This is a genomic window from Martinezella sp. CNPSo 3957 (assembly GCF_057784395.1).
Map to the genome: position 1 here is coordinate 111,793 of NZ_JBXSOU010000002.1, position 225,686 is coordinate 337,478.

Genomic DNA, 225,686 nt, shown 5'->3' on the forward strand with positions numbered 1-225,686 from the left:
CAGCAGGGCGATAAGTTCCGGTTTTTTGCCAAATGAGGCGTTACGCTTGCCGCCATCCAATCGATCCAGCACGGAAAGATGGATGCTCAGCCATAGGGCAAGCTGCTTTGCGGCCTCTTCCGTCGGCTGCATCGGCCGAGCGCGCCGATCATTGGCTATGGGCAGGTAGCGCAGAAAATCGAGAGCAAGCATCTCCTGAATAAAGCTAAGCGCAGTGTTGTGGCTGGCGATTTCATGCTCGACAATATAGTTGGCGAAACGATTGGCATGGATACCGGGCGGTTCCCCGTCAATGCCGCCACAATAGAGGGCGAAGCCCGCAAGTGCCATCAGCCAGCGCTGCTGTGAAGCAAAGACTGAGCATACGCGCTGATTCCGATCATAAGTTGATAAAATCTCTCGTGTATAATCGAGGATTTCTGGGAAAAAATTCGGGTTTTGTGTAAGTTCCTTTGTAGAGAAAGACATGCAATCGTCTCCGATCAACTGAACTAAGTTTCAAATTGTCTGACGAGATAATTAATAAGATCGCATATACGTAGATAATAAAGGATATCGATCGATATCGTTGCGTCAAGATACTCGCGGCGAGGAACCAAAGATGTTCCGCAGCATGTGCGGGATGCTCGCGCCGTCGTGAATTGGGGATGGCCCAAAATTAGAGAAGGCAGGAGCTGGGGGAGCTCCTGCCTTCTTGCGCTTTGCTGACATTTGATGACGCAGGGTGGGGCCCAAAAATCAAACGTCTTTTGCAAAGGCACTCAGGTGGGGCGGCGCCGGGGGTAGGGATGGTGCCCCACCTGAGTATCTGCTGAACTTATCGGAGAATCCTGATCTGCTGGGGCAAAGCCAATGCCTGCGGCGGCAGTTCGGACATTTGAATCTTTACGCCTGCTGAAAGGGCAGGGACCTTCATATCCGCCGGCAGCTGATATCCTGCACCGGCATAGAGCACGTTCTCGTCGCTGGCGCTGCCGGTCATTGTAGCCGAGCTATAAGTAGCTGTGGCAAAGATGGCTGCTGCTGCCAAGGGTACGATAAGAACGCGCATTTTTCTCTCCTAAACTGAAAGCCCGTACCTGGTGGCCTTCGGTTCGTCAGGGCGTCTCGGCATGTCGCGTCGCGAAGAAGTCCTTCGCCGGCTTGTCTCGCCCTGTGAGAAGGACGCTATTGCGACGCACACCAACAATCAAATTACAAAAAAATAATGTTTGGCTTACGAACCATGCCGCAAATGTGCCTTCAAAGAGTGTCGCCCGGGCGCGATTGCTTTGCAGCCATTGATTGTTCACGGCGTCGCCCTTGTTCGCATTTGTCGACCATAGGCTGTGCAAGCCTTTGCTTTTTCGCAGATTTTTGCGGACGAAATAGTTACTCCCATGGACATAATCCTACCAGTTCCGGTCACGGTGAAGCGATTTTTGGGCGTTTCGGGCCTGTCAAACGCGGCCGTGGATTTCGAGGCGAATGCGAATAAATGTGCCGCCATGTTCACGGAGTTGTGATCGAGGGGCGAAAATGCAATCGCCGGCAAAGGGCTGTGAATAGCGTGGGAGGCGGCCGGGTGGTCGTGGCAATGCCCCGTATTCCTGTTTATATGGAGCGAGCCAGAGGTAGCCATGCGATTTTCCAATACGTTTCTCGATGAGATTCGCGACCGCGTCTTGATTTCAGACGTGATCGGTCGTCGCGTGACGTGGGATCGGCGCAAGACCAATGTGCCGCGCGGCGATTACTGGGCCTGCTGCCCCTTTCATGGCGAGAAATCGCCGAGCTTCCACTGTGAGGATCGCAAAGGGCGCTATCACTGCTTCGGCTGTGGCGTCACAGGCGACCATTTCCGCTTTCTGACTGAATTGGAGGGCTTGAGCTTTCCGGAGGCCGTGCAGCAGATCGCCGACATGGCAGGCGTTCCGATGCCCGTTGCCGATCCGATGGAGGCGAAGCGCGAGAAGGAACGCACGTCGCTGCTCGACGTCATGGAAATGGCGACCCAGTTTTTCCAAGACCAGTTGCAGACAGCCAATGGAGCGCGGGCAAGGGCCTATCTGAGAGACCGCGGCCTCAGCGGCCGCACGATCGAGACCTTCCGTTTGGGATATTCGCCCGATAGCCGCAACGCCCTGAAAGAGCATCTTGCCAGCAAGGGTGTGCTGAAGGAGCAGATGGAGGCCTGTGGCCTCGTCGTGCATGAGAACGTGCCGGTCTCCTATGACCGCTTCCGCGACCGCATCATGTTTCCGATCCTGTCCTCGCGCGAGAAGGTGATTGCCTTTGGTGGCCGCGCCATGTCGCCGGATGCGCCGGCGAAATACCTGAATTCCAACGAGACCGAGCTCTTCCACAAGGGCAATGTGCTCTACAATTTCACCCGCGCCCGCCGCGCTTCGCAGGGCGCCGATGGCGCCGGGACCATTATCGCGGTCGAAGGTTATATGGATGTCATCGCGCTGTATCAGGCCGGCGTCGAGAATGCCGTTGCGCCGCTCGGCACGGCTCTGACGGAGAGCCAGCTCGATCTCCTCTGGAAGATGACGCCGGAGCCGGTGCTCTGCTTCGATGGCGATGGCGCCGGCATCCGCGCCGCCAATCGTGCCGCCGATCTGGCGCTGCCTCATATCAAACCGAACCGCACCGTACGCTTTGCCTTGCTGCCCGATGGCAAGGACCCCGACGACCTCGTTCGGCAGGATGGGCGCGCGCCGTTCGACAAGGTGCTGGCGCAGGCAAAACCTCTCGCCGACCTCATCTGGACGAGGGAGGCCGGCAGCGGCACCTTCGAGACGCCGGAGGCGCGGGCGGAGCTGGAAGCGCGGTTGCGGCGCATCGTGTCTGTTATCGGCGACGAAGATGTGCGCCGCCATTATCAGCAAAATATGCGCGAGCGGTTGAACGGGCTGTTCCAGCCGCAGTTCCAGCGGGGCGGCCAGCAGGGGCGTAATTTTTCCCGCGACGGTAATAGCCGCAACTTTGCAGGTCGTGGCGGACAGGCACGTACCGGGGCTGCGGTGGCGACGACCGCATCCGATCGCTTGCAGCGTTCGGCCATGATCAAGGGACATCAGGATGTTCCGAGCCTTCGCGAAAGCGTGCTCGCTTTGACCATCGTCAACCATCCGGCACTGCTACAGGACGAATATGACGAGATCGCCGCGATCGATTATGACAGCCGTGAACTACAGCGGCTCTGGTCTGCGGTCCTCGGGGCGGCTGCAACCTTGGTCGGGCCTCAGCTCGTCCGCGAGCGACTGCTCGAGCAATTGGAGGAACAGGATTTCGGCGCCCTGCTGAAAAGCTTGGAACAGCAGATTCGCAATGCTCGCCTGTGGACTGCCACCGAGGCCGCCGCCATGGAGGATGCGCGCGAGGGCTATCGCCAAGCACTTGCGCTCCACAAGCGCTCGAAAGCATTGCGCTGGCACAAGATCGAGCTGGAAGGCGCTATTGCCGAGGCGACGGAAGAAGGCGACGGTGAAGCGATCGAGCCGTTGATTCGCGCCTTGCAGGAAGTACAGCTCGAGGCGCTGCGTCTGGAAAATCAGGAAGCGATCATCGATGGCTTCGGCGTGCTCTCCGGTCGCGTCAAAGGTGCCGCTGGAAAATAGGGAATAGATGCCTCAGCCTGTACGACAAGAGCCGCGATTTTCCGTAGACGACGCATTGTTTGGTGAGGGCACACGTGCGCCGGCGCCGCTCGATGTGCTGAAACGTATCTATGGCTATTCCGCCTTTCGCGGCAAGCAGCAGCAGGTGATCGAGCATGTCGTCTCCGGCGGCGACGCGGTCGTGCTGTTTCCGACCGGTGCCGGCAAGTCGCTGTGTTTCCAGATTCCCGCGCTTTGCCGCGATGGAATCGGCATCGTCGTTTCGCCGCTGATCGCGCTGATGCGGGATCAGGTAGAGGCGATGAAACAGCTCGGCATCCGGGCTGCCGCCCTGAATTCGTCCCTGTCGCGCGAGGAGGCGAGCGATGTCTATCGCGCCATTTCCGCAGGCAAGCTCGATTTGCTCTATGTAACGCCGGAACGTATCGCGACAGAAGGCTTCTGCCAGATGCTCGGGCGGGCGAAGATCGCGCTTTTCGCGATCGACGAGGCGCATTGCGTTTCTCAATGGGGCCATGACTTCCGACCGGAATATCGCGATCTCGGCAGGCTTGCGGAGCTTTTTCCCGGCGTGCCGCGGATCGCGCTAACGGCAACGGCCGATCCGCACACGCGGGACGACATCATCGAGCGGCTGGCCCTTGACGATGCCAAGGTCTTCACCACGAGCTTCGACCGACCGAACATCACCTATGAGATTGTCGAGCGCGATCAGCCGCGCCAGCAATTGCTCCGTTTTCTCGACGGGCATCGTGGCGATAGCGGCATCGTCTATTGCCTCTCTCGTGCCAAAGTCGAGGACACGGCGGAGTGGCTGAACGGGCAGGGCATCCGCGCGCTTCCCTATCATGCCGGCATGGATCGAGCGCTTCGCGATGCCAATCAGGATGCCTTCTTGAAAGAGGAAGACCTGTGCCTCGTGGCGACGGTTGCCTTCGGTATGGGCATCGATAAACCGAATGTACGCTATGTCGCCCATCTCGATCTGCCGGGATCGGTGGAGGCTTATTACCAGGAGACGGGCCGCGCCGGGCGCGATGGGCTGCCCTCCAATGTCTGGATGGCCTATGGCATGGCCGATGTCATCCAGCGCGGGCGGATGATCGACGAAGGCGGCGCGTCCGAGGAAATCAAGCGCGTCGAGCGGGCAAAGCTCAATGCGCTGCTCGCGATCTGCGAGACGGCCGGCTGTCGGCGGCAGTCGATCCTTTCGCATTTCGGCGAGGCACATGGCGGCGGTTGCGGCAATTGCGATACCTGCCTGAAGCCTGTGGAGACCTGGGACGGAACGGAAGCGGCCATCAAGGCGCTTGCCGCCGTCTATCGGACCGGCGAGCGTTTCGGCACCGGCCATGTCATCGATGTGCTGATGGGAACGGTCAATGAGAAGACCGAGCGTTTCGGCCACATCGATATGCCGGTCTTCGGCGCAGGCAAGGATATTCCCTCTCGCACCTGGCAATCGATCTTCCGGCAATTATTGGCGAACGGCTTTATCAGCATCGACCACACGGCCTTCGGCGCGATGAAGCTCCAGGAACAGGCGAGGGCCGTCTTCAAGCGCGAGCGGCAGGTGTTTTTCCGCAAGGATCGGCCCGAAACGGGCCGTCGCGGCAAGAAGGCGGGACGACCGGACAGGCAAGCACATGGGCTTTCCGGCGAGGCACAGGCACTGTTCGACGCGCTGCGGGCCGAGCGCACCCGGATCGCCAAGGAATTGGGCGTGCCGCCTTATGTCGTCTTTCCGGATACGACGCTGATCGCCTTTGCGACAGAGCGGCCCAGGAATCACCGAGATCTTCTGGGGATATCGGGGGTCGGGCAATCGAAGCTGGACCGCTATGGAGACGCGTTCCTTGCCGTGATTTCGGAGTTCGCCAATCGGTGACGTGTTGATGCCATTATCGAAGCCCGGCCGCCGACACGCTACATGCGCACCGTCATTCCGCCATCGACGGTCAGGACGTGGCCGTTAACGAAAGAAGCGGCATCGCTGGCGAGGAAAAGTGCTGCGCCCGCAATCTCGTCGGGACGTCCCCAGCGCTGAACGGGGATGCGCTGACGCACGATGGGGATCAGGTCTTCGTTCGCGACCATCGCCGCATTGGTTTCCGTTGCGAACCAGCCCGGCGCGATGGCGTTGCTGGTGATGCCGTGAGGGCCAAATTCTACAGCCATGCTGCGCATTAGACCTGTCAGACCCTGCTTGGCGGCGGGATAGACGCAGTCACCCGGCATGACGACCTGTCCGCTGATCGAAGTGACCGAGATCAGCCGCCCGTGATTATGTCGTTTCATCAGGCGCGCGGCATCGCGGGAGAGCATGATCGAGGCGGCGAGATCCGTGTTGAGCAGGGCGAGGATCGCCTCGTCGTCGAAGTCGGCCAGTGGGCGCCTGTCGCGGGCACCGACGTTGTTGATCAGTATGTCGAGCCGGCCGTGATTTTTCTCGATGTTGTTTATTGCTGCATGCTGAGCGTCGCGATCGGAAATGTCGAAGGCGGCGGCTTCCGCCGAGCCGCCTCTTGCTCGGATCGCTTCCACGGCTGCATTGAGTGTGGCTGCAGTTCGTCCGTTGAGGATGACGTGGGCGCCGGCATCGGCGAGCGCCTGGGCCATCTCAGATCCCAGGCCACGTCCGCCGCCGGTAATGAGAGCAACCTGTCCTGCGAGGGAGAATCTATGGAATATGCTCATGGTTCTCCCTTATTGTCAGATCGACGCCAATCTGCTGCAAAATATTGGACTGAGTCAAGTAATTTTTGGAACAGAGCTCCCTCAGACTTGACCAGGAAGTTGCGTCAACCCGCCCTGCTTTGACAGATGCTATCGAAACTGCGCTCTGTCGCGCTGACGTCACCGGGTTGCGCATTTTTGCCGTTGCTGGATGCAGTAAGTGGCCGGATCCTATGTTATTCCTTGATTAATTAGGCCCTTTGACCAGCATCGGAATGCGACCATGACTTCTGCGTTCATCTCCCACCTGCGCAACGAACTTCTCGGCCTGAAAGAAGCCGGCCTCTATAAGGCCGAGCGCGTCATCACCTCCAAGCAGGCTGGCGAAATCGCCGTGCTCGGCGGCGCGCGCGTCCTCAATTTCTGCGCCAACAACTATCTCGGTCTCGCCGATAACGAGGAGCTTGCCGAGGCCGCAAAGAAAGCGCTCGATCGCTATGGCTACGGCATGGCCTCGGTGCGCTTTATCTGCGGCACGCAGGAAGAGCACAAGCAGCTCGAGGCGCGGATTTCGGCTTTCCTCGGCATGGAGGCGACGATCCTCTATTCGTCCTGCTTCGATGCCAATGGCGGGTTGTTCGAGACGCTGCTGTCGGAAGAGGATGCCATTATCTCGGATGCCCTTAATCATGCCTCCATCATCGATGGCGTGCGGCTCTCCAAGGCAAAGCGCTTCCGCTATGCCAACAATGATATGGCGGCTTTGGAAGAAGAGCTGAAGAAGGCCGAAGGCAGCCGCTTCAAGCTGATCGCGACGGACGGCGTCTTCTCGATGGACGGCATCATCGCCAACCTCGGCGGTGTCTGCGATCTGGCGGAGAAATACGGTGCGATGGTCATGGTCGATGACAGCCATGCGGTCGGCTTCGTCGGCGAGCATGGTCGGGGATCGGCAGAATATTGCGGGGTAGAAGGCCGGGTGGATATCATCACCGGCACACTCGGCAAGGCGCTTGGCGGCGCTTCCGGCGGTTATACTTCTGCCAGGGGTGAGATCGTCGAGTGGTTGCGGCAGCGTTCGCGCCCCTATCTGTTCTCCAACACCTTGGCACCCGTCATCGCCGCAGCCTCGCTGAAGGTCTTCGATCTGATCGAGAACGGCGCCGACCTGCGTGCACGCCTTCAAGGCAATGCCGAACTCTTCCGCCGTGAGATGACCAAGCTCGGCTTCACGCTTGCCGGCGCCGATCACCCCATCATTCCCGTCATGCTCGGAGATGCAAAACTCGCGCAGGACATGGCGGCGCTCATGCTGCAGAAAGGCGTCTACGTCATCGGCTTTTCCTTCCCCGTGGTGCCGAAGGGGCAGGCGCGCATCCGCACGCAGATGTCGGCTGCGCACTCAAAGGCCGATGTCGAAAAAGCGATTGCAGCCTTTGCCGAAGCCGGAAAAGAACTCGGAATCATTTGAATTGGTTGGAGAGAGCCGATCATGTCGAACATGATGAAAGCGTTGGTCAAATCCAGGCCGGAAGTCGGGCTGTGGATGGAACATGTGCCGGTTCCGGACGTCGGGCCAAACGATGTCCTGATCCGGGTCAGGAAGTCGGCGATCTGCGGTACGGATGTCCATATTTGGAACTGGGATCAATGGGCGCAAAAAACCATTCCCGTACCGATGGTCGTCGGCCATGAATTCTGCGGTGAGATCGCCGAGATTGGTTCGGCGGTGACGAAATATCATGTCGGCGAGCGCGTCTCGGGCGAAGGTCATATCGTTTGCGGCAAGTGTCGCAACTGCCGGGCGGGCAGGGGCCATCTCTGCCGCAACACGCTCGGTGTCGGCGTCAACCGCCCCGGCTCCTTCGGCGAGTTCGTCTGCATTCCCGAATCCAATGTCGTGCCGATCCCCGACGATATCCCGGATGAGATTGCCGCAATCTTCGATCCATTCGGCAATGCGGTCCACACCGCGCTTTCCTTCGATCTAGTCGGCGAAGATGTGCTGGTGACCGGCGCGGGGCCGATCGGCATCATGGGGGCGATGGTCGCCAAGCGCTCGGGCGCCCGCAAGGTCGTCATCACCGATATCAATCCGACCCGGTTGGCGCTTGCCCGCAAGGTCGGCATCGATCATGTCGTCGATGCTTCCAAGGAGAACCTTGCCGATGTGATGAAATCCATCGGCATGACCGAGGGTTTCGATGTCGGGCTGGAAATGTCGGGTGCGGCTCCTGCCTTTCGCGACATGATCGACAAGATGAACAATGGCGGCAAGATCGCCATTCTCGGCATCGCGCCGGCCGGCTTCGAGATCGACTGGAACAAGGTCATCTTCAAGATGCTGAACCTGAAGGGTATCTATGGCCGTGAGATGTTCGAGACTTGGTACAAGATGATTGCCTTCGTGCAAGGCGGTCTCGATGTATCGCCCCTCATCACGCATCGTATCGGCATCGATGATTTCCGCGATGGCTTCGAAGCAATGCGTTCAGGCAATTCCGGGAAGGTCGTAATGGACTGGAATTGATGCCATTCGGCCACACTCTCAGCCTCGGTAATACCTGCCGATGCTGGAAATGTGAGGCTTTGCTCAGGATGCTCTTGTCATCGCGCGGGGACTTCCTAAATACGGGAAACAATAAATTGCTGCGTGCGAAGCCTGTGGATAAGGCTTTTTCGCGCATTTAACGGGCTTTTTTGCTGGAAAAGCTTGACGAGAACTAAAATTCTGGGAATCACCGTTTAACTTCGGAAAGAACGGTAAACTGGATCAAGCGGATCACCTAATACCATGGCCGGAAATCCAAACGCAATCCAGCTTTGCAATCCGGTGGCGGTGATCGTGGTTAATCGGGCATTAAAGGTCATTCCGTTAGGTGTTCGTCGGTGAGTCGCAGCTGGTGCAGGGCGCGCCAGCCAGTGTGATTGTTTCACCGCGTGAAAGTTTGCAGCGTCAGGGAAAGCGACGATATAAAAATGGCAACAAAGGTCAAAGAGAACGAAGAAGCTGAAGTCGAGCGCGACGGCACCTCCGACGGCCCCCTTCTCGATCTTTCCGACGACGCGGTCAAGAAGATGATCAAGGCCGCGAAGAAGCGCGGCTACGTGACGATGGACGAGCTCAATGCCGTTCTGCCGTCCGAGGAAGTGACGTCCGAACAGATCGAAGACACGATGGCCATGCTTTCGGACATGGGCATCAACGTCATTGAAGACGAAGATGTCGAAGAGGCTGGCGCTGCGGCCAGTGACGACGACGACGCCGGCGGCGACGATGAAAGTGAAGGCGGCGAACTGGCCCCCTCCACCGGTTCCGCGCTTGCGACCGCGAAGAAGAAAGAGCCGACCGACCGTACGGACGACCCGGTGCGCATGTATCTGCGCGAGATGGGTTCCGTCGAGCTTCTGTCGCGCGAAGGCGAAATCGCGATTGCCAAGCGCATCGAGGCCGGCCGCGAAACCATGATCGGCGGCCTTTGTGAGAGCCCGTTGACGTTCCAGGCGCTGATTATCTGGCGCGACGAACTCAACGAAGGCACGACGCTGCTGCGCGAAATCATCGATCTTGAAACCACCTATTCCGGTCCCGAGGCCAAGGCTGCACCACAGTTCCAGAGCCCTGAGAAGATCGAGGCTGACCGCAAGGCAGCCGAAGAGAAGGAAAAGGCACGCCGCGGCCGCTCTCCTTCCGGTGACGACGACATCACCAATGTCGGCGGCGAAGGCCTGCCCATCGAGGAAGAGGAAGAGGACGAGGACGAATCCAACCTCTCTCTCGCCGCGATGGAAGCCGAGCTTCGCCCGCAGGTGATGACGACGCTCGACATTATCGCCGAAACCTACAAGAAGCTGCGCAAGCTGCAGGACCAGCAGGTCGAGCAACGCCTATCGGCTTCCGGCACGCTGTCTTCGGCGCAGGAGCGCCGCTATAAGGAGCTCAAGGATGAGCTGGTCAAGTCGGTCAAGTCTCTGTCGCTGAACCAGAACCGCATCGACGCTCTCGTCGAGCAGCTCTACGACATCAACAAGCGCCTTGTTCAGAACGAAGGCCGCCTGCTGCGCCTTGCCGAATCCTACGGCGTCAAGCGTGACAGCTTCCTGGAGCAGTATCAGGGCGCCGAGCTCGATCCGAACTGGATGAAGTCGATCGGCAATCTGGCTGCCCGCGGCTGGAAGGAATTCGCCAAGAGCGAAAACACGACCATCCGCGACATTCGCCAGGAAATTCAGAACCTTGCGACCGAAACCGGTATTTCGATCTCGGAATTCCGCCGTATCGTTCACATGGTTCAGAAGGGTGAGCGCGAAGCGCGCATCGCCAAGAAGGAAATGGTCGAAGCCAACCTGCGCCTCGTCATTTCCATTGCCAAGAAGTACACCAACCGCGGCCTGCAGTTCCTCGACCTCATTCAGGAAGGCAATATCGGCCTGATGAAGGCGGTTGATAAATTCGAATATCGCCGCGGCTACAAGTTCTCGACCTACGCCACCTGGTGGATTCGTCAGGCGATCACCCGTTCGATCGCCGACCAGGCACGCACCATTCGTATTCCGGTGCACATGATCGAAACGATCAACAAGATCGTTCGCACGTCGCGCCAGATGCTGCACGAAATCGGCCGCGAGCCGACGCCGGAAGAACTGGCCGAAAAGCTCGCCATGCCGCTTGAGAAGGTGCGCAAGGTGCTGAAGATCGCGAAGGAGCCGATCTCGCTCGAAACGCCTGTAGGTGACGAAGAAGATTCGCATCTCGGCGATTTCATCGAGGACAAGAATGCGCTTCTGCCGATCGACGCCGCCATCCAGGCGAACCTGCGCGAAACGACGACCCGCGTTCTGGCATCGCTGACGCCGCGCGAAGAGCGTGTGCTGCGCATGCGCTTCGGCATCGGCATGAACACCGACCACACGCTCGAAGAAGTCGGCCAGCAGTTCTCGGTGACGCGCGAACGTATCCGTCAGATCGAAGCCAAGGCTCTGCGTAAGCTCAAGCATCCGAGCCGCAGCCGCAAGCTCAGAAGCTTCCTCGACAGCTGAGGTCTGGCGCAAGCCGACATCGGCAGTTTACAGGACAAGGCCCGGTTCGCGAAAGCGAGCCGGGCTTTTTATTGGCACTATCAAATTTGAGGAGCCGTTTATGGCAAGCAAGCCGCAATTCATGGAGACATCCCTTCCTGTCCGACTGCGCGATCTGCTGGCTGGGTACGAATGGCGACAGGATGGGCTGGGGCGTTCCTCGGCCCATGTTTTCCGGCTCGAGGCCGATGGGCGTGCGCCCGTTTATCTCAAGACCGAGCTGGCCGATCCCTTGGGTGAGCTGGCCGGCGAGGTTGCGAGGCTGCGATGGCTCGCCTCACAGGGTTTTGCCTGCCCGGAAACCATTGCCCACGAGACGGACGGCGAACGCGAATGGCTTTTGATGGGTGCTCTTCCCGGCAGCGATCTCGTCAGCGCCGAGTGGTTACAGCCGCTCGCGGCTTTTGGCGGATGCGTTGCGGCAATTGCATGCCATCGATATCGCCGCTTGTCCCTTCGATCATCGGCTGGAGAACAGAATCGGCACGGTAAAGGCGCACTTGCTTGCCGGTCGCGTTGATGAGGATGATTTCGATGAGGCCCGGCTTGGAAGATCAGCAGAAGATCTTTTCCGCGAACTTCAGGCCAAGAGACCGTCAATGGAGGATCTAGTCGTCACCCATGGAGATGCCTGCCTTCCGAATTTCATGGCCGACGGCCCGAAGTTCAGCGGCTATATCGATTGCGGTCGTCTCGGCGTGGCTGATCGCCATCAGGATATTGCACTTGCCTGTGGCAGCATCGTGCACAATTTCGGGGAAGAATTGGTTGCGGAGTTTTTGAAAGCCTATGGCGATTTTCAGCCGCAAGAAGAAAAGATGGCATATTATCGGCTACTGGATGAGTTCTTCTGACGAGGGATGCTACCGTCTAGGCGATGCGCGATCACGCAGGTTTGTTTTTGCGCCATTGCGGATCGTGCGGATGCCTGACAAGTTCGATTTCGGCCGATACCTCTTTCGCGGTGCGTGGTCGCGTACCATATGTCAGCGACCGGAAAATCTTCTGATCTGTTTGCCGATAAGGATCGAATGAATCGATGCATTGTTTTCGCCTGATTGCTTTCTCGTCGCGAGCCATCCGCTGAACGATGGAAAAGGTCGCGGAAAAACGGGATAGGGAAATAAGGCCGGGCTTTGTCCTGTCGATCCTTCTGCACGTCCTGTTTGTCGCGATTTTTTTGCTGCCGCTATTTCCCGCGCCACCCGAGGCGAAGCCCGAGCAGAGCGTCAATGTCGAGCTGGTGCCGCAGCAGGAGGAAAAGCAGGAGCTTGCGACGAAGGCGAACGAGAAGCCCGATCAGCCTCCGAAGCCGACGCCGAAACCTGATGAGAAGCCGGCGGAGCAGGCGGCCGAAACCCAACAGGAACCACAGCAGCCTGAGGGAAAGAAGGCGGACGAACAGCCGCCAAAGCAATCCGATCCCAACGGCAAGAAGCAGGCAGAGAAGCCGCCGGCCAAGCCGGATGAGGCCAAGGCCGATAAGCCGGTAGAGCAGGCGAAGTCGGAACCCAAACCTGATGATCCCGGCGCTGACAAGCCTGTCGAGAAGGCGGAACAGCAGCCCTCTGCGACCGAGACTCCGCTTCCGGACATGAAGGGCGATCAGAAGGACGCAAACACCACGCAGCAGGCGGACGCTTCGGAACAGTCGAAAGACGATATCCCTCCAACGCCTCCGAACGACGCTGCGGCTGAACAACAGGCGGCTGCGCAGGCCGAGGCCCAAGCACGGGCGGCACAACAGGCGCAGGAAGCGCAGCAACAAGCTGACGCCAAGGATCAGCAAGCAAATGCGGCCCAACCGCCGGCAAGCGACTCGACTGCTCAAGCCTCTTCCACCGCACCCGATGTCCTGGCGACCAACCAGCCTTCGGATTCGCAGGTGCAACAACCGGAGGCGCCATCGACCGATCCCAACAATCCGCAGGCACAAGCGGCCGCCCAAGCGCCGTCATCCGATCCGCAGCCGCAGTCTCCGGTCGAGCAGGCCAAGGATGAGGCAAAAGATCCGCCTCAGATTGTCGTTCCGACGGTGAAGCCATCTCCTTCACAGCAGAGCGCTGATAGTCAACCCGCTTCGAGCAGCCAGGGTAATTCAACCGGAGGCACTTCGCTGGTTGCCGAACCGCAAGCACCTAAATCCATTGCGCCGAAGCGAGCTATCCAGGCCAAGAAGCTCTATTCGAGCGCCGAGATGGCCCGCCTGTCCAAAAGCGAATACGACGCTTGGAAGAAGCTGCCGCGGCGTCAACGTGTGGCCTATCTCTGCAATTCGGAGGAAAAGCTTCAATATCGCCACGATCTGCAGGCTGTCGGCTATGTGAACTCCGCACTATCGCAAGCATTGGTTTCCGACGCGACGTTGTTTGGGGACGGCGTTGCTGTGCAGACACCTAGTGGCTGGCAAAGAGTTGCGTTCACTTGCGAAGTGGATAGCGATGCACTGAAGGTTACGGCCTTTTCCTATACGGTCAGGGGGCGTGTTCCTCCGAGCCAGATGGATAAGCTGGGCTTTCTCGGAAACTGACTTTCGCGTCCTCGCCTCCCGCGTTCGGTTGAAACAATAGTTTATCCTCAACCCAATCGAAATTCGGGTCATTTCATCATACAATTGCGTGTATCTCCCTGATTCAGTGTCCTCCCATCGCACTTTTTTAAGATTCCGATGTCCTCGATTACAGCCGATCCCAGCTCTGCGGCTGCAAGCCGCTCCGCCCTGCGTGGTGTCTTTGTGGCATTCGCGTCCTATGCCGTCTTCGCCTTCAGCGATGCGTCGATCAAGATCCTGCATGGGGTGATTCCCTCCTATCAGGTCGCCTTCATCGGCGCGCTGTTCGGCTTTGCCGCTGTGCCTTTCCTGAAGAAGCGGGAGGACGGGTGGCTCGATATGGTGAGGACGTCGAACCGTCCCTTGTGGCTGTTGCGTTTCGTCTGCGGCGCGACCGGTGCCATCTGCTCCGTCGTTGCCTTCACCAAGCTGCCGATGGCGGAAGCCTTTGCGCTGCTGTTTCTGCTGCCGTCCTTTGTCACCATTCTCTCGGTGATCTTTCTCAAGGAGGATGTGCGCTGGCAGCGCTGGACCGCCGTCATTCTCGGTTTCGTCGGTGTGCTGATCGTCCTGCGGCCGGGTTTTCGCGAGCTTTCCGTCGGTCATCTCTGCGCGGCGATCGGCGGTCTTGCGGCGGCGATCTCCATCGTCGTCAACCGTGCGCTCGGCTCGAAGGAAAAGCGCATCTCGCTTTATGGCGCTGGTCTTTTTGGAACGCTTATCGTCAGCGGCCTTCTCATGCTGTCCGAAGTCACCATACCGACGCCGACGCAGTGGATATTCCTCGCGAGCTACGGCCTGCTTGGCGCGTGCGGCAGCGTCTTGCTCTTGACGGCCGCGCAGATGGCGCCTGCCAATCTGGTTGCGCCGCCGCAATATAGTCAGATGCTCTGGGCGATCGCCTTCGGCTACCTGCTGTTCAACGACAGCATCGATATGCCGATGGCAGTCGGCATTGTGCTCATCATCTTTTCCGGCCTGCTGACATTGGCGCGAGAGCGCAAGCGCGGCACACCGCTGCCGGCCGCCGTTGCCGGCGATACGCAGGCGGCATTGGCGACGGCGGAGGATCACAAGGCCGCAGGAGGCGCTTAAGCCTTGTGTCCCGATTGCTGGTGCGCAACATTGTCGCCCGTGTGGGACGCCACAGCTGATATAGCGAATGGGCGGGATGAAAGGCACCAGGATGAAGTCCGGTCAATTCAGGATATACCGCTCTCGCCTTGCCGGCATCGAGGCAGTTCGGGCCGAAACCGGCCATAGCTTCCCCAAGCATACACATGACCAGTTCGGCATCGGTGTCATCGAGGCCGGCGCGCAGAGGTCGCTGAGCGGGCGAGGGATGGTACAGGCAGAGGCCGGCGACGTCATCAGCGTCAACCCGAACGAGGTGCACGACGGCATGCCCATCGGCGAAAGCCGCGCATGGTCCATGCTCTATTTCGATCCGCGGCTGATCGGCGATCTGTCGCGCGATGTCGGCGAGGGCAGGTTCGGTGCGAGGGAATTTCCATCGCCTGTCATCCGCGGCGGGGAGATGGCCGAGCATTTCAAAACGCTGTTTTCGCTTCTGATCGAGGATGCGGCTGAGAATGCCCTCCTGCGGGATGAACTGCTTCTGTCGCTGATTGCCGATGTGATGCGCGAGGGATCGGGCGCCTTGCGTGAAGATGCCATTCCCTCTGACATCAAAAGGGCACGGGAATTGATCGATGACGATCCCGCCGCTCCATTGACCCTCGCCGAACTGGCAGAACTATGCGGGCTGAGCCACTTCCGTTTTCTGCGTGCCTTCGCCAAGACGACGGGACTGACACCGCATGCCTACCTCATGCAGTGTCGCATTCACGAAGCGCGACGGCTGATTGCGGCGGGCACGTCCCTCGCGGAAGCAGCTTTTGCCAGCGGCTTTTCCGATCAGAGCCACATGACGCGCCTCTTCGTCCGCAATTTCGGTGTCTCGCCGGGCGCCTATGCTGCGGCCATCGGCTGAAGCTTCTGCAATTTTATTCAAGACCGGAGGATAATGACGGGGTTTTCTGCGGCGACAAGCAGATGCCTATCAGGAGGTGCGATGTTTTTCCGCCATTCGAACGAAATGTGGAGCGAGTTTCCCGAGCTGGTTCCCGGCGCGCTGTTCGCCGAAGGGATAACCTCGACCGTCGATGTCGGCGATCGGATCGCCGGATATCATGCGACCGCCGCAGACCGGCTGATGCAGCATCCTGAAAGCGAGATGGCTGAAATACAGGCGTGGCGGCGGGCTTTCTCCAAAATGGGATTGAAGCCGACGCAATATCGCTGCGCCTCCGAAGCGCTGCTGCGCCGATTTCGCCAGGAGAGGTCGCTGCCGCGGCTGCATCCGCTCGTCGATCTCTGCAATGCTATCTCGATCGCTTTCGCGATTCCCGTCGCCGTTTTCGATCTTTCGAAAATCTCCGGCAATCTCGAAGTGGGGCATGCAAGCGGCAGCGAATCCTATTTGAGCTTTTCCGGTGAGGTGGAGCATCCGGAGGCGAGGGAGGTGATCTTTGCCGATGCGGCTGGGCAGGCACATGCCCGCCGCTGGACCAATCGGCAGAGCGGCTTGTCCGCAGTGCGTGACGACACACACTCGGTGCTTATCGTCGCGGAAGCGCTGCACGGTTCTGCGGCCAGCGATGTTCCAAGCTTATCGATGCGATCGCAGCGGAGCTGGCGGCGATATGGTCGATCGAGGTTAGGCAGAGTGTTCTCAGCTCGTCTTCACCGCGATTTGATCTATCGTCCGCGATGAATTTGCAGCTGCAGCAAAAACAAGATTGACAGGGAGCGCACCGAGGCAGAGCAGGGAGGTGTAGAAAATTCGATTGTTGAGAAGCAAGTCTGCGAGCGCCCCTGCCGGCAGACGAAAAGGCCCATGGATACATTGCAGACTCTAGACCGGCCAAGCGTGCTCGGTCACCCCGGCTATCGTTCATTCGCTGCGTCACGCGTCTTTTCTTCGATAGGCTTTCAGTCTGTCACGGTTGCCATGGGCTGGATGATCTACGATCAGACCCATAGCGCCTTTTTCCTCGGCCTTGTCGGCTTCTGCCAGTTTCTGCCCATGGTCATTCTGACCTTTGTCGTCGGGCATGTCGCCGATCGGTTCGACCGCCGCCGCATCGGCCTTGTCTGCCAGCTGATCGAGGCGTTGACAGCGCTGGTTCTCGCGGTGGCCGTCTGGCAGCACTGGATAGGTCCCGCCGGCATTCTGGCTGCTGTTGCCGTCATGGGCGCAGCAACCGCCTTTGAACGTCCCACGATGGCAGCACTTTTACCGAATATCGTGCCGTCTTCGTTGCTGCAGGTTGCCATTGCCACCTCCACCTCGATGATGCAGACGGCCTTCATCATCGGGCCTTCGCTGGGCGGTCTACTTTATGGCGTCAGCCCCGTTGCTCCGTTTGCCATGTCGGCCGTGCTTTATATCATCGCGAGCGTCAACGTCATTTCGATCCGGGTCGAGCGGGAGCAACCGGCATCGCGCGAGCCGGTGACGCTGAACTCCGTTTTTGCCGGCGTTTCCTTTATCGCGAGCCGCCCCGTTATGCTGGGAACGATATCGCTCGATCTCTTCGCCGTGCTGCTTGGCGGAGCGACGGCGCTGCTGCCGATGTTTGCGCGCGATATTCTGCATGCCGGACCCTGGGGGCTCGGCCTCTTGCGTGCCGCGCCGGCAATCGGCGCGCTCGCCATGTCCATCTGGCTGGCACGCCGGCCGCTGCAGAGCGATGTCGGCAAGAAGATGCTGTTTGCCGTGCTCATCTTTGGGGTCGCCACCATCGTCTTTTCGCTCTCAAGCAACATCATCCTTTCGGTCGCGGCGCTCTTCGTCGTCGGTGCCTCGGATACCGTCAGCGTCGTCGTGCGCAGCTCGCTCGTGCAGCTCCTGACGCCGGATGCCATGCGCGGCCGCGTCAATGCCGTGAATTCGCTGTTCATCGGCACCTCCAATCAGCTCGGTGAATTCGAGTCCGGCATGCTTGCCACTGCACTTGGACCTGTCCTGACCGGCATCGTCGGCGGCGTCGGAACCATCGTCGTGGTGCTTCTCTGGATGCGCCTCTTTCCGGATCTGACCAGGGTGAAGACGCTCAGAGGTTAGCGGCGTCCATCCTTGGATTGCTTTTCCGCGAGATTGATTAACCCGACATCCCGCAGCAAATGTTGGTTTTCCTCCGGCAGCATATTTCGCTTTCGGCCACCTGCATTATGCGAGCTTCGTTCCGAGGCGCCTTGCCAGATCAGGAGTCGGACAGCCCATGCTCTCCAGCTGTTGATATGAAGAATGTTCATCTATCTGTGACCTCGAAGTGTTTGGTCAGTAGATAGATGCGCTTGGAAGAGAGCGATGTATAATGAATCCCCGGGCTACAAAGCATGAGGGATTTTCATGGGAAAGAGGCCGTTGCCACCATTCTCGGTGCTTCAGACATTCTGCGCCATTGCCGAGACCGGCGGTTTCGGCCGTGCTGCCGAGCGGATCGGGCAGACACAGACGGCGGTCAGCCACCAGCTTGCGCAGTTGGAAGGATGGATCGGCGGCCGCCTGTTCGATCGGGGCCGAAATGGGGCGCGGCTGACACCATTGGGCGCCCGCCTGCATCCGGCAATATCAGGCACGATCACCGAACTGGAAACGGCGCTGTATCAGGCGCGCGCGAGTATTTCGGTTCGCAGCGTCGCGGTGTCCGTCTCGCCGGAGTTTTCCAGCCAGTGGCTGGCGGCGCGGCTGCCGGAATTTTGCCAGCGCTATCCGGACATCGAGGTGAAGCTGGCTGTCGGCTATCAGCGCCCGGATTTTCAGCCTGGAGGTACCGATCTCGCCATCTGGCTCGGCCGTGCCGACGCGGCTTTCACCCATGAAGAACTGCTGACGGACGAAGAGTTCGTCGTCAGTTCGCCGGAACTGTCCAAACGACTGCCGCCGCGCTGGGCCATTAGGGCCGCTCCGCTTCTGCGCTATTCCGGCATGCGGCATACGATTCTCGATTGGCAGCGCTGGCACGAGCAGGTGATTGGCGAGAGTGGCGGCGAGGACGGCGTGCGTTTCGATATCGCACGGGCTGTGGAGCAGGCGCCTCTCTTCGATTCCTTTGCCGAGATGCTGGAGGCTTGCCGACAGGGCCGCGGCTTTGCTCTCGTGCGAAGCTCGCTGGTGGCACGCGATCTGGCCGAGAAAAAGCTGGTCAGATGCTTTGTCGAGGTGCAGCCGGCTGCCGTCAGCTATAGCCTGGTCTATCCGCCGGCCGCCTTGCTGAATCCGGCTGCGGCCCTGTTTCGCAACTGGCTGCTCGAGCAAGTTCGTTCGCCGGACTAGTGGGAGACGATCTTTTAATCGCGCAGCCGAATGAGGCCAGCCTCAGTGGGAGCAAAACCGAGCCCTCGATAAAAGCCGGTGAGATGCGGCTCGAAATCGACATGCAGCCATTCCGCGCCACGTTCGCTGGCCAGGGTTTTCGCCCGCTCGACGAGAGCGCTTGCGATGCCTCTGCGCCGAAATTCCGGATCGACGCAGGTATCGAGAATAAAGGCATGAATGCCGCCGTCCCAGGCGACATTGACGAAGCCGACCAGTCTCATGCCAGCGAATGCGCCGACATGGGCGAGATTTCGGGAAAGGATGGGTTGGAAGTCCCGCGGGTGGGGAGTGTTCCAGGCGACCGCCCACAGGGCATTGAGCGCCTCGTTTCCCAGATCCGGATTATCCCTGTATTCTATAACCATTGACATTTCCCCCGCGTGTTACTTCGGCGCATTCATTCCGACCGCTCGGAAGCGTGCGGAATATATCTGCTGCCGATGTCGGATCCGGTTGTGGTCGATCGTCCTTTGAAGGCGAACATAGAACAGAGGAGGCTGAAATGTCCTATGTCGATGGTTTCATCGTCGCTGTGCCGAAAGACAAGATCGAGGCTTATAAGGTGCTGGCGCAAAGAGCCGGGGCGGTTTGGCGTGAATATGGCGCACTCAGCTACGTCGAGGCCATAGGCGACGATGTTCCCTATGGCGAACTCACCTCCTTTCCGCGTGCGGTGCAGGCGACGGAAGACGAGGTCGTGGTGTTTTCGTGGATCACCTATGAATCACGGGAGAGCCGCGACGCGATCCTGGCCAAGGTCATGGCCGATCCGCGTTTGAAGGATGAAATGGAAAACATGCCCTTCGATGGCAAACGCCTGATCTATGGCGGCTTCAAGGTCGCCATCGAGCTTTAGTCCGAGCAGTGGCCGGACTTGACATCCGGCTACTGCGCTCGACCTGATGCGCATCGCTATCGTCATGTTCGGGGATGCCATGCCACAAACCGTTGTTACACTCTCGACCCATGGTCAGGGGCTCTATGAATTTACCGATCAAGTGGCGAGATTCGTCCGCGCGGTAGCGGCAGGCGGTGAGGGGCTTCTGACCGTCTTCGTACGCCACACTTCCTGTTCCCTTCTGATTCAGGAAAATGCCGATCCTGATGTGAAGACCGATCTCACGGCCTTCTTCAGCCGGCTCGTGCCGCCATCCTCAGATCCGTCGATGCGCTGGATCGTGCACACGATGGAGGGGCCGGACGATATGCCGGCGGATATCAAGGCTGCGCTGATGCAGGTCTCCATCGGCATTCCGGTGATGAACGGTCGGCTGGCGCTCGGCACCTGGCAGGGGATCTATCTTTTCGAGCATCGCGACCGGCCACATCGCCGCGAGATCGTGCTGCATTTTTCCGCCTGAGCTTCACCCGCCGCTGCGTCAATCAGTTGTTAACCGCCGTGAATACAATCTGAACGGCCAATTCGTGTTCGGTTCAGCTTGGCTGACCTAACGTGGCCCCAATCCCAAGGGCGTTCACCAATGAGCGACCAATAAGGGGATTGCAACGATCCGCAGCAAGGATTTGAAGGAGAAACACCATGACCAATCTTTTCGCCAAGGCAGGTATTGCAGCTCTCATGGCAGTCGGCGCCATGTCCGCCACCACCATGACGGCATCGGCCAACGACTTCCATCCTGGCATCCAGCAGGCTCGCTATGATCACCCGCGCGGCCGCATGTGCTCGCCCCGTCTCGCCGTCGAGAAAGCACGCGACATGGGCCTGCGCCGCGCCCGCATCGACAATATCACGCCGCGTCGCGTCGTCGTCGAAGGCTTCGGCCGCCGTGGCCCGGATCGAGTGGTGTTCGCTAATGCGCCGGGTTGCCCGTTGATCCGCCGCTGATTGCTGCGTACCGAGGTTTTCCACATCTATGTGATGAATTTGAAGCCGTCTCCAAAAGAGAGGCGGCTTTATTTTAGCTCTATGCTACTATCGGGCCTCTGGTTTCCCCTTAGCGTTCATTGTAGCTGAGTAATGGATGAATGGCTGATTCCGAGCTCATTCAGCATCTAGCCTTTACCTTTCGGGCGCTCGTTCAGCACTTATCGCTGGCATGAGAGGGCTTTCTGCTTCACGGAGAACACAATGAGAGAAATGCTGGCAAAGTTGGGGGTCGCTGTCTGTGTCGCGGTGACTGCATTGTCGGGCACTGCGGATTTTGCCTCTGCACAAGGGGTTGATATTTATGTGAACCCGGGCCGCCATCGCCCGCCACCGCCGGATTATGATCGTCCGCCGCCGCGTTTTGACCGCCGTGGCTGCGATCCCCGTCAGGCCGTGGATGTTGCACGCAGCTACGGTTTGCGTCGCGCCCGCGTCGTGGATGTAACGCCGCGCCGTGTCATCGTCGACGGCTTCGGCCGCCGCGGTCCCGATACGATGATGTTTGCCAATGTTCGCGGCTGCCCGCTTCTGGGCCGCTGACAATCAAAACGGGCGCATAGAGCGCCCGTTTTTCGTTCTCTGACCTTTTCGCCTTTGGCGGGGGCCGCGGAACCGCCCTTTGCGCGATCCGGTGGGATATGAGCGAAGGGCGGTTTTGTTTTGTCTACTGCTGGATCGCGTAGGTGATGCTCACCGATGCGTTGTATTCGTTCTCGCCGGTTGCGACAGGGACGGCCTTGTCCATCGGTGCGGATGCAGCCATGGCGCGCATATAGGGCTGAGGCGGTGCAGCAACGACGCCGTCATGAATGGCGATGATACGGCCAAGTTTGACACCGGCGGCATCCGTCAGGGTCTTTGCCTTGGCGGCGGCATCGGCGACGGCCTTCTTTCGTGCTTCTTCGAGTACGGTATCCGGCTTGTCGTTGGTGAACTGGATATCGCCGCCCTGGTTGATGCCGAGCTTAACCGCCTGGTCAAGCAATCCGCCCAGCTTGGAGAGATCGCGCACGCGAACGGTTAGGCCGTTCGTTACCTGATAGCCGTTCAGAACCGGCGGCTGGTTGTGGCCGTCCTTGTCGTTCGGGTAGGTATATTGCGGCTGAATCGAAAAGCCGGAGGTCTGCAGGTCGCGTTCGGCAATGCCGCTTTCCTTCAGCGTTGCCAGTACGGCACCCATAGCCTTGTTGTTCTGATCGAGAGCGTCCTGCGCAGCCTTGGCCTGTTGAACGACCGACAGCGTCACCACAGCCATATCCGGCGCGATCGCCGCATGTCCCTCACCGGTGACAGTGATGACGGCCTCGCGTGACTTGCCATCTTCGGCAAAGGCCGCCGCCGGCACGAAAAAAGTGGCGCTGACAAGAGCGGCAAGAGCAAAATCTCTGGTTTTCGTCAGAAGCATGGTTCGTTCCTTGGTTGATAATCCCTCAAGATGAGCTTTTGCGGATTCATTGTGAAGGTATTACGGCAGTCCCTTGTCGGAAAAGAGAAATTGGGTTAGAGCCAAGTCGGCTTCGGAGAACCATTGCTCCGGAACCGCAAGCGCATCGTCCCTCGCTGCGCCGGGCCTGTAGCTCAATGGTTAGAGCCGGCGGCTCATAACCGCTTGGTTGGGGGTTCGAGTCCCTCCGGGCCCACCATTTTTTCGACATATCAACAGCTAGCGAGCAGGTTAGCCAACGGGTTAGCCAAGAGTTAGCCTTAGTGATTGTAGCCAAGTCGCGGAAGTGCGTCAGGTGGTTCCGAATCTTTGATTTCGAACAACCTTGTGTAGTGCGTAGATAGTTGCTTAACGGAGCAACGGCTTGTGACCCATGGATTCGCGCGTTAAATATTACGCTTTCGGATAAAGCGAGAAGCAATGCAGAAGAAGATTTTGACCGTTGGCTTTTCTCTCGGCACGGACGATGCCGAATATGCGGCTTTTGATGAAAAGACCTCACTCCTAGACTGGGATGTAATCCTCTTCCGGCCTGATATCAGCAGTTTCCTGACCTATGCATCTGATAATTCCGAGTTCCAAGGGAAGTTATGGCTTAATAACACCAAATCATTCCAACTCCGGGAAGCATGCGCTCATTGGCGAAGAGAAATCATTCAGGCGGTCGAAGCCGGAAAAATTGTGGTGGTTTTTCTAAGTAAACCGGAACAGCTGTTTGTTGCCACCGGTCAGACAACTACCACGGGCACGGGTCGCAACGAAAAGGTAAGGCCACACGTAGAGCTTATCAGTAATTATGCAGCTATCCCGATCAGCACGGGGTGGACGGCAACCCAAGGATCGGCGATCATCTTAAATTCAAGTGCAGGCAGTCAATTTCTTGCTCCCTATTGGAAGAAGTTTGGGCCGCAATCGCGATATAATGTCGTGTGGAACGATGATGCCCAAGGCGTTTGCCTAACCACGCAACACGGACAGAAGCCCGTTGGGATATTGAAAAGTGTTAGATCCTCCGCCGGGGCTCTTTTTCTGCTGCCAGAACTCGATTTTAATCAAGAGGAGTTTTTTTCGGAGGATGAGGACGGTGACGAAATCTTGTCCGCAGCGGGCAAGCAATTCGCGTCCTCATTAGTCGGCGAAATTGTAGCGATATCCAAAGCGGTGGCTAGTGGGTCGGAACGGACGACTGAACCAGTCTGGGCAACATCAGAGATGTTCGCCCTGCCGGCCGAAATAAGTCTTCGAAAGAAATTGCTGATTGCGGAAGCTGAAGTGGAAAGAGCACAGGCAGCCAAAGACGAAATTGTGGGGCAGTTAAATGAAGCCGGACAGCTTCGCGGCTTGCTGTTCGAAAATGGCAAAGCTTTGGAAGCCTCGATCATCAGCGCGCTTCACATTCTCGGCTTCAGTGCGGCGCAATATCAAGATGACAAATCCGAGTTCGATGCAGTGTTCGAGTGTCAAGAAGGTCGCTTGCTTGGCGAAGCGGAAGGCAAAGATAACAAGGCGGTGAACATTGAAAAGCTCCGCCAGCTGTCAATGAATATCCACGAGGATCTCCAGCGGGAAGAGGTGCAGACGGCCGCTAAAGGAATTCTTTTCGGAAACGGCTATCGGCTGACTGAACCCAACGATCGTCCTCAACAGTTCACGGACAAATGCATTAACTCGGCTGCTACAATGTCGATCGGACTTGTCCGCACTGATCAGCTGTACAATGCAGCACGGTATCTCTCTGCCGGCTATGATGAAGATTACGCTCACGCGTGCCGCAGGGCGATGATAGACGGCGTCGGATTGATTGACCTTCCGGTGGGCGCTGACGGCAACAATCGACAAGCGCTCGCCGATATAGTTTCGACGAACGCGGTGCCGAAGCTTGCTTCCAGCTAGAGTGAATTTACTTGCGAAGAAGCAAAAGATGCAGAGCTCACGGCGATAGAGAGCCACAGGCTAAGACAAGAAGCCAGCGGCCGGCAATAAGGGCCTAATGCCGGCCAATTATCGCAGGTATCCCCAAGGCTACACCTTCCTAACATTGAGCTTCCGAGACAGGCGCGTCATGGCGTCCTTTGCTAGGCGCTGTTGTTCGGCTTCCCGGCTGTAAAGTTCGGCATGCTGGATATCATCGTGGCCCAAAGTCTCCATCAGTTGACGCGTGGTTGAGCCGGACTCGGCCAACAATTTGCCGAGCGTTTTGCGCAAGCCGTGAAGGGTGCAGCCGGATGGCATCTCTGCCAGTTTGGTCCAATGAGCCATCATGCCTGTTAGGGATTTCTCGGAGAAAGGATTTCCATAAGCGTTGATCAGGACAAATTCCTTGCTTTTGTCGAGCGGTTCAAGAATCTCCAACATCATCGGAGTGAGCGGCAGGACAAGGGTTTTGTCGCCCTTCTTGGTGGTGATGGTTGCCGTGCGGGTCTGGAAATCAATGTTGCTCCATTTGATCTTAGCGAGATCGGAGCGGCGATTGCCTAGCCACAGGGCAAGGCCATATGCGGTTCTAGCTGCTGACCCGAGCGACCATCTCGCTTCAAAGGCAGCGCGCTCCTGCTCCGTCCAGGCGCGCCACCCCTTGTATTCCGGGCGGTACGAGAGTTTGTAGGTTGGATCGCTGTCTATCCATTCTTCATCGAGCGCCACGCAAATCATCTTGCGAACGGCGACCAGCAAATGCTTGGCCTTGTGAGGCGTTTCGTGAAATCTTGCGAGCAACTCTTTGACGTGCCGGCGTTTCAGGTCCCGCACCATCATGTTACCCCACTTGGCGGTTCCGTTTTCTACAAGCAGCAGCTCAAGAAATTCCTCAGCTAACCGTGTATTCTTGTCTTTCGTGGCCTGATCGTGTTTCAGCCATTCGGGTGTGCGTTGCACCTTCCGCCATGCATCTCGAAATGAACCCTGCGCCACCGCGCCCGGCATGCCGACAACCTTAGCTGTCGCTGGTTTTCGGCCCTCGACTGCGGCCTTATAGTGTTGCTCAAACTGCGGATCGCCGGGTGTTCCCGGCAGAGAAATCGTCTTGCCAGAACGGCGAAACCGCCAGCGGGTGGTTCCGTGGCGGTCTTCGAAGGATGATGCAAAAGGATAGTCGGGATGCGTAGCCATGCCGCATTCTACTTCTGGGAGTGCCGGCCTGACAATATCTCGTCAATCATGTTGACGCCTTCGTCTGGTAATTCGGTGAACGCGGCGTCCAGGGCGATACGATCCCAAATTACGCGACCATCAACCTTCTTCGCCTTTGGCATACGGCGGTCGGCAACGAGCTGATCAAATTTTGTGGTGCTAACGCCGATATATCTGGCTGACGCCTCGCGGCTCAAGCCACGGGGAGGGTACGCTATTCCGTCAGTTCGCTCGATCTTCATCAAACGTCCTCGCAGTTTATCCAAATGTGAGCGCCAGCACTGCGAGGGTAGTGGTGACGGTGATAAGACCGATTGCAGCGCAGAGCGCGCGCAGTTCCGGAACGAGCCGGGGTAGGCTCGTGGGCGTCTTTGTCATCGGGGAAATGCGAAACATGGGGTGATCTCCGTTCATCCGTTCGGGAAACCGCCTCACGTGAGGCGGAAACCGGAGCGGATCGAGATCAGAAGGTGCGGGCGTCCTCGGCTGAGCGCATCAGTTTCGCCGCCCGTGACGCGTTCTCTTCAATCTCTTCCTTGGTGAATCCCTCGGCTTTTAGTTCGGCTTCGGTGATGCCGGGCCGCTCGCGGCTAAGCTCCGCGATCTCTTGTGCGATGTTTCGTCTTTTGGGAAAGTCGTTTGCTGACGATGCCTGCATGTTGGGTATCCTTTCGCGATTTTGAGCCGGTCGGGCCGTCGGATGTCGCGGATATATACACGCTATTACGTGCGTGTAAATATCATGCACGCGAAAGCGTGCATTATTACTTGCAGAAGGCTGCGTTTGCGGGTAGTGCGACAGCCGCCACAGTTCAAGAGCGCGATTGAGGGTCAGCAAAAATATGCGCGAGAACGGTACGGAATGTGTGAATAGAATCCTAAATATTCTTGTTTTGTTCTCAATCCAAAATAAACGTGTTGCACGTATGAAGCGCGGGTGGACTGAGGCAAGCGCCATGATGGTGATTGCGGTAAGCCGGCGTGGAAGCCCCCACTATTGCCGGCCGACGAGGGCAATATCAATTATTGCAGGCGATCCTTGTCAGCAGAATGCAATTCAAAATAAGTATTAGGTAAGTAGGGTGGTCAGACTTGGGGATTGATGATGAAATATTATTGGCATGGGTAACGTTGGACCCCGAGGCTCGAGGTAGAATACTTCGAGAATTTATTGCTTGTTTGCCCGAAGAGCAGCAAGTAATCCTGCCTTTGCATCTTCGGGAAGTGATTGAAGAGCCGACAAAAGGTCTTCGTCATCCTTTGAAAGATCACGGCCTAGAAAAAGGTACGTCATGCTAAGATGAAGCTCGACGGCGAGCTTTAGAACCTTCTCAATGCTGGGGTCTTTCGGCGTATTACGAAGTTCGTTGACGAAATTGACGCCGAGACCAGCGGCTAAGCTAATCGCGCGGTCCGACCGTCCATCATTGTTAACTGCCCGCAATAGGCGTGTCTTCCAGTTCTCTTGCATGGTTCTCTCATAGCATTGTGCACGAAAAAACGTGCGAACGTTATTGCGTGTATTGAATATGCACGCAATTGCGTGTACGCGTGCCGATATGTGCACGCCCATTCTTGAAGAAATTGATGCTTTCATGGCGGAGACCGGCATAGGCGGTTTCCGCTTTGGCATGCTCGCAATTAGAAACGGTCGGCTTGTCGAGCGCCTGCGTTCCGGGCGGCGAATTTGGCCCGAGACCGAGGAACGCATTCGCAAGTTCATGGTCTCGGAAAAAGAGCGGCGGGCGCTGCGCGCTAGCGCGCGTGCTCGGCAATCTCATAGCAAGATCAATGGCGCGGTGCCTTTGGAGACCGCGAGATGAGCGGTCAAATTTTCCTTTCGCGCGGCCAATCCTCCCGGCCTGCTGCACCCCGCGCCGTGGCGCTTTCTCAGTTGCCGCCCGGCGCGGGGAAATCTCGTTTTGCATGCGGGCCTCCGTAGCTTGGTAACGCCCTGAATTTCTCACCTTCGATCAATTCCCACCACGGGAAAAACGCTGGGATTTTCCCGGCGCGGGAAAGGCTTTGTCTCATGATTTCCACTGCATGGTTTCATCGCATAAAGGCGGCACAACGCGATCTTATACGGCTTGTCGGCGGTATCGAGCGTTCTGCGGAAATATCCTCGATCTCGAAAAGTCACATCGGTCGCATGAACAATGCGACCGACCCGGAATTGATGCCGCTGCATGCTGTCTACGCCCTGGAATCCGAATGCGGCGTGCCCGTGGTTACGTCGGCGATGGCCGAACTGAGCGGAAAGCGCCTCGTGGACCCCGAAAGCGAGCGCGGTGCCGATCACTGCCTTATCGCGGCCTACTCCGAGACCGTGCGTAAGGCGGGCGATCTCATTTCCGGCGGTGCGGTTGCAATTGCCGATTTGGTTGTGACGCCTGCGGAGGCGGCGAAGATGGACCGCGATGCTGCGGAACTGGAGCAGGGGATTGCCGTTCTTCGGCAAGCTCTTGCGGCTATTAAGGCACGCGGCGGGCAAAAAGTCGGCTTGCAGGTGGTCGGGGGTGGACAATGAAGCCTCAAACCGATCCCGCCATTGATGAATTGATGTCCCGCCCCTTGTCCGAACGCGCAAGGGGTTTTCTGCGTGAGGTGCAGCATTCCGGCGGTCGTGCTGATGTTGCGTGTGACGCTATTCGCGAGCGCCTCGCGCAGGAATGCCGCCGCTGCGGTTATCTCCATATCTGCGCAGACGAGCGAACCGTAAAGCTGACTGGTCTCGGCCAAGCCTATCTCGACCGATTGATGAGGGCGAACTGATGGCCGGATACAATTCCGTGAAGCTCCCTAAGCCCGGCCCGAATGCGCTCGCCCTTATCACGACAGCGGTTCGCGATGGCATCGTAAAGGCGGCAGAGCCGAGGCATGTAACTGCCGCAAACAATGCCGTTGGCAACCGTTACCTGACCCGCGACAAGAAAGACTCGAAAACCTACTATACGACCGACCGCGCTCGGGAGCTGCTGGCGACCTTGCGGGGTATTGCGGAGCCGGGTGACTTGCCGGATGCGGGGGATATACCTTCACATCTACCGGATATCCCGCAGCCGGCCGACGCGTCCGGTTTGGTGGAGACGGTGGAGCGGGCGCGGGCATTGCTGGACGAGGGAGATATCGTCAATGCTCGCATTGTCGCGTCTGTTGCCTATGCCACGGCCAAGACGGCGGCACAATTTGCCGAGCAGATCGGCGCGACGGAAAAGCTGATTGCCAAGGCACGGCGGATGCAGGCCGACGCCTTGCTGATCGAGGCCCGAGCCAAAATCTTGATCGCCGACAAATGGGATGAAGCACAGAAGTCGGGGCAAGCTTCCAAAGGTGGCCGGCCGAAAACCGTTTCCGATGGAAACGGTTTTACATCTGAAGAGACCGGCCTTTCGCGTAAGGAAATCCACGAAGCCCGCAAATTGGCGGCTGCGGAACATCGCGAGCCGGGCATAGTCGAGCGCGCAATTCAGGCGCGGCTGTCCGCCGGACTTGGACCGACGCGCGCCAATCTTCGCGCCGCTGTCGGAACGGCAAGCGCCACGAAAGCGGAGCGCGGCCAAAACCTTTATGAAACGCCGCCGGAAGCGATGCATACGCTACTGGAACTGGAAGAATTTTCCGCGACCGTTTTCGAGCCGGCATGCGGGCGCGGCGCGATCTCTCGCACGCTGGAGGAGGCTGGTTACGGTGTCATCCTCGCCGATCTGCTCGATTACGGCACGGCGGACCAACACGGCGAATTGCAGGCGGTTCAAGACTTCCTGACGTCGCAGCCGGGGGACGGCGGCACTTACGACATCGTGACGAACCCGCCCTACGGCGACGTTCTCAACGCCTTCGTCGCCCATGCGCTGCGGGTCTTCCGGCCGCGCAAGATGGCGCTCCTTCTCAACCTGAATTTCCTTTGCGGCTTTGCGGACGATGACCGCAATTTCGTCATGGATGATTGCCCGCCGGCTCGCGTCTACGTCTTCAAGCGCCGGTTGCCGATGATGCATCGCGACGGATGGAACGGTGAAAAGGCAAGCAGCCGTATGAATACCGCGTGGTTTGTTTGGGAACTGCGCGAAGACGGCACATATGGCGATTGTACGGTTGCGAGGCGCGTTGACTGGAAAGATTTCCTGCCGGCCGGAACCGCCACCACGGCGGAAAGCGAGGCGGAATGATGACGCCTGCGCAAACTGCTCGCGAGCGTGAGAAAGCGCGGGTTTCTCGATTGACCGGCATCGCCGAGCTTTGCCGGGGCGACCGTTGGTCTATCGATGCCGATGGCGCGGACACCCGTATCGTTGTGCGGCGCGCGACGGGTGAACATGCCGTGCTTTGCACCATGCACGCCGATGCTCTTCCGGAAGATATCGAGCTGATCAGCGGCGCGCTAGAGAATGTGGTGCTGTTCCTTGAGCTGCGCCGTCGTGCCGTCATTGCATTGCGGCAAGGTCGGACCCACGAGCCTCTGCCGAGCCGGCTGCGTGCCGGCGACTTCGCTGCAAACGCGGCCATGCTTTGCGCGGAGCCGCTTTTTCATCGCTTCCTAGAACGTCGGGATAGCAGCCGCGCCATCCACAACAAGGACCATGCCGATACCGTGCTGAAAAAGCTGCTCGGCATTTCCAGCAAAACGCAACTGAACAACGAAGAGCGCGCACAGGTCGCCTTTCTCGACCTGCGCGCCGACTTCGACGTGTGGAAACAGGGGAGGGGTCGTTGAGCCACGTACTGCCCATTATCGAAGAGCTTTGCGACTGCGAGACCGATGCGCAGCGCGCCGACTGGCTTTTGCGGGTGCCGGCGGGTGTCATTTATCGCGATTGCGCAACAATCCGCCGCGTCCTGATGGAAGCGCAATTCCGCTGCGGGCTTGACGCACTGGACGTGGAGTTTGCGGCTATCAATGCGACACGCCTGCCGGACGGTGGATTGCCGCAAACGGTCGTGCTTGCCGTCCAGGCGGCGCGCTCGTTCCTTCGTGAGATCGTGCGGAAAGGGGGCGCCACGTGAGCGGCGAGGCAACCATTCGGCGCGGCGCGCGCAATGCCCGCTATGCCGCCATTCCCAACCATGTTTTCGAGGACGACCGGCTTTCAATGGAGGCGCGTTGGCTGCTCGGCTATCTCTTGTCCAAGCCGGACAACTGGACCGTCGTCGTTGGCGATATCGTCAAGAAAGGCGGCTGTGGCCGCGACAAGGCCCGCAAGATGATCGCCGAGCTTGTCGAGCATGGCTATGCTGAGCGCGAGCAGTCCCGCGCGGACGGCAAATTCAGTGCGTCCAATCTGGTCATTTTTGATGAGCCGCGTTCTCCGGACGACGCTCAACCAGAGCCATCCGATAGTGTGGCATTTTTACCGCAGACTGAAATGCCGGCGCCGGCAAAACCGTCGCCGGTAAAACCGGCGCCGGCAAAATCGGCACTTAGTAATAACTTAGAATCTAGCAATACTGATTATCAGCAAGAGAGAGATGCGCGCGACGAAGGTTCGGAGGAAAAGCCGGAAGCCGTCGAGCGTGCCTTTCGTCGCTGGTACGCCAAATGGCCGACGCGGGACAAGGATAGCGAATATGCTGCCCGGAAGGCCTGGCAGAAGCTCTCGCCAGAGCAGCGTGCCGACTGCATCGCCAAATCTCCAACCTACATCGAACGCGCCGAGAAGGCGAAAATCTCGGTCCCGTGGGCCGGAGCTTTTCTCACCGGCCACGATTGGGAGAAGCTTGAAGACCCGAAGTCCGACGTTGCGCTGCCTATCGTCCACGGCGCTTACACGAGGGCGTGGCATGCCGGGCGTTGTGCCGAACTGCTGAAACCTGCTTCCGCCACTATGCCGGCATTGCCGCCGCTGCTGCGAGCGCTCGTGGCCGAAGGCGGCGAAAAGGCCGAAGCGATCTTGCGGGAGCGCCGAGTCAAGCATGGTTGGCCGAAGGTCAACACCATGGATGAGCGTGCACAGGATCATAAGGGCATGACCGTCCTGCCGAACGTGTTCCGCATCTCGGAGGGCTTCACCAACACCCGCAGGAACGGCGAGCTTTGTGCGGCTTGGGAGCGATATTTCGCGCGTACTGGTTTGCCATGGGTGCCGGCTCCGGCCGGCGTCGAGTGGTTCTTTTTCCCACCTATCGCCGCCGATGCCACCGATTTGGACGTGGCTGTCAGCGAGGCGTGGGCAGCATTTGAACAGCAGGTTAACGAGGGACATTCTTATGATGCATAACGTGAAAATATATGCTGCCAGCAAACCGGTCAGTCCGGAGGCTTACGACCTAACGCGCTTTGCATCGCTGTTCGATCAGGTGCGCGACCGCAAGCGAATCAAGGCCACCATGCTCTCCATGGCGGCGGGCGATCAGCCGGGAAAGCGGGAATGGTTCGTGGTCGAGACGAAGCACAAGCAGGAAATTTCTGTTGAACACGGCCTAAGCAATGCTGGCGTGAAAACTTTTTTGCCGCTCGAAAATGTCGGCCAACAAGTCGTTCGCGGCAAGCTGATGCAAGATGTGATGCGCCCGCTGATGCCGGGCTATGTGCTCGTCAACATGGTGTATTCGGCCGCTGCGGTATGCGGCATTAGCCGCGTCGAAGGCGTTGCTGGCTTCGTCGGTGGCATGGTGTCGCCACATCGTGTATCCGATCAGGAAGTGCAAAGATTCAAAGCGTTCGATGAAGCGCCCGACGCGGCACACTGCATGGCGTTTAAGCGCGGCATGACCGTTCGGTTTGCCTTCGGACCCTTCGCAAAGTTCAACGGCGTCATCTGCAAGATGCGCAAGGATCGCACCATTGAGGGCCAACGAGTGGCGACCGGGGCAGTGATCAAGGTGGAACTTTTCGGCAAGGAACATCTCATAGAGGCCCCTCTTGCGTTCTTGGAAAAGTTGTGAGAGTCAGAGGGCAGGATGATCTACCGTCCATGTGCAAGCGCGCCACCTTCGGGGCAGGCGAGCGGAGCGAAAAGCTTCCACGCTGTTTAGCCGGGTAGACCCTGCCTTGTCCCTCTCGATTGAGAGCAGCGACTCAAGGCGGGTGCTACTGCATTGCCAAAATCATCATCGTATCGAAGGCGGTCCAGCGGATCGCCTTTTCTGCATTCCATAGGTAGGGCTTGCTGATGACCGCGATATCCATGCAATGGGTTGACCGCAACCTTTCGGAATACGGCAAGCGCATTGGGGGGCTGAAAGACCGCTTCCCGAAGGTTTTGCCGCGCATCGTCAATCAGGTCGGCAATCGCGCCAAGACGGTTGTCATTCGTGAGCTGACGAAACAGACAGGCTTGCCGCGCGCGACCATTGTTCGCGCGATTGGCAACCCATCGACGGCTCAGCCCGGCAAACTCTACTATGACATGACCACTCACGGCGGGAACATTCGGTTAAAGTTTCTTCGCCCGAAAGAGACGCCGGCTGGCGTTATAGCAAGACCATTCGGCAAGCCGACGCTCTATCCGGGTGCGTTCATGCGCGGTGGTTTGTTCCCAGATCGCAAGGACGTACCTGACTTCCACGGTCATGCCTTCTATCGATTGAACCCATCTGGCACGCGGATCACTTTTGCCCGCTCGGGCGTGTTCATCCCGAACGAAATGACGGCGGGCGCAACCTCTGCCGCCTTCCATCGTATCGCAGCTCCGCTCCTCAAGGTGCGGGTCGAAACTGCCTTGAACAAGCTGGTCCCCTGACCAGCGGTAGCCAGACAATCTCTAGGGATGTTGTTCAAGGATTCTGTCGATCATCGGAATCGTATAGTCTTGATCTGGCATATCGCTGCAATCTGCCGTTCGGTAATATTCACCCGCATCGAACGCGAGATAGATTTCAAAGAACGGGGAGGGGAGCGCGCGATCCTCTAGATGGTCGGATAGAACAGACCAGAGGTCATTCATTATCGCGTCGCACACGGAGTAGCTGAGAGCTCCCGCACGGTATTTTCGAGCGATGTTTAAGGCGGCCAAGCTATAGAAGTCATGTGGCGACACACTGCCCGACCACCGCTGAATGTCATTTGGCGAAATTCGCACCTCCCGAGAGCCGCCGGCTATGGCAACCATTTCGGCTATGTGCTGCTCAAGCGCCTGAGAATCCATGTTTGCTCCGCCAAGATAACTTATGAGCCCCGAACTTTAGCCGATAGTATAGCCTCAATGCGATATGAGCTATCGTTTACAATCCCGATTGAGGCAGCGAAGCGAAGGCGCTGCGGCATCGGCCTGAAAGATATCACAGCTCCGACGCTCCATCGTCAAATCCCGCTCGGGCGGCACATCACCCCCCATTCAGGGACCGGTTTGCAGGCGTTCGCCCCGGACGGGCCTGGGGGACTGCGCGATTTCGCCAGTAGCACTTTCAAAAAGCGGTACACGGATACACGTGCAATACACGTGTGGATGCACGGGTGGCACACATGAACGAGGAATGGATATCGATCACGGAAGCCGCCGCACGACTTACACAGTCCGGCGACAAGATCGACCGATCGTCACTCTCACGATATCTCAAGCAGCATTCCGAAGCTCTGCCGCTCAAGGCGGACGGCAAATCGAACCTTGTCGATTTCGTCGCGCTCATTGCGCATCGTAGTGAGAATGTCCGCCTCAAGACGCCAGTTGCTTCGTTGCCCGGCATGGGAGCCACGCCGGTATCAGCTCCGCACGTGATGCCGTCTCGCTTCAAGGGCACACAGTCCGATGGTGCCGCGCGTAAGGCGCAGGCGGAAGCGGAACTGAAGGAAATGGACCTTGCCGAGCGGCGTGGCGAATTGACCATCGTCGCCGAGGTAGATCAAGGCGGACGCGATGCAATCGCCCTCATGCAGAGCGCTTTCGAGCGTGCAATTGAAACGGAAGCTGCTGCCCTGTCCCTGAAATACGGATGGGATGAGCGCATGGCCCGCCTCGCGCTCAAGGGTTTTGCGAGGGAGGGCCTGAGCGTCTTCAACCGCGAAATTCTGAAAAGGCTGGACGGCATGCGGCGTCAGTCGGAGGCGGGCGGCGATAACCAGTATCACGAGACAGGGCAGGCTTTGCAGTGAGCTTTCATGATGTTCGTGTCCGATTTCCGGAGCTGGCAAACGGCGCGGCTGTCCTCTTCGGAGGCTTGGCCGCTGCAAGCCGTCCAGCGGAAGACCTGACGATAAGCGAATTTTCGGATCGTCATCGCAAGGTGTCGCCGGAATCGGGTTCGCCTTGGCCCGGCGATTTTCGAACCGACCGCGTGCCGTACTTGCGCGAGCCGCAAGATTGCCTGCATCCCGATCATCCGGCCCGGCGCGTGACCTGTCGATGGGCGGCGCAGCTCGGTAAATCGACTGCAATCGAAAACTGGTTTTGCTTCATTGTAGACCAAGCGCCGGGGTCGATGATGATCGTACTGCCGACGCTCGAAGAGGCGACAAAGTTCAACCGCATCAAACTGCAGCCGACCATCGAAGCCTCAAAGCGCATTGCGCATAAGGTTTTGCCGGTCAACAGCCGTGACGAACAGGGTAGCACCACATCCTTCAAGCGCTATGCCGGCGGCTTTTGCCAGATCGTCAATGCAGGCTCTTCGAAGGGCTTGCAGATGGTGTCTATCAAATACCTCGCCATGGACGAAGTGACGGGCTACCCGAAAGACGTTGACGGTCGCGGCAGTCCTCGCGATCAGGCACGCGCCCGTCAGAAGATGTACGGCGATCTTGCGAAGGAATGGCAGGGCTCCACGCCGGGCATAGCGGGCGAATGCTCGATTTCGGAGGACTTCGAAAGCGGCGACCAGCGTTTCCGCTACATGCCTTGCCCGCATTGCGACACCTATCAACCGATCATCTTCGACATGATGCGCGGGCCTGACAAGGACCATGGACTACCGGTTCACGTTCGGTGCATGCGTTGTGATGGTGTGATCCTCGACGGTCACAAGCGGGAGATGGAAGAGCGCGCACACTGGATTGCCCGGCGCGTCCAAGATGGTGAAGAGCCGGTTCCGCTTGAGATTTCGGCCGATGAAATAGCCAATTGGATTTGTCCACCTTGCGAGGGACGTTGCCGCGACTGGCAACCGAGCTATCATTTGTGGGCCGCATACGCGATCCGGGAAAAATGGGCTGACATCTGGCAGCGCTGGATTGACGCGCAGGGCGATACGACGAAGCTCAAAGCCTTCTATCAGCAGGACTTGGCCGAGCCTTACGATCCCGGTAGCACAACAGTCGAATGGGAAAAGATCGTCAAGGCCGCAAGAGACGAGATGGTGCCGACCGGCATCGTACCGGAATGGGCCGCGCTGCTTGTCTCTGCTGCCGACGTTCAGGGATACGGCATCAAGTGGGTTGTCTATGCCATTGGTCCACGCGAGCAATATTGCCTGATCGACCGTGAGATTTTCGAAGGCTCGCCGGACCAGAGCGATGAGCCATGGATACAGTTATCCGACGCCTTGAACCGAACCTATCTCACATCAGGCGGACGTGAAAAGGCAATAGACCTTTCAGGCATCGACTCCGGGTGGTCCACAGACAGAGTCTATCGCTTCTGCGTTGGCCGTCCGAACGTCATTCCGTTGGACGGACGCGAGCCCGTCGGCTTGCCTTGGCTCGGGACGCCCGTAAAGAAGGATGTCAAGGACCATCGGAAAAAGGTCATTGCCAAGGTCTTGCTCTATCCTGTCGGTCTCTACGATGTGAAGACCGCCGTCACTGCTGCGCTTGCCAATCTCGTCCAAGGTGCCAGCGAGACCGGGCAGTGGCCGCGCGGTACGATCCACTTCGCGGGCGATCTCTGCGACGAGGACTTTGCCAAGGAGCTAACCGCCGAATGCTTGGTGGACGAGGAAGAGGAAGCCCGTACCAGCCTCAAGCGAAAATCGAAGCGGCTCGTAAACCCGAAAGCCGGACGGAAATGGAAGAAGATCAACGGTCGCATGAACGACTGGTTTGACGCGACCGTCTATTCCTATGCCCTCGGCTGGTACCTTCAGAACAAGCGCAAGCTTACACTCGACCGGTGGGCCGACCTGATACGCGAACTGCATGGCGAACCGGAGCAGGCAAACGACCTGTTTGACCTGGCTGACCTAAGCCCGTTCAGCAAGCAAGAGCAGAAGCCAGCGCAACCATCCGGAAAATCACGTCAGCGAAAGCGTTGGGGGTCATACTCATGATTGAAAGCAAACCTCGCATGCGCGTGAAGGCGAATTCGGTTCGGGTCGAGATGCCCGTGCAGCAGCCAGCGCCGTCCCGCAAAATGACGGCGCGATATCTTCGCGGTGATCGGGCCGGCACACTTAGTATGCGTCGGGCAATAACGCGCGATGCACGGATAGATGTGCGTGAAGCAGCGGAACGGGCTTCTGCTCTGGCCTTCGATTTTATGCAGAACAGCGGCTGGATATCGGGCGCTATTCAGCAGATCGTCACCGATACCATCGGTGAAGAGTTAAAACTTGCCTGTCTCGCGCAGCTCGAATCCTTCGGTTACACAAAGAAGCAGGCGACGGCATGGTGCCGCCGGGTCGAACGGGCTTGGCGGCGCTGGGCATGGAACCCGAGGGAATGCGACCTTGCCGGCAAGGCGACCATCGCCGATATGGCGGAAGCGGCCTTGCTCAGCTTTCTTGCGACGGGCGAGGCTTTCGGCCTGCTCGATAATTTGTCGCTCGAAAAGCAACGTCGCCTCGGCATAAAATCGGGTACGAAAGTATCCTTGATCGCCTCGCATCGTTGCCCTCGCAGGACAGAGGAAAGCGTCGGTCTCGATCAGGGTATCTACCACGATGAGGATAACAGGGCGGTTGCCTATCGCTTCCGTGTTCGGGTGGGTGGCGTTGAGCAAGATCGGACCGTTGACGCTTCCGATGTTATCCATGTCATGGATCGCGCCGCAAACCTCAACAGTCCGCGCGGTATTTCAGTCATCGCAGCCGCGTTGAAGGTTATTGCACAGTCGGACCAGTTGGCGGATGCGACCTTGGCGACGGCATTGATGCAGACCATCTTTGCAGCGACCATCAGAAGCCCGGAACCGAGCGAAACAGCGTTTCAGGCCATACAGACATTGAACGATATAGACGCTCCCGCCAGCTTTGACGGGGATTGGTCGGAGTTCATCGGTGGGCTGCAGCAAGATTTGCTCGACGTTTGGGACCATCGCATTGGCGCGTTGAAGGAAAAGGGCATCTCCATGTCCGATTCCGCACGCATCAATCATCTCGGTCCCGGCGAAGAATTCCAGATGCACACTGCGGCAACGCCGGGTTCTCAATATCTGCCTTTCTTCCAAAATCTCTTGAAGGAAGTCGCCCGTTGCCTCGGCATCACCTACGAAGCATTGGCGATGGATCATTCCAACGCTTCTTATTCCTCGGTCCGAATGGCCGTTGCCAGCATCTGGCCGATTGTTCTGCGTCGGCGCACTCGTATCGTCGCTCCGTTCTTGCAGGGCATCTTTGAGCGTTGGTTGGATGAAATGATCTTTCGGAAGATCATCCCTTTCAAGGGCGGATATGAGGCTTTCAGTCGGGACAGAGAGAGCGTCTTTCAGACGGAATGGAGCGGTCCGGCCGCACCGTCTGCCGACGATTACAAAGCCGCCCTGGCCGCCAAGATCAGGCTCGAAACCGGTCTATCCACCTACCACGATGAATGCGCGCTCGCCGGCAAGAATGGCGAGGAGCAAATCGTGCAGCTTGGGCGCGAAAAGAAGATGTTCGAGGATGAGGGTGTTCCTCATCCCTTTGGCCGGTCGCAGGGTGGCGGCGGTCCCCTCGGGGCCGCAGCCGTTGGCAACAGAGACCCCGCGAAGGAGGCTGCTTGATGGTGGACGGTTCCGACCCGCTGAAAATCGATTGGTGTGCGCGCGCGGTCAAGCTCCGTCGCGTGGAAGAGGCGTTGCTTTCTGGCGAGATGGTCACGGAAGCGCGCTTCGGTGAAGACATGACGCGCTATGCCAATGCCTCATTGGCAGAGGTGCAGCGGGCTTTGAATGAAGCCATCCGCAATTGCCAGATTGCGCGAGGCGAGAAACCAGCGCGAACCCGATACGCGATCAGCGGTCGCATGCGCTCTTACTGAGGTCACGGAAATGGCTGCAATTCTTGAAGACGGGAAGCTTCGGCTTTCCGGCTATGTCGGCGACTATTACTTTGAAGACGGCTTTACATCGGCCGATGTCGTCTTTGCCTTGTCGCAAATCGAGGCCGATGCGGAGCTTGCCGTCCATATCAACTCGGGCGGCGGCATTGCTACGGAAGGTGCGGCAATCCACGCTCTGCTCACGGCGCGTCCCGGCGTGACGAATGTCGTGGTTGAAGGGATTGCGGCATCTGCCGCTTCCCTCATTGCCATGGCAGGCAATACCGTCACCATGTCGGCGGGTGCGGTGATGATGATCCATGATCCGAGCGGTTACACGTTCGGCAATTCCGACGATCACAACAAAACCATCGAAGCGCTCGAAGCCTTGGCAACCTCATATGCCCGCGTCTATGCGGCCAAGTCTGGCAAGACTGCAGACGAATGTCGGGACATGATGAGGGCCGAACGGTGGCTAACACCTGACGAGGCGGTCGCCGAAGGCTTCGCCGATGAAACGACTGAGAATAAGGCCAAGGCGGTTGCCGCCTTCGATTACCGGCTTTTCGCCCACGCTCCGAAAAACCTCGTTGCGCTGTCGAAGGCCAAGAATTGGTCAATGACGACCACTCCCCCTCCCAAAAGTCAAAACCCCACGTCCACCAAGGAGAAGACCATGAACGACAAAGAGCGCGCGGATAACCTTGCGACTGAAAATGCCGGCCTGAAAGCGCAGATCGAAAAGCTCACGGCCTCGGCAGAAACCGCCGTGAAAGAAGACCGCGAACGCCGTGCCGCGATCATGGCGCTTGACGAGGCCAAAGGACGCGAAGCGCTGGCGGAGCATCTTTTTGCAACCGGTGTTTCCGTCGATGCCGCCAAGGCAACGTTGTCGTTTGCGCCAAAGTCCGCCGATCCGGGCGAACAGGAATATCAGCCGCCGCGCACCATGAATGCGCAGGGCCTCAATCGCGAGCCGACTAACGGCAAGGCGCAAGCGAAATCGGGACTTTCCGCCCGGATCGATGCCCGCGTGCAGCGCGGTAAGGCATAGCCGGCTCGGCTGGCACTACCCGCCGGACTGCTTGGAGTGTGTAGTATCCCTAGCTCAATCTCGCATATTCGGCATTCTTTGCGAACAGATCCTTGCGCATCCTCACACATGCCATTGGCAATTCGCCACCTAGTAAGTGCTGCTCACGCCGAAGAGCTGTATACCCACAGGACCGATAGAAGCTCTCGGCCGTCAAGGACGAGCTCAAGCTGAGGGACTCCAAGCCAAGTTCAATCGCGATGCGCTCTAGTTCCAGGATTATGGCTGAACCTACTCCTTTGCGTCCCGCAACTGGATGGACATAGCAGGCACGCAACTCGGAGTCCGTGGGCGTGAGGGCACCGATGCCAATTGCCGATCCGTCGATTTCGGCAATTAAACGGTGTTCGCCACCTGGATTCAAAGCGACGCGTTGCACGTTCTTATCGGTAATGGGGAGGGGCGCCCACGCCTCAATCACTGTTGCAGGATAATCATGGACGGCGATTCCACGGACGGCGGCGTGGTGAATTTCGAGAAATGTTCGCGCATCCGTCTCTCGTGCTTCTCGAATGGTTAAATGCATTCGGCAACCTCGTTTGGATGACGTCGAAATATTCAAATTTTGACGCGCTCTATAGCCAACCCGACAAACAGAATGCTTCACGGAGATATTCTCCGCAAGGCAACTAACCCGCAGCTTTTACGTCAAAAGCGTACTTCCCGCTGGTCTTCACTTTGGACCGTGCATTTCGGTCGTACCGGGCTGGCAATCACTTCAACCGCAACACACTCTTTTAAAAGGACACCAATATGGGCACTCTGCCTGTTCTGAAATTCCAGCAGTCGCCGGGCATGTCCAAGCTGCTGAAAAATGAAGTCGATCCCGAAATTTGCCGTGGCGTCGGCACCTTGCTTGCAGGGGAGGCTGCAGCCCGCTCCGTAAAGATGGGTCAGCTTCTCGGCAAAATCGTTGGAGCCGATCAGGCTCCGGCCGGTGCGAAGGCTGGAAAACTTGTTGCTTGGGACCCGGATGCAACGGACGGCAGTCAGCTCGTCTACGGTGTTTGCCTCAAGGATTGCGAGGCGGCGGCCGGGGCCGATCTGGTTGGCGGCGTTCTCTACTCGCGCCGTCTCTCGGTCCTCAATCGAGCCGCTATCGTGTGGCCCGCTGACGCTACCGACGCGCAAAAAGCTGCGGCGCTCGACGACATCGAAGAGCGCTTGGGCCTGATCGCGCGCGCCTAACCCCCTTCATCATTCGCTGGAATTTCCGCCTCGCGGTCGCGGGTAGGGGTTCCTATGCCTATCAGGATACAAGGATCAATCCGCTATGCCGGAAATCGTTTTGCCTTACTCTAACGTTGATCTCACGACGGAGGTCAACAAACTTCCGAATACCTTCGGTCTACTCAATGCGCTTGGTATCGCGCCGGGCGAGCCGAAGCGTTCGCGCCTCGTTCGCATCGATTATAGGGAAGGGCAGATTGTTGTCCTGTCCCATCAGGAGCCGGGCGGACCCGGCGAGATTTCGGACGATGGCGTGCAGTCCGGCATTATCCTGTCCATCCCTCATTTCACCCACTTCGAAAACATCCTTGTCGGTGACATTGATGGTCTCTTGGAAGTCGTGAACGGGCAGATCACCGAAGCATCGCTCGACGCCGAGCTTGAGCGCAAGCTCATCACCATCCGCAAAAACCATTCGATCACGCGCGAATTTCTGCGGCTCGGCATGCTGCGTGGCGAGATCAAGGACGGCAAGCTGCGGACGCTCTACAATCTCTATGATCTCTTTGACGTCGAGCGGAAGGAAGTCGATTTCGCCCTGGGCACAGCCGGCACCGATGTTCGCCAGAAGTGTGAGGAAATCAGCGACCATATCCTGACGAACGCCAAAGGCGAGACGGTAGGCGGCGTTGAAGCGGTCGTTGACAGCAAGTTTTTCGCTAAGCTGATTTCGCATTCCAAGGTCGAAAAGTTCTGGGTACAGGCGCAAAACTCTTCACTGCATACCCAGTTGGAGCGCCAACGTCTCGGCGGCAACTGGGGCCGAGTGTTCGAGTTCGGCGATATCGTCTGGCGAGAATACAAGGGCGGCTTGCCGGTCAAGGACAATGACGGTCGCATCGTAACGGCCAAGAACGTCGAGGACAATTCCGGTTCGGTCTATCCGTCCGGAACACAATCCATGTTCCGTACCTTCGATGGTCCGGTCTATCACATCGACCGTGTCAATCAGGCTCCGAGCGCGGACGAGGAAGGCTCTATCTTCATCTCCACGAAGGAACTCGACCACGGTGTTGGCCTCGAGCTGAAATCGCAGTCGAACATGCTCGCCATCTGCAAGCAGCCCGATTGCTTGGTGCAGGTCAAAACCTCGAACTAAAAGCAAACGTCATCCGGTCGCTACCATGGCGACCGGATGCAGCCTTTGGAGAATGAGCATGCCTGTCGGGGCTACCTTTCACAGCGTCCGCGATTCCGTGGTGTCGGCTGTAGACGCCAAGTTTGCCGAAACAGTCCGCTTGTCTCCTATGAGCGGTGGAGCGAAGGATCAACAGAGGCCGCAGCGGGAAATCGAGGCGGTCTTGCGTACAGGCGCCGAGAAATCGAACGCCGTTGACACGGCGAACCCCGCCGCATGGCAAGTCAAGATCGCGGCGGGCAAGGCCATGCTCTATATCGACCGCACGCGGTATCCCGATATCGTTTTGAAGAAACAGGACGCGGTGCGTGCGTTGGCCCGCCCCGGGCAGCCCGTTTTCGAGGTCTCGCTTGTCGATGACCGCAATCATACTCGGCTGATTGTCGAGCTAGTCCACAAATAACAGAATTGGTGAGTTCCCATGTCCCTCGTACGTGTCGCATTGCGCATTGCTGCCGTCGAAGCCCTGAAAGGGCGGACGCTGGTGGATGGCAATGTTCTCGATAGCCAGATTGGCGCGCTCGACATTGCCGCCAACGGATCGCTGCACACGCCGCAGGAGAAGCCGTTTATCTCTGTCTATACCGACGACGCCAAGGTGACGGACGGGCTAGAACTTCGCTCACTCACAAAGAGCGGCAAGGTGGACATCTTTTTCGAGGCCGGAATAGCGACGTCGCACGTTGTGACGGATGCCGCGACCGATGAGTCCGTCATATATGAGGGCGTGCCGGCGACAGACGCGAATTTCGAATTCCATCTGGATTTAACGATGCGGCAAATCGCCGATACGTTGGCCGACCCGGACAACGAATGGTCGGCAATCTTCAATAGCCTGGTGCTCGGCTTCGGGCAGTCGCAACGCTCAAGGGCAAGCGGCGATACCAATGGTGTGCGGCTAGCGGCACACCAATTGAAATTGACCGTGGATGCTATCGCCGACCCGGTGCGCGGCATTCCCCTTAAAGCCAACTCGCCATTGGCGCGGTTTTTCACGAAGTGTGAAACGGAGCTTGTTTCGCGCTCGCCGGATATGGGCCGAAAGATCGCGCTTATGCGCGCGCAGATTTCAGGCGATGCCGACGAACTGCAAGCCGCGATGCGCCGTTACGGCATGATCTACAGCGAGGCCGACGCCATGTTGATGACGCCGGCCTTTGAGGTGACGCGATGACGAGCTTGGTTGAACAGCTTTCGGACATGATGCACCGAATTGCCGAGCTTGAGCGCCGCAACCGGAACCGCCGTAGAAAGGGGACCATTGCGGAAGTCAGCGACGACAAGAGCAAGTATCGGGTCAAGCTGTCCGATCAGAACGGCAAACCCTACCTCTCGCCATGGATCAAGGCGCGGACGCTCGCGGCCGGTGGCGTCAAGGTGGACGTTCTTTATCAGAAGGGCGAGCAAGTCGATGTCGTATCCGAAACCGGCGACATGGCGGACGCGCAGATAGATTTCTCCACGTACAGCGATGCGAACGCTCGCGAGAACAAGGATATGCCGCTGCATATCAAAATCGGCGATACCGTCGTGGAAGCCTCGGCCGATCTGGTCAAGGTAACGGGTGCAAACGTGATTGTGCATTCGCCGAACGTTCAGCTTGGTGGTGAGGGCGGCAAGAAAGTCGCCCGCATTGGTGACAAGGTCGACGTAGGGGCCGGCTCGTCAATGGGCCTCTGGCCTATTGTCGAAGGCTCGTCCAGCGTCTTCGCCACAGACTGAGATGGCGGCGTTGAGATTTGGCTGGCAAGCTATCTCTTGTGGAGAGTTTGCCAGCCATTTAGCGTTGTCGTGTCATTTATGGACGTTGGCGAGTCAGCGTGTGGTTAGAACGGTTGGCTGCCTTAGATCGTTTTTCTTGTGCGGAACCATCGCTCGAGATTGGTCATCAGCTCGGTTGGCCCAAATGTAAACGCTGCCGTCATGGAGCAGTTGGCTAACAACTTTAAAGCCAGCCTGTTCGATCATCTCAGCAAGCGCTTTTGGGGAGATCAATGCATAAAAGGAGTACCCACGCAACGATTTCAGGAGGAAGCCATCGTGCCAAGGCTCTGCGATCGGGAGACTTGCCATGCGCGTAAAATCGGAATTTCTATATTGCACCACGAACAGGCAACCAGCGTTTGGTTCCAGCTTGTCCAGTATCTGAGCAAGAAGCTTCTGTCGCTCATTAGGTACCGGGATGGCGGATAGGACGTTGATGCAGAATGCCCTCTCATAAAGGCCTGGGCTGCGAGCAAATTCACTCGTACTAAAAACGGAAATACGATTTGAGCCACGGAAAATGTCTCGTATGGAAGTGCGGTATCCCTGCAAGGTCTGTTGCCGGGAAATTTGTACTTCCGAATCAACTAGTGATAGATGCTCCGTAGTCTGCAATATTGAATTGCAATACCTCAGCTTTCCACACCCGTAGTCGAGGGTACGGTTCACGGGTGACAGATTGGTCACCAGGGCAGTGAGAAATTTCGAGGTTTGTGACGCTGGCTTGGCTGCGTTTTCGGATTTTACAACCTTGCCGCCGGGTAGGCTATAGTGCATTGAATTCTGCTGCCACAGCAGCGCGCCGTGTGCCGTCTCGAACGACCTGCTCGACTTGGCTCTCGGCATAGGTCGCGCTCTGCAATCGAAAAAACCGCATAAAAAGCAGCAACACGATGCATGCAATTAGAAGCGATGCAGCTGGTGTCCACGCCCCGTAGACCGCTAATATAATAGCTGTGACGGTGAGAAGCGCTATCGCTTCTAGGCAAGCCCAAAACCAAGACCAGTTAGTTAGGGCTTGAATTATTGTGTGGTTATCGATGGCCGGGTTAGTGCTTGAAGCATATGCATAAAAGGTCGTTCCCATAAGGCTTTTCCGCTGTTGTCTCACTTTGTTGAACTGCGCAACGGAAAGACTAGCTCCAGACGCAATCGCGAGTGGATACAGGACATAGTTCACATCGAACTCATTGCGGATGCGGAGGAGGTCGGCAAGCCTATCATGCAGCTTGATCGCATGAGCAATGAGCGCAATGCCAATCGCTAAAATGAGCACGCCGACGAGCGAAATAGGGAAATGCAGAACAGTTGCCGCATCTCTGGGAAAGACGCTGTCGATATAAGCGCTTAGCTGTGTCACTGGCGGTGCGAATTGCCGTAGCATGAGGATGCAAAAAACAGCGACGCCCCCAGTGTACCAGCCGAGCTTGGTAAGCATCTCGTTATAATTGTTTACGCTTAAAATTGGAAAGAAAGACATTTGTGCCTCCCAATATGTCTCGTCGCCAAATAACGCCATCTATGGGCGTCTAACTCTAAGAACGCAATCAACTTTTGGTGGAGTTCGACAAATCGCCGCGGCTTATGATCTGCTGGCGTCTGCCACGTAATTCCAAAAAAACTATTGAGTTCGCACCGGCTGCGAGATCGCCGGGCAATGGCGCGAACCATATCGCTGACTGCGGAGCAGGCGAGGGAGCTTGCTCCGCAGCCGCTTGCCGATGTCGTTTCACCTATCGAGCAAGAAAGAGGTGCGGACAATGCCGGATTCGGCGGGACTAAGCGTGGCAAGCGGCAAGTCGCTTAGCAATTGGGGCCATGTCGAGCAGTCGGTGCGCAAGATATTGACCACCCCGAAACGTTCGCGGGTCATGCGTCGAAACTTCGGCAGTGACTTGCCGGACCTGATCGACGCGAAGATGACCCGGCGCAACGTTCTGGCCGTCTACTCCGCAGCTGCACGCGCAATTCTCGAATGGGAGCCTCGCTATCGCATGTCGGCGGGCAGGGTCACACGGGCGGAAGCGGACGGCTCGATCACTCTCGAAATCTTCGGAACCTATTACCCACGCGGCCATCGCGGCGACTACTCCATTTCGGAGAGCGCAAGCATCCGCGTCATCTATAGCGGGGCCTGATCATGGCAATTCATACGCCAAACATCATCGACGTTTCGCGCCTGCCGGAACCCGATGCAATCGAAAAGCTCGATTTTGAAACGATCCTTGCGAGCCGCATGGCAGACTTCGGCAAGCGGGCGCAGCAAGCCGGCTTCGATTACGACGTTGGCGAGCTTGAGACCGATCCTATTAAGATCGATCAGGAGGCGCATGCCTTCCGTGAAGTGCTGATGCGCTCTCGCGTGAATGACGGTATCCGTTCGGTCTTGCCGGCCTTTGCCAAAGGTGGCGATCTGGAAAACGCGGTTTCGCGTGCGAACGTTGTGCGCATCGTCACCCTGGACGAGCGCGGCAACGTCATCTTTCGGGAAGACGACGATGCATTGTTGCGCCGCTTTCTGGCGAGTTTCGACGCTCCTGCGGCCGGTTCGGAGGATGGCTATCTTGCCGCCTCCCTGAAAGCTTGGCCGCAGGCGCATGATATACGTGTCGTCAATGGCGGCGCTGGCAAAGTTCTCGTCTATCTACTCGGTGCTGCCGGGTCGCCGGCTCCCATTGATGCTGTGTTTTCGGTCGCCAAGGCGCTCGATGCAAAGCACGTTCGGCCGCTTACCGACGATGTGACCGTCTCGGCCGCGCAGATCGATCGCTACGCCCTCTCGGCAACGCTGGTCGTGCCGCGTGGCCCGGACCCTGCGCAAGTCGTAGAGGCAGCGGTTAAGAGCGTCCAAGCCTTCGGCGCGACCCGATATCATATCGGGGCCGAAGTCCCGGCTTCGGCCCTTCTGGCTGCGGCTTACGTGCCGAACGTGATGCGCATTGAGCCTGTCACGGTTGCCGACCTGCCGGCGCGTGCGAACGTCGCACCATACCTGACGGATATCAACCTGACGTATCGGGTGCTGATGTGATCCCGGCGGAAACGCATCTGCTGCCGCAAAGTTCGGAGCCAATGGAAAAGGCGCTTGCGGCGGTCGGCGAGCGCACGGAAGCGATAGGGATTGACTGGCAAGCCTATCTCGACCCGATGCGCGCGCCGGTCCACTTCCTGCCTGTCCTCGCTCATGCGCACTCGGTCGATATCTGGAATCCGAAGTGGCCGGTTCATTATCAGCGCCGGGTGATCGCGGATGCCATCTGTCATCATCGGATCAAGGGGACGCTCGCCGGCCTTGAAGCCTATGCGGGGATAGTCGGGAGCGAAATCATTCGCGCGATCCGGCCACCCGGTACGTTCTTCCTGTCGGGCGGCATGTCGGAAGAGCAGCGCGCGGCGCTTGCCGACCGCATGCCGCAAATCCGCATCTACAGCCGCGCTCTGCGGTCGAGCGCCGGCAAGCGGCTTTTCCTGTCGGCGCGGTCCTATTCCGCCTTGGGTGCATCCTTCGTCGCCGACAGCAAGGCGGCGGAGCGAATGCGTCCGCGCATCACGTTCTTCGAGGCCGGGTTAGAACAGCCGATCAACGTCGAAGAGGTGACGGACATCATTCCCGGCCTCGGCTACGCGATGTACGAGCGAGCCTTGCTGCGGCGAAAGCGTCGGCGGTCCGTTACCTATCTCGGCGGAACCCTGCGCTTTTGGGTGTCACTGGATCACAACCGTTCTGTCGCCGCCTATCGGCGTGCGGACGGCTCGCCCTCGGTCATTCGTTATGGGATGCGCCCGGCAACGGTCCAGCCTGAGGCGCAATACGGGCGGGCGGAAGCGGGCAGGGCGGCATTCTTCGGTCGGCCGCTGCACCGTCGCTACTGGTCAAACATGCGATCCGAAACGCGCGTGTTCGAGCGCATTGTGATTTGGGACCCGGAAATGGTGCCGCGCCGAAGGGGAGCTTCCTATTTGGGGGTGAGCCGTTTCGGGGTTGCTCCGTTCACGGCCGAACTCGTTGTGCACGCGCCTTCGATCCGACCGCGACGGGCGTTCGCCATTGGCGGCTATTTCGGCAAATTCTTCGCCGCCTCAGATGGCGAGAAATATCGTGAAACCCTGCGCGCCCTTCGCGCCGCGAAATCGGCGCGAGATACCATCCTCATCAACACCAAAACATTCCGCAGCCCGCAGGCGGGTCAGCTCATTGTGGCTGGCACGCCGTTTGTTGCCGGCCGTCTACTCAGGAGCTGACTATGCTTAAAACAGTACCGTTTCAGGACCGCATGGAAGCGCGTCACAGCGACCTCAACAATATCCAAGCATCCACGCGGGCGACCTTCGACACGCTGGTCAAGGATTTCGTGACGGCGGACGCGCCGGGTTACGCCGGTTTCGTGGTGACGAAGAATAGCGCCACGGAATTGCAGATCGCGGCCGGTCGCATCTATCGGCCGGATGGCGCGGTCTTTGAAATGGAACAGGCGTCTACCCGCAACATCGTCTCAATCCTGCCGTCCGCCACAAAGCGGCTCGTTGCGGTTATCGCCTACGGACAAGAGGAAGACAGCCGAACCGAGACGCGCGACTTCCTCGTTGATCTGGAAAGCGACACGACGGAACCCCGCATGCTCGTGGTCGAACGCCGTCGTGCGGCAAAGCTCGACCTCGTTCCGGGGCAGGAAAGCGCCACGCTGCCGCGCCCGGTGGTCGATCAATCGCTAATCGTCATTGCCTGGGTCACGCTGAACACGACCGGTATCGAGGCGATTGCGATGGAAGGTGCCAACGCTCTGCCATCCGTCACCCGCAACGACAAGCGCATCCGCTCGCTGGAAGTCTGGCGCGATCAGATCGAACCGCGCATCAACACGATTGCCAGCGATATCACCGCGCTCAAAAAGGGCATGGCCGGCATGGCCGGCTCGGGCGAGCTGATCAACGTCATGCGAGACATTGCGCGCCTGAAAGAGAAGCTGGAAATACCGGACGATGCGTCGGATTGGGCTTCGGACCGCTATTTGACCAGCAACGAGACCGACAACGAAAACCTCGACCTGCTTTGCCTTGTCGAAGAGGGCGTGCGCTTTGCTCACGAGGCACGGAACGAAACACAGATTTCGCTCTATAACCCTCTCGATCTGAGCGCCTATCTGCCGGGCAACGGTCTGCTGCTGCCGGCAATCTCCGGCCGGGAAATCCGGTTGGCGTCGTCGGCGGGTGCGGTCGATGGTTCTGTTGCCATTGCGCAATATGGTTTTCAGACCCACGAGATGAAACAGTTGTCGGTGGCCCGTTCGCGCATGCGCTACGGCCCGGCCTATAACGTCTGCAACAATTCGCAGTGGTGGGCCGATGGCGTCTATGACAGCGCCACCAACACATTCAGGAAGAACGGCGAAACCTTCCTCGTTACCGGAACGCAGATCCTCGATAACGTCTACGGGCAATCGTGGTGGGACCCACTCAATGCGCATACCCTCCTTCGCGTTCAGCAGTTTTGGGAGGATACTTGGGAGGATAACTATTGGGTTGCGCAGACGACGGACAGAACGGTGTCCGGCGCGCAGATCGCACAAACTATCCTCAATTCGCAGGACGGTTGGCTTTCCGGCCTCAAGCTTCGGTTTACGGAAAAGGGCGCGGATGGCGATGTGCATATCTCCATCGGCTATACGACGGCCAGCGGCTCGCCCGACCCGGCGCACCTTGTGACCCATGTCACCATTCCCTTTGCCAGCATCAAGGTTGCGCCGAACGATACCTACGTCGCCATTCCGCCCGTATTCCTTGAAGCCGGGCAGCGCTATTCGCTCATCATCACCACGCTTGGCAACCACAAGGTCGCGGTGGTCGATAGCAACAAGTACGCGCAAGGCACGCTGTTCTACTCCACGGACGGCGCATACTATCAGGGCGACCTCACGCGCGACCTTTATTTCCAGATGGAATATCTGGTCTTCAAGGCGTCTCGCGTCGAAATCGAATTGGCGGCACTGACGCTTTCGGGCGGCATTGCTTCCATCGATATCCTTGCCGGAACGATCAGGCCGAAATCATGCGCCATTGAACATCAAGTGATGATCAACGGCGCGTGGAAGCCATTGAACGTGCTGACTCCCAATCTGCTGGTCGGCTTGCCGCCGCTGTTGCGTCACCGTGTCGTCATGACCGGCACCAATGCCGTTGCGCCTGCCTTGGAGATACCGAGCAGCCGCATTCGCATCTGGCGTCAGCGGACCACGTTCAAGCACATTTCGACGCGCCGGACGCTAGCGACATCGGCAACCACGATCACGGTTCAGCTTATCGTCGCCAAGTTCGAGGCCGAACGGCACACGATGAAAGTCAGCCTTCGCAAGGATGACAATACGCTGATTGCGAGCAGCGGCTTTGTTGACGAGCCAATCGAACCCGGCCGCTTCCGACGCACCTACAGCTTCGCAGCAACACCGGAAATCACCGCCTACAAAATCCAGATCGAGGGCACGACCAACAATGCCCTTGTGCCTTTCCACGTCGAAGAACGCGTTGACGTGGCACTCTAATTTCCCGGAGACGAAACATGCCTGTCAAATCTACGCCGGCCTTTAAGCCGGACGCGGACTATCGCGTCCAAGTCGCAACCGTCGTCAAGGTCGTGGGGCTGACCATTCGGCCTAGCCAAGGCGGCACCGTCAAGGGTGCGGTCGCCGAACAGATCAAGGCCAATATCCTCTCTTTCGAGGAAGTCACTGAAACGCAGGAGTGACCGGTTATGCGCCGACTGGATCAATACCAAATCAAGGTCGGCGATGATCTCGGCGACCCGGATTACTGGAATCGCCGTTACGAAGACCTCGATTTACGTCTGCACGGGCAGGAGGAAATCGAAAAGGACTGGAGAGCAGCCGTCCGCGAATTGCAGGAAAACGGATTGAAGCGGATCGATGAAGCCGTTTCGCCGCTTATTGTGCAGTTGCAGGAAGACTTGCAGCTCGGCGCGGTGTTTATCGCGGAAAGCAAGTCGGCCGTGGAAGTGAAGACCGGTCCTATGACGATCGGTGTCAGTTCCGCAAACAAGCGTCGTTATTCGCCTGCGGCATATTTGGCGTTGGTGACGCGCGACGCGCCTTACGGCGTCATGCTCGGCCGGCTGATTTCCTACAACCGTGACACCGGCACGCTTGCGGTCGATATTGAGCGGACCTTTGGCGCGGGTGATCCCATCCGCACCAATTGGATTATTTCCGCGACCTCGCATATCGACTATCAGGCAGACCGCGTTTTCCGTGAGGCCGGCGGCGGTCTCACCTCCACAACCGTTGAAGCCGCCTTGCGGGAGCTTCTGTCGTTGACGGTGCCCAAAACCCGCTCTGTCACCGCCGGCACGGGATTGAAGGGCGGCGGCGAAATGAGCGGCGACCTGTCGGTCTCGCTCGACCTTGCTTACACCGATGTCCGCTATGTGCGTTCGCAGGAATACGATGCGCATCGGCATCCGTGGTCGGAAATTGACGAGAAGCCGACGACGCTCGGCGGCTATGGCATCGGTGATGCCCATACGAAAGCCGAAGTCTTCAGTCTCCTAACGGGTAAGCAGGACAAGCTTTCATATGTTGCGGAAGATAAGGCAAGCAAGGGGAAGCCGGACGGTTATGCGCCGCTCGGTCCCGATGGCAAGATTTCCGGCGCATATCTTCCGGTCGATGGCAGCTTTCTTGGCGTCTACAATGCCGCAACGAATACGCCTGCCATTTCTTCAGGATCCGGAAACCGGGGCGATTTTTGGGTTGTCTCGGTGCCCGGCAAGGTCACTGCCGATGATGTCGGCGATGTTGCGGCCGGCGATCAGTTGCGCCGTGGTCCAGATCGTTGGGAACGCGTTCCGACCTTCGCTGCTGTTTCGTCAGTGGCTGGAAAGACAGGGGTCATCACCCTCAATGCCAGTGACGTTTCCGATAGCGGAGCGACGGGGCAAGCAATCCTAAAGGCTGCTGACGCGTCGGCGGCTAAATCGGCATTGCAGCTTGTCGCTGCCGATCTGTCGGACTTCTCGACCGCCTGGACTGCTGCTTATCAGGGCGCGACTTCGGCATATGGCCGCTCTTTCGTCGCCGCCGTTGACGCCAGCGCTGCCCGCACTTTGCTGCAGCTCGGCTCTGCGGCCCTGCAGCCATCGACGGCGTTTGCCGCCTCTGCCCATGTCGGCGCGGGCGGTGCTGTCGCGCACCCTGACGCGACGGCCGCGACCAGCGGATTTATGTCCGCCGCCGACAAGACCAAATTGAACGGTGTTGCGGCCGGGGCCAACAACTACGTCCACCCGACTGGCGATGGCAACTTGCATGTGCCGTCAACCGGTATCGGCAGTTCGAAAAAGGTGCTGACTGCCGGCGGAGCGGCCGGCTCAATGACATGGAGCTTTGTGGATTTTGCCGATGTCGCAGGTAAGCCGACGACGCTTGCCGGCTATGGCATCGGGGACGCTTATTCATCCTCCACCATGGATGCCCTTTTGGCAGGAAAGCAGGCGAGCCTTGGCTTCGTGCCGGAGAACATCGCCAACAAGGGAGCGGCTAACGGTTATGCCTCGCTCGACGGGGCCGGCAAAATTCCGACCTCGCAATTGCCTGCCTCGGCAATCACCGACACGTTTGTTGTCGCCTCGCAAGCGGCGATGCTCGCTCTTGCGGTGCAGAAGGGCGATGTTGCCATTCGAACCGATGTCAACAAGAGCTTTATTCTGCAAAGCGAACCGGCTTCCACGCTGGCGAACTGGCAGGAGCTGCGTACGCCGACCGACGTTGTGCAGTCCGTGGCCGGACGGCAGGGTGCGGTAACGTTGACCTCGGCCGACTTGACGGATGCCAGCACCGCCGGCCGTGCATTGTTGACCGCTGCGAACGCAGCCGCGCAGGTTAGTGCTCTCGGTCTCGGGAACGTCAACAATACCTCCGATGCTGCAAAGCCGATCTCGAACGCCACGCAGGCAGCGCTCAATCAAAAATCGGATACCGGCCACAAGCATGTGATTGCCGATATCGCGAATCTGCAAACGACATTGGACACAAAGCAGGCCGCTTTAGGCTATGCGCCGGTCAATCGCGCTGGCGATCAGATGAGCGGTCCACTCGAAATCAGGATGGGTGATGCGTGTGTCTGGTTTCACCATCCGAACGTGAAACGCGCACGTTGGGTACTCGATAGCTACGGCACTCTCGTTTGGCAGGATCAAGGAGGCCAGAATCACTTCTGGATCGGCAACACCGGGCAGGTTTGGACGCAACAGCTGGGCGACCTCAATACGCGGATTGAGGATCGCGCCTATTATTGGGGCCAAGCTCACGTTAACAACGCCGTCACCAACTCTCAAATGGCGGGCTACGTCGAAGTGCTGATGGCCAATGGCTCGGTCATTAACAACGGCGGTTACGTGCTGACGATGGCGCAGCGCGTGGACCGTGACCAGTACAGGTTCGGCTCTCGCCAGCCGCAGCTCTACGTTCAAAATCGCGGTTGGTTTGCCGCCTTCCCATTCTGAGGAATCCTATGCACGATTTCGGAAAACTCACTCCACGGGTCGAAACCGTGGAGCTTCCCGGCGGTCGGGAAACGCAAATCTATGTCTTCTACGATGCCGGCAGCACCGAGTGGCACGATCTCTATAAATCGCTGCCACCGTTTGATTTCTACGTGGCGCTCGATGACGGCGACCGCGTGGTTTCGATGGAACCCAATCCGGAACACTCGCAGATCGCGGGCCATCGGATTATCGGTATCAGCCGTGAGGAAGCCGGCGATTTCACGCGCGGTCCCGGCGGGAGCGTCTACGGCATGAAATGGAACGGCAGTCGGATTGTGGACCCGGCCGACCACATGACCATTGAAGAAAAGCGTGCGGCAATGCCGGACCTGACGCCTCGCGAGTTCCGAGACGCGCTTATCGATAACGATATCATGCCGGACCAAGTGACGGCGGCAATCAACGGCATTGCCGACGCAAAGGCACGGGCTAAGGCGCTCAATGCCTGGGAATATCCGACCATGTTCTCGCGCACCGATCAGTTGCTTGAGCAGATCGGATCATCCTTCGATCTCTCGCCGGAGGCGATTGATGCCATGTGGACGGCAGCCGCGCAGCAATAGGCGCGGCTCCCGAAGCATCCCGTTTCACACTCTCGACATTCGTTAATTCAGCCCGCCGCACTCCGGCGGGCCGCTTGCTGCTTGCCGACCTGAAAACTTGAGGCGGCGCAATCTCACCCGATCCTCTGTCATTTCCAATGGAGACCTTTATGGCCGACCTGTCCTATGCGCATGGCGTGACGCTTGCCGAAAGCGCGGAAACCCCGTCGCTTCTGCGCGTCCAGCGCAATGGCATTACCTTCGTCAACGGCACGGCACCCGATGCCGATCCTGCCGCCTTCCCCTTGAACTATCCCACTCTGATCACCTCGGAACGGGCGGCAGCGGCGCTCGGCGCGGCGGGCACGCTGTTGGAAGACGTAGCCTCCGTTTTTGGTGAGGGCGGTTCTTGGTGCATCATCAACCGTGTGCCCGATAGTGCGGACCCGGCGATACAGCAAGCTAATCTCCTTGGCGACCCTGTTGCTCGTACCGGCCTATATGCGGCGCTGCGTGCCAAGGCGATTACCGGCTATCAGCCGCGCGTCGTCATCACTGCCGGCGATACTGGCGCGTGGATCGAGGCGGGCGTTGTTTCCGTTTCGATGTCGGAGCAAGGGGCCAAGCTGACGGAAGCGCCCATTGTCGAGGCGTCCGGCGGCGGCAATGATCCCGGCAAGGTTCTGCCCAAGCTTGAGGCAATCATGGGCACCGGCATTGTCGATGCGGGAAAGGTGGTCGCGGTGCGAGTGGTCGAGCCGGGCAAGGCGCTTTCGCAGCCGCCGACGATTACCTTTACCGGCGGTGGCAAAGAGGCGGATAAGATATTGCCGAAGGCGACGGCCAACGTTGGCGACGTTGCCAATCCGTTTATCTCCGCCCTAAACGTGATAACTCCGAAAATCCGGGCGAGGGCTTATATCTCCGGGCCGAACACCACCAATGCGGAAGCCGTTCGCTTCCGTCGCACGGTCAACGGGGGTCGCATTCTCATCATCGACCCGAAGACTATCAAGAACGTCAACGGCGTGCCGGTGACAAAGCCTGTCGCCGCCGTGTTCGCCGGCATTCGCGCTCGCGTCGTCGCATCCGCCGAAGGCGTATCCGGTTCGGTATCGAACAAGATCATCCGCACGATCGATGGCGTTGCCCGCACGATCGCTTATCCCGAAGACAGCAACTATCTGAACGAAAAGCAGGTCGCCACCATCATCAACGAGCGCGGCGGCTTCCGTACGTGGGGTAGCCGTCTGGCGACGGATGATCCGCTTTGGCAGTTCGATAGCGTGCGCGCGACGGCCGACATGGTGAACGAGGCGCTTGAAGACCTCTATTTCCTCTATGTGGACCGCAAGTTCACAAAGGCCAATCTCAAGATGATGATTGAGGACGGCAACGCCGCCCTTCGCGTCTTCAAGAACAATGAGGATATCCTCGGCGGTCGCGTCTGGCTGTCCGATATCAACGAGCCGACCACGCTCGCCGATGGCAAGCTTTTCCTTGACGTGGAATTCGAGCCGGTCGGCCTCATGGAACAAATCCACCTCACCACCCATCGCAACATTCTCTACTACCGGCTTCTGCTGGACGAGGTGAATGGCGCAATCGAAACCGGCCCGCTCTCGCTCGCCGCCTGATAAGGAAAGCCCGACATGGCAGAAAAGACCCTACCTAGCCGCATCCTGCGCGACTGCATGATGTGGGCCGACCGTACGAGCAAGCTCGGGCAGATCGGCGATATCACCGTGCCCGTGCCGGAAGCCAAGCGCGAAGACGTGCGCAATGCCGGTATGATCAAGGCCCGCAAGGTCCATCTCGGCTACGAGGCTCCGGAATTCAAGTTCAAGATGCCGGGCCTCGACCCGCAGATTTTGAAGCTCTTCGGCCTAAAGCCGGGCGTCGATACGCCGTTCATGATTACCGGGGCGCATGTCGATGAAGACGGCACCACGCATAGCGCTGTGCTGACCATTCGCGGCAAGATGTATAAGCCTGATCACGGCACATGGAAGACTGGCGACCTTGCCGAGAACGACTATGCCGTTGACGTGAACTACTACAAGCTCGAAATCGACGGCGAGGAAATCTACGAGATGGACGACTTTGATTTCAAGGTTGGCGGCGTCTCGCAATATGGCGATATTCGCAACGCGCTGCTGCTCTAGCAGCTAGCGACTTCTCCCCTTCAAATCATTCCATCCAATACAGCCCGCTTCGCGCGGGCCATTTTTATCGAGGCTATCATGACCGAAGTTGTCACCCATACCCTTCTTTCGCCGGTAAAGCATGGCGAGCTGACGATTACCAAGCTGACGTTCCGTGAGGCCGAAGTTGGTGACTTTATGGCGGCGGATCACGTCAAAGGCGAGTTTTCCGGCAATGTCGCCGTTCTGGCGTCGATTTCGGATACTCCGCTGCCCGCCTTCAAAAAGATCAAAGCTAAGGATTTCAGCATCATCCTTGCAAAAACCAAGGACCTCTTGGGAAACGAAGGCAAGAACACGACTGGCGAATAGTCGCCGTCTTCGTTGCTCGCTACACCCATACATCGCTCGACGTCATCGAGCGGTGGTCCCCTGAAAAGCTACTGGCCTACTTTGAGACAGCGCGAAGCCTGCGGGACGCGCTGAAGGAACCGCTATGACCACACAGCAAAGCACCCTGCGCGTTTCATTGCTTGACGATGTTACTGCTCGCGCCAAGCACATCACGCGGGCGCTGGACGGATTGCGTTCCCAACGGATGACGGCATTCGCTCCTATGCGTGGGATGATCGGGCAGGCTATCGCCTTGGGAGCCGGCTATCTTGGAGTGAGGGAGGGCTTGAGCGCCACGGCAGGGAGCGCCATCAAATTCGAGTCTGCTTTTGCCGATGTGAAAAAGGTTGTCGAAGCGACGGACGAGCAGTTCGAGAACATGCGCCGCAATATTAGGCGCATGTCGGGCGAAATCCCGATGTCAGCCAATAATATTGCAGCGCTCTTTGCTGCGGCCGGTGAATCCGGCATCGCGACAGAAGAGTTGCAGGGTTTTGCCGAAATGGCCTCCCGTGTCGGTATCGCCTTCGACATAACGGCGGAGAAGGCAGGCTCCAGCCTGGCTAAACTGAAAACGCAGTTCGGCTTGACGGTTGCCGAGACTGGCGACCTTGCCGATGTCATGAACCACCTTTCCAACAACATGGCGAGCAAGGCGTCCGAAATTACGGACTTTATGCTGCGCGTCGGTGCCCTCGGTAAGATCGCCGGTTTCACCAAAGAGCAGGTTGCCGGCATCGGCAGCGCTATGATTGCAGCCGGCGCGGAGCCGGAAGTCGCCGCGACCGCCATGCAGAACGTCACGAAGGCTTTGACGCGCGGCGCTTCCGCGAAAAAGAGTCAGCGTGAAGTGGCGGCAAGGCTCGGTCTCGACTTGCCAAAGATCGCCAAGGAAATGCAGAAGGATGCGCCGGCAGCGCTGAAAAAGGTTCTTGCCGCTATCGCCAAGGCTCCGAAGGATCAACAAATATCCATCGTCTCCGATTTCTTCGGTGACGAGGCCAAGGCATTCATTCCGCTGCTCGGCAATGTGAAGCTGCTAGACGATGCGCTCGCCAGTGTTAGCGACAGAACCAAGTATGCCGGCTCTGCCATGAATGAGTACAAGCAGCGTGCCAGCACCACGGGGAATGCGCTCGAGCTTTTGGGCAACAAGGTATCCAACATCTTTTGGGAAGTTGGCGACAGCATGTTGCCTTCGATCCGTGAAGGCGCGCAGGCGATCAGCGATGTTTTGGATACGCTTGGTAGCCGGGCCACAATCTTCGACCAGATCAAGGCCGGCGCGAAGGGGTTTGCGCAGGGCTTCGGCTACGATGGCGGCATCCGCGAGATGGTCAACGACATTAGCGACCTGATGCTTGGCAAGGTTGATCCGAACGCTGGCGAAAACCTCGGCCGGTTCTTCATGAAGGCAAAGGAATGGGGCGCATCCGTTCGCGAGTTGACGAACGCAATTCGTGAAAATCCTATCGCGCAGTTCCTCGGGCAGATGTCGGGCTATGGTCTAAAGCTGGTCATGTGGGGCGCTGGCATCGCCTTCCTCGCCGGTACGGTTCGTAAACTCGCGAGCGCGATGTTTCTGTTATCCGGGGCGAGCACTCTCGTCGGTGCCCTCAAAACCATCGGCGCTATTGCCGCGCTTGTCGGTGGTGGAACCGCAACAGCCGGAGGCGTTGCCGCGACAGCAGCAACCGGGGCGGCGGCGGGCGGCGCTGCTACGGGCCTGTTTGCGGGTTGGTCGGCCATGCTCAAGGGATTTGCGCGCCTTGGCATTTATGGGATGGCGGGAGCGGGTGCTTGGGAATTTGGGAAGCAAAGCTATACCGGCGATACGCTTTACAAGCAGGGAAAAGCTTGGTTGCCAGGTCCGGAAGACGCGGTGCATGCCATCGGGTCATATTTGAAGTCCTTCGTCACCTCTGAGAATGGCCCGGCTCCAACCGGTGTCTATAGGCAATCTGCGATGGATAGTGCCCATGCAGCTCGCGCCGCCGGCTTGGGCGGATCGACCACGGAAACCTTGCCCGGAAAGACGGCGGATGATCTTGGTTTGATCACCGCTCGTATCGACGCTTCATCTATAGCTGAGATGACGCGGCCAAGCGGGACGCAAGATGTTCGCGTGGTAAATCAGCCGCCGCCCAATGTAACGGTTCATGCCCCCATTTCGATCACTGGTGTTGCCGACCCGCAGGCTGCGGCAAATGCCGTGATTGGTCAGCTTGGTGCAGCAATCAAGAATGCGGCGGATGCGCAATTCAGCGACTAGGTTTCACACTTCTAAGTCGCGAAATCTTAACCACGGTTCGAGGTGCTGCCGTCAGTTATCCATCTCTCGGCCCAACTGGTCATTGGTCATCGCAAAAATCCGCCCCCGTGTTCCGACTTTTTGCGACAGAGTTTCCGGGCGACAATCCTCGAACGCTTTCAGGAAAAACTGGAGTGTGGCAAAGTCAGGACTTTCGCAACGCGGCGACAATCGCATACAGCAACTTTGCATAGCTGTAACCGATATCTTCGCGCGTTAATCCCATGCGCAGGATCACAATTTTAAGCGAAGGGATGATCGCAATCACCTGACGCAGGTGACCTTGCATCAGGAATGTGTCGGCCGGCAAGGTAAATCCCTGGCCCGGGCCTAACCAAAGTTGTCCGCGACCGTAAGCGGGACCATGTCCCTCGTCGGAGGCGGGCACAGGCGAGCGCATGTAGTCGACAAAGCCACTCGGCAAAAGCTCTTCACCGTTCCACTCGCCGTTCAGGCGCAGGAGTTCGCCGAAACGCGCCCAATCACGCGCACTAGCGTAGAGATAGGCTTCGCCAAGGAATGTGCCTGAAGGATCAGATTCAAGGACGGCACTGGTCATGCCTAGAGGTTTGAACAATCGTTCCTGCGGAAAAGCTTGTGAGTCTGCCCCAACAGCATTTTGCCAAAGCCGCGCCAACAGGACCGAAGAGCCACCGGAATAATTGAATTTCGCTCCAGGTGGAGCAACAAGAGGCTGGTCTCTCGCGAAAGCCGCCGCATCTTTAGCGAGGTACTCTAATATATATGTATCGGGGAAATTGCCTTCTTCACTCCATTTCAAACCGCTTGTCATCGCCATCAAATCGGCTACGGATATGTCATTGCGTGTGTCGCTGATCCATTGCGGGAATAGATTTTTTTGATTGAGCGAGAGCTTTCCGTCTTTGATGACCATGCCGACCAGCGCAGCGTTCACGGTCTTCGTCATGGACCAACCTAGCAATGGCGTTGAAGGCCCGAAGCCTGCGCCATAGGTTTCACCGACAATATGTCCGTCACGAACAACGATGATTGCGCGCATCCCCGGCCCCTGAAGAGCCGGATTGCTCAACACAGCCAGCAAATGCTTGTTGTCCGACAATTGCACCCTGTTGCCAGCCGGCCAGAGCGCATCGGATGTCTTTGGCGGCGAAGAAGTTGCGGCTGCGCGAGAACGGACCCCCTCAGTTGAATCCAGAGTGCAACCTCGTCCCTCCTCGTATTGGGCGTGACGTCTGGCGAACAGGCCCAGATATGCCGCGTCAACACGTTGTTTGCCGGTATCGACGTTAATGCTCATTCGTTTGACGGCGTGCGAAAGCGCAAACTGCACGTCGGTTGCGATGACAGCATCCGCCTCGCGTTTAGCAATGAACACGTTCGAACAAACCACTTTGGCTGCATAGCCTGTGGCGACTACCAGCAAATCGGGTGGGCTGAAAGTCAGCCATCCGCTTATTCCGGAAACCCCAAGAATTACAATCGAAACAACCACAATGGAGAGTTTTCGGATTCGGCTCATATTTGCGACCTGCTGAGGAGACGATGCAAACTCACGAAATAAGTCCCAAAAATCCCGCTTAAAGCAACGGTTGTTTCCTCACTTTTGCTCCGTCGGAAGAGAGACGGTTCTGCGATGCCAGCTATCACTGCCGTTGGCGTACAGTTGCCGCACTTTTTGGCTCGAGGTCTTGCTGAGACTTCTACTTCTTTCAATTCTCGCACTGATAGGTAGATCATGACGGGTGTAACATCGATGATGCTCGGGGGCTACGCCTTCGAGGCGTTGGGCTTCGGCTATCAGAATATCAAGCGCAAGGTGAATACGCCTTGGGTAGAGATATCCGTAGGGCAGGACCTCAACCCACAGCAATGGACGGGGCCAACGTCGGATGAGGTGACGATTCAAGGCGTCTTGTTCCCGGAGGAATTTGGCGGGCAATCGCAGCTCGACGGCATCATATCGGCGCAATTGGCCGGAACGGAAATGATGCTTGTCAGTGGTGACGCCATGGAAGGCGTCATTCGGGGTATGTTTACCGTCCAATCCGTCGAGGAAGATCAGACCTACCACGATGCCAAAGGGATGCCGCGACGGAATGCCTATGTCATTTCGCTCAAGCGTATCGGGTCGGACGCTGCAGCAAGTGCCGGCGGCATCGTGGACCGCGCAAGCTCCTTACTTTCTGAGCTGTTCAGGTGATCGCATGGCAAGGATTTACACGACGCGGCAAGGCGAGACGGTCGATCTCGCTTGCCTCTCTCATTATGGGCGGACGGCGGCGGTTGTCGAGGCGGTACTTTCCGCCAATCCGGGCCTTTCCCGTCTTGGCCCGATCCTCCCCCTCGGTACTCAAATCATTATGCCGGACATGCCAAGCGTTAGCGTAGAGCGGCGGCTGATTAGCTTATGGGATTGAATATGAAGCCTCGCGTTGAAATTACGGTCGATGGCGTACCGGTTGCCGGCGCATTCTATGAACGGCTCATATCCGTCACCGTGACGGATGAAGAGGGCTTGAAGTCCGATACGGTCGATATCGAGCTAAACGACGGCCCTCCGAACTATCTCGCGCTGCCGCGCAAGGGCGCGCTCATCTCGGTCAAGATGGGATACGGCAGCAATCTCGTTCCCAAGGGGCAATTCACGGCCGACAAGATCAGTCTCGATTGCCTACCGTACAAGATGTCGATTTCCGGCAAGGCGGCGGACTTGCGCAGTGGCAAGCTGAAAGAGCGGCAGGAACGGGCATGGGATAAGGCGACCCTTGGCGACCTGATAGAGCAGATTGCCAGCGAGAGCGGTTTAACGCCCGCCGTTGATCCCGACCTTGCAGGGCACCGCTACGAGTGGATAGGCCAGCAGGACGAGACGAACATTCATTTCCTGCGGCGGCTGGCGGATCGGCATAACGCTCTGTTTGCCATCAAGCAGCGGCGGCTATTGTTTGCCCGTCGCGGCTCCGGTCTCTCGGTTTCCGGCGCTTCCCTCGGCTCTGTCTTCATTACGCCGGCCGTCATCAAAACCGGCACGTTGAAAGTCGATATCAACGACCGCACGAAATACAGCAAGGTCGTGTCTTACTATCAGGATGCCGACAAGGCCCAGCGGGTGGAAATAGAGGCGGACGCGGATGCGGATGGCGACAGCGTGTACCGCATTCCCGATGCCTTTTCCTCGCCGGCAGAAGCGGACAAGGCGGCGCGTGCTAAGGCGAAGGAGCTTGCGCGCGGGGAGGGCAGTGTTTCGGTGACGGTACTCGGCGATGCGGCGATAGAGGCGGGCTTGCCGCTGCTCTTTGCAGACGTTCGCCCTGGGCTTGATGGCGTGCCGTATATCATCAAGACGGCGCGCTCCAAGTACACGAAGACAACGGGCTTTGAGGTTGAGGTTTCTGGCCGCCTTTACGACGGGAAGTCGGCGACTGAAGACGAGGAAGCCGGCAGGCGCGCAGGTGCCGAACCGCAGAATGCCACTGATGCGGCCGGGAAGGTTGCGCCGAGTAGTGTGCCGGGTACGCCCGCCACGCCGACGGCCTTCCTCACGCCTCGCTTTGGTCGGATTGACGAGAACTAGGCGCTAGCTCGCTACAAAGTTAGCTCATTTGTTCTTTCGGCTCATTGCGGCCAGGAGGGCGCGCAGGGCGATCCCAATTGCTATTTCCGGGGCTATGCATTTGCTAGTTAGTAAATGGTTTGAAAGTTGGATGGGCCAAGGCGTCAGTTGCATCTGAAGTTAGCTGTCCGCTGAGCCTAAGTTTCTCGATTTCGCGCGCTGCAGTCGCAACATCAGCAATACCGACGAAAGCCAACTTGATAGTGGCATCTCCTTCAGCGTCTTTAGATATTTCACGCCGAAACACTACCGTTCCTGAACCGTCGAAATTCTCACTCGTCTCGACAGCGTTGATTCCGTTCGGTCCAAACGCCAGCACGCGCCTACGAAATAGGTGAGAAACAATAAGAACCCTTCTGTTTGTAATTGCATAAGCCGTCCGCGAGGTTGCGATCGCATCTAAGAAAGCCTTCACTATAGACGCGAACCCTAAGATGACGAAAAGACAAGACACCAGAGCGGGCCAAATATCCTTCACACTCTCTCCAATCCATAAGGACTGAGCTACCGGGATAACAGGCTGAATGCCGATCCCAACGAATGCAAAGCCAATCGTGAGCGGGATGAATTGGCGTGCAAGCATCGGAATAAAGGTTGGTTTACCAGTCCATCGCACCATTTCGCCGGATTGCAGCTCCGCCTCGATTGCATCCGCGATATTCCAACGCGATGTCGCCATATTGCTTCCCGGAGACGTTTCTCATGGTCTTTTACAGAAATACAACATCCTAATTCAAATAGACACGAAAATTACGAGACACCAACCCAGGGTTCATCGCAAAAAAACGTGCTCTCGCGGCCTGGAGCGGAGTGATGAGAACTAAGTATGCGAGCTTTACAGATCAGCGTTTTGAAGGACGGGATTGATGACGCTCAGCACTTCGGCCACGCCAACGATCCGTGAACCTTCCGCTACCTGCAATCTTCTTCCTGTCCAAAGTGAGTGGGGATATGCCGCGGGCGACAAAAGCCACACTTTAGCCAACGCCCGTTGTCCTGTGAGAACCCGCTCCACTCCGACAAATTCGTGATGTGCCGAGGTCCAATAGTCGTCATGAATCTCATATGTCGGCCGATAACCGGACAGGACAATTTTTGTGCTGCCGTCGAAACGAAGCGATGTCAGTTCGAACATCACTTCGATATCGGGCTGAGTTGACGGGTGGCTCATATTGAAATTCCTACGCCCAAGCTGAACAAGCAGGCATCGCCATCCTGTCAATATGCGACGCCATATCGGCGTGAAAAAGCTGCTCGTGCTTCAATTTCGGCTATTTGGGAAGTTGGATACATGCCGTCACTGGGAAGCGTAGCCCAGCCTTCGGCTATGATCTTGCCGTCATACTGCGACACATAATGATACTGCTCTGCATAGGCATAGAGGCCATCTTCCCTCTGAAGGATAACCATTCGGCGCTTGGGATGGAGGGCAGTACTTATTTCCGCGATGTCCAATTCTTTCGCAATCTGCATCAAGCTCCCCAATGGGCATTGGATTTAATCATTTGAGGGGTCGGCTACGCGGCCTTCGGTCTGCCGTTCTGACGTGGCCGGTAATGCGCATGCATCAAGAGCGGGTCGCGCTGGCTTGCCCGAAGCAGCATCTTGACGGCATGGCTAACCGGCGCGCCGGCACGATAGTTCTTCCATGTCCGGAGCGTGACCCCAAGGAAGTCCGCCGCCTCATTATTGGAGAGCCCAATTTCTTCCTGCCATTTCCGCAAATCCTCAGCATTAAAATCGCGCTGGTCTTCGGCGATCTGGAAAAGGTGATAGGCATCGATCGCCAAGTCTTCGCCGCTCCATTCCACCGTTGCGCCATAGTCCGTGACTTCGGCGGTTTTCCAGACATCGGGAGACTTGAGGGGGGCGAGCAATTCGCCGCTGGTCGCAATCCAGCCGACTAGGTTTGCGGAAACCTCAGCGCCACCCTTCCACTTGATTGCCAGCGTCATGTTTGACGTCGGCGTTACGCTTTCAATTCGCGGCATGTCCATTTCTGTTTCCCTTCTTTAAGCGATCGGAAAGCGGGGATTGGTCCGGTTCCACTCGGCGGCAATAGCTGCCTTGTTCTTCGCTGCCCATTCGAGGGCGGTGTCTTGCGCCTTGCGTGCGAGCTTACCACGCAGGATTTCCAGTGTCGCGATGTCCACAAGAGCATCCCCATCCGGGGTGAGAATGTGGAAGTGCGGAGGCAGATGATCGTTCGCGTAAACACGAATGATGATGTTTCCGATTTGAACCAGCTTGCCCATGTGCCCCTCACTTCGATGAGGTACAACATAGGGCATATTATGCACCATGTAAAGTTACATGGTGCAATTTTTACCCCAAAATATGGAGAGAATTTATGGATCACGCGAAGTTCTTCGCGGCGGTGCGGTCGTCGTTGTTCGGTGGACGGCTTTCGGCAAATCAGGTGGACGGCATGAAGGCAATTCTTGCCGCATGGTGTGCCGCGCCGTTCGATATGCGCTGGCTCGCCTACATGCTGGCGACGGCCTATCACGAAACCGATAGGACCATGTGCGCCGTCTCTGAAAACTTGAACTATTCCGCTTCGGGCTTGCTTGCGACCTTCCCGAAATACTTCACGATTTCTCAAGCCGCCGCCTATGCGCGACAGCCGCAGCGCATCGCCAATCGCGCCTATGCGAACCGCATGGGCAACCGCAACGAGGCCAGCGGCGACGGGTGGCGCTATCGCGGTCGCGGGTTGGTGCAGATCACCGGCCGCGACAATTACGCGAAATACGGCATCGCCGAAGACCCGGACAAGGCACTCGATCCTATAAAGACCGTCGAAATTCTGTGCGATGGCATGATCATCGGGCGGTTCACCGGCAAACGGCTTGCCGACTACTTCAGCGCCACCGTCAGCGATTGGGCCGGGGCGCGCAAGATCATCAACGGCACTGATCGCGCCGCCGACATTGCCGGTTACGCCAAGAAATTCGCGGCAGCACTTGAAGCCTCGCGCTAAGCCCGCGCTGCACGCTGACCCTCGTCCGACACCCGCTCATGCGACTTCAAAAGGATCAAGCATGCTGAATTCCAATGCCCTGCATAATCTGCTGAACATCGCCATCAGTCTTTCGGGACTACTCGTTGCCATCCTGCTTGCCAGCGGCTGCACGCAGCTCCCAACCGGTACGCTGGAATGCTCACAGTCTTTCATTAGCCCGAAGATCACCGCCTATGCGATTGCTGGGCTCGCTGCATTGAAAGTCTTCGTCAACATCGGTCGCGATGGTCTGTCTGGCCTTATCAAACCGCAACCTCCTGTCCAAAAATAGAAAGGCGGGCTGATGTCCGATAAATACAACTCGCTTTATGAGCTGCTGAATGCCTGGGGTGGCGGCGCGCTTTCGACCATCGTCGGTGCAATGGTCGGCCGGGCCATGTGGCACACCAACGAGGCGCGCAAGGGTCGACGAAAATTCCTCGGCATCGAACTGCTTTGGGAGGTCCCGGTTGCTCTTGGCATGGCTTTCATCGGGGAGGGCATAGCCTCCTATTTGAATGTAGGGCAACCGGCTACCACGGGCCTGATAGCTGGGCTCGCCTATCTAGGGCCGCGCGGGACTGAAGTGCTGTTTCAGAAATGGTTTTCGAGGCGCATAGCCGGGCAATAGATCGCAAATTGAAAGCCGCCGCTGCATGCAGGGCGGCTTTTGCTGCGCTCAATATTTAATATCAATCTTCGGGCGGCGCACCATCGATTTTGTTTCTTAACCGGAAATGCGGCTTAACCTTTACGGTGCCAGCGGGATCTCCGCGATGCGCTTTGATTTCCAATTCGTAGCGCCCGTACCCAGTATCAATCATGAGGTCCGGTTCGCCGTGATCCCTTCTATTTGGCGCAACTACAGTGTAGTCCTCACCGATCCTGTGCTTGACTTCGTCGAGCAATAGTCGCTCACTTGCGCTTTCCTTGCCAGCTACAGCCTGGCTGAGCAGTTCTTGAAGCTCCTCTAAAGTCAGCCTATTCCAAATGCGTTGCTGTTCTTTCGACTTCAACCTAATCCATCGATTGCGAATAGCATTACGAACGGCCGGGTGCGCCAGCGCCTTTCTGATGACAGCTTCGTCTTGACTGTGGCGTGCAATGCTGAAGTATATAAATGGATAATCGCCAAATTCATCGATATTATCTAACGCTATTTCGAGTGTCTTTTCTCTTGATTCGCAAACAATCTTATTGTTTGGAAAGCGAAGACAGAGGATAGAGTTAGATTTTGCTTTAAATTGATAATTCGATCTATGTGAGATAATTGCCCTATCCGGAATGGATTTGCCCACATAGACAAATTCTTTGATCTGCTTATATCTATTCAAGCTTTGCAAAAAATACTGCTCGCCCAATTCGCTCCGGAACAATGGTGTGCAAAACCCCGGACCATCCGGGTTAGCTGGCATAATTGCCACGATGCTAAACGCCCGGCTATCTTCCATGGGCGATTTTCCTTAGCCTCTCAGAGATGTACTTCTTTGCTTCCGCTGCGATCAATGGGAAGCCGGCTTTGGGGTCCCAAGTCTCGACGTCATAGGCACGGACATCAATGTCCGTATCCTTGATGAAGGCTTGAAAGAGTTCTGATTCGAGCAACTCTGTTGGTAGTATAACGCATTGAAGCGCTCCCGGATTTAATTCGATGCTTTGGGGCGCGTGAACTTCAATGGTGATGCGCCTCTCATCGGCCTTAGAGAGCGCATATTTATTGTGCATCTCTCTATAGGCTGTTTGTTCGAAATCAAATGGATCTACTTTGCTCTCCTTGAGTTTTCCCTTTAGATAATTTTCATTCGTATTGTAAAAATGTAAAACTATGTCGGCAATTCTATTTCGTTCGGGCTCGACGGAAAAATCAGCAACTGCAGTTCTGTTATGGATAAATTGATCCAATATTTTATTGTGCAATGCTCCCGTATCGAACGGGTATATTCTTTTTATCTCAGATATTAAGTCTATATCAAAAACGAAACATATTGGATAGTTTGCAAGCATCACTTGCGAGCCGTCCTTTGTTCTGTATTTGTATGCTGGCCTTCCGTAGAAAAGATAGGTTATTTTCTCTCCAAAAACTTCGCATTCATCGGAAGTATTTAGCAGTTTATTTTCGATGTACACGCGAGCGTCGAAAGCTTCACATGTATGGAACAACGGCAGAAATTGATAGGTTTGATTGCTTCTCGGAATCTTCTCGGAAAATCTACTCACGGTCGGCTCAGCCCCATTTCTATAAATGCGAGAATCGCGCTTCCGTCATAAAAGCAGAGATGCAAAAATTCGACGAGTAGACACATAGCAAATTGTATTGTTTCCACCGTCGATAGGTGAAAGGGATTCCGCAGTGCCGCGAGCCTCGACGTTCACAACAATGGCGGCTCCGGGTCGTCGGGAAGGGGGGCGATGATATCGGGCCGGTTGTTCCTGACATTCCCAACGTCCTTTCCGATTTTCCACATGGTCATCAGCTCGGAGGGGAAGGGCGTCATAAGATCGGCGGGGTCCGGCTCGGGCGATAGCCAGCGCTCATAGTCTTCCGGGCGAAGGATGACGGGCATACGGTCGTGTATCGTCGCCATCAGCTCGTTGGGGCGACAGGTCACAACGGCAAATGTCCGCTTGTCCAAGCCCGTATCGCGATCCCTGTGAAGCGACCAGATGCCGGCAAGCACGAAAGGACTGCCGTCCTTCATGGCAATGGCGTAGGGTTGCTTGTTCTTGCCGGTGCCGTAGATGTCCTTCCACTCGAAAAAGCCATTGATCGGGACCAGACAGCGCTTGGACTTATAAGCTTGCCGGAACATGCCGTTCGTTTGAATGCCTTCTGCCTTGGCATTGATCGGCGCGGGCCTGCCGGATTGCTCGTCTTTCGCCCATTCGGGCACAAATCCCCATTTGGCCGATGCAAAGATGGGGCCGGTAATATCCGGTTCGCGGACGATATCCCTGATTATGATGGGATAGGATTGCGTCGGTGCGCCGTTATAGTTCGGAAAGCTATTTGAAAGTGGTTCGGTGTCGCCGGGGCCGGCGAACGAAAAGTTCAACAGCAGCTCGCGCAGCGATGCCTTGATATAGATGCGACCGCACATGCTTTCTCTCCCTAAGCCTGCTTGCCGTTCAAACGCATGATAGCGTCATAGCATTTTTCAGCACGGCACGCCGCTTCACGGGCCGTCCATTCCCAACCTGCCGACCGGTTTTCCCGCGCGGGACGCTCAACAGGTACGTGTTCAATCAGCCAAAACCATCTATCTCGTTGCGCCGTGTAATCGATTTGGAAAACCCGGCCGATGCATCTGCCATCCTTGTAGCCAACGAAGTCATTTCCGCTTCGGTCGGCCCATGTATGCCGCCATTTGTACTGAGGCTTTTCGCTGGATTTGATGGATTCAAAGCTCTGCCATCCGTTCCACTCGACTGGCTTTGGCGATTCAGGCTTTTTCTCGATCTCTGCTATCGTATAATCCTTAAGCATCATCGCCCGAACGTGATCGGCAATCAGGTCAACGACCTCTTCCCTTTCTTCCGTCGAAATGCTCGCCAGATTGAAGGCAGTTTTTTCATCCAGGCCGAGCAAGATTGTCTCGATTCTTCCGGCAATCTCTTCCGCCGTCACAGGCTGATCGCCGTTTGTGACTTGCACGGAGCGCACAAGCTCCTTCGCCATATCGCTCGCGATGTACGGCACCACCGAAAGCTTGCGACGCTTTCCAACGGCATATCCTGCAAAGTCTCGCTTCGTCTGCTTGCTGGTTCTTCCTATGCAGATGGAAGCGACAAAGCGTAGAGTTTCAAAAGCGGGCGTGGTGGAGCGGATATCGCGCGGCATGGATTTCCTCGTTTGTTGTTACTGCCGCCTGAATGTTCTTATTATGTTCTAAGGCGAATACGAGTCAAGCCTGATCGTGTGGAGGAGAATGCGCGAAAAATAGACTGGCATTTGCGACCCAATCTCGCGTAAAACTTTCAATCTCAAAAGCGGGAGCAATCTTCGGTGCGCAGCAGATTCCCAGACTATTACAGAGTAACTGATTTTGCCTCGCTGTGGTCAGAGGCAACGTTTGTCTTGGATACCAGTGTACTTTTGAGCCTCTATCGATACCCCCAGCAAGCTAAAGCTGACATGCTTGCAACACTAGAAAAAATTAAAGATCGCCTTTGGGTGCCACATCATGTGGCCCTTGAGTACCAACGAAATCGCCTCAGTGTGATTCATAAGCAAAACTCCGATTTTGACGAAACGCTTGCAAAGCTTAGGAAGCTTGAACCGCAAATAGCGGCTTTCGATGAGTTGAAGCAGCGACATTCTCTAATCGATCCAACTTCATTCTTAGACGCAATGAACGAGGCCATATCAAAGTTTCGAGCTGACCTAGAATCCCTAAAGGGAAGCCAAGCGCAAGTTCACGAAAATGACGCCATACGCGACGATATTGACGCGCTGCTATCCGGAAACGTGGGCGAAGAACCGAAGCCCGAAAACGTTGCGTCATGGCAGGAGGGTGGAAAAAAGCGATATGCCTCTAATATTCCGCCCGGATATAAAGATGCCGATAAAGGAAAGGATCAGCCAAATACCTTTGCATACGGCGGGATAGAATACCATAATATATATGGCGATTTAATTGTCTGGAAACAAATAATAGAGCATTGCGACGGTAGTAATATAAAGAAGATAATATTTGTCACGGATGATAACAAGGAAGACTGGTGGCAGATTGTGGGCGGAAAGACCATCGGTCCCCGACCAGAGCTTGTTGAAGAGATTAGGCGTCTTGCGAGAGTTACACATTTTCACATGTATAAGCCGGTCTCATTTTTGGAAAATGCAAAGCAATATCTCGATGCTCAAATCCCCAATGAGTCGATTGATCAGGTCCGCGATGTATCCAGTGCGGCGCGCCATCGCGAACTACGAATGCATGCAATCGCGGACGAAAACATGCTCTTGGACGCAGTGACCGCATGGGCGGGCGAAAGATTTGGGCCTCATGGTCTCATAAGGTTCGGTGATAGCGATAAATATATGGTTGAGCAGGACGGAAAGTATTCAAGTTTCGAGATTTGTGATGTCAGGTACATGAATCCTGCTCTCGCCAGATCAGAGGTTTTTGACAAGCTGAGCCGTGCGATAAGCATGGGTGTGACTGAGGTTTGGCAAGGGGCATACGTATTTATTGTTTCGGATGCGGAGGTTTCACTTAGGCAAGTTAAAGATCAGGCGCGACAGCTTTTGAACAAAGCTATTCGCCCTACCACAATATATTTTTCGATCGTCAATACTCTGGGTGTCATGGCTGTCACGGACGAGATCTCGAACGAGCCTGGCATTTTTGGCTAAGATAGGTGGCTGGAATGAACTGTCTGGTCGAATTCTCTGCTTCCTATGTGCTTCCTGCGTTCGGGAGAGCGGACTGAACGGTTGGCTTAACCAATTGAAATCGTTGGCGCGCCCGACAGGATTCGAACCTTTGACCTTTGGAATCGGAATGCGGAGTACGACAATAGGGTGAAGCATTCCCCATCCCACCTGCAATAATGGATCTGACTGTGACTATCCAAGGTTGCGCCGAGGGCAAGGCTGAAAATACAGGTCACCCAATGGAGTGCAAGAAAATGAGCCCAGCGGCTCACAAAAGCCGCATGCTCTTTGAAAGATTTGCCGTCCTTTGCTAAAATAGAGAAAGAATGTAATCAAAGAGCTTTCTCAGGTTGCCGACAAATGTTTTGGCTGCATCGGGCGAAGCGATCAGGCTTCCACTTAGGCCAAAACTTATTTGTGCGATTGCAGTTCCCACAAATCCTCCGAGTACTTTGATAGCATGCCTTATCTTTGCAAAACGACGGCTTGCCCCTTCCTCGCTATAGACACTGCTCGCACCCGCATCGCTAACGGCACCGGCTAAATACCCCGCGGCCCTAGCGGCTGGTTCGGTAAACACTGACGCTGCATCTGCACCGCTAAAAACACTTGCAGCCCTGTGGCTGAGTTCGCTAATGGCCTTGTCACTGAGCTTAAGAGAACTAATCTCGGGAGGGACCGCAGGGGCTTCCGGTGAGTTAGGCAGCGGTTGCACCGGCTCTAGCAGGGGCCGTAGTGCTTCATGATTTTTACACAGGCGCTCAATAGTATTCCTTGTGCTCCCCGGCCACGGTATATCCTCGTTTTCAAGGTGAACGTGAATATCTGCTATACTGTCTGTCAATATATACCAGCTCGCTGGCCGTGATTTAACCTCTTTCACAAAATGTCTTAGATCGAATTTGATCGCTTCGCCGAGATTATTGTCGAGTTCCTCCAGCGCATTCAAAGCTTTGCTTGCAAGAATTTCCTGTGCTTGCAATCTTTCTTCCAGATTGCGGGCATCTTCAACTGGAGGCTTCGATGTGGCTGGACTATCTCTTGCGGTGATAAGACCGTCCACTAACAATGCTTCCATCGGAGCAAACGATGTCAGGCGATTTTCAATCTCTTCTCGGGTAGGTGGGCGGAGCTTGTCCCTAAGCGATTGTATGAGGCGACGGAATTCTGGCGATTCTGGCGACCCATCCCACTTTTGTAAATTCAAATATTGCGTTTCCGAAAATCCATACGGAAGTGCCGCGTCATCAATGCGGACGTGTACCAGCTTGTCGTCTTTTTGCGCGCGAGACGCTTCTTCGGTTACAGCCTTCGAAGAAGTGCTATTCGCACTCCACACGGTGAGTACTGCGGCGGCGGAATCGAGCTTCGACTGAATGGAAGAGCGCCAACCATCGCCGGCTGATATGTTTTGATCCCACCATAATGGAATGCCGCCATTAGTAAGGGCCAGCCGAAGCCGATTTACTGCATCACGATCTTTGGTCGAATAAGATAGAAACACAAACTGGCCTGGCGGTGGTGAGGCTTGCTCACCCTCGACGTCGGGCTTTTCAACTTTGACCCAAACGGGCCAACTACTTGGATATGTCATCCCGGTAGGCAACTCGACGCCGGTATCGCCAAGCATGTGCATCACTTGCTGCTGTGTAAGGCCAACAGTTCCACCTAAATCCACAGTTCGGGGGTAACCGTCATAGGAAGATCGCACTACCGTGCCGCGAGTTATTGCGCCGGTTACGTCGGTTGCATAAACTAGACAATTGGTCAGAACAGTTTCAGACAGGTCGGCATTTGTCAAAATGACCTGCGTGACGTAGGAGTTCGACATATTTGCCTTAGCTAATATTGCTTTACTGAAAGTCGCGGCTTCGGCTCTTATTCCAATTAGCGAGGCTCCTGTGAGGTCAGCCTCCGTCAGGTCTGCGCCCATCAGATTGGCTCTATCAAGAACGGCACCTCTCAGAGAAGCCCCTGACAGCAATGCTCCCCGCAAATTAAAGCGGGAAAGATCGGCGCCATCGAGATCGGCATTTCGGAGGCTGGGAATAAAATGTCTATTCTCGCGCCTTTGATTCCATTCCTTTGCGCCCCCCTTAAGCCACTTCAAATGACTGGCATGCGCCATTCTAAACCTCCGGAAGAAGTCTTCCTATAGCGTATCTTTTCAATTGCATGGTTCAGTCGCTGGCAATTGTTTTTGCGACCGCTTGTCATCAAGCCAAGGGACATCCTTAAAACTTCAAATTGCAATAGTCGAGACATGTAGATCGAATTTTGACGCTTGCGGCGTCTGCCGACTAACTGTGTATTTCAAATGCCTCTCGCATCAGTTTTTGCGAGTCGGCTTGTATTAAAGCGCCAAATTGAATTCGCTTAAATCTCCAAGACCTTCAGCGCTATTTTCTGACTGTTTGGAAAGAACGAGGAGCAAAGGCAACCTTTAGAACAATGGGAAAACTCATATGGCTAACCGGGTCGTTAGCCTATTGTTCTTGTTTCATTTTGTTCGGCCCTCCGGGCCCACCAAATCCTATAATCTCGCTCGGTTTAGCTGCTCATGCAGATTGAGGGGCCGGTTAGTCGCAAGGTTCTCTATTCTCCTAATTTCCGCTCCCGTCGCGAAAATCATGGTGCGACTTCGCATCAATCGCAATTCCATGAAGCAGTGTCGATCCGGCGCAGCTTGAATGCGTTTGGCTTGGCGTTCTTTTGCCATGTCCGCGGGGGCGATCAGCATGGCTGAAATCACTTTTTTAGCGACCATGCAGGAACCAAACTCGCGATCGCCTGTTCGAAGGCGGAGGTCCGTATGGCCTCGCAATCAAACGAGAGGAGAAAGCATCATGGCTTCCCAAGGTGGATCTCATGAACAGCATGTCAAAGCCGGCCAGCAGAGTCACAAGAATACCGACACGAAGCAGGCTTCATCGAACAAAGAACAACGATCAGGCGGCGAGCGTGGCGGTTCTCACGAGCAGCATGTGAAAGCCGGTCAGCAAAGCCACAAGAAATCCTGATCTAATCCGCCGGAAACCTGCGCTCTGCGGACTTCTCGTTCTGCAGGCTATCGAGCGGACAGACCGTCCGCCGGCTTGATGGGAGGCAGAGCGCTTCTGCTTCCGTACAAAGATGACGTTGAACAATGTTGGAGGACCCCAAATGGCATCCGAGAAGACTTTGAACGATCTCTTTCTGGAAACGCTGAAAGACATCTATTACGCCGAAAAGCAAATCCTGAAGGCATTGCCCAAGATGGCGCGCGCGGCACAGGCGGAAGAAGGCAAGCAAGGCTTTCTTCATCACCGGGACGAAACCCAGGGCCATGTCGAACGTCTGGAGCAGGTGTTCGAACTCCTCGGAAAATCGGCGCGCGGCAAGACCTGCGAAGCAATTCTCGGCATCGTCGCCGAAGCCGACGAGATCATCGAGGAATTCAAAGGCACGCCGGCACTCGACGCAGGCCTGATTTCCTCGGCCCAGGCCGTCGAGCATTACGAAATCGCGCGCTATGGAACGCTCATCGAATGGGCCAAGCAGCTTGGGCTCAAGGAGGCCGTGCCGCTTCTTCAGCAGACGCTGGAGGAGGAGAAGGCTACGGACCAGAAGCTAACGAAGCTGGCGGAAACCGCCGCCAACGCGAAGGCCAAAAAGGCAGCTTAAAGCGCCGATTGCGTCCGGTTCAGTGGTGCGCTGCAGGAGCAGCGCACCGTTTGAGCACGAGGACGGCACCGAATTAAAGAGAAGGATCCGGTACCGTTCTATTATTCCGACAGCCTCGAGGAGCTATGTCAAAACACCGGCCGCATCTTGCGAGACTTGCTCCGCATATCGAAACCATCGCGGCTGGAGATATGGCAAAACAGTACGGGGCGCTTTGCTTTCGATATGGAGAGGGAAGCGTTCTCGAGGTTCTGCTCATCACGACGCGCGAGACCAAGTGGTGGATGATCCCGAAAGGATGGCCGATCATCGAGGCGCCTCATTCCAATCTAATGAGATCGCGAAAGCGAATGTTTGCGAGGACTTCGCCGCTCTCATCTACGATCTCGAATGTCATGCCATCGATCGGCTTGTTCTGGAGGATCAGCTCGGCGATCATTTCCCTGGCGGAATGGCAGGCTTCTTCCTTGGCGGCTTGCAGCGACGGCAGCTCCACTCCATCCCCGTCAATATCGACCGCATCCTCTGAACGGAGATTGAAGAAGAATTTCATAGGATTTCTCCCGCAATGCTTGCATCCTCCAATAGCAAACGCCGGGTTAGCCGTCCGGTTCCCCATGGAGCCCTTGCCGGTCGGCCTTGAAGATCGGACCGGCGGTTTTAATTGTCAGAGCCTGGATGCTGAGCATCAGCTGGAGTTGCAAGGAGGGCCGCTTGAGCACGATCGACCGCAATCTTCGCTATCCGTCATGGCATAAGGATGCGGTGATCTATCAACTGCATGTGAAATCGTTCTTCGATGCGGATGGCGATGGGTTCGGCGACTTTGCCGGGCTTACCCAAAAGCTGGATTATCTGGCCTCGCTCGGCGTCAATACGATCTGGCTGCTGCCCTTTTATCCGTCGCCGCGGCGCGACGACGGTTACGATGTTCTAGACTACAAAGGAATTAACCCGCAATTCGGCACTATCGAGGACTTCACGTCCTTGGTGGATGCGGCGCACGCGCGCGGCATGCGCGTGATCACGGAGTTGGTCATCAATCACACATCGGACCAGCATCCCTGGTTTCAGCGCGCCAGATACGCGCCGTCCGGATCTCCCGAGCGCGATTTCTATGTCTGGTCCGAGACGGATGACAAGTTCGCGGAGACACGCATCATTTTTGTCGACAGTGAAAGATCCAACTGGACCTGGGACCCTGTCGCGCGAGCCTATTTCTGGCACCGTTTCTATTCGCATCAGCCCGATCTGAATTATCGCAATCCCGAGGTCGTCGAAGCTTTGCTTGATATCATGCGCTTCTGGCTCAAGGCCGGCGTCGATGGCTTCCGGCTGGATGCCGTGCCCTATCTGGTGGAGCGGGAGAATACCAACAACGAAAATCTCCCCGAAACCCATGCACTGCTCAAGCTCATCCGAAACATGCTTGATACGGAGCACCCGGGCGTCATTCTTCTAGCTGAGGCCAATCAGTGGCCCGACGAGGCGAGGGAGTATTTCGGTGCGGGCGATGAATGCCACATGGCTTTTCATTTTCCGCTAATGCCGCGGATTTTCACGGCAATTGCCATGGGGAACGCCCAGCCGATTATCACAATGATAAACCAGACTCAGGATATTCCGAGCGATTGCCAATGGGCCATTTTCCTTAGAAATCATGACGAGCTGACTTTGGAAATGGTCAGCGAAGCCGAGCGTAATTTCCTCTGGAATACCTACGCTTCCGATGAGCGTGCGCGCCTCAATTTGGGGATCAGGCGCCGTCTTTCGCCTTTGATGGACCAGGATAGACGGCGGGTTGAGCTTCTCCACATGCTGTTGCTGTCGCTGCCGGGCAGCCCGGTGCTTTATTATGGTGACGAGATCGGAATGGGCGACAATCTCGACCTGGGCGACAGGGACGGGGTGCGCACACCGATGCAATGGTCGAATGGCCGGAATGGAGGTTTTTCCGATGCCACTTCCGACAAGCTCGCACTTCCCGTCATCGACGATGCGCAATTCGGGTATCGTGCCATCAATGTCGCGGCGCAGGAAAACGATCCGCACTCGCTTTTGAACTGGATTCGCCGCGTCCTGGCGATCCGCGCTCAGCATCCTGCATTCGCGCGAGGCTCCATACGCTTTCTCAGCACCGACAATACGGCGGTCATTGCCTATGCCAGAGAGTATCGCAATGACTGCGTGCTTTTTGCAGCCAACCTATCGAACAACGGACAGGCCGTGCGGCTGGATCTCGGCCCGTTTCTGGGTAAAACCCCTGTCGAATTGTTTGGTGAAACAAAATTCCCGATCGTCGAGCAGGCTTCCTATTCACTGACATTCCAGGCCTATGGATATTTTCTCTTGTCCTTTGAGAGCGAAGCCGAGTGCTCCGACGACTGAGCCGACTTGCGGCGCGTCGCGGGAAGACCGTCGATTTGCGTCATTCATCGCAACCTTGAAAATCGGATACTTTCACAGCGTCCAACACCGTCAAAAAGGAAAGAGAAAGATAGCGAAATGGCGGAAGAAGCGACCGCTATGATCATCGAGTTATACCAGCAAGGTATTCACGATGAGCAACAGCTTGTGCTTCTGGCGAAGGCTGCTTCTGTTGCATCGATCGCTGAAGGTGCGCTCGTCTGACAGTGCCTGCCCGGATCGGGAACATAAGCACATCTTACTTGTTGGGCCGGGAGATTTCTCAGCACTACCGATACGCAGCAAGCGGAGATGGATCATGGCAAAGACGGTTGGCGATTTTATTGTCGAGCGGCTGTACGATTGGGGCGTGCGGCGGATGTTCGGCTATCCTGGCGATGGCATCAACGGCCTTTTCGGGGCCTTGAACCGGGCCGGTGGAAAAATAGAATTCATCCAGGCTCGTCACGAGGAAATGGCTGCATTCATGGCCTCTGCCTATGCCAAATTCTCGGGCGAGCTTGGCGTGTGCATTGCGACATCGGGGCCGGGTGCCACGCATTTGGTGACCGGGCTCTATGATGCGCGGCTGGACCACCAACCGGTGCTGGCGCTTGTCGGCCAGCAGGCGCGTCGGGCGCTCGGCGGTCATTATCAGCAGGAAGTCGATCTGCCGTCGCTTTTCAAGGATGTCGCAGGCGATTTCGTCCATCAGGCATCGGCGCCCTCGCAGGTGCGTCATCTGGTCGATCGGGCGGCGCGCATCGCGCTGGCGAACAAGACGGTGACTGCGGTCATCCTGCCGAACGACTTGCAGGAGATGCCCTATGAGACCCCGCCACGTAAGCATGGCTCCGTCATGTCGGGTGTGGGGTATGCGGCTCCGAGGACCGTGCCGCACGAGATCGATCTGAAGCGCGCCGCCTCGGTTCTGAATGCGGGCAAGAAGGTTGCGATTCTGGTCGGTGCCGGCGCGCTGGGCGCAACCGACGAAGTGATCGCGGTCGCCGACCGACTGGGGGCAGGGGCAGCAAAGGCCCTGCTCGGCAAGGCCGCTTTACCGGACGATTTGACCTGGGTAACCGGCTCCATCGGCCTTCTGGGTACCGAACCGTCCTGGGACCTGATGCGGGATTGCGATACGCTGCTGGTTGTCGGATCCGGTTTTCCCTATTCGGAGTTCTTGCCCGAAGAGGGCGATGCGAAAGGGGTCCAGATCGATATCCGGCCTGACATGCTCTCTCTGCGTTATCCCATGGAGGTCAATCTTGTCGGCGATGCCCGGGAGACTTTGCAGGCACTCCTGCCGCTTCTCAAGCAAAAGCAGGACCTTGCCTGGCGCAAGCAGATCGAGACGAGCGTCGGCGAATGGTGGCGAACGCTGGAAACGCGGGCGCATGTCGAAGCCAATCCCGTCAACCCACAACGTGTCACTTGGGAGCTTTCGCCGCGTCTGCCTGACGGCGTCATCGTGACAAGCGATTCCGGCTCCTGCGCCAACTGGTATGCGCGCGATCTGCGCATGCGGCGCGGTATGATGGCGTCCCCATCGGGTGGTCTCGCATCCATGGGAGCGGCGGTGCCTTACGCGATCGCCGCGAAAGTCGCGCATCCCGATCGGCCGGTCGTTGCACTGGTTGGTGACGGCGCCATGCAGATGAACAACATGGCCGAACTAATTACCGTCGCCAAGTATTGGCGCAATTGGTCAGATCCCCGCATGGTCGTCTGCGTTTTCAACAATGAGGACCTCAACCAGGTGACCTGGGAGCAGCGCGTCATGGAAGGCGATCCTAAATTCGATGCGTCGCAACGCATTCCCGATGTTCCCTATCATCGCTTTGCCGAAATGATCGGCCTGCGTGGCATCTTCGTCGATCGGCCGGAAATGCTTGGTGCTGCCTGGGACGAGGCACTTGCCGCCCAGCAACCCGTGGTGCTCGAGGTCAAGACCGATCCGGAAGTGCCGCCGATACCGCCGCACATCACCTTCGAGCAGATGCGCAACTTAAGCGCCGCCTTACTGAAAGGAGATCCCGAGGAAAGCGGCGTGGTCAAGGGTACCTTGAAACAGGCGCTGAGTGCCGTCTTTGGTCGTCGCTAGAACACTGGGATAACTTCGGATCAGAAGTCGGCATACTCGTTTCCAGTCAAAGGAGTGGCTGCCGCGGCGCAACGATCCGCGGCGGGCAAGCGTCTTGAACAAAAGCTCCAGCCGCGCCGAGCGGGCTCCGTTGCTGCAAAAAGATTAACTGCGTCAATGCGATGGAACCGGCAGGCTAAAACCGAGTTATGCGGACATGAACCAGATGCTCCCCAAAGTCGGCGTTGCCGCGGCTGCCGCAGAGGCCAAGCTTACTTCCGGATTGATCTACATTCCCAGCCTCACTGTTGGAATTACCCGAAAGCAGGGAAAGAACGGTTTCCTCTACTACTCGCCCACCGGAAAGCGGATCACGGAACCTTCGGAGATCAATCGCCTGAATTCATTGGCAATTCCTCCAGCCTATACGAACGTGGTGATCTCTACCAATCCACTTTCACACCTTCAGGCCATTGGAACCGACGCGCGCGGCCGCAAACAATACCGCTATCACCCCGATTGGCAGTCAGAACGGGAGCGCGCGAAGTTCGATCGCCTCGTCGATTTCGCGGCCCGCCTGCCGGACATTCGCCAACGGGTAGATCGGGATCTGCGCTCGCGAGGTCTGACCATGGAAAAGGCATTGGCGACAGTCGTCTGGATGCTGGACAATCTCTATATTCGCGTGGGCAACGCAGCCTATGCGGAAATGAACCGATCCTACGGCTTGACCACGCTCAGGAACCGGCACGTGCAGGTCGAGGGTGGAAGCGTCAAGTTTCGTTTCACTGGCAAATCCGGCAAGGAATGGAACCTCGTTCACTATGACCGCCGCATCGCCAACATCGTGCGCCGCCTGCAGGAACTGCCGGGACAGCAACTGTTCAAATATGTCTGCGATGATAGCGGATGCCGTCAGATCTCATCGGAGGATGTAAATGCTTACATCCAGGAAACGGCCGGAGGCGATTTCAGCTCGCGTCAGTTCAGGACCTGGGGCGCGACCTGCATGGCGGTGTCTGCGCTGGCTCCGCTTAAGGTCGAGAAAACCGAGCGGGCTATCGCCCGCCAAATCAACAGCGTGATCGACCCAATAGCATCACGGCTCGTGAACACCCGCTCGGTTTGCAAGTCTTCTTACATCCACCCGGCGGTTTTCGAGGACTTCCGGGCAGGAGTGCTTGCCGATGTCCTCAAGATCCGAACGAGCAGCAACCGGCTTCTGGAATGGCTGGAATTGGAGGAAATCCGCGTTCAGCACTGGCTCAAGAGGCGTGCTCAGAAACAGTAATCTTCTGAGTGAATTCAGGGAACCATAGTCTCCAAAGATGGTTCGAGGTGAAGATTTCCTCAGGATAGGAGAACGTCATGGTTATGCATCCGAAGCCTCCATTTCCAGCGCAGCAACAGGCGATGCCGGGCTATACAGCCGCCATGCGGCCGGTGCCGGATCATGGCGAGGAGAGCTATCGCGGATCCGGCAAGCTTGCGGGCAAAAAGGCGATCATCACGGGCGGTGACAGCGGTATCGGCCGCGCCGTCGCCATTGCCTTTGCGCGAGAGGGCGCCGACGTCCTGATTTCCTTTTTGAAGGAAGAAGTGGATGCCCAGGAAACCAAACGCTGGATAGAAGAAGCAGGGCGAAAGGCGGTCCTCGTCGCAGGCGATATTCAGGATTCGCAGCATTGCCGGATGATCATCGAAAAAGCGGTGGCGGAGCTTGGCGGGATCGACATCCTCGTCAACAACGCTGCGCACCAGGCGAGTTTTCATGAGATTGGCGATATCACCGATCAGGAATGGGAGACGACATTCAAGGTCAACATCCATGCCATGTTCTATCTGACCAAGGCGGCGGTCCCTCACATGAAGCCGGGGAGTGCCATCATCAATACGGCTTCGATCAATTCCGATACTCCCAACCCGACCCTTCTTGCCTATGCAACGACGAAAGGCGCTATTCAGAACTTCACGGCCGGCCTGGCGCAGCTGCTCGCCGACAAGGGCATCCGTGCCAACGCCGTTGCTCCCGGACCGATCTGGACGCCGTTGATCCCATCCACGATGCCGGCGGAGGCAGTCGAGAATTTCGGCAGGCAAGTGCCCATGAAGCGTCCCGGTCAGCCGGTCGAGCTTGCAACCACCTATGTCATGCTCGCCGATCCGCTCTCCAGCTATGTTTCCGGCGCCACCATCGCGGTCACGGGCGGCAAGCCGATCCTATAGCGGCTGACCGAATATAGACGGCGGTCGCCCTCGTTTCGGAACATTCGGAATGGCAAACGGTTTGAATATTTATCCGGCATTTCAGTCCGGGACGTCGTGCCATTTGGCGTGATCGGAACGCTCGCAAGAAGGCAAAATGGAACGCAACCCGCAAGCACGTCACCGCATGATGGTTTTCGTAGCGGCGATTTTCATTATTGCTTGCTGCGTCGCAGTCTATTTTGCGTTCGAGTTTCATCCAGGCGAACCCGCTTTGCCGGCTACGGGCGTTGTGTCGACTAGCGGCCAATGACAGGAGCAAGCCATGAACAGCAAGTTGCCACCAGTTCCCGCAGACAATCGAAGCGATAAGGGTGTTGGAGACCATTCCAAGCCCGCCGTTGCCGATCCGCACAAACCTGATGTTGCACGCGATCCCGATAAAATGGGCCAGCAAGGCAACAGCAGGATCAACACCAGCCATCAAGGTCATCAACAAGATCGATAAGGAGGAGCCAATGTCCACGTCGACCAAGACTCCGGCCAGCATTCGCCAAGGCGGCCCGGGCGCGTCCCATGAAAATGCCAAGGCGCCTCTGAACATTCCTAAGCCAGCCGCCGACCCCGAGCGGCGCGACCGCAGCAAGGTTTCCGGCGGTGGCGGCGAACCCGATCGCCATCACAGCCACGACCCTAAGCGAAAAGGCGGGCATTAGGGGGAAGGTGCTGTGCATTGACGGCCAAAATGAAAGCGATCCTGGCATTATCGGCGCGTGTTCAACGCGATGGGAGAAATCATGAAACCGCTTGATAGGGCCATACGCATTGCGGTTGCCGCACATGAAGGCCAGACCGACAAAACGGGCAGGCCTTATTTCGAGCACTGCGAACGGGTGGCGAGGCTCATTTCAGATGAAGACGGCAAGGTCGTCGCTTATCTCCATGACGTCGTCGAGAAAGGTGCCGGCTGGAGCATCGAGAGGTTGAGAAAGGAAGGTTTTTCATCCTCGGTGCTGTCGGCCGTCGACGCATTGACGATGCGGCGGGACGAGCCGGAGACCGCCTTTATAGACCGGCTGGCCATCAATCCCTTGGCTGTTTCAATCAAGCAGATCGATCTTGCGGACAATATCTGGCAGGCCGGACGGAAAAATGTGGATCCCGAAAAATACTGCCATGCCCTTCAAATGCTCTTTAGGGCAACGGGCCGACCGCGATAGGGCAGCCATTAATCTCCCACTCTTAGGACAATCCTTGCCGCGAATGCGATCTTTCTTAAGGGCTGTCTGGGCTGCTGCCCGTTGCTTCCAGATTTCGCCAATGAAAAATGAAAGCGTCGCCACCGTTTGAAACTTTCACCCAGGTGAGGTGTTCGGGACCTGAAGCAGAGAGCGCGATGGAAACGACGATCGATATTCTAACCCACAATCTGCTCCTCTCGAGAATGGATACGGTAAGCCGATCCATGATCGTCTCGGCGCTAGAGCCGGTGGAGTTACCTGCGAAATACATGCTTTCGTCGTTCGAGAGAAAGACGGAGTTCTGCTATTTTTTGCGTTCCGGTATCGCCTCGGTCGTGGCCCGGTCGCCTCGAAATAAAACCAGCGAGGTGGGCATTATCGGCCGGGAAGGAATGGTTCCCGCTTCGCTGATCCTTCATAGCGGGCCGGCCGCTTTTGATATCGTCATGCAGGTGAGCGGCGATGGGCAAAGGATAAGGGTCGAACGTTTGGAGGAAGTGCTCCGGACCACTCCAACGCTCCGGGAACTGATTGGCAAATATGTTCACACCTTTCTCATTCAATCCGCATATACGTCGCTTGCGAACGCCAATCATAGCGCTCAGGAGCGTCTGGCACGCTGGATATTGATGTGCCACGACCGTATGGATGGCGATCGCATCCCGCTGACTCATGAATTTCTTTCAACGATGCTCGCGGTAAGACGCCCGACCATTACCGATGCCTTTCACGTGCTGGAAGGCCGGCGCCTGATCCGGTCCGAGCGTGGTCTGATAACTGTGCGCGATCGTCCCGGTTTGGAGGCTTTCGCCTGTGATTGTTACGGGCGGGCCGAAAACGAGTACCGAAACCTGATTGGAGAGTTTCGCTAAGGACCATTCTGACACCCGTCAACGCTGGTCCAGATGCCGCCATATCGGACACCGATCTTCGCGAGGCGATAGTATTTCCTGAGGCAGATTTCTTGAGGAAAAGATCGGCTTCGCTCACTTTCGTAACTCGATGTCAGGGCGACTTGATACCGGAGTGCTTTGGACGCATAGGTATCTCAGCGAGCCGTCCAGCGAAAGGAACCAATCGCTACGCTGAGGGCTATGTTGTCGGAGCATCTGCCCGACTTGTTGACGGTAGAATATTGGCGAGGCATTTTGGCTTGCGATCAGGGATATCTGGAGTATTACGCGGGTAAGCGCATCCTCGTCGTCGAGGACGAGTATTTCCTTGCCGACGAAGCTCGCCGCCAGCTCGTCTCACTCGGCGCCACTGTTGTAGGGCCGGTTGCAAACGTTGACGACGCGCTGGATCTGATTGATACCGTCGAGATCGATGCCGCTATTCTTGATATTCATCTGGGAGGCGAGTTCGTTTTTCCTGTCGCGGAGCGTCTCGACAAACTTGGCGTCGCATTTGTCTTCGCGACCGGCTATGATCCTTCCTTCATCCCCGACGAATTCCGAGGATTTTCGCTTTGCGAGAAACCGGCAGAGTTGGAAAAAATCGCGCAGGCCCTTTGGGGAAACGGAAGCAAGGGGCTGCAATAATTGACGTTCATCAGTCGCCGAGCTGATTGACGATCTTTTCTCGCGCCCGATTGACCCGGCTTTTGATCGTGCCTATCGGGCAGCCGAACTGCTTGGCTGCCTCTTCATAGCTCACACCCTGAATAAACACCACTTCGATTGCCGCGCGGTACCGTTCGGGAAGCTTTGCTATTGCGGTCTCAAGCTCATGTCCGCGTATCGACCATTCCTGATGGGGTGGGACAGACGTTCCGTATTCAGAAGCTTCACCCAAACCAACGTGCTCTCGTTTAGCAAGCCCAAATCGCGTGCAAAAGGCATTGCGCATGATCGTGAACAACCACGATTTCAGGCGCGTTCCTTCTTCGAATTTATCAAGATTAGCCAGCGCCTTGACGATTGTTTCCTGGACGAGGTCGTCTATGTCGTTTGGAGAAGCGTAGAAACGTCGCGCGAAATTGCGCAGTGCGGGAACGAGTTCGATCAGTTCAGCGTCAAGTTTCGTATTCCGATTTTCACGGTTCATTCCAGCCTCCCAGGTTTTAGGGACAATTCCTCAAAACCCAGGTCGTTCCGCTGAAAAAGTGTGCTCTTGCCCCTTCGTACGCTACCGTACGGAGGTACATTCGATTTACCTCAGGGAGGGGGTGCCAAGACCCAGCTGGAAGGCTTCAGCGTTCAAAATCCTGCCTTTTTGAGACCTTCTCGATACAGGTCCTTGTGCCATCGCTCCTTCACGGGGACCAGCGACAGCCATTCATCAACGTCGAAAGCAGGATTGTTCTCGCGGACGCGACGAACGAGTGCGCGGGCTTCATCCTGATTGCCGAGCATTGCCCAGCTCGCTGCGGCAAGCCCGTCCGCTTGCCCTGGATCGATCATTCGGCTGATATAATCGAGTACGGTCTGGAACTGGTTCAGGGCATAATTCGCTCGGGCGGCGATCCAAAGGTAGACATCCGGATTGATGGGATTGAGATCCATGGCCCGCTGGATTTTTTCCAGAGCCAGGCCGGGCCGGGAAAAGTGGACCAGCGTGTCAGCATGGTCGGCAATAATATCGGCGTGATGCGGACTGAGGGTCTCCGCTATTTCCAACGCTTCTACGCTGCTGTCGATAGAACCCAGAAGAAGCTTGGCGACGCCCAGCTCGCGAAAGCCGTCCGACAAATCGTTGCGAACCGAGATGGCGCGTTGGGCAAAATCCTCGGCCGATTTCAGTAGTTGCGGATCACCGCGCGGGGTTAAGCGCCATTCCTTAGAATAGCTGCGGGCAAGGGAGCCAAGGGCCGGTACAAAATCGGCGCTATGGCCCAGCGCGGCTTTCAGCTCCTTGCGGGCGTGCGTCAGGTTGGGCAGTGTAGGGCGATCGAGATATTGCAGCCCGACAAGGTATCGGTGATACGCGACAGGGTTTGGCTCAAAATATAGGCGCGCCAATTCATGATGCTCGACCTCTGCGACGGAGATGCGCACGACCTCCTGCGAGATTTCGCGCTTGTAGCGCGCAAGATCCGGTTTAGCGAAGGAGAAGTGCTCCGCCCACAGAATCTCGTTGCCTGGCAATGAGATGAGCTGCGTAAAGAGAGTGGGATCCTCCCTCGGCCCGCTTAGTCGGGTCTCCAAGACGTAATTGATGTCGTATCGCTCGAAAAGCGTGGTTTGATCGCCGCTTTGGCGTCCGATCTGAGCAGCGGAGTAGGGGGCGATTACTCGCAGACCATGCAGTGCGCTGAAGCCGAGGGTGATATCTTCGATCAGGGAGGATGCGAGCTTGGTTGCCATGTCATCGGGATCGCCGTCGGCGGGCGGCGGCAATGCGAGACGTGGAATGCGCGAGATCGTCCGCAAAGGGATATCCTGTTCGGATATGGCGGTCGAATGCGGCGCAGCGGCCGATATTGATGAGCGAGAGGATGCCCGAAGGAGCGCCGGCCATGATGAGGCGAGATCCGTACGTTGCGTAAATATGCGTTTGAGTTGTTCGAGGCCGCCCTCGGCATCGAAAGCCTTCAATAATATGCGATGCGTTGCAATGTCCTGCGGCTCGGCTTCGAAAAGAAAGAGAGCTGCCTCCTTGATGAGCGCGACATCGCCGGTCGCTATCGGAAGCTTCACCGCCGCATCCAGTACTTCCTTCAGGATCGCAAAGTGGCGCTTTCTTTCTCCCTCTCGCCAGTCGAGGAAGGCTCTGGTCTGACAGTTGGCCCGCTCCATGAACTTTGATTGCAAGGCCTCGATCAAGCGAGCAAGGCTCTCTATGGGATCCTTGGACGTCTCTGCATGGGCCGGGAAGATGTCGCTGCTGAACGAGCCGCTCGCCAAGTGAATATCTGTATCGTCGAAGGTCAGAAATTCGGTGTTCAATTCCGACTGTCGGCTCTTGATACGAGAGACCAGCTTGCGAAGATTTGTCAGCGAATTCGCCAAGTCGCCATCGCCCCAGAGAAATCTCGCCATATTTGTTCTGCTGACGGATTTTCTATCGCTCGTGAGCAGATAGGCAATAATCAGAAGCGCTTTCTTCGGGAACGTTATTTGGTATTCGTCGCCATCCAGAAGAGCGATTTCACCAAAGGTTCTGAGTAAAAATTTCATCGCGCCTTCTATATTGCTTCAGATATATAACCGCGGCCGTCTTTCGCGCTCTGTCTGGATAAACGGCGAAATGCAGTGGAATCGATTATATATTCCTGATGCAATGCACAAATATTTGCAAATGAACTATTCTCGAGCTTTGATTTCGAAAGTTATTGTTGCACAAAAGCTCAGTTTCGCGACATTCATTCGACGTCTGGCAAGTTCGTTTCCGATGCGGGTCCGTTAAGAAAACAGTCCTGATCGGCTAAATTCCGTCTTCCCGGCAACTATTGGCGGTCGGAAAATTCATGACCAACGCAGTGTTAGGGAAGCTCCTGGCCTCCAGATACTTCCTCGCCACAGAAGTGGTAACTTCAATTAGGGTGAGGATTTTATTGCCCCTATCGGCCCATTCGCCAACAGAGCCTACGGCTTATACTTTGGTATAATGGCGGTGCACCATCGCCTGATTGACCGCTCTTTGCGGCTGTGACACTACGGCCATGTCTTCGCAACGTCAGGCGAAGGCTTACGAAACCAACAGATCAAGAAACCAATGGACAGCTACCCTAGTCGCTGTCCGGTTGTGGCGTCATGCTGCATCCGGACGGTCATCGCAACAACCTGGACCGCTGCCGGCATTCGCCGGGTGAGCGCCGGTCGGGCCTAGCCTGTCCGGCTCGCCCTTCGGATCTGCCGTCAGGCGGGCCGATGAGGTGAGCCATGAACAACATCGTTCTTTTCCGCGGACGCAGGTTCGCAACCAAGTTTTCCGCCCCGAACGCTTTTGCCGTTTCGACCGGCAGCCGTCCGGCCGAACGTTCCGTATCGCCGCAGCGTCCGCGGCTGATCGCCATTTGGCACATCAATTTCCATACCGGGAAGCTTGAGTGCTTTTGGACGACGGAACGCGGGCCTTCCCTTGATGAGGATGGCAGCCGTTGCGCGGCCTAAACCCTTCCTTCTGAAAGAAGTGCCTGTGGTGTCGCTATGCGGCGCCTACGTCGCGCCCTGGCCAAAAATTCCTGTTTTCAAAGGATTATTACATGGTTTTCCTTGCTAACGATCGACGCGGGCGTAGCGCCGTTGCTGCGTTGGCCGGTTCGCGTATTCTGCCGAATGGCTATGATCTCGCCGTATTCGCCTTCATTGCCGCTGCCGCCTATCTCACACTTCACGGCGTAGCTGAGATGCGTGCGCCGCTGGCCGGCTTGTCAACGGCACCGCTGTCACTCGACCCGGCCTATCTGCCCGAATATGCCCTGCGGACGACGCTGCGGATGATGGCGGCCATCATCGCCTCCCTCATATTCACCTTCGTCGTCGCGACGCTTGCCGCAAAGAACCGCCGCGCCGAGAAGATCATCATTCCGGCCCTCGACATTCTGCAATCGGTGCCGGTGCTCGGCTTTCTGACCTTCACGGTGACCTTCTTCATGGGACTTTTCCCCGGAAGTCAGCTCGGCGCGGAATGTGCGTCGATCTTCGCGATCTTCACCAGCCAGGCATGGAATATGGCTTTCTCCTTCTATCAGTCGCTGCGGACGGTTCCGCGCGATCTCGATGAGGTCAGCCGTGGATTTCGCCTGTCGAGCTGGCAGCGTTTCTGGCGGCTGGAAGCTCCCTTTGCGGCGCCCGGTCTCGTCTGGAACACGATGATGTCGATGTCCGGCGGCTGGTTCTTCGTAGTTGCATCCGAAGCAATCACGGTGGGTAATACCACCGTGCAGCTTCCCGGTCTCGGCTCATGGCTGGCGGTTGCCATCGACAAGCAGGATTTCGCTGCCGTCAGCTGGGCCGTACTTGCCATGGCGGTCGTCATCCTTCTTTACGACCAGTTGCTTTTCCGCCCGATCGTCGCCTGGGCAGATAAGTTCCGCTTCGAGCAGACGGCCGGGCAGCAGAAGCCGCGCTCCTGGGTCTATTCGCTGATCCGTCGCACGCGCCTCCTGAAATACGGGACCACACCTTTGGCCGCTGCATGGGGTCGGCTGATGCTCCTGCGGCTTTTGCCCACCTCGCGTGCCGTCGCAAGAGAGCGAGGCGGGCAGCGAGCCGTCAGCTGGGCTATCGATCTTGCTTGGTATGCGCTGATCGCCGCCGTCGGTGCCTGGAGTGTGTGGGATGCGGTTTCCTATCTCAGCCAGACGCTCTCCTTGGCCGATGTCTGGATCGCTTTCGCCGGCGGGTTCGTGACGCTCATTCGCGTTGTCGTCCTTATTGCTGTCGCCAGCGTCATCTGGGTTCCGATCGGCGTCTGGATCGGCCTGCGTCCAGCTGTTGCCGAGCGCGTCCAACCTCTGGCGCAGTTCCTGGCGGCGTTTCCGGCAAATGTGCTCTTCCCCGTTGCGGTGGTTGCAATCGTTGCGACGGGCGCCAACCCGAACATCTGGCTGTCGCCGCTGATGGTCCTCGGCACGCAGTGGTACATCCTGTTCAATGTAATTGCCGGGGCGAGTGCATTCCCTACCGATCTGCGGGAGGCATCCTCGGTTTACCGGCTGCGCTCTTGGACTTGGTGGCGGCGAGTGATGTTGCCGGGGATATTCCCTTACTACGTCACGGGAGCGCTGACCGCTTCCGGCGGCTCCTGGAACGCCAGCATCGTCGCTGAACTGGCGAGCTGGGGCAACACGAAACTCGAAGCCTTCGGACTGGGATCATACATCGCGAAAGCGACGGAGGCGGGCGATTTTCCGCGTGTCATCCTTGGTATCGTCGTCATGTCGATCTTCGTGACGCTCTTCAACAGAACGCTCTGGCGGCCGCTCTACGTCTTCGCCGAACGACGCATGCGCCTCGATTAATTCAAGATCGGAGAACCGAATATGGAAAACGCTGTCATCTCCAGGAAGCTCGATATTGTAAAAAATGCACCGCTGGTTCTCGCCAAGCAGGTATGCCAGGCCTACGACAAGGGGGCATCCGGCTCGCTCGTCGTGCTCGAGAATGTCGATCTTCAGCTCTATCCCAATGAAATCGTTGGGCTGCTCGGCCGTTCCGGTTCCGGCAAATCAACGCTGCTGCGTGCAATCGCCGGTCTGATCCGCCCGAGCAAAGGGGACATCACCTTCCAGGGCAGGCAGGTCGTCGGCCCCAACTCCGATGTTGCCGTGGTCTTCCAGAGCTTTGCGCTCTTTCCCTGGCTGACTGTCCTGCAAAACGTCGAGCTTGGCTTGGAGGCGCAAGGTGTTGCCTCTTCTGAGAGGCGCAAGCGTGCGCTTGCTGCAATCGATCTCATCGGTCTAGACGGTTTCGAAAGCGCCTATCCGAAGGAGCTGTCGGGCGGCATGCGCCAGCGCGTCGGCCTTGCGCGTGCGCTCGTCGTCCGGCCGAAGGTTCTGCTGATGGATGAACCCTTTTCTGCGCTCGACGTGCTGACGGCAGAAACGCTTCGCACGGATCTGCTTGATCTGTGGTGCGAGGGCCGGATGCCGATCGAGTCGGTTCTCATGGTGACACACAATATCGAAGAAGCGGTGCTGATGTGCGACCGTATCCTGATCTTCGGGTCGAATCCCGGTCGCGTGATTGCGGAGATCCATGTCGATCTGCCGCACCCGCGCAACCGTCTCGATCCGGCCTTCCGCATGCTCGTCGAAGACATCTACGCGCGGATGACGGTAAAGACCGGTGCACCGACGCGCGAAGGCCTTTTCCCCGGCACCGGCATTGCGATGACGCTGCCGCGCGTGTCGACCAACCTGATGTCCGGTCTGATCGAAACGGTCGCCGCCGAACCGTATCGCGGGCAGGCCGACCTGCCGCCGCTGGCCGCCCATCTGCATCTCGATATCGATGATCTCTTTCCGGTCGCCGAAACGCTTCAACTCCTGCGTTTCGCTGATCTGGAAGGGGGCGACATAAAGTTGACAGCGCCGGGCTTGCGTTTCTTCGACGGCGATGTCGATGAACGCAAGAAACTCTTCGAACAGCATCTGGCGACCTATGTGCCGCTGGCTGCACATATTCGCCGTGTGCTCGACGAGCGGCCGACCCACCGCGCACCTGCACGGCGCTTCCGCGATGAGCTGGAGGATTACATGTCCGAGGATTATGCCGACACCACCATCAAGGCCGTCACGAACTGGGCTCGCTATGCGGAATACTTCGCCTATGACGAAAACGCCGATCTGTTCACGCTGGAGAACCCAAGTTGAAACCCCGCTGGAACGAGTGCGAGAGGGCGCCGCCGGTTGAGGCGGCGATCAGCTCATGGCATTCCAGGATTTGACAGGCCGCCTAGCCAGGACTTAGCGCATCAGATCCGGCGGGTCGCCAGCTTTGGCGGCAGCGGAGAACGCGGTTGTTGTTTTGATGCTTCGGTTCGGGCAGTTTGCAGCTTCCGCACGCGATCTTGCGGAAGCCGTGATGCAGGGATGCCAGGGATGAGGCGCGAGCTTTTGAAATACCTCTTCGAAATGCCCTTGCTTTGGCTCGGCATTGCAGTTCTTGCCGGTCTCATTTTCATCGGCGATACGATCACCGATCTGGAGATCGCCTTTGCCGTTTTGTATGTATCCGTCATCTTGTTGGCGGTCTATTCGGGGCGGACCGGCGCTATCGCGATAGTCGGGATTGCATGTGCTGCTTTGACTGTCATCAGCTATTTCCTGACGCGTCACGGCGCTTCGCAGGCAGGCCTGATCAACAGTACACTTAGCCTAGTCGCGATCGGCGCGACCACTTATCTGGCGATCAGGATCGAAATGCTTGATGCCAGGGCAAGGCAGGCGCAATCCGAGCTTGCACGCATGTCGCGTCTCATGATCGTCGGTGAGTTGGGCACATCGATAGCCCACGAAGTCAGCCAGCCGATCACCGCGATCGCCGCTAACGGTAATGCCGCGCTTCGATGGCTGTCCGCAACACCGGCCGATCACGACGAAGCCCGCCGCGCCATCGAGCGAATTGTCGCGGATGCCGGGCGAGCAGGCGATGTCATCGGTCGTGTTCGCGAGCTCGTGGCGCGCTCGTCACCCTCCAGCGACGCGATCGATCTGGTCGAGGCAGTCAATGATGTACTGGAACTCGTTCGCGGCGAGATTCGACGGAATCAAATCCTGTTCCGCTCGGAATTGGCGAGCGATCTGCCATTGATGGCCGGCGACCGGATCCAGCTGCAGCAGGTGATCCTCAATCTCGTCATGAATGCGATCGAAGCTCTGGCGGAGGTCGATGAGGAAACGCGCGAGCTGCTCGTCAGCGCTGCCGCGGACGAACGGAAGGTGACCGTCAGTGTGCGCGATACCGGCAGCGGCATGCCGGCCGAAAGGCTCGACAATATATTTGAAGCTTTCTACACGACCAAGCCGAAGGGTATGGGGATGGGGCTTGCCATCAGCCGATCCATTATCGAGGCGCATGGCGGGACTATCTATGCCGCGCCGAATTTTCCGCGCGGAGCCGTCTTCGGTTTCACCTTGCCGCTGAGCGGAAAGGCAAAGGGGTAGGGCATGCAAGGACAGCAGCCGACCGTTTACGTGATCGACGACGATCCATCCGTGCGCGATGGGCTGGACAGCCTATTACGCTCCGTCGGCTACGATACGCGTGCCTTTGCATCGCCGCGGAATTTCCTGGCTTCTTCTCGGTCTGAGGGGCCAGCCTGCATCGTGCTTGATGTCAGGATGCCGGATGCGAGCGGTCTTGATTTTCAGGATGCGCTTGCGCGTATGGGATACGCAATCCCGATCATTTTTCTCACCGGGCACGGCGACGTGCCGATGTCCGTCAGGGCGATGAAAGCGGGGGCGGTGGAATTTCTCTTAAAGCCGTTCCGTGAGCAGGATCTCCTCGATGCAATCAGACAAGCGCTCGAAATCGATCACATCCGGCTGCGCAAGCAGGCGGCGGAAGTCGATCTTCATGAGCGATTTTCGACACTCACGCCACGTGAGCGCGAGGTGATGGCGCTCGTCGCACGAGGTCTCCTCAACAAGCAGATCGCTGCCGAGATCGGCCTCAGCGAAATCACCGTCAAGGTTCATCGCGGGCAGGCGATGCGCAAGATGCGGGCCGACTCCGTCGCCGACCTCATTCGGATGGCGGACAATCTCGGCCTCACGAACGATAAAGCCAGCGATACGACGCCCGGGCTCGGTTAGTCTTGCAGCGCTCGTCTCCAGTCGCGAGGATTTCATGGCTTACGAATGCGGTGTTGCCACGTGGGTTAGTTCAATCCCGCGGAATCGTTGGCGTTCCCTGGTGAAAAATCATCTGCCATCGCCCATCGATACGCTGCCAAATCGAACTCCGTAAAGTATGCCGCTCCGGGCCGCTCTCTCCGCCCTGCCGGATGCTTCTGTAGGTGACGAGGACAACATCTGGTGAGATCGATCGAAAGGCATAGTCGCGGGAAATAATGGGAGGAGCTTCTTCTTCCGTCTTTTCTGCAGCCAGACCAGCGATCAGGTCATCCCTATCGTCGTAGATCGTACCGGAACTGCCAAATTCAACGAAGCCTTTAGCCAGCAATTCCGCCACGACTGCCGGCGACCGTCGTATTTCCGGGAGATGCAGCTTCTGCTCCAGCAGGCGGATCTCTTCAAGCTCATGCTGGGGAATGTTCATGGTTTCAGCGATCTTCCGTGAATATCGATGTTTGTATGTCGTGGACCTCAGTATGTTCCGAGCGCTTCCAGTTTTCTTTCCCGTTCGAACTTGTGGTCTTGATCATAGTCAGCTTCTCTAGATTGCTCCAACGCAGAGACGAAAAGCTCGGCGGCATGACGACCCGCCTGTGTTCTGTCATCTTCGATGACCGTTGCTATCCGCCGGAATAATTCGGACTCGAAACTGCCTGCGTTGTTCGAGGTATTCGGCCGTGCCAGTCTTGCACCGCCATCCAGTCTGATCGCCGACACATAGAACTCGTCCTCGTAATCGGCTCCTGCTGAGGTCAGCTCAGCACGCCCGTATAACAGCAACCCGGTTTCCCAGCGATCGCATAGGCGGATACTAAGCTCATCGAACGAACATTCGCAGGAGAATTCTGAAGCGTACATCATCATTCTCCCACCCTGGCGATCGACGATAGTTCGGCAACGCCGGCGCCTCTCACGGCATCTGCCGGTATGATTATGAAAGCATTCGGCTGCCTCAGCATGAATGGCATTCTCCTTCGATGGCCTTGCGGCTTTTCCAATCGTTGCAATTGGCCTGTCCGGTTTCGCTAACTTCGGGCGAGGTCCTGCTCTTGCCCGGGCTCATTCCATTCAGGGCCAACGGCTCTTCTCGGTGAAGTTGCCATTCAACATAATGTATGTCAACATAATTTATGTTTATCGCGCGACTCAAATAGAAAATTGGTTTTATTTGCGTGCGATATGACCGCAAATCCGGCCGATGATCGTCAAGCGGTCCAATTCGACGGTAAAAGTTTCCAGTGCCGGATTGTCGGAGATGATCTTGACTTCGCTTGGTCGGCTAAAGGGAACTCGCTGCAAGCGCTTGATCTGCGGCTCCGTATAACCGTCGCTGATCGCATAGACCGTATCGGTGGTCATTTGGTTCTGTGAGAGATCGACGATGACGCGATCGCCGGGCATGTAGGTCGGCTGCATGGAATCGCCGACGACTTCCATGATGATCGTGTGGCTCGGGGAAGCCTTGGCCTCGTTTCGCAGATAGCCGGTGGGGATAAGCCATTCTGCGACGATCTTATGCCCGGCGACATTGCCTGAGCCGACGGGGAGGTTGATGACTTCGCCGACGACGCCGCTACCGGCTCCAAGTTTCACGTCCACTTCCGGTGTTGCGCCTTCGATCTGCGGCTTCCAGTGTTCGCGGCTGTAGCTAAGCTCGTCGCCGCTCTCGGCAAATCCATCGTGATCCTGCTCGTCGGGATCGAAGGACATGACAATGTTTGGCGCCGGACGTGCGGTTTTGCGCTGGCCTTCGCCGGTCAGAAGATAAGCCGCGGTCGTGCCGAATTTCTTGGCATAGCGATTGGCGACTTCGGCGCTGAATTCGTTCTGACCGTTTTCATGCGCGCGATAGGTGGACAAGCTCACGCCCAGCGCTTCTGCCGCCTTCGTGGCTGATGGATAATTTGCGGCTTCGCGCGCCGCTCTTAGTCGTTCGCCCATGGATTTCTGCATCTTTTGACCCTTGCAAAATTTCCGACATAAATCATGTTGACAACATTATTATTATCAACATAATTTGTGTTTATCAAGATGCCAGTGGCGCAAAACGCTGTTTGGCGGGTGAGCGGCGCGGCTTAGTACGCGGCGGACAATGTTTTGGAGGTGAAGTTATGATCATAGGCAATGGGAACAGGAGGGCAGCGTCGCAGGCTGGATATTTCGATCGCTTTTGGGGGTGTCCCGGATGCCTCCGAATTCTGTCGATCGCGGAGGTCATCGAGCTGCATTGTGAGAGTTGTGATGTAGCCGTCGAGCCTGCGGAAATGACGAAGATCAGGTCTTTTTCCGAAGCAGCTGGTCAGGAGGCGCTGCCATGATCGAAATGCTTCAGGGTCTTCTCGCCTGTATCGGCGCGGCGTTGTTTTTTGTCGCTATGGTGATCGCAATAAAGTCGGTCATTGGGAAATCGCCAATGACATCCCTTGAGGATGAGGACTTCGGTGCTCCGGAGGGAGACCAAATTCATTTCCGCATTGCCAAAGACCCCACGCTTGCGCCCAAAGAGCCGGCACGGCCGGCGAAACTGCGCAGACGGTAGGCGGGTCCCAAAGGTCAAAGCCCAATCGAAAACTCTAGAGATAGACCTGGCCAAGCGAGCCGGGGGAGGTTGCTATGAACGAATTTCAAATCGGAACAGAAGCCGTTGCCGGCGGCCATCTCGGCTGGATTCGCAAGGTTCACCGAGCGACAAACGAGATCCTCCGCGATGGCCGGGGTGAACCGATCGTCTTCGCGACGCAGGATGCTGCCAAGGCGGCAGCCGGCGAGGCGATGGTCGCTTATCTCAACACACCGATGCTGCGCGATGGGGCGAGGGTAGAGGCGATTTCTAAGGCGGAGGCCTTCTTCAAACCCAAATCGGTCAGCGCTATCGCGGCCATTGGAAGCGCTTCGTGAGCTGTCCCCGAATGGCAGAGGCAACAAATTTACCAACGAAAGGAGTTGAACTGTCATGACCAAAGGCAGGCTGGATCTTCTTCTCGATGGGCTCGGCATCAAGCTGGTTCCCGTCCATCGGCGCCGCGCACCTGCGGAGAGCCACGCGCGCGGCACAATGCAGGAAATCCGGGGCCGCTACGGCGATGGCCATCTGGTCTTCGTTCTGCGGTGTATCCGGCAGACTGGGAGCAATCGCGACGAGCTCTGGTCGGACACGATCGGTGCCGTATCAGATGTTCTGGCGCAGCGCGAGGATTGGGCACTGCAGCGTCCAGGTGATCTCTTGGGCGCCTTCGACGATATCGCGCTTGCCACATTGCGCACGGATGCGGTCGCGCGGCGGCCTTGGCCCGTTCGCGCGACATTGCGAACGCTGATTTATCAGGAATTGGAGAAACGACTTGATACACCGGTCCGCCTTGCAGTTTGACGACCTGTCCCGTCGCGCGGCTGAGATTGCCGACGTGAGTCTGATCGTCCGTGCACGTTTCGTCGAAGCTGCCGATACGATGGTTCATCTCGACGTGCGTGGCATCCGGCCCGACAGGATGCGGACACTCTGGCCGGAGGTTTTGCCCGAACCGATGGATCATGCCGATATCCGCATTCGCTATCGGCCGAGTGCTGCAGCCATCAGTCGGGCAGAGGAGGTTTTGCAGGAATGGCTGAGGGTTCACGTCCAGGATGAGGAGCGGCGCATTCTGCTTTCGCAATGGTCCATTTGTCTTGCCGCGCCCTATATGGCCGGTTCGTTTCGGGATTTTTGCGCGCGGACGGGGCGCGTACGGCGCACGGCCGAACGGCGTATTCACAGCGAGTTCCAGAAGTTGGCCGATGTACTTCTCGCTGCCTCACCGATGCTCCAGGAACCGGATTGGTCGCGCATATCGCCGATGATGCCGAATGCGCCTGGCGGACTCGACCGGGCAAGGCCCAAGGCACCCAAACATGAAACACATTGGCTGCCGGATGATGCGCGGCCCGTCTTCGATGCGGCAAGCCCTGAACTTGCCGAATTGGCTAAACGACTGGAGCGTGGGAACCGCAGGCGCGCCAAGATGAAAGTCTGAGCCGTCGCACTGATGCGGTCCGAACCCGCAACCATTGTGATGCGCCAATATCTCCGATTGGTGACTTTGTTCAACCAAGCGCAAAAACGCCGGCGGGGCGAGCCTTTGCAGTCATCTCGCCGAAATCTGGGACCGTGTATTCTGCCAAGAGCCGAAGACGCGATGTCGGCAGATGAGTTCGCCATGGATCGCCGATCAGAATCGTGATTTCCCGAGCCAGGCAGCGGTCCAGAAATGCGATGACGCTCTCCGCAAGCGCTGCCTCATAGAAAAGATCCCCGACGCATATGACGTCGATGTCAGGCGGTTCGCTTTTCGTCAGGTCGGCGAGCACCGTATCGATTATCACATCATTGAGTGCGGCATTGAGCTCGATAGCTGCAATTGCATAGGGATCGACGTCCGCGCCACATACCTTCGCTGCGCGTGCCTTTGCAGCGGCAATCCCAACAATTCCCGAGCCGGCGCCCAGATCTAATACGCGGCGACCAGCCACACTTTCTGGCCTGTCGAGAAGATAACGGGCGAGAACCAGACCTCCTCCCCAGTAATGCGCCCAGTACGGTGAGCCGAATCGCGGATCTTGTTCTGCGAGGCGTCGCAGCCCGCTTTGTGAACCTGCTTTATGCAGGCAAATATCGGGGATACCGGGAACAGGCAGGACCGGGAGATTGGCGGCGATGAACCGCCGAACCCAATCCTGGCTCATGGGATCATCCGAACTGCTGTTTCGTCTTGCCGAGATTCCTATCGGCTGGCCTTTGCGCATCTTGAGTATTTTCGCGAATTGAGGGTTAGATCGTTTAGTTCGTCGGACTGGAGAATCCGATATTTATGGGGAATTTCAATTGGTTATTTGCAGTCCCCGTCAAAATCCTCATTCCTTGCGCGCTGATCGCCCTTCAAGGGTGTCGCCAATTGCGCCGGGATAGGGTATTTATTTTGGCATGATGAGAACAGTTGCAGCGACGCACTGTTGACCGCAAGCGATGTTTTAAACCGCTTGTTTTCTTTCAAAATTCCATCGGAAATCATGAAGCATGACCAATGCCGACAAGCCAGTCGCGCCGCGCAAACCGCGTGTGCGCCGTCGCAAGGTTGTTTCCATCGAGGATACGCCGCTTGATTACATGCTGAAAGTGATGCGCGACGACGAGGCGGACCAGAAGCGGCGCGATGAAATGGCGAAGATTGCCGCATCCTATGTTCATCAGAAACCTAGCGAGCGCTCCGGCGCCGGGGCCAAGGGAGGCCGCGGCGTCACCATCGATCTAACCAATGCCACGGATGAGCAGCTTGCGATACTCGAATCTCTCTTCGGTCCCCTTGCCGGATCCGGCGACGATGATCGCAGCAATCCAAGAGGAGAAAGCGAGGCGGAGAGCTGAACGCGAGCAGATGGAGGTCGCAGCCCGGCTTGCCATGGATGCCGAGCGCGTTCGTGCCAGCTGCCAGTCTCTAACCGGCTTCGTGCGAGAGGCCTGGCACGTCGTCGAGCCCTCAGTCGACTATGTCCACGGCTGGCATATTGATGCTATCTGCCGACATCTTGAGGCGGTGACATCGGGTGACATTACCCGGCTGCTGATCAACGTTCCGCCGGGCACGATGAAATCGCTTCTTTGCGGTGTCTTTTGGCCGGCATGGGAATGGGGGCCGAAAGGCAAACCGCAACTGCGCTATCTCGGTGCCTCTTACTCGGAACATTACGCCAAGCGCGACAATAGGCGCATGCGGGACCTCGTAGCCTCCGAATGGTATCAGACACTATGGGGCGATCGGGTCAGGCTGACAAGAACGGGCGAAATGGCCTTCGCCAATAGCTGCACGGGCTCGCGGCAGGGTGTGCCGTTCTCCAGGTTGACGGGCGGCCGCGGCGATCGTGTCATCATCGACGATCCGCATTCCGTGGATGGAGCGGAATCGGAGGCCGAGCGCCTGTCCACGGTTCGCACCTTTCGCGAATCCGTCCCGACGCGGCTCAACGATCCCCAGCGCTCGGCGATCGTTGTCGTGATGCAGCGGCTGCATGAGGCGGATGTCTCCGGGACGATCCTCGCGCTTGGGCTCGGCTACGAACACCTGATGCTGCCGATGGAATTCGAGCCGGAGCGCCGTTGCCGCACGTCGATTGGATTTGTCGATCCGAGGACGGAAGAGGGCGAACTGCTTTTTCCGCAGCGCTTTCCTCGTGCGGTCGTCGAGCGGGACAAGGTTCCGCTCGGCTCCTATGCGGTGGCCGGTCAATTTCAGCAACGGCCTGCCCCTCGGTCGGGCGGTTTATTTCAGCGCGGCGATTTCGAAATCGTCGAGGCACTGCCTTCCGGTGCGAAGCGTTGTCGCGCCTGGGACTTTGCCGCTTCGAAGGCGCGTCCCGGCCGCAAACCAGACTGGACCGTTGGTCTGCGCATGGCTTTGATCGATGGTGTTTTCTATGTCGAAACCCTCGCGCGAGGGCGCTGGTCGCCCGCCGAGGTGGAGCGCAATCTCAAGAACACTGCCTCGCAGGACGGACCGACGGTGACGATCCGCATGCCGCAGGATCCCGGTGCGGCCGGCAAGGCTGATGCGGAAACCAAGATCAAGCTGCTCGCGGGCTTTCCTGTAAAAGCCATATCACCAACCGGCGACAAGGCGACGCGCGCCAAACCCGCTTCGGCGCAGGCCGAAGCGGGAAACGTCAAGCTTTTGCGTGGGGACTGGAACGAAGCCTTTCTCGATGAGATCTGCGCCTTCCCGAACGGGCAGTTCGACGATCAGGTCGATGCCTTCGCCGACGCTTTGAACGAACTCGCGCTGAGTTCGTCCTTCAGTTTCAACAACTTCTAGGCTCGCTCGGGCGAGCTTCTTCATCACACGACATCAAAGGACAATCCATGGGGCAGGTATTCTCGATGGTTCGCGACGGATTGGTGAGCCTTGCATCCCGCATGGGCACTGATCGCGACAAGGCGGCATCGGTTTTCTACACGCAGCCTATCCTGACGGACGAACAGATCATCGCCGCCTATCGCGGCTCCTGGCTGCCGCGCAAGATCATCGACATTCCGGCTCTCGATAGCTGCCGGAAATGGCGAAACTGGCAAGCTGCGAGCGATCAGATCGGCTCGCTCGATGCGGAGGAACGCCGGCTTAATCTGCGCGGTAAAGTGCTGGAAGCCTCAACGAAAGCACGGCTTTTCGGTGGTGCCGCTCTTTTTATCGGGTCCGAGGATGGCGATCCGGCACGGCCGTTGGAGATGGAGCGGATCGGAAAGGGTGGCCTCAAGCATTTGACGGTGCTCACGCGTCGCCAATTGGCGGCCGGCGATATTGATAGTGATCCAACCTCGGAATGGTATGGCAAGCCCAAATTCTACGCGCTGACCGGTGCCAACGGTGTGCAGGTGACCATCCATCCCTCTCGGCTCGTCATCTTCAAAGGTGCGATGACGCCGCATGAAGAGTTTGGTGGAGCGGGTAGTCAGCCTTGGGGCGAAAGCGTGCTGGCCGCGACTTTCGATGCGATCAAGAATGCCGACAGCACGGCCGCCAATATCGCCAGCCTGGTCTTCGAGGCCAAGATCGACATCATCAAGGTTCCGCAATTCTCGGCCAATATCGGCAATCAGGCCTACGAAGATGCCGTGCTGCGTCGCTATGCACTCGCCAACACCATAAAAGGGGTCAACGGCACACTGATCCTTGACGCCGAGGAGGAATACGACAGCAAGAGCGCGCCTCTCTCTGGTCTCACGGATATTCTGATGGCTTTCCTGCAAATCGTTGCTGGCGCGGCTGACATTCCGGTCACGCGATTGCTGGGTCAGTCTCCCGCCGGCATGAATGCGACGGGCACGGCCGACATGAAGAATTATCACGATCGCATCCAGGCCATTCAGGAGCTTGACTATACGCCGGCAATGTCCCGGCTTGACGAGTGTCTCATCCGCTCTGCCACCGGTTCGCGCGATCCCGCCATCTATTCGACCTGGGCGCCGCTCGAGCAGATGAGTGAGAAGGAGCGGGCAGATATCTTCAAGACGAAGGCTGAGGCGGCGCGCGCCTTGTTTGGCTCAACTCAGGGAGAGGAAATCATTCCTCGCCAAGCGCTTGCAAAGGCATTGTTGAATACCTTTGTGGAGGATGGATCGCTGCCGGGTTTGGAGACGGCAGCAAAGACATCCAGCCAATCGGATGAGGTCGAGCAATTCAAAACGGATCCCCGTGCGACCTAACGAACCGACGACGTCGCGCCGTCGACGCGATGGACCCGCTTTGCCTCGGTGAGTGGCTTTAACCTGAACCAGATTGGCTTCAGCCAGGAGAAATCCCAACATGAATTTCACAGACACAGTCACCGTCGCGGGGACGCGGCGGACGGGGGACGGCTATCTCGTGGCCGATGCCCGCATCGCCCGCACCGGCATTCAAACATATGCAGGTGCGGAGATCGGCAAGCCGGAAATGCCGACCGTGCGCGTCTATCGCGCAGGGACCGAAGTTTTCTCCGAGGACACGCTCAAGAGTGCGGCTCATCGTCCGGTGACACATGAGCATCCGCCCGAGATGGTCACCTCGGAAAATTGGAAGAAATACGCCGTCGGCCAGACCGGAGACGAGATTGCCGGCGAGGGCATCTTCCTTCGCGTGCCGCTGATGGTCAGCGACGAGGAAACGATCCAAGCCATTGAAAGCGGGAAACAGGAGCTTTCCGCCGGTTACGTTTGCGATGTCGATTTCACCGCCGGCATAACGCCTGCTGGCGAGGCCTATGACGCGATCCAGCGAAATATTCGCATCAACCATATCGCCATTGTGCGCCGTGGCCGGGCGGGCTCGAAAGTCCGCATCGGCGATGCTGCCGCACCGTGGGGCTGCTCTCCTCTCGCAGCCCCACGCCCCCTTTCCCATGACAAGCAAAGCAAGGAAGGAATGATGCCCACAAAGACGATCATGATCGATGGTGTCGAGATCGAAGTTTCCGATCAGGCCGCAGAGATCATCACGACATTGCAGCAGCGCCTTGCTTCCGCCGAGGCCGGCCATCAGAAGGCGATTGCCGTCCGAGATGCCGAGCTTGATACGCTGAAAGCCGCTCTTCTCGACGAAGCGGAGATCGAGCGCCGCGCTGAGGCGCGCGCCGATCTGATCGGCCTTGCCAAGGCGATTGCCGATAATATCCAGACATCCGGTCTTTCGGACGCTGCCATCCGCAAAGCCGTCGTGATCGCCAAGGCAGGCGAGGGAGCCGTCCAGGGCCGATCAGAGGCCTATATCGATGCCCGCTTCGACATGCTGGCCGAAGGACTACGCAAGAAGCCGGATCTTTTTGCTGATGCCATCAAGGACGGCATCAGCCCGACGCAGCCATCCACATCCCTAGCCTTTGCCGCCTACGCCGCCATGGTGCACGATCTCGAGAGCGCGCATCTGGCTGCCAACCCCTCTTAACCAGGTCAACGAAAAGGAGACGCTTCAATGGCGACTTATCAGACCACCTATGGAAACGCTCCTCGGAAGGGCCTGCACGGGCAGATCGCTTCTGAGGAAAAGGCCAATAAGATCAGCCGCACGGTCGAAACCGTTGCCGGTATCAAGTTCGGGCAGCCCGTTCAGCGCGGCCTTGCCGATCATGGCGTGGCACCCTTTGCCGCGGGTGGCAAGTTCATCGGCATTGCCGTGCTGACGCCGAGTGTGCTGCCCGATGTGGCTCCCGCCGGCGGCTATGCTCAGTTCGTCACCGGCGCATTCCTGACCTCCGGTCAGATGTATGTACGGGCCGGCGGCGCGGTCTCGGATGGTGATGCCGTCTACTACAATCCCACGACCGACGCCTACGTCAACGCAGCCGGCACCGGCATCGTCGGCCCCATTCCCGATTGTTTCTTCGATACGAGCGGCAGCAACGGCGACATCGTCGAAATCTCGCTCAAGCACAGGAGCGCCTAATCCATGAACCAATTCGTTCGACAGCAGTTTGCTGACGCCCAGGCCGCTTATTCCTTCGTCATTGCGCAGGGACGCAATATCGAGACGCGCATCTATCAGCGCCGCTATCCGACTTTCAATTACGGCCTCCATATCCCGGTCGTCACCGAAGGCAATGAATGGGCTTCCGGCACGACCTTCTTCACCGTCGACAGCGCCGGCGAGGCGAAGTTCCTCTCGGCTGCTGGCACAGACATGCCGTTCAGCCAGTCGACCCGCGACAGCGCCAGCCATGATTTCGCGATGATCGGCTCGGGCTGGGAGTGGAACCTCGAAGAGGTCAACCAGGCCGCCCTCTACAATCTCGATCTCAATGCTTCCAACGCCATTTTCGCCGCCGATAAGATCGAGCGCCTGCTCAATTCCGTCGCCATGACCGGCTCGACGGAAAAGGGCTGGACCGGTTTCGTCAACGATCCGAAGGTGTCGCGCGTCGATGTCGCTGCCGATGGCACAGGCGGCTCGACCCACTGGTCCGCCAAGACGGCCGACCAGATCCTGCGCGACGTCAACGATCTTATCGGCGGCGTGCGGCAGCGGACCGGCGAAGTCGAGTGGATCGACAGCCTGCGCCTGCCGCCGGAAGCCTTCCGGCTGATCGCCACCAAGCGGCTTGCCGACGGCGACGGCTATATCACCGTTCTGGATTTCCTGCGTCGCGGCAATGTCTATACGGCCGAGACGGGCCAGCCGCTCGACATCCAGCCGCTGCGTGAGCTTGCGACAGCCTCACAGGATGGCGGCGGCCGCATGGTCGTCTATCGCCGCGATCCGGAAGTGCTGCGCTTCCACCTGCCGATGCCGCGCCGTGTGCTGCAGCCGCGCCAGAAGTCGATCATGAGCTTCGAGACCGGCATCATTGCCCGCACCGGCGGCACCGAAGTGCGCCTGCCGGCCGCCGTCGCCTATGGCGACGAGATCACGGCTGCGGCCTGACGCTGATTGTCCTCTCTCCGCTTCGCGCGGGGAGAGGGCATCTGTCTTCCCAACGATCGACACGGAGCTTTCATGTCCGCATCCTTTTATGGCACGCTTGGCGCCGCCGATGCCTATTTTGTCGAGCGTGCCAATGCCTCCTGGGCTTCGGCCAGCGACGGCGATCGTCTGGCGGCGCTGGTGCGTGGATCGCAGGCCGTCGACGGCCTCTATGAGCCAAAATTCAGCGGGCGGCGAACCGGGGGCTATGATCAAGCCTTGTCCTGGCCTCGAAGCGAGGCGACGACGGTGAATGGTGAAGCGATCACTGACGATGCACTGCCGTTGGTCGTGACTTACGCAGCCTATGAAGCGGCGGCGCTCGAGCTTGCGGAGCCGGGCAGCCTGACGCCAGTTATCGTCGCGGCTCGCACGGTGAAGCGCGAGAAGGTGGGACCGCTGGAGACGGAATATGCCGTTGCCGACACGAGCGACGACATGATCGCGTCCGCGAGGCCAGTGCTGACCATGCTTGATGGGCTGCTCTATCCACTCCTGCGTCCGGTACTCCCCGGCATTCTGGTGGTGTGATGGCCGCTTTCGATTACGACAAGGCGCGATCGACCGCCGAGCATTTGATCGCCAAATTTGGTCAGAGGGGTAGTCTGCGGCGCATCACGAATTCAGGTCCGGACTATAATCCGGTTCAGGCGAGCGAGGATTTTCCGTGTTCGTTCGTCGATCTCGATCGGAGCCAGGTGAATGTGGCTGACACACTCATCCAGCGTGGGGATCGCATGATCTATCTGTCGACCGAGGGGCTATCGATCACGCCGACATTGGCCGACAAGGTGCTGATCGGCGGAGTCGAACATTCGATCGTCGATATCCAGCCGCTATCGCCGGGTGGGGCCGTCATCTTTTGGCAGCTGCAGGTGCGGCGATGAAGGCGCTGGTGCGTTTCAAGACGATCCTGACGCTTTGGCTGCTGGCGCGAGTCATTCTACTGCTGAACCGGCTTTCACCATTGCCGGGGATTGAGAGGAGTGGCGGAGCGAAGGCGGAATCCCAAACCGCCAGACCTGCAGTTCGCGCTCGTTACGGCCATCTCACTCTTTTGAATTTCGAGCGGCGTGGCTCTTCACCGGGCAACGCCGCCGACGACGCATAAGCTTATCAAGAGGCAAATCGATATGGCTTCCTCTAATTTTTCCGCTGATATCGCCGCCTGGGCCGAACGGACCAAGAAGCGCATGGAAGAGGTGGTGAACCTTTCCACGCAGCGGTTGGCCGAGGCAATCGTCGAGGCGACGCCTGTAGCCTCCGGCGAACTTGTCAATTCCTTCCGGGTCTCCACCCCGCCACGGCAAAGGGGGGATGCGGAGGGATCTGATGAAGGCCAGCCGGTCGATCTGGCCGGTCTCGGCGTGCCACTGGGCGGCATGATCCATATGGGTTTCACCGCGCCGCACGCCGCTGCCGTCGAATATGGCAAGGACGGACAGACGGGGCAGGGCATGGTGCGGCTTTCGGCGCGCCAATGGCCCGATATCGTCGAGCGCGCCGCGCGCGACTCGGCGGACTGATCCCTCGAAATCTCAACAATCTAGACAAGGTGACGCATGGCGACGGCGACGGACGCTCTCATTCTGGCTGCGCTGCTGGACCATCTGGCCGCACTCCAATTTCAGCCACCATTGCCGGTGGCGCAGCCGGGCATTGCCTTTCCGCCGGCGGGGCAAGAAAAGCCGGATAACTATCTGGCCGTCAGCTACCTGCCCAACCGCCCCCGGCAGGTGACGCTCGGCGATGATCCGCAGCAGAAGCTCGGGCTTCTGCAGGTTTCCGTCTATTGGAAGGCCGGCGGCGGGCTGATCAAGCCACTCGATGTCGCCGGCCAGGTCATCGACCATTTCAACAACAAGACGCTGTTCGCCTCTGGCGTGAAGATCACGATCAGTGGCGAGCCGTGGGCCGCAGGCCCGATCCAAGAGGATGACCGGGTGCAGATACCGGTCACCATTCCCTACACCGCCTTTGAACCGGAGACATGATCCATGGCGAACAAAAGCACGAAGAAGGGCTCGAAAGTCTACGTATGCGAGACGCCCCAGAATACCGATCTCACGGCCACCGCCTATGCCGCGCTGACCTGGGTGCAGGTGGGCAAGGTCGGCAAGGTCGGCGATTTCGGCTCGGACTCCACCATCAACCACTACGATACGCTGGATGAGCCGGTGCAGCAGAAGCAGAAGGGCGTTTCCAACGCCGGCGATCCGGAGCTCGAAGTCGCCTCCATCGCCGACGATCCGGGCCAGGATATCCTGCGCGCCTTCGGCGATCCCCTTAACGTCAACAACATGGCGATCAAGGTGGAGCGCAACGACGCGCCGCAGGGCAAGACCAACACTGTGTTCTATTCGCGCGGCGTCGTTTCCGGCCCGCTTTATCCCGGCGGCGGCTCCGACGATTTCGATCTGGAAAAGTTCAAGATCGGCCTCAACCAGCTGCCGATCCGCGTCGATCCCGTCACCACGCCGTAAGCGCGATCTTTCGGAACCTTACGCGCGTCGCTCTCCCGCGGCGCGCGGTCACTCTCACATGTCCCAACCGATAAGGTGTTTCCTTGGATATCTCCAGTCTCGTCAATTCCGAAGATCTCTTCGAGCTGCAGCTCCTGCATCCGGCCACCGAGGAGCCGCTCGGCATCTCCTTCATGATCCGCTCTGCCGAGAGCAACGAGGTGAAGAAGATCGTTCGCCAGCATAGCGACCGCTTCCTCGCCAGCCGCAAGAAGAAGCTGACCACCAGCAAGGTCGAGGCCGAATATCTCGACAAGGCCGCCGCCGCCATCGCTTCCTGGAGCTGGGGCGAGCAGCAGTGGAAGGGCGAGCAGCCGGTGCTCTCCTTCGAGAAGGCCCGCGAAGTCGTCGAGGAAGCCGGCTGGATCTACGATCAGGTGGCCGGCGCCTCGGAGGACCGCGCAAATTTTATGAAGAGCTTGCCGAAGGGCTTTCAGAAGCCGTAGGGGTCGTCGCACGCTATGATTGCGTGCGCGACGCCAACGGCGAGACCCGGCGCGAACGCAACGAGGCCTTCGAGCTTTTAAGCCCGGAGGTCGAGGTGCCGGAGGCCGGCCATGCGCTCTGGGATTGGTTTTGGGATCTGCGTTCGGCGCAGGCTCCCGGCTTTTCCGGCCCGGCGCCGCTCTCCCATCAGGGAATGCTGGCCTGGCTGCAGCTGACCGGCAACCTGCTGCGCCGGGAAGACATCGCCGTGCTGAAGGCGATGGACGGGCGCTATTGCCAGGCGGTGGAGGAGGAGACGGAGGCGATCAGGGCGCGGGAGGCGGGGTAGGTTTTAGGAAGCGACTTCAAATGCATCAACCAAAGAGCCACCTGAATGTATCGCGAACCCATCCCGCATAAGGGGCAATTGGTTTCAATTCTCTCTGCAATTCTTCCACAGTTCGGGAAGGGGTATGGCTAAAGTCCCTAAGTATCTCAGAATCACTGGTGGAATCGGTTTTAAAGATGGAAACCCCACCCGCTGATATTTTGGAAATGCTGCCATCAATGGACAGATATTGACAAGTAATTGCTCTGGTAACCTTTTCCGCTTTCGTATTCAGCACGTTAAAGTTTATGGTTGCGGTATAGAGCATAGGCTTTATCGAGCCTTCATCAAATCTCTCCAGAAAAAAGCTTCGTATGTCGGGGCTTTGTTTGTACTCTTCTTCCAGGTCACCTCTGGTGCCCAGCCTCTCGTTAAAGAAGAACCTGTTGCGCTCATAGGTGGAAGATGCCGCGAGATATTCTTTAAGACGGGCCTCGCAAGCGGTCACGATCGGCGGATCAAAGATGCCAAAGCTGTAGATCAACAACAACGCGGCAAGCACTGCAATCACACTGGAAATCAGCTTCATTAAAACTCCCGGGAGTAGCTTCGCGGCATTCTCTCGTATGAAATCAAAAGGTGGTCCAGTGACAGATATCGCAACTCTCGATTTGCTTTCGCTTGAAGTAGACAGCCAACGCGGCCAGCCAAAGTTCTATGGATTTTCAGGGTGCGTAAAATCGATATAGTTCTTTTGTGCGGTCTGCAGGTCGTGGTTTACGGTTGAGATATTCCACACGCATCCCTCGATATCCTCTTTCCGACCGAGCTTCTTTTCACTCTCGATAAACTTTTCAAGTCTGTCTACTTGTTGTGCCGCCTTTTCCGGTGACGCGCCGATCTGCTGGAGCGCCTTCTCGGCATACGTCCGAATTGCGTTGTAGTATGTCGTGCCAAGCGCATCGCGGCATTGATAAGCAATCATGAAACTCACGTTCACACCATCGATGACTTTACCGGCCAGCTGAAGACGCTTGTGCTCGTCGTTAGCTAAGACTTGTGTGTTGATTGTGCACACGAAGAATGCAGCCAGAAGTAGTTTAAGCCTCATCGTCGCCTCCGCTTTTCTCAAAGTTGCGTCTCCAACCACTCCGCGTTTGTTTTGCCGTCGACGATTACATAGAGACGGTCCGCTCTGGAGGTGTCTTCATTGTCAGTTGGATACTGACATATGGTGGTCCCGCGAATTGGTGTGCCATAGGCGTTGGGAGCATCGTAAGTTATAAGAACCTCAAACATCCGAGGTTTTACACGGCCTCGGTCAAAATCCTTCATCCTGGCTCCCTGGATGAGCGGCCCATATTCGTCCCCAGCCAGATAGCGTTTGTAGTCGTCGCGGCTGAGAGGCTCTTGGGATTCCTTGATTTCGATCCGCTTGTATCCTGCCGGCGCTAAAAGTCTCAATTTCAAAACTTCTTCGCACACGGTCACCAATTTCGATTCAGAAGAGCTACAACCGCCAGTGGCTGGCAGCAAAAGAGCCACGCTGACCAATCTCCACAATCTTATCACGAAATCCCCCATTCAAAGCGCAGGGTTGTATTTCGCATGTTTTGAAAAGGCATGCCAGTGGCAGATGTTGCGATATTGATTACCGAACCGGTCGCAAACTGTCACTTAACGACGAGCGGCTATTCGGAATTTTGATATTGACAGATCTAACTGTCTTTGGGCCGCTTGCAACTCTTGGAGGCAACGCTCTGCTGCTCTTGCGGGAAGCTTCTTCTGCTCACGACGAAAAGTCTTTATTTGTTCATCGACAATATTCGCCGCTCTATCTCGTGAATTGCGAATAGCTTGAGGATTATCCATCGGGCCTAGAGAGGAAAATGCTTGTACTGTTCTTTCCCGCGCAAGATCATAAAAAGAGGCGCCGATGGCGTCTTGGCAAATATACGCAACACCCAAGTAAATTATGCCCTGCGTACCAACCTCCTCAGCTGCTTTGCTTGCTGCTGTTCGGTCAGCGTCCTCCGCATAGACACTACTCGCGACCATGAATGCCGCTATAAATAAAAACACGCGCATAAAATATCCCCGGTTGAATCAACCATAAGACGATAGCGTACAATTCAAACAAAAGGAAAGCCTATGACGGACGTTGCTACGTTAAGTCTTGTGGTTGCTATTTCTAGCGTTTCCCAAGCGATTGTCGAAGTTGACAATCTGTCCGGAGCCTCGAAACGAGCGCAGGGAACCGTGGCGGGACTGGAGGGCGCATCGCGACGCGCGGCTGGTGCTGCTTCTGCCGCAGCCGCGGCCTACGAAAAACAAGGAAAGGCGGCCCTCAAAGCCTCTACGCAAGTTCAAGTTTATCTAAGCGCCATAAGCCAAAATGCGAACGGTTCACCAGCTTCCAAACAAGTTGAGAACTACGCCGATAGCTTGGAAAAAAGTAAGAAAAGCGCTTCAGATGCATCCAAAGAAGCTACCGAACTCGCCTCGAGCCTTATAGACGTTGCAAAGGCAGCCGGGAATGGCGATAGCGTTCTGAAAATTTTAGCTGACAAAGGGCCAGGGATTGCAAAATCTCTGGGATCTGAAGGGGCTGCCGGTGGGCTGAAGAAGCTTGGGGCGGCCTTTTTGACAGTCATTTCCCCAACCAGCCTGTTGGCGGCAGCTGTGACCGGGTTAATCGCCATAGGCGTTCAAATGGTCGATTGGCCTAAACTCGCAGAAACAGCCCTCAAAGGACTTGCCAGCATCTTGCAGGCGATTGCTCCCTACGCCTTGCTTGCCGCGGCTGGACTAGCCCTGGTCTACGCACCAGCAATTCTTGCTGGCTTGGCGGCCCTTCCGAGTGCAATTCTAACGATAACTTCAGCACTCTGGAGCCTAGCAACGGCAATCTATGCAACAGTTGGCTTGCCGGTGCTTCTGGTCGCCGGATTTGTCGCAATTGTTGCGGCGGCGGTTATCTTCAGAGATGAGCTTACGAAATATCTCGGTGTCGATATTGTCGGAGCAGCCAAGACTGGTGTGAACTTTATCATAGGTAGCTTTGTTGCCGCCTATCATGACATCGAAATCCTCTGGAGCAATTTCCCGGACATTATTGTTGCTGCGGCTACAGGTGCCGCAAATGCGGCAATTGGGGCGACGAACAGTATCATTCAATCGGGTATTGACGGCATAAATGCGCTTATTAGAGGCTTACAGCAGATTATGAGTTTCGTTGGCGCAGACAAAGCAGCCCAATACTTTGGCTTTAGTGGCACACTGAAGGAACTCGATCCATTCAAAGGAATGGGGCCGATAAGCGACGGTGGTGCAGCAGATCGTCTACGCAAAGTGCTTGATGATCGCAATGAGCAGATCCAAAAGGATCTCAACGCTGATCATATAGGAAATATCGTGACAAACATTGGTCAAGCTACCTCGACTGTGGGCAACAAGTTCAAGGAGATCGCTGATGGCTTCACAAAATCAGACAGGAAGGCGATGGGAGCAGTAAGCGGTGCAGGGCAAGTCGTCTCCAGGCCGGTAACTAGCGCTCCTACTTCAGATTCATATGGTAGTATCGTAGCGGACGCTAACAAGCGCATTGCCTCGCTCCAACAGGAGCAAGCAGCACTTGGTATGACGGAGCAAGCGGCAGCAAAAATGCGCAATGAAACTGAGTTGTTGAACAAGGCTCAGGAGAAAAATATCGCGCTTACACCCGAACAGAAGACGGAGCTTGGTGGCCTGGCGGAAAAGATGGCCTCCGTCGAGGCGGCAACAAAGAGCGCTCGGGAGGCGATGGATTTTGCCAAGGATCTCACGAAGGGCTTTATCTCAGATCTCAAAAGCGGCTTGAAAAACGGTGAATCCTTTTGGAAGTCTTTCAGCACGGCTGCTGTGAACGCGCTGAACAAGATTGCGGATAAGCTCCTTAATGATGTTTTGGATAGCCTGTTCAAGGTCAATAGTGCGGCGAGTGGCGGCGGTGGAGGGGGCGGCTTTCTCAGTGGCCTTCTTGGGATCTTCGGGTTTGGCGGCGGGAGCAGTGGCGGCAAGTTCGATCTGGCGACGGGTGCGAATGCCCCGATCCCGATCCCACGTCCTACATTTGCAAACGGCGGCTATACCGGCCCTGGCGGCAAGCATGAGCCCGCGGGCATCGTTCATGCCGGCGAGGTCGTCTGGAGCCAGAAGGATATTGCCCGGGCGGGCGGGGTCGGCGTCGTCGAGGCGATGCGGCTTGGCCGGCGCGGCTATGCCGATGGCGGCGTGGTCGGCGAGGGCGGGCCGCAATTGCTGCGGGCGCAGCCGGATGCTGCCGTTCCCGTCCGTCGCCTCAGGGCCGACAACCAGAACGATGCCTCCGGCTCCGCTTCCGGCGTGCATGTCACGGTCGGCGTTTCCGTCGATGAGGACGGCAATCTGAAGGCTTATGTGAAGAATGTCGCGCAATCGGAAGCGCAGAGTTCGACGCGGCAGGGGCTGAATGATTTCAATCAGCAGCTTCCCGACCGCGTCGCGCAGATCAACCGCAATCCCCGGAGGCGCTGATGGCCGTTTCCTATCCTTACAGCCTGCCGGCCTTTGCCGATCTCCTGAAGATCTCCAGCATCGTCTGGGACATTCAGCGCAATGACGAGCTTTCCGGCTCCGGCGATGGCCGGGTCTGGCAGGCGGAGCTGGCGCCGCCGCTCTGGACCGGCACGGTAACGCTCTCCGACATGTACAATGCGGAGGCGAAACAGATCGCCGCCCGCATCCGCAAGCTACACGGCGCCCAGGAGGCGCTTTTTCTTTATGATCCGCTGTCGAAATATCCGCAGGCCGACCCCGACGGGACGAAGCTCGGGAGCGCTGCGGTCAGCGTCGCGGCACTCGGGGCTGACAATGCCTCGCTCAGCCTCAAGGGTCTGCCGGCTGGTTATCGGCTGACAGTCGGCGACAAGATGCAGGTCGGCTATGGCGGCCGCTATGCCTTTCTCGAAATTTCGGAAACGGTTGATGCCAGCGGGCACGGGATAACGCCCGTCTTCGGCGTCTTCCCGCATCTGCCGGCCGGCTTTGCCGCCGGTCTCGGCGTGACGCTGCTGCTGCCGGCCTGCAAATGCCTGGTCATGCCGGGCAGCCACAATCCCGGCACCGCGAGCGGCCCGATCACCACGGGCGCAACCTTCAAGATCATCCAGAAGAAATAGACGATGAAAAACATCACCTCCGCCTTCTTCGCGGCGCTGACCGGCGCGCGCGACAAGGGGCTTGTGCCCCGTCGTTTCGTATGGATCACCGGCAAGGATATCGCCAGCGGCGCGCCCGCTTCGATCGGCCTCTGGACCGGCGACGACGATATCAACATCACCGTTACCTCCGGTGTTACCGGTCTGCCGGAGGCGCGGACCTATTATGGCGGCCTCAATCTGCAGGTGAGTCCGATCCCGCGCACGGCCGATCTGACGATCCAGACCGTGACCATCACCATCGGCCAGATCGCGCCCGCCGTGCAGCAGCTCGTGCGCGGCTACGATCTGCGACTGGCACCGATCGAAATCCACGACATGTCGTTCGATACCGGCACGCGCCTACCGAGTGCCGCACCGGAAATCGCCTTTCTCGGCATTGCCGATGGCGCGCCGGTTAAGACGCCGGCCGTGGGGCAGGATGGGGATATCGAGATTTCAGCCATCTCCGCCGCCATCGCCATGCTGGAGCGCACCAACCCGGCCAAATCCTCCTATGAAGGCCAGAAGCGCCGCAGCGGCGATGAATTCGGCCTTTATTCCAGCACCGTCGCCAATTGGCAGATCCCATGGGGGCAGAAATGAACAGCGATCTTGTCAGGGTCAAGAACTGGCGCGCCTGCTTCGTCGCCGAGATCGACCGGCTGAAGCGCACGCCCTTTGTCTGGGGTAGCCATGATTGCGGTCCGGGTCTTGCCGGCAATCTGGTGCTGGCGATCACCGGCGTCGATTGCGCCGCCCAGTTTCGCGGCGAATATTCGACCGCTGCCGGCGCGCTGAAGACGATGAAGGCGGCGGGCTTCGACAACCTTGCCGATCTCGTCGCCAGCATGCTGCCGGAGATCCATCCGAGCGAAGCCGGTATCGGCGATATCGCCGCCATCCCGCATGAAGGCCCCTTCGGCTACGCACTCGGCGTCGTCAATGGCGAGCGCGTCTTCGTGCTGCGCGAGACCGGGCTGGGCACTGTCGACCTGCTCGACGCCAAGCGGGCCTTCAAGGTCGGCTAATCCACCGTCTCATCATCATTTTCATCTCTGACCGGTGACAAGTCGGCGCAGCTTTGGTTGCGACGGCCTTTTTCCATGCGCCAATCGAGGTCGTCCGATCCATGAAATATCTCATCCTGCTTCTGAACGTCCTCAGCTTCTGGCTGATGGCGGATGCGGCGCATGCCGGTCCTCTCGTTGGTGCCATTGGCGCAATTGCGGGGCTTCTGCCGATGGGGACTATCGGCAAACTGTTCTTGACGGTTGCCATCAACATCGGCCTATCGCTGATCGAAAAGGCGATGGCAAAGAAAGATAAGCCGCAACCGGCCGGAACGAAGCTCGAGATCAGCATGGGGGACGATCATGCGATGTCCTTCATCATCGGCAGCTACGCGACCGCCGGCAAGCGCAAATATGCCGGCACCTGGGGCGAGGACGGCAAGACGCCAAACGCCTATTTCACCGATGTCATCGAAATTGGCAGCCTTCCCAACCGCGCCGGCGAACGCGGCCTGACCAGCATCTGGATCGACGACCAGAAGGTCGGCGTGCTCTGGGAGGAGCCACACCCGGACGGCCGCGGTTTCCCGGTTCTGCAATATCGCGTCAAGGGCAAGGACTATCTCTGGATCAAGTTCCTCGACGGCACGCAGACGAGCCCCGATCCCTTTCTAACGGCCAAATTCGGCGCCCATGCGGCGCGGCCCTGGAAGCCGACGATGATCGGTCGCGGCTGCCAAGTCGTCATCCTGACCTCGCGCTATAACACCGAACTCTTCAAGGGCGTCCCCGCCGGCCTTTTCGAGCCGCACCCACTGCCGCTCTACGACGTCCGCAAGGATTCCTCGGTCGGCGGCAACGGTGCGCATCGCTGGGCCGATCCTTCGACCTGGGAGCCTAGCACCAACCCGGCTGTGATGACCTACAACCTTGCCCGTGGTGTCTACTACGGGTCGGAATGGGTCTATGGCGGCCAGAACATCGGTGCCTTCTGCCTGCCGGCGGCGAACTGGATGGCAGCGGCGAATGCCTGCGACGCGTCCGTCCAGCTCGACGGCGGCGGCAGCGAGCCAGCTTTCCGTGCCGGCTACGATATCCAATGCGATCAGGAACCGCTCGATGCCATTTCCGAACTGTTGAAGGGCTGCAACGGCCGCATCGCGGAAGTCGGCGGCATCTTCAAGATGCTTGTGGGAACGCCGGGTGCGGCAGTCTATTCTTTCACGGATGACGATATCATCGTCACGGAAGAGCAGGATTTCCAGCCATTCCCGTCGCTTTCGGCAACTTATAACGCCATCGAAGCCACCTATCCGGAGCCAGCGGAAAAATGGGCCACGAAGGACGCGCCGGGCCGCTATAATGCCGATCTCGAGGCGCAGGACGGTAATCGGCGCCTGCCGGCGCAGGTTCAGTTGCTCGCCGTACCCTTTGCCAACCAGGTGCAGCGCATTGGCCTGGCGATGATCCAGGATTACCGGCGCTTTCGCGTACACCAGGTATCGCTGCCGCCGGATGCCTATCCTCTGGAGCCGAATGACGTCGTTTCCTGGTCGTCGGATCGCAACGGCTATGACGAGAAGAAGTTTCTCGTCGTCAAAGTCGAGCCGCAGTCCAATTTCTTGATCGTCGTCACGCTGAAGGAAGTTGACCCGGCCGACTACGACTGGCATCCAGGCCTGCAATTGCCCACTGCGATCGGCTGGCTCGGCCCTATCACGCCGCCGTCGCAGCCGATGATCGGCTGGACCGTGGAGCCGTCAACCATCAAGGATGCGGGCGGCATTGATCGCCGCCCGGCAATCAAGATCAGCTGCGCACCGGATCTCGATGACGTCGCTGGCGTTTGGGTGCAGGTGCGGCTTAAGGAAACCGGCGACGTTGTCTTAGATAGCGACAGCAACCCGTATGCCTCGCCATATTCCTGGGTGATCTCAGGAAACTGGATGATCTCCAATACCGATTACGAGGCGCGCGGCCGGTACCTTCCGAAGTCGAACCGGGCAACGGACTGGTCGGCGTGGCTGACGGTGAAGACGCCGAATGTCCTCATTCAGACGGCCGATGTTCTCGATGGTGCAATCATCCAGTCGAAGATCGCCGATGCTGCCGTCACGGCTGCAAAGATCATGGATCAGGCCGTTTCCGATCTAAAGCTGGCCGATCAGGCGGTTTCGACGGCTAAGCTGCAGGTCGCGGCCGTCACGGCCGACGTGCTGGCGAGCAGCGCGGTGATCTCCACCAAGCTTGCCGATGGTGCGGTGACCGCCGCCAAGCTCGCCCAGGGCGCGGTGGACGCGACAAGCCTTGCCAGCAGCATCAAGGCCGTCGAAGTCGTTTCCAGTCTACCGACGACCGGCAATGTCGAAGGCCGGCAGGTGTTTCTGACGACGGACGGCAAGCTCTATCGCTATCATAATGGCGCATGGACCACCGCCGTTGCCGCGATCGATATCAATGGCACCTTGAACAGCGCGCAGATCGCCGATAACGCCATCACGATCGACAAGCTTGCGGCCAATGCCGTGGACGCGACGAAATTCGCTTCCGGCATTCGGCCGGTTGAGATCGTTGCGAGCCTGCCGGCGACGGGTAATGTCGAGGGACGAACGGTCTATCTGACGACCGACGATAAGCTCTATCGCTACACGGGTAGCGCCTGGACGGCGGCGACGGCGGCGGGCGATATCGCCGGGCAGATCGTCGGAACGCAGATCTCCGATGGAGCGATTTCGACGCCGAAGCTTGCAGCAGGCTCGGTCACCACCAATGCGCTTGCAGCCGGCGCTGTGACCGCCGACAGGATCGCCGCCAACAGCATCACGGCCGGTCAGATCGCGGCCGGCGCGATCGGCGCGCAACAGATCGCCGCGAAAGCCATCACCGTCGATAAGCTCCTTGTCGGCAACTTCGACAACATCATCGACAATGGTTTCTCTCAGGGCAACATGGCGAGCTGGATCGCCACCGGCATGCAGAGCTACTATTTGGAGACAGGGAGCAGCCCCTTGCAGGGAACGTGGCAGGTGTCGTGCGATGCCAGAGATCAGTTGCTGATGCGGTCCCCGCTGCTGAAGGTCAACCCCGGCGAAAGCTATAATCTTTCGGTTTGGTTTTATAACACGGACCCGGCCAATGACGCCTTTATGGGCGTGTACGTCAAAGATCAGTCGGGTGCTGCTATTCTGCCAAATTGGCTCGCCGTCGGCGCTAGCAACGCGACAAAGAATGCATGGACCTACCTGTCCGCGAACTTCACCGTTCCGGCTGGCGTGTATCAGCTGCAGCCCATGTTCGGCGTTGCCAAGGCGGCCGCAAATGGCAGCAACTGCGTATGGGGAAAGCCCAACATGCGCCGCGCCTCGGGCGCTGAGCTGATCGTTGATGGTGCGGTGACAGCGACTAAGATTGCAGCCGGTTCGGTTTCGACCGACAAGCTTGCGGTCGGCTCGGGCAAGAACCTCTTGCAGAATGCCAGCTTCACGATGGGACTGGATTGCTGGGCAATTATCTATACCAGCGGCGTGATACCGGGCCTGTCGCTTGCTCTTCGACCACCGGGCCAACCTTGGTCTGGCGCAAACAACCCGACGCTGGTGCTTTATCAGGCTAGCGGTCCCACCGGCTTTTATGCGGATGTTCAATGGAAGCGCCCTGATGGCAACGGGCTGCCGGGCGCTCTGCCGCTTGCCGTACCCTGCGCGGCCGGAGAATGGCTCGAGTTGACCGCGTATATTTCCGCCCATCGCTGCAAGGTGGAGATGCGCATCCAATGGGTGCGGGCTGACGGTACTGTTACAGGTTATACCGCCCCTGCAATGAATGACGGCGTTGGCGGAAGCAGCATCAATCCGGACCTCTGGCTTCGCTTGCGAGCGATTGGCGCGGCTCCGGCCGACGCCGTTGCAGCCGCTCTTCATCTGCGCAAGCTCGACACCTATAACGGCCAGACGGACAGCTACATGTTCGTCAACAAACCGATGCTTTGCCGCATCCCGGCCGGCGCGACGGAAGCGACGCCGTGGAGCGACGGCGGTATCGTTCTGATCACGGGCAGCGGGATCATCGCGAACGCCGTCACGGCCGACAAGATTGCTGCCAATGCTGTGACGGCCGGCAAGATCGCCACCAATGCCGTGACTGCCGGCACCATCGCCGCCAACGCGGTCACGGCCGGCACGATCGCGGCCGGTGCTGTCTCGGCAGCACAGATCGCGGCCAGTGCCATCACCGCCGACAAGCTCGGCGCTGGCTCGGTTTCGACCCAAGCGCTCGCGGTCGGAACGGGCGGCAATTACCTGACGAATTCGGACCTGAATGCTGGCCTTACCGGCTGGGCATATGAGTGGTCCAACGAATGGGCAAGCTTCCGTCTCGCGCTGCGCACGGACAACTATGCGCCGCTCCCCGGCGCGATCGAGATCTATCAGGGTAATAGCAATCAGGGCGTCGAGTACGGCGTCACTCAAGTCGATGCTTATGGCAACGCCCGCTATTTCCCGGTCAAAGCGGGCGGTTGGTACGAGCTGTCCGTCTATTACTTCGGTCATCGCTGCAATGGCGTGCAGCCCTATCTTGGGGTTTATGACGCCAACGACAATCTGATCAGCTATCCATCATGGGGCGTGTTTCCGGCCGCGCAGAACTTCGATCCGCAGAAGAACCTCGCCAATTACCAGCGGTTTTGGGGCAAGGTCCAGATGCCGGCGAATGCGGTCAAGGTTCGCGTCTTCTTCCGAATGAAGGGGACGATTGCCAGTCAGAACGATAGCTATCTTTGGCTGACCCGCATGTACTTCGGGGAAGCTAATCCCAATCAGACTGAGGCGACACCGTGGAGCGACGGAAGCGCCACTTTGATTTTGGGCGGCAATATCGTCACGAATGCGATTACCGCAGACAAGATCACCGCGAACGCTGTGACGGCTGGCAAGATTGCCGCCAATGCGGTCACGGCCGGCACAATCGCGGCCGGTGCAGTCACCGCCACCACGATCGCGGGCAGCTCGATTACCGGCGACAAGCTTGCCGCCAACACGATCGGCGCAGACCAGATCGCGGCAAATGCCATTACCGCCAAACAGCTCGTGCTAACCGACTTCTCCAATATCGCGGACAATGGTTGGCAGACCGGGACGTTGGATGGCTGGACCGTTCAAAACCAGCAGGCCTTCTATCTCGATACGGACTCCGGCGACGTGGCCGGCTGGGTGCTGCAGTCGCTCGGCCGCGACTGCGCGCGGTCCAACTCCATCACCGTAACGGCGGGCGAAGTCTATGCCTTCGATGTCTGGGTTTACAACACTGACTCGAACGCCGCGAACATCTTAGCCGCAGTCCAGACACCCTCTGGCACGTGGGGTTTCACCGCCGTGACGGGCACCACCGTTAAGAACGGATGGGTGCGTCTGCAGGGCCGCTACACCGTGCCGAGCGGCTACACCAAGCTCGCAATGCTGCTTCAGGTGGAAAGGACGGCGGGAACTGGTGGCTCGTGCTATTGGTCGAAGCCTGTCATGCGCCGCGCCGTCTCGGCCGAGCTGATCGTGGATGGGGCGATCACCGCGAACAAGATCGCGGTCAACAGCCTCGATGCGATCACCGCCAACCTCGGCGCGGTCAATATCAGCTCGGCCGTCATAGGCTCGTTGCAGGTCGGAACCAGCAATATTCAGGGCGGCGCGGTCACTGCCGTGTCAGCCGGCCGCAATGGTGCTGGCCAGACGATCGGTGCAGGCCAGACGGTCAATCTAGCCGCCTGCGGCATTACAGTCGCGGGCGACGGCCGCGTGGTGATCAGCGCCATGACTCTCGGGCAGTTCAATCAGAACGGCGGCAGCCAGAACTCCCAGCCAATCGGGTGCAACATCTTCCGCGACGGCACCGCGATCTTTAGCCAGACCTATTATCTCGGCGTCGTTCAAACCGTCGTCAGCGGCACAGGCGGCCAAAACGGAGGCACCTCTCAGACCACCTACACAGCTGGCCTGGTTGCCGTTCCGGCTCTCTATGACGCTCCCGGCGCGGGCTATCACACTTACACGCTGCAGATCTACTGCCCAGGCAACACCATCGTCTGGAACGAAAGCAACATCATCGCAACAGCGTTCAAGAGGTAGCGCCATGGCGTCTTCAGTCGCCCATTACATCCTTTTCGCCGCCGATGGCCGCATCCGTCAAAGCGGTCACTGTGATCGGGAAACGTTGCCCCAACTCGCCACCTTATTTGGTGAAGGCTACGCGATCATGGAGGTGCCCGCAGCCGAATACCGGCTTGATATCGACGCCACATCGTATGTGCGTGACGGCGCGATCGTTCCGAAGCGGTCGGCCATTGAGATCACCGAATACACGATTCGGGCTGATGGCATTGAGAAGGTTTGCTTCGCTGTGCCGGCCGGGACCTCGGTCGTTCATGCCAACGAGATCGTCGCGATCGAGGACGGCATTTTCGAGTTCACGACGGACGTTCGCGACGACCACCGCTTTCCCTTCATCGCCGCAGCCGGCTTTCACGATTTCGAGGTGACCATCCATGCTGTTTAACGTGTCGGCAGATCTCCCCCTGGAGCGCGTCCAGGCACAAACAGACATTGACCGACAGGTGAGGCTAGCGCGAATGCTCTTCATCACCGTCATTCCCGGTCAGGAAGCGGTCTATGCGCTGAAACTTCGCGAGGCCGAGCTGATCACCGCCGACCCCCGTCAGGGCGACGGCGTGCCCGAAGGTGAAACGCCGCATATCACGGCCGAGGCTGGCGAAGATGGCATTAGCCGCTTCGAAAAGGCCGTCGAAATTCTAACGCGAGACCAGCACTGGAAGGTCGGCTCGCAGATGATCGAGGCTTTGCGCCGATCGGCGAAAGCCGCTCTTGCCGTCGCCAAAACCGCTCCCGAAATCCGCGCAGCCGCCGAAATCGATTGGCAGGCCGTGCGCGCCTTTGCCCAAGCTTAAACAAGAGGAAGGACTGCCATGTATCGCATAGACAGCATGTATGAACCGATGGTCGAGGCGCTGCTTGCAGCTCGATCGGAGAACAAGGTCGACCGCTGGATGGCCTGCGTTGCCTTCTGGCTCGGCCGGCAGCAGATCTACAATGTTCCGGACTACTGGCTCGCGCTTGCCGCCAAGATTACTTCGAGCCTGCCAGACGCCGATAAGAGCGCCATACTCGATCAGCTGAACAACAAAGAGGCGGCGCTCGTCGGTTCGGCCGTCGATTGGCCCGAGACGCCGGGTAGCCTATTGGCGATCGTCTCGGGTTGGTCCCCCGAACCGCCTCCGGTCGATCTCTACGCTTATGCTGCATCCAAGCGCTACGCCGTCGAAACAGGCGGCATCGTGCTCAATGGCATGCGGGTCATGACCGATCGGGCCAGCCAGTCGCTGATTACCGGAGCCTACAACTATGTGCAGGCGAATCCGGACGTACTGGTGAAATTCAAAACGTCGGGCGGTTTTGTCGAGCTGATGGCCGCGCAGATGACAACGATTGCAAATGCTGTCGGTGCGCATGTACAGGCGGCATTTGCGGCCGAAAATGATGTGAACGTCCAAATCACTGCCGGCATGATCACCACCAAAGCTGGAGTCGACGCATTCGCTTGGCCATCCAATGCCGGTCAGAACACAGATACCTGAGGGGGTTAAGCTTTAATTCGGGTTAAAGCCCCTGCGAGGAAAATGAATTTGGTCCAAGGGATAGGGTAGGGCCGAGATCGCCCCCCGACGCGGTAGATAGGCTAATTTATTGCCTTTGCTGAATAACCAGCGATATGCACGTAAAAGATGTCATGTGTCGATGTAACAGCAGCGACGGGCGCCCATCAGCCAGAACGATAGCGCGTGACATACCTGATACGTGAAAATCCGGGGCTGCTCCGGGTTGGAAGGCCTTTAAAGCTGCAAACGAGTTCAATCCGGCTGCCACGGGCCGGCTTTGCCCAATGACACGGTTTGCAAGCATCACATCCGCATTTGCATCTTCAAATTTGGAATGGAGCATATGGACCACGAGAAATTCTTCTCGGCGATAAGAACGTCATTGTTCAGTGGCCGGCTGTCGACAAATCAGGTCAATGGTCTTGAGGCGATTCTCGCACAATGGATAGCCGAGCCATTCGATCCACGTTGGCTGGCTTACATGCTGGCAACTGCCTATCACGAGACGGGTAAAACGATGCGAGCAATCTCGGAGAATCTGAGCTACTCGGCCGCTGGATTGCGGTCAACATTTCCGAAATATTTCAATCCAGAACAGGCTAAGGCCTATTCCCGCCAGCCGCAGCGGATCGCTAACCGCGCTTATGCGAACCGGGTGGGAAACGGGGATGAAGCCAGTGATGACGGTTGGCGGTATCGTGGGCGCGGTCTCGTTCAGATCACGGGACGGGACAATTATGCCAAGTATGGCATCGCCGATGATCCGGATAGGGCTCTCGATCCTGATAAAGCGGTTGAAATCTTATTTGATGGCATGATCAACGGGCGTTTCACCGGCTGGAAGCTTGCCGATTACTTCAACGCTGTCGGTTCCGATTGGCTCGGTGCGCGCCGGATTATCAACGGCACGGATCGAGCAACCGATATTGCCGGCTTTGCCAGGAAGTTCGCCGCGGCGATTGAGGGTGCTCGATAGATTTGCAGAACACTGGGCTGCGGCCGAATACAGACGATACAAAGGGTGCTGACCTTCTACATCCGTTTCGTGACGGCCTCCCATGAATTCAAAGCTTCAGGCGCCACGCGCTGATGCACAACCCCATCGATATAACGGGAGAATATATGTTCAATACGAATACGTTCCACAATATTCTGAATGTGTTAATTGGGTTATCGGCTTCGATGATCGCTATTCTTCTGGCAACCGGCTGTACCCAGCTTGCCGATGGCACGTTGGAGTGTTCTCAGTCCTTCGTTGGCCCAGGTTTTGCCGCAGCCGCTGTGGCGGCTTTGAGCATGCTGAAAATCATTATCAATATCATGCGGGACGGTATCACGGGTTTGATAAAGCCTCAGCCGCCTGTTGACAAATAAGCTCATTCAGTCGCCGCACGCCATGAATAAGCAGCGGCGGCATTCCAAATCCCAAAATTCGATCGAGAAAAGCGATGACGTTGCACGAATTTCTGGATGCTTTGGGCATCAAGGTCGGAGTTGTCATTGCTGGCCTTTCCGGCGGTATCCTGCGCGGTCTCTCCAGGCGCCGATATACGACGCGAGAGATTGTTGCATCGCCTATTTGCGGCGCGCTTGCAGCAACCTATTTAACGGAGCCGGCGCTTTTCTATCTGCGCGCTATCAACTGGCCTTTACCTCAAGAGGATGTCGCGGCCATGAATGCCACGGCTTTCGTCGTTGGCGTATGTGCCATGTGGATTGCCGACCTGCTTTTTGACGCCATTTCCAGACGGGTTAAGGGAGGGCATGAAAGGACTTAGCGACGATCTCTTATGGGAATAGAGTTGCCGCAACAGCAGGGAGTCTGAACATTTTTGGATTGATATCCGGGCAGTCGCGACTATGTCTTGATTACCTTTCACCAAAGGGAATGGGGGAGCCTTGTGGTTGATTTGTCGGATCGTTTTGCGGTTTCAACCTGGTCCTTGCACCGGGCGCTCGGCGCCACCTATCCCTATAAACCTGACGATCGAGCATACCCGGCTCGCCAATCGACTTACGGGAAGGGTACGATCGAATTGATCGATGTGCCGCAACAATGCGCCGATCATAGCATCTTTCGGCTTGAGATTTGTTCCTTCCACTTGCCGAGTCTCCTTCCCAGCTATCTCCGTGATTTTCGTAAGGCCACGGAGGAGGCCGGCGTAAAGCTTCAGACACTGCTCGTCGAAGACGGAGACCTGAGCAATCCGCAAACCGCTCAGCGCGATGCAGAATGGATGACAGGATGGATCGACGTTGCCGCGGCTCTTGGGGCTGGAAACATGCGTGTTATTGCCGGAAAAGCTCAGCCGACGAATCCAGCTTTGACGCTTGCCGAAACTCATTTGCGGCGGCTGGCTGAATTGACTGCCGCAGCGGGAGTGCGCCTCGTCATAGAGAACTGGTTCGATCTTCTGCCAGGGCCGGCGGAGGTCAATCGGATTCTCGATGCTCTGCACGGTACAGTCGGCCTCAATGGAGATTTCGGCAACTGGGAGCGAGCCGGCAAATACGAGGATCTAGCGACGATCATGGGCCGCGCCGAACTCTGTCATGCAAAGGGGCGCTATTCAGCAGTAGGCCTCGATAAGGAGGATTATGTTCGTTGCATTAAGCTTTCCAATTCCGCTGGCTATCAAGGTCCTTTCACACTGATCTACGACTCCGCTTATCATCAGGATGAATGGTCCGGGATCCTCGACGAGCGAGACTGCATCGCCAGCGTCTTCGAAGAGAAATCGACATAAAATAAGGTCGCTACCGCCACATTTGCAGAGGCGTCACTTGGGGAAATTGTGCTCAGGTTTTGGATATAAAGCTGGATATCCGAGCAACACATCAGTGCAAATCGTAATTATGTAACGCGCCAAGCAACTGATCTTGTGTTTGATAGCCGGCATTATAGAGATCAATGGCCACATTGGCTGCGGACAGACCTTCCTGACTTTGCAATTTGATGCTGCGCTCGGCACACCATGCAAAAAGTGCGCCCGCGAGGACATCGATGTCATCGGGGTAAAGCGGCACATTGACCATCACGGACATTCGCTACACCATTCATGTTGGAGCTTGATATCGATTGGTGAAGGGAACACTGCTTTGGTTTCGGAAATTTGCAACCAAGTTTACCACGCGACGTTAACGGCCGCCTGATTTGGGGCAGCCTCTGTGTCCTAACGTAACACAGGTTCATTATTGGACACATTATTGCTGGTTTCGACGGTCGCCGGGCGGTGCCAGAGAATGGGCGAGCCTATCACCTGTATCGTGGGGTGCGAGCAGCAACACAACGCCAAGCGTAACTGCCAGCGCCACTAAGAGAGATAACACCAGCCGTGGCCGGGACGGCATCATTGATGGATGGGATGCGACGCCTTAACCGCGGCCTCTATCAACTCCTCGGCATATAGGAGTGCCGATGCCGTGTCTTCTCCGTCGAGTTTCAAGTCCTTACACTTACGATGCATAGCTCTGCGAATCTGGGCTAGCAACGCTGCGTCAATATCCACTTCGCCTTCTTCGAATACATGCGTTAGTGCGGACTGGGCAACAATTTCCAGGACTGCAACCCGACCTTCAATTTCACCCATAGAGGGTATCGCGTTCCTCTTCACATGCTGTTTGCAATCGCGATGAGTAGTAAGCATCTCGGTCACCTCCTTCACGAAGGAGGATAACTATCGAGAAAGGAAAAAGTTCGGCCACTTCTCAAAAAAACTGCGCTCTCGCAATGCCCGCAGCCATATTGCTCTGGAGTTATACATTCTCGGCACCCTTTTCACTTCATAGGGCAAAGCTTGGGATCCGATAGTACATCGGCACAGCGGGGTGACCGGCGGAAATCATCGTAATAAAGCGTCCATATGGTGGTATCCGCGGCGCGATATGGGCCGAATTTGAAATATTGATTTTTCCCCAACCCATGATCCGCATGTCCTATATGACCGGTGACAGTAACGATCCATTTATTGTTGGCAAATATCTCAATATGACCCGAGCCATCCGGGCCTGGTTTGCTGTAAATGGCAAAATCGATCCAGCCTGATGCAGGCATCGGCAACTTGTTTCCACGATTTATTACTTTGATCGCGTCTGTGCAGCCTGTAAATTCTTGTCCGTCGGATTCGTCCCAATTGTCATCCGTAGCCACCAATGCGCGCATCTGATTGGTATCGGGACGAAACCAGACCGACGCCTCGTCATTATTGCAGACCTTGCCTTTGTTTCCAGGCTCCTGGTTCTTGATGGGCGCAACGTAGTTGGTTTCCACGGTCGCGAAGAGCTTCCCATTATTGAGCCGCAACGCGAGAAAGGGACTGAAGTCCCCTTCGGCTTTCGGCCCGATTTCCCGCTTCCATTGAGCAATGAGGTAGCGATGGTCGCCAGAGGGTATGGGATCGGCGAACTTTACAGCGAAACCGTACCAAACTCCCTGATTGTATGGCACGCGATATTTAGTGCGCTCCCAGATCTCGGCTCTTTCGCTGCAATTTGTTTTATCCGGCGCGCAGAATGGCCGGACACTTAGCTTCAATGCACCCGCGCCGGTACGTTTTACGTCTGATTGAAATTCGATCGTTCCTGCCTTTTGTTCGGCATTATCGCGATAGTAAAGGTGCCCAGATCGAGCGAAATCCTTGCCGTCGAAACCGTCGCGCAGCACTAATTGCGCTGGACTGTCGGCCAGAGCCGATGTTGTTGCACAGGTGCAGGCCAGTATGGCGGGCAGCGCATATTTTGCATTCATGCTGGAGTATTCCTCTGGCGGGACATTCATAGAGCTTTATCAATGACCTGTTCGCCTCCTGCAAGCAAGCTAGAGCGCCAGCCTTCAAGGCCGGGTGATGGCAGCTTTGTTTCGAAATACGGAAGAGATAGATGGACAAATCGTTCTCTCCGCGTTTCATAGGCGAATACAATTTTTAGAGAAGGTTTCCATGACGATCGACCAGGATCTCGCCCGCATCGAGCTGCAAGAGGAAATGCTGCGTTTCGATGCTTTTGACCTTTCGACCGCGTGGGTGCTCGGTAAGCTGTTGCGCGACCTCGCCAGCGAGCGCAACATGGGCGTTGCCATCGATATCACCCTGCATTCCATGCCCGTTTTCTACATAGCCTTGCCCGGCTCGACACCTGATAATTCCAATTGGATTCGTCGGAAGCGCAATATGGTGCTGCGTTACTTCCGCAGTAGCTACGCCAGTACGTTGCGGCTGCAGCAGCAGGGTAAGACGATCGAGGACAACGGGCTTTCAAGCGCGGAATATGCCGCATCTGGCGGCAGTTTCCCCATTTTTGTCAACGGAACGGGGTGCGTTGGCGCCGTCACCGTTTCAGGTCTGCCGCAGCGGGAAGACCACAATCTTGTTGTGGAAGCCCTGGCTCTCACTCTCGGCCACGAACTTCACAATCTCAGCCTCGCATAGAGGGGCGAAGCGGCGCCGCAAGTCGAGCGGGCGCCGCTGCTGATCTCAGATATTGCCGCCGGCCTCGGCGATAACCTTTGTCAGGCTGCCTGTAGCCGGGAAAAGGGGGATGAGGCAGGCCTGCAAGGCATGATAGATATCGCCCTTGCCAGGGAACAGCGTATGAGCCGGAATGAGATCTTCCGTCAGCTCTTCATGCCAGCCGCCATTGACGCGATCGATAAAGGCTTGGCCGATTACGCTCCAGATCCTGCGGTAGCTTTCTTCGTGAAAATCGCTCGGGACGTGTTCGTTCAGGTAATGAGCGGCACCAGCCCCCTCGCAGGCAGGCCACCAAAGCTTGTTGCGCTTTGCAGGCACATCTTCCCAATCAAGTGTATAGAAGAATCCGCTCTTCTCATTGTCCCAGCCGAGTGACATGGACTGAGAGAAGAGGCCCTTGGCTGCTTCCGGCATCCAGTCGTGCCGCTTTTCCCCAAGCGCCCAAAGCTGCAAGATCAGACGCGCCCATTCCAGCCAATGCCCTGGTGTCGTACCCGACGGGCGAAACATCTCATTGCCGCGGTAATTCTTATCGAGCACCCAATCGGCGTTGAAGTGTTCGGCAACGCGCCAGCCGACGGACCCCGCCAAACGGCGAATGACGAGATCGGCGATGCTTTCTGCTTTTTCGAGATATGTCTTGTCGCCGGTCGCTTCGAAAGCAGCCATCAGCGCTTCCGTCAGGTGCATGTTGGAGTTCTGGCCGCGATAGGTGCCACCGTCGATCAACGACCAATCCCGATTGAATTCCTCGGCAATCGCCCCGTGCTTTGCTTCCCAGAACTTAGTATTCAGAATTTCCGTGACGTCTGCCAACATGCCATCGGCCAGTGGATGGCCGATCGTCTTTGCGGATGAGGCAGCAAGCAGCACGAAAGCGTGGCCATAGCCCTGCTTGCTGGAATCGACGGGGCCGTCATTGTTCAGCGACCAAAAGTAGCCGCCATGCTCGGTGTCGCGATGATGCTTCCATAGATAGTTCATGCCGTGGTCGACAATTTCGTTTGCGCCGGGACGACCGAGCAACGACCCGATCGAGAAGCAGTGCACCATTCGGGCGGTCGAATGAATGCCGCGTGCGGGATTTACCTTATCCAACGGTTTGCCGGCATCATCCATGTCGTGGAAGCCGCCTTTGGGATTGACGGCGCGGTACTGGAAGAAATTGAAAAGCGCATCGGCCTGATCGAGCAACCAGCGCCTGTGGTAGGCGCGGGTGCTCCAGTTTCCGAGAGCTGTGGGTTCAACCTGTATGTTCATGCCGTCCTCCTAGGATTCTCTTCCAGAAGCCGTATAGCGCCGTCCGAAAGCGCTGTCATGGCGTTATGGGATGAAGCTGTGTCGTTACCCCGCGTTGTCCATGGTCGGTCGGCAATTCGTCCGGTCTGCTTTTCCTGAAAGAACACAACTATAGAAGATGCGCGCTTGCGCTGCACCGAACATGAGCGTAGATATGTTGACATAAAGATATCTTTATGTGATCTGGTTGCGGAGTCGCAATCAGGCCAGAGGAATTCGCTTATGTTTGACACTCTTTTTGGTTCCGAGACGACGAAGCGTAATGGCGGCGAGATTTTCGAAGCTTTGCGAAAGGCTGCGAGTGAACGGATACTTGTGCTTGATGGCGCCATGGGCACGCAGATCCAGGGTCTCGGCTTCGACGAGGATCAGTTTCGCGGCCATCGGTTCATCGGTTGCGCGTGCCACCAGAAGGGCAATAACGACCTTCTCATCCTGACCCAGCCCGATGCGATTGAAGATATTCATTATCGCTATGCCAAAGCCGGGGCGGATATCCTCGAGACCAACACCTTTTCTTCCACCCGCATTGCGCAGGCCGACTACCAGATGGAAGGTGCGGTCTACGATCTCAATAAGGAGGGCGCAGAGATCGTTCGCCGCGCCGCAATCCGCGCGGAACGCGAAGATGGTAAGCGACGCTTCGTGGCCGGTGCGATCGGTCCGACCAATCGGACGGCGTCCATTTCTCCTGATGTTAACAATCCTGGCTACCGTGCGGTCACTTTTGATGTTCTGCGCTTGGCTTATGGGGAGCAGATCGACGGTCTGATCGACGGCGGCGCCGATATCATCCTGATCGAGACAATTTTCGATACGCTGAACGCCAAGGCGGCGATCTTTGCCTGCGCGGAGCGCTTCGAGGCCAAAGGTGTTCATCTGCCCATCATGATTTCTGGCACGATCACCGATCTTTCTGGGCGCACGCTGTCAGGTCAGACGCCTTCGGCGTTCTGGAATTCCGTGCGCCATGCCAATCCTTTCACAATTGGCCTCAACTGTGCTCTCGGTGCAAACGCTATGCGGCCGCATCTGCAGGAGCTTTCGGCTGCCGCGGACACCTTCATCTGCGCTTATCCCAATGCCGGTCTTCCGAACGAATTCGGTCAGTATGACGAGACGCCCGAGATGATGGCGGCTCAAGTCGAGGAATTCGCCCGCGAGGGGCTGGTCAATATCGTTGGCGGCTGCTGCGGTTCAACGCCGGAGCATATCGCCGCAATCGCTCAGGTGGTTTCGAAATATCCGCCGCGGCAGCCTGCCGAGCATCGTCCCTTCATGTCGCTCTCGGGTCTGGAGCCATTCGAGCTCACCAAGGATATTCCGTTCGTCAATGTCGGCGAGCGGACCAACGTCACTGGCTCAGCGAAATTCCGCAAGCTGATCACCAATGCCGATTATACGGCGGCGCTTGCCGTCGCCCGCGATCAAGTCGAAAACGGCGCGCAGGTTATCGACATCAACATGGATGAGGGTCTGATCGATTCCGAGAAGGCGATGGTGGAGTTCCTGAACCTCATCGCCGCCGAACCGGATATTGCCCGTGTTCCTGTCATGATCGACAGTTCGAAGTTCTCCATTATCGAGGCCGGCCTGAAATGCGTTCAGGGCAAGCCGATCGTCAACTCCATCTCGCTGAAGGAAGGGGAGGAGAACTTTCTCAAACAGGCGCGGTTGATGCGGATGTACGGCGCGGCGGTCGTCGTCATGGCCTTCGACGAGACGGGGCAGGCCGATAGCTATGAGCGCAAGGTCGAGATCTGCTCGCGTGCCTATAAGCTGTTGACGGAAGTGGCAGGCCTGTCGCCGGAAGACATCATCTTCGATCCGAATATCTTCGCCGTTGCGACTGGCATCGAAGAGCATAACAACTACGGTGTCGACTTCATTGAGGCGACAAGGACGATCCGGAAGACCATGCCTCTGGTCCATATTTCAGGCGGTGTCTCAAACCTGTCCTTTTCGTTCCGCGGTAACGAACCCGTCCGCGAGGCCATGCATGCCGTATTTCTTTACCATGCCATTCAGGCGGGCATGGACATGGGCATCGTCAATGCCGGGCAGCTGGCTGTCTATGACAATATCGATCCGCAATTACGGGACGCCTGTGAGGACGTGGTGCTCAACCGCCGTCCGGACAGCACGGAGCGCCTGCTTGAGATTGCCGAACGCTTCCGCGGTGCCGGCAGCAAGGAAGCCAAGACGCAGGACCTTTCCTGGCGCGAATGGTCAGTCGAGAAGCGGCTCGAACATGCGTTGGTCAACGGCATTACCGAATATATCGAAGCCGATACCGAGGAAGCGCGCCAGGCTGCCGAGCGGCCGTTGCATGTCATCGAGGGCCCGTTGATGGCCGGCATGAATGTCGTTGGCGACCTCTTCGGTTCGGGCAAGATGTTCCTGCCACAAGTCGTGAAGTCCGCTCGTGTCATGAAGCAGGCCGTTGCCGTGCTGCTGCCATACATGGAAGCCGAGAAAGCTGCCAACGGCGGCAGCAGCGAACGGCAGTCAGCCGGCAAGGTGCTGATGGCGACCGTCAAGGGCGACGTGCACGACATCGGCAAGAACATCGTCGGTGTCGTGCTCGCCTGCAATAATTACGAAATCATCGATTTGGGCGTCATGGTGCCGGCGACCAAGATCCTGGAGACAGCCGTAGCCGAAAAGGTCGATATCATCGGCTTGTCGGGATTGATTACACCGTCATTGGACGAGATGGTGCATGTCGCTTCGGAGATGGAGCGGCAAGGCTTCGATATTCCGTTGCTGATCGGTGGGGCCACCACCAGTCGTGTCCATACAGCGGTAAAGATCCATCCGAGCTATCATCGCGGACAGACGGTCTATGTCACGGATGCAAGTCGTGCGGTTGGTGTTGTCTCAGCGCTGCTATCGCCCGATGCGCGGCAAGGCTATATCGACACCGTTCGGGCTGAATATTCCAAGGTCGCTGCCGCGCATGCGCGGAGCGAGGCCGAGAAGATACGCCTGCCGATTGCAAGAGCGCGTGAGAATGCCGAAAAAGTGGATTGGTCGGGCTATAAGCCGGTCAAACCGCAGTTCCTCGGTACCAAGGTATTCGAGAGCTACGATCTGGCTGAGCTGGCGAAATATATCGACTGGACCCCATTCTTCCAGGCCTGGGAGCTCAAGGGTCGTTTTCCGGCAATTCTCGAAGACGAGAAGCAGGGCGAGGCGGCGCGGCAGCTCTATGGCGATGCACAAGCGATGCTCGAAAAGATCATCACGGAAAACTGGTTCCGCCCGCGTGCGGTCATCGGCTTCTGGCCGGCGGGCACGGTCGGCGATGATATCAGGCTGTTCACCGACGAAAGCCGTGATGACGAGCTTGCCACGTTCTACACGCTGCGGCAGCAGCTGTCGAAGCGGGACGGTCGCCCGAATGTCGCGTTGTCGGACTTTGTGGCACCGGTTTCCAGCGGTGTCGGCGATTACGTCGGCGGCTTCGTCGTCACGGCCGGTATCGAGGAGGTGGCCATTGCCGAACGCTTCGAACGCGCAAACGATGATTATTCGTCGATCCTCGTCAAGGCGCTGGCCGACCGCTTTGCCGAAGCCTTCGCCGAGCGCATGCATGAGCGGGTGCGTCGAGAGTTCTGGGGCTACGCTGCGGATGAGAATTTCACGAGCGAGGAGCTCGTTCTCGAAGCCTATGCAGGTATCCGTCCAGCACCTGGCTATCCGGCGCAGCCGGACCATACCGAGAAGGATACGCTTTTCCGCCTACTGGACGCCGAAGCGACAACTGGCGTAAAGCTCACGGAAAGCTATGCGATGTGGCCGGGTTCTTCCGTTTCGGGCATTTATATCGCGCACCCGTCTTCCTACTATTTCGGTGTCGCCAAGATCGAGCGCGATCAGGTCGCAGACTATGCAGCCCGCAAGGGCATGCCCGTGGCAGAGGTGGAGCGTTGGTTAGGCCCTGTCCTCAATTATGTGCCGGAGAAGCGCGAGGCCGCGGTCGACGACGCAGCCTGATCGCGAGTCATGTCAAAGACTTGCGGTGTTTGGCTTAGAATTTGATTCCATATACAAGCGCCACCTCAGCCATTCGGTTGGGGTGGCGCTTTTTTTGATTCTTGGGTTTTTACGGTTTCTCAGGCGTGAGCTAGTTCGCGCCGATCGTCAGTTCCGCGACGAAGTCATAGGCGTCGCCGCGATAGAGCGAGCGAGTAAATTCGACCGCCCGACCCGAACCGAGATAGGAGATGCGCTCGATCGATAGGCCGGCTGCTCCTACGGGGACGCCGAGCAATCCCGCATCGGCCTCTTTCATGTTGGTCGCAGATATGCGCTGAACCGCGCGAACGGGACGTACCTGGCGCTTTTCCAATTCCGCATAGAGCGATGTCGTTACTACCGACGGATCCGGCAGGAATTCACCGGAAACGCTGGCGTGCTCGATCGCGAGCGGCTGATCGTCGGCAATGCGCAAGCGACTGAGGCGCGATACCCGAGTGTCGGCGGCAAGCCCGAGAATCATCATCTCATCGGGGGAGGGCGTATGGATGCCCTTGTGCAGCCATTCCGAACGAGCCGTCATCCCGCGCCTCGCCATGTCCTCGGTAAATGAGGTGAGTTGCGACAGTCGCTGCTCCACCTTGGAAACGGGCTTTGCAACGAATGTACCCGAGCCGTGACGGCGAACGAGAATGCCTTCCGCTACCAGGTCGTCGATCGCCTTACGCACCGTGACACGGCTGACCGCGGCAAATTCGGCGATGTCGCGCTCAGGTGGAAGCGCATCCCCATGTTTCAGCCTACCGACCTTCACGGCCTCTTCAAGCGTGCGTCGCAGCTTGACGTAAAGTGGGCCTGTCCCACCTCCGGAAAGGCGCTCCGGCGAGAAGATCGCGCTCAAATCTTCGGTCATGCCCTGTTTACCTCTCCACCCAGCAGCAACTTCGCCGCCAACTCCACGGCTCCGCGCAGAACGTCCCCTCTTGGCTCCGCGAGAATCGCCTTGTGGCGTTCATCAAGCCAGGGGTGATAGGCTTGGGCAAGGCCGCCGAGAAGGCAGATCGAAGGGCATTCCGGCCAAAGCAGTGCATCCAGGCTTTCGGTTATCGATTTTGCCGCAGTTCTCACGATGTCGATGGCGACCGCATCCTCCATTCCAGCATATTCGAAGATAACAGGCGCGTAGCGGGCAAAATCCTTGGGCTTGGAGGCGTGCGCAAATTCGACGATCCGTTCGGGATCATTACCGTATTCGGCCATGATCGACGCCGTCAGTGCCGAACCCGCCGTCACCTTGTCATGTGCCAAGACAGCTCTCTCGAGCAAATCTCGGCCAAGACGAGCGCCACTTGCCTGGTCGCCTATGACAAAACCCCAGCCACCGATACCCCAAATCCTGCCGTCACGGCGGGCATTGTAGACTGAGCCGGTGCCGAAGGCGCCGATGACGCCATCGGCGTCGCCGAGAGCGCCTTGAAGCGCTGTCGTCGCATCCGTGACAACACGTGTGCTTGCAAAGGGCAGGGCGCCTTCGACCTTTTTGCCGTAGTTGCCGACATTGGCTCCTGCTGTTCCGATGACGGCCGGTAATTCCTGCAGCAGTTCGGGAGCGAGCCCAGCATCGATCAAGGCCTGCTTTGCCGAGGCGACGATATGAATCAGCGAATTTTCCAGATCGGAGAGGATGTTTGCCGCACCCGCCTTGCCGGTACCGAGCACCCGCCCGCTATGATCTATGACAGCCGCTCTGCAACTCGTGCCGCCGCCATCGATACCAATCGCAAACTGCCCCATCATACCTCCGGATGCCGCCTGTTCCCCGTTTTTCATACAATACCAAAAAAATACCATTTACCAATAGGCAGAGCGAGCATTTTTGCTTGTCTTCATCTCATTGAATTACATTGGTAAATTAATGAGCTTCAATCTTTTTGCATTCGAAAGTTAAATTCGGCTGGACAATTGGTATTTTTTTGGACTTAATTCGGAGCAAGGGAACAGTGCAAACGGACATCGGCAAAGCCGGCAGAAAAACAACAGCCGGTAAGTGAGGCGGAAGGGCGTGCATCTCGTCGTTGCGCCAGGCCGTTCGGGATCAGGAGGATCTCGTTTCGACGTTCGTCATAATTTTCCCGCGTGGTTCTTGCTGTGTCTCCGTCTGGTGGCGGCGACGGCAATTAATTGGGCCGATCGGGCACAAAGCCTCTGAAGCCTTTTGCATGGAGGGGTCGGCAATATTGGCGGTCCCTGTGGAGCGCTGACCGTTCCTCGGACAGGCAGCGAATTTCAGACCGAGAACAGCGCCTTGCCATGGCGCGGAAAACAGGAGAGGGAAATGAAAACCAATGTTCTGAAAGGCTTGCTTCTTGCATCGAGCCTGCTGACCTCGGTCAGCCTGGCGCATGCGGCCGATGTGACGCTGACGGTTGAAAGCTGGCGTAACGACGACCTGCAGATCTGGCAGGAAAAGATCATCCCGGCTTTCGAAGCGAAGAACCCGGGCATCAAGATCGTCTTCTCGCCGACGGCGCCAACCGAATACAATGCATCGCTGAACGCCAAGCTCGACGCCGGCTCTGCGGGCGACATCATCACCTGCCGTCCGTTCGATGCTTCGCTCGACCTCTTCAACAAGAAGCACCTTGCTGATCTAACGAGCCTGAAGGGCCTGGAAAATTTCTCGGCTGTCGCCAAGGCTGCATGGTCGACCGACGACGGGAAATCCACCTTCTGCGTGCCGATGGCGTCCGTCATCCACGGCTTCATCTACAATAAAGACGCCTTCGACAAGCTCGGGCTGAAAGTGCCGGCGACGCGTGACGAGTTCTTCGCCGTCCTCGACAAGATCAAGGCCGATGGCACCTACATCCCGATGGCCATGGGCACGAAGGATCTGTGGGAAGCCGCAACCATGGGCTACCAGAACATCGGCCCGAACTATTGGAAGGGCGAAGACGGCCGTAAGGCTCTGATTGCTGGCAAGGAAAAGCTGACGGACGCCCCGTGGGTCGATCCTTACAAGGAACTGGCCAAGTGGAAGGCTTACCTCGGCGACGGCTTCGAAGCTCAAGGCTACGCCGACAGTCAGAACCTCTTCACGCTCGGCAAAGCTGCGATCTATCCGGCCGGCTCGTGGGAAATTGCTCTCTTCAACACCCAGGCGCAGTTCAAGATGGGTGCATTCCCGCCGCCGGTCGCCAAGGCTGGCGACACCGCCTATATCTCCGACCATCCGGATATCGGTGTCGGCTTGAACACGAAGAGCAAGCATCAGGAAGAAGCCAAGAAGTTCTTGAGCTGGGTCGCTTCCGACGAGTTTGCCAACATCTATGCCAACTCACTGCCCGGCTTCTTCAGCCTGAACTCGCATCCGGTAAAGATGAGCGATGCACTTGCGCAGGAATTCGTCTCCTGGCGTGACAATCACAAGTCGACCGTTCGTTCTACCTATCAGATCCTGTCGCGCGGTAAGCCGAACCTGGAAAATGAGACCTGGACCGAATCCGCAAACGTGATCAACGGCACGGACACTCCGGAACAAGCTGGCGAGAAGCTCCAGAAGGGCCTCGACAGCTGGTACAAGCCGGGTAAGTAAGCATTGCATGACGCGGGCGAGGGGCCTTCCAGGCTCCTCGCCCTTTTCATTGTTTGATAATCGAACCGGCGATCGCCTCGCCATTGCATTCGACACACCCGATGCCGTTTCACTTCGGCCATAAGCCGTAACTGCGGGTGGATTTGAACCTTAGAGCTGCTGCGTCGGCATGCAGCCAAGAAAAACAGGCAGAAAGCCATGAGCGACGCTGCGACATCAGATGCCCTTGAGGTCATGCCGATCCGGCGCTCCAAACGCTGGCATATCCTCGTCTTCTTATTCCCGGCCTTTGTCGTCTATACGGCGGTTATGATCCTGCCGCTGATCGAGACCTTGCGGCTGTCGCTTTACAATGTCGTCGACAATCAGTCCGTCTTCGTCGGCCTGAACAATTTCAAGGTTTTGTTCGGCGACGAACGCTGGTCTCACGATTTCTGGAACGCGCTGCGCAACAACCTGATCTTCTTCGCCATTCACATGTGCGTGCAGAATCCGATCGGTGTGGCTTTGGCTGCACTCCTGTCTCTGCCGAAGCTGCGCTTTGTCGCCTTCTACCGCACCGCCATCTTCCTGCCGACGCTGCTTTCCTTCGTCGTCGTCGGCTTCATCTGGAAGCTGATCCTCTCGCCGCTCTGGGGTGTTGCGCCCGAGCTTCTGAACGTCATCGGTCTGAAATCGTTCTTCGCCCCGTGGCTCGGCAGGCCGAGCACGGCGTTGATCACCGTCGCGCTGATCTCGGTCTGGCAATATGTCGGCATCCCGATGATGCTGATCTATGCGGCACTGCTCAACATCCCCGAAGAGGTCATCGAGGCGGCCGAATGCGATGGCATCACCGGCTGGAGCCAGTTCTGGAAGATCAAGTTGCCGTTGGTATTACCGGCGATCGGCATCATTTCGATCCTCACCTTCGTCGGCAATTTCAATGCGTTCGACCTGGTTTATACCGTGCAGGGCGCCTTGGCTGGGCCGGATGGCTCGACGGATATTCTCGGCACGCTGCTCTACCGCGTCTTCTTCGGCTTCCAGCTGCAGCTGGGCGACCGCTCGATGGGCGCGACGATCGCGACGGTGATGTTCCTGATCATCCTGGCCGGTGTTTCCTTCTATCTTTTCATCGTCCAGCGGCGCATCCGCCGCTATCAGTTCTGAGGAGCGCGACCCATGTCCAAGGCACGCACTTCCCTTGTCCGTACCGGCTTCGTCCATCTGGCGCTTATTGCCTATACGCTGGTTGCCATTTTTCCAGTGTTTTTGACCGTCATCAACTCCTTCAAGGATCGCGCCTCGATCTTCCGCGCACCCTTGAGTGTCCCGACGCCATCCTCTTTCAGCATGATCGGCTACGACACCGTTCTGAAGCAGGGGGATTTCCTGACCTATTTCCAGAACAGCTTCGTCGTCACCATCGTCTCGATCATCCTGACATTGCTATTTGGGGCGATGGCCGCTTTTGCGCTGTCGGAATACCGCTTCCGCGGCAATACGGTGATGGGCCTCTATCTGGCGATCGGCATCATGATCCCGATCCGTCTTGGTACGGTCGCGATCCTGCAGGGCATGGTGGCTGCCGGCCTCGTCAACACGCTGACGGCGCTGATTCTCGTCTATACGGCGCAGGGTCTGCCGCTCGCGATCTTCATTCTCTCCGAGTTCATGCGGACGGTTTCCGACGACTTGAAGAATGCCGGCCGTATCGACGGTCTCAGCGAATATGCCATCTTCTTCCGTCTCGTCCTGCCGCTCGTCCGCCCGGCCATGGCGACAGTTGCCGTCTTTACCATGATCCCGATCTGGAACGATCTTTGGTTTCCGCTGATCCTCGCGCCGAGCGAAGCGACCAAGACGGTGACGCTCGGATCGCAGATTTTCATCGGCCAGTTCGTCACCAACTGGAATGCGGTGCTGGCGGCGCTGACGCTCGCCATCCTGCCGATCCTCATCCTTTACGTCATCTTTTCGCGTCAACTCATTCGCGGCATTACCTCCGGAGCAGTCAAGTGAGCGCATCCGAAAAGCCGATCCGCGTTCTCGTCGCCGGCCTTGGCAATATGGGCCGCAGTCATGCGCTGGCCTATCACAACAATCCGGGTTTCGAGATCGTCGGCCTCGTCAATCGTTCCAGGCCGGAGCTGCCCGAGGAACTGCGCGGCTATACGATCCATGCGGATTTCGAGGTGGCATTGAGGGAGCTGAAGCCGGATCTTTGCTCCATCAATACCTATTCCGACAGCCATGCTGATTTCGCCGTCATGGCTTTCGAGGCGGGTTGCCATGTCTTTGTCGAGAAGCCGCTGGCAACTACGGTGGAAGATGCCGAGCGCGTTGTCGCCGCTGCCAAGAAGGCCGGCAAGAAGCTGGCGATCGGCTATATACTGCGTCACCATCCCTCATGGATGCGGTTGATCGCCGAAGCCCGCAAGCTCGGCGGTCCCTATGTGTTCCGCATGAACCTCAATCAGCAATCGAGCGGCCCGACCTGGGAGACGCACAAGGCACTGATGCGCACGACCTCTCCGATCGTCGATTGCGGCGTGCATTATGTCGACGTCATGTGCCAGATCACCGACGCCAAGCCCGTCGAGGTGCGCGGCATGGGCCTGCGGCTGTCGCAGGAGGTGAAGCCCGACATGTATAATTACGGCCACCTGCAGGTGATCTTCGAGGACGGCTCAGTCGGCTGGTATGAGGCCGGCTGGGGACCGATGATTTCGGAGACGGCTTTCTTCGTGAAGGACGTGATGTCGCCGAACGGCTCAGTTTCGATCGTGATGGATCAGAACGCCAAGTCCGACGATATCGACATGCATACGAAGACGTCGGTCATCCGGCTGCATAGCGCCGAAACAGGGCCGAATGGCCAATTCATCCGGCCGGATCAGGATCTGCATATGGATGGCGAACCGGGCCATCAGGAGCTCTGCGACTTCGAGCAGGCCTTCATGCTGAAAGCCATCCGCGAGGATCTCGACCTCAATCGCCATATGGCAGATGCCGTTCAATCGCTGCGCATATGTCTTGCCGCCGATGAGAGCGTGCGCACCGGCAAGCCTGTTTATCTATAAGGACAAGAGACTGTGGGATCGCTTCAACTGAAATCCATTCGCAAGGCCTACGGTACGCATGATGTGCTGAAGGGCATCGACCTCGAGGTGAAGGATGGTGAGTTCGTCATCTTCGTCGGGCCCTCAGGCTGTGGCAAGTCGACCCTTCTGCGCAGCATCGCCGGCCTCGAGGACGTGACCTCCGGTGCCGTGCTGATCAACGGCCAGGATGTGACGGTCACGCCGCCGGCCAAGCGCGGCATCTCGATGGTGTTCCAGTCCTATGCGCTCTATCCGCATCTGACCGTCAAGGACAATATGGGTTTGGGTCTCAAACAGGCGGGCACTGTGAAGGCCGAGATCGATAGCCGTGTGGAGAAGGCGTCGGGCATGTTGTCGTTGGCGCCCTATCTCGGACGCCGCCCGTCAGAGCTTTCCGGCGGTCAGCGCCAGCGCGTCGCCATTGGCCGGGCCATCGTTCGCGAGCCGGAACTCTTCCTGTTCGACGAGCCGCTGTCGAATCTTGATGCGGCGCTGCGCGTGCAGACGCGTCTGGAGATCGCCCGGTTGCATCGCAGTCTCAAGGCTACGATGATCTACGTTACCCACGATCAGGTCGAAGCGATGACGCTTGCCGACAAGATCGTCGTGCTCAATGCCGGTGCGATCGAGCAGATCGGTTCACCGATGGAGCTCTACAATCGTCCGGCCAACACCTTCGTGGCCGGCTTCATCGGCTCGCCGCAAATGAATTTCATCGCGGCTGAGCGTCTGGGCGAAAGCGGCGCCAAGACCGTCGGCATTCGCCCCGAACATATCACGCTGTCGCGCGATCAGGGCACCTGGGCAGCTAAGGTCATCCATGTCGAGCATCTCGGCGCGGACACGATCATCTATCTCGAATCCGAGACCACCGGCCTTCTCACTGCGCGTCTCTTTGGGGAGCATCAATATGAGCCGGACGAGATGGTCTATGCGACGCCGGATGCGAGCCAGATGCATCGTTTCGATGCGAACGACAAGGCAATCCGGGCGTAAATGGCCCGCCGAGGCGGAGCCGCAAGCTTCGCCTCGGCTATTTCCTTCATCGCGTGAATTGCATCGTCATTCGCCTTGCCGCTGCGAAGAATTGCCGGCCGTCAGAGCGGCCCGCTCAATGACTTCGGCTATGTAGACGGAAAGGGCGGGATCGGAGACGGCGCGGGCAAGCGTCAGACCACCGCTCAGCGTTGCGAGAAGAACGATGGCGCGATCCTCCGCCGTTGTTTCGCCAGAGTTTGTGCTTTCCGGCAGGCCGGCAGCGACATCGGCGATCAACTTTCTCAACTCTACCGTATAGACGCGGCGTGTTTCTTCGTCGGCACGCATCACGTCGGGGGAAAGGCTCGGCAACGTGCAGCTGTCACCGAGATCGCAGGTCCGCTTGTAGCCGAGATAGAAGCTGGCAAGCGCCTTCAACCAATCTTTAGGCTGGTTTTCCCTGAGTGCCAGGATTCCTTGACGCAGCTCTTGCAAGCCTTCCACGACGGCTGTGCGAAACGCTTCGCTCTTGGACTTGAAATGTCCGTAGAAGGCGCCGTTGGTAACGCCGGCCGCCTTGGTCAGAGCATCGATGCCAGCGCCGCCATAGCCTTCCTTGCGAAATACCTGCCCCGCGGCCGCGACGACACGCGTCCGGGTTTCTTCCTTGTGTTCGGCGCTATAGCGCATTGTCGCCTCCATTGAGAGTGATCCCTCTTTATTGCTTGCATAGAGAGCGATCGGTATGTATCGTTAAAGAGTGATCGGTATATATCAATTGCCGCCACAGGTCCAACAAGGAGATGTTCCAATGCCCATTACGCTCACCGTATCCGAAGGACTGCTTTCATCCGAAGCGCAGGCGCAAGCCTTTGCCGGATTGACGGATGCAGTCCTCGATGTTGCCGGCTTGGCCGGGAATGAATTCATGACGGCCAATGTCATCGGGTCGATCAATGTGCTTCCGGCCGGCCATGTGCTGGCGGCCGGAAGGCCTATTGCCGCGGCCTTCATCGAACTCAAGCTGCCCGAAATCGCACTCGCGACCGCCGAAGCCAAGCGTGCTTTCATTGCAAGGGCGACCGATGTCGTCGAGCGGGCGGCCGAAGGGCGGATCAAGCGTGAGCATATCTGGTCGAATATAGTCTATGCGCCTGAAGGTGCTTGGGGCATTGCGGGGGAAAGCTACAGCAATGCCGATCTGGTCAGTGCCATTGCGAGCGCTGCAGCGCCTGAGATCGAAGCTCATCGCGCTTGAGATGAGGTAATTGGTATCAATACCGGGCGGCCGCGTGGGCCGCTCGTTCGACAACAAGGGAGGCAGGAAATGCAACTCGCTAATTATCTGTTTTTTACGACGCATTGCGACGAAGCCCTCGCTTTCTATACGGCCTGCGGGCTGGGCCGAGTGACGCTGTTGATCCGTCACGGTACGGAGGGGATACCGCTTGCCAACGAAGCGATGCGGGGCAGGGTAATGCACGCTCGCTTTGAGGGACCAGGCGTCTTGTTCTTCGCCTCTGACAATCATGATGCTGAGCCGATGCGAGGTTCCGCTCATATGCTCATGGTGGATGACCGAGAAGGTACCGACAGGATTTTTGCCCGATTGGCTGAAGGCGGCGCGGTGACGACGCCGCTCGCTGTTCAGCCTTGGGGCAGCTACTACGGCAAGCTGACGGATCGGTTCGGCGTGCAATGGATGGTGGATTGCGAGCAGTAGCGGGATCGCGATTGGCACGAAGTGCCAGATAAATACTCCAGTCGTCCGGACGAATTCACGCGACTGTCATGAAGCTGCGCTATCTCAAGTTTAGTCCACTCCTACAGCGAGCACATCATGGCAAACGCAGCAATGACTTACGCCACCTGGCACAAGGATCCGCAAGGCGATACGAAAATGGCGGAATCCCATAGTCCCTATTGGCGGCATTTCATCGAGACCGTGCCGGAGCGCGATTTTTCCTCGAAGGCGATCCTGGATTTCGGCTGCAACCGCGGCGGTTTCCTGCGGCTGCTTTATGCCATGCGGCCGTTCCGACGCGGCGTCGGCATCGATATCGCTTCGGAGTCGGTGGCTGCTGCCGTCGAAGCCGCAGGCAACATGCCGCTGCAGTTTCATGTGGCGACCGACCTGTCGTCCTTCGCCGATAGTTTCGATGTCGCTTTCAGCTATGAGGTCATCTATCTGTTGCCGGAGCTGAAACAGCATGCGGAACAGATGTTCCAAGCCTTGCGCAACGGCGGTGTCTACTACGCCGTGACCGGCTGCCACAATGAAATGCCGCTTTGGCCGAAGTGGCTCGAGCTGATCGGCAACAACAGCAATGCGCCGATGCAGGATCGGTCTCCACAGGATTACATCGATACCTTCGTTGCTACTGGCTTCGACGTATCCGTCAAGCGTTTCGGCTATGACGGCTTCGTGCATGCATCGAAGGACCGGAAATATTATCCGAGCATTCTCGATGCATTGAGCTACCCGGCCGAATACAAGCTATTGTTCCGGATCGAGAAGCGCGTCTGACATGGAGACGATCGATCGCAAGGGCGGCAGCGCCCTCTGGTACCAGATCGGTGAGATCCTGGCCGCTGATATTGCCGCCGGGACTTTTGCCCCGGGGACGAAATTGCCAGCCGAGCCGGAGCTTATGCAGCGTTTCGGCGTCAGCCGTTTTACCGTGCGCCAGGCACTGGGACACTTGGAGCAGCGTGGATTGGTCCGCGCCGAACAGGGGCGCGGAACCTTCGTTCATAGGGGCGTGCTCGACTATACGCTGTCGAAACGCACCCGCTTCCACAAAAATCTGATCGAGCAAGGTTTCGAACCGGGCGGCGAGCTGCTCGTTCACGAGATCGTGCCGGCGACCGAACGCGTCGCGGCCTATCTGAAGATCGCAATCGGCGCGCCCGTCATCCATCGTCGCGGCGTCATGACGGCCGACGGCATTCCGGTGGAATTGGGCGATTCCTATTATCCTGCCGAACGTTTTCCCGATTTCGACAAGGCTAGATTACAGCATTCGACAATTTCGGCGGCGCTCGCCAGCTACGGTGTCACCGACTACGAGCGGTTATCGACGGAGATCGAGGCGCGTATGCCGACGGTCGACGAAGCGCGGATCCTGCGCCAGCCGAAATCCGCGCCGCTGCTGGTGACGCGCAAGGTGGATGCGGATACCGACGGAGTGCCGATCACCTATTCGGAATCGGTTTGGCCGGCCGAGTGCACCACATTCAATCTCGATCTGCGGTGAGAATGCCCGGCAGTCTTGAGGTTCTCCGCGAGCTTGAATTAGCGATGGGAGAGGATATTGACGACCTTGCCAAAAGGGTCGCGGACATAGAAGCGGCGGACGCCCCACGGCTCGTCCGTGAGGTCGTACAATATGCCGAAGCCCATGGAGGTGGCACGCTGATAGAGCGTGTCGACATCGTCGACTTCGATGGAAAGGTCGGGGACGAGCGTTCCCGAACCGCCTTCGCTGGCGACGCTGATCTGCGGCACAGTTGCCGCTTCGGAGGCGAAGGTCAGGATCCAGCCGTGATCCATCACGATGTCGAGGCCGAGCAGGTCGTGGTAGAAAAGACGGGCGGTGGCAGGATCGGCGGCGGGTAGGTTCGGGATGATGCGTAGGACGGTCACTGACTTCCTCCCTGGTGGACATAGAGGCGGGCAGATGCCGCGCCTCCACCATGCTGAGCTTAAACTGTGACGGCGGGCAGCAGTTTGCCGCGCTCCGCCAGGATGTGGCGGCAGGCGCTGGCGACTTCACGGCCCTTGATGATGAAATGTTCCTTGAAGAACTGGATGTGCGCTTCCGATTCCTGGAAATGATGCGGCGTCAGGACTGCCGACAGGATCGGCACACCGGTATCGAGCTGGACGCGCATCATGGCATCGAGAACCGTATTGGCGACGAATTCATGGCGATAGATGCCACCGTCGACAACGAAAGCGGTGGCGATGATCGCGGAATAACGGCCGTTGCGGGCAAGCGTCTGAGCGTGCAGCGGAATTTCCAGCGCCCCGGGTACGTCGAAGATATCGATCGGCGGCGCGCCTTCCGCCGTCTGCCATTCAGCAACGAAGGAATCGACCGAGCGATCGACGATATCGGCGTGCCAGCGGGCCCGAATGATCGCAATGCGGCTCGGTTGGGTAGAAATCGAAATGGTCATGAATTTTGCCTTTCAAGGGTTGTTGTCAAATATCCCTTGGGCGAACACGCAACATCGCAGCACCCCTCGCGGGAGGTACGATCCTGCTTGCTCTCTTCCATCCGGACTATACCGTCGGCTCCGGCATCTCACCGGATCTGCTGACCCTTCCGAAATCCGGAAGGCGCTCGCGGGCTCGAGGAAACTCCCCATACCGCCGGTGGGGAATTGCACCCCGCCCTGAGAACGCGTGGACTATAGATGCTTTGTCTTATGGAAATCAAAGAAAAACGCCGGGCTTTTGACCCGGCGCCTGCGAATAATTTTCCAAAATGACCCGGTGATGGACTCTTTCTCAGTCCTGAATGACGAGCAGGTCGGAAGAGGCGAAGCGCAGCGTCACCTTCTCACCAACACTCGGAGGCATCATTCCCGGGCTGTTGAACATGTCGAAGGAAATCGTGTTGCCGGCGACATTCATGCGGGTGCGGATGACCGAGCCCAGGAAATGTGCCGAGGAGACTTCGCCTGTGAGGGCGGTATCTCCCTTGGCCGATTCCGCCAGCGAACCAGCTTCCGGACGCAGGGCAAGCGATACGGTATCGCCCGGCTTGTAGGCGGTAACCGACTGCTTCAGGGTCACACCCTGATCGCCGATCATGATGCGGTTACTGTCGGGGTCGACGACCTTGCCTTCGATCAGATTCAGCGTGCCGACGAAGGAGGCGACGAAACGGGTTGCCGGCTTGTTGTAGATTTCGAACGGCGTGCCGATCTGATCGGCGCGGCCTGCATTCATGACCACGATGCGGTCGGAGATGGACAGCGCCTCTTCCTGATCGTGCGTCACGAAAACTGTGGTGATGCCGAGCTGCTGTTGGATGGCGCGGATTTCCTCGCGCAGCGAGATACGGATCTTGGCGTCGAGAGCCGAGAGCGGCTCGTCGAGCAGGAGCACCTGCGGCTTGACGGCGATAGCGCGGGCGAGCGCCACGCGCTGCTGCTGGCCGCCGGACATCTGGTATGGATAGCGGCCGGCGAGATGATCGAGCTTGATGAGTGCCAGCATCTCCTTGACGCGCTTGTCGATGTCGGGCTTCGCCATGCCGGCCACCTTGAGGCCGAAGGCGACGTTGTCATGCACCGTCATGTTCGGAAACAATGCGTAGGCCTGGAAGACCATGCCGATATTGCGCTGGTTCGGTTTCAGCGCCCGCTGGTCCTTACCATTGATCGACAGGGTGCCGGCGGTCGGCGTCTCGAAACCTGCGATCATGCGCAGCACGGTCGTCTTGCCGCAGCCCGACGGTCCGAGGAAGGAGACGAATTCTCCCTTCTCGATTTGCATATTGAAATCATGGACGACGTGAATGTCGCCGAAGGACTTCTTGATGTGGGTGAGTTCGAGAAAAGCCATGGTGAGAAGCCTTACGCCTTAATCGGAGCGGATTTTGAGAAACGGGAAACGAGCTGCAAGAGGCCCATGCTGAGCCAGGTAACGGCAAGCGCGATGATGGCCAGGGCAGAGGGCTCGTAAGCTCTATTGGCGCCCATAAGCTGCATGTAGGGCCCGAATGCCGGACGGTTGAGCAGCGATGCCATGGTGAATTCGCCCATGACGATCGCAAGGGTGATGAATGCTCCGGAAAGCACACCGCTCATGACATTTGGAAAGATGCATTTGAACATGATGGTTGTCCATTTTGCACCAAGGCTTTCGGCAGCCTCCGTCAGCGTGCCGACATCAATGGTACGCATCGCCGTATCGACCGAACGATACATATAGGGCAGCGACAATACAATGTAGGAGCAGACGAGCAGAATGTTCGTCGTCGAATTATAGCCGGTCAGCGGCAGGATCGACGACGAATTATAGAGCCGCAGGTAGCCGAAGACGATGACGATGGCCGGAATGACCAACGGCATCAAGGTGATGAATTCTACGACAGGGCGAAGCTGCGGCAGCCGCAACCGCACCCAATAGGCCGTGGGCACAACGAGCAGCATGCCGAAGATGATGGTCAGAAGCGCCATCAACATCGAGAAGCCAAAGGCCGTTATGAAGCCGAAATCCGAAAAGACGGAGGCATAGGCGTCAAAGCTGTAAGCGTTGCGCCGCATGCGCAGCGAGAACTCCAGCGTACCGATGAGCGGCACCAGGAAGTAGATGAGGCCGATGGCAACGGCGATCCAGGCGAAGAATTTTTGCAGCTTCATTTCTGCCACCGTTCAGCGCGCATGCGCATCAAGATATAAATGACGTTCGAAATACCGGTGATGACGATCATGCCCAGCGCCAGCGCATAGCCCAGATTGGCATTGTGCAGCACGTCGCCGCGGATCTGCGCATAGAGCACGATAGGAACGATGTTCAGCGAGCTGCCGGTAAGTGCAATTGCAGTCGCGATGGCGCCGAACGAATTTGCAAACAGTAGCAGCGTCGTGCCAAGCAGGCTCGGCCAGAGGATCGGCAGGGCGACCATCCGCCAATATTGTCCATTGGTTGCGCCTAGAATGGAAGCCGCTTCTTGCCATTCCTTCTTCATGCCGTCGAGCGCAGGCGTAATGATCAGCACCATCAGCGGAATCTGGAAGTACATGTAGGTAATGGTCAAGCCGAAGAAGCTCAACAGGTTGAAGCCACTGCCGTAGAGGTTGAAGCCGAAATGAGCGAGCAATATCGTGACCAGACCCTGGCGGCCGAGTGTGGCGATGAACGAGAAGGCCAGTGGCACGCCGGCGAAATTCGATGCGACCCCCGAGAAGGTTAGGAAGGCGTGACGGATCCAAGTGGGAAGCCCGCCAAGGACCAGCGCCCAAGCAAGGTAAAAGCCGATGATCGCGCCACCGAGCGCCGAAGCGACCGAGATTTTGATACTGATCCAATAGGCGCTCATGATCGTCGGCGTGAACAGGTCGGCGATGTTCTTGAGCGTCAGGCTGCCGTCCGGCGTCAGAAAGGCGCCTGCTATCAGATAGATCGTCGGAAGAATTAGGAACAGCAGCGCGAAGATCAGGAAGGGTGCTATTCCCAGCCAGTCGATGACTACACGCTTATTGATCATCGGAGTGGAACTGACCGTTGATGTTGTGGCGATGCTCATGATTGGCCCAATCCGCGGCGTCAGAAAAACGGAAACCTCCCCGCCGAAGCGGGGAGGTCATGTCAGGTCAAATTACTGCACGTTCGAACCGACGACAGAATCCCACTTGGTGGTGATGGCGGTCTTGCCGGCAGCCTGCTCGTCGAGCGTCGGGAAGACTGCCTTTTCATAGGCAGCAGCCGGCGGCAGCTTGTCGAGAAGCTCCTGCGGGACCTTCTTGTTCTTCGCCAGATCGTTGAAGCGGATCGGGTGGCAATAGCCCTTCAGCCAGCCGATCTGGCCTTCGTCGGAATAGAGGAACTCCATCCAGAGCTTGGCAGCATTCGGATGCGGCGCGAAAGCCGAGATCGCCTGGACGTAGACGCCTGCGATAACGCCCGAAGCCGGAACGGTGACGTCAACCGGCGGGTTGCCGTTCAGGCTGTCTCGCCAGGAAAGACCGTTGTAGTCCCAAGCAACGACGATCGGGGTTGCACCCTGAGCCAGCGAAGCGGACTTGCCGATGACCGGAACGAAGTTGCCGGCCTTGTTCAGCTTCGCGAAGTAGTCGAGACCGGCAGCGCCGACCTTGACCGCATCCTTCTCGCCAGCGGCGAGACCGGCGGCGTAGACGGCCTGAACGGCCTGGTTCGAGGTGCGCGGGTCGCCGGCGAGCGAAACGGTGTTTGCATATTCCGGCTTCAGGAGGTCAGCCCAGTCCTTCGGCGGGTTCTTCACAACGTCCTTGTTCACAACGAAGGAGAGAACGCCGTAGTAGTCGCCGTACCAGTAGCCTTCGGCATCCTTGGCGCTGTCCGGAATCGAATCCCAGGTGGAAACCTTGTAGGGTTGCAGCAGGCCTTCCTTCTTGGCCGTCGGGCCGAAGGAGAGACCAACGTCGATCACATCAGGAGCCTGCGGGCCGGTGTTGCCCTTGTTGGCGCGGATTGCTTCGACTTCATCGCCCGAACCGGCATCCGGATTCAGTTCGTTGACTTCAATGCCGTATTTTGCCTTGAACGCAGAGATCAGATCGCCATAACCGCACCAGTTGTGGGGCAGGGCGATAGTGGTCAGCGTGCCTTCCTTCTTGGCGGCAGCGATGAGATCGGCGCTCGGTTCCGCGGCGGCAATAGCCGTCGAAGCGACGAGCATCGCCGTGGAGATTGTCAGAAGACGATGAATTTTCGAGATCACTGCATTTCCTCCTTTTGGGTTTTCAGTGTCTGGCGTTGCTGTTAATGACGTTACATGAAGGTTGTGTGACGACTTCAAAGCGTTGGGTTTACTGAAAACGCAGTCGATTTTTGCTTCTAATCGACAAGTATGACAGTCGCTGTATTCCACATCCTCCAGGAGCTGTTATTTTCTGTTTTCACTCCCCTTCAGCTTAGCTTGCGAAACAGCTTGGTTTGTTCGAAAAGACCTTCCAGTGTCTTCATGCGCTCGCTCGTTTCGTCCCATGTCGAGCTTTGGACGGCTTCGATCAGGGCTTCGACGATGAACAGGGTAACGACCGATGAATCCCAGGCGGATGGCGCCTCGATTTGCACGCGGAACGTGTGTTTGGCATGTTTGGCGGCCGGAGTTGCCCACTGATCGGTGAAGACGATGATTTCAGCGCCATGGCGGCGGGCGGCAGCCGCGAGATTGACCATTTCCTGCTCGTAGCGCCTGATATCGAAGATGACGAGCAGGTCGCCCGGATTCATGTTCAGGACATATTGCGGCCATGCGCTTGAGTTCGAAGAAAGCAAGGTCGTGTTCGGTCGGATGACCTGCATATGAGTGAAGAAATATTCGGCAAGCGCCCCGGTGATGCGGCCGCCTACGAAATAAAGAGCGCGTTTTCTTTCCGACAGCAGTGCCGCGACGCTGTCGAAGGTGGCCACGTCGAGGTCCGACAGGGTCTGCCGCAGATTGCCTGTGATGGTATCGGCAAAGCGATTGAGGATATGCGTGCCCGGAGCGTTCGATGCCCAGCGATCGTGCTTTGTCAGCGGGTTGGAGATCGTTGCTTCTACTTCCTGATGAAGATGGGCCTGGAAGTCCGGATAGCCTTTATATCCGAGTTTCTGCACCATGCGCGCGACTGTCGGGGTCGAAACCCGCGCATTCTCGGCGACGGTGGTGATGCTACCCAATCCGGAAACGGGATAGTTGTCGAGCAAGCTTTTGGCGAGCTGCTTTTCGGCGCGCGTCAAAGTGTCAAAGCGCGCATTGATCACGTCCGAAACTGTCTTCGACGCATTGCTCACTCGATTTTTGCTCCCCGAACGGTCTGATGCCGCTTTCTTTCCAGGATATAACAACGCTGTCACAATTCGAGTCAATGTCACAAATGAAGAAATAATTTCAGTTTCCAGTTGACAGCAGGGAAAACCTGAAGAATTCTTTTCTTATAAAGATTTTATTAATCGGCACTGGGGCGTCTCTGATGCTTGCGCAGCAAGGCATTTTGTCGAAGGCGGACGGCGATTGCGTCGCGGTCGAAAGGCCGGACGGAGGCAGCGCAGTTTTGCTCGTTTGCGAGCATGCCTCGCGTGAGATTCCTGAGCGGTTCGGCGATCTCGGGCTTTCAGCCGAGGCGCGTTCTAGCCACATCGCCTGGGACCCGGGTGCACTCGCGGTTGCAAGGAGAATCTCCGCGGGCCTTGATGCCACTCTGGTGTTTCAGCGCTTCTCCCGGCTGATTTATGATTGCAACCGGCCCCCCGAAAGCGCCGGTGCCATGCCGGAGACGAGCGAGATCTATACGATCCCCGGCAATCAGCATCTGGGCGAAGCGGACAGGCGGGCCCGCACGGAGGGGCTCTATATCCCGTTCCACGATCGCATCCGGTCGCTTTTGAAGGAGCGTGCCGCACGCGGACAAAAAACCGTGATCGTGACAATTCACAGCTTCACGCCGATCTACAATGGCAAGCCGCGCGCGGTGGAGCTTGGCATTCTGCATGACGAAGACCGTTGGCTGGCCGATCGCATGTTGGACGCAGCGACCGAAGCGCCGCTCTACAAGACTGAACGCAACCAGCCTTACGGACCTGAAGACGGCGTTACCCATACGCTGAAGCTGCATGGGCTTGCCAATGGTCTGCATAACGTAATGATCGAGGTCCGCAACGACCTCATTCGGGATGACGTCGGCCAAGGGGTCGTGGCCGATTATCTGACGGGGCTTCTCCAGAGCGGTCTGGAAGCCTGAGCATAAAAGAAAAAGACCCCGGGGAGCAGTTCAACTGCGATCAGGCCGCATGGCGAAATGCCAGCGGTCAATGTGACACATGGTTCTCCGCAATCCCGCGGACGACCGGGCTTTAGGGGGAATGGCATGTCTGATTATTCAGAGTTAGACAAAAAGCAGGATGTCCAGATCCTGCACTCCATGGGCTATGCCCAGGAGTTGGAACGGCGGATGAGTTCATTCTCGAATTTCGCCGTGTCCTTCTCGATCATTTGCATTCTATCCGGCGGTATCAATTCGCTCGCCCAGGCGACATCGGGTGCGGGCGGTGCCGCTATCGGCATCGGCTGGCCGGTCGGCTGCTTCATATCTCTCGTTTTCGCCGTCGCGATGGCGCAGATCAGCTCGGCCTATCCGACGGCCGGCGGTCTCTATCACTGGGGCTCGATCCTCGGCAATCGCTTCACCGGCTGGCTGACGGCCTGGTTCAATCTGCTCGGCCTCGTCACGGTCCTTGGCGCCATCAATGTCGGCACCTATTATTTCTTCATCGGTGCCTTCGGCGGCTATTTCAACATGACCGACACCACGCTGGTGCGCATCGTGTTCCTAGTGGTCATCACGGGCCTTCAGGCACTGGTCAATCACATGGGTATCGGCTTGACAGCGAAGCTGACCGACTTTTCCGGCTATCTGATCTTCGCAACCTCGATCCTTCTGGCGGCAGTGTGCCTGATCGCTGCGCCGTCCTATGATTTCGCTCGGCTTTTCACCTTCACCAATTATTCCGGTCTGGCGACGATTGCTGCCGACGGCTCGGCAACCGGCGCGCCGGTCTGGCCGCAGGTTTCGACCTTCTGGGTCTTCGCGCTCGGCCTTCTGCTGCCGATCTACACGATCACCGGCTACGACGCCTCGGCCCACACCTCGGAAGAGACGGTGAAAGCCGCCCATTCCGTTCCGCGCGGCATGGTATCCTCGGTTCTGTGGTCGGCGCTCTTCGGCTACATCATGCTTTGCTCGTTCGTGCTGATGCTGCCGAATATGGACGATGCCGCCAAGCAGGGCTGGAATGTGTTTTTTTGGGCAATGGACGCACAGGTCAATCCCATCGTGAAGGACATTCTCTATCTGCTGATCTTCGTCAGCCAGTGGCTGTGCGGTCTTGCGACGGTCACCTCGGTTTCGCGCATGATCTTCGCTTTCTCGCGTGACGGCGGTCTGCCGGCTTCCAAGGCGCTTTCGCGGGTCAGCCCGAAATACCGCACGCCGGTTTCGGCGATCTGGATCGGCTCGATCCTTTCCGTCCTCTTCGTCTGGGGTTCGTCGCTGGTATCGATCGGTGACACGCCGGTTTATACCATCGTTGTCTCTTGCACCGTCATCTTCCTGTTCTTCTCCTTCGCAATCCCGATCACGCTCGGTCTTTTCGCGTGGGGTACGGCGAAATGGGACAAGATGGGTCCTTGGAACCTCGGGGAAGGGCTGTTCAAGCTGTTTGCCGTGCTGACAATCATCGCCATGATCATCATCTTCGTTCTCGGCATTCAGCCGCCGAACGACTGGGCAGGCATCATTACCGTCGGCTTCCTCGTGCTGACCGGCATCGTCTGGTTCGGTTTCGAGCGCCGTCGCTTCAAGGGTCCGCCGATCGGCGACGCGATTGCCAAGCGCAAGGCTGAGATCGCGGCAGCGGAAGCCGCCGTCGGCGAGAAGTAAGCGAAGTCCAATCTTTGTAAGCAATGGGGTCGCAGACCTGCGGCCCTTTTCACCGGTAGCGACACGGCGGCACGCGCGCGGATTATCCGCAAGACGGTATCGTTCGGCAGGCCGACGTTTCAATTCATTGTTCAGGCGGACCAAATTATGAGCAGCAGCTATACGTTCGACGACCTCAAGCGAGATGTGGCCGAAGGGCGCATCGATACGGTTCTGGCATGCCAGGTCGACATGCAGGGCCGGTTGATGGGCAAACGCTTCCAGGCGGAATTCTTCATTGAAAGCGCCTGGAAGGAAACGCATAGCTGCAATTATCTGCAGGCGACTGATATCGAGATGGAGACCGTCTCCGGCTACAAGTCGACAAGCTGGGAGAAGGGTTATGGCGACTATACGATGAAGCCCGATCTCGCCACGCTGCGCCGTATTCCCTGGCTTGAAGGCACGGCGCTCGTGCTCTGCGACGTGCTCGACCACCATACTCATGAGGAAGTCGCGCATTCGCCACGCGCTATTCTCAAGAAGCAGGTCAAGCGTCTCGAAGCGATGGGCATGAAGGCCTATATGGCTTCGGAGCTTGAATTCTTCCTGTTCGACCAGAGCTATGACAGTGCCCGTGAATCCGGCTATCGCAATCTCAATCTCGTCAGTGGCTACAATGAGGATTACCACATCTTCCAGACCACCAAGGAAGAGGATGTGATGCGGGCGATCCGCAAGGGATTGCAGGGCGCGGAGATCCCTGTCGAAAACTCCAAGGGCGAGGCATCCGCCGGCCAGGAGGAAATCAACGTCCGCTACGCCGATGCTCTGACCATGGCCGACCGCCACGCCATCATCAAGAATGGCTGCAAGGAGATTGCCTGGTCGAAGGGCAAGGCCATTACGTTCCTGGCGAAGTGGAACTACAGCGCTGCGGGCAGTTCCTCTCATATTCATCAGTCGCTCTGGAGTGTAGACGGCAAGACGCCGCTATTCTTCGACAAAGAAAAAGAACACGGCATGACGCCGCTGATGAAGCACTATGTTGCGGGCCTTCTGACGCATGCCAGCGAAATCACCTATTTCCTTGCGCCCTATATCAACTCCTACAAGCGCTTCGTTGCCGGCACCTTCGCACCCACCAAGGCGATCTGGAGCACCGACAATCGCACGGCCGGCTATCGCCTGTGCGGTGCCGAAACCAAGAGCATCCGCATCGAATGCCGCGTCGGTGGCTCGGATCTCAATCCCTATCTGGCATTTGCTGCCCTGATTGCCGCCGGCCTTGATGGCATCGAAAACAAGCTCGAACTTGAGGCGCCCTTCGTCGGCGACGCCTATGGCGCGCGCGAAGTTCGCGAGATACCGCGCACCCTGCGTGGTGCGACCGAAGCCCTGACCAATTCGAAGATGCTGCGCGCCGCCTTTGGCGACGATGTCATCGATCATTATACCCGCGCTGCCGAATGGGAGCAGGAGGAGTATGATCGTCGCATCACGGATTGGGAAGTGGCGCGCGGATTCGAAAGAGCGTAAGGCTTTGGCGATCTGCCTCTTGCCCGATTTTCATTCTACGATCGGGCGGGGCGCCGAGATGTTTTTGCCGGCGGCGGGACATTCGGCAATCAATTGGATGATTAAGAAAACAGGAATTCGATCATGACCATGATCACATGCGTCTCCCCGGTGAACGGAGAGGTTTATGCCGAGCGTCCGGCGCTGTCGCTGGAAGCCGCCAAGGACGTCGTCGCACGCGCCCGTAAAGCGCAGAAGGATTGGGCGCGCCGTCCGCTGGAGGATCGCGTTCAGCTCGTGCTGAAGGGCGTGGCCCGGCTCAATGAGATGGCCGAAGTAGTGGTGCCGGAGCTTGCCTGGCAGATGGGCCGCCCGATCAAGTATGGCGGCGAATATCGCGGCTTCAACGAGCGCTCCAACTATGTCGCGTCGATCGCCGCCGATGCGCTGGCACCCTTGGTCGTCGAGGACAGCGCCAATTTTGCCCGCCGCATCGAGCGCGAACCGCATGGCGTCGTCTTCGTCATCGCGCCGTGGAACTATCCCTACATGACCGCGATCAACACGGTCGCCCCGGCGCTGATGGCCGGCAATACCGTCATTCTCAAACATGCAAGCCAGACGCTGCTCGTCGGCGAGCGGCTGGTGCAGGCTTTCGTCGAGGCCGGCGTTCCGGCCGATGTCTTCCAGAATGTCTTCCTCGATCATGAAACGACTTCGGCTCTGATCGCAGCCGGAAGCTTCAACTTCGTCAATTTCACCGGCTCCGTCGAAGGCGGCCGGTCGATCGAGCGTGCGGCAGCTGGCACCTTCACCAGCCTCGGCCTGGAACTCGGCGGCAAGGATCCGGGCTATGTGATGGAGGACGCCGATCTTGACGCTGCCGTCGACACGCTGATGGATGGGGCGACCTACAACTCCGGCCAGTGCTGCTGCGGCATTGAGCGTATCTATGTGCATGAATCGCTCTACGACGCCTTCGTCGAGAAGTCCGTCGCCTGGGTTTCGAACTACAAGCTCGGCAATCCCCTTGATCCCGAGACGTCGCTCGGGCCGATGGCGCACAAGCGCTTTGCCAAGGTGGTGCGTGAACAGATCGCCGATGCGGTTGCTAAGGGCGCCAAGGCGCTGGTCGACCCGAAGCTGTTCCCGGCTGACGATGGCGGTGCCTATCTCGCGCCGCAGGTCCTCGTCAATGTCGATCATTCCATGGCTTTTATGCGCGAGGAGACCTTCGGTCCTGCCGTCGGGATCATGAAGGTGAAGAGCGACGCGGAAGCGCTGGAGCTAATGAACGACAGCCCTTACGGTCTGACGGCTTCGCTCTGGACGAAGGATGTTGAGCGCGCCTCGCGCATCGGTCGCGAAATCGAAACCGGCACCGTCTTCATGAACCGCGCCGATTATCTCGATCCGGCGCTGTGCTGGACTGGCGTCAAGGAAACCGGTCGTGGCGGCTCGCTGTCGATCATCGGCTTCCATAATCTGACGCGCCCGAAATCCTATCATCTGAAGAAAGTAACAGCATGAGCACTATCTCAGCCAATTGGAGCTATCCGAACGCCTTCAAGCTCGGCCGTGGCCGGATTAAGGAACTGGCGGACGCCTGCAAGAGCCTGGGCATGAAGAAGCCTCTCCTGGTCACTGACCGGGGTCTTGCCTCGATGGCGATCACGGCGACGGCGTTGGATATTCTGGAAGATGCAGGTCTCGGCCGCGCCATCTTCGCTGACGTCGACCCGAACCCGAACGAGAAGAACCTCGAAGCCGGCGTGAAAGCATTCAAGGACGGCGGCCATGATGGCGTCGTCGCATTCGGCGGCGGTTCCGGCCTCGATCTCGGCAAGTGCGTCGCTTTCATGGTGGGCCAGTCGCGTCCGGTCTGGGATTTCGAAGACATCGGGGACTGGTGGACCCGCGCCAGCCTCGACGGCATTGCGCCGATCGTCGCGGTGCCGACGACGGCCGGCACCGGTTCGGAAGTCGGCCGTGCCAGCGTCATCACCAATTCCGCAACGCATGTAAAGAAGATCATCTTCCACCCGAAATTCCTGCCCGGCGTCGTCATCGCCGATCCCGAACTGACCGTCGGCATGCCGAAGATCATCACCGCCGGCACTGGCATGGATGCTTTCGCCCACTGCCTGGAAGCCTATTCCTCGCCGTTCTACCACCCGATGTCGGCTGGTATCGCGCTAGAAGGCATGCGGCTCGTCAAGGAATTCCTGCCGCGCGCCTATCGCGAGGGGACGGATCTCGAAGCTCGCGCCAACATGATGAGTGCTGCCGCCATGGGCGCCGTCGCCTTCCAGAAGGGGCTTGGCGCGATCCACGCGCTGTCGCATCCGATCGGCGCCGTCTACAACACGCATCATGGCATGACCAATGCCGTCGTCATGCCGGCCGTCCTGCGTTTCAACCGCAAGGCTATCGAGGATAAGATTGCCCGTGCCGCAGCCTATCTGGGCATCTCGGGCGGTTTTGACGGCTTCTACGACTATGTGCTGCAACTGCGCTCGGAACTCGGCGTGCCGGAAAATCTGTCTGCCATGGGCATCGCGCCCGATCGAATCGACGAGCTCTCCGCCATGGCGATCGAAGACCCGAGTGCCGGCGGCAATCCGGTGCCGCTGACGCTGGAAAACACCAAGGCTCTCTTCCGGGATTGCTTCTGATACTGCACTCAGCTCCCCGATATGTGGGATGCAATTGGCAGCTTATCAGGCCAAACAAAAAAGCCGCCGAGTGTCACCCGGCGGCTTTTTTCATTGAAGCCCTGTCTGGTAATCAATCCACGAATTCGACGACGACGCCCGGCTTGACCATCTTGGCAAGTTCGGTTGCATCCCAATTCGTGAGGCGCACGCAGCCATGGCTCTGCGTCTTACCGATTCTCGAGGGATCCGGCGTGCCGTGAATGCCGTAGGTCGGCTTCGAAAGAGCCATCCAGACCGTACCGACCGGGCCGTTCGGGCCTGGCGGAATATTGAGAACCTTGTCGTTTCCGGCTTGCTGGAAGTTGATCTTCGGATTGTAGGTATAGCCCGGATTGAAGGCGACGCGCTCGACCGTGACTGTGCCTGACGGCGAGGGCGTGTCGGCGGAGCCGATGCTGGCCGGGTAGGCGGCGATCAGTGTGCCGTTGGCGTCATAGGCGAAAACCTGCTTGCGGCCCTTGTCCGCCAGGATCTTGGCGACTGCGCCGGTCTTACTGGGGCCAGTATTGACGACCTTGATGGTGCTGCCCGGCACGGTGAAATCGACGCCGGGATTGAGCGCCTTCAGATAGCCTTCATCCATGTGAAAGCGTTCGGCCAGCATTTCCGTCGTCGAGGTATAGCCGAGGGACGGCATCTGTGCCTTAGCCGCATAGTCCTCAGGAATAGAGGCGACATAGGGGCCTGCGGCGTCGGCCGCCGTGATCGTGTAGTTGACGATCGGCATACCGCCGGACATGCGAAGCTGCTCGAGGATCGCGTCGGTATTGTTCGGGTCGAGCGTCTGGCCGGTCATCTGCTGATAGGCATAGATCGCCTTGGTGACGTTGGCACCCATTCTGCCGTCGATCGCACCCGGCGAAATGCCCTGCCGCGCGAGGAAGACCTCCAGCGCGGTGATCTCCATCTTCGATTTGCCCTTCAGCGTGATGACGGGTTCGGCCGGTGCCGGTTTGTTGACGATGTCGGGTGCGCTCTGCTGTGGATCGATCGATGCGTAGTCGTTGCCGTTCGGGTTCGTCTGGCCCTGGTTCTTGCCAGGCAATGGCTGATTGTCGAGCGGCTGGCGCTGGATATCGCTGTCGCGCGGAATTCCGCCAGTGACCACACCGCGATCCTGCTGGTCGTAACCATTGTTGGGTGCGCCGTCGTAATTTCCGTAGGTGTCGGAGCGATATTGACGATAGTCTTGGTAGTCGCCGTTGTTGGAAAGCTGCGTGTCGCCATACCGGCCGCCATTATTGCCATAGGTATCGCGGGCTGGGGCGCGAGGATAGTAGGTGCTGGCCCTCATCTCCGTGGCGACGACATTGCCGTAGGCATCGATCAGGACCCGGCGGCCGCGACCGTCGCGGGCCATGGAATATCCACCACCATAAGGATACTGATCGAGGATCCGGCCGTCAGGGGTGACAAGAACCGTGTTGCCGTTGCCGCTGCGATAATATTGTGCCTGCGCGTCCGTGAGCGCGAGCATGGACACGGTGGCAGTCATTGCCAGGGCAAAACTCAATTTTACGAACCGGTTCACGTCTGTCGGATCCTCGGGATGGTCGTTGGGCTGACACACACATGGCAATTTTGACGCCAGTATGGAGATTTAGATTATCATGCTGAATAAAATATAAAAATTTATGTGATCAAGGCTTCAAGTTAAGATTTGGTAAGCCAAATAACCGCTTATTTCAGCCGCGCGCCACCTTGGGACAGCACCTGCGCTCGGCGTCGATCGGGGAGGACTTTGAGGATGATGGATTTTTCTGCGGCGAAAGGGCCGAAATTGACGCTTGATGAGGGGTCCGTTCTGGATATCGGCGCCTGCATCGTCGAGGGCAACGACCTCGCGCCCGGAAGTGCCGTTCCTGACGATGGCGATCCGCGGATCAGTCATTCTGTGGAAGGCTTCCTCTTCACCTGCGGTCCGGACCATATCCGCCATCCTGAGCCGATGTCCGGCGCCTATGAAGGCAAGCGCTATCCGCTTCACGGTTCCTTCGCGTCCCATCCAGCCAAAATTCTCTGGACTAAATTCGAGAATGGCAATGCGGAATGCCGCGCCGATATCGATGTTGTCGCCGCCGAACGCCGCACGGCGAGGCTCGAACGTCTTTGGCAGATCGATGGTGCGACGGGCGAGGTCTCGCTTGCGGACCGTTTGGTCAATACCAGCACGGAGGCGATGCCGGTTTTCCTGATGTACCATATGAACATCGGCGGCAAATGGTTCGATAACGGCACGCGCCTTGCCGGGCAGATGCTGGACAATGGCGGCTTTCCCTGGACCTTCGGCGAGGAGGGGGGCGATATCTTCTGCGTGCCGGCGCAGGACAAGGGCGAGGATTGGGCGGAGATCAGTCTCGGCCCTATTGCGGCCATCGGCGGCAAGACACTAAGGGTGCGTTTTGGAACGGACACGCTGCCATTCCTGCAGGTCTGGCGCAATCAGCGCGCGCCGGCGCACGTGCTCGGTATCGAGCCTGTTTCGCATCGCTGGGTCTCGCGGGCCGAGCTGGAAGAGACAGGCGAATTCAATATTCTCCAGCCCGGTGAAGCCCGCAATTTCATGCTCAATTTTGCCTTTGTTTGAGAGCGTGCCGCGGTTGACGCTCGCCCTATGGCGGCGTAGATCAAGGCCACGGTTTTAGAGAGGACATGAACCATGGATATCCGCCCGATCGACGATGAATACTCGGTGTCCGGCCAGATCACCGTAGAGGATCTCGACCAGATCAAGGCCCTGGGTTTCAAGTCCATCGTCTGCCATCGCCCCGATGGCGAAAGCCCGGATCAGACGCCGTTCGGTGTCATCGAAGCCCGCGCCAAGGAACTCGGTCTGGAGATCACCCAGGTGCCTGTCGGCCCGATGGGCGTAACTGAAGAGGCCGTGCAGGGCATGGTTGATGCGCTGGACGAGTTTCCGCGGCCGATGCTCGGCTATTGCCGCTCCGGCGCACGCTCGACCGCGATCTATCAGAAGACACATCACATCCGCGGCTGAACGGGTTCTTTCCCCCGGCCTTTTGATTGCGGGGCAGGCGGTGAGCTATGCCCTGTTTACCTGTCGAAGAACAACATCAGGAGAACACCATGAGCATCAAGCGTATCGACGTTGGCGCCCGCATGAGCGGCGCTGTCATCCACGGCAACACCGTCTATCTCGCCGGCCAGGTTGGCGAAGGCGAAAGCGTCACCGATCAGTGCAAGTCGGCGCTGGCTGAAGTTGACCGCCTGCTCGCTGCAGCCGGCTCCAACAAGTCGAAGATCCTGCAGACGATCATCTACCTCTCGGACATCTCCTACTTCGCTGAGATGAACGCCGCCTGGGAAGCCTGGGTCGATCCGGCCAACACGCCGGCCCGTGCGACCAGCGAAGCCAAGCTCGCAGCGCCGAAGTACAAGGTCGAATTCATCGTGACGGCAGCACTCTAAGTCGCGCCATCCGTGATTTTTTCAAGGCCGGTGGGCTCGCGCTCACCGGCCTTTTGTCTGGGCGATTTCCGTCAGGGTGCGGGAGGGCGTGATCGCTTCCGGGTCGAGCGCAATCTCGATGATGGCCGGCTTGCCGCTCGCTCGCGCCCGCTCGAAGGCCGGGCCGAATTCTTCCGTCGCGTTCACTGTTTCGCCGTGGCCGCCATAGGCGCGGGCAAGGGCCGCGAAATCCGGATTATCGAGTGCGGTGGCGCTGACCCGGCCTGGATATTCCCGTTCCTGATGCATGCGGATAGTGCCGTACATGCCGTTGTTGATGACTAAAGCGATGAGCGGCAGTCCATACTGGACAGCGGTTGCAAATTCCTGGCCATGCATCATGAAGCAGCCGTCGCCGGCAAAGCAGATGACTTCGCGCTCGGGAAAGAGCTGTTTTGCAGCAACCGCGGCGGGCAGACCATAGCCCATCGAGCCCGACGTCGGAGCCGCCTGTGTGTTGAAGCGGCGGAAGCGGTGGAAGCGGTGAAGCCAGGTGGCATAATTGCCGGCGCCATTGGTGAAGATCGCATCATCGGCCGTATTGGCTTCGATCCAATCCATGATGCGGCCCATATGGACGGCGCCGGGACTCTTTTCCGGTGTTTTCGACCAGGCGAGATAGGCCGCGTGCATGCGTTCCGTGCGTTCGGCCCACGGTGTTACGGTTGGCGCATCGAGTTCCGCCAGAGCCGCAACGAAATCCGCGGGGCTGGCACAAATGGCCAGGTCCGGCCGATAGACCCGCCCAAGCTCCGAAGGGTCGGGATGGATGTGGACGAGCTTTTGGCGCGGGTAGGGGATATCGACGAGCGTATAGCCGGAGGAGGGCATTTCGGAGAGGCGGCCGCCGAGAAGGATCAGCAGATCCGCCTCTTTGATTTCCTTTGCCAGCGCCGGGTTGATGCCGATGCCGACATCGCCGGCATAGTTTGGATGCAGATGGTCGAACAGCATCTGCCGGCGGAAGGAGCAGCCGACCGGCAGTTTGAAACGCTCGGCGAATTGTCTGATGCCGGCAACCGCTTCCTCGTTCCAGCGCGTGCCGCCGAGAATGACCATTGGCCGCTGGGCAGCCGCAAGACACTGGGTAAGTTCTGCAAGCTGGCCGCGGCCCGGATGGGCGGCAACTGGGACGTAGGGCAGTGCTTGCGGCGCTTCGACTTCATCGCGCAACATGTCTTCGGGGAGGGTCAGTACAACCGGACCTGGGCGTCCCGATGTGGCCACCGCAAAGGCACGGGTGACGAATTCCGGAATGCGGGCGGCATCGTCGATCTCTCCGACCCATTTCGCAAATTCTGTAAAGGCGCGGCGAAATTCCACCTCCTGAAAGGCTTCGCGTTCGCGGGCATCGCGCTGGACCTGGCCGATGAAAAGGATCATCGGGATCGAATCCTGCCGTGCGATATGAAGGCCGGCAGAGGCGTTTGTGGCGCCGGGACCGCGGGTGACCATGCAAATGCCCGGCTCGCCGGTCAATCGGCCCCAGGTATCCGCCATCATGGCCGCGCCGCCTTCCTGGCGGCAGACGAGCACCCTGATATCGCTGTCATGCAGGGCATCGAGCACGGCGAGAAAGCTCTCGCCCGGCACGCAGGATATGCGCTGCACGCCATTGGCCTTCAAAGCCTCGACGATAAGTTGCCCGCCCGTTCGCTTCATCTCCTCGCCTTCCCCTCCAGTTCGGCCAATTCGGCCAAAACTTCCTCCTGATGTTCGCCGAGGCGCGGGCTCGGCCGCGTATAGGTCAACGGCGTTTCCGATAGCACGATCGGCGTGCGGACGCTCGGAATGACAGTGCCGGCGCTATCCTCGAGATCGATCCTCAGTCCGCGCGCCACAATCTGCGGGTCGGCGAACATATCCTCGATCGTGTTGATGGCGCCGACCGGTACGGCGTTGGCCTCACAGGCGCGGAGCAGCTCTGCCTTGTTCCACTTCAGCGTTTCGGCCGAGATGGAAGCCCGAACCTCGTTGCGGTTCGCAACGCGGGCCTTGTTGGTCGCATAGCGCTCGTCATCGGCATTGGTTTCCATGCCGAGAATGGCGCAGAGGCGCCGGAACTGCCCGTCGTTGCCGACAGCGAGAATGAGATAGCCGTCGGCGGTAGGCACGACTTCATAGGGCGAGATGTTGGGATGGGCGTTGCCGAGCCGCACGGGCGGCTTACCCGAAATCAGATAGTTCATGTTCTGATTGGCGAGCACTGCGGATTGTACATCGAGCAGTGCCATGTCGATGAGTTGTCCTTCCCCCGTCTTCAGCGCATGGATCAGGGCGGCCTCAATTGCCGATACGGCATAGATGCCGGTGAAGATATCGGCGATTGCGACGCCGGCCTTCATCGGCTGGCCATCCGGCTCGCCTGTGATCGACATGAAGCCGGACATGCCCTGGACGATATAGTCATAGCCGGCGAGACTTGCATAGGGGCCGGTCTGCCCGAAGCCGGTGATCGAGCAATAGACGATGCGGGGATTGATCTTCCTCAGGCTTTCGTAATCCAGCCCGTATTTGACGAGGCCGCCGAGCTTGAAATTCTCGATCACCACATCGGCTGTCTTTACCAGCCGGCGCACCAATTCCTGACCTTCTTCGGTCTTGAGATCGGCGGTGATGGAGCGCTTGCCGCGATTGGCGGAGTGATAATAGGCAGCAGAGAGATTTTCGCCATCCTTGCCTTCGACGAAGGGCGGACCCCATTGGCGCGTGTCGTCGCCGCCATCGGGATTTTCCACCTTGATGACATCGGCGCCGAGGTCGGCCAGCATCTGCCCGGCCCAGGGGCCGGCGAGAACGCGGGCAAGCTCTATGACACGAATACCGGACAGCGGAGGTTTCTTGGTTTTCTGGTCTGTCATGTCGATCCACTCGCTTACGGCGTGAATGCAGTTTCAGATGTATCGGATACCGGCTTGGAAGCAAAGCGCCGCTCGCGCCAGAGAATGTAGAGGCCGGAGCCGGTGATGATGAGAATGCCGAGCCATTTGATCGCATCCGGGAAATTGTCGAAGACGAGCCAGCCGAAGATCGTGGCGGAAACGATCTCGAAATACTGCAGCGGCGCAAGTGTCGAGGCCGGCACGGCGCGATAGGCATATACCGTGAGGATACCCGCCGCTGCTGCAGTAACACCAACGCCGAGCAGATAGAGCGTGGCCATCAGATCCGGAATGACCGGATCGAGGATTGTAGATCCCGTCGTTCGACCGATGGCAAGCAGGACCATGCTGATGCCGGTCCCCCATAAAGCCGTCTGGAACTGCATTGACCATGCGTCCTCGCTATGGGAGACCACCCGCGTGATCATGACGTAAACGGCGACGCAAAACGCGGTGACGATAGGAAGCAAGGCGAAAAAACCGACTTCCTGAAAGCTTGGCTGGATGATCAGCATCGCGCCGAAAAAGCCCACGGCACAGGCGGTATAGCGCCGCCAGCCAATGGTTTCCCTTAGGAAGACGCTGCTGAGGATGGTGAGCATCATCGGCTCGACGAAGAAGATGGCAATGGCATCGGCCACTTCCATCACCTGCAGCGTGGTCACGAACGACACCATGGATAGCGTGAGCACGGCGGCACGGATGGCATGGACGCCGCTGCGTCGCCAACTCCACACGCCCCATTTCCCGCGCATTGCCATCATGGGGAGCGCAAAAAGAGCCTGGAAGATGAAGCGGGCGGCGGTCACTTCGCCCGGCGGAATCGTGGTCGCCGCAAGCTTGGAGAAGATATCCATGACTGGCGAGAGGACGACGGAGAGAAACATCGTCACCAAACCGAAGGTCAGCTCCGATTGCGGCAATCGCGCCGAGGAGCCGCGGGAGGTGTTCATTGTGGAATTCCCATGAGAATCAGTTGTTTGCCGTTATCCTCTTGCACCAGTCGGCGAAGTTGGAAATGGCTTCTTCGGCACCGATTTCGTTGAGCGTCTCGTGCCGCATGTCGGGATAGATCTCGATGGTAATACGAGAGAAACCGGCTCTTTTCAAATGGTTTGCCAGCCAGAAAATCGCTTTCGCATTCTCCGTCGCCGGATCCTTGCCGCCGCCGACGAGATGGATCGGCAGGTCGCGCCGGAGGCGGTCGCGATAGGTTCTTTGCGGCGCCCGGAAGGTCAACTCGAATAGGTCGAGCCAGAGCGAGACAGAGGCGTCGAAGCCGCAAAGCGGATCGGCGATATATTTGTCCACCTGCTCGGGAATGCGCGAGAGCCAGTCGAAATCCGTGCGGCGGTTGGCGATCGATTTACCCCAGGTGCCGAAGGTCAATTTCGGCAGCGGCCCGCTCGGGACGTCCGATCCCTTGAACATGCGCTCCGTTTTGAGGATGAGCTGCGCAGCACGGCCCGCGAGGCCCGGATTGAAATTGGAATTCCAGACTGTGACGGCATCGAACTTGTCGGGGTGCGTGACGACGGTGTTCAGGCTGATCAATCCGCCCATGGAATGCCCGAACAGGATGATCGGCACGCCGGGATGGGCGCTTGCGGCAAGCTCGCGCATGGCGAGCACATCGGCGATGACCAATCCCACTCCATCTCTTCGCGCAAAGCGGCCAATCGGCGCGTCGTGAGCGATGGTCTCGCCATGGCCGCGATGATCGTGAGCATAGACATGAAAGCCTCGGCCCGCCATCGTATCCGCGAAGGCCTCGTATCGGCGGGAATGCTCGGCGAGGCCGTGCGATATCAGCAGGATGCCGCGAGCATCGGTTGCTGCCGGCAAATGATGATAGGCAAGGGTTGCGCCTGTCGGACTTTTCAGGCGCTGCGTCTCGGCGAACATATATTTGTTCCTCCCCTGTTAGACGAAAGGTCATCCCCCGCTCGATTGCAATGGATAGGTGAGAAAGCTCACAGAAATAAATCTTTCCGAGCGCCGTGATTCAGGATTGCGCCTGCTCGCTCAAACTGCTTATTTGTTCCCATAATGTTCTAGTTGGAGGCAGGAATGAAGCAGTGGCTTCGAGTATTTGCAGTTGTACTTCTTTCGGTCGGAACGGCGGCGAGCGCCATGGCTCAGGAACATAGCCGCGGACGGACGCGCTTTATCCTGGCGGCGAGCTGGGAGCCGGCATTTTGTCAGACGAACCAGAAGAAGGCGGAATGCCGGAACCAGTCGTCGAACAATCATGATGCCACCAATTTTTCTCTGCATGGCCTCTGGCCGATGCGGCAGGAATATTGCGATGTTTCCGAGGATCTGAAGCAGGCGGATCGTGGCCGCGACTGGAAGGATCTGCCTGCCGTGCAGCTTTCCCAAGACGTGAAGGCGAAGCTGGACAAGGCAATGCCAGGCACTCAATCCGGCCTGGAGCGGCATGAATGGATCAAGCACGGCACCTGCACGAAGCTCAGCGCCGATCAATATTTCTCCATCGCCGCCGGTCTGATTGCCGAACTCAATACGTCTGCCGTGCGGGATCTTTTCGCGCAGAATATCGGCAAGGAGCTGGATGCCGAAAGTATCAAGGCAGCCTTTGACCAGAGTTTCGGCGAGGGCGCCAATGCGCGCATCAAGATGAGCTGCCGCCGCGTCGGCGATGTCCGAATGATTTCGGAGCTGACCATCGGTCTCTCCGAAGATGCGATCGATCCCCAGCAGGGCAGTGAGCCGCGGCTCGCCAAACTGATCCAGGGGGCCGGCAGCACCTCCTTCGGCTGTGATCGGGGTGTGGTGGACGCGGCCGGTTTCTGAGAAAATACGGCCTTTCTGACACGGATAATGCCCTCGGACAAGGTTTCGCCGTTGCCCGAGGGCGGGGTTTCGCCTACATAGCGGCACAAATCGCAACGCTATTCGCCCGTGGAGCAACCCAAGCTATGGCACGTCAGTTCATTTATCATATGGCCGGTCTGAATAAGTCCTATGGCGCCAAGAAGATTCTCGAGAATATTCATCTATCATTCTACCCCGATGCCAAGATCGGTATTCTCGGCCCGAACGGTGCAGGTAAATCGACCGTGCTGCGCATCATGGCCGGCCTCGACAAGGAATATACCGGCGAAGCCTGGCTGGCCGAAGGCGCCACCATCGGCTACCTGGCGCAGGAGCCTCAGCTCGATCCCAACAAGACGGTTTTCGAAAACGTCATGGAAGGCGTTGCCAAGAAAACCGAAATCCTCAATCGCTACAACGAATTGATGATGAACTATTCCGACGAGACCGCGGAAGAGGGCGCCAAGCTCCAGGATATCATCGACAGCCAGAACCTCTGGGATCTGGAAAGCCAGGTGGAGATGGCGATGGAAGCCTTGTGCTGCCCGCCGCGCGATGCCGAAGTCACCAGCCTTTCAGGCGGTGAGCGCCGCCGTATCGCGCTGTGCCGCCTGCTTCTCTCGCAGCCGGACTTGCTGCTGCTCGACGAACCGACCAACCATCTCGACGCTGAGACCATTGCCTGGCTGGAAAAGCACCTGCGCGACTATCCGGGCGCCGTGATGATGATCACCCACGACCGCTACTTCCTCGACAATGTTACCGGCTGGATTCTCGAGCTCGACCGCGGTCGTGGCATTCCCTACGAAGGCAACTATTCCGCCTATCTGCGGGCCAAGGCCAAGCGCATGCAGCAGGAAGCCCGCGAAGAAGCTGGCCGCCAGAAGGCGATCAGCCGCGAACAGGAATGGATTGCCTCCAGCCCCAAGGCCCGCCAGGCCAAGTCCAAGGCGCGTATCAACGCTTACGAACAGCTGGTCGATGCTGCCGAAAATCAGCGTCCCGGTGATGCGCAGATCATCATTCCGGTCAGCGAGCGTCTCGGCCAGGTGGTGATCGAGATGGAGGGCATCACCAAGGGCTTCGAAGGCCGCACGCTGATCAACGATCTGTCGATCAAGCTGCCGCCCGGCGGCATCGTTGGCATCATTGGCCCGAACGGCGCCGGCAAGACGACACTGTTCAAGATGATCACCGGGCAGGAAAAGCCGGATGCCGGCACGGTCCGCATCGGCGAGACGGTGCATCTCAGCTATGTCGACCAGAGCCGCGATGCGCTTGACGGCAATAAGACGGTGTGGGAGGAAATCTCCGGCGGCGCCGAAGTCATCAAGCTCGGCAAGTTCGACATGAACTCGCGCGCTTATTGCGGCGCCTTTAACTTCAAGGGCGGCGACCAGCAGCAGAAGGTTGGCAATCTCTCTGGCGGTCAGCGCAACCGCGTTCACCTGGCCAAGATGTTGAAGGCTGGCGGCAACGTGCTTCTGCTCGACGAACCAACCAACGACCTCGATACGGAAACGCTGGCGGCGCTGGAAAGCGCGCTCGAAAACTTCGCCGGCTGCGCCATCATCATTAGCCACGACCGCATGTTCCTCGACCGCCTGGCCACGCACATCCTGGCCTTTGAAGGCGAAGGCCATGTCGAATGGTTCGAAGGCAATTTCGAAGATTACGAGCAGGACAAGATCCGCCGTCTCGGCCCCGATGCTCTCAATCCGGGCAGCCAGGCGCATAAGCGCCTGACACGCTGAGCTCTCGGTTTGGCTCTTTTGAAAACCCCGGCTTGTCCGGGGTTTTCGTTTATGTAGCAATCGCCCTCGATATTCTGTTTTCGCCGGAAACTAACGGATTTCCGACGTCGAACTCCGGTGGGTAGCCGATTGGCTCTTGCCAAGAAAACCCAAATCACATAAAGATATCTTTATATCTTGATTGGGTGTGGAATGACAGATCTGGTTAAACTCGGCTTGGATGACGTAGTAGACGTGTTGAAGGCGGTCGGAGAGCCGACGAGGCTACGTCTTCTCGCGCTTCTCGCTGCCGGCGATCTTACGGTGACCGATCTTACCGAAATTCTTGGCCAGTCGCAGCCGCGCATTTCCCGGCATTTGAAGCTGCTCGGTGAAGCCGGACTGATTGATCGTTATCAGGAAGGCGCCTGGGCTTACTTCCGGCTGAAGCAGGAGGGCAAGGCCGTGACGCTAGCTCGCAGCCTGCTGCGTCATACCGCCGAAAAGGATACGGTGCTGCTGCGTGACGGGGAACGCCTCGCCTCCGTAAAGCGCATTCGCGCCGAGCGCGCCCAGGCCTATTTCAGCCGCAATGCCGCCGAGTGGGATGAGTTGCGTCGTCTCCATGTCGCCGACGAGGATGTCGACAAGGCGCTGATCGATCTTATCGGTCCGCAGCCGATCGACTCCTTTCTCGATCTCGGCACGGGTACCGGCCGGATGCTGCAGCTTCTGGCCGGGCATTATCGCCGCGCCGTCGGTATCGATGCCAGCCGTGATATGCTGGCCGTCGCCCGCGCCAATCTGGACCGTGCCAATATCACCGCCGCCTCGGTGCGGCATGGCGATATTTTCAACCTGCCGCTCGAGCAGCAGGATTTCGATCTCATCACCATCCACCAAGTGCTGCATTTCCTTGATCAGCCGGAGGTTGCCATCAATGAGGCCGCACGAATGCTGCGGCCCGGCGGCCGGCTTGTCATCATCGACCTCGCGCCGCACGGGCTCGAATATCTGCGTGACGAGCATGCGCATCTTCGCCTCGGCTTCTCGCATCAGGCCATGTCGGATTGGCTGAAACTGGCGGGGCTGGATGTGGAGCGCGTGCAGGATCTTCATTCGGGGAGGGAAGGCGGACAGGCGCTGACCGTCACCATCTGGCTGGCGCGTGACCCGCGGTTGCTGATTGCGTCTGGCCAGGGCCACCAGTCATCCCCCATTCTTGCCGGGAGAGTTTGACATGTCTTCGAGATCAGAAAGCCATAACGCGGGTATCCGCATCTCCTTCGAGTTTTTTCCGCCCAAGTCGGAAGAGGCCGAGCAGCAGTTGTGGAACACTGTCGAGGAACTCAGCGATTGGGACCCTGAATTCGTTTCAGTAACCTATGGAGCGGGCGGCTCGACCAAGGCGCCGACGCTTTCCGCCGTGCGGAAGATGATCCACGAGACGCCGTTTACGACCGCATCGCATCTAACCTGCGTCGGCGCCACGCGCGAAGATACGCATCGTGTGATCGACGAGTTCCTGGCTACGGGTGTTCGCCGTTTCGTCGCGTTGCGCGGCGATCCGCCGGGTGGTGTCGGCTCGGCCTATCAACCGCATCCGGGCGGTTATGCCAATGCCGCGGAACTGGTTGGCGCTTTGCGGGAGCGCGGCGATTTCGACATTTCCGTTTCCGCCTATCCCGAAAAGCATCCGGAAAGCCGCGATACGGCAGCCGATATCGACATGCTGAAGCGCAAGGCAGAGAACGGTGCTGATCGAGCCTTGACCCAGTTCTTCTTCGATAATGATGCTTTCGAGCGCTACCATGATCGCGTTCGCGCAGCGGGCATCGAGATTCCCGTCGTCCCGGGGATCATGCCAATCCAGAACCTGACGCAGCTGAAGCGCTTTGCCGGTGCATGCGGCGCCAGTATCCCTTCCTGGCTTGATGAGCGTTTCGACGGTCTGGACGATAATATCGAGGAACGCGCCAAGGTCGCAGCCGACGTGGCCGCCGAACAGATACAGGATCTCGTGCGCCGTGGCATTCACGAGTTTCACATCTATACGATGAACCGTTCGCCGCTTGTGTCCGCCGTGCTTGAGCGGCTCGGCCTCCAGCGCAAGGTGGCTTCCCAGGCCGGCGCTGCTGCCTAAACCGTTTTGCAAAGCGTAACGATAAAAAGCGCATGTCCGGTAGGGCATGCGCTTTTCTAATAAGGCAGGGGTTTTGTTAACTTCTCGGAGTTTGATCGTGTGCGAACTTCCCTGAAGCCGTCAGATGAAGAGCATCGTCACGACGAAAGCGAAGGCCGCACCGACCACTAGGACGTTGATGGATCGTGTTAATCCCATGTCTTCCTCCTCAGTCAGCTGTTAAATGTTATGTCGAAAATATGTTGCTTGGAAAGAACATTCGATGCTGCGACGCGGTACTGAGTTTGCGGCTTGATTCATGAACTGACAGCAGTGACTTGATATTGCTTTATAAATATAGATTTCCGACTCGATGACGGGCTGTGAATAAATATTAATATGTTGTGACTGTAGGCCACGCGAATGGAGTGGGAGATCATGTTTCCCACGTTCTGACGCCGCGTTTCATCCATGCGAAAAGCCGCCCATCGAGGACGAGCAGACCTGCGGCAATGAGCAGCATGCCGACGATTTCGGTCGGCCCCATTCGCTCTCCGAGAAAGAGGAAGCCGAGCAATAACGCACTCGGCGGCACGAGCAGAGTGACGAGGGAGGTGTTGGTGGCGCCTGCAAGCTCGATGATACGAAAATAGAGGATGTAGGCAAAAGCGGTCGACAGCAGCGCCAGGCCAAGAATGGCGGCAATTGCCGTCACCGGCGGGGCGGCAAGCGCCCAAGGCTGGTCGATCACAAGCGCAACCGGCAGCATGATGAGCGAGGAGCCTGTCAATTGGCCCGCTGCCACAACCGGCGGCGCGATGCCTTTGAAGCGCTTGGCATAAATCGCCGCGAATCCATAGGAGATTGCCGCCAAGATCGGCAATGAGAGTGCCCAGAAGGGTACCGAGCCGTCGCTGGTAACGCTCGGTCCGAGCAACACGATCGTTCCGAGGAGGCCGGTGAGGCAGCCGATCAGCTTGGCCGATGTCAGGCGCTCATCCGTTGTCAGCTGATTGCCGATCAACACGGTCCACATCGGCGTCGTCGCGTTCAGGATCGATGCGAGCCCGGCACCCATCTGCGTCTGGCCGCAGAAGATCAATGTATGCGGTATCGCATTGTTGATTAAGCCCAGCAGCAGAAATTGCGGCCAATGGTGGCGCAGGGACTGATAGATATTGAGGCGACCGGCTAGATAGAGATGCAATGCCACGGCCGCCAGCGACAGACGCAGAAAGACGAGCGTGAAGGGCGGTACGTAGTGAACGGCGATACGAGCGAAAAAGAACGAACCGCCCCAGATCAACCCGAGCAACAGCAGCAGGCCCCATGTCGAGGCGCTCATTCGATGTTCGCCATTCATGGCATCTCTCCTCTTTCGATGCATCTAAACCGGAAGAGTGCAGGCTCTCCACCCGTTTCTTGCTGTCTGGCTCACGGTGCGAGTGGAGCAGATACAAAAAAGGCGGCCAGGAGCCGCCTTTTCGATCGATGCATGGGGAGAAATCAGAGTGCGTTGAGCAATGCCGTCGTCGCCCAGCCGTCAGCCGGCATGCCCAGGCGGAACTGTTCCTTCTGGATGGCGACACGCGTGCCGGAGCCGAGGATGCCGTCGATCTTGCCGACATCATAGCCGCGGGCCACTAGCTTGGTCTGAAGCGCCTTCATGTCGACATCGTTCAAGCCCGGCTCGGGATTGCCCTTGCTATAGGGCGGTGCGCCGGCGAAACGCGTGGCGAAATAGGCGGCCGATGTCGTGTAGATGAACGATTGGTTCCATCCGAGATAGGTATTGTAGTTCGGATAGGTCAGGAAGGCGGGCCCCTTGCGACCCTGCGGCAGGATGAGAGCGGCGGGCAGGGAGCCGAAGCTCGTGTTGCCGTCGCGCGGCGTGACGCCGAGCTTGAACCAATCGCCTGCAGTCAGCGTGCCGCCGATACCGGATTTTTCCCAGGGAAGATTGTCCGGAACCGTTACCTCCTGCAGCCAAGGCTGGCCGCGCTGGAAGCCGAGATGCTGGAGGAATCTGGCGGTCGTCAGGATCACGTCCGGAGCGCTGGTCTTCAGATTGACATGACCGTCCCCATCGCCATCGGTGCCATAAGCGATGATATCGGGTGGCAGCATCTGCGTCTGGCCGATTTCGCCGGCCCATGCGCCCGTCGTCGTTGCGGGGTCGACATCGCCGCGCTGGACGAGCTCGATCAGCGCGATCAGGCGTGGACGGAAGAAGTCCGGCCGGCGGCAATCGTGCGAGAGGGTGACCAGTGCGTTGCGCGTGTTGAAATTGCCCTGAACCGCGCCGAAGTCGGTTTCCATTGCCCAGAAGGCGGTGATGACGCCGGGAGGCACGCCATAATCCTGTTCGGCCTTGGCGAAGACGTTGGCATATTGCTTCATCTTCTGGCGGCCGAGGTCGAGGCGGCCCTGGCTGACGGTGCGCTGGGAGAATTCGAGGAAGGTCTGGCGGAAGACGCCTTGACTGCGGTCCATGGCAAGAACCTTCTGGTCGATCTGGGCGCCAGCGAGCGTCTTGTCGGCAGCGGCAGCGTCTGCGCCATCGGCAATCGCCTCGGCCTTTACGCCAGCGAGGAAGGCAGCGAGATCGCCGCCGCAGGCTACCTTCGGAGTGGCATCGCTGCTCGCGGGCGGCACTGCAGCCGGTGCCGCGCTTTGAGCCAACGCCGTACCGGTCATGGCTGAAGCGAAGAGCAACGCAAGAGCGCCGCGTCGAATGGTGTCACGATCCATGAGCGATCCTTTCCAATGATAGAATAGGGTCGCTTTCACAGAAGATTGTGACATAAGCAAGAGAGAATTGGCTGCAGTCTCAAGAATTTCCTTGCTTCTCTACTGCCGCTACCCAGTTGTGCCAATTTTGTTCGGAACCGGCAAAAACATTGATATCCGCCGGACCCTTGATGCCGGGGATGACGCCCGTCGAGGTATATTGCCAGAAGGCCCAGCTGCGGTCTGCGTAGGTCTCTTTCGGATGCTTGGCGACGGATCGGACCCAGAAATGATAGTCCTGGAAATAGCCGACTAGATTTTCACGATGGAAGTCAACTGAAGTATAGATGATCGGGCGCTTGCCGTAATAGGCCTGCAGGCGATCCATAAAGCGCTTGATCTCGCTGCGTACCGTTTCAGGAGCCGGTCTGGTCTTGCAGGTGGGGGAGCCCGGGTTCCATTCGACGTCGACGACGGGCGGAAGCGCCATGGCATCCTTCGGCACGTTGCGGATGAACCAATCGGCCTGCTCATCGGCTGTCGAGCAGAAATAGAAGAAATGATAGGGCGCATGCAGAAGTCCGGCAGCGCTCGCTTCATTCCAATACTCGGTGAAGCGAGGGTCGATCCGGTCCTTGCCCTCTGTCGCCTTGATGAAGACGAAGGCGACGCCCGAGCCCTTGACGGCTTTCCAATCGATATCGCCCTGCCATTTGGAAATATCGATGCCATGGATGGGATGGCGCTGCGGATGATCGCGGCCGAAGTCCTGGGGCTTCGTATCGGCGAATCTGGTCTTGGGAAGGGCCGCCGTCGATAAGGCATCATAGCCCGTCGTGCAGCCCGTCAAGGCAAGAGCGAGCGGCAGTAGGCATGCCAGAAGCCGGCGCATAGATATCCTGTTATGGCCCGAGTGATCTTGCTGCCCCAAGATTTGGCTTCCGTAATGTGGTCCTCGAGAATCCGAAAGAGCGGCAGACCATACCGTTGCCAGCTGGTCTTGCCACTTTATTCACCATATCAACGTAAAAAATGCGTTATCTTCAAGCAAAATCTTATGCTTGGCGCCTTCCGAGGCCGGATTTTGCGCTGGAATCTGTCGCCGCTCAGGCGCCGCGCCGGGTCGCTACGGCCCGCCAGGCGTAGCCACGACCGATCTTTTCGGTTTTCATCGACATGCCCCTCACTGCAGCCTTCTCTTCGAGCACGGTCAAAAGATCGGCGCGGGGAGTGACGTGGAATTTCTTCAGCCAGCCTTTGAGCATGGCACGGAACCAGCCCGGCAATCCTTCCTGCTGGCCGAAATCGACGATGTGAAGCTCGCCGCCCGGTGCGACTGCGTCGAGCGATGCGTCGACGGCATTTTTCCAGTCCGGGATCATCGACAGCGCGTAGGAGATCATGACGCGGTCGAAGCCCTCGGTGCCGAAATCGTCGGGCGAGAAAGCGGTGGCATCGGCGACGCGAAAATCCGGCATCTGTTTCAGGCCGCGGAAATTATTGCGCGCGGAGATCAGCATTTCCTGCGAGATGTCGAGGCCGTAGAGGCAGGCGGAGGGGAAGCGCCGATAGGCGAGCAGCATATTGCGGCCGGTGCCGCAGCCCACTTCCAGAAGCGAGCCGCCGACGGGGACATTCAGCTGTTCGATCGTGCGATCGCGGCCGAATAGGTAATATTTGCGGGTCAGGTCATAGATGTGACGCTGATAACGGTACATGCCGTCCATCAGCTTGGCGTGATTGTTCTCGCTGGTTTCTATGCCTGTATCCGCCTGGCTCACGCTTTTTTCCCGTAGATGTGGAAGCCGCCATAGATGGCCGAGCGATCACGAACATTGAGTTCCTGCGAACGCTCTTCGAAATAGACCCACTGATCGCGGATCGCTGGAGAAAGGCGGCCTTCGATGATGCTCTTTTCGGCGGCCGTGCGGAAGATGACGCGGGCGCCTTCGCGCGCCGTGCGGGTGATCTCCGCCCAGAGGCCATTGAGCTGCTCGTCGGTCATCCAGTCCTGCGCATCGAGGAGGATATAGCGATCGCGAGAAGCTGCCGGCTTCGAAGCGAGAAGCTCGGTGAAATTGGCGTGATGGACGCTCACACGATCGGCATTGGCGCGGATCGCCGCATAGTGTTCCGGCTTGAGATAGGTGGGCAGAGGCCCCTGGTGCTGGGCAGCGTAGCGCCGGGAGAATGCCTGCCAGGCAAAGTAATTGTCGCGCATCGGGAAATGACAGGCGAGCTTTTCGAGCCGGTGTTTCAGCACGGCGGAAATGGAATCGTCGCCTGCCAGGCTCGCAAGCTCGTCATATTGCTGCGGCGGGATGCCGAGGCCAAAGAGCGAGCTCTTGCGGCCGAGCAGCCAGCGAACCGCCGGTTTGTCGAAGATCGGAGCGATTTCTTCCTCAAAGAACTGACGCTGCTCGCGCATGGTACGGGCTTCAGTCATCTTTTGGAGGCGAACGCCGTGCAAGCGTGCCAGTATATGGGCAGCGCCGATAAACCGGCCGAGAAGGCCGGTCTTGTAGATATTGCGGTTGAAGACCGTGATGCGGCGGCGGCCATAGAGATCGCGACCATCCCAGTAGTCAGCCGTGGCCGTGTCGAGGCGCGGCGCGATGAACTGGTCGTAAGCCTGGCTATTGCCCGCAGAATTCGCCGTTCCGAAGAAACGCACCAGGTCCGCATGGCCGGGAAGCAGGCGGAAGGCAGCTAGCTTCAGCTTGTTCAGTGCGATGTGGTGGCGATTGAGATCGACAACATCGATGGATGCAGGATTTTGCGAGAGGTAGGCGAGCATGTTGCAGCCGCCCGAACCGATGGTGACGATGCGATGATGCGCTTCCAGCTCCATCGCCTCCATATCGATATCCGGATCTTCCCAAATCTGCGGATAGACAAGACCGGAAAACAACATGCCGAACAAGCGCTCGGAAAGGCCTGCCTTAGACAGTGCCTTGTGCTGAAGCAGAGCGTCCTTGAGTTTCCGATTCTTTTGGAGACCGGCATCCGGGGCGAATTCCGTCATCTGAGTCTTGTCACCGATTTGTGAAGTTCAGGGCGTGTAACCCGGCAATGCTACAGTCTGATGACGCGGGCTGTTGGCAGATCCAGCTGCAAGGCATCCTTGCACATATTTAAGGAGCCCTGATCATCATAGATCTTTCATCTTGCTGCGTTTCCTGATTGTCTCCGCCTACCTTTCTGGAGAGTATGTGACATGCGTTTGATATCGAGAGTGATCGGGGCTCTTATTGTTCTGCTGCTGATCATTGTCGCCGGCGGAGCCGTTTGGCTCTCTCTTTATCCGCCGGAATTGCTGAAGGTCGGCGATGGCTACGCGGCAAAGATCGTCTGCTCCAATACGTTCGTGGCCAAGCGGGATCCGGACAAGGTGATGGAGGAGGATGTCCAGGCTCCCGGCAATCCGGCATTGAAGCTCATTCGCGTCTATGTCGATCGGGACGAGGGCGTGGTGACGGCCCGTTTCCTGGGATTGTTCGCGCCGAACCGTGCGCTTTATCGCGGTGCGCTTGGCTGTGCGCTGGTGCCGGACGGCGATCTGCAAACGGCTCGCAGCGCCGTCTTCCTCAACAAGGTGAAGGCGCCGAAGAACGATGCGGTTTGGCCGGATGGAGATACGGTAGACCTCGGTCAGGGTGACGTGGGGAGGAGGCTTGCCGATGTCGTATCGAATCCGGATCTTGCCGGGCCAGCCATGCGCGCGATCGTCGTGGTCAAGGATGGCCGTATTGTCGCCGAGACCTATGGCGATGGCTTCAGCAAGGCAACGCCGCTGATCGGCTGGTCGATGACCAAGACGGTGAATGCCGCGATTATCGGCCGTCTCATGCTGGCCGGGCGCATGTCCTTCGACGATCAGAATCTTCTGCCGCAATGGAGCGCCGACTCGCGTAAGGACATCAAGCTCAGCGATCTTCTCGCCATGGAAAGCGGGCTTGCGTTTAACGAATCCTATGGCACCGTATCGGATGTAACGCGCATGCTCTATCTCGACGCGGATGTGACGAGCCTAGCAGCCAATGCGCGTCAGCTGGCAGCGCCGGGCGAGCGTTTCAGCTATTCCAGTGGCACGGCCGCGCTGCTTTCTCGCCTGTGGATGAACCGGCTGCCCAATCTGAGCGCTGCCATCTCCTATCCGCGCGAAGCGCTCTTCGGACCACTCGGAATGTATAGCGCTGTTTTCGAGGCCGACGAGCGCGGCACCTTCGTCGGCAGTTCCTATCTCTACGCCAATGCCCGGGATTGGGCGCGCTTCGGCATGTTTCTGCTACAGGACGGGGTCTGGAATGGGCACCGTTTGCTGCCGGAGGGGTTCGTCGGCGCCATGCGCACGCCGACGAAGGCTTCCGAGGGCGTTTACTCGCAGGTTCAGGCCTGGCTTGCGGGCCCTGGCGGCTCGAACGCCCAATTCGGTCTGCCCGCGGATGCATTTTGGATGACCGGTCATGACGGCCAAACGGTCGCAATCGTCCCGTCCGCCAATCTCGTCGTCGTGCGGATGGGGCTGACGCCGACCTGGGCGGATTATCGGCCGCAAATCCTGCTGAAGCGGATCATGGATGTGATAAAGCCGGCCACGAATTAGGCCGGCTTGTCAGAATTATCTAGATAAAATTAGTAATTGCCGTTGGCGACGTCAGTAAGGCCCTTGCGCTTGGCGTCGTAGTAATAGCCGCGGGCATAAAGCTGCACGGCATTCACTTCCTTGTTTTGAGCCTTGCTGTCGGCCGTCATCCATGCGCCGCGCAGATATTTGGCGGCATATTTGATGTTGGTTTCCGCGTCGAGAAGCCCGGATGCCGGGCCTTCGTAGCCCATGGACTTCGCCGTATTATACTTGATCTGCATCAGGCCGAAATATCCGGCGCGATTATAGGCTTTCGGATTGTAACGGCTTTCGCGGTGAACGACGCGATGGATCAGGGATTCCGGAATTTCGTAAAGCTTGGCGTATTTCTGGATGAGCTTCGAAACATAGCTCTTTTGCTCAGCCGGAACGTCGGAATCGTAATTCGCAGTGTTGGTGGTGGTCATGACGGCTGGCACGACCGTCGGACCGCTACTGTCGAAATTGAAGTCATAATGCATGCGATTGTCGGCGTAGCGCGGAACGCCCATTTGCGGGGGCGTGGCGAACGCGACTTCAGCCTGCGGTGTCGAACCTGGACGCGGCGTCGGCACGGCAACCTGAATGGCCGCAACATCCGATGTCATCGGAATGGTGGGCTGGCTCTGAGCCACGGAGGAGGAAACCGGCGTGAGCGCGGCATCACCAGGGCGCGCCGGATTAGGCATCGGGATGGCGACTACGGAAGGCATCAGCGGCACGTCGGAAGCGGCATAGGCTGCTGCGGCTGAGGTGCTACCAGCTGGAGCGCCCGTTGCGGCAGCGATTGCGGCGGTTCCCTGATTGGCAGCGCTCGCAACAGGCGTGCCGAAACGTCCCGCGTCCATCTGCTGCTGGCTTGCAGCAGCAACGTTTGTCGAACCCGGAACAACACGGCCGGACTTTGCCATTGCTGTTTGTTGCGGCTGCCGCGGACCGATGAAATTCGGCGATATCGCGGCCACTGCCACGCCGCCTACTGCAGGCGCGGCCGTGCCAGTTGCGGTCAGGGTCGTATTCGGATGCGGCACGTTGGTGTGTGCCGACGGGAGTTCTGCCTGAGACGTCTGCTGCTGAGTGCTTGCACACCCGGCGAGAGCGCCGCACATCATTGCCGACAAGGCAACGCTGCGCTTCAGGCTGGGAAATCCGATCGTTACCATTCTGTCACTTTCGAAAAAACCAAACCTAATTTCGATGCAATTCGGCCACAGGACCGCCAAATTCGGTCACGCGATCGATAAAATTATGAATCCCCATTAACCTATCCGTGATCACCCCGCAACCCTGCACGGCCTCAGGCGGCCATCCGACGGTATCCGGCGGTCACTGCACCGGCGGCAATCAACAGAGTTCCCCCCGTTCTGTTAACGACGCGTTGCACGCTTGCCTTGCGGATGAAGCCGCGTGCCATATCGGCGACGAAGACGTAAATAAGCGAGTTCAGTGCCGCTAACGTGAGGAAAGTTGCCTCTAGAATAAGCGTTTGCTGAAGAAATGGCTTCGACATGTCGAGAAATTGCGGAACGAACGCAATGAAAAAGACGATGCTCTTCGGGTTGAGAGCTGTTACAATGTATGAGTGTAAGAGAATTTTTAACGGTTTTTCCTCTGGGAGATTGTCGTTATCGCCCATCGGTCCCGTCACAATGGGGGCTCTCCAGAGCTTGATTCCGAGGAAAACGAGATAGGCTGCGCCGATCAGCTTCAGAATCGTGAATAGTGTCGCTGATGTGGCAAGGAGGGCGCCGAGACCGGCGAGCGAAGCGGTCATTGCCGTGAAATCGCCAAGCGTGACGCCAGTCACCGTTGCCAGCGCCGTCTTGCGGCCGTGGCCCAATGCATAGGATATGACGAGGAGAATGGTCGGGCCTGGTATGGCCAGCATGATGCAGGAAGCGGCAGCGAAAGCGAGCCAGGTTTCGATGGACATGGAATCCTCCCTAATTCCTATTTCGCTGCCAGCAAAGACATTGGATTGGCGATCCGTCAACCCGCCTGATGGACAATCGGGCCGCCTGATTGTCCATCAGTCCGTTGATCACAGATCTATCAGGCCTGTGTGTATTTCTGGCCGATATGGTCCATGACCTCAGCGAACCAGGGTGTGGAGATATCGAAGGCCTTGCCGCCCTTGATGCGCGGGAATTCGATAACGCGCAGCCGGCCGCCTTGACCTTCATCATGTCCCGTAACGCCGGACACCTTATTGAGGGCGCTTTCCACGGCGAGATCGACCATGCCTTGGATCAGGCGAAGGTCCTCGGCGTTTGCCGGCGCGGAGCGTGCGAAATAGCCTGACTTCTGCACCATCGAGCGTTCGGCGCCGATGATGGCTGCGAATTGCTTCTGGAACCAGCCGCCGACATTGATGGTGTCGATCTTCACGTGACCGAATGCATCGCGCTTGACGGTTTCGCCGGCCGCTTCGCGCTCGGCGACGATCGCGTCGAGGCCCGCGCCTTCCGAAACGAACAACGTCACCTGGCCGGTCTTTTCCATGTTAGTGCGCAGGCGTTCGCCTTCAGCCTCGATGTCGAAGACCATTTCCGGCAGATAGAGGCCGTCGATGCGCTTCAAATCGGCATTCATCATGAAGCCTTCGACATATTCGTTGGCGCTGGTCTTCTGAATGTAGGCGCGCGCGGTTGCAGCGGTCAGCCAGCCACAGTGGCGGCCCATCACTTCATGGATCACGAGCGTCTTTGGCGCCGCGGTCTGTTCGTTGCTAACATTGTCGAAGAAGTCAGCACCGACTTCGGCAGCCGTCCAGGCGCCGAGAGACTGGCGGATCGGCACGACGTCGTTGTCAACCGTTTTCGGCAGGCCGACAACGGTCAGATCGTAGCCATTGGCGCCAAGATAGGCGGCGAGATCGGCGGCCGTCGTATTGGTGTCGTCGCCGCCGATCGTGTGAAGAATGGTTACCCCGTCGGACGCCAGCCGCTCGGCTGCGACGCGCAGTGGGTTTTCGCCTTCCTTGACCAGGCCGCGCTTGACGCAATCGGCGATGTTGGTGAGCTTGACGCGGCTGTTGCCGATAGGCGAGCCGCCATAGCGATGCAGCAGGTAGGCCTTTTCGCGCATGGCCGGCGTCACTTCGATGCTGTCTCCCAGCAGAACTCCTTGGTAGCCGGAACGATAAGCGATTATGTCGAGGTCAGGTGCCACATCGCTATAGCGCTGAATCAGCCCGCCAACGGCAGACGAAAGGCAGGGCGCCAGTCCGCCTGCAGTGAGCATTGCGACTTTCTGTTTGGCCATGGAGATCCTCCTTGCAGTCTTGCTGCGTCATTTCAGTGGTTGCGGTGGGAATGGATGCGACAGGCGGACATGGGTGTAAAGTAAAGAATTTAAGAAATCCGCGGTTTGTTTCGCCCTCGAAGGCCGAGCAGGGCGATTGGCCGGTTGCTCGCAATGCAGCATCATTACCAAATTGTGAAAAGTGTTTTCGCCCTTGCGACGAATGGACTGCTTGCAATGGCAACTATTATTTGATCAAGGTGTTCTACAGTTTAAGTGGATATCGAGACCGGCATGTCGTTCTGGGAAAAATTGCTGAATGCTATCGGTAGCACTGCCGGCAATGCCCTGTCGGCGGTCGTCGAGGCCATTCGCACCGTCTTTGAAGGCGATCCGGAAACGCGCCGCAAGGTGGCGTTTTCCGTTGCTATAATCGCTCTGTCCGCCAAGATGGCGAAGGCAGACGGCGTGGTCACGGAAAATGAGGTCAACGCATTCCGCGAGATCTTCGAATTTCCGCCCGATCAAGCGAAAAATGTCGCTCGTCTCTATAATCTGGCGCGCCAGGATGTGGCCGGTTACGAAGCCTATGCGGAACGGCTGTCCTCCCTTTGCGAAACCTGCACGGAGAATTGCCCGGTGCTGGAAGACGTGCTCGATGGTCTCTTCCATATCGCCAAGGCTGATGGCCTTATTCATGAGAAGGAAATGGCCTTCCTTCAGCATGTCGCCGAAATCTTCCATATGAGTGAGGGGCGGTTCGAGCAGATCATGGCGCGCCATGTCAATGTTGGCGGCCGCGATCCCTACAAAGTGCTCGGCGTCTCCCGTCAGGACGATTTTCCGACGATTCGCCGCCGCTACCATGGCCTTGTCTATGAGAACCATCCGGATCGCCTCATGTCGCGCGGGGTGCCGGAAGAGTTCCATGCCATCGCCAACGAGCGCATGGCGGCTCTGAATGCGGCTTACGCCGAGATCGAGAAAGAACGCCGCGCAGCATGAGTGCATTCAAGGCCGATTTCGCTCGCGCCCATGTGCAGCCTTCGCCGAACCATGGCGAGAGGCGGGATGGGCGTCGGCCTGATATCATCCTCTTGCACTATACCGGCATGGGCACGGCTGAGGGCGCTTTCGATTGGCTCTGTCGTCCGGAGAGCCAGGTTTCCAGTCATTATTTCGTCTTCGAGGATGGGCGCGTCATGCAGCTTGTCCCGGAAGAGCGCCGTGCCTGGCACGCGGGCAAGAGCTCCTGGCGTGGCGAAACCGACATCAATTCATCGTCGATCGGCATCGAAATCGCCAATGCCGGCCATCCCGGCGGACTGCCGGAATTTCCTGATGCGCAGATCGAAGCGGTGATCGAACTGTGTCGCGATTGCGGCCAACGCTGGGCAATCGCGCCTGAACGGGTGCTTGGACACTCCGATGTTGCCCCTGTGCGCAAGGTCGATCCGGGTGAGAAATTCCCCTGGGCGCGGCTCGCTGCAGCGGGCGTGGGGCACTGGGTTGAGCCGGCTTCGATCACTGGCGGACGGTTCTTCCAGAAGGGTGATGTGGGGCAGCCGATCGAAGCCTTGCAGTCGATGCTGTCGCTGTATGGCTATAACACTGAAATAAATGGCGAATTCTCGGAAAAACTGAAGGGCGACGTCGAAGCCTTCCAGCGCCATTTCCGGCAGGAGCGCGTGGATGGCATCGCCGACTTTTCGACGATCGATACGCTTCATCGCCTGTTAACCGCGCTGCCGCGCTATTCCTGAATTCGTTCCATTATGTCATCGGTGTTTATAGCCGGCTATAGATGCAAAAACGCGTAACACCCTGCTACGCCACAGCTTTTCCCTATTATTTCCGCATTGCATTGGTCTAACGGCGCTCGCTGAACGGCGGTCGCGCCGTCTGGGTTTGTGTGTCGCGCGGCCGTAGACGACTAATGGGGACTGTGCACTCCGGTGGCTCTTTTTGCCTCCAGCCGGACGTGATGGCTTTGGCTATCCGCGGTCCCGCCCCTGGAGACAAAAGACTACATGAAAAATTTGATTGTTGCGGCTGTGGCATGCATGGGCGTGCTGCTGGTGGGATACGATTGCGCCTCTGCGGGCGAACGGCATGCGAAGCAGAAAACTGTTCCTCTCAAGATCGTCAGCCGCACTACCGGCTTCCCGGTTCCCAATGTTCCCGTCGAATTGCGCGATGCAGAAACCTCCTTCGCACGGCAAAATCGCTACTCCGTATTGATTGCCAAATATGCCAAGCAGAACGGCGTCGCGGTCGAACTCGCTACCGCCGTCATCCGGATCGAAAGCAATTTCAATCCGAAAACTCGTGGAAGCGCAGGCGAAATCGGCCTTATGCAGATCAAGCCGGCGACCGCCAAGCTGATGGGCTATACGGGCCGCGCCCAGGGGCTCTACGATCCTGAAACGAACATCAAGTTCGGCATGAAATATCTCGCCATGGCGCAGGATCTTGGCGGCGGACCGACCTGCAACACCATCCTCAAATACAATGCCGGCCATGGCGCCACGCGCATGAACCCGATCTCGAAGCGCTATTGCGGAAAGGTGCTTGCACTTCTGGACTGACAGCCAAGCCAGGATTCGGATAGGGCGGAATCGCTTTCCGTGCTATCGAAACCGCGGCTATCGGTGAGGGTTACAGTATGGCAGCGGATTTCAGGTTCATCGTCGTCGGTCGGGGCATGATGGGGGCAGCGGCTGCCCGTCACCTGGCCAGACAAACCGACGGCATCGCCGTCATCGGGCCGGATGAACCTGAAGATCGCGCCAATCACCAGGGTGTTTTCGGCAGTCATTATGACGAGGGCCGTATTACCCGCACGATCGATCCGGATACGGATTGGGCTCGTCTCGCAAACCGTTCGATCGGCCGTTATGCGGATATCGAACGGGATAGCGGCATTCAATTCTACGCCCCGGTCGGCTGCCTTGTTGTCGGGCCGAAGCGGGGTGGTGAAATAGCTTATGTCGGTGATGTCGTAGAAGCGGCCGGGCGGCTCGGCGTGCAAACCGATATCCTCGATGACACCGAACTCAAGATGAAGTTTCCTTTCTTCTCCTTCGAATCGGGAAGCGAAGGAGTCTTCGAACCGCATGGGGCGGGTCACATCAGCCCCCGCCGGCTCGTGAAGGCGCAATCGCTACTGGCGGAGAAGGCAGGCGCTCGCATTATCAAGCAGACGGCTGTGTCGATCCGCGACGAGAGCGGCCTAGCTGTCGTGACGACCGCCGAGGGCGAGACATTCAGTGCGGAAAAAATACTGCTGGCCGCCGGCGGTTTCTCCATTGCCGAGAATCTCTTGCCGCGACCTGTTGAGATGAAGGTTTATGGACGCACGGTCACCTTCTTCGAAGTGAGCGAGACGGAAGCCGAAGCCCTTTCCGGCATGCCATCGCTGATATCGAAGGCAGTCGATGATGTGGACAGCATCTATATGTTGCCGCCGATCCGTTATCCGGACGGCAAATATTACATGAAGATCGGCGGCGATCCCGATGATCTGCAGTTCACGACCGAGCCGGAGCTGCGTGCCTGGTTCCGCATGGCCGGTCGCGACAAGGCGCGCGAGCATCTGGTGCGCATATTCCACGGGCTCGTTCCAGGCGTCAGACGGCCACCGGCTTTCACCAATTCCTGCGCCGTTTCCTATTCGCCATCGGGTTACCCGATGATCGGCTACACCTCTTCGCCACGCGTGGCGGTTCTGACGGGCGGCTGTGGCATGGCCGCCAAGAGCTCCGATGAAATAGGCCGGCTCGGGGCGGAACTGCTGCTTACAGGTCGAATCAAGGATGAAGGCTACGGCACGGATTTCTCAGCGTATTTCCGCAATTGACATCCGCTCTTCACAAACCAGCATATTTCGGTGGCAATTGCCGGCGGTCTCGGTTAATGAGCCTGTGCCAGTTGGCTGGGCAGCCGCGCTTCATCAATGCTGAAAGGCGATGGGGTGAGGAAAGTCCGGGCTCCACGGAAACACGGTGCCGGATAACGTCCGGCGGGGGCAACCTCAGGGAAAGTGCCACAGAAAGCAAACCGCCCGATTTTCGGATCGGGTAAGGGTGAAAGGGTGGGGTAAGAGCCCACCGCGTCTCTGGCAACAGCGACGGCACGGAAAACCCCACCGGGAGCAAAACCGAATAGGGATGACACGGAGCGCGCAAGCGCTCCAGCCTGTTTCCGGGCCGGTCATCCGGGTGGGTTGCATGAGGCGTCGCGCAAGCGCCGTCCCAGATGAATGGCTGCCACGTTCCGGCCTTGGCCGGAGCCATACAGAACCCGGCTTATAGGCCAACTGGCAAATCATCGCGTCACTTCGAGCGGCGCGTCCAACGCTTCCGCCAAATAATTTTCGAAGCTGCCGAATGCCTTGAATTTCAGGGCTTCCGGGCCCGACGGGCGAAGGTTTTAACCTGTGAAAACAATCCGTTTCGGGACGTATCCTGAAGCCGATCCTAACCTTTCGTTAAACTTAACGTCTTATGAATATTCAGGCTGCGGCCACGTGTGACGTGGCTTCATCCCATTGACGCCCATATGGTCCCATGGTATCCCAAAAGAACACTGCGCAAGGGCAAATCAGAGCCCAATCATCGCAAGGCCATAATCGCTCCCGTTCTGGGAGTGTCGAAGGGGTGTCGGCTCTTTCGGCTTGCGAAGCTGTGTCCGATTTTGGCTGTGCCTGTAAGCGAGTAGCGGCTTCCGGGTCATGGGGGACGGGTGTTTCGCGTCATGAACCGCTTCCTGTCAAATGCGACCAATCGGATCGATTCCAAAGGGCGGGTTTCCGTGCCGGCGGCGTTTCGTTCCGTGTTGGCCGAGCGCAATATCCAGGAATTGTATTGCTTCCAGGATTTTGTGTTTCCGGCAATCAGTATCGGTGGTCTCGATCTGCTCGATCGCTTCGAGCGGCAGATTGCGGCGGACGATCCGTTTTCACCGGCGGCGAACCAGATGTCGCTCCTCATTCATGGGGGCGGGGTCTTCATGAAGCTCGATGCGGAAGGGCGGCTGATGGTCACGGATTTCATTCGCGACTTCACCGGAATCGCAAGCGAAGTGACCTTTGTCGGTCGGGCGGATCATTTTCAATTGTGGCGACCGGAGGCCTTCCTGGCCTTGCAGTCGCAGGCACGAGAGGAGCGCAGGCTGGCGGGCAGGCGCTTGGAATAGAGCGGGGAAACGGAATGGCGGCGAATTCAGGCGGAGGTTCTTCTGATGCCGGTGGCGGACCGGTTCGTCACATTCCGGTTCTTCTTTCCGAGGTGTTGGAGGCGCTGGCTCCGGCGCCCGGCAAGATCATCCTCGATGGAACGTTCGGGGCTGGCGGCTATACGTCCGCCATTCTTAAGGCCGGTGCCGATGTAATCGCGCTTGATCGCGATCCGACGGCAATTGCGGCGGGGCAGGCGCTCGTTTCCGCCCATGCCGGACATCTCGAGCTCATTCAATCGCAGTTTTCTCAGCTGGCCGAGCATGCTCCCGAAGGTGGCCTTGATGGCGTCGTGCTCGATATTGGCGTCTCCTCCATGCAGATCGACGAGGCGGAGCGCGGCTTTTCCTTCAACAAAAACGGTCCGCTCGACATGCGCATGTCGGCGAGCGGCGTATCAGCTGCCGATGTCGTCAACCGTGCAAAGCTTGCCGATCTCATTCGCATTTTTGTGTTTCTAGGCGAGGAAAAGCAGGCGCCGCGCATCGCGCATGCGATCGAGAAGCGGCGCGCTGAGGCGCCTTTCGTGACCACCCGCGATCTGGCCGGTCTGATCGAGGTCGTGACGCCGCGAAAGGCGAAGGACAAGATCCATCCTGCGACGCGGGTTTTTCAGGCTCTGCGCATTTTCGTCAACGACGAGCTCGGCGAGCTGGCTCAGGCATTGTTCGCAGCCGAGCGCGCCCTCAAACCGGGCGGTCGCCTTGTCGTCGTAACCTTCCATTCGCTGGAAGATCGGATCGTCAAGAAGTTCTTCGCCGATCGTTCGGGCCGTGCTGTCGGGTCACGTCATATGCCTATCGTGACCGAGCGGCCTGCCACCTTCGAGCCGGTCGGCAAGTCGATGATTTCTGCGAGCGATGCCGAGGCGGAAGCCAATCCGCGTGCTCGTTCGGCCAAATTGCGTGCGGGGGTTCGCACCTTGGCTCCGGCGGAGGCGGCGGATCTTTCGATCTTCGATCTGCCCAGTCTCGCCAGTCTTGGAAAGCTTGGGGGCTAAAATGCTGAAGACTTTTGACATCGTGCTGATCGGCGTCATGACGGCCATGGCCAGTGTGACCTATACGATCAAGCATCATGCCGAGCTGAAGCTGGAAGAGGTTCGCCGCCTCGAATCCGAAATCAAGCTTGAGAAGGATACGATCGATCTCCTCAAGGCGGACTGGGCGCTGGTTTCTCAGCCGAACCGGCTGGAACGCCTGGTCAATAATTACAATAGCGAACTTCAGCTGCAGCCGACGCTCTCGACGGCGATCGTTCAGCCGAGCGAACTGCCGATGTTGCGCTCGCAGCTTCCGCCGCCAACGGTAACGGCGTCCAACGATCCGAAAAGCGGCAAGGCAGGCGGTGCCAAGGGCGGCACGTCGGTGGCCTCGAGCAATGGCGATACGACGGATGCGCAGATCAGGAAGGCCATCGCCGATGTTGCTGCCGCTCCGGCGCCGCGACCGAAACCGCCCGCTCTTGCCAAGCGCAAGAAGTCTGATGTCGACAACATGGCAACGGGATCGGTGAGGGATTAATGTCTTTTCTTTCGCGCATCATGGTCCTGAAGAGCAGGGCCCATTTCTCCACTGACGGCAACAATCGCCCCAGCGATGGATTTTCTCGCTCGACATTCGAGGGTGCGCGCAAGCGCAAGTCCAGCCAGGCAAAAAGCCGTGTCGTATTACTGGTGGGGAGCTTCATCGCGATCTACTGTGTGATCGGCGGTCGTCTTGCGCAATTCGCCATGACAAAGCCCGATATCACGTCAAGCATTCTGCCGCCGGATCGGCTGATGGCCTCGCGCCCCGATATCGTCGATCGTAATGGCGCCTTGCTGGCAACCGACATCCGCACGGTCTCGCTGTTTGCCGAACCGAACAAGATCATCGACGCGGATGAAGCTGTCGAGGAATTGCGCAAGGTCCTGCCGGATCTCGATACCAAATCCACCTACAAGAAGCTTTCGGCGAAGTCCTCGCACTTTGCCTGGCTGCGTCGGCAGCTGACGCCGAAGCAGCAGAACCAGATTTTGGCACTGGGCATTCCCGGCATCGGATTCCGTCCCGAGAAACGCCGCTTCTATCCGGGCGGGACGACCGCCCCCCATATTCTCGGCTACGTGAATATCGACAATCGCGGCGTTGCCGGAATGGAGAAATATATCGACGACCAGGGGCTCGCCGACCTCGCTGCTGCGGGCATGACCAACGATCAGCCGCTGCAGCCGGTGAAGCTTTCGATCGATCTGCGCGTGCAGGGCATCGTTCGTGATGCAGTGGTCAATGCTGTCAAGAATTTCCAGGCCAAGGGCGCGGGTGCCGCAGTTCTCGATGTCCACACTGGCGAGGTTCTCGGCATGGCCTCGGCTCCGGATTTCGATCCGAACTATCCGAACGAGGGCGCCACGGAAGGCTGGCTTAATCGCATGACGAACGGCACGTTCGAAATGGGATCGACCTTCAAGACCTTCACCATGGCGATGGCGCTGGATGATGGCAAGGTGACGTTGCGTAACGCCTTCGATGCCACCAACCCCATCCGTATTGGTGGCTTTACCATCAAGGATTTCCACGGCCAGCGGCGCGTTTTGACCGTTCCTGAAATCTTCCAGTACTCCTCGAACATCGGCACGGCCAAGATCGCCGATATCGTCGGCATCGAAGGCCATAAGGAGTTTCTCACCCGTATCGGCCTACTCACGAAGATGCAGACCGAATTGCCCGAGGTGAAAATGCCGTCGCAACCACGCGTCTGGAAGAAGATCAACTCCATCACAATCTCCTTCGGTCACGGTGTCTCGACGACACCGCTGCAGACAGCTGTCGCGGGAGCCGCACTCGTCAATGGCGGCAAGCTGATCGAGCCGACCTTCCTGCCGCGCACGCGCGACCAGGCCGACGCCATCGCCAAGATGGTCGTCAAGAAGAGCACCAGCGACGACGTGCGCTTCCTGCTTGAGTTCAACGGCACCAGGGGCTCGGGTCGCAACGCCCGCGTTCCCGGCTATAATGTCGGCAGCAAGACCGGCACGGCCGATAAGGTGGTCAACGGCCGGTATTCCAATACGCTGAACTTCAATACATTCATGGCGGTGTTTCCGATCGACAATCCGCAATACATCGTCATGACCTTCATCGACGAGCCGAAGAGCGGCGAGCGCGGCGGCGGAACGATTTCGGCCTTCACGGCCTTGCCGATCGCCCGTGATATCGTCGCCCGCTCGGCGCCGATTCTCGGGGTACAGCCCAATTTTGGAAAAGATGACTCGGCCTTGCTGGCGTCTTATTAAGCGTGAAAGAATACACACGTCGATTCGCGAGGGGCGGACTGATCGAGAAGGCGAAAAGTACATTCGATGAACTTGCGGGATATTGCCGGAAATGAGTTTCCGGAACTCAACACACACATTGGCGGAGCGCTTGGCGATCTTGAGATAAGCGGGATCTCCGCCGATAGCCGTAAGGTGGCGCCAGGCATGGCTTTTGTTGCCGTCGCCGGCACGAAGGCGGATGGAGCAAGTTTCATTGCCGATGCAGTTTCACGCGGTGCCTCAGTTATAGTTGCTGGTCATGCGGCCGATGCCGGTAATCTGCCATTGCTGCAGGTTGGTGAGCCGCGCCGGTTCCTCGCTGTCGCCGCGTCCCGCTTCTACGGACGCCAGCCCGAAACGATGGTGGCGGTGACGGGAACTGCAGGCAAGACCTCCGTTGCTTCTTTCACGCGCCAGATCTGGGCCTACGCCGGCCATCCGGTCGCCATGATCGGCACGACGGGCGTCGTTTCTCCGTTCCGCAATGAATATGGCGCGTTGACGACGCCCGATCCGGTGTCGCTGCACAAGCTTCTTGCCGAATTGGCGGACGAGGGCGTCACGCACGCGGCTATGGAGGCTTCCAGCCATGGCCTTGATCAGTTTCGGCTTGATGGCGTGAAGCTCGCCGCCGCCGGTTTCACCAATCTCGGCCGCGATCACATGGATTATCATCCGACGGTCGAGGACTACATGGCCGCCAAGATGCGGCTGTTCCGCGACCTGCTGCCGAAGGGTTCGCCTGCCGTTATCTTTGCCGATGATGCCTGGTCCGCGCAGGCGATTGCCGCTGCACAGGAGGCTGGGCATGATGTCCGCACTGTCGGGCGCAAGGGCGATTTTCTCGCGTTGAAGCGCGTCGAACACTTTCGCCACAAGCAGATCGCCGAGGTGCATGTCGGCGACGACATCTTTGAAGTTCATATCCCGCTTGCAGGCGATTTCCAGATTGCCAATGCGCTGGTCGCCGCCGGTCTCGCGATCTCGACCGGTGTTGCCGCGCCGGTTGCCATGGCCGCGCTGGAGAAGCTAGTCGGCGCGTCGGGCCGTCTGGAACTCGTTGGTCACACGCATGACGGCGCGCTTGCCTATGTCGACTATGCCCATAAGCCGGATGCACTTGAAAACGTTTTGAATTCGGTGCGCCCGTTCACGACCGGACGCGTCATCGTCGTCTTTGGCTGCGGTGGCGACCGCGATCGCGGCAAGCGTCCGATCATGGGCGAGATCGCCTGCCGTCTAGCCGATGTCGTCGTTGTCACCGACGACAATCCGCGCTCGGAGGATCCGGCAACGATCCGCGCGGAAATCATGGCGGCTGCCGCATGTGCGACCGAGATCGGTGATCGCGCCGAAGCGATCCGCAAGGCTGTAGGCCTGCTGAAATCCGGCGACACGCTGATCGTCGCCGGCAAGGGGCATGAGGAAGGTCAGACGATCGGCAGCGTCACGCTGCCGTTCTCCGACCATGCCGAGTTGCGCAAAGCATTGGAGGATTTGAAGTCTTGAGCTGGTTATGGACAACTGAGGATCTGATCGCTGCAATCTCTGGCCGCTCTTTCGGAGTGTTGCCCGAGGGCATTACGGGCATTTCCATAGACAGTCGTTCCATCAAGCCGGGCGAAGCCTTTTTCGCCATCAAGGGCGATCGCGTCGATGGTCATGACTATGCCAATATCGCTATGGCGAACGGCGCAGCCTTCATCGTCATCAGCGAGGCACGTTTGCCTGCCATGGGCAGTCTGACAGTACCGAAGGTTGTCGTGGATGACGTCTTGGCGGCGCTTGCGCGGCTCGGCGTTGCCGCCCGCAAGCGCACGCAGGCGAAGATCATCGCCGTCACGGGTTCGGTCGGCAAGACGACGACCAAGGAGATGCTGCGGCGCGCGCTGACCCCGTCAGGCAAGGTGCATGCCTCCGTTGCTTCCTTCAATAATCATTGGGGCGTCCCGCTGACTCTGGCGCGTATGCCCGAGAACACCGATTTCGGCGTTTTCGAGATCGGTATGAATCATCCCGAAGAGATCAGGCCGCTGGTCAAAATGGTGCAGCCGCATGTGGCGATCATCACCACGATCGCGCCGGCTCATCTCGGCAACTTCAATAGTATCAGTGAGATCGCCGCCGCCAAGGCGGAAATTTTCGACGGCGTCGTGCCTGGCGGCCATGCCATTCTCAATCACGACAACGATCAGTTCGAGATGCTGGAGAAGGCTGCCATGGCAGCCGGTATCGAGCATATCCATAGCTTCGGCCAGCATGCGAAGGCCGATGTCCGCCTCGCCGAGTTCAATGCTTCTGAAGAGAATTCAACGCTTTGGCTGACGATTGGCGGCGAGACCATGGAGGTGGCGCTTGGCGCGCCTGGGCGCCATATCGCGGAAAATGCGCTCGCCGTACTTGGCGCCGTCATGCTCGTGGAGGCCGATCTCGACCAGGCGGTCGATGCGCTGGCCGACTTGCAGCCGGAAAAGGGCAGGGGCCAACGTCATAAGCGCGCGATCGGCAACGGCTATTTCACGCTGATCGACGAAAGCTATAACGCCAATCCCGCTTCCATGCGCGCGGCCATCGCGCTGCTGGCGACGACCTCTCCGCATGCGGGAGCCGGCGGCCGGCCGGGCAGGCGGGTCGCCATGCTCGGCGACATGTTGGAAATGGGGGATTATGCCCAGCGCGTTCATGCCAACCTTGCGGGGCCGCTGCTTGCGGCCGGCATCGAGCATGTCTGGCTGGCAGGTCCGGAGATGGCGGCTTTGAGGGATGAGCTGCCGGAAAGTGTTCATGTCGAATATCACGAGACGACTGAGGAGCTCTCGGAATTCGCGCTCAATTCTGTCGCTCCCGGCGATGTCTTGATGGTGAAATCGTCGCTGGGAATGGGGTTCGGAAAGATCATCGCGGGCTTGCTTGACAAATTTCCCGCATTTTCCGACACGGGCCCCCATACCCATCAGGGGCTTTAGAAAGGGCTCTTATGCTGATCTGGCTTGCCGAACTGTCGGACCATATTCATTTTTTCAGTACTCACTTCAGATTCTTCAATCTGTTCAGATACATCACGTTCCGTACCGGCGGTGCTCTGTTCACCTCAGCGTTGATCGTTTTTCTCTTCGGGCCGCGAATCATTTCCTCCCTGCGCGTGCGTCAGGGCAAGGGGCAGCCGATCCGCGCCGACGGTCCGCAGACGCATTTCAAGAAGGCCGGCACCCCGACGATGGGCGGGCTGATGATTCTGGCCGGCATCGTCGTCTCGTCGCTGCTTTGGGCTGATCTTGCCAACGTTTATGTCGTTGCCACCCTGCTCGTGACGCTCGGTTTCGGCGCGATCGGCTTCTATGACGACTATCTCAAGGTGACCAAGCAGAGCGACAAGGGCTTTTCCGGCCGCGCGCGCCTCGGTATCGAATTCGTCATCGCGGCGATTGCTGTCTATTTCATGATGACGACGGCGCTGTCCTCCGGTCCGGCCGGCTCTACCTTCGGCTCGTCGGTCGCCTTCCCCTTCTTCAAGAGCCTGTTGCTCAATCTTGGCATGTTCTTCGTGTTTTTCGGTGCCTTCGTCATCGTTGCCGCCGGCAATGCCGTCAATCTGACCGATGGTCTCGACGGGCTTGCCATCGTGCCCGTCATGATCGCAGCCGCGTCCTTCGGCGTCATCGCCTATCTCGCCGGCAACTTCGTCTTTGCCGATTACCTGGCGATCAATTTCGTGCCCGGAACGGGTGAGTTGGCCGTGGTCCTTGGTGCCGTCATCGGCGCCGGCCTCGGCTTCCTCTGGTTCAATGCGCCGCCGGCGGCCATCTTCATGGGCGATACCGGCTCGCTGGCACTCGGCGGCATGATCGGCTCGGTCGCCGTCGCCACCAAGCACGAGATCGTCATGGCGATCATCGGCGGTCTCTTCGTGCTCGAGGCGCTTTCCGTCATCATCCAGGTCGGTTTCTTCAAGATGACGAAGCGCCGCGTCTTCCTGATGGCGCCCATCCACCACCACTTCGAAAAGAAGGGCTGGACGGAAAGCCAGGTCGTTGTGCGTTTCTGGATCGTGGCCGTCATCCTGGCGATGATCGGCCTCTCCACCCTGAAGCTGCGGTGAGGCGTCGATGATTCCTATCTCCACGCTGAACGGAAAGAAGGTCGCTCTCTTCGGCCTCGGCGGCTCCGGCTTTGCCACGGCACGCGCGCTCGTTGCAGGCGGTGCCGATGTGACGGCCTGGGACGATAATCCGGACAGCGTGGCGAAGGCGGCTGCCGAAGGGATAACGGTCGCCGATCTGAGAACGATCGACTGGAACGGCCTGTCGGTCTTCGTTTTATCACCCGGCGTGCCGCTGACGCATCCAAAGCCACACTGGACCGTCGATCTCGCTCATGCGGCCGGCGTCGAGATCATAGGCGACGTGGAGCTTTTCGTCAGAGAGCGGCGGGCGCATGCGCCGGATTGCCCTTTCATCGCCATCACCGGGACGAATGGCAAATCGACGACGACTGCGCTGATCGCTCATATCCTGCAATCGAGCGGTCGTGACACGCAGCTCGGCGGCAATATCGGTACGGCGGTGCTGACGCTCGATCCGCCGAAGGCCGGACGTTTCTATGTCGTCGAATGCTCCTCTTATCAGATCGATCTGGCGCCGACGCTCAATCCTTCAGCAGGCATCCTGCTGAACCTGACACCCGATCATCTCGATCGTCACGGCACGATGCAGCATTATGCCGACATCAAAGAGCGGCTCGTCGCGGGCAGCGACGTCGCCGTCGTCGGTGTCGACGACAGCCATTCCTCATTGATCGCCGACCGCATCGAGCGAGCCGGCGGCAAGGTCACACGAATTTCGCGCCGGCACGCATTGGCGGATGGCCTCTATGCCGAGGGTAGCCGCATCCTGCAGGCATCGAACGGTGCGGCAAGCGAGATCGCCGATCTCGACGGCATTCAAACGCTGCGCGGCGGCCATAACGCACAGAATGCGGCGGCTGCCATTGCCGCGTGCCTCTCTGTCGGCGTTTCCGCGGAGGAAATTCGTGCTGGTCTGAAATCCTTCCCAGGGCTCAAGCATCGCATGCAACCCGTTGGAAAGCGCGGGTGCGTCGTCTTCGTCAACGATTCCAAGGCGACCAATGCCGATGCGGCAGCCCCCGCGCTTTCGAGCTACGAGAATATCTACTGGATCGCCGGCGGTCTGCCGAAGGAGGGTGGCATCACCAGTCTGGCGCCGCTCTTCCCGCGTATCGCCAAGGCCTATCTGATCGGTGAAGCCGCGCCCGCCTTTGCGGCGACGCTCGGCGATCAGGTGCCTTATGAAATTTCCGGCACGCTGGAGCATGCGGTCGCGCATGCTGCTGCGGATGCGGACAGGGATGAGCACGAGTTTGCGGCAGTGATGCTGTCACCGGCCTGCGCAAGCTTCGATCAGTATAAGAATTTCGAGGTCAGGGGCGACGCCTTCGTCAGCCATGTTGCTGCGATCGATGGCGTCACCATGCTGATCGGTTCAGCAACTGGAGGCAAATGATATGGTAAGCCGCGTTGAACGTGGGGCCTTGGCCGAATGGTTCTGGACCATCGACCGCGTGTTTCTCGCCCTTTTCATCCTCTTGATCGGCATCGGCTTCATGCTGTCCTTCGCGGCTTCGCCGGCGGTGGCGGAGCGCATCGGGCTTGAGCCGTTCCACTTCGTCAAGCGCCACGCGCTGTTCCTCGTCCCGGCGATCGCGGCGATGATCGGCATTTCCTTCATGACGCCCCGACAGGTGCGACGAACGGCAGTCATTCTGCTGATCGTGTCACTGGCGATGATGCTTTTTGCGCTTTTCTTCGGCATCGAAGTCAAGGGCTCGCGGCGCTGGGTCAATATCGCCGCCCTGTCGATTCAGCCTTCGGAATTCATGAAGCCGGCTTTCGTCGTCGTCTGCGCCTGGCTGTTTTCCGAACATGCGCGCCAGCCGGAGATTCCCGGCAATCTCTTCGCCATCATTCTTTTCGGCATCGTCGTCGCCTTGCTCGTTGCCCAGCCTGACCTTGGCCAGACCATCCTGACGACCGCCGTCTGGGGCGGCATGTTCTTCATGGCCGGCATGCCCTGGCTGTGGATCATCGTGCTTGGCGGTCTTGGCGCGGGCGGTTTCGTCACCGCTTATTATGTGTTCGATCACGTCGCGCAGCGCGTGAACAAGTTCCTGACCGGCGAGGGCGATACGTTCCAGGTTGACACCGCCAAGGAAGCGATCGTTCATGGCACCTGGTTCGGCGTCGGCCCGGGTGAAGGCACCGTCAAGCGCATCATTCCGGACGCCCATACCGACTTCATCTTTTCGGTCGCGGCCGAGGAATTCGGCGCCATCTTCTGCATGGTGCTCGTGCTGATCTTCGCCTTCCTCGTGCTGCGCGGCTTGTCGCATGCCTACAAGGAAAAGAACGATTTCAATCGTTTTGCCGTCGCCGGCCTCGTGCTGCAGATCGGCATCCAGTCGATCATCAACATCGGCGTGAACCTGCAGCTGCTGCCGGCCAAGGGCATGACGCTGCCGCTGATTTCCTACGGCGGTTCGTCGATGACCGCGATCTGCGTGACGGCGGGTTTCATTCTGGCGCTGACGCGTCACAGGCCGGAAAAGCGTGCGCAGGATCGGACCATGTTCCGCGTGACGCACGGTTTGCCGGCGGAGTGAGCGTCTTGGGACTACCGGCCATCTGCTCCTCATATCTCCTGCCTGCCGCTCATTCTCCGGTCGCTTTTCCCGAAGCACCGGTCTATGAGGGGGGCTTGGCCCGCGCCGATGACGCGGTCGGTGCGGCTTCCTATATGAGGGAGATGCCCCGAGTAGTGGGGTATTCGCGGGAGCGAAAATTATGAGTAAAGGCATTGTCCTTCTTGCCGCCGGCGGTACCGGCGGTCACGTATTCCCGGCCGAAGCGCTGGCCTATAAGCTGAAAGAGCGCGGCTATTCCGTGCACCTTGTCACCGACAGCCGTGCCGAACGCTATGCCGGCAAATTCCCGGCCGACGAGATCCATGTCGTGCCCTCGGCAACGATCGGTTCGAAGAACCCCGTAAAGGTCGCGCAAGCCCTCTGGACGCTGTGGACCGGCATGCGCACAGCGCGCAAGCTGATCCAGCGCATCAAGCCCGTCTGTGTCGTCGGCTTCGGTGGCTATCCGACGGTTCCGCCGCTTCTCGCGGCGACGCGTATGGGCGTACCGTCCATGTTGCATGAACAGAATGCCGTCATGGGCCGCGCCAACAAGATGCTGGCGACGCGCGTGCGTGCGATTGCCGGCGGCTTCCTCACGGAAAACGGCGCGTTTGCCGAGAAGACGGTGACCACGGGCAATCCCGTGCGTCCGGCCGTCATCGAGGCCGCCAAGCGTCCGTATGTGCCATCTGGTCCGGAAGATCCGTTTAACCTCGTCGTGTTCGGCGGCAGCCAGGGTGCGCAATATTTCTCGAAGGCCGTGCCGACAGCGATCAGCCTGCTTGAGGAGCCGCTGCGCAAGCGCCTGCGGATCACGCAGCAGGTGCGCCCTGAGGATATGGAGACGGTCAATAGCTGCACGAGAAAGCTTGAGATGGGCGCCGATGTCGCGCCGTTCTTCAACGACATGGCGGAGCGCATCGGTGCTGCGCATCTAGTTCTTTGCCGCTCCGGTGCCTCCACGGTTTCGGAGCTTGCCGTCATCGGGCGCCCGGCGATCCTGGTTCCTTATCCGCATGCGCTCGACCACGACCAGGCAGCCAATGCGGCTGCACTCGCGGCAACCGGCGGCGTCAAGGTCATCGTGCAGTCCGAACTGACGCCAGAGAAACTTTCCACCATCCTGCGCGGCGCCATGACCATGCCGGAAAAGCTCGCAAAGATGGCTGCATCAGCCAAGCAGGCGGGCAAACCGGATGCGGCAAACTTGCTTGCCGACATGGTTGAGGCTATTGCCGCGGGACGTTCAATTCAGCAATTCAAGGGGGCAGGCGCATGAAGCTGCCGAAGGCAATCGGCCTTGTGCATTTTATCGGTATTGGTGGCATCGGAATGAGCGGTATCGCCGAGGTTCTGCATAACCTCGGCCATCGCGTACAGGGTTCCGATCAATCGGAAAGCGCCAACGTGCAGCGTCTGCGCGATAAGGGCATTCCGGTCCATATCGGCCACAAGGCTGAGAACCTCGGCGATGTCGAAGTCGTCGTTGTCTCCACGGCCATCAAGAAGAGCAATCCCGAGCTCGTGGCCGCGCGCGAAAAGCTGCTGCCTGTCGTGCGCCGTGCCGAAATGCTCGCGGAGCTGATGCGCTTCCGCAACGCCATCGCCATCGGTGGCACGCATGGCAAGACCACGACGACATCGCTGGTGGCGACGCTTTTGGAGGCCGGTGGTCTTGATCCTACAGTCATTAACGGCGGCATCATCAATGCCTACGGCACCAACGCGCGCATGGGCGAGGGTGAGTGGATGGTGGTCGAGGCCGATGAATCGGACGGCACCTTCCTGAAGCTGCCGGCTGATGTCGCCGTCGTCACCAATATCGATCCCGAACATCTTGACCATTACGGCAATTTCGATGCTGTCCGTGCCGCCTTCCGGCAGTTCGTCGAGAACGTACCGTTCTACGGTTTCGGCGTCATGTGCATCGACCATCCGGAGGTGCAGTCGCTGGTTGGCCGCATCGAGGACCGCAAGGTCATCACCTATGGTGAGAACCCGCAGGCCGACGTGCGTTTCTCGAATGTGCGGATCGATGGTACGCGTTCGCTGTTCGATATCGAAATCCGCAGACGCCGCACCGGCAAGGTGATCCAGATCAAGGATCTCGTCATGCCGATGCCTGGTCGCCACAATATTTCCAATGCGACGGCTGCCGTTGCTGTTGCCAACCGGCTCGGGATTTCCAGCGAAGCGATCGCCAAGGGGCTCGCATCCTTCGGTGGCGTCAAGCGCCGCTTCACGCTGACCGGCGAATGGAATGGGGTCAAGATCTTCGATGACTACGGTCATCATCCCGTGGAAATCAAGGCGGTGCTGAAGGCTGCCCGCGAAGCCTGCAAGGGCCGGATCATCGCCGTCCACCAGCCGCATCGCTATACGCGCCTGTCGAGCCTTTTCGAGGAATTTGCAGCCTGCTTCAACGATGCCGACAGCATCTTCCTGGCGCCTGTCTATGCCGCTGGCGAAGAGCCGATCGAGGGCGTGGATTCGCAAACGCTGGTTTCGCGTATCAAAGCCAGCGGTCATCGCGATGCACGCTTTCTGCAATCACAGGAAGATCTTGCCGCCATGGTTGCAGAGATTGCGCAGCCAGGGGATTTTGTGGTTCTGTTGGGGGCTGGTAGCATCACGTATTGGGCAGCATCATTGCCAAAGGAATTGGAAGGCCTCTCGGGTAAGTCCGCATGAAACAAGTAGATGGGGAAAAGCTTCTGGCGTCGCTTGGCGACGGTGTAAAGGACATCAGGGGACGGCTGACGCCGGACGCTCCGATGGATCGTGTGACGTGGTTCCGTGCCGGCGGGTTGGCTGAACTGATGTTCCAGCCGCATGACACGGACGATCTCGTTGCGTTCCTGAAGATCCTGCCGGAAGACGTGCCGCTGACGGTCGTTGGCGTGGGTTCGAACATATTGGTGCGTGACGGCGGCATTCCGGGTGTCGTCCTCAGGCTTTCGGCCAAGGGCTTCGGCTCGGTCGAGCTTGCCGGCGAGAACCGCATCCTGGCCGGTGCGATCTGCCCGGACAAGCACGTCGCAGCTATGGCGATGGATAACAGCATCGGCGGTTTCCATTTCTATTACGGTATTCCCGGGAGCATCGGTGGTGCTGCACGGATGAATGCAGGCGCCAATGGTGCCGAAACCCGTGAGCGTGTCATCGAAGTGCACGCGGTCGACCGCAAGGGCAACAAGCATGTCCTGACCAATGCCGAGATGGGTTATAGCTACCGCCATTCCGATGCGTCTGAGGATCTGATCTTTACCCATGTCCTCTTCGAGGGATATCCGGAGGATCGCGCCAAGATCCGCACCGAAATGGATGCCGTGCGGGCTCATCGCGAAACGGTGCAGCCGGTCCGCGAGAAGACCGGTGGCTCAACCTTCAAGAATCCGGATGGTTTCTCCGCCTGGAAGCTGATCGACGAGGCGGGCTGCCGTGGCCTGGTCATCGGTGGTGCGCAGATGTCGTCGCTGCATTGCAACTTCATGATCAACATGGAGCAGGCGACGGGCTACGATCTGGAATATCTCGGCGAGCAGGTGCGCCGCGAGGTTTTTGAAAAATCCGGCATCAAGCTGGAGTGGGAAATCAAGCGCCTCGGAAACTTCATGCCGGGTCGGGAGGTCCGCCCGTTCCAGGGTGTGACTACCGAGTAGGTTCCGACTGCAATTGGTGCCGTCTTCATAAAATGATTCAGCAAAAAGGCCGGGTTTTCACCCGGCCTTTTCAATTGGTTATACCTGTTTTCTCAGACTTCATCATTGCCCGAGAGTAAGATGCCGATCAGCGAGAGCACTGCTGCGCCGGCGAGGTAGTAGCCGACATAGACAAGGCCGTAATTGGTCGCGAGCGATGTGGCAATGTAGGGTGCCAGGGACGCACCGACGATGCCGCCGAGATTGAAGGTCATCGAAGCGCCTGTATAGCGCACGGTCGTCGGGAAGGGTGCCGCCAGAGCCGCACCGATGGGGCCATAGGTAAAGCCCATCAGGGCAAGACCGATGATCGAGCAGGCGAAGGCACCGGCAAGGCCAGCCGTCAGCAGCGACGAGTAGAACAGGCCGAAGATGAGGATACCGATCGTCGTCAGGATGAGGACGAGGCGGCGGGAATAGCGGTCGGACAGGAGACCGGAGACTGGGATCATCAGGCCAAAGAAGACGACGCCGACGAGCTGAACGACCAGGAACTGGCCCTGCGAGTAGCCGAGGCCGGCCGGAAGCGGACCGGTGCCCGGTGGGCGGGTGCCCCAGCTCAGCGTGAATGCCGTCATCAGATAGAACAGCACGAAGGTCGCCACCGCGATGATGGTGCCGAGGATCAGGCTGCGGAAGTGCGAACGGAAAATGACCGCGATCGGAACGGAAACCCGCTCTTCCTTCTCGATGGCACGCTGGAACTCCGGTGTTTCGGTGATCTTCAGGCGGACATAAAGACCGACTGCTACCAGCACGATGCTGATCAGGAAAGGAACGCGCCAGCCATAGTTGAGGAAGTCCGCATCGGCCATGGTTTCGCGCAGGATGAGGAAAAGGCCGGCCGACAGAATGAAGCCGATAGGGGCGCCGAGTTGCGGGAACATGGCGTACCAGCTGCGCTTGCCCTCCGGTGCGTTTTCCGTCGCAAGCAAGACGGCGCCGCCCCATTCGCCGCCGAGGCCAAGGCCTTGGCCGAGGCGGCAAAGCGCCAGCAGAATCGGTGCGAGAACGCCAATCGACTCATAGGTCGGCAGCATGCCGATCACGACGGTCGAGAGGCCCATGGTCATCAGAGCCGCGACCAGTGTCGCCTTGCGGCCGATTCGGTCGCCGAAGTGGCCGAAGATCATCGCGCCGATCGGGCGCGCGAAGAAGGCGATGGAAAAGGTCGCGAAGGACTGCAGGGTAGCGGACGTCGGGTCGCTTGCCGGGAAAAACAGCTTCGGGAAGACGATAACCGCCGCCGTTGCATAAACATAGAAATCGAAAAATTCGATCGTTGTGCCGATGAGGCTCGCGATCAGAACACGTGCCGGGGAATTCGCAACAGCATTGTTCGATGACGAGGGGGTCGGCGATAAAGGAGATATCGCGTCAGTCATGTTCCCACCATTTCAGAGGACGCTAAGGTGCGCTTAGCGGATAAAAATTGTCCTTAGCGTAATTTTTGTTCAACGCAAACGTTAACTGCGCAAGAAATCAGCGGTTGCGTGCTATTATTTTGACGTAATTGTTGATTCGTGAGCAATCAGTCGGGCGTTTGTTGTTGGAGAGGCGTGCTCCGGCGAGTCCTTACCGGAATCTTTTTCACCAATGGCCGATTCTCGCTTGGATTGCGGGCTGAGGAGAAGGGTTTCATGCAGAAAAAACTCATCGCTGAGTTTCTTGGGACGTTTTGGCTCGTTTTCGGCGGCTGCGGTAGTGCGATCTTCGCAGCAGCCTTTCCGAGCCTCGGTATTGGTTTTCTAGGCGTTGCCTTTGCGTTCGGTCTGACTGTGCTGACCATGGCTTTTGCCGTCGGCGGCATATCAGGGGGGCACTTCAATCCGGCCGTTTCGGTCGGCTTGACGGTGGCCGGCCGCTTTCCCGGCGGGCAGCTCGTTCCCTATATTATCGCGCAGGTCATCGGCGCCGCTGTCGCAGCGGCCGTGCTCTATCTGATCGCAAGCGGCAAGGCCGATTTCCAGCTCGGCGGGTTTGCAGCGAATGGCTATGGAGAACATTCTCCCGGCGGCTATTCCATGGTGTCGGCATTGGTGGCCGAAATCGTGCTGACACTGTTCTTCCTGGTCGTGATTCTGGGTTCGACGAGCAGCAAGGTGCCGGCCGGCTTCGCGCCGATCGCCATCGGCTTGGCGCTGACGCTGATCCATCTGATCTCGATTCCGATCACCAATACGTCGGTCAATCCAGCCCGCTCGACGGGGCAGGCCATATTCGTCGGCGGTTGGGCGCTGCAGCAGCTTTGGCTGTTTTGGGTCGCGCCCATCGTCGGCGGAGCGTTGGGCGGACTCGTCTGGAAACTGGTCGACGACAGCGAGTGATTTCAGCCTCAATTAAAAGCCTTGAGCCCCGCATCGCTCCCTCGATGCGGGGCTCATTGTTTAAAAAAATCTAAATGTAGCAATTTCAAAAGTAGCAACTCCATGATTCTAATGGCAGAATTCTTTAAGTCGGTTTGATTCGAACCATTCGGCCATCGCCAGGACGGCGGAAAGTTAACGAAAGTAAACGCTTCATTAACCTTAATGTCGTTCTAATCGACCTATTGAAAGCGGGGCGAGAATCGCGGTTAGGCGAGGCCCTGCAAACGCAAAGTTAGAGACCGTGGAGTCGGGGGTATTGATGGGTGGCAAGCATGTGGCTGTCCTTTTGGGCGGATTTTCCTCGGAGAGGCCGGTCAGCCTTTCCTCAGGAAAGGCATGCGCCGATGCCCTTGAAGCGGAAGGCTTTCAGGTTACCCGTGTCGATGTCGATCATGACGTTGCCAGTCGGTTAGCCGAGTTGAAGCCCGATGTGGTCTTCAATGCATTGCATGGCCCTTTCGGTGAAGACGGTACCATTCAGGGCATTCTGGAATATCTGCAGATTCCCTATACGCATTCCGGCGTGCTTGCCTCGGCGCTTGCGATGGACAAGTCGCGCGCGAAGACTGTCGCCGCTGCTGCCGGTGTCCCGGTCGCGAGTTCGATCGTCATGGATCGTTTTGCCATTGTTGGCGAACATCCGATGAGGCCGCCCTATGTCGTCAAGCCCGTGCGCGAAGGCTCGAGCTTCGGTGTCGTTATCGTCAAGGAAGATCAGGCGCATCCGCCGCAGATCGTTACTTCTGCCGAATGGCGCTATGGCGATGAGGTTCTGGTAGAGCGTTATATCTACGGGCGCGAACTGACCTGCGGCGTCATGGACGGCAAGGTTCTTGGTGTGACTGAAATCGTGCCGCTCGGCCACAGCTTCTATGATTATGACGCCAAGTACGCCAAGGGTGGGTCAAAACATGTCTTGCCGGCGGAAATTTCACCGAATCTTTACCAAAAGATACAAACATTATCGTTAAGGGCGCATGAAGCTATCGGCTGCCGCGGCGTTAGTCGATCTGACTTCCGTTTTGACGATCGCTTTTCCGAAGAGGGCGAACTTGTCTGGTTGGAGATCAACACCCAGCCCGGCATGACTCCTACCTCCCTGGTGCCTGAAATGGCCGCTCATGCCGGCTACTCTTTTGGTGAATTTCTCCGGTGGATGGTGGAGGACGCGTCTTGTTTGCGCTGACGGTCAAAAATATGAGGCGGTCCCGTCATCGCGTCCCGCTCGCCATCGACGAGGTCGAGGACGCATTCGTCCTCCCGCGTCCGCTGCGTCGCGCTGTTCGCTTCCTGGTCAGTCTCGGCTCGGGTCGCATTAACATCCCTGCTCACACGGGAACTGTCTCGACCCTCGTTCTCCTCGCGGCGACTGGCCTTTATGGCATGTCCGTTGGCGGTCACACTCAGGCTGTCGCCGAAGCGACGACCTCTGCTGCCGGTTTTGCTATCGAGGATGTGAAGGTCTCCGGCAACGACGAGACCTCCGAAATCGAGATCCTGCAGCTGCTTGGTCTTGATGGCACTACTTCGCTCGTCGCTCTCAATGCCGATGCGGCCCGCCAGAAGATTGCGAATCTGCCGTGGGTTCAGGATGTCGAGGTTCGTAAGGTCTATCCAAAGGCCGTCGAAGTGAAGCTCAAGGAGCGCAAGGCCTATGCCATCTGGCAGCACGGTTCCGAGCTTTCGCTGATCGAGAAGGATGGCAGCGTTATTGCGCCGTTGCGCGACAACAAGTTTGCCAAGCTGCCGCTCTTTGTCGGTCGTGATGCCGAAACCGCAGCCGCCTCCATCGACGACCAGTTTGCGAAGTGGCCCGAAATTCGCAGTCATGTGAAGGCTTTCGTGCGTGTCGCTGGTCGCCGCTGGGATCTCTATCTGGACAACGGCGTGATCATCAAATTGCCGGAAGACAATATCGACGACGCGCTGGCGCGGCTGACCAAGCTCGACAAGGATCAAAATCTTTTGCAGCGCGATATCGCTGCCGTCGATCTCCGGATCGATGACCGTACCGCCATTGAATTAACTCCGGATGCCGCAGTTCGTCGCCAGGCCGCAGTCGATGCAAGAAACAAGGCTTTGAAGAAAGCAGGTCAGGATACATGAGCTTATTTGGTTCGTCCCATTTCGGCCTGCCTCGGTTGAAGCCGCTCTCTTCGAAGCGGTCGCATATCGTCTCGGTCCTCGATATCGGCTCGACGAAGGTCGTCTGCATGATCGGTCGGCTGACGCCGCGCGAGGAGAGCCAGGTTCTTCCGAACCGCACGCACAATATCGAGATCATCGGTATCGGCCATCAGCGCTCACGCGGCATCAAGACTGGCGTGATCGCCGATCTCGACGCCTTGGAAGGTGTCGTCCGGCTTGCCGTCGATGCCGCCGAGCGCATGGCCGGCCTCACGGTCGACAGCCTGATCGTCAATGTTTCGGCTGGTCGTCTCGGCAGCGATATCTACACCGCGACCATAGATCTCGGCGGTCAGGAAGTCGAAGCCAACGATCTCAAGAAGGTTCTGGCTGCGGCCTGCCAGCAGTCGATCCGCCAGGAGCGCGCCGTACTGCACTCGCTGGCAACGGGCTACTCCCTTGATGGCGAGCGCGGCATTCGCGATCCACTGGCGATGTTTGGAGACGCGCTCGGTGTCGACATGCACGTGGTGACGGCCGAGCGGGCTGCGCTTCGTAACCTTGAGCTCTGCATCAACCGCGCGCATCTCTCGGTCGAAGGAATGGTGGCAACACCTTACGCCAGCGGTCTTGCAGCCCTCGTCGACGATGAAGTCGAACTCGGCTGCGCTGCGATCGACATGGGCGGCGGCACGACGACGATCTCGGTCTTTGCCGAGGGCAAGCTGGTGCATACAGACGCCGTCAGTCTTGGCGGCCATCATGTCACCACGGACCTTGCCCGCGGCCTTTCCACCCGCATCGAGGATGCGGAACGGCTGAAGGTCGTTCATGCTTCGGCGCTCGCGAATTCTTCGGAAGAGCGTGAACTGATTTCCATCCCGCCGATCGGCGAAGACGAGCGTGATCAGCCGACGCAAGTGCCGAAGGCGCTGGTGTCGCGCATCGTCAAGGCTCGCATCGAGGAAACCCTCGAGCTCATTCGCGATCGCATTCAGCGTTCGGGCTTCAGCCCGATCGTCGGCAAGCGCGTCGTGCTCACGGGCGGCGCGAGCCAGCTGACCGGTTTGCCCGATGTGGCACGCCGTGTTCTTGCCCGCAATGTCCGCATCGGTCGTCCGATGGGCGTGTCTGGTTTGCCGACGGCAGCCAAGGGTCCGGCTTTTTCGACTGCGGTCGGTCTGATGATCTATCCGCAGGTCGCAGACATGGAAACACATGCGCCGAGCAGCGGTCTGCTCTCGTCGTTTGGAGGCAATAACAGCCGGATCGGCCGCGTCGGCCAATGGCTGAAAGAGAGTTTTTGAGTGCCTGATCCCGGAGTTCATTCCGGGGCAAGCGTCAGGCAAGTGAAATCGAGTGAATTGGCCGGCGTGGCGATGCGGCCATAAAGAGAAGGAACGGGTACAATGACTATCAAGCTGCATAAGCCAGATATCACCGAGCTTAAGCCGCGAATCACCGTGTTCGGTGTCGGTGGCGGTGGCGGTAATGCCGTCAACAACATGATCACGGCAGGCCTGCAGGGCGTCGATTTCGTCGTCGCCAACACGGATGCTCAGGCACTGACCATGACGAAGGCGGAGCGGATCATCCAGCTCGGCGTCAACGTCACGGAAGGTCTCGGCGCCGGCTCGCAGCCGGAAGTCGGCCGTGCAGCCGCCGAAGAGTGCATCGATGAAATCATCGATCACCTGAACGGCACGCATATGTGCTTCGTCACCGCCGGCATGGGCGGCGGTACGGGCACGGGTGCTGCTCCCGTCGTCGCACAGGCTGCTCGCAACAAGGGCATTCTGACCGTTGGCGTCGTCACCAAGCCGTTCCACTTCGAAGGCGGCCGCCGCATGCGTCTCGCCGAGCAGGGCATCCAGGAACTGCAGAAGTCGGTCGACACGCTGATCGTCATTCCGAACCAGAATCTGTTCCGCATCGCCAACGACAAGACGACTTTCGCCGACGCGTTCTCGATGGCCGACCAGGTTCTCTATTCGGGCGTTGCCTGCATCACCGACCTGATGGTGAAGGAAGGTCTCATCAACCTCGACTTTGCCGACGTCCGTTCGGTCATGCGCGAAATGGGCCGCGCCATGATGGGTACCGGCGAGGCTTCTGGCCAGGGCCGTGCAATGCAGGCTGCTGAAGCTGCGATTGCCAACCCGCTGCTCGACGAAACCTCGATGAAGGGCGCACAGGGCTTGCTGATCTCGATCACGGGTGGTCGCGATCTCACCCTGTTCGAAGTCGACGAAGCCGCAACCCGCATCCGCGAAGAAGTCGATCCCGACGCCAACATCATCCTCGGCGCCACCTTCGACGAATCGCTTGAAGGCATCATCCGCGTTTCTGTCGTCGCAACCGGCATCGATCGCGCGATGAACGAGGCTTCCGACAGGGGCATGGAATTCCGCCCGGCCGCAAAGCCTGCTATGCGTCCTTCCGCGGCCGCCGCTCCGGCAGCGGCCGCAGTTCAGCCTGCCCACGTCTCGCAGGCCCAAACCGCACAGGCTGCCGCTCCGGCTCCTCGTACCGTGGATCCGGTCGCTCAGACCATTCGTGCGGCAGAAGCCGATCTGGAGCGCGAACTGGAATTCCAGATGAGCCGGCAGGCGCAGGTGCCGCAGCAGCCGGTCATGCAGCAGGCAGCAGCGCCGGAAGATAACTTCCGTCCGCAGAGCCGCATCTTCGCAGCCGCTCCGGAGCCTCAGCCGGTCCGTCAGGCCCCGGTTCAGCCACAGCCGCAGGCGCCGGTCATGCATCAGCAGCCGGTCATCCGTCAGGCTCCCGAGCAGGTCCGCATGCCGAAGGTCGAGGATTTCCCGCCGGTTGTTAAGGCTGAAATGGAACATCGCGCCCAGCCGGCCGCTGCCCAGGCTACCGAAGAGCGCGGCCCGATGGGGCTGCTGAAGCGAATCACCAATTCGCTCGGCCGCCGCGAAGAAGATCCGGCTTTCGACGACATGATGGCTTCGACGAACAATGCCGCTCCGCAGCAGCGTCGTGCGCCGTCGCAGGAAGCAAGCCTCTACGCTCCGCGTCGCGGCAATCTCGACGATCATGGCCGCCCGGTCCCGCAGGCGCGCATGGCAAGCCATGAGGACGATCAGCTCGAGATTCCGGCTTTCCTGCGCCGGCAGTCGAACTGACCCGCAACAGGCAGCCCTTTAATAGGTTGCTAACCATATTGAGGAAATCCGGGGCCGAAAGGCTCCGGATTTTCTTATTTTATAACCATTGTCTTATTTAAAATTATCCAATGAATTCAATTGGCTGCTTTCGTAACAAAACGAAAGAAACAGTGATTTGGAATGCGATGTCTCGACGCGTATGTAGATATCAAGCAAGCCCGCTGAATCACATTCGGAGACGAATATATGTGAGTGCGTGGCATAGTTAACAGACTGAACCGGCAATAAAGGGTAAGCGTCCGAAGATGACCGCCCAGCCTGGATCAGGCAGACGAAGGCAGAATTACATGGCAATTGGATTGCTTGGTTTTCAGACCACCATTGCAAACCCCGCGACACTTTCCGGTATTGGCGTTCATTCCGGTGCCAATGTGTCGATCACTTTCTATCCCGCCGAAGCCGGTACCGGTGTCGTTTTCCAGCGCCTGCACGACAATGGCGATGTGACCGAACTGCGCGCCGTTTCCTCGCAGGTCGGCAATACGGATCTCTGCACGGTTCTCGGTTTTTCCCCGGCGCGCTCGGTCGCGACGGTCGAGCACGTCATGGCTGCGATCTACGCGATCGGCCTCGATAACGTCATTGTCGAGGTGTCCGGCGCGGAAATGCCGATCATGGACGGCAGCTCCTATCCTTTCATCGAAGCGATCGAGCAGGCGGGTATCGTCTCGCTCGGTGTCAAGCGTCGCTACATCCGCGTCATCAAGCCGGTGCGGATCGAAGCTGGTGGCTCCTGGTGCGAGTTCCGTCCCTATGACGGCACGCGCTTCGAAGTTGAGATCGATTTCGAATGCCCGCTGATCGGCCGCCAGAAGTGGCAGGGCGATCTGACGGCTGAAACCTTCAAGACGGAACTGTCGCGCGCCCGTACCTTCGGCTTCATGCGCGATGTCGAGTCGCTGTGGGCTTCGGGCCATGCGCTGGGTTCGTCGCTGGAAAACTCTGTCGTCATTTCTGACGACAACACCGTCATCAACGTCGAGGGCCTGCGTTACGCCAAGGACGAGTTCGTTCGCCACAAGACGCTCGATGCCGTTGGTGATCTGGCTTTGGCCGGCGCACAGTTCATCGGTTGCTACCGCTCTTATCGTGGTGGTCATCGCATGAATGCGAATGCTCTGAAGGCATTGCTCAGCGATGCTTCGGCTTACGAGGTCGTCGAAGCCTCGGCACCCCGCCAGCGCGGTCACGGTCGCGAGTTCATCGCGGTCAACGCGCCGGAATTCGCTCCCTGGTCGGCGTGATCCTTTCGGGATTGGAATGAGAAAAGCTGCCGCCCTGATGAAGGGCGGCTCTTTTTTTGGCGGCGACTCAGTGGGTCTGCCTTCGGTCGCGAAGCGGCGACAGGCAGAAGGGAACGATATGAGAAATCGCTGTCAAAACAGTGATTAAAGGCTGCGGATATGCGGTCTTTGCCACAAAAATGCGTTAATGCACCATCAATGCGTTGCCCTGATGGTGTTTTTGCGGCTAGAAACGCCAGCGAGAGAGAACGCCGTCTCCGCAACGACGGTTATGGGACAGTCATCCGATGGGTTTTGCAAGGTCTGAACGCATGAATATCACAGCACGGGCTTTGCTCGTATCGTTCCTTCTGGCCGGTACCGGTGTGGTGGTGACAGGGTGTAATACGAAGAAGGATATCGACATCACCAAGCTTGGTGTCGAGACCGATCCGCCGGAGATGCTCTACAATCAGGGCCTTGCCAACATCAAAGCTGGCAACATGACGGAGGCTGGCAAGAAGTTCGATGCCATCAATCAGCAGCAGCCTTTCTCCGAATGGGCGCGCAAGGCATTGGTGATGAGCACCTTCGTGAAATACCGCACAGGCCGGTATGACGACGCGGTGCAGACCGGCAATACCTATCTCAAGCAATATCCCGGCTCGGAAGATGCCGACTATGTGCAATATCTGGTCGGTTCGTCCTATGCCAAGCAGATCGTGGACGTGACGCAGGACCAGCGTGCTGCACAGCAGACGATCGAGGCGATGACCAAGCTCGTCAACACCTATCCGAAGTCGCAATATGTCAGCGACGCTCAGGAAAAGATCCGCTTTGCCAAGGACCAGCTTGCCGGCAAGGAAATGCAGGTCGGCCGTTATTATCTGGAGCGCAAGGATTATCTGGCTGCCATCTCCCGCTTCCGTGTGGTGGTGGAGCAGTATCCGACGACGAACCAGATCGAAGAAGCGCTGGCGCGACTCGTCGAAGCCTATTATGCAATGGGTATTGTTCCCGAAGCCCAGACGGCCGCCGCGGTTCTCGGTCACAACTATCCGGACAGCCGCTGGTATAAGGATTCCTATCAGCTGCTGCAGAAGGGCGGCGTCGAGCCGAGCGAAAATTCGGGCTCGTGGATTTCCAGGGCGGGCAAGAAACTTCTTCTTGGGACGTGAGATTGAGCACAGATGCTGATCCAGCTTTCGATCCGCGATATCGTTTTGATCGAGCGGCTGGATCTTGCCTTCGAGTCCGGGCTTTCGGTTTTGACCGGCGAGACGGGTGCGGGCAAATCCATCCTGCTTGACAGCCTGTCGCTGGCCCTGGGCGGGCGTGGCGATGGCGGGCTTGTGCGCCATGGCGAGGAGCGCGGTCAGGTGACCGCTGTGTTCGATGTCGGCACGCAGCATCCAGCCCGCAAGCTTCTGCGCGAAAACGGCATCGATGATGACGGCGATTTGATTTTCCGCCGCGTTCAATCCGCCGATGGCCGCACCAAAGCCTTTGTCAACGATCAGGCGCTCAGCGTTCAGCTCATGCGCCAGATCGGGCAGCTCCTTGTCGAAATCCACGGTCAGCATGATGACCGAGCGCTCGTCGATACGGATGCGCATCGCACCTTGCTCGATGCCTTCGCTGGCCTCGCCGACGAGGCACAGGAAGTCGGCAGGCTTTACAAGATCTGGCGCGATACCGATCGCACGTTAAGGAAGCATAGAGAGCAGGTTGAGAGGGCCGCCCGCGAAGCCGACTATCTTCGCGCCTCCGTCGAGGAATTGGAGAAGCTCTCGCCGCAGGACGGCGAAGAAGACGAGCTTGCCGAAAAGCGCTCGCGGATGATGAAGGCCGAGCGTATTGCCGGCGATATTGCCGAGGCCTCCGAATTCCTCAATGGCAACGCATCGCCCGTGCCGCATATCGCCTCGCTGGTGCGCCGGCTGGAGCGAAAGAGTCATGAGGCACCTGGCCTTCTGGAAGATACCGTCGCATTGCTGGATGCCGCTCTCGATCAGCTTTCCAACGCGCAGATGGAGGTTGAAGCCGCGCTGCGCAAGACGGAATACGATCCCCGCGAACTGGAGCGGGTCGAAGAGCGCCTCTTTGCGTTGCGGGGCGCCTCGCGTAAATATTCCGTACCGGTGACCGAACTGCCGGCCCTGGCCGCACGCATGATTTCCGATCTTGCAGATGTCGATGCCGGCGAGGAGCGGCTGGCACGGCTTGACGCCGAGCTCGCCGCTGCAAAGGCGGCTTACGACGTTGCCGCGCGCGGCCTGTCGGAGAAGCGCCGCCACGCAGGCGAGGCGCTTGCAGCGGCCGTCATGGCCGAATTGCCAGCCCTGAAGCTCGAGCGTGCGCGTTTCATGGTGGAGATATCAAGCGATCCCGAAGCCGGAACGGCCGATGGCATCGATGTCGTCGAATTCCACGTTCAGACCAACCCCGGTACGCGTCCAGGCCCGATCACCAAGGTTGCTTCCGGAGGCGAGCTGTCGCGCTTTCTCCTGGCATTGAAGGTTGCGCTCGCCGATCGCGGCTCGGCGCCGACCCTCGTATTCGACGAAATCGACACCGGTGTCGGTGGCGCCGTCGCCGATGCGATTGGCCAGAGGCTGAAGCGCCTGTCCGATCGCGTACAGGTGCTGTCGGTTACCCATGCACCGCAGGTCGCCGCTCGCGCCGCAACGCATCTCCTGATCTCCAAGGGGCCGGTCGCGGATGGCTCGGAAAAAATTTCCACGCGCGTCGCCACCATGGAGCCGAAGGATCGCACCGAGGAAATCGCACGCATGCTTGCCGGCGCTTCTGTGACCGAAGAGGCGAGGGCGGCCGCCAAACGCTTGCTGGCCGGCAACGGCTGATCTCACGACTGTCCATGGAGCAGATATCGGCGACGATCTGCCGCCGGCATCTCGCTCGGTCTTTCGGCAGTCCTGCGTCACATGTCCTTCATCGTCCCCGGCTAGGCAGGCTAGAATCCGGAGACCGTCAATGCACTCGACCGTACAGCCAAATCGCCCCAAAATCGCGGAAACCGTTATCCACCCGACGGCGAAGATAAGAGATTCGCGCATCGGCAGATGCTGCGAGATTTTGGAAGACACATCTCTACACGCGGCCGAACTCGGGGATTTCTCCTATCTGGGCCCCCGCTGCATCGTCGGCGACGCAACGATTGGAAAATTCTGCGCCATTGCGGCAGAGGTGAGGATCGGTGCTCCCAATCACCCGATGGACCGCCCGTCCATGCATCGCTTCACCTATTGCCCGGAATATTACTCGGCGGACGCCGTGCGGGATCATGCGTTTTTCGATCGGCGGAAGGAAGACCGCGCTGTCATCGGCAATGACGTCTGGATTGGTCACGGCGTGATCGTTCTGCCGGGCATAAAGGTTGGAAACGGCGCCGTGCTTGCAGCAGGCGCTGTCGTCACGAGAGATGTCCAACCATATACGATCGTCGGCGGTATTCCCGCGAAATTCATTCGAGAGCGCTTCACGCGAAGCATTGCAGAGAGACTTGAGTCCATTGCCTGGTGGGATTGGCCGTTCGAAACAATCATCGAGCGGCTTGCTGATTTTCAATCAAGCGACATAGAAGCCTTTTGCGAGCGCTGGTCTTGATCCGCGTCTGCGCGACATGCATCAGAGCCGGCACTTAGGATCGATCATATCCTCCGCGGACCCGCGGGATTTGTGTGTTTTGTTTATTCTCGCCAGAACATAGAAACCATGCTGCCCGTCAGGCAATACGGCGCCAAAGACGCCGACGACCACGTTTTCCATATTTGAACGGGCGCCATCGATGCCATCCGCGACGAGCTGCAGCGGGTTCAAATTCGAGAGGTCATCGGCCGTATGGAAACTTGCCCACCAGCCAGCTCGGGTCTTCAGGTCCGTAAACCGGCCGCTTTCGATCTCCGTCACATGAGCCTTCAAGAGCGCCCTGAAGCGAGGTGTCTCGCACCCCATATGAATGTGAAGCCGATCTTGCGTGCGCCAGCTGGCGGCGTTTATCGCCAGAGCAAAATTCTGCCTCGAAGCCTTCGTTGCACGCGGATCGATTGCCGATAACTCTTTCCACGCTTCCTCAAAATAGTTCGGCGCTCCTGCGGTCAGAAGGCGAGGGTCCTCGATACCGGGGACGTCGGCGAGGGGCGCAAGAATGGTTCGTTCTTTGTCAGCCGGTTCGCGAAGGACAACGTAGGACGACAGCGGATCCGGCGACTCCACTATTTTGAGGCACGGATATGGCGATCCTGTCAGGGTGGAGTTGATCTCACAAGCTCTAACGACCAGCCCCAAGGCAGAGCGGCTGACGAACGAGCTCATGATCAAGACTGCACCGATGAGAGAAATGGAGAGAACGGCAAGACGATACTTCATGCGTGATTTCGAATTTCTGCTGACGATCCGATCATTTCCAGAGGTCTCGCTCTCATAATAACTTATCTTAAATCCCCTGCGATACTCGGGAAAGAGCTGCTGCTCGGCAATTGGAAAGAGAATTCCACCAAGGCTGGCTCGATGCTGATATTCCCGCACCTGTAACATCAAGAACGGCCGATCATGGCGTAACGTTGTCGTGAACGCTACCATCATGGTCATTGCCGTTCGGTAACTGAAATGCAGATTTTTCCCTTTGTTTTTACGTGCTCCGGGTCGAAAACCGCTTCGCACTTTTTGCTGAAGTGCTCTAAAACATCTCCGAAATCGGGGAGTGTAGATTCATGAGCACCGAGCAGAAGCCCGTGGAAGATTTGAGCGAAGAGGAAGCGGCCGCAGCGCTTGCCTATCTGGCTGCAGAGATCGCGCGCAACGACGCGCTTTATCATGGCAAGGATGCGCCGGAGATTTCGGATGCCGAGTATGATGCGCTGAAGCGGCGCAATGATGCGATCGAGGCCCGGTTTCCCGCATTGATTCGCGCCGATAGCCCATCACGCCGGGTCGGTGCCGCACCCTCGGAGACCTTTGCGCCTGTCGTCCACGCCAGGCCGATGCTCTCGCTCGACAACACATTCTCCCAGGAAGATGTCGAGGATTTCGTCGCCAGCGTCTATCGCTTTCTCGGTCGCCTGCCTGACAATTCCATCGCCTTCACCGCGGAGCCGAAGATCGACGGTCTTTCGATGTCCATCCGCTACGAGAACGGCCGCATGGTGAGCGCCGCGACGCGCGGTGACGGCACGACAGGCGAGAATGTCACCGCCAATATCAGGACCATCAAGGAAATCCCTCAGACTTTGCCAGCGGGCGCTCCTTCGGTCGTCGAGGTGCGCGGTGAGGTCTATATGGCCAAGAGCGACTTCCTGGCACTCAACGCGCAGATGGAGGCCGAGGGCAAGCAGACCTATGTCAATCCTCGCAATACGGCCGCCGGATCGCTGCGCCAGCTCGACGCGAAGGTGACGGCCAGCCGCAAGCTGAAGTTCTTTGCCTATGCCTGGGGCGAGATGTCCGACATGCCGGCGGATACGCAATACGGCATGGTGCAGACCTTCAAATCCTGGGGCTTTCCCGTCAACCCGTTGATGGAGCGTTTGAATTCGGTTGCCGATATTCTCGCGCATTACGATCAGATAGGGCTGCAACGGCCCGATCTCGATTACGATATCGATGGCGTCGTCTATAAGGTCGACAGCCTGGAACTGCAGGCTCGCCTTGGTTTCCGCTCCCGCTCGCCGCGCTGGGCGACCGCGCATAAATTTCCGGCGGAACAGGCATTCACGCGTTTGGTCGGTATCGATATCCAGGTCGGCCGCACCGGCGCCCTGACGCCGGTCGCGCGCCTCGAGCCGATTACGGTCGGCGGCGTCGTGGTGACCAATGCGACCCTTCACAATGCCGACTACATCAAGGGCATCGGCAACAAGGGCGAGCCGATCCGCGATGGCCGCGATATTCGTGTCGGTGACATGGTGATCGTCCAGCGCGCAGGCGATGTCATCCCGCAGATCGTCGATGTCGTGCTGGAAAAGCGAGAAGCGTCAACTGCGCCCTACGAGTTCCCCAAAGTCTGTCCGGTTTGCGGAAGCCACGCGGTGCGCGATATCAACGAGAAGACTGGTAAGGTCGATGCCGTCACACGTTGCACCGGCGGGTTCATCTGCCGGGCGCAGGCGACCGAGCATCTCAAGCATTTCGTTTCGCGCAATGCGTATGACATCGAGGGTCTGGGCTCGAAGCAGATCGATTTCTTCTTTGAGAGCGAGGATCCGGCGCTACAGATAAAGACCGCGCCTGACATCTTCACCCTGGAAAAGCGCCAGCAGACGTCACTGACGAAGCTGGAAAATATCGATGGTTTCGGCAAGGTCAGTGTTGGCAAGCTTTATGCCGCGATCAATGAGCGGCGCCAGATCGCCCTGCATCGCTTCATCTTCGCGCTCGGTATTCGCCATGTCGGCGAGACGACGGCGAAGCTTCTGGCGCGGTCCTACGGCACTTATGCGGCCTTCGAGGCAGGGATGAAGGAAGCGGCACCCCTTAGCGGCGATGCGTGGAACGACCTCAACAATATCGAGGGCATCGGCGAGGTAGTGGCGCGCGCCATCGTCGAATTCTACAAGGAGCCGCGGAATACCGAAGTCATCGCGAAGCTCCTGGAGGAGGTGCAGCCTCAAGAAGCGGAGCAGCCGGTGACTTCGGGCAGTCCGGTGGCCGGCAAGACCGTCGTCTTTACGGGCTCTCTGGAAAAGTTCACCCGCGACGAAGCCAAGGCGAAGGCCGAGAGCCTGGGCGCCAAAGTTTCCGGCTCCGTGTCGAAGAAGACCGATATCGTCGTGGCGGGGCCGGGCGCTGGCTCCAAGCTCGACAAAGCGCGCGAGTTCAACGTCCAGGTCATGACCGAGGACGAGTGGCTGGATTTGATCGGCTGACGATCGGCGCGGCGGAAATCCCGTCCGCCGCGCCTTGCTTACTCAGAATCTCAGCCGTGCCATCGTGAATGCGTCCACATATTCGCCATTGCGGAAACCGAAGGCGCGTAGACGTCCCTCGGTTTCGAACCCGAATTTCTCGTAAAGGCCGATCGCCGGCGCGTTGTCGACATAGACGGTCAGTTCCAGCCGTTTGATCGCCAGCCAGTTGTCCGCGGTATCGATGAGAGCGCCCAATAGCGCGGAGCCGATGCCGCAGCCCGTAAAATCGTCATGTACGCCCATACCAATATTACCGCTGTGGATCCGGCGACCCGAAAGGCGGTTCAGGCCGGCATTGCCGACAATCCGCCCGTCAAGCAAGGCGACAAGGCCGGTCGAGTTGGGCGATGATTTCTCCAGCCATTGCCGTGTTTCCTCGACGCTTTGAAAGGGAAGGCGAAGCGTGCCGGCGCGAAAGCCGGGTAGATTGGCCATGGCCGCAATTCCTTCCGCGTCGGATGGGTGCGAGGCACGAATCTCGATAGCGCCGATCTTGCCTGATCGTCGTTTGGCGGGTTCTTGCTCCTCGAAAGACATAGGCTCTCCTTGATATCGATGAGGAGAGCAAGGAGGCTTCAACCCTGCTCGCCTCGGCAGGGTTGAGATGGATCGCGGTCGGCTCAGCGCAACACAGCTTCCACTCGCCCTGCAAGGGGGGAGATGGTGTGAAGGTGCATTACTGTGGTCCGGTTTGCGATCATGGGCGGATGATCCGATGTGGCGTGAAGGTTGTCAATCGTCACCGCATAAATCCTTCGATTGCCGTGTCTTTGAGGCGCAATGCGATTGCCTCGTCTGCATGCTACTTGACAGGCAACCATTTGGTTGCTTATAAGATCGTAAAAGGCAACCAAATGGTTTCGTATCCGTGGATGATGATGCAGTCTTCAAGGCGTTGGCGGATGCCAGCCGGCGGCAATTGCTTGACAGGCTCCATGAGCGGAACGGGCAGACCCTGAACGCGCTCTGCGAGGATTTGGACATGAGCCGCCAGGCAGTGGCCAAGCATCTTGCCATTCTGGAGGAGGCCAATCTGATTTCCACCCAGAAGCATGGGCGCGAGAAGCTGCATTTCATCAACGCGGTCCCGATCAACGGCATCGCCGAACGCTGGATCAACAAGTTCGAACAGCGGCATCTGAATACGCTTTCGGCCTTGAAAAAGGCGCTGGAAGGCGAGGGCGGGCAGTGAGCTCAAGAACAGAGGAATTCAGACAAGGAGAAATGGCATGACTGGAAGCAAATTCGTCTACGTCACCTTTATCCGCACCACCCAGGAAAAGCTCTGGTCGGCGCTGACCACGCCGGAATTCGTCAAGCAATACTGGTTCGACATGATCCACGAGACCGAGTGGAAGGTTGGATCGCCGTGGAAAATGCTCTTTCCGGATGGCCGCGTTGCCGACACGGGAGAAATAGCGGAATTGGACCCGCCACGGCGGCTTGCCATCAAATGGCGCAACGAGTGGCGCCCTGACCTGAAGGCCGAAGGCTGGTCGCGCTGCGTGATGGAGCTGGAGCCGGCGGACGGTGTCGTCAAGCTCACGGTTACCCATACAATCGAGGTCGAGAACTCGAAGCTGATCGAAGCCGTTTCCGGTGGGTGGCCGAAGATCCTGTCCAACCTTAAATCGCTGCTGGAAAACGGCACGGTGGCCATCAGTCAGAAGTGAAATGATGCGTTTTCCGGACGCCGTTGCTTTGACGGCGTCCCTCCTGGCGACCTGGGGCCTATTATTGGCGAAGTGTGCCCATTCGGAGATGCCTCCTTCATCTTGCAACGATCATGAACCATCTTACCTTAGCCGTGCCGCTCTTGCTCTTGGCGGCTGTTGTTGGAGGATGATCGATGCGTTCACCCAAACTTTCTGCCGCCATTGCCGCGTCTTTTCTGGCTCTGGCGCCCGTTTCCGCTTCCGCCGAAATTGTTGGCAAGGTGGGCGTGGACTGGACGGGCAATGATATTCTGGTCGATGCCGTGCCGGACCCTGAAGTCTCGGGCATCACTTGCCACGTGACCTATTTCGACCGCAGCGTGATCGACCGGCTGCGTAAGGGCAACTGGTTCGAAGATCCTTCCAACAATTCCATCGCCTGCCGTCAGACCGGTCCGATCGAGATCGGCGATATCAACCTGTCCCAGAGCGGTGAGGAGGTATTTCGCGCCGGTCTGTCGCTCATCTGGAAGAAGCTGGTCGTCACCCGCATTTACGACAAGAAGAATGACACGCTCGTCTATCTTATCCATTCGCGGCAGCTGACGGATGGCTCAGCCAAGATGGCCATTTCGACGATCCCCTTGTTCGGCCAACAGGTTACATGGAAAAACGGCAAGCCGAAATAATGGTATTTTGATACCGCAAAATAGCTCGTAGAAGGATAATACCAAAAAAAGTCATACTCTTGGGTTGTCGAATTCCTTCTGGTTGCTTTCGGTTTGCACCTTTTTGATGCAATTTCAAAAGCGAACGGGAAGGCGACTCTCGCCTCTGTTCACGGCCTGCAATACCGCGTCCTTGGCTACACCCCTGCCAAAACCGGTTATAAAAAAAGCGACCGCCCTGGAGCTCGACTCCAGGGCGATCTGTTTTGTAAGCCGACTATTGAAATTAGGCTGCCTGCGCCAACTGATCCGCAATGACCGTATCGAGGTTGAGAAAGCAGACCATGGTCTTTTCCAGCGCCACGATGCCGCGGCAGAAGGCGCGCTGCCCTTCGGGGATGATTTCCGGAGCCGGCTGCAGATCTTCGCTCTTGATGGTCATCATGTCGGATACCTGCTCTACCAGGAGACCGACGAGCTTACCCGCAATATCGGTAACAATGATTGCGGAGCGCTCCGAAGGTTCCGTCATCTTCATGCCGAGGCGGCAGGCCATATCGATGACCGGGATCACCGCACCGCGCAGGTTGATGAGGCCGAGCACGTAAGGCGGTGTATGCGGCATCGGCGTCACCGGCGCCCAGCCGCGGATTTCGCGGATGGCCATGATGTCGATGCAGAACTCCTGGTCGCCAAGATGAAAGGAGACGATTTCCAGATAGGCGCCGGATTGCTTGATGGCGTTCGTCATGTTCGAGAACTTCCCGTTTGGCATCGCCGCAAGCGACGCTCGCGATTGAAAAGTGAGATCGGCTGGAGCGGCTTGGGCAGCGTCAGCATCCGGTGCTTTGGCGACAAAGACGCCTTGCTTCCGGCGGGCGTCATGCCCTTCTGGGATAAAGAGGTTCGCCGCGCTTTCGGGCAGTGGCCAAAAGCGAGTTCGACCGTTGAAGCAGATGTTGGCGCGGACTGGTTAGGATTGATTTAACGTCAATGCAGATTTCGTCCCGCCCGGCTTGAGGAGAGCGAGGAAACGAGCGGATCAGTGCGTGCAAGATATTCATTTCTATCCTGCGACGATTTCGGCCTCCTCTGAACATCTTCTTGAATTGCCTCCTCCACTTCGAGCCGCTACATCGGCTAGGGGGCGATCGCACTACACTTTCGGTGCGATCGTCCGTATTGGTGAGGAACAGCATTCATGAGAAGCGTGCGGATTGCAGTTTGGGTGGCCGTGTTGATCGTGGCCGGACTATTGGGCTGGTTCAGCTTTGGTGGCGGCAAGTCGCCGGAGGTTGCGGCATCCGGGCCTTATGGTGTGCCCTTCACGCTCGTTTCGCAGAGCGGCCAGCCGATTAGCGAGCAGGCGTTCCGGGGCAAGCCCTCTGCCGTCTTCTTCGGCTACACGCATTGCCCGGATGTCTGCCCGACGACACTGTTCGAGCTGAACGCCTGGCTGCAGAAGGTCGATCCTGATGGCAGCAAGCTCAATGCCTATTTCGTGACCGTTGATCCCGAGCGCGATACGCCCGCCATCATGGACCAATATGTCTCCAACGTCTCGAAGCGGATAACAGGCATTTCCGGTGATCCCGCCAAGGTGATGAACATGGTCAAGGGCTTTCGCGTTTATGCTAAGAAGGTGCCGGTCGACGACAAGCAGCCAAGCGGCGACTACACGATGGATCACACCGCTTCCGTCTTCCTACTGGATTCGCAGGGGCGCTTTGCCGGAACCATTGCTTATGAGGAGGACCCGGATGTGGCGGTGAAGAAGCTGGAGAATTTGGTCAAGAAGGGATAGGGCCTGCATGGACGAGAGGAATAGCGGAAAGGGAAAATCCAGATCCATCCTGATCGCAGGTGCCGGGCCGGTTGGCCTTACTGTGGCTCTCGAACTCGCTCGTTATGGCTTCTCGCCGCGTATCGTCGATGATGGCGCCGGCCCGACGCCCACGGAAGAGAGCCGCGCGTTAGGCGTAAACGCCCGCACGCTGACGCTGCTGTCTCCTTCCGGCGCTGCAAACGAGATCCTTGCTGCTGCCCAGCCGATCGAGCGTTTTCTCGTCCGCTCGAATAAGAAAATTCTGATCCAGCTGGATACTCGAGAGGTGAAAGGCCGCTTCAGCGCTATTTGCGCGCTGCCGCAGGGCAATACCGAGCGCGTGCTGATGGAGGCGCTTTCGGCCTATGGCATCTCGCCCGAGTGGCAAACGGCTGTGATCGCGGAAGCCATGTCGGACGTTCAGAAGCCGGAGGTCACGTTGCGCCGGGCTGACGGTACGTCGGAAACAATGCGGCCGGACATATTGATCGGTGCCGATGGTGCCCATTCGGCGGTGCGCAAGGCGCTCGGTGCCGGCTTTCCAGGCGAGGCGCTGGAAGCTTATTTCTATCTTGCCGATTTTCGCTATGCGGAGCCGGTCGATACGCATTTCGGCGAGATATTGCTCTTCGATCCCGGCATGGTCGGCCGCCTACCTGTCTCCGACGGCATCATTCGCTACATCTCGACGCTGGAGGATTTCGAAAGCCGCATCGCGCATCCGGCTGCGGTTTCGGAAAAGATCTGGGCCTCGCAGTTTCGCATCCACTTCCGGCATGTCGAGCCGATGGCCAAGGGCAATGTCTTTCTTGCCGGCGATGCCGCCCATATTCATTCGCCGGCGGGCGCGCGCGGCATGAATCTCGGCATCGAAGATGCCTGCTGGCTTGCCTGGCTCATTGCGGAAGGCCGCGAACAGGAGTATTCGGCCTTGAGAATTCCCGCCGTAAAGAAGGTTTTGAAGCAGACCTACGGCCTGACACGATTGATAACGATGCAAAATCCGCTGGCAGTTGCGGCGCGAAATTTCCTTGCGCCGCTGTTGCTGCGCTTTGGCCCGGTCCGCCGGCAATTGCTTCGGGGTGTGGCCGGCTACGACACGCCGAAACCGCCCTGGATCGACTGGGCCGAATAAGAACGAGAAAGAGCGACGAGTTGAGCGAAATCCGCCTTTATGTGACGACGAACGAGAAGAAAGCCGGTCAGGTTCTGGACCTGATGACGCCGGTGTTCGAAGACGAAGAATTGCCGATCGCAACAACGGAGATCGACGAGAAGAACGATGTCTGGGAAGCGTCGATCTATCTCTACGCTGCGGATGAAGATGAGGTCCGTGGTCGCTTCGAAGCGCTCCTGAAGCCGACTTTCACCGATCTCGTCGTTCAAAAGGAAGTGCTTCCCGATATCGACTGGATCGCCAAGTCGCTGGAAGGATTGAAGCCTGTGCGTGCCGGCCGCTTCCTCGTGCACGGCTCGCATGATCGCGACAAGGTCGGCTCCAGCGACATCGCCATCGAAATCGAAGCAGGACAAGCTTTTGGCACCGGTCACCATGGGACGACTGCTGGCTGCCTTGAGACGATCGAGAAGGTTGTTGCGAGCCGCCGCGTGCGCAACGCGCTCGATCTCGGGACGGGCAGCGGCGTGCTGGCGATTGCCGTGCGCAAGCTGCGCAACATTCCGGTTCTGGCGACCGATATCGATCCGATTGCCGTCCGCGTCGCGAAGGAAAATGTCCGCAGTAACGGCATCGCCTCGGGTGTCACGCTGGAGACGGCACCGGGATTCCATTCCACGGCCTTTTCCCGTCATGGACCGTTCGACCTGATCATCGCCAATATTCTGGCGCGTCCGCTCATCAAGATGGCGCCGCAGCTTGTGGCGCATCTGGCACCGGGCGGTTCGGTCATTCTGTCGGGTATTCTTGCCGAGCAGCGCTGGAAGGTTCTCGCTGCCTATAACGGCGCGCACCTGCGGCATGTGCGCACGATCTGGCGCAACGGCTGGGTTACCATCCATCTCGACCGGCCTTGAGTCGGTCACTTCCCGCATCAATAATTGCAAAAATAAGAAAGGCGGTGCCGAAGCACCGCCTTCAGATCGGTTTTCACCGATCTTGCCCGCGAGCGTGTGGAGGAGGAGTGCTCAAGCGGGCTCTATGCGTTCTGATCATAATCCGAGGGAGGAGGAGAACCGGATTGCGATCGACTTGGAACGCGTAGATCGTAAACTTGTTAGCGGCGACCGCCGCGGCTGGCGCCGATTGCCTTTGCGGTTTCGACTTCGAGCTGACGAAGCGAGCCGACGGAATGGCGTACGGTGCGACGCTCGCCAGCCAGCGCCGGGCTAACATATGCGGAGCGAGAGATAGGCATTGTCTTAAGTCCTTGGTTTTGAGCTGGTTCTTCGTGAACCCCGTTTGATGCCGCGGATATAGCGACTCGCTCATCGGCGTGGCAGGGGGGCAGCTTCATGGGAGCTATGCGTAATATGCATGTTTCGTGCCGTGAAGTTGTCATAATCGGACTGGCATGCTCACGAAATGGGCGGATTCGTTAACGGCCCGACATGAGATAAGCTACTCTCACCTGGTGTGATATTGCGGTTATCGTACATAGCGTCTTAGAGATCGAAAATCACGTCGCACTTCCGATCGTGATGCTCTAACATACTGGCAATATTCAGTTTCACGAACTCTCCATCACTACCGGATCAGCCCATGTTTCAGTCTTTCGACGTCACTTCCACCCCGCAATTCGGCCGCGAGCGTGTTAGCGGTTTGCGCGCTGCTTTTGACGATCTCGGCATTGACGGCTTCCTCGTGCCGCGGGCTGACGAGTATCAAGGCGAGTATGTGCCCAAATGCTCGGAGCGTCTCGCATGGCTCACGGGCTTCACTGGATCGGCAGGTGTTGCGCTTATCACACACTCTCAGGCCGTGGTTTTCGTGGATGGCCGTTATGTGACGCAGCTTGCAGAGCAAGTGGATCGGAGCGTCTTCACCGGAGGCGATCTGGTGAACGAGCCGCCGCATGTCTGGCTGCCGCGTCACGCGAAGAAGGGTTTCCGGCTGGGCATCGATCCGTGGCTGCATACGGGTGCCGAAGTACGCCGACTGGAAAAGGCCTTGGCCGAGATCGACGGCAAGCTCGTCTTCCTGCCCCACAATCCGCTCGACAAGCTCTGGACCGACCGGCCGCCCGAGCCGCTGGGCAACGTTATCATTCAGGATATCGCCCAGGCCGGTATCCTCGCCAAGGACAAGCTTGCGACGATTGCAAACGGTCTCAAGGAAAAAAACCTCAAGGCGGCACTGATTACCGATCCGTCCTCTGTCGCCTGGATCTTCAATATCCGTGGCAGCGACGTGCCGCATACGCCGCATCCCTTGGCCCGCGCCATCATCTATGCGGAAGGTGAAGCGGAGCTCTTCCTCGACAAGCGCAAGACCAAGGTCGAGGCCGAAGCCTACCTCACGCAGATCTGCAAGCAGCTGCCGCCGTCGGAACTTACCAAGCGCCTGGCCGCTGCGGCCGCGAATGGCGGGCGCATCCTGGTCGACCCGGATCTTGCCTCCTACGCTCTGACCGACATCATCCGTCGTGAAGGTGGAGAGGTCGTGGAGGGCAATGATCCCGCCAAGCTGCCGCGTGCCTGCAAGAATGCTGCCGAAATCAACGGCTCTGCGGCTGCCCATCTGCAGGATGGCGCCGCCATGGTCGAGTTCCTTTACTGGCTGGAGACAAGCAAGCCTGGAACGGTGACGGAGATCGCTGCGGCAGAACGGTTGGAAGCTTGCCGCGCCCGCATCGGCGAAAGCATGCAAAACCCGCTGAAGGATATCTCCTTCGATACGATCTCGGGTGCTGGCGAACACGCGGCCATCATGCATTACCGCGTGACCACGGCGAGCGACCGGCTGATCCAGGCCGGAGAACTGTTCCTGATCGATTCAGGTGCGCAATATATCAACGGTACCACCGACATCACCCGTACAGTTGGCATCGGTGCCGTCTCTGAAGAGCAGAAGCGCCTCTTCACGCTGGTATTGAAGGGAATGATCGCCATCAGCACGGCACGTTTCCCGAAGGGTACCCGTGGCTGCGATCTCGATCCGCTGGCACGCATCGCGCTGTGGAAGGCTGGCGTCGATTTCGCCCATGGCACCGGCCACGGCGTCGGCTCCTATTTGTCCGTGCATGAGGGGCCGCAGCGCATTGCCCGCCTTGCCGTGCAGGAACTGCTTCCCGGCATGATCCTGTCCAATGAACCCGGCTATTATCGTCCGGGTCAATTCGGCATCCGCATCGAAAACCTGATCTATATCCGCGATCCGGAGCAGATCGAGGGGGGTGACATGCCGATGCTGGGCTTCGAGACTTTGACCTTCTGCCCGATCGATCGCAGCCTGGTCCTCGTCGAACTGCTGACGCATGAGGAGTTGCATTGGCTGAACGAGTATCACGCCCGGACACGTGAAGCGCTGATGCCGCTGATCCACGATCACGACGTACGGGCCTGGCTGGAAAATGCCACGCTCGAGCTTAGCCATTGAGAAATATGGACCTCATCCCATCTTGAAGGGATGGGTCCGTCTCAAGCGCCTATGGAATGGCGCCATGCCATGACGACGATCCATCCGGTGACGAGCATGTAAGTCGACGGGTAGCGCAGGCCGACGAGAAGAGCTGCGAGCATCGCCACCTTGATATCCCACCCGCCGATAAAGAAGGCGGGTGCGACGAGGGTCGTGAGTACAGCGGCGGGCACGGCATTGAGCGCTGCCTCGACGCGCGGCGGAATGCGGGTCATCTTGACGATCAGGATATAGCCGCCGATGCGCGTCAGAAAGGTCACCACGGCCGCAGCCGCAATCAGCAACACCATATGCGAATTGAAATCGAACATGGTCAGACCTCGTGGCTTTCGTGCGCGATATCAGGCTTGCGATTCGCTTTGACCGGCGGCAGCATTGCGGCAAGCGCGACGCCTGCCAATGCGCCGATGCTGACATGCCAGGGTGAGCCCACATAACGATGGGCAATGGCCGATGCCACGGCGCTGACGGCGACGACGGGCAGGAAGTTGTCGCGCGTGCGGAAGCCCATGACGATGCCGAGGAAATAGACCGGCAGCAGAATATCGAGGCCGATGGCTTGGGGATCACCGATGAAACTGCCGAGAAGGCCGCCGATCAGGCTCACCACCACCCAGGGAACATAGATCACCGCCGCAAAGCCGATGTACCAGGCGAAAGTCACCGGCTTGCCGCTTTCATGGCGCTTGATCGTCTCGGCGAATTGCGGATCGACCAGCAGGAAAAAGGTGAAGAACTTCTCCACAACGGAAAAGTGTCTGATATAGCGAGCGATCGCTGCCGAATAGAGCACATGGCGGAAGTTCACGGCGAGGATCGACAGCACGATGAGCCAGGCCTGAACATCGTGGCCGAATAGATCGATCCCGACCATCTGGCTGGCACCGGCATAGACGGTGCCGCTCATCAGGGTCAGTTCGCCGAGGGACATGCCCTGATCGCGCGCCAACGCACCGAAGAGGGCGCCGAAAGGCGCTGCAGCGAGGCCAACGGGAATGCCACCCTTCAACCCTTCAAGAAATTCCGCGCGACTCATGGTCCGCTTTGTCCTTTGGAAAATCCGGTGCTTTCGTCCGGATGTTGTGTCGAGGGCGCGCATTTCGCATGGGAACAACGATGGTTGTATCCTTGCGCATTTGTTGCCGCACTGTTCAATGGCGGGAGGTGTAAGCCGTGCCTTTGGAGCCAGCAATTGAATTTCCTTGATGGATCAATTGATTTCCTTGATCCAGGCCTTGGAGCTCGCTCGCAAAATGGGAGATGGAAAGATGAAGAAGATCACCTTTTCGAAGGAGGAGAAGGCAGCCATGATTGCACGCCTTCAGCGCTATTTCGCCGATGAGCTGGACCAGACGCTCGGCACCTTGCCTGCCGAATTCCTGCTCGATTTCTTCACATCCGAGATCGGCCCTTACTATTACAACCAGGGTTTGCGGGATGCCCATGCGGCATTGATGAGCAAGATGGAGGATTTCGGCGAGGCGATCTATCTGCTTGAGAAAGAGCCGGCCAAGAGCTGATGGCGCTCACTTCTTCGGCTGGAAGGTATGCTCCAGTGCCGGAAAGGTACGAGCCTTCACCTCTTCGGCATAGGCTTCGGCCGCCTTCGAGACCAGGGGCGCAAGCTCTGCGAAATGCTTGACGAAGCGCGGCTTGAAATCGTTGAACAGGCCGAGCATGTCGTCGGAAACGAGGATCTGTCCGTCGCAGGCGGCCGATGCGCCGATGCCGATGGTGGGGATGGCGACCGCGGCGGTAATCTCGCGGGCGAGCGGCTCGATCGTACCTTCGATGACCATCGCGAATGCGCCGGCCTCCGAGATCGCCCTGGCGTCACGGCGGATCTTGGCAGCTTCCTTGTCGGAGCGGCCGAGCGAACGATAGCCGCCGGTCGTATTCACCTGCTGCGGCATGAGGCCGACATGGCCGAAGACTGGAATGCCGCGAGAGGTCAGGAAGGCCACGGTGTCGGCCATCTCTTCGCCGCCCTCGAGCTTCACGCCATCGCAGCTTGTTTCCTTCAGGATGCGCGCGGCATTGCGAAAGGCCTGCTCCTTCGATTCCTGATAGGAGCCGAAAGGCATATCGACGGTGACGCAGGCATGCTTGGCGCCGCGCATGACCGCCTGGCCGTGGGCGATCATCATATCCAGCGTGACGCCGACGGTCGTATCCATGCCGTAGAGCACCATGCCGAGGGAATCACCCACCAGAAGCAGGTCGCAATGCGGATCGAGCAGGCGGGCAATCGGTGTCGTATAGGCTGTCAGGCTGACGATCGGGCGTGTGCCCTTCATCGCTTCGATGGCTGCTGGCGTCGTGCGCTTGGAATGTCCGACGGTGCTCATCTCAGGCGATCCCTTCGTTGGCGGATTTACTGCCTATAACCCGGTTGTCGAGCAGGCGGGTGGTACCGATGCGGACGAACAAGGCGATGAGCATCGGCTGCCCCTGCAGTTTGGTCAGCGGTTCCAGCGTTTGGGGATGACGAACGGCGGCGACTTCCACGGTTGCGAGTGGCTCTTTTTCGATGAAGGCGCGGAGCGCCTCTTCGAGTGCTGCTGGATCGTCCGCCCCGAGATCGTAAAGCCTTGCGGCCTCCGCCAGTGCCTGGGGGATAATAACAGCGGCGGCACGCTCTTCCGTAGACAGATAGACGTTGCGGGATGACAGGGCCAGGCCATCCGCATCGCGAACGGTCGGCATCGGTACGACCCGGACAGGCTGGGCCAGATCCTCGACCATGCGGCGGATGATCGTGACCTGCTGATAATCCTTCTCGCCGAAATAGGCGCTGTCGGGCTGGACGATATTGAAGAGCTTGGTGACAACAGTGGCAACACCGGCGA

At 58.1% G+C, this 225,686-nt stretch carries 229 protein-coding genes, 1 tRNA gene, 1 other RNA gene, 3 pseudogenes and 1 riboswitch (2 of these 235 only partly in view); of the genes and pseudogenes, 161 read left to right on the forward strand and 73 right to left on the reverse strand.

The features are described from left to right. Both AC13QE_RS05655 and AC13QE_RS05660 read right to left on the reverse strand, forming a co-directional pair. Positions 1-468, reverse strand: the 5' portion of a protein-coding gene (locus tag AC13QE_RS05655; RefSeq protein WP_488482948.1) for a hypothetical protein. The gene continues 441 nt to the left of window position 1, outside the view; only the first 468 of its 909 coding nucleotides appear in the window; its start codon is at positions 466-468; its stop codon lies off the left edge, out of view. Between the two features lie 349 nt (positions 469-817). Next, a complete protein-coding gene (locus AC13QE_RS05660; protein WP_488482949.1) occupies positions 818-1,051 on the reverse strand; it encodes a hypothetical protein in 234 nt (77 codons plus the stop codon). Between the two features lie 568 nt (positions 1,052-1,619). Between AC13QE_RS05660 and dnaG the strand changes: the two genes are divergently transcribed. Continuing rightward, positions 1,620-3,605: a DNA primase gene (gene dnaG, locus AC13QE_RS05665; protein ID WP_488482950.1), complete on the forward strand. Its 1,986-nt coding sequence runs from the start codon at positions 1,620-1,622 to the stop codon at positions 3,603-3,605. A 7-nt stretch (positions 3,606-3,612) separates the two neighbouring features. Further along, positions 3,613-5,493 carry a DNA helicase RecQ gene (gene recQ / locus AC13QE_RS05670; protein ID WP_488482951.1) on the forward strand — a complete coding sequence of 627 codons (1,881 nt, stop codon included), beginning with the start codon at positions 3,613-3,615 and terminating at the stop codon, positions 5,491-5,493. Positions 5,494-5,531: 38 nt separating this feature from the next. Here recQ and AC13QE_RS05675 read toward each other — a convergent pair whose 3' ends face one another. Next, entirely contained in the window at positions 5,532-6,302 is a 771-nt protein-coding gene (locus AC13QE_RS05675; RefSeq protein WP_488482952.1) for an SDR family oxidoreductase, read from the reverse strand. A gap of 262 nt (positions 6,303-6,564) precedes the next feature. On the opposite strand from AC13QE_RS05675, the gene AC13QE_RS05680 reads away from it, so the two are divergent. From AC13QE_RS05680 to AC13QE_RS05725, 10 genes and pseudogenes are all read left to right on the forward strand, one after another. Then, entirely contained in the window at positions 6,565-7,752 is a 1,188-nt protein-coding gene (locus tag AC13QE_RS05680) for a glycine C-acetyltransferase (protein WP_488482953.1), read from the forward strand. A 21-nt stretch (positions 7,753-7,773) separates the two neighbouring features. Beyond that, positions 7,774-8,811: an L-threonine 3-dehydrogenase gene (tdh, locus tag AC13QE_RS05685; RefSeq protein WP_132717100.1), complete on the forward strand. Its 1,038-nt coding sequence runs from the start codon at positions 7,774-7,776 to the stop codon at positions 8,809-8,811. Between the two features lie 449 nt (positions 8,812-9,260). Further along, positions 9,261-11,321 carry an RNA polymerase sigma factor RpoD gene (gene rpoD / locus AC13QE_RS05690; protein WP_015340553.1) on the forward strand — a complete coding sequence of 687 codons (2,061 nt, stop codon included), beginning with the start codon at positions 9,261-9,263 and terminating at the stop codon, positions 11,319-11,321. Positions 11,322-11,421: 100 nt separating this feature from the next. Next, a pseudogene (locus AC13QE_RS05695) lies at positions 11,422-12,214 on the forward strand (APH(3')-II family aminoglycoside O-phosphotransferase). Between the two features lie 236 nt (positions 12,215-12,450). Next, the gene (locus AC13QE_RS05700) at positions 12,451-13,890 is read left to right on the forward strand and encodes a DUF930 domain-containing protein (RefSeq protein ID WP_488482954.1); all 1,440 of its coding nucleotides are present in this window, start codon (positions 12,451-12,453) and stop codon (positions 13,888-13,890) included. A 138-nt stretch (positions 13,891-14,028) separates the two neighbouring features. Beyond that, positions 14,029-15,006: a DMT family transporter gene (locus AC13QE_RS05705; RefSeq protein WP_488482955.1), complete on the forward strand. Its 978-nt coding sequence runs from the start codon at positions 14,029-14,031 to the stop codon at positions 15,004-15,006. A gap of 91 nt (positions 15,007-15,097) precedes the next feature. Beyond that, the gene (locus AC13QE_RS05710; protein WP_488483331.1) at positions 15,098-15,904 is read left to right on the forward strand and encodes an AraC family transcriptional regulator; all 807 of its coding nucleotides are present in this window, start codon (positions 15,098-15,100) and stop codon (positions 15,902-15,904) included. An 81-nt stretch (positions 15,905-15,985) separates the two neighbouring features. Then, a pseudogene (locus AC13QE_RS05715) lies at positions 15,986-16,716 on the forward strand (B3/B4 domain-containing protein). A 94-nt stretch (positions 16,717-16,810) separates the two neighbouring features. Then, entirely contained in the window at positions 16,811-18,040 is a 1,230-nt protein-coding gene (locus AC13QE_RS05720) for an MFS transporter (RefSeq protein ID WP_488482956.1), read from the forward strand. Positions 18,041-18,328: 288 nt separating this feature from the next. Continuing rightward, positions 18,329-19,255 carry a LysR substrate-binding domain-containing protein gene (locus AC13QE_RS05725; RefSeq protein ID WP_488482957.1) on the forward strand — a complete coding sequence of 309 codons (927 nt, stop codon included), beginning with the start codon at positions 18,329-18,331 and terminating at the stop codon, positions 19,253-19,255. 14 nt (positions 19,256-19,269) lie between these two features. Here the strand turns inward: AC13QE_RS05725 and AC13QE_RS05730 are convergent, their stop codons facing one another. After that, on the reverse strand, positions 19,270-19,662 hold the full coding sequence (locus AC13QE_RS05730; protein ID WP_488482958.1) for a GNAT family N-acetyltransferase: 393 nt from the start codon (positions 19,660-19,662) through the stop codon (positions 19,270-19,272). Between the two features lie 137 nt (positions 19,663-19,799). Between AC13QE_RS05730 and AC13QE_RS05735 the strand changes: the two genes are divergently transcribed. The 4 genes from AC13QE_RS05735 to AC13QE_RS05750 all read left to right on the forward strand — a co-directional run bounded on the left by AC13QE_RS05735 (position 19,800) and on the right by AC13QE_RS05750 (position 21,725). Further along, positions 19,800-20,153, forward strand: a complete 354-nt coding sequence (locus AC13QE_RS05735) for a DUF1428 domain-containing protein (protein ID WP_488482959.1) — start codon at positions 19,800-19,802, stop codon at positions 20,151-20,153. A 79-nt stretch (positions 20,154-20,232) separates the two neighbouring features. Beyond that, the gene (locus AC13QE_RS05740) at positions 20,233-20,658 is read left to right on the forward strand and encodes a secondary thiamine-phosphate synthase enzyme YjbQ (protein ID WP_488482960.1); all 426 of its coding nucleotides are present in this window, start codon (positions 20,233-20,235) and stop codon (positions 20,656-20,658) included. A 179-nt stretch (positions 20,659-20,837) separates the two neighbouring features. After that, the gene (locus AC13QE_RS05745; RefSeq protein ID WP_488482961.1) at positions 20,838-21,143 is read left to right on the forward strand and encodes a hypothetical protein; all 306 of its coding nucleotides are present in this window, start codon (positions 20,838-20,840) and stop codon (positions 21,141-21,143) included. A gap of 243 nt (positions 21,144-21,386) precedes the next feature. Further along, positions 21,387-21,725: a hypothetical protein gene (locus AC13QE_RS05750; RefSeq protein ID WP_488482962.1), complete on the forward strand. Its 339-nt coding sequence runs from the start codon at positions 21,387-21,389 to the stop codon at positions 21,723-21,725. A 124-nt stretch (positions 21,726-21,849) separates the two neighbouring features. On the opposite strand, the gene AC13QE_RS05755 is transcribed toward AC13QE_RS05750, so the two are convergent. Beyond that, positions 21,850-22,590: an SIMPL domain-containing protein gene (locus AC13QE_RS05755; protein WP_488482963.1), complete on the reverse strand. Its 741-nt coding sequence runs from the start codon at positions 22,588-22,590 to the stop codon at positions 21,850-21,852. 162 nt (positions 22,591-22,752) lie between these two features. Between AC13QE_RS05755 and AC13QE_RS05760 the strand changes: the two genes are divergently transcribed. Both AC13QE_RS05760 and AC13QE_RS05765 read left to right on the forward strand, forming a co-directional pair. After that, a tRNA-Ile gene (locus AC13QE_RS05760) sits at positions 22,753-22,828 on the forward strand. A gap of 221 nt (positions 22,829-23,049) precedes the next feature. Further along, positions 23,050-24,522: a hypothetical protein gene (locus tag AC13QE_RS05765; protein ID WP_488482964.1), complete on the forward strand. Its 1,473-nt coding sequence runs from the start codon at positions 23,050-23,052 to the stop codon at positions 24,520-24,522. A gap of 129 nt (positions 24,523-24,651) precedes the next feature. Here AC13QE_RS05765 and AC13QE_RS05770 read toward each other — a convergent pair whose 3' ends face one another. The 6 genes from AC13QE_RS05770 to AC13QE_RS05795 all read right to left on the reverse strand — a co-directional run bounded on the left by AC13QE_RS05770 (position 24,652) and on the right by AC13QE_RS05795 (position 27,539). After that, positions 24,652-25,737, reverse strand: a complete 1,086-nt coding sequence (locus AC13QE_RS05770; protein ID WP_488482965.1) for a tyrosine-type recombinase/integrase — start codon at positions 25,735-25,737, stop codon at positions 24,652-24,654. Between the two features lie 8 nt (positions 25,738-25,745). Next, positions 25,746-26,000 (reverse strand): hypothetical protein, encoded by a 255-nt coding sequence (locus AC13QE_RS05775; protein ID WP_488482966.1) that lies wholly within the window; start codon positions 25,998-26,000, stop codon positions 25,746-25,748. A gap of 16 nt (positions 26,001-26,016) precedes the next feature. Beyond that, positions 26,017-26,154 (reverse strand): hypothetical protein, encoded by a 138-nt coding sequence (locus AC13QE_RS05780; RefSeq protein WP_488482967.1) that lies wholly within the window; start codon positions 26,152-26,154, stop codon positions 26,017-26,019. 67 nt (positions 26,155-26,221) lie between these two features. Further along, positions 26,222-26,416: a hypothetical protein gene (locus AC13QE_RS05785; RefSeq protein ID WP_015340535.1), complete on the reverse strand. Its 195-nt coding sequence runs from the start codon at positions 26,414-26,416 to the stop codon at positions 26,222-26,224. Positions 26,417-26,926: 510 nt separating this feature from the next. Beyond that, positions 26,927-27,229, reverse strand: coding sequence for a hypothetical protein (locus tag AC13QE_RS05790; protein WP_488482968.1), 303 nt, complete (start codon positions 27,227-27,229; stop codon positions 26,927-26,929). 40 nt (positions 27,230-27,269) lie between these two features. Next, a complete protein-coding gene (locus tag AC13QE_RS05795; RefSeq protein ID WP_488482969.1) occupies positions 27,270-27,539 on the reverse strand; it encodes a hypothetical protein in 270 nt (89 codons plus the stop codon). A 251-nt stretch (positions 27,540-27,790) separates the two neighbouring features. Here AC13QE_RS05795 and AC13QE_RS05800 point away from each other — a divergent pair, with 251 nt between their 5' ends. From AC13QE_RS05800 to AC13QE_RS05835, 8 genes are all read left to right on the forward strand, one after another. Beyond that, the gene (locus tag AC13QE_RS05800) at positions 27,791-28,288 is read left to right on the forward strand and encodes a hypothetical protein (RefSeq protein WP_488482970.1); all 498 of its coding nucleotides are present in this window, start codon (positions 27,791-27,793) and stop codon (positions 28,286-28,288) included. Beyond that, the gene (locus AC13QE_RS05805) at positions 28,285-28,533 is read left to right on the forward strand and encodes a hypothetical protein (RefSeq protein WP_488482971.1); all 249 of its coding nucleotides are present in this window, start codon (positions 28,285-28,287) and stop codon (positions 28,531-28,533) included. Before AC13QE_RS05800 ends, AC13QE_RS05805 begins: the two co-directional genes overlap by 4 nt. 17 nt (positions 28,534-28,550) lie before the next feature. Beyond that, positions 28,551-29,930 (forward strand): SAM-dependent methyltransferase, encoded by a 1,380-nt coding sequence (locus tag AC13QE_RS05810; protein ID WP_488482972.1) that lies wholly within the window; start codon positions 28,551-28,553, stop codon positions 29,928-29,930. 50 nt (positions 29,931-29,980) lie between these two features. Further along, entirely contained in the window at positions 29,981-30,475 is a 495-nt protein-coding gene (locus AC13QE_RS05815; protein ID WP_488482973.1) for a hypothetical protein, read from the forward strand. Next, on the forward strand, positions 30,472-30,765 hold the full coding sequence (locus tag AC13QE_RS05820) for a hypothetical protein (RefSeq protein ID WP_488482974.1): 294 nt from the start codon (positions 30,472-30,474) through the stop codon (positions 30,763-30,765). The genes AC13QE_RS05815 and AC13QE_RS05820 overlap by 4 nt, the downstream gene beginning before the upstream one ends. Next, a complete protein-coding gene (locus AC13QE_RS05825) occupies positions 30,762-31,976 on the forward strand; it encodes a helix-turn-helix domain-containing protein (protein ID WP_488482975.1) in 1,215 nt (404 codons plus the stop codon). The genes AC13QE_RS05820 and AC13QE_RS05825 overlap by 4 nt, the downstream gene beginning before the upstream one ends. Then, complete coding sequence (gene nusG / locus AC13QE_RS05830; protein WP_488482976.1) at positions 31,966-32,643, forward strand: transcription termination/antitermination protein NusG; 678 nt, start codon at positions 31,966-31,968, stop codon at positions 32,641-32,643. The genes AC13QE_RS05825 and nusG overlap by 11 nt, the downstream gene beginning before the upstream one ends. A gap of 227 nt (positions 32,644-32,870) precedes the next feature. Further along, the gene (locus AC13QE_RS05835) at positions 32,871-33,440 is read left to right on the forward strand and encodes a hypothetical protein (protein ID WP_488482977.1); all 570 of its coding nucleotides are present in this window, start codon (positions 32,871-32,873) and stop codon (positions 33,438-33,440) included. A 21-nt stretch (positions 33,441-33,461) separates the two neighbouring features. Here AC13QE_RS05835 and AC13QE_RS05840 read toward each other — a convergent pair whose 3' ends face one another. Next, a complete protein-coding gene (locus tag AC13QE_RS05840; RefSeq protein ID WP_488482978.1) occupies positions 33,462-33,845 on the reverse strand; it encodes a hypothetical protein in 384 nt (127 codons plus the stop codon). 317 nt (positions 33,846-34,162) lie between these two features. Between AC13QE_RS05840 and AC13QE_RS05845 the strand changes: the two genes are divergently transcribed. From AC13QE_RS05845 to AC13QE_RS05865, 5 genes are read left to right on the forward strand one after another with little or no spacing between them, the layout of a single operon-like run. Beyond that, positions 34,163-34,789 (forward strand): hypothetical protein, encoded by a 627-nt coding sequence (locus AC13QE_RS05845; RefSeq protein WP_488483332.1) that lies wholly within the window; start codon positions 34,163-34,165, stop codon positions 34,787-34,789. Further along, positions 34,786-36,897, forward strand: coding sequence for a terminase gpA endonuclease subunit (locus AC13QE_RS05850; RefSeq protein ID WP_488482979.1), 2,112 nt, complete (start codon positions 34,786-34,788; stop codon positions 36,895-36,897). The genes AC13QE_RS05845 and AC13QE_RS05850 overlap by 4 nt, the downstream gene beginning before the upstream one ends. Next, positions 36,894-38,549, forward strand: coding sequence for a phage portal protein (locus AC13QE_RS05855; protein WP_488482980.1), 1,656 nt, complete (start codon positions 36,894-36,896; stop codon positions 38,547-38,549). Before AC13QE_RS05850 ends, AC13QE_RS05855 begins: the two co-directional genes overlap by 4 nt. After that, positions 38,549-38,806, forward strand: a complete 258-nt coding sequence (locus tag AC13QE_RS05860) for a hypothetical protein (protein WP_488482981.1) — start codon at positions 38,549-38,551, stop codon at positions 38,804-38,806. The genes AC13QE_RS05855 and AC13QE_RS05860 overlap by 1 nt, the downstream gene beginning before the upstream one ends. Before the next feature lie 10 nt (positions 38,807-38,816). Continuing rightward, positions 38,817-39,860: a head maturation protease, ClpP-related gene (locus AC13QE_RS05865; RefSeq protein WP_488482982.1), complete on the forward strand. Its 1,044-nt coding sequence runs from the start codon at positions 38,817-38,819 to the stop codon at positions 39,858-39,860. A gap of 49 nt (positions 39,861-39,909) precedes the next feature. Here the strand turns inward: AC13QE_RS05865 and AC13QE_RS05870 are convergent, their stop codons facing one another. Continuing rightward, positions 39,910-40,425: a GNAT family N-acetyltransferase gene (locus AC13QE_RS05870; protein ID WP_488482983.1), complete on the reverse strand. Its 516-nt coding sequence runs from the start codon at positions 40,423-40,425 to the stop codon at positions 39,910-39,912. Positions 40,426-40,652: 227 nt separating this feature from the next. Between AC13QE_RS05870 and AC13QE_RS05875 the strand changes: the two genes are divergently transcribed. The 5 genes from AC13QE_RS05875 to AC13QE_RS05895 all read left to right on the forward strand — a co-directional run bounded on the left by AC13QE_RS05875 (position 40,653) and on the right by AC13QE_RS05895 (position 43,989). Further along, the gene (locus tag AC13QE_RS05875; RefSeq protein ID WP_488482984.1) at positions 40,653-41,087 is read left to right on the forward strand and encodes a head decoration protein; all 435 of its coding nucleotides are present in this window, start codon (positions 40,653-40,655) and stop codon (positions 41,085-41,087) included. An 85-nt stretch (positions 41,088-41,172) separates the two neighbouring features. Then, the gene (locus AC13QE_RS05880; protein WP_488482985.1) at positions 41,173-42,228 is read left to right on the forward strand and encodes a major capsid protein; all 1,056 of its coding nucleotides are present in this window, start codon (positions 41,173-41,175) and stop codon (positions 42,226-42,228) included. Between the two features lie 52 nt (positions 42,229-42,280). Beyond that, a complete protein-coding gene (locus AC13QE_RS05885) occupies positions 42,281-42,670 on the forward strand; it encodes a hypothetical protein (RefSeq protein ID WP_488482986.1) in 390 nt (129 codons plus the stop codon). An 18-nt stretch (positions 42,671-42,688) separates the two neighbouring features. Then, complete coding sequence (locus tag AC13QE_RS05890; protein WP_488482987.1) at positions 42,689-43,441, forward strand: hypothetical protein; 753 nt, start codon at positions 42,689-42,691, stop codon at positions 43,439-43,441. Continuing rightward, on the forward strand, positions 43,438-43,989 hold the full coding sequence (locus AC13QE_RS05895; protein ID WP_488482988.1) for a phage baseplate assembly protein V: 552 nt from the start codon (positions 43,438-43,440) through the stop codon (positions 43,987-43,989). The genes AC13QE_RS05890 and AC13QE_RS05895 overlap by 4 nt, the downstream gene beginning before the upstream one ends. Positions 43,990-44,082: 93 nt before the next feature. Here AC13QE_RS05895 and AC13QE_RS05900 read toward each other — a convergent pair whose 3' ends face one another. After that, complete coding sequence (locus AC13QE_RS05900) at positions 44,083-44,808, reverse strand: methyltransferase domain-containing protein (RefSeq protein WP_488482989.1); 726 nt, start codon at positions 44,806-44,808, stop codon at positions 44,083-44,085. Continuing rightward, entirely contained in the window at positions 44,798-45,511 is a 714-nt protein-coding gene (locus AC13QE_RS05905) for a hypothetical protein (RefSeq protein ID WP_488482990.1), read from the reverse strand. The genes AC13QE_RS05900 and AC13QE_RS05905 overlap by 11 nt, the downstream gene beginning before the upstream one ends. Positions 45,512-45,791: 280 nt before the next feature. On the opposite strand from AC13QE_RS05905, the gene AC13QE_RS05910 reads away from it, so the two are divergent. The 11 genes from AC13QE_RS05910 (at position 45,792) to AC13QE_RS05960 (ending at position 58,935) form a co-directional block, all read left to right on the forward strand. Further along, positions 45,792-46,169, forward strand: coding sequence for a GPW/gp25 family protein (locus tag AC13QE_RS05910; RefSeq protein WP_488482991.1), 378 nt, complete (start codon positions 45,792-45,794; stop codon positions 46,167-46,169). A 2-nt stretch (positions 46,170-46,171) separates the two neighbouring features. Next, positions 46,172-47,062, forward strand: a complete 891-nt coding sequence (locus AC13QE_RS05915) for a baseplate assembly protein (RefSeq protein WP_488482992.1) — start codon at positions 46,172-46,174, stop codon at positions 47,060-47,062. Further along, on the forward strand, positions 47,059-48,273 hold the full coding sequence (locus AC13QE_RS05920) for a phage tail protein I (RefSeq protein WP_488482993.1): 1,215 nt from the start codon (positions 47,059-47,061) through the stop codon (positions 48,271-48,273). The genes AC13QE_RS05915 and AC13QE_RS05920 overlap by 4 nt, the downstream gene beginning before the upstream one ends. Before the next feature lie 2 nt (positions 48,274-48,275). After that, positions 48,276-50,567 carry a hypothetical protein gene (locus AC13QE_RS05925; RefSeq protein ID WP_488482994.1) on the forward strand — a complete coding sequence of 764 codons (2,292 nt, stop codon included), beginning with the start codon at positions 48,276-48,278 and terminating at the stop codon, positions 50,565-50,567. A gap of 17 nt (positions 50,568-50,584) precedes the next feature. Then, positions 50,585-50,770 (forward strand): hypothetical protein, encoded by a 186-nt coding sequence (locus AC13QE_RS05930; RefSeq protein WP_488482995.1) that lies wholly within the window; start codon positions 50,585-50,587, stop codon positions 50,768-50,770. 6 nt (positions 50,771-50,776) lie between these two features. After that, complete coding sequence (locus AC13QE_RS05935) at positions 50,777-53,542, forward strand: phage tail fiber repeat family protein (RefSeq protein WP_488482996.1); 2,766 nt, start codon at positions 50,777-50,779, stop codon at positions 53,540-53,542. A gap of 8 nt (positions 53,543-53,550) precedes the next feature. Further along, positions 53,551-54,147 (forward strand): hypothetical protein, encoded by a 597-nt coding sequence (locus AC13QE_RS05940; protein ID WP_488482997.1) that lies wholly within the window; start codon positions 53,551-53,553, stop codon positions 54,145-54,147. A gap of 149 nt (positions 54,148-54,296) precedes the next feature. Beyond that, positions 54,297-55,763 (forward strand): phage tail sheath subtilisin-like domain-containing protein, encoded by a 1,467-nt coding sequence (locus AC13QE_RS05945; RefSeq protein ID WP_488482998.1) that lies wholly within the window; start codon positions 54,297-54,299, stop codon positions 55,761-55,763. A gap of 15 nt (positions 55,764-55,778) precedes the next feature. Continuing rightward, positions 55,779-56,291, forward strand: coding sequence for a phage major tail tube protein (locus AC13QE_RS05950; protein ID WP_112421918.1), 513 nt, complete (start codon positions 55,779-55,781; stop codon positions 56,289-56,291). A 78-nt stretch (positions 56,292-56,369) separates the two neighbouring features. After that, the gene (locus AC13QE_RS05955; RefSeq protein ID WP_488482999.1) at positions 56,370-56,642 is read left to right on the forward strand and encodes a phage tail assembly protein; all 273 of its coding nucleotides are present in this window, start codon (positions 56,370-56,372) and stop codon (positions 56,640-56,642) included. Positions 56,643-56,766: 124 nt separating this feature from the next. After that, positions 56,767-58,935, forward strand: a complete 2,169-nt coding sequence (locus tag AC13QE_RS05960) for a phage tail tape measure protein (RefSeq protein ID WP_488483000.1) — start codon at positions 56,767-56,769, stop codon at positions 58,933-58,935. Positions 58,936-59,119: 184 nt separating this feature from the next. On the opposite strand, the gene AC13QE_RS05965 is transcribed toward AC13QE_RS05960, so the two are convergent. Continuing rightward, complete coding sequence (locus AC13QE_RS05965) at positions 59,120-60,475, reverse strand: serine hydrolase domain-containing protein (protein WP_488483001.1); 1,356 nt, start codon at positions 60,473-60,475, stop codon at positions 59,120-59,122. Positions 60,476-60,709: 234 nt separating this feature from the next. Here AC13QE_RS05965 and AC13QE_RS05970 point away from each other — a divergent pair, with 234 nt between their 5' ends. The 3 genes from AC13QE_RS05970 to AC13QE_RS05980 are packed head-to-tail and all read left to right on the forward strand — an operon-like array spanning position 60,710 to position 62,530. Next, the gene (locus tag AC13QE_RS05970) at positions 60,710-61,156 is read left to right on the forward strand and encodes a phage tail protein (protein WP_488483002.1); all 447 of its coding nucleotides are present in this window, start codon (positions 60,710-60,712) and stop codon (positions 61,154-61,156) included. A gap of 4 nt (positions 61,157-61,160) precedes the next feature. After that, positions 61,161-61,373: a tail protein X gene (locus AC13QE_RS05975; protein WP_488483003.1), complete on the forward strand. Its 213-nt coding sequence runs from the start codon at positions 61,161-61,163 to the stop codon at positions 61,371-61,373. A gap of 2 nt (positions 61,374-61,375) precedes the next feature. Further along, positions 61,376-62,530 (forward strand): phage late control D family protein, encoded by a 1,155-nt coding sequence (locus AC13QE_RS05980; RefSeq protein WP_488483004.1) that lies wholly within the window; start codon positions 61,376-61,378, stop codon positions 62,528-62,530. Between the two features lie 103 nt (positions 62,531-62,633). Here AC13QE_RS05980 and AC13QE_RS05985 read toward each other — a convergent pair whose 3' ends face one another. The 5 genes from AC13QE_RS05985 to AC13QE_RS06005 all read right to left on the reverse strand — a co-directional run bounded on the left by AC13QE_RS05985 (position 62,634) and on the right by AC13QE_RS06005 (position 64,824). Further along, positions 62,634-63,248, reverse strand: a complete 615-nt coding sequence (locus AC13QE_RS05985; protein WP_488483005.1) for a PH domain-containing protein — start codon at positions 63,246-63,248, stop codon at positions 62,634-62,636. A gap of 156 nt (positions 63,249-63,404) precedes the next feature. Then, positions 63,405-63,740 (reverse strand): hypothetical protein, encoded by a 336-nt coding sequence (locus tag AC13QE_RS05990; protein ID WP_488483006.1) that lies wholly within the window; start codon positions 63,738-63,740, stop codon positions 63,405-63,407. A 47-nt stretch (positions 63,741-63,787) separates the two neighbouring features. Then, a complete protein-coding gene (locus AC13QE_RS05995) occupies positions 63,788-64,042 on the reverse strand; it encodes a hypothetical protein (protein ID WP_488483007.1) in 255 nt (84 codons plus the stop codon). Positions 64,043-64,086: 44 nt separating this feature from the next. Then, positions 64,087-64,566 carry a helix-turn-helix domain-containing protein gene (locus AC13QE_RS06000; RefSeq protein WP_488483008.1) on the reverse strand — a complete coding sequence of 160 codons (480 nt, stop codon included), beginning with the start codon at positions 64,564-64,566 and terminating at the stop codon, positions 64,087-64,089. 15 nt (positions 64,567-64,581) lie between these two features. Next, positions 64,582-64,824, reverse strand: coding sequence for a DUF4160 domain-containing protein (locus AC13QE_RS06005; RefSeq protein WP_310230189.1), 243 nt, complete (start codon positions 64,822-64,824; stop codon positions 64,582-64,584). 95 nt (positions 64,825-64,919) lie between these two features. Here AC13QE_RS06005 and AC13QE_RS06010 point away from each other — a divergent pair, with 95 nt between their 5' ends. From AC13QE_RS06010 to AC13QE_RS06020, 3 genes are all read left to right on the forward strand, one after another. Beyond that, a complete protein-coding gene (locus tag AC13QE_RS06010) occupies positions 64,920-65,552 on the forward strand; it encodes a hypothetical protein (RefSeq protein ID WP_488483009.1) in 633 nt (210 codons plus the stop codon). Positions 65,553-65,613: 61 nt separating this feature from the next. Beyond that, positions 65,614-65,865, forward strand: a complete 252-nt coding sequence (locus AC13QE_RS06015; RefSeq protein WP_488483010.1) for a hypothetical protein — start codon at positions 65,614-65,616, stop codon at positions 65,863-65,865. A gap of 12 nt (positions 65,866-65,877) precedes the next feature. Further along, on the forward strand, positions 65,878-66,204 hold the full coding sequence (locus tag AC13QE_RS06020) for a phage holin family protein (RefSeq protein ID WP_112421907.1): 327 nt from the start codon (positions 65,878-65,880) through the stop codon (positions 66,202-66,204). A 61-nt stretch (positions 66,205-66,265) separates the two neighbouring features. Here the strand turns inward: AC13QE_RS06020 and AC13QE_RS06025 are convergent, their stop codons facing one another. The 4 genes from AC13QE_RS06025 to AC13QE_RS06040 form a co-directional block, all read right to left on the reverse strand. Continuing rightward, entirely contained in the window at positions 66,266-67,024 is a 759-nt protein-coding gene (locus tag AC13QE_RS06025; protein ID WP_488483011.1) for a hypothetical protein, read from the reverse strand. Beyond that, a complete protein-coding gene (locus tag AC13QE_RS06030) occupies positions 67,014-67,700 on the reverse strand; it encodes a hypothetical protein (protein ID WP_488483012.1) in 687 nt (228 codons plus the stop codon). The genes AC13QE_RS06025 and AC13QE_RS06030 overlap by 11 nt, the downstream gene beginning before the upstream one ends. A 242-nt stretch (positions 67,701-67,942) precedes the next feature. Beyond that, positions 67,943-68,671, reverse strand: coding sequence for an SOS response-associated peptidase (locus tag AC13QE_RS06035; protein ID WP_488483013.1), 729 nt, complete (start codon positions 68,669-68,671; stop codon positions 67,943-67,945). Between the two features lie 11 nt (positions 68,672-68,682). Then, on the reverse strand, positions 68,683-69,411 hold the full coding sequence (locus AC13QE_RS06040; protein WP_488483014.1) for a hypothetical protein: 729 nt from the start codon (positions 69,409-69,411) through the stop codon (positions 68,683-68,685). Positions 69,412-69,576: 165 nt separating this feature from the next. On the opposite strand from AC13QE_RS06040, the gene AC13QE_RS06045 reads away from it, so the two are divergent. After that, positions 69,577-70,923 (forward strand): PIN domain-containing protein, encoded by a 1,347-nt coding sequence (locus AC13QE_RS06045; RefSeq protein WP_488483015.1) that lies wholly within the window; start codon positions 69,577-69,579, stop codon positions 70,921-70,923. A 331-nt stretch (positions 70,924-71,254) separates the two neighbouring features. Here AC13QE_RS06045 and AC13QE_RS06050 read toward each other — a convergent pair whose 3' ends face one another. Beyond that, a complete protein-coding gene (locus AC13QE_RS06050; protein ID WP_488483016.1) occupies positions 71,255-73,072 on the reverse strand; it encodes a toll/interleukin-1 receptor domain-containing protein in 1,818 nt (605 codons plus the stop codon). Between the two features lie 718 nt (positions 73,073-73,790). Here AC13QE_RS06050 and AC13QE_RS06055 point away from each other — a divergent pair. Together AC13QE_RS06055 and AC13QE_RS06060 are read left to right on the forward strand one after the other, a co-directional pair. Continuing rightward, positions 73,791-73,964, forward strand: a complete 174-nt coding sequence (locus tag AC13QE_RS06055; protein ID WP_488483017.1) for a hypothetical protein — start codon at positions 73,791-73,793, stop codon at positions 73,962-73,964. A gap of 142 nt (positions 73,965-74,106) precedes the next feature. Further along, a complete protein-coding gene (locus tag AC13QE_RS06060; protein ID WP_488483018.1) occupies positions 74,107-74,607 on the forward strand; it encodes a YciE/YciF ferroxidase family protein in 501 nt (166 codons plus the stop codon). Positions 74,608-74,926: 319 nt separating this feature from the next. Here the strand turns inward: AC13QE_RS06060 and AC13QE_RS06065 are convergent, their stop codons facing one another. Then, complete coding sequence (locus tag AC13QE_RS06065) at positions 74,927-75,160, reverse strand: DUF6894 family protein (RefSeq protein WP_132717087.1); 234 nt, start codon at positions 75,158-75,160, stop codon at positions 74,927-74,929. Between the two features lie 125 nt (positions 75,161-75,285). On the opposite strand from AC13QE_RS06065, the pseudogene treS reads away from it, so the two are divergent. From treS to AC13QE_RS06115, 10 genes and pseudogenes are all read left to right on the forward strand, one after another. Next, positions 75,286-76,980: pseudogene (gene treS, locus AC13QE_RS06070) on the forward strand (maltose alpha-D-glucosyltransferase); the annotation flags it as partial. Between the two features lie 132 nt (positions 76,981-77,112). Continuing rightward, positions 77,113-77,238, forward strand: a complete 126-nt coding sequence (locus AC13QE_RS06075) for a hypothetical protein (RefSeq protein ID WP_488483019.1) — start codon at positions 77,113-77,115, stop codon at positions 77,236-77,238. A 94-nt stretch (positions 77,239-77,332) separates the two neighbouring features. Then, positions 77,333-79,117, forward strand: coding sequence for a thiamine pyrophosphate-requiring protein (locus AC13QE_RS06080; RefSeq protein WP_488483020.1), 1,785 nt, complete (start codon positions 77,333-77,335; stop codon positions 79,115-79,117). 196 nt (positions 79,118-79,313) lie between these two features. Continuing rightward, positions 79,314-80,387 carry a DNA topoisomerase IB gene (locus AC13QE_RS06085; RefSeq protein WP_488483021.1) on the forward strand — a complete coding sequence of 358 codons (1,074 nt, stop codon included), beginning with the start codon at positions 79,314-79,316 and terminating at the stop codon, positions 80,385-80,387. Between the two features lie 77 nt (positions 80,388-80,464). After that, positions 80,465-81,322 (forward strand): SDR family oxidoreductase, encoded by an 858-nt coding sequence (locus tag AC13QE_RS06090; RefSeq protein WP_488483022.1) that lies wholly within the window; start codon positions 80,465-80,467, stop codon positions 81,320-81,322. Between the two features lie 304 nt (positions 81,323-81,626). Continuing rightward, positions 81,627-81,809 carry a hypothetical protein gene (locus AC13QE_RS06095; RefSeq protein ID WP_132717081.1) on the forward strand — a complete coding sequence of 61 codons (183 nt, stop codon included), beginning with the start codon at positions 81,627-81,629 and terminating at the stop codon, positions 81,807-81,809. Between the two features lie 10 nt (positions 81,810-81,819). Beyond that, positions 81,820-82,017 carry a hypothetical protein gene (locus AC13QE_RS06100; protein WP_488483023.1) on the forward strand — a complete coding sequence of 66 codons (198 nt, stop codon included), beginning with the start codon at positions 81,820-81,822 and terminating at the stop codon, positions 82,015-82,017. An 81-nt stretch (positions 82,018-82,098) separates the two neighbouring features. Then, the gene (locus tag AC13QE_RS06105) at positions 82,099-82,521 is read left to right on the forward strand and encodes an HD domain-containing protein (RefSeq protein ID WP_488483333.1); all 423 of its coding nucleotides are present in this window, start codon (positions 82,099-82,101) and stop codon (positions 82,519-82,521) included. 176 nt (positions 82,522-82,697) lie between these two features. Beyond that, the gene (locus AC13QE_RS06110; RefSeq protein ID WP_488483024.1) at positions 82,698-83,414 is read left to right on the forward strand and encodes a Crp/Fnr family transcriptional regulator; all 717 of its coding nucleotides are present in this window, start codon (positions 82,698-82,700) and stop codon (positions 83,412-83,414) included. 276 nt (positions 83,415-83,690) lie between these two features. Then, entirely contained in the window at positions 83,691-84,083 is a 393-nt protein-coding gene (locus tag AC13QE_RS06115; RefSeq protein WP_488483334.1) for a response regulator, read from the forward strand. Positions 84,084-84,093: 10 nt separating this feature from the next. On the opposite strand, the gene AC13QE_RS06120 is transcribed toward AC13QE_RS06115, so the two are convergent. Together AC13QE_RS06120 and AC13QE_RS06125 are read right to left on the reverse strand one after the other, a co-directional pair. Next, the gene (locus AC13QE_RS06120) at positions 84,094-84,588 is read right to left on the reverse strand and encodes an RNA polymerase sigma factor (RefSeq protein WP_132717077.1); all 495 of its coding nucleotides are present in this window, start codon (positions 84,586-84,588) and stop codon (positions 84,094-84,096) included. Positions 84,589-84,740: 152 nt separating this feature from the next. Further along, the gene (locus AC13QE_RS06125; protein ID WP_488483025.1) at positions 84,741-85,847 is read right to left on the reverse strand and encodes a hypothetical protein; all 1,107 of its coding nucleotides are present in this window, start codon (positions 85,845-85,847) and stop codon (positions 84,741-84,743) included. Positions 85,848-86,288: 441 nt separating this feature from the next. On the opposite strand from AC13QE_RS06125, the gene AC13QE_RS06130 reads away from it, so the two are divergent. From AC13QE_RS06130 to AC13QE_RS06155, 6 genes are all read left to right on the forward strand, one after another. After that, on the forward strand, positions 86,289-86,651 hold the full coding sequence (locus AC13QE_RS06130) for a hypothetical protein (protein ID WP_488483026.1): 363 nt from the start codon (positions 86,289-86,291) through the stop codon (positions 86,649-86,651). Between the two features lie 714 nt (positions 86,652-87,365). Continuing rightward, the gene (locus tag AC13QE_RS06135; RefSeq protein ID WP_488483027.1) at positions 87,366-87,596 is read left to right on the forward strand and encodes a hypothetical protein; all 231 of its coding nucleotides are present in this window, start codon (positions 87,366-87,368) and stop codon (positions 87,594-87,596) included. Positions 87,597-87,688: 92 nt separating this feature from the next. Next, positions 87,689-89,449 carry an ABC transporter permease gene (locus AC13QE_RS06140; protein WP_488483028.1) on the forward strand — a complete coding sequence of 587 codons (1,761 nt, stop codon included), beginning with the start codon at positions 87,689-87,691 and terminating at the stop codon, positions 89,447-89,449. 21 nt (positions 89,450-89,470) lie between these two features. After that, on the forward strand, positions 89,471-90,802 hold the full coding sequence (locus tag AC13QE_RS06145) for an ABC transporter ATP-binding protein (protein ID WP_488483029.1): 1,332 nt from the start codon (positions 89,471-89,473) through the stop codon (positions 90,800-90,802). A gap of 228 nt (positions 90,803-91,030) precedes the next feature. Further along, a complete protein-coding gene (locus AC13QE_RS06150; protein ID WP_488483030.1) occupies positions 91,031-92,095 on the forward strand; it encodes a sensor histidine kinase in 1,065 nt (354 codons plus the stop codon). Between the two features lie 3 nt (positions 92,096-92,098). Next, complete coding sequence (locus tag AC13QE_RS06155; protein WP_488483031.1) at positions 92,099-92,749, forward strand: response regulator transcription factor; 651 nt, start codon at positions 92,099-92,101, stop codon at positions 92,747-92,749. A 70-nt stretch (positions 92,750-92,819) separates the two neighbouring features. On the opposite strand, the gene AC13QE_RS06160 is transcribed toward AC13QE_RS06155, so the two are convergent. The 3 genes from AC13QE_RS06160 to AC13QE_RS06170 form a co-directional block, all read right to left on the reverse strand. Further along, a complete protein-coding gene (locus tag AC13QE_RS06160; RefSeq protein WP_488483032.1) occupies positions 92,820-93,215 on the reverse strand; it encodes a nuclear transport factor 2 family protein in 396 nt (131 codons plus the stop codon). A gap of 47 nt (positions 93,216-93,262) precedes the next feature. Beyond that, positions 93,263-93,649: a hypothetical protein gene (locus AC13QE_RS06165; protein WP_488483033.1), complete on the reverse strand. Its 387-nt coding sequence runs from the start codon at positions 93,647-93,649 to the stop codon at positions 93,263-93,265. A gap of 306 nt (positions 93,650-93,955) precedes the next feature. Then, the gene (locus AC13QE_RS06170) at positions 93,956-94,744 is read right to left on the reverse strand and encodes an XRE family transcriptional regulator (RefSeq protein WP_015340459.1); all 789 of its coding nucleotides are present in this window, start codon (positions 94,742-94,744) and stop codon (positions 93,956-93,958) included. Between the two features lie 361 nt (positions 94,745-95,105). Between AC13QE_RS06170 and AC13QE_RS06175 the strand changes: the two genes are divergently transcribed. The 4 genes from AC13QE_RS06175 to AC13QE_RS06190 all read left to right on the forward strand — a co-directional run bounded on the left by AC13QE_RS06175 (position 95,106) and on the right by AC13QE_RS06190 (position 96,801). Then, the gene (locus tag AC13QE_RS06175; RefSeq protein ID WP_132717067.1) at positions 95,106-95,330 is read left to right on the forward strand and encodes a hypothetical protein; all 225 of its coding nucleotides are present in this window, start codon (positions 95,106-95,108) and stop codon (positions 95,328-95,330) included. A gap of 74 nt (positions 95,331-95,404) precedes the next feature. Further along, entirely contained in the window at positions 95,405-95,689 is a 285-nt protein-coding gene (locus tag AC13QE_RS06180) for a hypothetical protein (RefSeq protein WP_488483034.1), read from the forward strand. Positions 95,690-95,744: 55 nt separating this feature from the next. Then, positions 95,745-96,161 (forward strand): hypothetical protein, encoded by a 417-nt coding sequence (locus tag AC13QE_RS06185; protein ID WP_132717065.1) that lies wholly within the window; start codon positions 95,745-95,747, stop codon positions 96,159-96,161. Next, entirely contained in the window at positions 96,133-96,801 is a 669-nt protein-coding gene (locus AC13QE_RS06190) for a DUF6362 family protein (protein WP_488483035.1), read from the forward strand. Before AC13QE_RS06185 ends, AC13QE_RS06190 begins: the two co-directional genes overlap by 29 nt. A gap of 70 nt (positions 96,802-96,871) precedes the next feature. Here AC13QE_RS06190 and AC13QE_RS06195 read toward each other — a convergent pair whose 3' ends face one another. Next, on the reverse strand, positions 96,872-97,510 hold the full coding sequence (locus tag AC13QE_RS06195) for a class I SAM-dependent methyltransferase (RefSeq protein WP_488483036.1): 639 nt from the start codon (positions 97,508-97,510) through the stop codon (positions 96,872-96,874). A gap of 331 nt (positions 97,511-97,841) precedes the next feature. Here AC13QE_RS06195 and AC13QE_RS06200 point away from each other — a divergent pair, with 331 nt between their 5' ends. The 14 genes from AC13QE_RS06200 to AC13QE_RS06265 all read left to right on the forward strand — a co-directional run bounded on the left by AC13QE_RS06200 (position 97,842) and on the right by AC13QE_RS06265 (position 107,043). Further along, positions 97,842-98,189: a hypothetical protein gene (locus tag AC13QE_RS06200; RefSeq protein ID WP_488483037.1), complete on the forward strand. Its 348-nt coding sequence runs from the start codon at positions 97,842-97,844 to the stop codon at positions 98,187-98,189. Then, positions 98,146-99,630, forward strand: coding sequence for a phage terminase large subunit (gene terL / locus AC13QE_RS06205; protein WP_488483038.1), 1,485 nt, complete (start codon positions 98,146-98,148; stop codon positions 99,628-99,630). Before AC13QE_RS06200 ends, terL begins: the two co-directional genes overlap by 44 nt. Before the next feature lie 47 nt (positions 99,631-99,677). Then, on the forward strand, positions 99,678-101,018 hold the full coding sequence (locus AC13QE_RS06210) for a DUF1073 domain-containing protein (protein ID WP_488483039.1): 1,341 nt from the start codon (positions 99,678-99,680) through the stop codon (positions 101,016-101,018). 100 nt (positions 101,019-101,118) lie between these two features. After that, positions 101,119-102,234 (forward strand): DUF2213 domain-containing protein, encoded by a 1,116-nt coding sequence (locus AC13QE_RS06215; protein ID WP_488483040.1) that lies wholly within the window; start codon positions 101,119-101,121, stop codon positions 102,232-102,234. Between the two features lie 27 nt (positions 102,235-102,261). Next, positions 102,262-102,732 (forward strand): structural cement protein Gp24, encoded by a 471-nt coding sequence (locus tag AC13QE_RS06220; RefSeq protein WP_488483041.1) that lies wholly within the window; start codon positions 102,262-102,264, stop codon positions 102,730-102,732. Between the two features lie 3 nt (positions 102,733-102,735). Further along, positions 102,736-103,707, forward strand: a complete 972-nt coding sequence (locus tag AC13QE_RS06225) for a DUF2184 domain-containing protein (protein ID WP_488483042.1) — start codon at positions 102,736-102,738, stop codon at positions 103,705-103,707. A gap of 72 nt (positions 103,708-103,779) precedes the next feature. Beyond that, the gene (locus AC13QE_RS06230; protein WP_488483043.1) at positions 103,780-104,277 is read left to right on the forward strand and encodes a DnaT-like ssDNA-binding protein; all 498 of its coding nucleotides are present in this window, start codon (positions 103,780-103,782) and stop codon (positions 104,275-104,277) included. Beyond that, complete coding sequence (locus AC13QE_RS06235) at positions 104,277-104,633, forward strand: hypothetical protein (protein ID WP_488483044.1); 357 nt, start codon at positions 104,277-104,279, stop codon at positions 104,631-104,633. The genes AC13QE_RS06230 and AC13QE_RS06235 overlap by 1 nt, the downstream gene beginning before the upstream one ends. Next, on the forward strand, positions 104,630-104,857 hold the full coding sequence (locus AC13QE_RS06240) for a hypothetical protein (RefSeq protein WP_488483045.1): 228 nt from the start codon (positions 104,630-104,632) through the stop codon (positions 104,855-104,857). The genes AC13QE_RS06235 and AC13QE_RS06240 overlap by 4 nt, the downstream gene beginning before the upstream one ends. Before the next feature lie 22 nt (positions 104,858-104,879). Then, positions 104,880-105,272, forward strand: a complete 393-nt coding sequence (locus AC13QE_RS06245; RefSeq protein WP_488483046.1) for an HK97 gp10 family phage protein — start codon at positions 104,880-104,882, stop codon at positions 105,270-105,272. 36 nt (positions 105,273-105,308) lie between these two features. Continuing rightward, entirely contained in the window at positions 105,309-105,740 is a 432-nt protein-coding gene (locus tag AC13QE_RS06250; protein WP_488483047.1) for a phage tail terminator-like protein, read from the forward strand. A gap of 3 nt (positions 105,741-105,743) precedes the next feature. Further along, positions 105,744-106,229 (forward strand): hypothetical protein, encoded by a 486-nt coding sequence (locus AC13QE_RS06255; RefSeq protein WP_488483048.1) that lies wholly within the window; start codon positions 105,744-105,746, stop codon positions 106,227-106,229. A gap of 83 nt (positions 106,230-106,312) precedes the next feature. Beyond that, positions 106,313-106,714: a hypothetical protein gene (locus tag AC13QE_RS06260; protein ID WP_004116243.1), complete on the forward strand. Its 402-nt coding sequence runs from the start codon at positions 106,313-106,315 to the stop codon at positions 106,712-106,714. 23 nt (positions 106,715-106,737) lie between these two features. Beyond that, complete coding sequence (locus tag AC13QE_RS06265; protein ID WP_488483049.1) at positions 106,738-107,043, forward strand: phage tail assembly chaperone; 306 nt, start codon at positions 106,738-106,740, stop codon at positions 107,041-107,043. Between the two features lie 25 nt (positions 107,044-107,068). Here the strand turns inward: AC13QE_RS06265 and AC13QE_RS06270 are convergent, their stop codons facing one another. From AC13QE_RS06270 to AC13QE_RS06285, 4 genes are all read right to left on the reverse strand, one after another. Further along, positions 107,069-107,611, reverse strand: a complete 543-nt coding sequence (locus tag AC13QE_RS06270; protein ID WP_132717054.1) for a hypothetical protein — start codon at positions 107,609-107,611, stop codon at positions 107,069-107,071. 126 nt (positions 107,612-107,737) lie between these two features. After that, on the reverse strand, positions 107,738-108,133 hold the full coding sequence (locus AC13QE_RS06275; RefSeq protein ID WP_488483050.1) for a hypothetical protein: 396 nt from the start codon (positions 108,131-108,133) through the stop codon (positions 107,738-107,740). 17 nt (positions 108,134-108,150) lie between these two features. After that, on the reverse strand, positions 108,151-108,567 hold the full coding sequence (locus tag AC13QE_RS06280) for a hypothetical protein (RefSeq protein ID WP_132717052.1): 417 nt from the start codon (positions 108,565-108,567) through the stop codon (positions 108,151-108,153). Positions 108,568-108,699: 132 nt separating this feature from the next. Then, the gene (locus tag AC13QE_RS06285) at positions 108,700-109,110 is read right to left on the reverse strand and encodes a hypothetical protein (protein WP_132717051.1); all 411 of its coding nucleotides are present in this window, start codon (positions 109,108-109,110) and stop codon (positions 108,700-108,702) included. Positions 109,111-109,173: 63 nt separating this feature from the next. On the opposite strand from AC13QE_RS06285, the gene AC13QE_RS06290 reads away from it, so the two are divergent. The 12 genes from AC13QE_RS06290 to AC13QE_RS06345 all read left to right on the forward strand — a co-directional run bounded on the left by AC13QE_RS06290 (position 109,174) and on the right by AC13QE_RS06345 (position 123,661). Beyond that, entirely contained in the window at positions 109,174-111,576 is a 2,403-nt protein-coding gene (locus tag AC13QE_RS06290; RefSeq protein ID WP_132717050.1) for a phage tail length tape measure family protein, read from the forward strand. Then, positions 111,576-112,220 carry a hypothetical protein gene (locus tag AC13QE_RS06295; protein ID WP_132717049.1) on the forward strand — a complete coding sequence of 215 codons (645 nt, stop codon included), beginning with the start codon at positions 111,576-111,578 and terminating at the stop codon, positions 112,218-112,220. Before AC13QE_RS06290 ends, AC13QE_RS06295 begins: the two co-directional genes overlap by 1 nt. A 3-nt stretch (positions 112,221-112,223) precedes the next feature. Further along, positions 112,224-112,844, forward strand: a complete 621-nt coding sequence (locus AC13QE_RS06300; RefSeq protein WP_132717048.1) for a hypothetical protein — start codon at positions 112,224-112,226, stop codon at positions 112,842-112,844. Then, positions 112,841-113,269, forward strand: a complete 429-nt coding sequence (locus AC13QE_RS06305; protein WP_488483051.1) for a DUF6950 family protein — start codon at positions 112,841-112,843, stop codon at positions 113,267-113,269. The genes AC13QE_RS06300 and AC13QE_RS06305 overlap by 4 nt, the downstream gene beginning before the upstream one ends. A 101-nt stretch (positions 113,270-113,370) precedes the next feature. Further along, a complete protein-coding gene (locus tag AC13QE_RS06310) occupies positions 113,371-119,370 on the forward strand; it encodes a phage tail protein (protein WP_488483052.1) in 6,000 nt (1,999 codons plus the stop codon). Between the two features lie 4 nt (positions 119,371-119,374). Continuing rightward, entirely contained in the window at positions 119,375-119,797 is a 423-nt protein-coding gene (locus AC13QE_RS06315; protein ID WP_488483053.1) for a hypothetical protein, read from the forward strand. A 73-nt stretch (positions 119,798-119,870) separates the two neighbouring features. Next, complete coding sequence (locus AC13QE_RS06320; RefSeq protein WP_488483054.1) at positions 119,871-120,206, forward strand: hypothetical protein; 336 nt, start codon at positions 119,871-119,873, stop codon at positions 120,204-120,206. Between the two features lie 18 nt (positions 120,207-120,224). Further along, positions 120,225-120,893 (forward strand): DUF4376 domain-containing protein, encoded by a 669-nt coding sequence (locus tag AC13QE_RS06325; RefSeq protein ID WP_488483055.1) that lies wholly within the window; start codon positions 120,225-120,227, stop codon positions 120,891-120,893. Between the two features lie 364 nt (positions 120,894-121,257). Continuing rightward, positions 121,258-121,890, forward strand: a complete 633-nt coding sequence (locus AC13QE_RS06330) for a hypothetical protein (RefSeq protein WP_488483056.1) — start codon at positions 121,258-121,260, stop codon at positions 121,888-121,890. A 146-nt stretch (positions 121,891-122,036) separates the two neighbouring features. Beyond that, positions 122,037-122,288, forward strand: a complete 252-nt coding sequence (locus AC13QE_RS06335; RefSeq protein WP_488483057.1) for a hypothetical protein — start codon at positions 122,037-122,039, stop codon at positions 122,286-122,288. 74 nt (positions 122,289-122,362) lie between these two features. Further along, positions 122,363-122,692, forward strand: coding sequence for a hypothetical protein (locus AC13QE_RS06340; RefSeq protein WP_488483058.1), 330 nt, complete (start codon positions 122,363-122,365; stop codon positions 122,690-122,692). Positions 122,693-122,815: 123 nt separating this feature from the next. Next, positions 122,816-123,661: a sugar phosphate isomerase/epimerase family protein gene (locus AC13QE_RS06345; RefSeq protein WP_488483059.1), complete on the forward strand. Its 846-nt coding sequence runs from the start codon at positions 122,816-122,818 to the stop codon at positions 123,659-123,661. 91 nt (positions 123,662-123,752) lie between these two features. Here the strand turns inward: AC13QE_RS06345 and AC13QE_RS06350 are convergent, their stop codons facing one another. From AC13QE_RS06350 to AC13QE_RS06360, 3 genes are all read right to left on the reverse strand, one after another. After that, positions 123,753-123,959, reverse strand: a complete 207-nt coding sequence (locus tag AC13QE_RS06350) for a hypothetical protein (protein WP_488483060.1) — start codon at positions 123,957-123,959, stop codon at positions 123,753-123,755. A 305-nt stretch (positions 123,960-124,264) separates the two neighbouring features. Next, positions 124,265-124,561 (reverse strand): hypothetical protein, encoded by a 297-nt coding sequence (locus tag AC13QE_RS06355; RefSeq protein WP_488483061.1) that lies wholly within the window; start codon positions 124,559-124,561, stop codon positions 124,265-124,267. A 131-nt stretch (positions 124,562-124,692) separates the two neighbouring features. Next, positions 124,693-125,661, reverse strand: a complete 969-nt coding sequence (locus AC13QE_RS06360) for a polysaccharide lyase family 20 protein (protein ID WP_488483062.1) — start codon at positions 125,659-125,661, stop codon at positions 124,693-124,695. 190 nt (positions 125,662-125,851) lie between these two features. On the opposite strand from AC13QE_RS06360, the gene AC13QE_RS06365 reads away from it, so the two are divergent. Then, complete coding sequence (locus AC13QE_RS06365; protein WP_112334401.1) at positions 125,852-126,340, forward strand: heme-degrading domain-containing protein; 489 nt, start codon at positions 125,852-125,854, stop codon at positions 126,338-126,340. A 45-nt stretch (positions 126,341-126,385) separates the two neighbouring features. On the opposite strand, the gene AC13QE_RS06370 is transcribed toward AC13QE_RS06365, so the two are convergent. After that, on the reverse strand, positions 126,386-127,642 hold the full coding sequence (locus AC13QE_RS06370; protein WP_488483063.1) for an AGE family epimerase/isomerase: 1,257 nt from the start codon (positions 127,640-127,642) through the stop codon (positions 126,386-126,388). Positions 127,643-127,903: 261 nt separating this feature from the next. Here AC13QE_RS06370 and metH point away from each other — a divergent pair, with 261 nt between their 5' ends. Beyond that, positions 127,904-131,680, forward strand: a complete 3,777-nt coding sequence (metH, locus tag AC13QE_RS06375; protein WP_488483064.1) for a methionine synthase — start codon at positions 127,904-127,906, stop codon at positions 131,678-131,680. A 130-nt stretch (positions 131,681-131,810) separates the two neighbouring features. Here the strand turns inward: metH and AC13QE_RS06380 are convergent, their stop codons facing one another. Both AC13QE_RS06380 and AC13QE_RS06385 read right to left on the reverse strand, forming a co-directional pair. Next, complete coding sequence (locus AC13QE_RS06380; protein ID WP_015340412.1) at positions 131,811-132,575, reverse strand: GntR family transcriptional regulator; 765 nt, start codon at positions 132,573-132,575, stop codon at positions 131,811-131,813. Next, positions 132,572-133,456, reverse strand: a complete 885-nt coding sequence (locus tag AC13QE_RS06385; RefSeq protein ID WP_488483065.1) for a glucosamine kinase nucleotide-binding domain-containing protein — start codon at positions 133,454-133,456, stop codon at positions 132,572-132,574. The genes AC13QE_RS06380 and AC13QE_RS06385 overlap by 4 nt, the downstream gene beginning before the upstream one ends. Positions 133,457-133,997: 541 nt before the next feature. On the opposite strand from AC13QE_RS06385, the gene AC13QE_RS06390 reads away from it, so the two are divergent. From AC13QE_RS06390 to AC13QE_RS06410, 5 genes are all read left to right on the forward strand, one after another. Next, positions 133,998-135,257: an ABC transporter substrate-binding protein gene (locus tag AC13QE_RS06390; protein ID WP_488483066.1), complete on the forward strand. Its 1,260-nt coding sequence runs from the start codon at positions 133,998-134,000 to the stop codon at positions 135,255-135,257. Positions 135,258-135,455: 198 nt separating this feature from the next. Continuing rightward, positions 135,456-136,409, forward strand: coding sequence for a carbohydrate ABC transporter permease (locus tag AC13QE_RS06395; protein WP_112334409.1), 954 nt, complete (start codon positions 135,456-135,458; stop codon positions 136,407-136,409). A 12-nt stretch (positions 136,410-136,421) separates the two neighbouring features. Further along, a complete protein-coding gene (locus AC13QE_RS06400) occupies positions 136,422-137,261 on the forward strand; it encodes a carbohydrate ABC transporter permease (protein WP_075850967.1) in 840 nt (279 codons plus the stop codon). Beyond that, positions 137,258-138,322, forward strand: a complete 1,065-nt coding sequence (locus tag AC13QE_RS06405; RefSeq protein ID WP_132717035.1) for a Gfo/Idh/MocA family protein — start codon at positions 137,258-137,260, stop codon at positions 138,320-138,322. Before AC13QE_RS06400 ends, AC13QE_RS06405 begins: the two co-directional genes overlap by 4 nt. Positions 138,323-138,334: 12 nt before the next feature. Then, positions 138,335-139,339, forward strand: coding sequence for an ABC transporter ATP-binding protein (locus tag AC13QE_RS06410; protein ID WP_488483067.1), 1,005 nt, complete (start codon positions 138,335-138,337; stop codon positions 139,337-139,339). A 66-nt stretch (positions 139,340-139,405) separates the two neighbouring features. On the opposite strand, the gene AC13QE_RS06415 is transcribed toward AC13QE_RS06410, so the two are convergent. After that, positions 139,406-140,011, reverse strand: coding sequence for a TetR/AcrR family transcriptional regulator (locus AC13QE_RS06415; protein ID WP_132717033.1), 606 nt, complete (start codon positions 140,009-140,011; stop codon positions 139,406-139,408). A gap of 121 nt (positions 140,012-140,132) precedes the next feature. Between AC13QE_RS06415 and AC13QE_RS06420 the strand changes: the two genes are divergently transcribed. From AC13QE_RS06420 to phnF, 4 genes are all read left to right on the forward strand, one after another. Beyond that, positions 140,133-140,579: a tautomerase family protein gene (locus AC13QE_RS06420; RefSeq protein WP_132717032.1), complete on the forward strand. Its 447-nt coding sequence runs from the start codon at positions 140,133-140,135 to the stop codon at positions 140,577-140,579. Between the two features lie 69 nt (positions 140,580-140,648). Continuing rightward, positions 140,649-141,044: a VOC family protein gene (locus tag AC13QE_RS06425; RefSeq protein WP_488483068.1), complete on the forward strand. Its 396-nt coding sequence runs from the start codon at positions 140,649-140,651 to the stop codon at positions 141,042-141,044. 117 nt (positions 141,045-141,161) lie between these two features. Next, positions 141,162-141,848: a class I SAM-dependent methyltransferase gene (locus tag AC13QE_RS06430; protein WP_488483069.1), complete on the forward strand. Its 687-nt coding sequence runs from the start codon at positions 141,162-141,164 to the stop codon at positions 141,846-141,848. A gap of 1 nt (position 141,849) precedes the next feature. After that, the gene (phnF, locus tag AC13QE_RS06435; protein ID WP_132717029.1) at positions 141,850-142,578 is read left to right on the forward strand and encodes a phosphonate metabolism transcriptional regulator PhnF; all 729 of its coding nucleotides are present in this window, start codon (positions 141,850-141,852) and stop codon (positions 142,576-142,578) included. A 38-nt stretch (positions 142,579-142,616) separates the two neighbouring features. On the opposite strand, the gene AC13QE_RS06440 is transcribed toward phnF, so the two are convergent. The 7 genes from AC13QE_RS06440 to AC13QE_RS06470 all read right to left on the reverse strand — a co-directional run bounded on the left by AC13QE_RS06440 (position 142,617) and on the right by AC13QE_RS06470 (position 148,823). Next, positions 142,617-142,967: a VOC family protein gene (locus AC13QE_RS06440; RefSeq protein WP_015340400.1), complete on the reverse strand. Its 351-nt coding sequence runs from the start codon at positions 142,965-142,967 to the stop codon at positions 142,617-142,619. 59 nt (positions 142,968-143,026) lie between these two features. Beyond that, on the reverse strand, positions 143,027-143,503 hold the full coding sequence (locus AC13QE_RS06445; RefSeq protein WP_132717028.1) for a 6,7-dimethyl-8-ribityllumazine synthase: 477 nt from the start codon (positions 143,501-143,503) through the stop codon (positions 143,027-143,029). A gap of 85 nt (positions 143,504-143,588) precedes the next feature. Next, a riboswitch (FMN riboswitch) is annotated at positions 143,589-143,734 on the reverse strand. A gap of 103 nt (positions 143,735-143,837) precedes the next feature. After that, positions 143,838-144,899: an ABC transporter ATP-binding protein gene (locus AC13QE_RS06450; protein WP_015340398.1), complete on the reverse strand. Its 1,062-nt coding sequence runs from the start codon at positions 144,897-144,899 to the stop codon at positions 143,838-143,840. An 11-nt stretch (positions 144,900-144,910) separates the two neighbouring features. After that, on the reverse strand, positions 144,911-145,699 hold the full coding sequence (locus AC13QE_RS06455) for an ABC transporter permease (protein WP_015340397.1): 789 nt from the start codon (positions 145,697-145,699) through the stop codon (positions 144,911-144,913). Next, positions 145,696-146,586: an ABC transporter permease gene (locus tag AC13QE_RS06460; RefSeq protein WP_015340396.1), complete on the reverse strand. Its 891-nt coding sequence runs from the start codon at positions 146,584-146,586 to the stop codon at positions 145,696-145,698. The genes AC13QE_RS06455 and AC13QE_RS06460 overlap by 4 nt, the downstream gene beginning before the upstream one ends. A 72-nt stretch (positions 146,587-146,658) precedes the next feature. Next, entirely contained in the window at positions 146,659-147,762 is a 1,104-nt protein-coding gene (locus AC13QE_RS06465; RefSeq protein ID WP_112334428.1) for an ABC transporter substrate-binding protein, read from the reverse strand. A gap of 188 nt (positions 147,763-147,950) precedes the next feature. Then, entirely contained in the window at positions 147,951-148,823 is an 873-nt protein-coding gene (locus AC13QE_RS06470) for a MurR/RpiR family transcriptional regulator (protein ID WP_015340394.1), read from the reverse strand. A gap of 179 nt (positions 148,824-149,002) precedes the next feature. Between AC13QE_RS06470 and AC13QE_RS06475 the strand changes: the two genes are divergently transcribed. From AC13QE_RS06475 to AC13QE_RS06495, 5 genes are all read left to right on the forward strand, one after another. Further along, on the forward strand, positions 149,003-149,770 hold the full coding sequence (locus AC13QE_RS06475; RefSeq protein ID WP_488483070.1) for an N-formylglutamate amidohydrolase: 768 nt from the start codon (positions 149,003-149,005) through the stop codon (positions 149,768-149,770). Between the two features lie 126 nt (positions 149,771-149,896). Further along, positions 149,897-151,468 (forward strand): amino acid permease, encoded by a 1,572-nt coding sequence (locus AC13QE_RS06480; protein WP_132717026.1) that lies wholly within the window; start codon positions 149,897-149,899, stop codon positions 151,466-151,468. Between the two features lie 147 nt (positions 151,469-151,615). Continuing rightward, positions 151,616-152,986: a glutamine synthetase family protein gene (locus AC13QE_RS06485; protein ID WP_015340391.1), complete on the forward strand. Its 1,371-nt coding sequence runs from the start codon at positions 151,616-151,618 to the stop codon at positions 152,984-152,986. 123 nt (positions 152,987-153,109) lie between these two features. Further along, positions 153,110-154,495 (forward strand): aldehyde dehydrogenase family protein, encoded by a 1,386-nt coding sequence (locus tag AC13QE_RS06490; RefSeq protein ID WP_132717025.1) that lies wholly within the window; start codon positions 153,110-153,112, stop codon positions 154,493-154,495. Next, on the forward strand, positions 154,492-155,640 hold the full coding sequence (locus AC13QE_RS06495; RefSeq protein WP_488483071.1) for an iron-containing alcohol dehydrogenase: 1,149 nt from the start codon (positions 154,492-154,494) through the stop codon (positions 155,638-155,640). Before AC13QE_RS06490 ends, AC13QE_RS06495 begins: the two co-directional genes overlap by 4 nt. A 112-nt stretch (positions 155,641-155,752) precedes the next feature. On the opposite strand, the gene AC13QE_RS06500 is transcribed toward AC13QE_RS06495, so the two are convergent. After that, positions 155,753-157,213 carry a L,D-transpeptidase gene (locus AC13QE_RS06500; RefSeq protein ID WP_488483072.1) on the reverse strand — a complete coding sequence of 487 codons (1,461 nt, stop codon included), beginning with the start codon at positions 157,211-157,213 and terminating at the stop codon, positions 155,753-155,755. Positions 157,214-157,429: 216 nt separating this feature from the next. Here AC13QE_RS06500 and AC13QE_RS06505 point away from each other — a divergent pair, with 216 nt between their 5' ends. The 3 genes from AC13QE_RS06505 (at position 157,430) to AC13QE_RS06515 (ending at position 159,111) form a co-directional block, all read left to right on the forward strand. Further along, positions 157,430-158,269: a DUF4432 family protein gene (locus tag AC13QE_RS06505; protein WP_488483073.1), complete on the forward strand. Its 840-nt coding sequence runs from the start codon at positions 157,430-157,432 to the stop codon at positions 158,267-158,269. A gap of 72 nt (positions 158,270-158,341) precedes the next feature. After that, positions 158,342-158,680 (forward strand): protein tyrosine phosphatase family protein, encoded by a 339-nt coding sequence (locus AC13QE_RS06510; protein ID WP_112334441.1) that lies wholly within the window; start codon positions 158,342-158,344, stop codon positions 158,678-158,680. An 89-nt stretch (positions 158,681-158,769) separates the two neighbouring features. Further along, positions 158,770-159,111, forward strand: a complete 342-nt coding sequence (locus AC13QE_RS06515) for a RidA family protein (protein WP_132717021.1) — start codon at positions 158,770-158,772, stop codon at positions 159,109-159,111. 42 nt (positions 159,112-159,153) lie between these two features. On the opposite strand, the gene AC13QE_RS06520 is transcribed toward AC13QE_RS06515, so the two are convergent. The 4 genes from AC13QE_RS06520 to AC13QE_RS06535 are packed head-to-tail and all read right to left on the reverse strand — an operon-like array spanning position 159,154 to position 163,937. Then, on the reverse strand, positions 159,154-160,812 hold the full coding sequence (locus AC13QE_RS06520; protein ID WP_488483074.1) for a thiamine pyrophosphate-binding protein: 1,659 nt from the start codon (positions 160,810-160,812) through the stop codon (positions 159,154-159,156). Further along, a complete protein-coding gene (gene caiB / locus AC13QE_RS06525) occupies positions 160,809-162,011 on the reverse strand; it encodes a succinate--glutarate CoA-transferase (protein WP_488483075.1) in 1,203 nt (400 codons plus the stop codon). The genes AC13QE_RS06520 and caiB overlap by 4 nt, the downstream gene beginning before the upstream one ends. A gap of 14 nt (positions 162,012-162,025) precedes the next feature. Continuing rightward, a complete protein-coding gene (locus AC13QE_RS06530; protein WP_488483076.1) occupies positions 162,026-162,985 on the reverse strand; it encodes a DMT family transporter in 960 nt (319 codons plus the stop codon). Between the two features lie 19 nt (positions 162,986-163,004). Next, a complete protein-coding gene (locus AC13QE_RS06535) occupies positions 163,005-163,937 on the reverse strand; it encodes an alpha/beta hydrolase (RefSeq protein ID WP_488483077.1) in 933 nt (310 codons plus the stop codon). 165 nt (positions 163,938-164,102) lie between these two features. Between AC13QE_RS06535 and AC13QE_RS06540 the strand changes: the two genes are divergently transcribed. From AC13QE_RS06540 to metF, 4 genes are all read left to right on the forward strand, one after another. Next, positions 164,103-164,849: a ribonuclease T2 family protein gene (locus AC13QE_RS06540; RefSeq protein ID WP_112334451.1), complete on the forward strand. Its 747-nt coding sequence runs from the start codon at positions 164,103-164,105 to the stop codon at positions 164,847-164,849. Between the two features lie 125 nt (positions 164,850-164,974). Continuing rightward, on the forward strand, positions 164,975-166,624 hold the full coding sequence (ettA, locus tag AC13QE_RS06545; protein ID WP_132717015.1) for an energy-dependent translational throttle protein EttA: 1,650 nt from the start codon (positions 164,975-164,977) through the stop codon (positions 166,622-166,624). Between the two features lie 192 nt (positions 166,625-166,816). Next, entirely contained in the window at positions 166,817-167,842 is a 1,026-nt protein-coding gene (locus tag AC13QE_RS06550) for an ArsR/SmtB family transcription factor (RefSeq protein ID WP_488483078.1), read from the forward strand. A gap of 1 nt (position 167,843) precedes the next feature. Beyond that, positions 167,844-168,746: a methylenetetrahydrofolate reductase [NAD(P)H] gene (gene metF / locus AC13QE_RS06555; protein WP_488483079.1), complete on the forward strand. Its 903-nt coding sequence runs from the start codon at positions 167,844-167,846 to the stop codon at positions 168,744-168,746. A 415-nt stretch (positions 168,747-169,161) separates the two neighbouring features. Here metF and AC13QE_RS06560 read toward each other — a convergent pair whose 3' ends face one another. From AC13QE_RS06560 to AC13QE_RS06580, 5 genes are all read right to left on the reverse strand, one after another. After that, positions 169,162-170,088 (reverse strand): DMT family transporter, encoded by a 927-nt coding sequence (locus AC13QE_RS06560; RefSeq protein WP_488483080.1) that lies wholly within the window; start codon positions 170,086-170,088, stop codon positions 169,162-169,164. Positions 170,089-170,231: 143 nt separating this feature from the next. After that, the gene (locus AC13QE_RS06565) at positions 170,232-171,476 is read right to left on the reverse strand and encodes a lytic murein transglycosylase (RefSeq protein WP_488483081.1); all 1,245 of its coding nucleotides are present in this window, start codon (positions 171,474-171,476) and stop codon (positions 170,232-170,234) included. A 79-nt stretch (positions 171,477-171,555) separates the two neighbouring features. Next, complete coding sequence (locus AC13QE_RS06570; protein ID WP_488483082.1) at positions 171,556-172,347, reverse strand: glycoside hydrolase family 25 protein; 792 nt, start codon at positions 172,345-172,347, stop codon at positions 171,556-171,558. Between the two features lie 214 nt (positions 172,348-172,561). After that, a complete protein-coding gene (locus AC13QE_RS06575; RefSeq protein ID WP_488483083.1) occupies positions 172,562-173,236 on the reverse strand; it encodes a class I SAM-dependent methyltransferase in 675 nt (224 codons plus the stop codon). Then, positions 173,233-174,480, reverse strand: a complete 1,248-nt coding sequence (locus AC13QE_RS06580; protein ID WP_488483084.1) for a BtaA family protein — start codon at positions 174,478-174,480, stop codon at positions 173,233-173,235. The genes AC13QE_RS06575 and AC13QE_RS06580 overlap by 4 nt, the downstream gene beginning before the upstream one ends. A gap of 192 nt (positions 174,481-174,672) precedes the next feature. Between AC13QE_RS06580 and AC13QE_RS06585 the strand changes: the two genes are divergently transcribed. Continuing rightward, on the forward strand, positions 174,673-176,061 hold the full coding sequence (locus AC13QE_RS06585) for a serine hydrolase domain-containing protein (RefSeq protein WP_488483085.1): 1,389 nt from the start codon (positions 174,673-174,675) through the stop codon (positions 176,059-176,061). 29 nt (positions 176,062-176,090) lie between these two features. Here the strand turns inward: AC13QE_RS06585 and AC13QE_RS06590 are convergent, their stop codons facing one another. From AC13QE_RS06590 to AC13QE_RS06600, 3 genes are all read right to left on the reverse strand, one after another. Then, positions 176,091-177,245, reverse strand: coding sequence for a transglycosylase SLT domain-containing protein (locus AC13QE_RS06590; RefSeq protein WP_488483086.1), 1,155 nt, complete (start codon positions 177,243-177,245; stop codon positions 176,091-176,093). 134 nt (positions 177,246-177,379) lie between these two features. After that, positions 177,380-178,015: a LysE family translocator gene (locus AC13QE_RS06595; RefSeq protein WP_488483087.1), complete on the reverse strand. Its 636-nt coding sequence runs from the start codon at positions 178,013-178,015 to the stop codon at positions 177,380-177,382. A 119-nt stretch (positions 178,016-178,134) separates the two neighbouring features. Then, positions 178,135-179,346 carry a pyrophosphate--fructose-6-phosphate 1-phosphotransferase gene (locus tag AC13QE_RS06600; RefSeq protein ID WP_488483088.1) on the reverse strand — a complete coding sequence of 404 codons (1,212 nt, stop codon included), beginning with the start codon at positions 179,344-179,346 and terminating at the stop codon, positions 178,135-178,137. Between the two features lie 273 nt (positions 179,347-179,619). Between AC13QE_RS06600 and AC13QE_RS06605 the strand changes: the two genes are divergently transcribed. From AC13QE_RS06605 to murB, 17 genes are all read left to right on the forward strand, one after another. Further along, a complete protein-coding gene (locus AC13QE_RS06605) occupies positions 179,620-180,330 on the forward strand; it encodes a J domain-containing protein (RefSeq protein WP_112334471.1) in 711 nt (236 codons plus the stop codon). Then, complete coding sequence (locus AC13QE_RS06610; protein WP_488483089.1) at positions 180,327-181,088, forward strand: N-acetylmuramoyl-L-alanine amidase; 762 nt, start codon at positions 180,327-180,329, stop codon at positions 181,086-181,088. The genes AC13QE_RS06605 and AC13QE_RS06610 overlap by 4 nt, the downstream gene beginning before the upstream one ends. Before the next feature lie 267 nt (positions 181,089-181,355). Continuing rightward, positions 181,356-181,913 (forward strand): lytic transglycosylase domain-containing protein, encoded by a 558-nt coding sequence (locus AC13QE_RS06615; protein WP_112419954.1) that lies wholly within the window; start codon positions 181,356-181,358, stop codon positions 181,911-181,913. Between the two features lie 77 nt (positions 181,914-181,990). Beyond that, positions 181,991-183,184, forward strand: a complete 1,194-nt coding sequence (locus AC13QE_RS06620; protein ID WP_488483090.1) for an NAD(P)/FAD-dependent oxidoreductase — start codon at positions 181,991-181,993, stop codon at positions 183,182-183,184. 67 nt (positions 183,185-183,251) lie between these two features. Then, an RNA gene (gene rnpB / locus AC13QE_RS06625) (RNase P RNA component class A) lies at positions 183,252-183,651 on the forward strand. A 429-nt stretch (positions 183,652-184,080) separates the two neighbouring features. Further along, entirely contained in the window at positions 184,081-184,521 is a 441-nt protein-coding gene (mraZ, locus tag AC13QE_RS06630; RefSeq protein WP_488483091.1) for a division/cell wall cluster transcriptional repressor MraZ, read from the forward strand. Between the two features lie 14 nt (positions 184,522-184,535). Beyond that, positions 184,536-185,561 (forward strand): 16S rRNA (cytosine(1402)-N(4))-methyltransferase RsmH, encoded by a 1,026-nt coding sequence (gene rsmH, locus AC13QE_RS06635; RefSeq protein ID WP_488483092.1) that lies wholly within the window; start codon positions 184,536-184,538, stop codon positions 185,559-185,561. Between the two features lies 1 nt (position 185,562). Next, positions 185,563-186,084 carry a cell division protein FtsL gene (ftsL, locus tag AC13QE_RS06640; RefSeq protein WP_488483093.1) on the forward strand — a complete coding sequence of 174 codons (522 nt, stop codon included), beginning with the start codon at positions 185,563-185,565 and terminating at the stop codon, positions 186,082-186,084. Continuing rightward, complete coding sequence (locus AC13QE_RS06645) at positions 186,084-187,838, forward strand: peptidoglycan D,D-transpeptidase FtsI family protein (protein WP_488483094.1); 1,755 nt, start codon at positions 186,084-186,086, stop codon at positions 187,836-187,838. The genes ftsL and AC13QE_RS06645 overlap by 1 nt, the downstream gene beginning before the upstream one ends. 66 nt (positions 187,839-187,904) lie before the next feature. Then, the gene (locus AC13QE_RS06650; protein ID WP_488483095.1) at positions 187,905-189,368 is read left to right on the forward strand and encodes a UDP-N-acetylmuramoyl-L-alanyl-D-glutamate--2,6-diaminopimelate ligase; all 1,464 of its coding nucleotides are present in this window, start codon (positions 187,905-187,907) and stop codon (positions 189,366-189,368) included. Then, positions 189,365-190,825 carry a UDP-N-acetylmuramoylalanyl-D-glutamyl-2,6-diaminopimelate--D-alanyl-D-alanine ligase gene (locus AC13QE_RS06655; RefSeq protein WP_488483096.1) on the forward strand — a complete coding sequence of 487 codons (1,461 nt, stop codon included), beginning with the start codon at positions 189,365-189,367 and terminating at the stop codon, positions 190,823-190,825. Before AC13QE_RS06650 ends, AC13QE_RS06655 begins: the two co-directional genes overlap by 4 nt. 11 nt (positions 190,826-190,836) lie before the next feature. Further along, the gene (mraY, locus tag AC13QE_RS06660; RefSeq protein ID WP_132716996.1) at positions 190,837-191,958 is read left to right on the forward strand and encodes a phospho-N-acetylmuramoyl-pentapeptide-transferase; all 1,122 of its coding nucleotides are present in this window, start codon (positions 190,837-190,839) and stop codon (positions 191,956-191,958) included. Between the two features lie 7 nt (positions 191,959-191,965). Further along, positions 191,966-193,378 carry a UDP-N-acetylmuramoyl-L-alanine--D-glutamate ligase gene (gene murD / locus AC13QE_RS06665; RefSeq protein WP_488483097.1) on the forward strand — a complete coding sequence of 471 codons (1,413 nt, stop codon included), beginning with the start codon at positions 191,966-191,968 and terminating at the stop codon, positions 193,376-193,378. Position 193,379: 1 nt separating this feature from the next. Further along, on the forward strand, positions 193,380-194,534 hold the full coding sequence (gene ftsW, locus AC13QE_RS06670) for a putative lipid II flippase FtsW (RefSeq protein WP_015340353.1): 1,155 nt from the start codon (positions 193,380-193,382) through the stop codon (positions 194,532-194,534). A 181-nt stretch (positions 194,535-194,715) separates the two neighbouring features. Further along, entirely contained in the window at positions 194,716-195,837 is a 1,122-nt protein-coding gene (murG, locus tag AC13QE_RS06675) for an undecaprenyldiphospho-muramoylpentapeptide beta-N-acetylglucosaminyltransferase (protein WP_488483098.1), read from the forward strand. Then, on the forward strand, positions 195,834-197,249 hold the full coding sequence (murC, locus tag AC13QE_RS06680; RefSeq protein ID WP_488483099.1) for a UDP-N-acetylmuramate--L-alanine ligase: 1,416 nt from the start codon (positions 195,834-195,836) through the stop codon (positions 197,247-197,249). Before murG ends, murC begins: the two co-directional genes overlap by 4 nt. Beyond that, a complete protein-coding gene (murB, locus tag AC13QE_RS06685; RefSeq protein WP_112334493.1) occupies positions 197,246-198,220 on the forward strand; it encodes a UDP-N-acetylmuramate dehydrogenase in 975 nt (324 codons plus the stop codon). The genes murC and murB overlap by 4 nt, the downstream gene beginning before the upstream one ends. 92 nt (positions 198,221-198,312) lie before the next feature. On the opposite strand, the gene AC13QE_RS06690 is transcribed toward murB, so the two are convergent. Beyond that, the gene (locus AC13QE_RS06690; protein ID WP_132716993.1) at positions 198,313-199,644 is read right to left on the reverse strand and encodes an MFS transporter; all 1,332 of its coding nucleotides are present in this window, start codon (positions 199,642-199,644) and stop codon (positions 198,313-198,315) included. 255 nt (positions 199,645-199,899) lie between these two features. On the opposite strand from AC13QE_RS06690, the gene aqpZ reads away from it, so the two are divergent. From aqpZ to AC13QE_RS06735, 9 genes are all read left to right on the forward strand, one after another. Beyond that, a complete protein-coding gene (gene aqpZ / locus AC13QE_RS06695; RefSeq protein WP_488483100.1) occupies positions 199,900-200,586 on the forward strand; it encodes an aquaporin Z in 687 nt (228 codons plus the stop codon). 301 nt (positions 200,587-200,887) lie between these two features. After that, the gene (locus tag AC13QE_RS06700; protein WP_488483101.1) at positions 200,888-201,814 is read left to right on the forward strand and encodes a D-alanine--D-alanine ligase; all 927 of its coding nucleotides are present in this window, start codon (positions 200,888-200,890) and stop codon (positions 201,812-201,814) included. Beyond that, complete coding sequence (locus AC13QE_RS06705) at positions 201,802-202,734, forward strand: cell division protein FtsQ/DivIB (RefSeq protein ID WP_132716990.1); 933 nt, start codon at positions 201,802-201,804, stop codon at positions 202,732-202,734. Before AC13QE_RS06700 ends, AC13QE_RS06705 begins: the two co-directional genes overlap by 13 nt. Next, on the forward strand, positions 202,731-204,062 hold the full coding sequence (gene ftsA / locus AC13QE_RS06710; RefSeq protein ID WP_069612528.1) for a cell division protein FtsA: 1,332 nt from the start codon (positions 202,731-202,733) through the stop codon (positions 204,060-204,062). Before AC13QE_RS06705 ends, ftsA begins: the two co-directional genes overlap by 4 nt. 102 nt (positions 204,063-204,164) lie before the next feature. Beyond that, complete coding sequence (gene ftsZ, locus AC13QE_RS06715; RefSeq protein WP_488483102.1) at positions 204,165-205,901, forward strand: cell division protein FtsZ; 1,737 nt, start codon at positions 204,165-204,167, stop codon at positions 205,899-205,901. A gap of 329 nt (positions 205,902-206,230) precedes the next feature. Continuing rightward, positions 206,231-207,187, forward strand: coding sequence for a UDP-3-O-acyl-N-acetylglucosamine deacetylase (gene lpxC, locus AC13QE_RS06720; protein WP_132716988.1), 957 nt, complete (start codon positions 206,231-206,233; stop codon positions 207,185-207,187). Positions 207,188-207,474: 287 nt separating this feature from the next. After that, a complete protein-coding gene (locus AC13QE_RS06725) occupies positions 207,475-208,344 on the forward strand; it encodes an outer membrane protein assembly factor BamD (protein WP_181476096.1) in 870 nt (289 codons plus the stop codon). A gap of 12 nt (positions 208,345-208,356) precedes the next feature. Further along, the gene (recN, locus tag AC13QE_RS06730; RefSeq protein WP_488483103.1) at positions 208,357-210,030 is read left to right on the forward strand and encodes a DNA repair protein RecN; all 1,674 of its coding nucleotides are present in this window, start codon (positions 208,357-208,359) and stop codon (positions 210,028-210,030) included. A 130-nt stretch (positions 210,031-210,160) separates the two neighbouring features. Continuing rightward, on the forward strand, positions 210,161-210,793 hold the full coding sequence (locus AC13QE_RS06735) for a DapH/DapD/GlmU-related protein (RefSeq protein WP_488483104.1): 633 nt from the start codon (positions 210,161-210,163) through the stop codon (positions 210,791-210,793). Positions 210,794-210,814: 21 nt separating this feature from the next. Here AC13QE_RS06735 and AC13QE_RS06740 read toward each other — a convergent pair whose 3' ends face one another. Beyond that, complete coding sequence (locus AC13QE_RS06740; protein ID WP_488483105.1) at positions 210,815-211,777, reverse strand: CDP-diacylglycerol diphosphatase; 963 nt, start codon at positions 211,775-211,777, stop codon at positions 210,815-210,817. Between the two features lie 122 nt (positions 211,778-211,899). Here AC13QE_RS06740 and ligA point away from each other — a divergent pair, with 122 nt between their 5' ends. Continuing rightward, positions 211,900-214,050, forward strand: a complete 2,151-nt coding sequence (gene ligA, locus AC13QE_RS06745) for an NAD-dependent DNA ligase LigA (protein ID WP_132716984.1) — start codon at positions 211,900-211,902, stop codon at positions 214,048-214,050. Positions 214,051-214,092: 42 nt separating this feature from the next. On the opposite strand, the gene AC13QE_RS06750 is transcribed toward ligA, so the two are convergent. Beyond that, a complete protein-coding gene (locus tag AC13QE_RS06750; RefSeq protein ID WP_488483106.1) occupies positions 214,093-214,629 on the reverse strand; it encodes a GNAT family N-acetyltransferase in 537 nt (178 codons plus the stop codon). A 331-nt stretch (positions 214,630-214,960) separates the two neighbouring features. Between AC13QE_RS06750 and AC13QE_RS06755 the strand changes: the two genes are divergently transcribed. The 3 genes from AC13QE_RS06755 to AC13QE_RS06765 all read left to right on the forward strand — a co-directional run bounded on the left by AC13QE_RS06755 (position 214,961) and on the right by AC13QE_RS06765 (position 216,436). Next, positions 214,961-215,284 carry a winged helix-turn-helix domain-containing protein gene (locus AC13QE_RS06755; RefSeq protein ID WP_132716982.1) on the forward strand — a complete coding sequence of 108 codons (324 nt, stop codon included), beginning with the start codon at positions 214,961-214,963 and terminating at the stop codon, positions 215,282-215,284. A 37-nt stretch (positions 215,285-215,321) separates the two neighbouring features. Beyond that, the gene (locus tag AC13QE_RS06760) at positions 215,322-215,765 is read left to right on the forward strand and encodes an SRPBCC family protein (protein ID WP_488483107.1); all 444 of its coding nucleotides are present in this window, start codon (positions 215,322-215,324) and stop codon (positions 215,763-215,765) included. 176 nt (positions 215,766-215,941) lie between these two features. After that, entirely contained in the window at positions 215,942-216,436 is a 495-nt protein-coding gene (locus AC13QE_RS06765; protein WP_015340334.1) for a CreA family protein, read from the forward strand. Positions 216,437-216,701: 265 nt separating this feature from the next. Here the strand turns inward: AC13QE_RS06765 and AC13QE_RS06770 are convergent, their stop codons facing one another. Beyond that, positions 216,702-217,166, reverse strand: a complete 465-nt coding sequence (locus tag AC13QE_RS06770) for a chemotaxis protein CheW (RefSeq protein WP_015340333.1) — start codon at positions 217,164-217,166, stop codon at positions 216,702-216,704. Between the two features lie 450 nt (positions 217,167-217,616). On the opposite strand from AC13QE_RS06770, the gene AC13QE_RS06775 reads away from it, so the two are divergent. From AC13QE_RS06775 to AC13QE_RS06785, 3 genes are read left to right on the forward strand one after another with little or no spacing between them, the layout of a single operon-like run. Continuing rightward, a complete protein-coding gene (locus tag AC13QE_RS06775; RefSeq protein WP_488483108.1) occupies positions 217,617-218,219 on the forward strand; it encodes an SCO family protein in 603 nt (200 codons plus the stop codon). A gap of 7 nt (positions 218,220-218,226) precedes the next feature. After that, positions 218,227-219,375 carry an FAD-dependent oxidoreductase gene (locus tag AC13QE_RS06780; RefSeq protein ID WP_488483109.1) on the forward strand — a complete coding sequence of 383 codons (1,149 nt, stop codon included), beginning with the start codon at positions 218,227-218,229 and terminating at the stop codon, positions 219,373-219,375. A gap of 20 nt (positions 219,376-219,395) precedes the next feature. After that, positions 219,396-220,274 carry a 50S ribosomal protein L11 methyltransferase gene (locus AC13QE_RS06785; RefSeq protein WP_132716977.1) on the forward strand — a complete coding sequence of 293 codons (879 nt, stop codon included), beginning with the start codon at positions 219,396-219,398 and terminating at the stop codon, positions 220,272-220,274. Between the two features lie 200 nt (positions 220,275-220,474). Here AC13QE_RS06785 and AC13QE_RS06790 read toward each other — a convergent pair whose 3' ends face one another. Next, a complete protein-coding gene (locus AC13QE_RS06790; RefSeq protein ID WP_162711788.1) occupies positions 220,475-220,615 on the reverse strand; it encodes a hypothetical protein in 141 nt (46 codons plus the stop codon). 344 nt (positions 220,616-220,959) lie between these two features. Here AC13QE_RS06790 and AC13QE_RS06795 point away from each other — a divergent pair, with 344 nt between their 5' ends. Further along, the gene (locus tag AC13QE_RS06795; RefSeq protein WP_488483110.1) at positions 220,960-222,795 is read left to right on the forward strand and encodes an aminopeptidase P family protein; all 1,836 of its coding nucleotides are present in this window, start codon (positions 220,960-220,962) and stop codon (positions 222,793-222,795) included. Between the two features lie 41 nt (positions 222,796-222,836). Here AC13QE_RS06795 and AC13QE_RS06800 read toward each other — a convergent pair whose 3' ends face one another. Continuing rightward, positions 222,837-223,148 (reverse strand): AzlD family protein, encoded by a 312-nt coding sequence (locus AC13QE_RS06800; protein ID WP_112334517.1) that lies wholly within the window; start codon positions 223,146-223,148, stop codon positions 222,837-222,839. A gap of 2 nt (positions 223,149-223,150) precedes the next feature. Further along, on the reverse strand, positions 223,151-223,873 hold the full coding sequence (locus tag AC13QE_RS06805; protein ID WP_488483111.1) for an AzlC family ABC transporter permease: 723 nt from the start codon (positions 223,871-223,873) through the stop codon (positions 223,151-223,153). A 232-nt stretch (positions 223,874-224,105) separates the two neighbouring features. On the opposite strand from AC13QE_RS06805, the gene AC13QE_RS06810 reads away from it, so the two are divergent. After that, the gene (locus tag AC13QE_RS06810) at positions 224,106-224,357 is read left to right on the forward strand and encodes a DUF2164 domain-containing protein (protein ID WP_488483112.1); all 252 of its coding nucleotides are present in this window, start codon (positions 224,106-224,108) and stop codon (positions 224,355-224,357) included. Positions 224,358-224,363: 6 nt separating this feature from the next. On the opposite strand, the gene panB is transcribed toward AC13QE_RS06810, so the two are convergent. Continuing rightward, positions 224,364-225,185, reverse strand: a complete 822-nt coding sequence (gene panB / locus AC13QE_RS06815) for a 3-methyl-2-oxobutanoate hydroxymethyltransferase (protein ID WP_488483113.1) — start codon at positions 225,183-225,185, stop codon at positions 224,364-224,366. Position 225,186: 1 nt separating this feature from the next. Further along, positions 225,187-225,686: the 3' portion of a pantoate--beta-alanine ligase gene (gene panC / locus AC13QE_RS06820; protein ID WP_488483114.1), read on the reverse strand. The gene runs 373 nt beyond the window's last position; 500 of the gene's 873 nt are visible here — the last part of the coding sequence; the start codon falls outside the window, past its right edge — the gene reads right to left on this strand; it ends in the stop codon at positions 225,187-225,189.

Coding starts and splice junctions, on each gene's coding strand:
- AC13QE_RS05660 (WP_488482949.1), bottom strand. CDS start 1,051: ATGCGCGTTCTTATCGTACCCTTGGCAGCAGCAGCCATCTTTGCCACA.
- dnaG (WP_488482950.1), top strand. CDS start 1,620: ATGCGATTTTCCAATACGTTTCTCGATGAGATTCGCGACCGCGTCTTG.
- recQ (WP_488482951.1), top strand. CDS start 3,613: ATGCCTCAGCCTGTACGACAAGAGCCGCGATTTTCCGTAGACGACGCA.
- AC13QE_RS05675 (WP_488482952.1), bottom strand. CDS start 6,302: ATGAGCATATTCCATAGATTCTCCCTCGCAGGACAGGTTGCTCTCATT.
- AC13QE_RS05680 (WP_488482953.1), top strand. CDS start 6,565: ATGACTTCTGCGTTCATCTCCCACCTGCGCAACGAACTTCTCGGCCTG.
- tdh (WP_132717100.1), top strand. CDS start 7,774: ATGTCGAACATGATGAAAGCGTTGGTCAAATCCAGGCCGGAAGTCGGG.
- rpoD (WP_015340553.1), top strand. CDS start 9,261: ATGGCAACAAAGGTCAAAGAGAACGAAGAAGCTGAAGTCGAGCGCGAC.
- AC13QE_RS05700 (WP_488482954.1), top strand. CDS start 12,451: ATGGAAAAGGTCGCGGAAAAACGGGATAGGGAAATAAGGCCGGGCTTT.
- AC13QE_RS05705 (WP_488482955.1), top strand. CDS start 14,029: ATGTCCTCGATTACAGCCGATCCCAGCTCTGCGGCTGCAAGCCGCTCC.
- AC13QE_RS05710 (WP_488483331.1), top strand. CDS start 15,098: ATGAAGTCCGGTCAATTCAGGATATACCGCTCTCGCCTTGCCGGCATC.
- AC13QE_RS05720 (WP_488482956.1), top strand. CDS start 16,811: ATGGATACATTGCAGACTCTAGACCGGCCAAGCGTGCTCGGTCACCCC.
- AC13QE_RS05725 (WP_488482957.1), top strand. CDS start 18,329: ATGGGAAAGAGGCCGTTGCCACCATTCTCGGTGCTTCAGACATTCTGC.
- AC13QE_RS05730 (WP_488482958.1), bottom strand. CDS start 19,662: ATGGTTATAGAATACAGGGATAATCCGGATCTGGGAAACGAGGCGCTC.
- AC13QE_RS05735 (WP_488482959.1), top strand. CDS start 19,800: ATGTCCTATGTCGATGGTTTCATCGTCGCTGTGCCGAAAGACAAGATC.
- AC13QE_RS05740 (WP_488482960.1), top strand. CDS start 20,233: ATGCCACAAACCGTTGTTACACTCTCGACCCATGGTCAGGGGCTCTAT.
- AC13QE_RS05745 (WP_488482961.1), top strand. CDS start 20,838: ATGACCAATCTTTTCGCCAAGGCAGGTATTGCAGCTCTCATGGCAGTC.
- AC13QE_RS05750 (WP_488482962.1), top strand. CDS start 21,387: ATGAGAGAAATGCTGGCAAAGTTGGGGGTCGCTGTCTGTGTCGCGGTG.
- AC13QE_RS05755 (WP_488482963.1), bottom strand. CDS start 22,590: ATGCTTCTGACGAAAACCAGAGATTTTGCTCTTGCCGCTCTTGTCAGC.
- AC13QE_RS05765 (WP_488482964.1), top strand. CDS start 23,050: ATGCAGAAGAAGATTTTGACCGTTGGCTTTTCTCTCGGCACGGACGAT.
- AC13QE_RS05770 (WP_488482965.1), bottom strand. CDS start 25,737: ATGGCTACGCATCCCGACTATCCTTTTGCATCATCCTTCGAAGACCGC.
- AC13QE_RS05775 (WP_488482966.1), bottom strand. CDS start 26,000: ATGAAGATCGAGCGAACTGACGGAATAGCGTACCCTCCCCGTGGCTTG.
- AC13QE_RS05780 (WP_488482967.1), bottom strand. CDS start 26,154: ATGTTTCGCATTTCCCCGATGACAAAGACGCCCACGAGCCTACCCCGG.
- AC13QE_RS05785 (WP_015340535.1), bottom strand. CDS start 26,416: ATGCAGGCATCGTCAGCAAACGACTTTCCCAAAAGACGAAACATCGCA.
- AC13QE_RS05790 (WP_488482968.1), bottom strand. CDS start 27,229: ATGCAAGAGAACTGGAAGACACGCCTATTGCGGGCAGTTAACAATGAT.
- AC13QE_RS05795 (WP_488482969.1), bottom strand. CDS start 27,539: ATGAGATTGCCGAGCACGCGCGCTAGCGCGCAGCGCCCGCCGCTCTTT.
- AC13QE_RS05800 (WP_488482970.1), top strand. CDS start 27,791: ATGATTTCCACTGCATGGTTTCATCGCATAAAGGCGGCACAACGCGAT.
- AC13QE_RS05805 (WP_488482971.1), top strand. CDS start 28,285: ATGAAGCCTCAAACCGATCCCGCCATTGATGAATTGATGTCCCGCCCC.
- nusG (WP_488482976.1), top strand. CDS start 31,966: ATGATGCATAACGTGAAAATATATGCTGCCAGCAAACCGGTCAGTCCG.
- AC13QE_RS05835 (WP_488482977.1), top strand. CDS start 32,871: ATGACCGCGATATCCATGCAATGGGTTGACCGCAACCTTTCGGAATAC.
- AC13QE_RS05840 (WP_488482978.1), bottom strand. CDS start 33,845: ATGGATTCTCAGGCGCTTGAGCAGCACATAGCCGAAATGGTTGCCATA.
- AC13QE_RS05845 (WP_488483332.1), top strand. CDS start 34,163: ATGAACGAGGAATGGATATCGATCACGGAAGCCGCCGCACGACTTACA.
- AC13QE_RS05855 (WP_488482980.1), top strand. CDS start 36,894: ATGATTGAAAGCAAACCTCGCATGCGCGTGAAGGCGAATTCGGTTCGG.
- AC13QE_RS05860 (WP_488482981.1), top strand. CDS start 38,549: ATGGTGGACGGTTCCGACCCGCTGAAAATCGATTGGTGTGCGCGCGCG.
- AC13QE_RS05865 (WP_488482982.1), top strand. CDS start 38,817: ATGGCTGCAATTCTTGAAGACGGGAAGCTTCGGCTTTCCGGCTATGTC.
- AC13QE_RS05870 (WP_488482983.1), bottom strand. CDS start 40,425: ATGCATTTAACCATTCGAGAAGCACGAGAGACGGATGCGCGAACATTT.
- AC13QE_RS05875 (WP_488482984.1), top strand. CDS start 40,653: ATGGGCACTCTGCCTGTTCTGAAATTCCAGCAGTCGCCGGGCATGTCC.
- AC13QE_RS05880 (WP_488482985.1), top strand. CDS start 41,173: ATGCCGGAAATCGTTTTGCCTTACTCTAACGTTGATCTCACGACGGAG.
- AC13QE_RS05885 (WP_488482986.1), top strand. CDS start 42,281: ATGAGCATGCCTGTCGGGGCTACCTTTCACAGCGTCCGCGATTCCGTG.
- AC13QE_RS05890 (WP_488482987.1), top strand. CDS start 42,689: ATGTCCCTCGTACGTGTCGCATTGCGCATTGCTGCCGTCGAAGCCCTG.
- AC13QE_RS05895 (WP_488482988.1), top strand. CDS start 43,438: ATGACGAGCTTGGTTGAACAGCTTTCGGACATGATGCACCGAATTGCC.
- AC13QE_RS05900 (WP_488482989.1), bottom strand. CDS start 44,808: ATGCACTATAGCCTACCCGGCGGCAAGGTTGTAAAATCCGAAAACGCA.
- AC13QE_RS05905 (WP_488482990.1), bottom strand. CDS start 45,511: ATGTCTTTCTTTCCAATTTTAAGCGTAAACAATTATAACGAGATGCTT.
- AC13QE_RS05910 (WP_488482991.1), top strand. CDS start 45,792: ATGCCGGATTCGGCGGGACTAAGCGTGGCAAGCGGCAAGTCGCTTAGC.
- AC13QE_RS05915 (WP_488482992.1), top strand. CDS start 46,172: ATGGCAATTCATACGCCAAACATCATCGACGTTTCGCGCCTGCCGGAA.
- AC13QE_RS05925 (WP_488482994.1), top strand. CDS start 48,276: ATGCTTAAAACAGTACCGTTTCAGGACCGCATGGAAGCGCGTCACAGC.
- AC13QE_RS05930 (WP_488482995.1), top strand. CDS start 50,585: ATGCCTGTCAAATCTACGCCGGCCTTTAAGCCGGACGCGGACTATCGC.
- AC13QE_RS05935 (WP_488482996.1), top strand. CDS start 50,777: ATGCGCCGACTGGATCAATACCAAATCAAGGTCGGCGATGATCTCGGC.
- AC13QE_RS05940 (WP_488482997.1), top strand. CDS start 53,551: ATGCACGATTTCGGAAAACTCACTCCACGGGTCGAAACCGTGGAGCTT.
- AC13QE_RS05945 (WP_488482998.1), top strand. CDS start 54,297: ATGGCCGACCTGTCCTATGCGCATGGCGTGACGCTTGCCGAAAGCGCG.
- AC13QE_RS05950 (WP_112421918.1), top strand. CDS start 55,779: ATGGCAGAAAAGACCCTACCTAGCCGCATCCTGCGCGACTGCATGATG.
- AC13QE_RS05955 (WP_488482999.1), top strand. CDS start 56,370: ATGACCGAAGTTGTCACCCATACCCTTCTTTCGCCGGTAAAGCATGGC.
- AC13QE_RS05960 (WP_488483000.1), top strand. CDS start 56,767: ATGACCACACAGCAAAGCACCCTGCGCGTTTCATTGCTTGACGATGTT.
- AC13QE_RS05965 (WP_488483001.1), bottom strand. CDS start 60,475: ATGAGCCGAATCCGAAAACTCTCCATTGTGGTTGTTTCGATTGTAATT.
- AC13QE_RS05970 (WP_488483002.1), top strand. CDS start 60,710: ATGATGCTCGGGGGCTACGCCTTCGAGGCGTTGGGCTTCGGCTATCAG.
- AC13QE_RS05975 (WP_488483003.1), top strand. CDS start 61,161: ATGGCAAGGATTTACACGACGCGGCAAGGCGAGACGGTCGATCTCGCT.
- AC13QE_RS05980 (WP_488483004.1), top strand. CDS start 61,376: ATGAAGCCTCGCGTTGAAATTACGGTCGATGGCGTACCGGTTGCCGGC.
- AC13QE_RS05985 (WP_488483005.1), bottom strand. CDS start 63,248: ATGGCGACATCGCGTTGGAATATCGCGGATGCAATCGAGGCGGAGCTG.
- AC13QE_RS05990 (WP_488483006.1), bottom strand. CDS start 63,740: ATGAGCCACCCGTCAACTCAGCCCGATATCGAAGTGATGTTCGAACTG.
- AC13QE_RS05995 (WP_488483007.1), bottom strand. CDS start 64,042: ATGCAGATTGCGAAAGAATTGGACATCGCGGAAATAAGTACTGCCCTC.
- AC13QE_RS06000 (WP_488483008.1), bottom strand. CDS start 64,566: ATGGACATGCCGCGAATTGAAAGCGTAACGCCGACGTCAAACATGACG.
- AC13QE_RS06005 (WP_310230189.1), bottom strand. CDS start 64,824: ATGGGCAAGCTGGTTCAAATCGGAAACATCATCATTCGTGTTTACGCG.
- AC13QE_RS06010 (WP_488483009.1), top strand. CDS start 64,920: ATGGATCACGCGAAGTTCTTCGCGGCGGTGCGGTCGTCGTTGTTCGGT.
- AC13QE_RS06015 (WP_488483010.1), top strand. CDS start 65,614: ATGCTGAATTCCAATGCCCTGCATAATCTGCTGAACATCGCCATCAGT.
- AC13QE_RS06020 (WP_112421907.1), top strand. CDS start 65,878: ATGTCCGATAAATACAACTCGCTTTATGAGCTGCTGAATGCCTGGGGT.
- AC13QE_RS06025 (WP_488483011.1), bottom strand. CDS start 67,024: ATGGAAGATAGCCGGGCGTTTAGCATCGTGGCAATTATGCCAGCTAAC.
- AC13QE_RS06035 (WP_488483013.1), bottom strand. CDS start 68,671: ATGTGCGGTCGCATCTATATCAAGGCATCGCTGCGCGAGCTGCTGTTG.
- AC13QE_RS06040 (WP_488483014.1), bottom strand. CDS start 69,411: ATGCCGCGCGATATCCGCTCCACCACGCCCGCTTTTGAAACTCTACGC.
- AC13QE_RS06050 (WP_488483016.1), bottom strand. CDS start 73,072: ATGGCGCATGCCAGTCATTTGAAGTGGCTTAAGGGGGGCGCAAAGGAA.
- AC13QE_RS06055 (WP_488483017.1), top strand. CDS start 73,791: ATGGCTTCCCAAGGTGGATCTCATGAACAGCATGTCAAAGCCGGCCAG.
- AC13QE_RS06060 (WP_488483018.1), top strand. CDS start 74,107: ATGGCATCCGAGAAGACTTTGAACGATCTCTTTCTGGAAACGCTGAAA.
- AC13QE_RS06065 (WP_132717087.1), bottom strand. CDS start 75,160: ATGAAATTCTTCTTCAATCTCCGTTCAGAGGATGCGGTCGATATTGAC.
- AC13QE_RS06075 (WP_488483019.1), top strand. CDS start 77,113: ATGGCGGAAGAAGCGACCGCTATGATCATCGAGTTATACCAGCAAGGT.
- AC13QE_RS06080 (WP_488483020.1), top strand. CDS start 77,333: ATGGCAAAGACGGTTGGCGATTTTATTGTCGAGCGGCTGTACGATTGG.
- AC13QE_RS06085 (WP_488483021.1), top strand. CDS start 79,314: ATGAACCAGATGCTCCCCAAAGTCGGCGTTGCCGCGGCTGCCGCAGAG.
- AC13QE_RS06090 (WP_488483022.1), top strand. CDS start 80,465: ATGGTTATGCATCCGAAGCCTCCATTTCCAGCGCAGCAACAGGCGATG.
- AC13QE_RS06095 (WP_132717081.1), top strand. CDS start 81,627: ATGAACAGCAAGTTGCCACCAGTTCCCGCAGACAATCGAAGCGATAAG.
- AC13QE_RS06100 (WP_488483023.1), top strand. CDS start 81,820: ATGTCCACGTCGACCAAGACTCCGGCCAGCATTCGCCAAGGCGGCCCG.
- AC13QE_RS06105 (WP_488483333.1), top strand. CDS start 82,099: ATGAAACCGCTTGATAGGGCCATACGCATTGCGGTTGCCGCACATGAA.
- AC13QE_RS06110 (WP_488483024.1), top strand. CDS start 82,698: ATGGAAACGACGATCGATATTCTAACCCACAATCTGCTCCTCTCGAGA.
- AC13QE_RS06120 (WP_132717077.1), bottom strand. CDS start 84,588: ATGAACCGTGAAAATCGGAATACGAAACTTGACGCTGAACTGATCGAA.
- AC13QE_RS06125 (WP_488483025.1), bottom strand. CDS start 85,847: ATGGCAACCAAGCTCGCATCCTCCCTGATCGAAGATATCACCCTCGGC.
- AC13QE_RS06135 (WP_488483027.1), top strand. CDS start 87,366: ATGAACAACATCGTTCTTTTCCGCGGACGCAGGTTCGCAACCAAGTTT.
- AC13QE_RS06140 (WP_488483028.1), top strand. CDS start 87,689: ATGGTTTTCCTTGCTAACGATCGACGCGGGCGTAGCGCCGTTGCTGCG.
- AC13QE_RS06145 (WP_488483029.1), top strand. CDS start 89,471: ATGGAAAACGCTGTCATCTCCAGGAAGCTCGATATTGTAAAAAATGCA.
- AC13QE_RS06150 (WP_488483030.1), top strand. CDS start 91,031: ATGAGGCGCGAGCTTTTGAAATACCTCTTCGAAATGCCCTTGCTTTGG.
- AC13QE_RS06155 (WP_488483031.1), top strand. CDS start 92,099: ATGCAAGGACAGCAGCCGACCGTTTACGTGATCGACGACGATCCATCC.
- AC13QE_RS06160 (WP_488483032.1), bottom strand. CDS start 93,215: ATGAACATTCCCCAGCATGAGCTTGAAGAGATCCGCCTGCTGGAGCAG.
- AC13QE_RS06165 (WP_488483033.1), bottom strand. CDS start 93,649: ATGTACGCTTCAGAATTCTCCTGCGAATGTTCGTTCGATGAGCTTAGT.
- AC13QE_RS06170 (WP_015340459.1), bottom strand. CDS start 94,744: ATGCAGAAATCCATGGGCGAACGACTAAGAGCGGCGCGCGAAGCCGCA.
- AC13QE_RS06175 (WP_132717067.1), top strand. CDS start 95,106: ATGATCGAAATGCTTCAGGGTCTTCTCGCCTGTATCGGCGCGGCGTTG.
- AC13QE_RS06180 (WP_488483034.1), top strand. CDS start 95,405: ATGAACGAATTTCAAATCGGAACAGAAGCCGTTGCCGGCGGCCATCTC.
- AC13QE_RS06185 (WP_132717065.1), top strand. CDS start 95,745: ATGACCAAAGGCAGGCTGGATCTTCTTCTCGATGGGCTCGGCATCAAG.
- AC13QE_RS06195 (WP_488483036.1), bottom strand. CDS start 97,510: ATGAGCCAGGATTGGGTTCGGCGGTTCATCGCCGCCAATCTCCCGGTC.
- AC13QE_RS06200 (WP_488483037.1), top strand. CDS start 97,842: ATGACCAATGCCGACAAGCCAGTCGCGCCGCGCAAACCGCGTGTGCGC.
- terL (WP_488483038.1), top strand. CDS start 98,146: ATGATCGCAGCAATCCAAGAGGAGAAAGCGAGGCGGAGAGCTGAACGC.
- AC13QE_RS06210 (WP_488483039.1), top strand. CDS start 99,678: ATGGGGCAGGTATTCTCGATGGTTCGCGACGGATTGGTGAGCCTTGCA.
- AC13QE_RS06215 (WP_488483040.1), top strand. CDS start 101,119: ATGAATTTCACAGACACAGTCACCGTCGCGGGGACGCGGCGGACGGGG.
- AC13QE_RS06220 (WP_488483041.1), top strand. CDS start 102,262: ATGGCGACTTATCAGACCACCTATGGAAACGCTCCTCGGAAGGGCCTG.
- AC13QE_RS06225 (WP_488483042.1), top strand. CDS start 102,736: ATGAACCAATTCGTTCGACAGCAGTTTGCTGACGCCCAGGCCGCTTAT.
- AC13QE_RS06230 (WP_488483043.1), top strand. CDS start 103,780: ATGTCCGCATCCTTTTATGGCACGCTTGGCGCCGCCGATGCCTATTTT.
- AC13QE_RS06235 (WP_488483044.1), top strand. CDS start 104,277: ATGGCCGCTTTCGATTACGACAAGGCGCGATCGACCGCCGAGCATTTG.
- AC13QE_RS06240 (WP_488483045.1), top strand. CDS start 104,630: ATGAAGGCGCTGGTGCGTTTCAAGACGATCCTGACGCTTTGGCTGCTG.
- AC13QE_RS06245 (WP_488483046.1), top strand. CDS start 104,880: ATGGCTTCCTCTAATTTTTCCGCTGATATCGCCGCCTGGGCCGAACGG.
- AC13QE_RS06250 (WP_488483047.1), top strand. CDS start 105,309: ATGGCGACGGCGACGGACGCTCTCATTCTGGCTGCGCTGCTGGACCAT.
- AC13QE_RS06255 (WP_488483048.1), top strand. CDS start 105,744: ATGGCGAACAAAAGCACGAAGAAGGGCTCGAAAGTCTACGTATGCGAG.
- AC13QE_RS06270 (WP_132717054.1), bottom strand. CDS start 107,611: ATGAAGCTGATTTCCAGTGTGATTGCAGTGCTTGCCGCGTTGTTGTTG.
- AC13QE_RS06275 (WP_488483050.1), bottom strand. CDS start 108,133: ATGAGGCTTAAACTACTTCTGGCTGCATTCTTCGTGTGCACAATCAAC.
- AC13QE_RS06285 (WP_132717051.1), bottom strand. CDS start 109,110: ATGCGCGTGTTTTTATTTATAGCGGCATTCATGGTCGCGAGTAGTGTC.
- AC13QE_RS06290 (WP_132717050.1), top strand. CDS start 109,174: ATGACGGACGTTGCTACGTTAAGTCTTGTGGTTGCTATTTCTAGCGTT.
- AC13QE_RS06295 (WP_132717049.1), top strand. CDS start 111,576: ATGGCCGTTTCCTATCCTTACAGCCTGCCGGCCTTTGCCGATCTCCTG.
- AC13QE_RS06300 (WP_132717048.1), top strand. CDS start 112,224: ATGAAAAACATCACCTCCGCCTTCTTCGCGGCGCTGACCGGCGCGCGC.
- AC13QE_RS06305 (WP_488483051.1), top strand. CDS start 112,841: ATGAACAGCGATCTTGTCAGGGTCAAGAACTGGCGCGCCTGCTTCGTC.
- AC13QE_RS06310 (WP_488483052.1), top strand. CDS start 113,371: ATGAAATATCTCATCCTGCTTCTGAACGTCCTCAGCTTCTGGCTGATG.
- AC13QE_RS06315 (WP_488483053.1), top strand. CDS start 119,375: ATGGCGTCTTCAGTCGCCCATTACATCCTTTTCGCCGCCGATGGCCGC.
- AC13QE_RS06320 (WP_488483054.1), top strand. CDS start 119,871: ATGCTCTTCATCACCGTCATTCCCGGTCAGGAAGCGGTCTATGCGCTG.
- AC13QE_RS06325 (WP_488483055.1), top strand. CDS start 120,225: ATGTATCGCATAGACAGCATGTATGAACCGATGGTCGAGGCGCTGCTT.
- AC13QE_RS06330 (WP_488483056.1), top strand. CDS start 121,258: ATGGACCACGAGAAATTCTTCTCGGCGATAAGAACGTCATTGTTCAGT.
- AC13QE_RS06335 (WP_488483057.1), top strand. CDS start 122,037: ATGTTCAATACGAATACGTTCCACAATATTCTGAATGTGTTAATTGGG.
- AC13QE_RS06340 (WP_488483058.1), top strand. CDS start 122,363: ATGACGTTGCACGAATTTCTGGATGCTTTGGGCATCAAGGTCGGAGTT.
- AC13QE_RS06350 (WP_488483060.1), bottom strand. CDS start 123,959: ATGTCCGTGATGGTCAATGTGCCGCTTTACCCCGATGACATCGATGTC.
- AC13QE_RS06355 (WP_488483061.1), bottom strand. CDS start 124,561: ATGCTTACTACTCATCGCGATTGCAAACAGCATGTGAAGAGGAACGCG.
- AC13QE_RS06360 (WP_488483062.1), bottom strand. CDS start 125,661: ATGAATGCAAAATATGCGCTGCCCGCCATACTGGCCTGCACCTGTGCA.
- AC13QE_RS06365 (WP_112334401.1), top strand. CDS start 125,852: ATGACGATCGACCAGGATCTCGCCCGCATCGAGCTGCAAGAGGAAATG.
- AC13QE_RS06370 (WP_488483063.1), bottom strand. CDS start 127,642: ATGAACATACAGGTTGAACCCACAGCTCTCGGAAACTGGAGCACCCGC.
- metH (WP_488483064.1), top strand. CDS start 127,904: ATGTTTGACACTCTTTTTGGTTCCGAGACGACGAAGCGTAATGGCGGC.
- AC13QE_RS06380 (WP_015340412.1), bottom strand. CDS start 132,575: ATGACCGAAGATTTGAGCGCGATCTTCTCGCCGGAGCGCCTTTCCGGA.
- AC13QE_RS06385 (WP_488483065.1), bottom strand. CDS start 133,456: ATGGGGCAGTTTGCGATTGGTATCGATGGCGGCGGCACGAGTTGCAGA.
- AC13QE_RS06390 (WP_488483066.1), top strand. CDS start 133,998: ATGAAAACCAATGTTCTGAAAGGCTTGCTTCTTGCATCGAGCCTGCTG.
- AC13QE_RS06395 (WP_112334409.1), top strand. CDS start 135,456: ATGAGCGACGCTGCGACATCAGATGCCCTTGAGGTCATGCCGATCCGG.
- AC13QE_RS06400 (WP_075850967.1), top strand. CDS start 136,422: ATGTCCAAGGCACGCACTTCCCTTGTCCGTACCGGCTTCGTCCATCTG.
- AC13QE_RS06415 (WP_132717033.1), bottom strand. CDS start 140,011: ATGCGCTATAGCGCCGAACACAAGGAAGAAACCCGGACGCGTGTCGTC.
- AC13QE_RS06420 (WP_132717032.1), top strand. CDS start 140,133: ATGCCCATTACGCTCACCGTATCCGAAGGACTGCTTTCATCCGAAGCG.
- AC13QE_RS06425 (WP_488483068.1), top strand. CDS start 140,649: ATGCAACTCGCTAATTATCTGTTTTTTACGACGCATTGCGACGAAGCC.
- AC13QE_RS06430 (WP_488483069.1), top strand. CDS start 141,162: ATGGCAAACGCAGCAATGACTTACGCCACCTGGCACAAGGATCCGCAA.
- phnF (WP_132717029.1), top strand. CDS start 141,850: ATGGAGACGATCGATCGCAAGGGCGGCAGCGCCCTCTGGTACCAGATC.
- AC13QE_RS06445 (WP_132717028.1), bottom strand. CDS start 143,503: ATGACCATTTCGATTTCTACCCAACCGAGCCGCATTGCGATCATTCGG.
- AC13QE_RS06450 (WP_015340398.1), bottom strand. CDS start 144,899: ATGGCTTTTCTCGAACTCACCCACATCAAGAAGTCCTTCGGCGACATT.
- AC13QE_RS06455 (WP_015340397.1), bottom strand. CDS start 145,699: ATGAAGCTGCAAAAATTCTTCGCCTGGATCGCCGTTGCCATCGGCCTC.
- AC13QE_RS06460 (WP_015340396.1), bottom strand. CDS start 146,586: ATGAGCATCGCCACAACATCAACGGTCAGTTCCACTCCGATGATCAAT.
- AC13QE_RS06475 (WP_488483070.1), top strand. CDS start 149,003: ATGCTTGCGCAGCAAGGCATTTTGTCGAAGGCGGACGGCGATTGCGTC.
- AC13QE_RS06480 (WP_132717026.1), top strand. CDS start 149,897: ATGTCTGATTATTCAGAGTTAGACAAAAAGCAGGATGTCCAGATCCTG.
- AC13QE_RS06485 (WP_015340391.1), top strand. CDS start 151,616: ATGAGCAGCAGCTATACGTTCGACGACCTCAAGCGAGATGTGGCCGAA.
- AC13QE_RS06490 (WP_132717025.1), top strand. CDS start 153,110: ATGACCATGATCACATGCGTCTCCCCGGTGAACGGAGAGGTTTATGCC.
- AC13QE_RS06495 (WP_488483071.1), top strand. CDS start 154,492: ATGAGCACTATCTCAGCCAATTGGAGCTATCCGAACGCCTTCAAGCTC.
- AC13QE_RS06505 (WP_488483073.1), top strand. CDS start 157,430: ATGATGGATTTTTCTGCGGCGAAAGGGCCGAAATTGACGCTTGATGAG.
- AC13QE_RS06510 (WP_112334441.1), top strand. CDS start 158,342: ATGGATATCCGCCCGATCGACGATGAATACTCGGTGTCCGGCCAGATC.
- AC13QE_RS06515 (WP_132717021.1), top strand. CDS start 158,770: ATGAGCATCAAGCGTATCGACGTTGGCGCCCGCATGAGCGGCGCTGTC.
- AC13QE_RS06520 (WP_488483074.1), bottom strand. CDS start 160,812: ATGAAGCGAACGGGCGGGCAACTTATCGTCGAGGCTTTGAAGGCCAAT.
- caiB (WP_488483075.1), bottom strand. CDS start 162,011: ATGACAGACCAGAAAACCAAGAAACCTCCGCTGTCCGGTATTCGTGTC.
- AC13QE_RS06530 (WP_488483076.1), bottom strand. CDS start 162,985: ATGAACACCTCCCGCGGCTCCTCGGCGCGATTGCCGCAATCGGAGCTG.
- AC13QE_RS06535 (WP_488483077.1), bottom strand. CDS start 163,937: ATGTTCGCCGAGACGCAGCGCCTGAAAAGTCCGACAGGCGCAACCCTT.
- AC13QE_RS06540 (WP_112334451.1), top strand. CDS start 164,103: ATGAAGCAGTGGCTTCGAGTATTTGCAGTTGTACTTCTTTCGGTCGGA.
- ettA (WP_132717015.1), top strand. CDS start 164,975: ATGGCACGTCAGTTCATTTATCATATGGCCGGTCTGAATAAGTCCTAT.
- AC13QE_RS06550 (WP_488483078.1), top strand. CDS start 166,817: ATGACAGATCTGGTTAAACTCGGCTTGGATGACGTAGTAGACGTGTTG.
- metF (WP_488483079.1), top strand. CDS start 167,844: ATGTCTTCGAGATCAGAAAGCCATAACGCGGGTATCCGCATCTCCTTC.
- AC13QE_RS06560 (WP_488483080.1), bottom strand. CDS start 170,088: ATGAATGGCGAACATCGAATGAGCGCCTCGACATGGGGCCTGCTGCTG.
- AC13QE_RS06565 (WP_488483081.1), bottom strand. CDS start 171,476: ATGGATCGTGACACCATTCGACGCGGCGCTCTTGCGTTGCTCTTCGCT.
- AC13QE_RS06570 (WP_488483082.1), bottom strand. CDS start 172,347: ATGCGCCGGCTTCTGGCATGCCTACTGCCGCTCGCTCTTGCCTTGACG.
- AC13QE_RS06580 (WP_488483084.1), bottom strand. CDS start 174,480: ATGACGGAATTCGCCCCGGATGCCGGTCTCCAAAAGAATCGGAAACTC.
- AC13QE_RS06585 (WP_488483085.1), top strand. CDS start 174,673: ATGCGTTTGATATCGAGAGTGATCGGGGCTCTTATTGTTCTGCTGCTG.
- AC13QE_RS06590 (WP_488483086.1), bottom strand. CDS start 177,245: ATGGTAACGATCGGATTTCCCAGCCTGAAGCGCAGCGTTGCCTTGTCG.
- AC13QE_RS06595 (WP_488483087.1), bottom strand. CDS start 178,015: ATGTCCATCGAAACCTGGCTCGCTTTCGCTGCCGCTTCCTGCATCATG.
- AC13QE_RS06600 (WP_488483088.1), bottom strand. CDS start 179,346: ATGGCCAAACAGAAAGTCGCAATGCTCACTGCAGGCGGACTGGCGCCC.
- AC13QE_RS06605 (WP_112334471.1), top strand. CDS start 179,620: ATGTCGTTCTGGGAAAAATTGCTGAATGCTATCGGTAGCACTGCCGGC.
- AC13QE_RS06610 (WP_488483089.1), top strand. CDS start 180,327: ATGAGTGCATTCAAGGCCGATTTCGCTCGCGCCCATGTGCAGCCTTCG.
- AC13QE_RS06615 (WP_112419954.1), top strand. CDS start 181,356: ATGAAAAATTTGATTGTTGCGGCTGTGGCATGCATGGGCGTGCTGCTG.
- AC13QE_RS06620 (WP_488483090.1), top strand. CDS start 181,991: ATGGCAGCGGATTTCAGGTTCATCGTCGTCGGTCGGGGCATGATGGGG.
- mraZ (WP_488483091.1), top strand. CDS start 184,081: ATGAACCGCTTCCTGTCAAATGCGACCAATCGGATCGATTCCAAAGGG.
- rsmH (WP_488483092.1), top strand. CDS start 184,536: ATGGCGGCGAATTCAGGCGGAGGTTCTTCTGATGCCGGTGGCGGACCG.
- ftsL (WP_488483093.1), top strand. CDS start 185,563: ATGCTGAAGACTTTTGACATCGTGCTGATCGGCGTCATGACGGCCATG.
- AC13QE_RS06645 (WP_488483094.1), top strand. CDS start 186,084: ATGTCTTTTCTTTCGCGCATCATGGTCCTGAAGAGCAGGGCCCATTTC.
- AC13QE_RS06650 (WP_488483095.1), top strand. CDS start 187,905: ATGAACTTGCGGGATATTGCCGGAAATGAGTTTCCGGAACTCAACACA.
- mraY (WP_132716996.1), top strand. CDS start 190,837: ATGCTGATCTGGCTTGCCGAACTGTCGGACCATATTCATTTTTTCAGT.
- murD (WP_488483097.1), top strand. CDS start 191,966: ATGATTCCTATCTCCACGCTGAACGGAAAGAAGGTCGCTCTCTTCGGC.
- ftsW (WP_015340353.1), top strand. CDS start 193,380: ATGGTAAGCCGCGTTGAACGTGGGGCCTTGGCCGAATGGTTCTGGACC.
- murG (WP_488483098.1), top strand. CDS start 194,716: ATGAGTAAAGGCATTGTCCTTCTTGCCGCCGGCGGTACCGGCGGTCAC.
- murC (WP_488483099.1), top strand. CDS start 195,834: ATGAAGCTGCCGAAGGCAATCGGCCTTGTGCATTTTATCGGTATTGGT.
- murB (WP_112334493.1), top strand. CDS start 197,246: ATGAAACAAGTAGATGGGGAAAAGCTTCTGGCGTCGCTTGGCGACGGT.
- AC13QE_RS06690 (WP_132716993.1), bottom strand. CDS start 199,644: ATGACTGACGCGATATCTCCTTTATCGCCGACCCCCTCGTCATCGAAC.
- aqpZ (WP_488483100.1), top strand. CDS start 199,900: ATGCAGAAAAAACTCATCGCTGAGTTTCTTGGGACGTTTTGGCTCGTT.
- AC13QE_RS06700 (WP_488483101.1), top strand. CDS start 200,888: ATGGGTGGCAAGCATGTGGCTGTCCTTTTGGGCGGATTTTCCTCGGAG.
- ftsA (WP_069612528.1), top strand. CDS start 202,731: ATGAGCTTATTTGGTTCGTCCCATTTCGGCCTGCCTCGGTTGAAGCCG.
- ftsZ (WP_488483102.1), top strand. CDS start 204,165: ATGACTATCAAGCTGCATAAGCCAGATATCACCGAGCTTAAGCCGCGA.
- lpxC (WP_132716988.1), top strand. CDS start 206,231: ATGGCAATTGGATTGCTTGGTTTTCAGACCACCATTGCAAACCCCGCG.
- AC13QE_RS06725 (WP_181476096.1), top strand. CDS start 207,475: ATGGGTTTTGCAAGGTCTGAACGCATGAATATCACAGCACGGGCTTTG.
- recN (WP_488483103.1), top strand. CDS start 208,357: ATGCTGATCCAGCTTTCGATCCGCGATATCGTTTTGATCGAGCGGCTG.
- AC13QE_RS06735 (WP_488483104.1), top strand. CDS start 210,161: ATGCACTCGACCGTACAGCCAAATCGCCCCAAAATCGCGGAAACCGTT.
- AC13QE_RS06740 (WP_488483105.1), bottom strand. CDS start 211,777: ATGACCATGATGGTAGCGTTCACGACAACGTTACGCCATGATCGGCCG.
- ligA (WP_132716984.1), top strand. CDS start 211,900: ATGAGCACCGAGCAGAAGCCCGTGGAAGATTTGAGCGAAGAGGAAGCG.
- AC13QE_RS06750 (WP_488483106.1), bottom strand. CDS start 214,629: ATGTCTTTCGAGGAGCAAGAACCCGCCAAACGACGATCAGGCAAGATC.
- AC13QE_RS06760 (WP_488483107.1), top strand. CDS start 215,322: ATGACTGGAAGCAAATTCGTCTACGTCACCTTTATCCGCACCACCCAG.
- AC13QE_RS06765 (WP_015340334.1), top strand. CDS start 215,942: ATGCGTTCACCCAAACTTTCTGCCGCCATTGCCGCGTCTTTTCTGGCT.
- AC13QE_RS06770 (WP_015340333.1), bottom strand. CDS start 217,166: ATGACGAACGCCATCAAGCAATCCGGCGCCTATCTGGAAATCGTCTCC.
- AC13QE_RS06775 (WP_488483108.1), top strand. CDS start 217,617: ATGAGAAGCGTGCGGATTGCAGTTTGGGTGGCCGTGTTGATCGTGGCC.
- AC13QE_RS06780 (WP_488483109.1), top strand. CDS start 218,227: ATGGACGAGAGGAATAGCGGAAAGGGAAAATCCAGATCCATCCTGATC.
- AC13QE_RS06790 (WP_162711788.1), bottom strand. CDS start 220,615: ATGCCTATCTCTCGCTCCGCATATGTTAGCCCGGCGCTGGCTGGCGAG.
- AC13QE_RS06795 (WP_488483110.1), top strand. CDS start 220,960: ATGTTTCAGTCTTTCGACGTCACTTCCACCCCGCAATTCGGCCGCGAG.
- AC13QE_RS06800 (WP_112334517.1), bottom strand. CDS start 223,148: ATGTTCGATTTCAATTCGCATATGGTGTTGCTGATTGCGGCTGCGGCC.
- AC13QE_RS06805 (WP_488483111.1), bottom strand. CDS start 223,873: ATGAGTCGCGCGGAATTTCTTGAAGGGTTGAAGGGTGGCATTCCCGTT.
- AC13QE_RS06810 (WP_488483112.1), top strand. CDS start 224,106: ATGAAGAAGATCACCTTTTCGAAGGAGGAGAAGGCAGCCATGATTGCA.
- panB (WP_488483113.1), bottom strand. CDS start 225,185: ATGAGCACCGTCGGACATTCCAAGCGCACGACGCCAGCAGCCATCGAA.